We start from the raw sequence: 228,719 nt of genomic DNA on the forward strand, positions 1-228,719 counted from the left end.
CCGCCGGCCGGATCAAAGCCAATCCTCTCGACGGGTAGCGCGGGTGCGGAACTGTTGACGGTCGGGCGCTACGCCGGCGTTGATACGCGCGTCAGCAACTCGTCGAGAGACTCCATGTCCAGGTACGCGACCACCTCGGTCACCCGGTCGTTCTGCATGGTCATGACCCAGTTGTACTCGTTGACGTAGGGCTTGCCGTCGAGTGCCGTGGCGGTCCCGCGCCACCGGGCCACCACCTGGTCGTCGGCGGCGATCAACTCGTGCACCTGAGCCTGGATCTGGCCGGTCAGCCGGTCCACGACGGGTTTGGCGCCACTGTCGAGGAACTGCTGGCGACTGGTGTACGTCGAGGGTGCGTCGGCCCGCGCAACGGTCCAGTGCACGTCATCGGCCAGGATCGCGTAGAAGGTGTCCGGTGCCCCCACCCCGCGGGTGAAGGCGTCCTGCACGATTGTCAGGTTGCGGTGTTCGGCGGTGTCGAAAGGCTCGGCCTGCGCGCTGGCGCATCCGCTGACAGCGGCGGCCGCACTCAGCAAGGCGACCGCCGCTCTGGTTGTCCATCGAGATGTGGTCATGGTTCGAAAGGTACTGTCCTTCTGCACTTCTCAGGCAGGGTGCAGTAGTCCTAGGGTGCGTGCACCAGGCCCGGTTTTGTGGGGCGTAGCGGTCGGTATACCCTGGACGCCGTGAACATCGGTGTGCGTGCCAGCTATTGGCGCTTTATCAAGGCTCCGGGCGGAGCCGATAAAGCGCAGCGTTAAGCACGCATCCACCCGGAGCCCAGGCAGTGACCACCAGGTCGCTGCCTTTTGTCATTCAAGGGCGCCGGACTTCCACCTCGGTGCCCGTACCAGGAAGGCACCACCGTGAATCTGGCGCAGATCGCCGCCCCGCAGGTCACCTCCGACCGTCGGATCCAGAGTTTCAGCGAGATCCCCAGCCCGCATGACGTGCTGACCGAGTTCCCGTTGGGCGCTCGTCGTGCCGAGCGCGTGGCCCGTGACCGCGATGAGGTCGCCGACATCCTCGCCGGCCGTGACGATCGGCTGCTCGTCGTGGTGGGGCCGTGCTCGGTGCATGACCCGGCCGCGGCGCTGGACTACGCCAGCCGGCTGATCAAGGTCGCCGACGAGCTCAGCGACCGGCTCAAAGTGGTGATGCGGGTGTACTTCGAGAAGCCCCGCACCACCATCGGGTGGAAGGGTCTGATCAACGACCCGGGGATGGACGGGACCTTCGATGTGGCCCGCGGCCTGCGCACCGCCCGTCAACTGCTGCTCGACGTCATCGACATCGGTCTGCCCGTGGGGTGCGAGTTCCTGGAGCCCACCAGCCCGCAGTACATCGCCGACGCGGTGGCCTGGGGCGCCATCGGCGCGCGCACCACCGAGTCGCAGGTGCATCGTCAATTGGCGTCGGGTCTGTCGATGCCGGTCGGGTTCAAGAACGGCACCGACGGCAATGTGCAGGTGGCTGTCGACGGCGTGAAAGCGGCTGCGGCCCCGCATGTTTTCTTCGGCATGGACGATCTGGGTCGTGGTGCGTTGGTGAGCACAACCGGTAACGAGGACTGCCATGTGATCCTGCGTGGCGGCACGGACGGACCGAATTACGATGCGGCGTCGGTGCGCGCGGCGGCGGGAACGCTGACAGCGGCCGGGCTGCCGGGCCGGGTCGTGATCGATTGCAGCCACGCCAATTCCGGCAAGGATCATCTGCGCCAGGCTCGAGTCGCCGCGGAGGTGGCGCAACTGGTGCGCGACGGGTTGCCGGTCAGCGGAGTGATGCTGGAAAGCTTCCTGGTGGCCGGGGCGCAGGCACCCGAAGCGCGTCCGTTGACCTACGGGCAGTCGGTGACCGACAAGTGCATGGACTGGAGTGCAACCGATTCGGTGCTGCGTCAGCTGGCTGCCCGCGGCTGAGTCCCGGCGACCACTGGGGGTGGGCGTCGCCGCGCAACTCACTCTCACCGGTCCGTTCGACCGACTAAATTCCGGGGTATGACACGGGTGAAGGTTCTGCTGCTGTGCCTGATCGCGCTGCTGCTGACGGCATGTGCGAGCAATCCGGACTCTCCCCACCCCGCGGGCGGCGGCATGGGTGACGGGATGGCCGGGCCCGTTCCGGCCGAAGCGCCCGCCCCCGAGGCGGCCACCGACAAACGGGATGTCGTGACCACCGCGTCGGTGCGGATGACGGTCGCCGATCCGTCTGCGGCCGCCGACCAGGCCGCGGTGATCGTCGAAGACGCCGGCGGGCGCGTCGACGGGCGCACCGAGGATTCCGGGTCGGGGACCGGGCGGGCGCAGACATCGGTGGTGTTGCGGGTGCCTGCCTCCGAGCTCGACGCTGTGGTGCGCGAACTCAAGAATCTGGGCACCGTCGAACTCGCCCAGACCACCTCAGAGGACGTGACTGCGCAACGCGTCGACCTCGATGCGCGGATCCGGGCGCTGCAGACGTCGGTGGACCGGCTACTGGCGATCATGCGTGACGCCGACGATCCCGACGCTCTGATCACGGCCGAGGACGCGTTGTCGCAGCGGCAGGCCGAGCTGGACAGTCTGCGGGCCCAGCGTGAGGCACTCGGCGACCGAATCGAGTTGAGCACCGTCGATGTCACCTTCGTCGCCGAACAGATCGGTGGGCCGGTTCCGCAGCAGTACCGGGGCTTCTTCGGTCAGGTCGAAAGAGGTTGGGATGCACTGGTTTCCGTCACCGGAAGTGCGGTACTCCTGTTCGGTCTGATGTTGCCGTGGCTGGCGGTGCTTGCCTTTGTGGCGGTGCTCTGCATCGGGCTGACCCGGTGGCTCGGCGGCAGGCAGAAGAACCGACCCACCGCCGTGGCCGTTGCCCCCGCGGCGGAGGGCGAGGGCGAGTCAGCAGGGGAACCCGGCAGCGAAAGATAGGGGCCAACGCCCCATGTGCGGCCACGGCGTCGCCGCCACCATCGGTACATGACCACAACACGAACCCCACGCAGTGCCGCCCAAGCGGTGGCGCACGCCCCCACACTGCCCACCGGGGCCGGCGAGAGTGTCACCGGCTTCGGAGTCATGGGCCTGCCGTTCGCCAACGGCCACTACCTGGCATTCCGCGATTTCCCGGCGGCGTCGTTCCTCCCGGGTGCCACGCCCGGCTACCGCACGGTCTGGCATCGCGACCCCACCGGCGCGTGGACGTTCTACGCCACCACCCCCGCCCAGACCAGCTGCGCGCGGTACTTCAGTTCGGCCACCAACGAGGCCCACCAGTGCCTGATCGACGCCACCTGGACCGACGACCACACCGTCGTCATCGAGGTCCCGGAGATACTGCACTGGACCGTGGAGCTGGGGCACACGCCGGCGTCCACCGCGCTCAGTTGGGTGGGGGAGCGGCTGCCGGAGCGGGTATGGACGAATCCGCGGGCGTTGGGCGTCATCGGCCGTGTAGCCGGTCCCCTGCTGCGTACCGGTGAACTGCGCCTGGCCGGGACACTGCCCAACGGTCAGCACTACCGGATCGCCCCGAAGCTGATCTGGACTGTCACCAGCTCCCGTGCGCAGCTGTTCGGTGAGGATCTCGGTCCCACGGCGGCACTGCCGGTCCAGGCCCGGCTCGGCAACTTCCGGCTACCGCAGCGCGGCGTCGCGGTGGTGGGCCAGGGACGTTTTGATGCATTCGACCCGCTTCGGCACGTTTCCGCCGAAATCGGCGTGGCGGGCCGGTAACCGCTGCCACACAGAAGCGCCCGGCTTCGCGGGAAGCCGGGCGCCCGATCAGGTGGTGGTTGCGCTCACGCGGTGCGACGAATACCGCGTTTCAGCAACAGTTCACGCTCGGACTCGGACAGGCCACCCCAAATGCCGTAGGGCTCTCCCACTGCCAGAGCGTGTGAACGGCACTGAGCGATGACGGGGCAGCGTCGGCACATTTCCTTGGCACGCATTTCACGCTGTGCCCTGGCCCGGCCGCGCTCGCCGTCGGGGTGGAAAAACATCGAAGAATCGACGCCCCGGCAAAGTCCCTGCATCTGCCAATCCCAGATGTCGGCGTTGGGGCCAGGTAGCTGCTGCGGCTGTGGCATTTGGAAAACCCCTCTCTCCGCGCATATTTGATAACGCGTGAGTTGTGGAACCGATCCGAGTGCTGTCGCCGATGACTACTCGTGAGGACAAAGTAGGGGCGCTTAGGAAACTCCGTCAATAGCCTAAGCATGTGCTCAATGACATAGCGGGGGCTCAAGAATTTACACCGCGTTCATCCTTGAGCGTGTTAAGCGACCGAAACCGTGGTAAGAGCGCAAGGTCAGAGGCCATTCTCGGGCAAAATCCGCAGTTCGGATTCATTGGCGTCACCGGTGGATTTCCTAGCGCCCGGCAGGCAGTTGATCTGCCGTTAACGTGCCGACGACAAATTGTTAACCAAAGGGCCGTTGAAACGATTTTCACGCCGCTTTGGCCGAGCCTTCTCGAAGATTGATAGCGTGCCGCCGGTGACCTCGCAATTCGGACGCCCAGCGGTTGCGGCGGCCCTGGAGGCGGCTGCGTTCGGTGAATCCGGGCAGTGCTGGCCACTTCCCTCGGCGACGACGCCGACCGAGCTGTGGTGGCGGGCCGTCGCCGCCGGCGGCCAAGGGCGATACGCCGTCGCGCACGCCGACCTGGCTCGACTTCGCCGGACGGCCCGGCCCGAGTCGGCCTTGTCCTCGCTTGCCTGCAGCACCACGGCGTCGTTGTGGCGGCAGCTGGGCTGGCACGCGCGGGCGCGGCACTGGGACGGCCTGGCATTGCGGTGGGCCGGTCAGGATGTCCAGGCCCGTGCCGACGCGGTGGTGGGGCTGGCGGCCGATGCGCTCGGGATGGGCCGCTTCGGGATTGCCGAGACGTTGTTGGATGCCGCTGGCGAGCTCTCGTCGGGTCCGCCGCGCCAGGCCGTCCGGCTGGCGTGGGTCAGAGCCGAATTGGCGATGGCGCGCGGCGACGGAGCCGAGGCGGTCCGTTACGCGCGGGCCGGGGTCGAGCGGGCCGCCCGCGGCGGGGTCTCGCCGCGGCATCGCACCAAGAGCCACATCGTGTTGGCTGCCGCACTGTGTACCGATGCGCAGCTGGACGAGGCGCGCACGGTCGCCGATGCGGCGCTGGCCGAGACAGAGCGGTGGGGCCTGCTGCCCCTGCGGTGGGCGGTGGCGAGCCTGCTGGCCGGTATCGGGAGCGGCACTCACCCGCAATCGCAGGTCAGGAGCATTCGGAAGGATGCTGCCGCCCTCATCGAATATCGCGGAGGGCTCTTCGAGCGGTGATCACCGGCGAGTGTCGATCAGGGCGACGCGCCGGGGTGCTGGCGCCCGCCGGACGCCGGTGCGGGGTGCCGGTCGCTATTGTTTAGCAGAGCCAATCAGCCGGGAGACCTCCGGTTCGTAACGTTGGAGATATCGCCGTCGATGACAATTCCAGGAGAACGTCTCGACGCCGTCGTTGCTGACGCGGTGGCCGGCGATCGGAATGCGCTCCGGGAAGTGCTGGAGACCATCCGTCCGATCGTCGTCCGCTATGTGCGGGCACGCATCGGGACCGCGGAACGCAGCGGTCTCTCAGCTGATGACGTGGCTCAGGAGGTGTGCTTGGCCGCCATGCAGGCGCTGCCGCGATACCAGGATCAGGGACGACCCTTCCTGGCCTTCGTGTATGGCATTGCAGCGCACAAGGTAGCTGACGCACACCGTGCGGCCGGCCGGAACAAGGCTGACCCCACCGATGTCGTGCCCGAGCGATTCAGCGTCGACGCCGGTCCTGAACAGCTGGCGATGAACGCCGATTCGGCCGCGCGGATGGAAGCCCTGCTGAAGGTCCTCCCGGAGAAGCAACGCGAGATCTTGATTCTTCGTGTGGTGGTCGGGATGTCCGCCGAAGAGGTTGCTGAGGCCGTGGGCAGCACCGCAGGCGCGGTGCGCGTGGCGCAGCACCGCGCCCTGGCGCGATTGAAGTCCGAGATCACGGCGACGGGATACGACTATGCCTGATTTCGGAAGGCGGGGTGCCGGCGATCCAGAATCGCTGGACGCCATCGCCCACAGTGATCAACTGCTCGATGCGCTGGCCGGTCAGTACCGGGTTCGGCCGTCGGATGCCGGTGAAGCCGAACTGCTTTCGCTGCTCGAGGGCTGGCGCGACGGGGTGCGCCGGCCGCCTGCGACGAATCTGATCAGCGAGCACGACGCCATGATGGCGTTGCAGCGCGGAGTGTCTGCCCGCCCGACCGCCCCCAAGGGCACCCGCCGCCATCTCGCGGTGGTGGGCTCGGTGGCCGCGGCGGTGATGTGTATCGGCGGGTTCGGTGCGGTGGTGGCCGGCTCGGGTCCGGGTGACTCGCTCTACGGCATGCGGACCGCCCTGTTCGGTGAACCGCAGTCCGTGCGTGACGACCGGGTGGCGTTGGCGGCGCAGACCGAGATGGCCGAGGTGCAGCGCCTGATCGACCAGGGCGACTGGGCGCAGGCCCAACAGAAGCTGGAGACCGTCACCACGGCGGTCGCCGGTGTCGAGGACACCACTCGCAAGCAGGAACTGGTCAACGAATGGCATGAACTCAACGTCAAGGTCGAAACCCGTGACCCGGCGGCCACCTTGCCGCCGCCGGCGCCGGGTGACCCGTCGCTGACGTTGCCGCTTCCCGCGGTGGAGGTCACCCCGCCGTCGGAAACGTCGTCGGAGACGACGCCGCCGTCCGAGACCACCTCGGGTGAGACGACGGCGCCGACCGAGACCACGACGCCGGGGGAGACCACGACGCCGGCCGACACGACGGCGCCAACGTCGTCGGTGGATGCCCCCGCACCCACCAGCACCACGGCACCATCGCCCACTCCGTCGTCTGCGCCGAGCACCACCGCCCCGACGACCACCAGCCCGACCACGACAGCACCCACGACCACCACCACGTCGTCCTCGGTGCGGACCACCACCACGACGGCTCCGACCACCACGACCACGACGACCACCACCACGACGGAGGCCGCGGCCGAGGCGCCGTTGCCGTCGACGGTGGCGCCGAGTTCAACATTGGTGGAGGCGGAAACCGAGACGGTGCCGACCGTGGAAGAGGAAGCGCCGGTGCAGCAGTCGCCGGTGACGGTGACACCGACCACCACAACCGTGCCGGGTGGGCCTCTGATTCAACTGCCGATTCCTGGATTCAACTGACGGCTCGGGATCGAGCGTCAGTTGAATTCGGGGTCAGCTTTCAGCGATATCCATCACTGTCGGAGGTCGCTTCGTTGAGCGACGCATCGGCGTAGCCGCGGCAGTAATCCCACGTGACGTAGGAGTCGGGCTCGGGATCGTAAGCCGGCTCGTGCGGGCGGACCGTGCCGTCGATCAGCAGCTGCAGCAGGTTTGCCCGCAGCATGTCCCAGTCGTGGTAGTGATCCTGCTGGCATTCGTCACAGCAGACGACGAGACCGCGAATTCCCTTGTGCGCCAACAGCGCCTCGTAGACCGCGAGGTCCGCCAGGTCAGCCTCGACGGCCGTCCGTTCCTGCGGGTCGAGCGGTTGCCCAGGCTCGATCGCATCGAGGGCCGCCGACGGGTCTGCGGGGTCATCTGCGAAGGGGTCGGGCGGCAAACCCGGCGGGAGGTGGTCGCGCACGCCTCTACAGTACGCAGCCGTGCTGCTATCGCGCTAGCTGATCCTTACCTGCGCAAGTGGCATGCCGGGCTCCCGGGGGCGTCCAGATCGGTCCGGCGAGCCGATAGGATGGGTTCCTCACTCCGCATTGTTCGTGGAGGCACTGCTGTTGTTGGAGGCCCCACTGATGGTTCGACCAATTTCCGATGTCGAGGTCAACGCCACACCCGCGTTCTACGAGGATCGCGTGCCCACCGGCGGCGACGATCCCAACAAGGTCGCCATGCTCGGTCTGACCTTCGACGACGTGCTGCTGCTCCCGGCCGCCTCGGACGTCATTCCCGCCACGGCCGACACCTCCAGTCAGCTCACCAAGAAGATCCGGCTGCGCGTGCCGCTGGTCAGCTCGGCCATGGACACCGTGACCGAAGCGCGGATGGCGATCGCCATGGCCCGCGCCGGCGGTATGGGTGTGCTGCACCGCAACCTGCCGCTGACCGAGCAGGCCGCCCAGGTCGAGACCGTCAAACGCTCTGAGGCCGGCATGGTGACCGACCCGGTCACCTGCACGCCGGAGAACACGCTGGCCGAGGTCGACGCCCTGTGTGCGCGCTTCCGGATCTCGGGTCTGCCCGTGGTGGACGGCAGCGGTGCGCTCGTCGGGATCATCACCAACCGCGATATGCGGTTCGAGGTCGACCAGAACAAGCCCGTCGCCGAGGTGATGACCAAGGCGCCGCTGATCACCGCCCGCGAGGGCGTCAGCGCCGATGCGGCTCTGGGACTGCTGCGGCGGAACAAGATCGAGAAGCTGCCGATCGTCGACGGCAACGGCAAGCTGACCGGCCTCATCACGGTGAAGGACTTCGTCAAGACCGAGCAGCATCCGCTGGCCACCAAGGACAGCGACGGCCGGCTGCTCGTCGGTGCCGCCGTGGGTGTCGGCGACGACGCCTGGTTGCGTTCGATGTCGCTGGTCGACGCCGGGGCGGACGTCCTGATCGTCGACACCGCGCATGCCCACAACCGCCGGGTGCTCGACATGGTGGGCAAGCTCAAGGCCGAGGTCGGCGACCGCGTACAGGTGGTGGGCGGCAATGTTGCGACCCGCAGCGCAGCACTGGCGCTGGTGGAGGCCGGAGCCGACGCGGTGAAGGTCGGTGTGGGGCCGGGTTCCATCTGCACCACGCGGGTGGTTGCCGGTGTGGGCGCACCGCAGATCACGGCCATCCTGGAAGCCGTCGCCGCCACCAAGCGCGCCGGGGTTCCGGTGATCGCCGACGGCGGCCTGCAGTACTCCGGCGACATCGCCAAGGCGCTGGCCGCCGGCGCGTCCACCGCGATGCTGGGCTCGTTGCTGGCCGGCACCGCCGAGGCCCCGGGCGACCTGATCTTCGTCAATGGCAAACAGTTCAAGAGCTACCGCGGCATGGGATCGTTGGGTGCCATGCAGGGCCGTTCGAACGGGGGGAGTGCCGGCGACCGCGGCTCCTTCTCCAAGGACCGCTACTTCCAGGACGACGTGCTGTCCGAGGACAAGCTGGTGCCCGAAGGCATCGAAGGCCGTGTCCCGTTCCGCGGACCGCTGTCGACGGTCATCCACCAGCTCACCGGCGGTCTGCGGGCCGCCATGGGGTACACCGGCGCGGCCACCATCGAGCAGTTGCAGCAGGCGCAATTCGTGCGGATCACCGCGGCGGGCCTCAAAGAGAGCCATCCGCATGACATCACGATGACCGTCGAAGCGCCGAACTACTACTCGCGCTAGGGGTCGCATCAATATGCGTGACATGGTTGAAATCGGCATGGGCAGAACAGCCCGGCGGACCTACGAACTCGACGACATCAACATCGTGCCGTCGCGGCGCACCCGCTCGAGCAAGGACGTGTCGACGGCGTGGCAGCTCGACGCCTACCGGTTCGAGATCCCCGTGGTCAGCCATCCCACCGACGCGCTGGCCTCCCCGGAATTCGCCATCGAGCTGGGCCGTCTCGGCGGTCTCGGCGTGCTCAACGGTGAAGGCCTGATCGGGCGGCATGCCGATGTGGAAGCCAAGGTGGCGCAGGTGGTCGAGGCGGCGGGCAAGGAGCCCGAGCCGTCCGCATCGATTCGGCTGTTGCAGCAGTTGCACGCCGCACCGCTGGATCTCGATCTGCTGGGTGCGGCCGTCGCGCGGGTCCGCGAAGCGGGTGTCACCACCGCGGTGCGGGTGAGCCCGCAGAACGCCCAGGCGCTGACCCCCACCCTGGTGGCCGCCGGGATCGATCTGCTGATCATCCAGGGCAGCATCATCTCCGCGGAGCGGGTGGCCTCCGACGGTGAACCGCTGAACCTCAAGACGTTCATCTCCGAACTCGACATCCCGGTGGTGGCCGGCGGCGTGCTGGATCACCGGACCGCGCTGCACCTGATGCGCACCGGCGCCGCAGGTGTCATCGTCGGCTACGGCTCCACCTGGGGCGTGACCACCAGCAACGAGGTGCTCGGCATCAGCGTGCCGATGGCCACCGCGATCGCCGACGCGGCTGCGGCCCGGCGCGAGTACCTCGACGAGACCGGCGGCCGCTACGTGCACGTGCTGGCCGACGGAGACATCCACACCTCGGGCGAGCTGGCCAAGGCGATCGCCTGCGGCGCCGACGCTGTGGTGCTGGGTACGCCGCTGGCGGCCTCGGCCGAGGCCCAGGGCGACGGCTGGTTCTGGCCGCCCGCTGCGGCGCACCCGTCGCTGCCCCGCGGCGCCCTGCTGCAGGTCGCCGACGGGGAGCGGCCGTCGCTGGAGCAGGTCCTCAACGGCCCGTCTGATGATCCGTTCGGCACGCTGAACCTGGTCGGCGGTCTGCGCCGGTCCATGGCCAAAGCCGGCTACTGCGACCTCAAGGAATTCCAGAAGGTCGGCCTGGCCGTCGGTTCCTGACCCCCTCCTCTCCTGGCTCGCGCCCTGGCCCGCCACATATGTGTGTGCCACGACGGCCAGTCGGCGTGTCGGGTAGTAAACCCGCATATATGTGGGCCGGCTGGGCGTCGGCGCCGCTACATATGTGTGTGCCACGACGGCCAGTCGGCGTGTCGCGTTGTAATCCGCATATATGTGGCGACTCGGCAACGATGTTAGGCTACCCTCACTAGCTTGTTACCGGCCGGTAAGTTCATACTGTGGCCATGGCTCCTGATTACGACGTGCTGGTCATCGGGTCGGGGTTCGGCGGAAGCGTCACGGCGCTGCGGCTGACCGAGAAGGGCTACCGGGTCGGCGTCCTCGAAGCCGGCAGGCGGTTTGCCGATGAGGAATTCGCCAAGACCTCGTGGAACCTCCGCAAATTCCTCTGGGCCCCACAATTCGGGTGTTACGGCATCCAGCGCATCCACCTCCTGCGTGACGTCCTCATCCTCGCCGGAGCAGGTGTCGGCGGCGGGTCGCTGAACTACGCCAACACGCTGTACGTCCCGCCGGACCCGTTCTTCAACGACCCGCAGTGGAAGGCCATCACCGACTGGCGATCGGAATTGATGCCGCACTACGAGCAGGCCCAACGCATGCTCGGCGTCGTCACCAACCCGACGTTCACCGACGCCGACCGCATCATGAAAGAAGTCGCCGATGACATGGGCGTCGGCGACACCTTCGTGCCCACCCCGGTGGGCGTGTTCTTCGGGCCCGACGGCACCAAGACCCCGGGCAAGCGGGTGCCCGATCCGTACTTCGGCGGTGCCGGACCTGAGCGCACGGGCTGTATCGAGTGCGGGTCCTGCATGACGGGCTGCCGGTACGGTGCCAAGAACACGCTGTTGAAGAATTACCTCGGTCTCGCGGAATCCGCTGGGACGGAGATACATCCGATGACAACCGTGACCAGCCTGCACCAGCGCGGCGACGGGCTCTGGGAGGTGCAGACCGTCCGCACCGGCAGTCGCATTCGCCGGCACAAGCGCACCTTCACGGCCAACCACGTCGTGCTGGCCGCAGGCACGTTCGGCACCCAGAAGCTGCTGTTCAAGATGCGCGACACCGGCACACTTCCGAAACTGTCCGACCGGCTGGGGGTGCTGACGCGCACCAACTCCGAGTCCATCGTGGGGGCCGGCCGGCTCCGGGTGTCCGACGATCTGGATCTCACCCACGGTGTGGCGATCACGTCGTCGATCCATCCGACGCCGGACACACACATCGAGCCATGCCGCTACGGCAAGGGCTCCAACGCGATGGGTCTGCTGCAGACCCTGATGACCGACGGCAACGGTCCGGATGGCACCGACATCCCGCGGTGGAAGCAGTTGCTGCACAACGCAGCTGAAGATCCCCGCGGGACTCTGAGGTTGCTCAACGCGCGTCGCTGGAGTGAGCGGACGATGATCGCACTGGTGATGCAGCACCTCGACAACTCCATCACCACATACACGAAACGCACCAAGTTCGGGAAACGCCGATTGACCAGCAAGCAGGGCCACGGCGAGCCGAACCCGACGTGGATCCCCGTCGGCAACGAGGTGACCCGGCGGATCGCCAAGAAGATCGACGGTGTGGCCGGCGGCACGTGGGGCGAGATGTTCAACATCCCGTTGACCGCGCATTTCCTCGGCGGTGCCCCCATTGCCGCGGATGCCGAACACGGTGTCATCGACCCCTACCACCGGGTCTACAACTATCCGACGCTGTATGTCACCGATGGGGCGGCCATCTCGGCGAATCTCGGAGTGAACCCGTCGCTGTCCATCACCGCTCAAGCCGAGCGGGCGGCGTCGCTGTGGCCCAACAAAGGGGAGGACGACCTGCGTCCGGCCCAAGGCGAGCCCTATCGTCGGCTGGCGCCCATCGCGCCGCGCAATCCCGTCGTACCCCACGACGCACCAGGTGCGTTGCGGCAGTTGCCGATCGAACCGGTGACCTCGGCCGGCTGACTGGCCGACGTCTCACCTGTGCTGCAGCGCCCTGTTTCCTTCCCCTGGACCGGGACGCGCCGGTCAGCTCTTGAGTCGGTGCCGCATGGGTTCACACCCCGGCGGCTGGTGCGGTGCGGGCAGCAGCGGGTGGCGCCGCTTGATGGCCACGGTGGTGGGCCCGTCGGTGCTGAGCCGTAGGTCCTCTGCGGCGTGCCGGATGCTGAGCGCACCGTGCGGACCGTCTCGCAAGGTGTAGGTGACGTCGTCGTGGGTGACGTCGACGGTCAGGCGGAAGTCGCGCCAGCGCAACCGGAATCGCAGGCGCCCGATGCCGTCGGGCAGCTGCGGGTTGAGCGACAGCACGCCTTCGTCGTCACGCAACCCGCCGAATCCACCCACCAGCGCCGTCCAGCCGCCGGCCAGTGATGCCATGTGCAGGCCGTTGCGGGTGTTCTTGTGCAGGTTGCGCAGATCGATCAGCGCGGCCTCGTAGGTGTAGTCGTGTGCCAGTTCGAGGTGCCCGACGTCGGCGCACATGACCGCTTGCGTGCACGCCGACAGTGAGGAATCACGCGTGGTGCGCCGTTCGTAGTAGTCGACGTTGCGCGCCTTCTGCTCCTCGGTGAACGCGTGGCTCTGCCATTGCATTGCCAGCACCAGGTCGGCCTGCTTGACCACCTGCGACGGATACAGCCGCACGTACGGCTGGGTCAGTAGCAGCGGATAGCTGGCGTCGGCGTCGAAATCCCACTCCCGCAGTGTGGTGAAGCCGTCGTGTTGTTGATGCACACCCAGTTCCTCGTCGAACGGGATGTGGGCGGCCCCGGCGGCATCGCGCCACGCGGCAGTCTCCTCGTTGGTCACTCCGAGGTCGTGGGCGGCATCGGGGTGACGCAGGCAGGCCTCGGTGGCCGCCCGCAGATTGCCCGCCGCCATCAGGTTGGTGAACACGTTGTCGCGCACCACCGCGGTGTACTCGTCGGGGCCGGTGACCCCGTCCAGATGCCAGACACCGTGTCTGTCGTGGTGGCCCAGCGACATCCACAACCGGGCGGTCTCTACCAGTACGGTCAGCCCGCACTCGCGTTCCAGCGAATCATCGCCGGTGACAAGGCGATAGCGCTCGAACGCCATCGCGATATCGGCGTTGACGTGCCAGGCCGCCGTGCCTGCCGGCCAGTAGGCCGAGCACTCCTCGCCCCGGATGGTGCGCCACGGAAACGCTGCCCCCTTCAGGCTCAAGGTCTTTGCCCGTTCCTTGGCGAGATCCAGCGTGCTTGCCCGCCAACGTAATGCGTCGGCGGCGGCGGACGGGACGGTGTAGGTGAGCACCGGAAGCACGAAACCCTCGGTGTCCCAGAAGGCATGTCCGTCGTAGCCGTTGCCCGTCAACCCCTTGCCCGGGATCGCGCGGCGCTCCGCGCGGGCGCTGGCCTGCAGCACGTGGAACAGGCCGAACCGCACGGCTTGTTGCACGTCGGCGTCACCTTCCACTTCCACGTCGGCGCAGTCCCAGAAGTCGTCGAGATACTCGCGCTGAGAATCGAGCAGGCCCTGCCACCCGGCGTAGCGGGCGCCGGTGATCGCCCCGGACACCTGGTCGCGCAGAGCCGGCCGCGACCGCAGGCTGGACCAGCCATAGGCCAGATACTTGGTGATGCGCAACTTCTGGCCGGGGCGAAGCCCACAGATCACCGTGGTGCGGGCCAGATCCTCGTGCGCGTCGGTGGCGGTCTCGACCCGGCCCGGAACGTCGATGTCGTGATCCATCGCGGCGGCCATCATCAGTCCGCTGCCGCGGGTCTGGTGCACCAGCAGCGCCATCAGATCGGTGTTTTCGTGGTGGACCGCCTGCAGCGGGTCCTTCAACGCGGCCGAGACGCGCGGGTCATCCTCGGTGTCGGGTTGGTCCTCGTTGGTGACCAACTCGGATTGCACTGTGACACGCACGAATTCGTCGACGGCCTCGACGATGTACTCGATGGCCGCCACGCTGCGGTGCACCAGCGACACCAGCCGCGTCGAATGCACTTTGACCTGTTTCCCGGCGGGGGAGCGCCAATGTGCTTCGCGGGTAAGGGTTCCCGCGCGCAGGTCGAGGGTGCGTTCGTGCGACAGCAGCTCCCCGTAGCGCACGTCGAAGGGCTCATCGTCGACGAGCAGCCGGAACAGCTTGCCGTTGGTGACGTTGACCAGCGTCTGGCCCGCTTCGGGATAGCCGAATCCGGCTTCGGCGTAGGGCAGTGGGCGAATCTCGAAGAACGAGTTGAGGTAGGTGCCGGGTAGGCCGTTCGGTTCGCCCTCATCGAGATTGCCTCGCAGACCGAGGTGGCCGTTGGACAGAGCGAACAGTGATTCGGCTTCGTCGAGAAGATCGAATTCGAGTCGGGTTTCACGGATGTGCCAGGGGTCGACGGGAAAGATGTCCTGGCTGATCACTGGGCTGCCGTCTCGAGCAGCTGGGCGAGGTCGGTGACGACGATGTCAGCGCCGTGGCGTCGTAGGGCGTCAGCTTGATCGAGGCGGTCCACACCGACCACTATGCCGAAGCCGCCGGCCCGACCGGCTTCGACGCCGGCCAGGGCGTCCTCGAAAACTGCGGCGTCAGCGGGCTCGGCGTCCAGTAGTTGGGCGGCCCGCAGGAAGGAGTCGGGGGCCGGTTTGCCGCGGATGTTCTCGTCGCGCATCGTCACTCCGTCGACGCGGACGTCGACGAATCGGTCCAGTCCGGTGAGCTCGAGGACTTCGCGGGTGTTGGCGCTGGAGGACACCACCGCGATGGCGAAGCCGGCGTCGCTGACCGTCTGCAGGTAGCGGCGGGAACCCTCGAACACGGTCACACCATCGGTGTGCAACGTCTGCTGGAACATGTCGTTCTTGCGGTTGCCGAGTCCATGCACCGTCTCGGCGTCGGCACTGTCGCCGGTGCCGCCTTCGGGCAAGGTGATTCCCCGGCCGGCCAGAAACGACCGCACGCCGTCTTCGCGCTTCTTGCCGTCGATGTAGGTGCGGTAGTCCTCGGCCGGGTCGAAGGGCACGAACTGCTGTCCCGTGCGGGCCGCCCGGGCGCGCAGGAAATCGTCGAACATCCTCGTCCAGGCCTTGGTGTGCACGCTGGCGGTGTCGGTGAGGACGCCATCGAGGTCGAACAGGCAGGTGCGTACGTTCTCCGGTAATCCGAACACGACATCAGACGTACCCGATCCGCACGTGCGGCATGTGTGTCGTCGGTCGCGCCGGCCCTTCCGCCCCCGGCCCTCGTGCCTCGCACCGGCTCGTTGACCGGGCCCGACTAGACTGGCCCAGTGGCAGATCATCCCTCCCCACGCCCTGTGCTCGTCATCGACTTCGGTGCGCAGTACGCGCAGCTGATCGCTCGTCGTGTCCGCGAGGCGCGGGTGTTCTCCGAGGTCCTCCCGCATACCGCGACGGTCGAGGAGATCAAGGCCAAGGACCCGCAGGCGATCGTGCTCTCGGGTGGCCCGTCCAGCGTGTACGCCGAGGGTGCGCCGCAGCTCGATCCGGCGATGTTCGACCTCGACGTGCCGGTGTTCGGTATCTGCTACGGATTCCAGGCGATGGCGCAGGCGCTCGGCGGTACCGTCGCGCACACCGGCACCAGCGAGTACGGCCGCACCGAACTGAATGTCGTTGGTGGCGATCTGCATTCGGGTCTGCCGGAGATGCAGCCGGTCTGGATGAGCCATGGGGATGCCGTCACCGAGGCGCCCAGTGGGTTCGATGTGGTGGCCAGCAGTTCCGGGGCGCCGGTGGCGGCGTTCGAGAACCGGGCCCGCCGGTTGGCCGGCGTGCAGTATCACCCCGAGGTGATGCACAGCCCGCATGGCCAGCAGGTGCTGAGCCGGTTCCTGCACGAGTTCGCTGGGATCGGCGCCAAGTGGACGGCCGCCAACATCGCCGAGACGTTGATCGAGCAGGTCCGTGACCAGGTCGGGGACGGCCGTGCCATCTGCGGGTTGTCCGGTGGGGTGGATTCCGCGGTGGCCGCGGCGTTGGTGCAACGCGCCATCGGTGACCGCCTGACGTGTGTGTTCGTCGATCACGGGTTGCTGCGCGCCGGTGAGCGAGATCAGGTGCAGCGCGATTTCGTCGCCTCCACCGGGGCCAAGCTGGTGACCGTCGATGCCGAGGCCACGTTCCTGGAGAAGCTGTCCGGGGTCACCAATCCCGAGGGCAAGCGCAAGATCATCGGCCGCGAGTTCATCCGGGCGTTCGAGGGTGCGGTCCGCGATATCGTCGAGGACGGCGGCCCGGAGGTCGACTTCCTGGTGCAGGGCACGCTGTATCCGGACGTCGTCGAATCCGGCGGCGGGTCCGGGACCGCCAACATCAAGAGCCATCACAATGTCGGCGGCCTGCCCGACGATCTGAAGTTCAAGTTGGTCGAACCGCTGCGCCTGCTGTTCAAAGACGAGGTGCGCGCCGTTGGCCGTGAGCTCGGCTTGCCCGAGGAAATCGTTGGGCGCCAACCGTTCCCGGGCCCCGGTCTGGGTATCCGCATCGTCGGCGAGGTGACGGCGCAGCGGTTGGACACCCTGCGGCGGGCCGATTCCATCGCTCGCGAGGAGTTGACCGCGGCCGGTCAGGACGCGCAGATCTGGCAGTGCCCGGTGGTGCTGCTGGCCGACGTGCGCTCGGTCGGTGTGCAGGGCGACGGACGCACTTACGGGCATCCGATCGTGCTGCGCCCGGTGTCCAGCGAGGACGCCATGACCGCCGACTGGACCCGAGTGCCCTACGAGGTGCTCGAGCGGATCTCGACACGCATCACCAACGAGGTGCCCGAGGTCAACCGCGTGGTGCTGGACATCACCAGCAAGCCGCCGGGCACCATCGAGTGGGAGTGATCAGTCCGGCTCGTCCTTGTCGATGAACTCGGCCAGCAACTGGCTGACGAGTGCCTCGATGGTGCTCTCGATCGAATGAGCCAAGGTGGCGGTCACCGAGGCCACCGCCTGGGTACGAAAACGCACCAGCATGGTGACCAACTCGGCCACCTCGGTGTCGTCGGGCAGTGACTTCCCGGGGGTGATCTTCGGCAGCACGTGCGCGGCGCCGGCCTGGACCAGGATGCGGCTGATCTCGGCGATGTGCGGCAGCACCTGCTCGTGGACGTCGATCAGGGTGTCGTAGCTCACACCGAACCCGCGCATCTCCCGGAAAGCTTCGATCAAAGCCGGCCGCATCACCGTCACGTCGTCGCCGTCGGTACGGAGCAGACCCACCGACAGCAGGCGGTCGAACGCCGCCGCGTCGTCGATCAACGCCAGCGCCTGCGCCCTTGGCATGGTCTGGGGTTTCTCCGCGGCCCAGGTGCCGACGATCGCCGATTCCAGGCCGAGCACCGCGCCCAGGTCCTTGCCCTGCTCCCAGGCGCTGAGCATCTCGTCGACATGGGCCAGGTTGTAGCCGCGTTCCAGCATCGAGGTGATCAGGCGTAGTCGGGTGAGGTGGGTGTCGTTGTAGAGCGCGATCCGGCCGACCCGCATCGGCGGGTGCAGCAGCCCGCGGTCGCGGTAGACCCGGATGTTGCGGGTGGCGGTGTCAGCCAGCCGGGCCAGCTCCTCGACGCGGTACTCACCCGAGGAACCCGTTGCGGCGTCCGGGGAGGAGACCACCGCGTGGAAGAGCTGGGACACCGCGTTCTCGACGACGTCACGCGACTGTCGCCCGAGCCGGCGCGGCGCCCGGCGCAGGTTGTGCAGGATCGTGCCGACGGGCCCGGACGGCTGTTTGGGCGCCATCAGGCCGAGGAGTGAACCAGGGCGCTCCGGGTCACCATCCTCACCGCCGTGTAATCGCTGCGCCGGAAATCCTGCATCTGTCGAAGATACTGGGTGGCGAAGCCGGGGTACATCGACGCGTTGACGCCGTCGGCGGTCAGATACCAGCTGGTGCAGCCGGACATCCACGTCGTCTTCGTCAACCGCCGTTGGATCGTGGCGTTGTGGCGTTGCTGCACTTCGGCGCGGACGTCGAGATAACGCAGTTTCTCGCCGAGAATGGTGGTGATGGCGCGGGTGGCGTACTCCAGCTGGCCTTCGACGTAGACCAGCAGCGAGTTGTGTCCCGGCCCGGAGTTGGGGCCGGTCATGACGAACAGGTTGGGATAGCCGTGGACGTTGATGCTCTTGTAGGCCTGCGCGCCACCGGCCCACTCCTGCGCGAGGGTCCGACCGCCGATGCCGAGCACCGGAAACGGTGGTCCGGTGAGATGGACGTCGAAGCCGGTGGCGACGACGATGCAATCGAGGTGGTGTTCGATTCCGTCGCTGGTGCGGATGCCGACGGGACTCATGGTGGCGATCGGCCAGTCGATGAGCTTGCAGTTGTCCCGTTGTAGCGCGGGGTAATAGTCGCTGGACATCAGCATCCGTTTGCAGCCGGGGGTGAAGGCCGGGGTGAGCTGCCGGCGCAGCCAGGGATCTTTGACGGCGTGGCGCAGATGGAGCTTGCCGAGGCGTGCCACCAGCGCGGTCAACGGGGTGTTCCACACCAGTGCGGTGGCGCTGGCTTCGTGTCCCCAGTACAGCGCCCGGCGCGCAAGTTGTTGTGTGGCCGGCGCTTTGGCGAACACGGTGCGGGCGAGCTTCGGGGTTTGGATGTCCAGCCGCGGCAGCACCCAGCCCGGGGTCCGCTGGAACACCTTGACGAACTCGGCCTGTTTGACCAGTTCGGGCACGATCTGCACGGCGCTGGCGCCGGTCCCGATGACCCCGACCCGCTTCCCGGTGAAGTCGTAGTCGTGATCCCAGCGGGCGCTGTGGATGACCGTCCCACGGTAGGTGTCGATACCGCGGATGTCGGGCAGTTTGTGGTCCGGTAGCGGACCCGATGCCAGCACCACGGTGCGGGCACGAAAGGTTTTGCGCTGGTCGGTGTTCGCGGTCCACACGCCGGTGTCCTCGTCGAAGGTCAGTCCGGTGAGTTCGGTGTTGAACCGGATGTGTTTCCGCACGCCGAACTCGTCGGCCATGGCCTCGATGTGGGCGCAGATCTCGGCTGCCCCGGAGTAGGTGCGTGACCAGTTCGGGTTCGGGACGAACGAGAACGAATAGAGCACCGACGGGATGTCGCACGCCGCGCCGGGGTAGCTGTTGTCGCGCCACGTACCGCCCACCCGGTCGCTGCGCTCCAGGAGCACGATGTCCTCGACGCCTGCTTGGCGCAACTTGATCGCCGCGCCGATGCCGGTGAAACCCGCGCCGATGATCAGGGTGTCGTGAATCGGGTTGCGTGCCATGATGTCAGGCCGCCGGTTCGTGGGTCAGTTCCTTGAACCAGGAGGGTATGGGCCGTAGTAGGGGACGAGGGTACCGCTCGGACAGCCACACCATGGAGTTGGCCAGCAGATGGTAAGGGTGGTGGGGGTTCACCACGGCGCGGGAGTGCACCTTGAGTACCTGATAGGTGGGTACCCGCCAGGTCTTCTCGCCGCGTTCACCGAGTTTCCTGAAGCGTTTGACGGCGTTGTAGAGCATCTCGGGTTCCATGCCCATACCGATGATCTCGTTGCGGATCCGGTTGAGCAGCGGGACGTACATCAGGGCGCCGATGATCAGGCCGGGAGTGGCGACGTTGCCTACGAACTCGATGGCCAGCCTGCGGGCATCGGCGAAGCCGATCATGTTGAGAACCTCGAAATCGACGGCGATGTGCCGGGATTCGTCGTTGTTGATCTTCTCGAACACTTGATGGCACACCGGGTCGTGCACTTCATCGAGCAGGAATTTCAGCAGCGCCCCGTCGAGCGCCACCTCGAGCATCGGGATCACGGTGCCCAGGATCGACAGCGACATGCCGTCGGCGTAACGGTCCAGCCACTCGATGGCGAGCCGGATGTTGATGTTGGGTTCGGGCATCTCGCCGTCGTCGAGCATGCCCCACCGCTTCATCAGAGCCAGTTCGGCATTGGCGTGGCGCTGCTCCTCGGCGTGGAAGTAGCGGTAGATCTCGGCGATGGTGGGGGTGGGCGCCTTCTTGGCCAGTGCGGCGAAGCCGCGGGCACCGATGTTCTCGATCCAGCACAGGTCGGCCATGAACGCCTTGAGTTTCGGCCGTTGTTCATCGGTGATCAGCTCGGCCCCTGGGGCATCCCAGTCGATGTCGGCCAACGCCCACTGCCGGTCCTTGATCTTGGTGAGCATGAGATCCATGTCCATGACTTCTCCTTACTGGTGGGCCAGGCGTGACACGAGGCCGATGGTGCGGGTGTAGGTGGTGGGTGCGAATCGTTTGACACCCCAGCCGATCCGGGCATCGGGCTGGGGCATGCAGTACAGGCCTCCGCGGTCGTGGGTGTCCAGGCACATGCGCGCCACCCGCGCCGGGCTGAATCCGGTCCAGCGCATCAGTCGATCCGCCAGATGGGTGGAGTCGGTGGTGATGCGGCCGGAGGTGACGATGTTGGTCTTGACGAAGGTGGGGCACAGGACCGTGACATCCACGCCGGTGCCGGACATCTCGGCGGCCAGGGTCTCCGACAGTGAGAGCACCGCGGCCTTGCTGACGTTGTAGGCAGCCATGGTCGGTGCGGCCCCGAAGGAGGCGGCCGAGGCGACGTTGATGATGCCACGCGGGCCCCCGGCGTCCCGCAGCATGGGCGCGAAGACGTGGCAGCCATGGATCGGCCCCCACAGGTTCACTCCGAGAGTCCACTGCCAGTCCTCGATGGGGATGTCGCCGATCGGGTGGCCTCCGGCGCCCACTCCGGCGTTGTTGATCACCAGGGTCGGTTCGGTCCCGAACCAGGACCGGGCCGCGTGGCCGAGTTCGGTGACCTCGTCGAGTCGGGTCACATCGCAGTGGTGGGCCAGTGCCCGGCCGCCCTGGTCGGTGATCGCGTCGACGGTGCGTTGCGCGGCAGCGTCGTCGATGTCGCTGCAGAGCACCTGGTTGCCGCGGTCGGCGAGTTCGACGGCGAAGGCGGCGCCGATACCGCTGCCCGCGCCGGTGACGACGGCGTGGCCGTTGCGGCTGCGTCGGGAGGAGAACATGGCTGTCATCCCGCTTTCGTGTGAATGTGGCTGGTCTTGAGGCGGTTTCGGACGAAGGCAGCCACCTGTTGCATGGCATCGCCGGCTTCGGGGGTCAGCCGCGGCAGCGCCTGGAACACGTGGACCTGATCGGGCCAGATCTGCAGTTCACAGTCACCGCCGGCGGCTCGCCAGGTGTCGGCGAGGTGGTGGGCGTCGGCGGCGAGCATCTCGGTGCCGCCGGCCTGGATCAGGGCGGGCGGTAGCGGACCCCTCAGTTGGTGGGTGAGGCGGTGGTGATCGGGTTCGATTCCCCGGCAGTACATCTGCACCAGCCGCCGGGCGTCTGCGGCTCTGATGGCGGGGTCGGGGCGCAGCTGTTCACGGTGGCGCGCAAGGGTGAAGGTGAGATCGACCAGCGGCGAGAACAGCACCACCGCCGCGGGTTTCGCGGTGCCATGGTGGAGCAGCAGGTCCACGGCGAGATGCCCGCCTGCGGAATCGCCGGCCAGGACGATGCGGTCGGCGCGGAGACCACGGGTGATCTGTAGCCAGTCCCAGCCGGCGTGCACATCGTCTGCGGCGGTGGGGAACAGGTGTGCCGGTGCCAACCGGTAGTCCAGGCAGAAGACCGGTGCGCCGGCCAGCGCCGACAGCCAGCCCGCCAGGCGGCGGTGGGTGCGGGTGGAGCACAACGCATAACCGCTGCCGTGCAGGTAGTAGATGGCCTGCCCTGTTGTGTCCGGGGAGGTGGTGATCCATTCGCCGACCACTCGGCGTCCGTCGGGCAGGGTGTCGTCGATGGGTTCGACGCGGACCCCCGACAGGGACGGGCCGAAGACCTCCATGACGGTGGCGACGATGTGGCGCGACGCCCACAGTCCCCACGGCTGTTCGGGTGGCAACACGGCGCTGAGTTGTCGAAGCGTGAGGGCGCTGAGCCGGGCGCCGACGCGTGACCGCAGGGATCCGCGGGCCGGAATTGCGTCCATCGCAACCTCCATCGGGTAGGTGCGGGGAATGCAACAGCAAATAGTGACATTTGTCAATGACACTATTTGGCAATGTCAGCATCTTCGTCGATCTCTGGAGTCTCGTCCGTACCACTGGTCCCGCGCGTCTCCGGGCGCATCGGTCCGCTTGATTCTGTCGGTGGGTGGGTGTTTACTCGAGAAATCGAACATGCGTTCGAGGGATGTGTGAGCGGATCAGGCTGGAGGTGGATGGTGACGGCAGCGGTTTCGCCCCTTCATGTTCAGGACGACCGGGCTGAGCTGCTGAAACAGCTGCGCAGCCAGATTGCGGATGTGTCGGGCAAGGTGGGGGCGGGTCGGCGTGGCCATGCTATCGAACCGGCGGAAACGGATGCCCTACCTACCTCGGAAAGTTTGCTGGCTGTCCCTGAATCGCTACGTGAGCTGCTTCCGTCGGGGTTGCCCAGGGGAGTGGTGGCGGTGCTGTCCGGGGCCCGGTCACTACCGCTGAGCTTGGCGGCAGCAGTGACGGCCGACGGAGGGCATGTGGCAATCGTCGGTCACCCCGACGCCGGGTTGTTGGCGGCGGTCGAGATGGGGGCCGACTTGAGCCGGCTCGCAGTGATACCTGACCCGGGCACCGACCCGGTGGAGGTGGCGGCGGTGCTGATGGACGGCATGGACCTGGTGGTGCTCGGATTGAACGGCAGATCGGTGGCCCCTACCCGGGCGCGGGCGGTGACGGCCCGGGCCCAGCACCGGGGCTGCACCTTGCTGGCAACGGGCGGCGACTGGCCGGGGGCGGCACTGCGGCTGGAGGCGCGGGTACGCGGGTACGGCATGACGATCGGCGCCGTCCCGGGGTGTGGACGGATCGGCCGGGTCGAGGTGGCGTTCCGGGGCACCGGGCGCGGCGCGCGCTCCCGGTCGTTGGCGGGTTGAGGTGGCCCGCTCACGCACGCCCTCGCGAGTGCTGGCGATCTGGTGCATGGACTGGCCCGCGGTGGCGGCGGCACTGTCGGCGGAACTGCCCGCCACCGCACCCGTGGCGGTCACGCTGGCCAACCGGGTCATCGCCTGCTCGGCGGCAGCGCGTGCGGCGGGGGTCAAGCGCGCCCTGTGTCGAAGGGAAGCTCAGGCACGCTGCCCTGATCTGCACGTCGTGACGGCTGATCCCATGCGTGATGCCCGCTGTTTCGAGGAGGTGACGGCCGCCGTCGATGCGCTGGTACCGCGGGCTGAAGTGCTGCGGCCAGGGTTGATGGTGTTGTCGGTGCGGGGAGCGGCGCGGTTCTTCGGCTCCGAGGAAGCTGCCGCGGAACGGTTGACCGACGCGGTGGCAGCAGGTGGGGCCGAGTGCCAGGTCGGAATCGCCGATCAACTTCCCACCGCTGTGTTCGCGGCCAGGGCCGGCCGCCTCGTTGATCCCGGCGGGGATGCGAAGTTCCTGTCCGTATTGTCCATCCGGCAGCTGGCCACCGAACCCAGCCTCTCCTCGCCGGGGCGCGCAGATTTGGCAGATCTACTGTGGCGCATGGGAATCCGTAACTTCGGGCAGTTCGCCGAGCTGACGCGCAGTGATGTGGCCTCTCGTTTCGGAGCCGATGCGGTGCTGGCGCATCGGCTCGCCCGTGCCGAACCGATGCGGGGCCCCTCGGGGCGAGAGGTGCCGCCGGACCTGGCTGCCGTCATGAACTGCGATCCGCCGATCGACCGGGTGGACGCCGCGGCCTTCGCCGGGCGGTCGCTGGCCAGTGAACTGCACCGGAGCCTCGAGTCAGCGGGGGTGGGCTGCACCCGGCTGGGCATCCATGCGGTGACCGCCAAAGGTGAGGAGCTGGAACGGGTATGGCGGTGTGCCGAACCACTGACCGAGGACGCCACCGCTGATCGGATCCGCTGGCAGCTCGATGGCTGGCTGAACCGGCGGAACCCGGGAGACCGTCCGAGTGCGCCCATTGTCCAGTTGCGTCTGGAGCCGGTCGAGGTGGTCTCCGCGGGGGCGTTGCAGCTGCCGCTGTGGGGCGGGCTCGGTGATGAGGATCGGTTGCGGGCGCGCCGGGCGCTGGTTCGAGTGCAGGGCTTGCTCGGTCCCGAGGCGGTGAAGGTTCCCGTGCTCAGCGGCGGCCGCGGGCCTGTCGAACGAATTACGTTGACGCCATTGGGGGATGAGCTGGTACCCATGGCGGATCCGGCGCAGCCCTGGCCGGGTCAACTGCCCGAGCCGTCGCCCACCGTTGTCCTCGACGAACCGGTGGAGTTACTCGACGCACACGGCAACCCGGTGCGGGTCACCGGCCGCGGGCTGTTCAGCTCTGACCCGGCCAGGTTGGATTCGCCCGACACCAAAGGTGTTCGAACCAAGGCCTTCCGGGGTGACCTGCAGTGGTGGGCGGGGCCGTGGCAGGTCGACGAGCGCTGGTGGGACCCACAGGCGGCCTCGGCGGGACGCACTGCGCGCGTACAGGTCTTGCTGGAAAGTGACGCCCGGGCTGGCGACTGCGCCCGGGCGTTGCTGCTGTGTTATCGGCGCCGACGTTGGTATGTGGAGGGGGTATACGAGTAGGGGTATAGATTGAGGGCAATTAAGTTGTGCACAATTCGGTTGTGCTACGGTGGTGCGCATGGCGAAGCTGAGCCTCGACGACCATCTGTGTTTCGCGCTGTACGCCGCGTCCCGCGCGGTAGCCGCCGCGTACCGGCCGTTGTTGACGGAGTTTGGCCTCACCTACCCGCAGTACCTGGTCCTCATCGTGCTCAGGGACGAAGGCCCGATGAGCGTCCGCGAGCTCGGTGAACGGCTGCAACTGGATTCGGGCACGCTGTCACCGCTGCTCAAGCGAATGGAGGTCGGCGGACTGATCGACCGGCAGCGCTCGGAGCTCGACGAGCGGTCCGTGCGCGTCGCACTCACCACGGCCGGTCGCCGGCTCGAGGCCAAGGTGCGCTGTGTGCCGGAACGGCTCGCCGAGACGCTGGGCAGCTCCGGCATGACCGAGCAGGACGTCATCCGGCTGCGTGACGACGTCAACCGGCTCACCGCGGTCGTCCGTGACCCCACCCAGTAAGACCCCAACCCGCAAAACCCTCGCAAAACCCTGAAAGGACATGGCATGCAAACTATTTACACCGCAGAGGCACTGGCCACCGGCGACGGACGCGACGGCCACGCCACCACCTCCGACGGCAAGGTGGAACTCGACCTGTCCATCCCCAAGGAGATGGGTGGCAGCGGCACCGGCACCAACCCCGAGCAGCTGTTCGCCATCGGCTACGCGGCGTGCTACCACTCCGCGCTGCGCCTGGTGGCCCGCGAGGCCAAGGCCGACGTCAGCGACTCCGCCGTCGGCGCCAAGGTCTCCCTCGGCAACCTCGAGGGTGGCGGCTTCGGGCTGGCCGTCGAACTGGAGATCACCCTGCCGCACGTCGACCACGACGCCGCCGTCGAGTTGGCCGACAAAGCGCATCAGGTGTGCCCGTACTCCAACGCCACCCGCGGCAACATCGACGTGACGCTGACCGTCACCGACGACTAGCCGCGCCGATCAGGCCAGCCCTCGGGCGAAGCGTCCCACCCGGTCGATGAACCGGTCGAAGAACACCGTCGGGTCGACGTCCACGCCGATCAGCGCATTGTGTTCGCGGCCCCAGATGCCGGTCCAGTCCGCGACGGTCATGCCGCGGGTCAGTGTGCCGGTCAACTCGACATCGACCGTCGCCGGCCGGGTGCGCACCAGTTCCGGATCGAGCGCCACCGCTGCCGCGAGCGGGTCGTGCAAGTGGGCCAGATAGCCTTCGCCCTGGTCGTAGTGGAACTCGAAGTAGAACCGCATCGCGTCTTCGAGGACACGGATCAGCGGATTGGCCGCCGCCGATCGGACACCTCTGGTATCGAGCACGCTCATCGTCATGGTCGCTGAATCCGCGGCCGCGGCCAGCCGGGCCAGCACGGCCGGTGTCATCGCGATGTGCTCGGTCAGGTTGAGCCCCAACACAATCGGCACGTGTCCGGGTGCATCCAGCCCCCAGGCGGCGTTCCATCCGCTGAACACCTCGCCGGCCGCCTCCGGGTCGACGCTGATGTTCCATTCGGCCACCGGGGTGGTGTTGCCCTTGTAGCCGAACGCCCCGCCCATGATCACCAGCCGCCGCAGCAGTCGGGGCAGCCCGGGCTCCAGGCGCATCGCCAGCGCCAGATTGGTCAGCGGACCGGTTGCCACGGCCACCAGCTCACCAGGATGGGCGTGCGCCGCCCGCACCCACGCGGTGGCGGCGTCGTGCTCGGTGAGGCGCCGTTCGGTGGGCGGCAGCTCGGCGTAGCCGAGTCCCCGCGGTCCGTGGGTGTCCTCGGCGGTGCGCAGCGGCGTCACCAACGGTCGCGGTGCACCTTTGGACACCGGGATGTCGCCGGCGCCGCACAGTTCCAGCAGCCCCAGGTTGTTCTCGCACACCTGGTCCACCGCGACGTTGCCGCCCGTGGAGGCGATTCCCACGAGGTCGACACCGTCGCTGGCCAGCAGATAGGCCAACGCCATCGCGTCGTCCACCCCGGTGTCGACATCGACGAAAACCGGGATGCCGTCCGTGGATTCAGCCGCCGTGGTCATTTCGAAGACCCTACCGTCACCGACCGGGTCTGGCCGTGATCACCAGTGCACGCCGGGCACCAGTCGCGCAGCGCGTTTGACCGGGCCTGGTATCCGCACCCGGGGAACCCGGGCAGCCGGGCGCGGCCGGCGTGTCACGTTGACGGCGGCCGGGGCCTGCGTTCCGCGCGCCGCGGCGGAATCCGGATAACCCAGATACAGCTGGTGCAGCAGCCGCCGCGACAGCTTCGGGGCCAGGTAACGACCGGCGTCTCCGAGCGTGCCCAAGGGGGTGTCGATGCGCACCGGCTTGTCGATCAACCCGCGCACCACCATGGCCGCGGCGTGTTCGGCGCTGATCGCCGGTACCGGGTTCAGCCGTCGTGACGGGGTGATCATCGGTGTGCGGACCAGGGGCATGTGGATGGTTGTGAACGTCACATGACTCGACAGCGTTTCCGTCGAGACCACCTCGGCGAACGCATCCAGTGCCGCTTTGGTGGGGAGGTAGGCCGAATACCGCGGCGAGCTGGCCTGCACTCCGGCGCTGGAGACGTTGACGACATGGCCGAACCGTCGTTCCTGCCAATGCGGGAGCAACGCCAGGACCATGCGGACCGCGCCGAAATAGTTCACCGCCATGACCCGCTCGTAGTCGTGGAACCGGTCGGTGGAGGCGCCGACAGATCGCCGGATCGAGCGCCCGGCGTTGTTCACCAGGTAGTCGACATGACCGAAGCGGCCCAGGATGTCGGCGACGGTGTGCTCCACCGAGGCGGAGTCGGTGACGTCGCAGGTGTAGGCATGCGCCTGCCCGCCGGCGCGGCGGATCTCGGTGATCAGCTCGTCGAGTGCCTGGCCGTTGCGGGCCAGGGCGAACACCGTCGCCCCTCGGGCGGCTACCGCAAGGGCCGCGGCCCGGCCGATGCCGCTGGATGCGCCGGTGATGATGACGTGCCGTCCGGCCAGCGGTTCGCCGGACTGATGCTGCTGCGCCCAGAAACGCCACAGCGCCGGCGCATACGACCGGAACTCTGGCACCTCGATACCCGTCCCGCGCAACGCTTCTCGGGTGTGCTCGGCGGTGAACTCCGACGTCATGGCCACGGAGTCGAAGAGCTCGGCCGGAATGCCGAGTTGGGTGGCCGCCATGTTGCGCCACACTTTCGCTCGCCCGCGTGCCTCGAGGAACGAAGCGGCGACCGCGTCGGGCATCGCGACGGGGTGGAGGGGCAGCCCCGCCGCCGGGGCGAGGGCACGGTAGAACCCCCGCGGGCCCACCGACTTCGGCGCCGTCAGGTGAAACGTCTGGCCGTCGTAGCCGTCGGTGTGTATGAGCGCCGTCAGCGCGTCGGCCACGTAGTCGACCGGCACGATGTTCATCCGGCCCACATCGGGCAGCGCGAGCGGGGTGAGCCGCGGAAGTGTCGCGAGCTTGGCCAGCAGGTCGAAGAAGTAGTAGGGGCCATCGATCTTGTCGATCTCGCCGGTTCGTGAGTCGCCCACCACCACCGCGGGCCGGTAGATGCGGAAGCGTAATCCCGGTGTGCTGCGCACCAGCTTCTCGGCGTCGAACTTGCTCTGGTGATAGGGCGTCGGCAGCTGTTGGCCGAGGTCGAAATCGTCCTCGGTGAACACTCCGGCGTAGGTGCCGGCCACCGCGATCGACGACACGTGATGCAGCAGTGCGCTCTGCCGCACGCTCACGTCGATCACCGCGCGGGTGCCGTCGACGTTGGCGGCACGCTGATCGGCCTCCGGTGCGGTCACGTCGTACACCGCGGCGCAGTGCACCACATGGTCGACGTGGCCGAGCTCGTCGGCCAGGCCGAGGCCGGGTTGAAGGAGGTCACCGATCAGCGGGGTGACCAGGCTGCTCCAGGGCTGACGATCGAAGCGGCCCAGCGACGACGCCCGCACCAGCACCTGGATGTCGGCGTCCGGGTCGGATTGCAGGATTCGGCTGACGACGTGGCGCCCGATGAACCCGGTACCGCCGGTAACGACATAGCGCATGAGGTCATGGTGCTCGCTCCATCGCGCCGCGTCAACCAACCTTGACAGGGGGTGCGGTTGTGACAACTACAGCCGGGCAAGGGCGACGTAGCCGGAGCTCAGGGCCGGAGTCTGCGACAGCGGGTCCAGATCGGTACGGTCCATCAGCAGATTGCGGTTGACGCCGAACGATTCCGGGGGACGCCCGCCGCGAGGATCGAAAACCCGTGAGCCCCAACCATGTTCAACCACCAGCAAGCCTGGGCGCGGCCGCTCGGACACCGACGCCACCAGCTCCACCGAGCCGACGGGGGAGAACAGCCGCACCCGATCACCGTCGGCGATGCCGTACAGCGCCGCGTCGGCAGGATTGATCAGCACGCCGTTGTCCCTGCCCGCCGGATGCAGACCGGGCAATTCGTTGAGCCACGAGTTCATCGAATGCCGGTGCCGGCGATTGCCCAGCTGGAACGGATACCCCTCGGGCGCCACCGGATGTGGCCCGGCCAGCAGTTCGCGGGCCCGGGCGACGAACTCCGCGGGCGCCACCTGCACCAACTTGTCCGGGGTGCGCAACGCCTGGGCGAAGTGGCCGTACTCGCGCGGGCCGAGCACCAACCCGTGCGGATTGTCCTCCAGATCACGCCAGGTCAGCCTGCGGCCGTTGACTTTCCGGCTCGTCAACACCATCAGCCGGTGCAACCAATGCGGCCCGAACTCCAGCGACGGCCGCCGGGCCCACGAGGCGACACGGCGGGTGGCCGAGATGAAACCGTTGACTCCGCGCGCACCGAACAGCGGCCGGCGCATGGCGATCGCGAGGTCGGTGAAGATACGCCACTCCTCCCGCACCCCGGGCGGCGGCTGCACAGCTCGCCGGCCGTACTGGATGTAGGGCTGGTCGTGCATGCCGCTGGTGAACGCCAACAGATCGTCGCGCTCCAGCCAGTGTGCGGCCGGGAGCAGCCAGTGCGCGTGCCGATGACTCTCGCGCTGCACCAAGTCGATGGCCACCAGCAGATCCAGCCCGGCCAGCGCCGCGTCCAGCCGGGCGCCGTCGGGCCCGGACACCACCGGGTTGCCGCTGTTGATCAGCATCGCCCGGATCTGGCCACGGCCGGGGGTGGTGATCTCGTCCGGCAGTTCGGCCAATGCGTGGGCGCCGGCCACCATCTCGCGGCCGGCCAGCCGGCTGCGATGGGGTTGCTCTTTGACCATGTCGAACAAGCGCAGGGTGTCGATGTACCCGCGTTCGAAGCGTCGTCCGCCCGGACGGTCCATCCGCCCGGTGATGAGGTTGAGGACATGACCGAGCCACTCGGCGACCGTGCCCGAGGCGTGCAGCGACACCCCGGTGCGGGTCACCACCATGGCGCCGCGGGCTGCCGCGAAATCCCGTGCCACTTGTTCGATCTCAGGCCGTCGCACCCCACACCGCAACGCCAGGTCATCGAGATCGCACGACGCCACCAGGGCTCGCAGCTCGTCTGTCCCGGTGGCCAGTTCGCTACAGTCGCGGCGATGCTCGAGGCCCTCGTCGAAAATCACCTTGACCATCGCCAGCAGCAGCGCCCAATCCTGGCCCGGCTGCACCGCCAGATGCACATCGGCGCGTTCGGCGCTCTCGGTGCGCACCGGATCCACCACCACGATCGTCGCACCGGCCTTCTGGCGCTCCAGCGCCCGGCGCCAACCACCGGGCGCCGACTCCAGCCAATTCCAGGCGCTCACAGCGGGATTGGTGCCCACCAGCAGGAAGTAGTCGCAGCTGTCGATATCGGAGACCAGCGCCAGCAGTTGCGAGCCGTACATCGCCGAGGACACCACATGCATGGCGTTCTGGTCCACCGACCCCACCGCATACCGGTTACGGGTGCCGATCGCGTCCAGCCAGGCGTTCATGAAGACGATGTTCGACGACGAAAAGCCGGCGGGATTGCCGTAATACGCGCCCACCGCGTCTGGGCCGCCCGCGTCGATGACGGCGTTGAGCCGCACCGCGATATCGGCCAGCGCCTCCTCCCACGAAGCCTCGACATAACCGTCGCCGACGCGGCGCATCGGGGCAAGGATACGGCGAGGATGTTCCACCACTTGGGCGGCGTTGCGGCCCTTGGCGCAGAAATCCTGCCAGCTGTGCGGATTCTGCTTGTCTGCGGCGATCTTGGTGACGCGATTGTCGCTGACGGTGACGTCGACTCCACACGAGGCCAGGCAGTACCGGCAGAACGTGTGGGTGACACTCATGATTGCGCGAGGCCGTCCCAGCTGACCAGCGTCCAGCCCGTCACCGGGTTGCCCTTGATCACCACCTGACCGACATTCGGCAGCGGATGCGACCGCAGCAGTTCCCCGTCCGGATTGGAGACGTTCATCTGCGTCCAGGTCATGATCGCGCCGGCGTGGGAGAAGGCGACGGCGTTCTTGTCGCCGCTTTCGTAGATCCGCTGCACGGCTTCGGTGAACTCCTCGTTGAACTGGTTGCCGTCGATGGCGCCGGGGATCCGGGCGTCCCGCTCACCCTGCAGCCATTGCATGGGTGCCAAGCCGTAGGTGGAAACGGCGTCGGCCTCCGGCGTGCCCTCGAACCACCCGGCCGGGATCTCCTGCAGCCCCGGCAACACGTCGACCTGCTCGCCGAGGTCCTCGGCCAACGGTGCGGCGGTCTGCTGCGTGCGCACCATCGACGAGGCATAGATGCCGTCGAAGTCTTTGTCGCGCAACTCGTCTGCCACCTGCTCGGCTTGTTTCTGGCCGTCGGCGGTGATGCTGGGGCCCGGCACCGAGGTGTCGATCAGCCCGGAGGCGTTGCCCTCGGACTCGGCGTGCCGCACGAAGGTCACCGTGATCGATTCCGGGGGTGGAGGTTCCGAACCACACGCACCCACCACTGCCACCGCAGCAACCGTGACCGCCGCCTTGACGAACCTGGGCATCTAGCGCCGCCTTCCCAGATAACCTTCCTGGGTCACCGTACAGACCAGTTCGCCGCTGCGGTTGTAGATCAGCCCAGTTCCCAGCCCCCGGCCGCCGATCGCGCTGGGTGCGCGCTGGTCGTAGAGCAGCCAGTCGGAGAAATCGACGGGACGGTGAAACCACATGGCATGGTCCAGCGACGCCATGGTCTCCATGTTCTGCCACGTCTTGCCGACGCCCACCTGCACCGGGTCCAGGATCGTCCAGTCGCTGACATAGCCCAGCAGACAGGTCGCCAGTAGTGGATCTGTCAGCAACTGCGGTGGCGGTGCGGATTCCACCCGTAGCCACAGCCGGCACACCGCCTCGTCGGGAACCCCGGCGTCGACGGCCACCCGGGGTGGGGGATCGATGTAGCGCATCTCGAACAGCCGCAGCCGCACCAGCTCCGCATAGCCCTCGTCGATGTAGGGCGCCAGCTGCTCTTCGAGGCTGGGGAGGCTCTCCGGGGCGGCGACCAGGGGCATGGGCTGGTGGTAGTCGCCGTTGTCGATGGGCTCGATGAACGAGACCATCGCTTCCATCACCACCACCTCGCCCTGCCGGGTGGTCACCCGGCGAGTGGAGAAGGTGCGGCCCTGCCGCAGTGAGACGACGTCGTACTCCAACGGGCGGTTGGGGTTGCCCGGGCGCAGGAACGACACGTGCAGGCTGTGCAGCAGCCGGCCCGGCACCGTGCGTGCGGCCGCGGCCATGGCCTGGGCGACGACCTGCCCGCCGAACACGCGCACCCGTTCCACATCGTCGACCGGCTGCGGCCCGAGGTAGGTGCCGCCGCCGACATCCTCGACGGCGAACAGTTCCAAGACGTCCTTCAGTGTCTGCGGCACGCCTTCTATAAGGCCATGTCTGTCGCCGCGGCGCGCATCCGGGTCAGTAATGTCGGGGGAAAGAGATGCGAAGGGAGCCTCAATGGCGATCGATCCGACGGCCATCGGCGCGAAGGCCGACCCCTACGTCTTCGAGTGGACCGACCGCGACACCATGCTCTACGCGCTCGGCGTCGGTTGCGGCACCGCCGATCTCGCCTTCACCACCGACAACAGCCACGAGGTGACCCAACAGGTGTTGCCCACCTACGCGGTGATCGCCTGTATCGGTTTCCCGGCCATCGGCAAGATCGGCGAGTTCAACTTCGGGATGTTGCTGCACGGCTCGCAGCAGATCCAGCTGGCCAGGCCGCTCCCGCCGGCGGGCAAACTGCTGGTGGAGTCCGAAGTGGCCGACCTGCAGGACAAAGGTGAAGGCAAGAACGCCATCGTGATGCTGCGGGCGCGCGGAACAGACCCGAGCACCGACGAGGTGGTGGTGGAGACGCTGGCGACCTTCGTCATCCGCGGCGCCGGCGGATTCGGCGGGCAACCCGGCACGCGGCCCGCGGCTCCGGAACTGCCGCAGCGGGAGTCGGATTCGCGTACAGCGATGCCCACGCGTGACGATCAGGCGTTGATCTACCGGTTGTCCGGTGACCGCAACCCCTTGCACAGCGACCCCTGGTTCGCGCAGACCCTCGCCGGCTTCCCTAAACCGATCCTGCACGGGCTGTGCACCTACGGTTTCGCGGGCCGCGCCCTGGTCGCCGATCTCGGTGGCGGCGACGCCTCGCGGATCACCGGGATGTCGGCACGGTTCACCTCACCGGTGTTCCCGGGGGAAACGCTCACCACGTCGATCTGGCGCACCGAACCCGGCCAGGCCCTGTTCACCACGGAGGCGGCCGCCCCCGACGGTTCGGGATCGCGGCTGGTGCTCGAAGACGGGGTCGCCACCTTCACTGCGTGACGGCGCCCGCCGAATTCGGGCGATCCCACGTTGCGAACCGCCGTGGCTGCCAGGATGAACCGCATGCGGCTGATCGTCGGTTACCTCGCCACCCCCAGCGGCGATGACGGATTGACTCTCGGGGTACGGCTGGCCCGCACCCTCGGTGCGGCGCTGGACCTGTGCCTGGTGCTGCCCCGTGACCGGATGCGCCCCGGTCTGGTGCCGGACGGCGGGTACGACGAGATTTTGGCCGATCATGCGCAATCCTGGCTCGATGCCGCCGCCGCGTCGGTGCCCGAGGACATCGAGGTAGCCACACACGTGAACTCCAACGAGTCGTTCGCGGCCGGTCTGATCGAGGAGTCGGCCCGGTTGGGTGCGGAGGCGATCGTCGTCGGGGCCGCCGGGGACGGCCTGATCGGACGATATTCCATCGGGTCGGTCACCGGGGAGCTGCTGCATTCCGCGCCGGTGCCTCTGGCTCTGGCGCCGCGGGGCACCCGCCATTCCAAGGTGGAACGGGTCCGTGAGGTCACCTGCGCGCTGGGGCAACTGCAGGGCGCCGACCTGTTGTTGTCGACGGCGGTGCGGGCCAGCGCCGCGGCGGGTACCCCGCTGCGGCTGGTGTCGCTGGTGGCGCTGGACCCGATGTTCGGTTCGCTGCGCGGTGACGACGAGGCCGTGCGTCAACGCGCCCTCGATCATGCCCGCCAAACTCTGGAGACGGCCAAACACGAACTGCCCGAGGGATTCCCGGTGGAAGCCACCATTGTGGACGGCCCGTCGGTGGAGTCCGCGGTGAACAAACTCGACTGGCGCGATGGCGACCTGATCATGGTGGGTTCCAGCCGGCTCGGCGCGCCGCGCAGATTGTTCCTCGGCTCCACCGCGGCGAAGATGCTGCGTGTCCTCGAGGTGCCCATGGTCGTCGTACCCCGGGAACAATTCGGTGAGGAGGACCTGCCATGACCGAAACGTCATCCGGAGACCAGTTGCACCGCGCCGAAGCAGATGCGGGTCTGGTTGCCAAAGGTCTGGCCGCCGGGAAGGTCGGTACGTTCTCCGGTGCGGTGCTCGGCATTTCGTCGGTGGCGCCCGGCTACACGCTGACCGCGAGCATCGGCTTGATCGTCGCCGCGGTGGGGCTGAAGATGCCGGCCATCTTCATCGCCGGTTTCATTCCGATGTTCCTCACCGCGTACGCCTACCGCGAGCTGAATTCGCGGGCACCGGACTGCGGCGCGTCATTCACGTGGTCCACCAAGGCATTCGGTCCCTACGTCGGCTGGATGTGTGGCTGGGGCATGGTGATCGCCACCATCATCGTGCTGTCCAATCTGGCCGCCATCGCAGTCGAGTTCTTCTACTTGTTCATCGCCGAACTGGTGGATCAGCCGTCGATCGCCGACCTGGCCTACAACACCGCCGTCAACATCGTCAGCACACTCGCGTTCCTGGGCGTGGCCACCTTCATCGCCAGCCGTGGTATCACCACCAGCGAGAAGGTGCAGTACGTGCTGGTCGGGTTCCAGATGATCGTGCTGGTGGCCTTCGCGGTCGTGGCGATCGCGCATGTGGGCCGCGGGGACGCGCCGGCGGGCCTGAGTTTCGACCTCGACTGGTTCAACCCCTTCTCCGGTCTGGCCATGGGCGCGTTCGTCATCGGTGTCACCGGCTCGATCTTCGCGTTCTGGGGATGGGACACCTGCCTGACCCTCGGCGAGGAGTCCAAGGACCCCACCAAGGTGCCGGGGCGCGCCGGATTGCTCTGTGTGATCTCGATTCTCATCACCTATCTGCTGGTTGCCGTCGCGGTGATGATGTATGCCGGCGTCGGGGAGGAGGGCCTGGGACTGGGCAACGAGGAGAACTCGGCCAACGTGTTCGGAGCGCTGGCCCGTCCGGTGCTCGGTGACACCGGAGGGCTGGTGCTGTACCTGGCGGTGTTCGCCTCCTCGATCGCGAGCCTGCAGACGACGTTCCTGCCTGCCGCGCGCGCCATGCTGGCGATGGGGGCCTACGGTGCGTTCCCGAAGAAGTTCGCCGAAATCAGCCCGCGGTTCCTCACACCGTCGTTCAGCACCGCGGTCGCCGGTCTGGTGACCGGTGTCTTCTACACCCTGGTGAGCCTGCTGTCGGAGTCGATACTGCTGGATACCATTGCCGCCCTTGGCATCATGATCTGCTGGTATTACGGCATCACCGCGTTCGCCTGTGTCTGGTACTTCCGCGGTGAACTGTTCGCCAGCGCGCACAACGTCGTTTTCAAGTTCCTGTTCCCGCTGCTGGGTGGATTGATTCTGGCGGCCGTGTTCATCATCTCGGTCAAGGAGAGCATGAACCCGGACAACGCCAGCGGCGCGTCCATCGGTGGCATCGGCCTGGTGTTCTTCATCGGCTTCGGTCTGTTGTTGCTGGGGGCGGTACTGATGTTGGTCATGCGCTCGCGCCGCCCGGAGTTCTTCACCGGAGCCACGATGGACAGGGCCGTTCCCACCGACCGTTTCTGAGCCCTGCTGTCGGTTTCTCGTCATGTGGTGGACACACCGCTGTGACCTGCGGTAAACGCGAGTTGTGATCTTGATCTCCCGAAGTTGACGCGTGTCAAGCCGCGTGCGACAACTGTGGTTGTCGCGCACGAAAACCACACGAAAAGGGGGATGTATGACAGGTATCGCCGACAGGGTGAAAATCAGTACCGCTGCCGTTGCGCTCACGGCGGCAGCAGTGCTCACGCCGGCAGCGCTGGCCCAGGCGGACGAGGACATCACGGCTGCAGCTGCACAGGCGGTCGGCAACTCCGCGTTCCTGGCCACCGCGTATCTCGATGACACCGCGGGCGCTCTGGTAGGACCGTCGGAAACGCCGTACAACGCACCGCTGCAGAACAAATGGATCTGGATCGGCGAATCCAACCCGGAGCCGCCGGCGCCGTACGCCACTCTGTTCCATCTCGACCCGATGGTTCTGGTGTCACAGCTTCCCGAACCCGTTCGCGAGTTATACGGTTGGTTCACCAAGAACATCCACTTCGAGACGTGTGTCCTCGGAGCGTCGGTGAAATTCGGGCCGTACGGCACGGTCACCGGCGCGCTGGCCCGGAGCTGCTAGCTCGGGGGCTTCGAGTTCAGGCGCAAGAGGTCTGTTCGAGACCGGTGCTGGTGCTTCACGGTCGGACCACCGTGAAGCACCAGCGCTCCCTAATCCGTTTGCGCCGTATGGCACTGTGGTCATGTGAGTCAGTGGTCAGTACGGTCTGCGACCGACGACGACCAGCAGGCGATGTCGCGGCTGGCCGCAACCTGTTTCGGCGCCTACACAACCCCCGAGAGTCAGCCGCCGTGGAAGGTGATGGTGGCCGACAACGGCTCGCTCGTTGTTCCCGACGGTGACGACATCATCGGAATGGCGCGCTATCTCGACATGGAGCTGACGGTGCCCGGCGGCGCCATCGTGGCCACCGCCGGGGTGTCCGCGGTCGCCGTGGCACCCACTCACCGCAGGCGGGGGGTGCTGCGAGACATGTACGCCGAACTGCACCACCGGGTCGCGGCGGACGGTTATCCCATCGCCGCGCTGACCGCCAGCGAAGGCGGCATCTACGGGCGTTTCGGATACGGCCCGGCCACCATAGAACGGCGCTTCGCGGTGCAGCGGCGGTTCGCCCGGTTCCACGCCGACGCCTTCGATGACGGTGAGGTGCGGCTGGTGCACCCCGGCGAGCACCGCGCCGAGTTGGCCGAGATCTACGACCGCTGGCGGCGCGCCACTCCGGGCGGTCTGGCCTGCCCCGACGCGCTGTGGGACGACCTGCTGGCCGACCGGGAATCCGACCGCGACGGCGGCACAGCATGGTTCGGACTGCTGCACCCCGACGGATGGGCCCTCTACCGGGTCAAGCACGGCGCCACCATGGTGGCCCACGTGGAGGCCGTGACCGCCGTGACCCCGCAGGCGCACGCGGCGTTGTGGCGCACGCTGCTCGGTCTCGACCTGATCGAGGAAGTTCTCATCGACACCTTCCCGGCAGACCCGCTGCCGTACCTGCTGGTGGACTCGCGGCAGGTGAAGACCACCTGGCAGGAGGACGCCCTGTGGCTGCGGATCATGGATGTCCCGGCTGCGCTACAGGCGCGCCGGTACCTCGCCGACGTCAGCATGGTCTTGGATGTGGGCGACCGGTTCCGTTCTGACGGCGGACGATTCATGCTCGAGGTGCGCGACGGTGAGGCCAAGTGTGCACCTTCGGATGCGCCGGCAGATCTGCGGCTCGACCTCGATGTGCTCGGCAGTGTCTACTTCGGTGTGCACAGCGTGCTCGACCTGGCGGCGGCCAACCGGATCCGGTGCGGTGACCGTGCACTAGTGGTTCAGATGGACCAGGCGTTCCGCAGCGACGTCCCCGCGGAGCTCGGTTTTCACTTCTGATCCGGCGTGCCCACTTCCGGACGCCGCATCCGCAGGATGTCGTGAAGTTCGCGGCGCGGGGCCTGCGGCAGGTACTCGTCGAGCTCGGGGGCGCGGCCCACCCGGATCAGCACCTGCGGTACCCCGTGACGGTTGACCAGTTCGGCGACCACCGCACGGGCGGCGGCGACTTCGGTCACGTGGGACACCGTGCATGTGGCCAGCCCGGCGGCGGTGCATTCCAGTAGCACCGTGGACAGTGCCTCGCCGCAGGCCACCGCATCGGCGGGGGTGTCGTCGGGGGTCGACAGCACCAGTATCACGGCCTGGTCTTGGTCCGCCCCGCGGTGCGTCGCCGGGTGTCCGGCGGCCGGGAAGTTGCGGTTGGCGGGCACGCGGTCGTTGTCGGCGACACTGTTGAGCAGTGCCGGTGGAATGCCTTGGTCGAGTTCGAATGGCGCTGTCCACCAATCCAACTCGGCCTGGTAGGAGGCGTCGTATCGACGTGTCGCCTCGGTCAGGGCCGATGCTTCGAGCAACTCGGGTAAGAGCGCCGCGGGGAGCACGTCGAGACGGGCGGAATCGTCGTCGATCAGGTGCTGCAGAACCGGCACCAGGACGTTGAGTCCCTCGGGCGCCCGCAAGGGCAGCCGGTCGGTGTGGCGGCGCAGGATGGCGTCGGCCCGGCACCGGGTGGCGGCCGAAACGAACTCGGCAGGCCAGAACTCGATGGTCGCCAGATGCTCGGGCCGGTTCGGGTTCGGGAATCGTTCGACGAAGGTCTGCCATCCCGATGCGGCCGCGGCCACCCGGAGATGATCCAGCGCCGCCCCGCAGCTGATCAGAGCTTCCCGCCCACCACGATCGGTGTGGCGGACGATACGGCTGCGATCGAGCCAGAGCTGCAGGCCCGTGCCGTCGATCACCCACTGCCAGGGCTGACTGTTGTGCAGGGACGGCGCGCGCCCGGCCAGCTCGACGACCTTCTTGATCAGGTCGATGTTGGCCACTGTGTCATCGGTCTTGACTGTGTCACTCATTTTCACCACCACCGCTCCCACTGTCCGTCGCGGGCAGGGGACGCCGAAAGGCCACAAAGTCCCGGGCATCGAGGACTTCGGGCACTGGTTGCGCCGTGCGTTGCAGCCCGACACTCGAGGACATGACCGCCGACCGGATGATCATCGAAGCGGTGATGCCCCGCTACGACGCGGTGCTGACCGAACACTGTGTGGTGGAAGCCGACCCGCGGTGCGTGCTTCAAGTGGCTCGCGAGCTGGACCTGTTGACGGTGCGGACCCCGATTCTGCTGGCGGCGATGTGGTTGCGCGGGCTGCCGGCGAGGTTGGTCGGCGCAGCGCCGCCGGTGCCCACGTCGCTGGTGATCGCGGACGGCGGGTTGCCAGGGTGGCTGGTACTGGGCAGCGACGAGCGCGAGATCGCGTTCGGTGCGGTGGGCCGGTTCTGGACCCCGGTGATCGAGTGGCGTCAGGTGACGGTCGACGAGTTCACCCGCTTCGCCGAGCCGGGGTGGGGCAAGATCGCGGCCAATCTCTCGGTGCGGCCGTACGGACACCGGACGCTGTTGAGCTACGAGTGCCGCACCGTCACCACCGACGCGGCCGTACGTCGCCGGTTCCTGCTGTACTGGCACCTGGTCCGGCCGTTCGTCGGACATGTTCTGCGGGCGACGCTGGCGACTGTCAAAGCCCACGCCGAGACCATTCGGCCAGGATGCGATGGGCAGGTTGAGATGAGCCCCGAGCCTGCGCTGATTCGGGGTGAAACGGAGGGCGACGTCACCGACTGAGCATCGTGAATCCGGTGTTGGGGTGCGTTCCTCGAACGGTGCCGCTCGAACAATTGTTCGATAGACTGCTGCGGTGGACAAGTTCCTCGGGCCGCCCAGCTGGGGCGAGATGGAGCGGGTGCTCAACAGCAAGCCGCGCCGCGCCGGCATGCCGTTCAAAGAGCCCACCGGTGACGGCGGGGACAGTCCGGCATGGTCGCGCAAGCGGGAGGCGTACGAGCCCACCGGAGAGCAGCGGGTCCGGTCCCGGATGCCCTATGCCGAATTGCACACCCATTCGGCCTACAGTTTCCTCGATGGGGCCAGTACCCCGGAAGAACTTGTCGAGGAGGCTGCGCGGCTGGACCTGCGTGCCATCGCGCTGACCGACCATGACGGTCTCTACGGCGTGGTGCGATTTGCCGAAGCCGCGCGCGAACTCGACATGCAGACGGTCTTCGGCGCGGAGCTGTCGCTGGGCAACGGTGCCCGTACCGAGGTCCCGGATCCGCCGGGTCCGCATCTGTTGGTGCTGGCGCGTGGACCGGAGGGTTACCGGCGGTTGTCGCGGCAGATCTCGACTGCGCACCTGGCCGGCGGCGAGAAGGGGAAACCCCGGTATGACTACGACACGCTGACCGAGGCGGCCGGCGGGCACTGGCACATCCTCACCGGATGCCGCAAAGGCCATGTCCGGCAAGCGCTGTCGGACGGCGGCCCGGAGGCCGCGGCGGGCGCACTCGCGGACCTGGTGGACCGGTTCGGTGCGGACCGGGTGAGCATCGAGCTGACCCACCACGGCCACCCGCTCGACGACGAACGCAATGCCGTCCTGGCTGCGTTGGCGCCGCGGTTCGGGGTGGGGCTGATCGCCACCACCGGTGCGCACTTCGCCGCACCGGACCGTGGCCGGCTGGCCATGGCCATGGGCGCCATCCGGGCGCGGCAGTCTCTCGACGAAGGGGCAGGTTGGCTCGCCCCGCTCGGTGGCGCACACCTGCGCTCGGGTGACGAGATGGCCCGGCTGTTCGCTCAGCGGCCCGAGATCATCACCGCCGCAGCTGAACTGGGGGAGCAGTGCGCTTTCGGTCTGCAGCTCATCGCTCCGCAACTGCCGCCCTTCGACGTACCGGACGGCCATACCGAAGACAGTTATCTGCGGGAGCTGACCATGGCGGGTGCCATGCGGCGCTACGGGCCACGCGATGCCGCACCCCAGGCGTACGCACAGATCGAGCGGGAACTCGACATCATCTCCAGACTGAACTTCCCGGGCTACTTCCTGGTGGTGCACGACATCACCCAGTTCTGCCGCAACAGCAAGATCCTGTGCCAGGGCCGGGGTTCGGCGGCCAACTCCGCGGTCTGTTATGCGTTGGGTGTCACCGCCATCGATCCCATCGCCAACGACCTGCTCTTCGAGCGGTTCCTCTCACCCGCGCGGGACGGGCCACCCGATATCGACATCGACATCGAATCCGACCTGCGGGAGGAGGCCATCCAGTACGTCTACAACAAATACGGCCGTGACTACGCCGCACAGGTGGCCAACGTCATCACCTACCGTGGCCGCAGCGCCGTCCGCGACATGGCCCGCGCGCTGGGCTTTTCCCAAGGCCAGCAGGACGCATGGAGCAAGCAGATCGGCCAGTGGGGAAACCTGGCCGAATCCGAGCACGTTGCCGGTGTTCCCGAACCGGTGATCGACCTCGCCATGCAGATCAAGAACCTGCCTCGGCACATGGGCATCCACTCCGGCGGCATGGTGATCTGCGACCGGCCCATCGCCGATGTATGCCCGGTGGAATGGGCGCGGATGGAAAACCGCAGTGTGCTGCAGTGGGACAAAGATGATTGTGCGGCAATAGGTTTGGTGAAATTCGACATGCTGGGCCTGGGAATGCTCTCGGCTCTGCACTACGCCATCGACCTGGTGGCCGAACACAAAGGCCTCGAGGTGGACCTGGCCAAGCTCGATCTCTCGGAGGCGGCCGTCTACGAGATGCTGCAGAAAGCCGACTCGGTGGGGGTGTTCCAGGTGGAGTCGCGGGCGCAGATGGCCACCCTGCCGCGACTGAAACCGCGGGTGTTCTACGACCTGGTGGTGGAGGTGGCGCTGATTCGGCCCGGGCCGATCCAGGGCAACTCGGTGCATCCCTACATCAGCAGACGCAACGGTGTGGAACCCGTTGTCTACGATCACCCGTCGATGGAACCGGCGCTGCGGAAAACCCTGGGAGTGCCGCTGTTCCAGGAACAGTTGATGCAATTGGCGGTCGACTGCGCGGGTTTCACCGCCGCCGAGGCCGACCAGCTGCGCCGGGCCATGGGTTCCAAACGGTCCACCGAGAAGATGCGGCGACTGCGTGGCCGGTTCTACGACGGTCTGCGTGAGCAACACGGCATCACCGGGCCGTTGGCCGACCGGATCTACGAGAAACTGGAGGCATTCGCCAATTTCGGTTTCCCGGAGAGTCATTCGCTGTCGTTCGCGTCGTTGGTGTTCTATTCCTCGTGGTTCAAGCTGCACCACCCGGCGGCGTTCTGTGCGGCCCTGCTACGGGCTCAGCCCATGGGCTTCTACTCACCGCAGACGCTGGTGGCCGACGCGCGCAGGCACGGAGTGCTGGTGCACGGCCCGGATGTCAATGCCAGCCTGGCGCACGCCACGCTGGAGAACGCGGGTCTGGAGGTACGGCTGGGGCTGGGCGCGGTCCGGAACATCGGAGACGATCTGGCGCAGCGCATCGTCGACAACCGAGATGCCCACGGTCCCTTTGCTTCTCTGCTGGATCTCACCGGCCGGGTGCAGCTGTCGGTCCCACAGACAGAGGCGCTGGCCACCGCGGGCGCACTGGGTTGTTTCGGGATCACCCGGCGCGAAGGGCTGTGGGCGGCCGGGGCCGCGGCCGCGGAGCGTCCGGACCGGTTGCCGGGGGTGGGCTCGTCGTCGCACGTGCCCACCCTGCCCGGCATGAGTGATGTGGAGCTGGCGGCCTCCGATGTCTGGGCCACCGGCGTTTCACCCGACAGTTATCCCACCCAGTTCCTGCGCGACGACCTCGATGCCATGGGGGTGATCCCCGCTGCCGAGTTGCTGGGGGTACGCGACGGCACCCGGGTGCTGGTGGCCGGGGCGGTGACGCACCGCCAGCGTCCCGCCACCGCGCAGGGCGTGACGTTCATGAACCTCGAGGACGAGACCGGGATGGTGAACGTGGTGTGCTCGGTCGGGTTGTGGAGCAAACATCGCAAACTGGCGCAGACGGCGCCGGCGCTGATGGTGCGCGGCATCGTCCAGAATGCCTCGGGCGCGGTCACGGTGGTGGCGGACCGCATGGAGAAGTTGTCGATGCGGGTCGGGTCGAAGTCCCGGGACTTCCGCTGAGTGCACCGACCGGACAACTGCCCGCCCGCCCTGAGGACATCGGCGCGTTGCTCCGGGAACACCTCAGTAGGCGTCCACCGCGACGACGGCGTCGGCGAACTCCCGCGGCGCTTCCTGGGGCACGTTGTGCCCGATTCCGTCGAGCACCCGGTGCGAATAGGCGCCGCCGGTGAACATGGTGCGGTAGGCGGCGCCGTCTTTGTTCGGACCGTCGAAGTCGCTACCGATGGTGATCGTCGGCACCGAGATCTTGGGGTTCGTCGCCAACTGGTCGTCGAGCGCTGCGTATCGCGGGTCGCCGGGCGCCAGGCTCAGGCGCCAACGGTAGTTGTGGATCACGATCTGGACGTGATCGGGATTGTCGAAGGCGGTGGCACTTCGGTTGTAGGTGGCGTCGTCGAACTGCCATGCGGGTGAGGCTTCCTGCCAGATGAGCTTGTTGAATGCGTGGGTGTTGGCGCGGTAACCGTCTTCGCCGCGTGGTGTCGCGAAGTAGTACTGGTACCACCAGCCGTGTTCAGCTTCCGGTGTCAACGGTCGCTGGTTTGCGGCGAGGTTGACGATCAGATATCCACTCACCGATACCAGCGCCTTGCAGCGCTGTGGCCAGACCGCGGCCACGATGTCGGCAGTTCTTGCGCCCCAGTCGAATCCCCCGACAATGGCGCGCTCGATGTGCAACGCGTCCAGGAAGTCGACGGCATCCTGGGCCAGGGCGGCCTGCTGGCCCGTTCGGTTGGCGTTGTTCGCGCGAAATCGTGTGGTCCCGAATCCGCGCAAATAGGGCACCAACACCCGATAACCCTGCGCGGCCAGCAGCGGGGCCACGTCGACGTAGCTGTGGATGTCGTAGGGCCAGCCATGCAGCAGCAACACCACCGGCCCGTCCGGCGGCCCGGCTTCGGCGTAACCAACGGTCAGCTCGCCGGCGTCGACGCTCTTGAGCGGGGCGAATGAGGCCGGGGCGGCGTGTGCGGACGCACTGCTGAGAATCGAGGTGGCGGCAACAGTGAGGCCGAGTCCTTGGGCGAAAGCGCGACGAGTGAGCACAGGTTCATCGTGGTGAGGCCCCACTGGACTTGCAAGTCCAATGTGTCGACCTGCCCGGCGCTCTCCAGCAGCAGCTGGTCAGCGCGGGTCACACAGAGTGGACTTGTGAGTCCAATTTTTCTGTCGCACAGTGGTCGTGGTCAGCCGCGGACAGTGACGAACGCAGTGTGAACATGAACCCCGACGCTGACCGTAACCAGCTGTGGATTCGGTGTGTTTCAGAGATGGAGTGACGACGATGGCGCTTGACCAGTACTACCTGCTTGGCCGGTCCGGCTTACGCGTGAGCCGACTGGCGTTGGGAACGATGAACTTCGGGACCAGTGGTTACCAAGCCTCTTACGGGAAGACGATCGACGAATCACGCCCGATCCTGCATCAGTACCTCGACGCGGGCGGCAACTTCCTCGACACCGCGGACTTCTACACCGCCGGTGAGAGTGAGACCATCCTCGGGGAGCTCCTCGCCGAGGCCGGGGTGCGTGACCGGGTGGTGCTCACCACCAAATTCACCAACGGCATGTTCCCCGGGGACCCGAACGGAGGCGGCAACGGCCGCAAACACATGGTGCGAGCCGTGGAGGCATCATTGCGCCGGTTGCGCACCGACTACATCGATGTGTACCTCCTGCACTCCTGGGACCGGCTGACCCCGGTCGAGGAGGTGATGCAGACCTTCGATCATCTGGTGCGCTCAGGCAAGATTCGCTACGCCGGTGTCTCGGACACTCCGGCGTGGTATGCCGCCCAGGCGCAGACTTTCGCCGTGGCCAACAACCTCACGCCGTTGATCAATCTGCAGTTGCCGTACTCGCTGATCGAGCGGGTGATCGAGACCGAGCATGTCCCCATGGGGCAGAGCCTCGGCATGGGAATCACGGCGTGGAGTCCGCTGGGGCAGGGTTTCCTCAGCGGTAAGTACCACGCGGGGGATCGGGGTGTGGGCGGAAGCGGCCGGCTCAGTGTCACGGGCGCCTCGGCACTCGATCTGACCGACCGAGACTGGCAGCTGCTCACTCCACTGGCAGAGGTCGCCGACAAGCTCGGGGTGTCGATGGCGCAGGTCGCGATCAACTGGGTGGGGACCCAACCCGGCATCGCGGCGGCCATCGTCGGCGCCAGCAGTGCCCAGCAACTCGCCGGCACCATGGCCGCGCTGGATTTCGAGCTGCCTGCCGACCTGCGGGTCACCCTCGATCAGGCGAGCGCTGTACCGCCGCAATCGGTCTACAAGATGTTCACCCCGCAATACCAGCAGCTGATCATCAGCCCCGGGGTCAAGGTCGGCGACAAGCCCGGCGGCTACTGCGGCGACGTGCGTAACTGGGTGTGAGGTATCAGGACGGCATTCGCGTCCCGAACGTCCGCATGCTCATCGAGCACACGGTGGCCGGGAATCAGCGTAAGGTCGTGAGTATCGAGCAGCTCGGTTATGAGCGAATATGCTCGACTACAAAGGATGTCCGATGGCTTCGCTCACAACTTCTCGCAGTCCCTACGAAATTCGCCTCCAGCTCGTCACGGACACCATCAGCGCGCACTCCAAGCTGGACAACGCCGAAGCAGGCAAACTCGCCGAACACGTCCTGGCCACACTGAACTCGATTCCCGAAAAGGTGCGCTGAGCGCAGCCCCGCTGGGCTCCGCTTCTTCGGCGGCGCTTGGAGTCCGTGTGTCCGTCCGACTGCTCCCCACCGGGGTGGCCGCGCTATGAGCCGATATCAGCGGCTCATCTGGAGGTTTGACCATGACAGTCACCGTGACGCTCGCTGACGGCGGCATCGACAAATACATGCGATTCGGCGACAGATACATCGAGCACAAGGACGGCACGTTGGACGTGACGCGTGGCGGCGTGAAAGACGCATACCGCTACGAGTCGGGACAGTGGACCCATGTCGACGGCGATCGCAGTACATCGAAGAGGAACGGGTTCTGGCGCTGATCCCTCGCCGGACTCGCCGCCGGTGACCGCTGGGATGTGTTGCAGGCCAAGCGGTTTCGCTGCTCGGCGCGCAGAGAGATGGAGCGTATGAACCGATTGACCGGCCTTGACGGTTTCGCCTTGCACGGCGAAACATCCGTGATGTCCACCCACGTGACGGCTGTGTTGTTCTGCGACCCGACGGCGCGCGGCGAATTGACTGCAGGAGCGATCCACAAGCTGCTGGCCGAACGTACCGCGGCGATGCCGGAATTTCGTCAGCGCCTGCTCACCAAACTCTTCGGCTTGGGTCAGCCGTCATGGGTCGAGGACCCCGCGTTCGACGTCCAGAAGCATCTGCACCGCGTGCGGCTGGCCGAGCCCGGCACCATGCAGGAGCTGACCACTCTGATCGGCGAGCTGCACGCGCAGCCGCTGGACCGCAATCGTCCGCTGTGGGATGCCTGGGTGGTACAGGGTCTGTCCGATGGCAGGCTCGTGGTGCTGATCAAGTTCTCCCACGCGATGGCCGATGGGGTGGGCGCGGTGACGTCGGTGCTGCCCGCACTGATGTCCGGTGACCCGGATGCCGAGTTCGTCTCGGCGACACAGCAAGACGGCGCCGAGATGCCCGACGCTGCCGCCAGGGCGTGGGACGTGATCGATGAAATCGCGGCCAATACCGCTGTCGGCGTTCGGATCGCCGCCAGGTTGGGTCCCGTCGCGGTCAGATCGGTGGTCGAAACCGCGCGCGGATCGGTCCACCGGCTACTCGCAGGCGGCCCACAGCGAGGCGATGGTCCGGTGCCGGAGAAGGACGAGAGCTCACCGCGAACCCTGTTGAATGCCCCGCTCACCGCACGGCGCAGCGTCGCGTTCGCCGCGGTGTCGATGGAGGATCTGCGCGTCATCACCACGACGTTCGAGGTCACCGTCAACGATGTTCTGTTGACCGCGACGACATCGGCGGTGCGTCGGTGGTTGGAAATCCATGACACGGTGCCCAGCCGTCCGCTGCGCACCATGATGCCCATCTCGACACGTGGGGTCGACTGCGACGCGTCCAACAGCTGGTCCCCGGTCGTCGTCAAACTGCCGGTCGATCTGGCTGATCCGGCGCAGCAGCTGGCCAGCGTGCACGACGCCACAGCCAAGATCAAGAACGGACGACGGGCGGCGCCTCCGGTCAACCTCGCCGACGTCATCGACGTCGTTCCCCCTCTGGTCATCGGTATGGCCATGGGTGTCTACACCGGCCTCAAACTGTCGCGCTTCCACTCTCCGGTGGCTCATGCCATCACCTCCAACGTTCCCGGCCCCCGTCAGGAAATCTATTGCGCCGGAGCGCATGTCGTGGGTATCCACGCTCTGGCGCCGCTGCTCGAAGGGGCCAATCTCAACGTCACCGCCGTCTCCTACGGCGGCACATTGGCCGTGGGTGTCGTCGCTTGCCCCGACAACATCGACGATGTCGCATCGCTCGCGCGCGGCATCGAAGATGTGGTGGGCGAACTGAAAATCGAGGCCGACGAACGGGCCGGCCGGAATACCGGCGTCGTCCGCTCCAGCATCCGGTAAGCCTCAGGGCAGCCTGGTCACCTGCTGGACGTGCTCGGCGAGCATGCGGTACATCCGCCGAGTGGCGGCGACGGCCTCGGGATCGTCGCTCATGATGTTGTAACCGTGATCCACCCCGGCCACCTCGTGGTAGGCCACCAGCGCACCGGCCGCAGCCAATTTGTCTGCGTAGGAGGCGGCTTCGCCGCGTAGTCGGTCGAACTCCGCGGTGACCACCACGGCGGGAGCGATACCGTGCAGATCGTCACCGTTGGTGCCCCATGCCGGCGAGGCCAGCCGGTCGCGCCGTTGCTGCCGGTCGGGAATGTACGCGGTGTCGAACACCTCGCCCATCCAGGGTTTCATCACCGCCTTCAATCCCAGCGGACTGTGCTTGTCCCTGGTGGCCGTCACGAGATCCAGTGGCGCATAGTGCAATACCTGCAACAGAATTGGCGGGCCGCCGTTCTCCAGGGCCAACCGGGACGCCGCCGCCGCGAGGCTGCCTCCGGCGCTTTGACCACCCACGCACAGGCGGCCGCCATCCCAGTCGCGATGCTGCGATGACACCCACTGCAGTACATCGAAGATCTGCTCGGCCGGCGCCGGAAACCGGTGTCGGGGAGTCAGAACGTAATCGGTGTTGACCACGACCACGCCGGCGTGTGCGGCGAGGTAGCGGCACCACGGGTCGTCCTGGTCGCGGTGGCCGACGGCGAAACCACCGCCGTGGATGTTGACGTACACCGCCGGGGTGTGGTCCGGTTCAGGCTGCGGGTGATAGACGGTGGCCGAGACGGCGCCGTGCCTGGTCGGAATCGACAGCGCGCTCGTGTGACCTTCGATTTCGGGAAATCGCACTGTCTCCTTCGGTGCGGGACTGACGGTGGCGGCGAACAAGCGCGCCACGGAGTCGGCAGCCAAGCGTGTGCAGAGGCCGAACACGGCGTCTCCTTTTCCTCCCCATAGGGGGACCAGAACGGCTGTCGATCAACCCGCGGTGGGGGTGGTCCACACCTTGTCGACACCGATGGTGATCCGGGTGCTGTAATCGGCCATGGCGTCGGCGATCCCGATGCTCTCGGCGTGCCCGGCGTATTTGGTCCAGTAGGGCTCGTCGGTGCGGCAGTCGACCCCCTCGGCGTCGATGCGTGCGGTACCGCCGACCACGATGATGCCGCCGCCCTGGCCGTCCGAGTCGAGGTTCAGGCTCACCTGCGGATGCCTCCGGACGTGGGCCACCTTGGCCGCGCCGGGCAGGGTGTAGAGCGACAGTTCGGATCCGTTGAACAGGAACCAGATCAGCCGGGGCACCGGCAATCCGGACTGGGCGATCGTGGTCAGCCATCCGAAATCGTCGTTGGTGAGGCGGTCCGTCACCTCTGGCGTCAGTTCAGCGGTCATTCGTCCGAATGTAGTCTCCGGTCATGACCCTCAACCTGTCTGCCGATGAACTCCTGACGACCACCCGCTCGGTGCGCAAACGGCTCGACTTGGACAAGCCGGTGCCCCGCGAGGTGCTTCTCGAATGTCTTGACCTGGCATTGCAGGCGCCCACCGGGTCCAACGCCCAGGGCTGGCAGTGGGTGTTCGTGGAGGACGCCGAGAAGAAGAAGGCCATCGCCGACGTCTACCGCATCGCCGCAACGCCCTATCTCGAGGCGGAGAAGCCGCAGTACGGCGACAGCCGCGACGAGCGCACGCCCTTGGTCGTCGACTCGGCGAAGTACCTCAACGACCATCTGCACGAGGTGCCGGTGATGCTGATCCCGTGCCTGGAGGGCCGGCCCGACGGCGCCCCGGCCGGGATGAGCGCCGGCTTCTGGGGCTCGCTGATGCCGGCGACGTGGAGCTTCATGCTGGCGCTGCGGTCACGGGGCCTCGGCTCGGCCTGGACGTCGCTGCACCTGATGGGCGACGGGGAGAAGCAGGTCGCCGACATCCTGGGCATCCCGTTCGACAAGTACGCCCAGGGCGGGCTGTTCCCGATCGCCTACACCAAGGGCACCGACTTCAAGAAGGCCAAGCGGCTGCCCGCCGAAGAGCTGACGCACTGGGACACCTGGTAAGCGCGAGCGCTCACTTTTGTACGCGCTGAGCGGCGTGTTGCTGGACAAACACGCTCGCTCGCGCCAAGGGGGGCGGGGGGTCAGACGGCACCGGTGAACCCGTGCTGGCGCCACGCCTCGTACACGGCGACCGCCGCGGCGTTCGACAGGTTCAGGGAGCGCCGGCCGGCCAGCATCGGGATCCGCAGCTGCGCGGTGATATGCGGGTCGGCCAGCGTCTCCTGATCCAGGCCGGTGGGCTCGGGCCCGAACATCAACACATCACCGGGGAGGTAGCCGACGTCGGCGAACGAGGTGGTGGCGTGCGCGGTGAACGCGTACACGCGCTCGGGGCGCAGCGCCTCCCATGCCGCGGACAGCGAAGAGTGCACCGTCACCGACGCGAGGTCGTGATAGTCGAGGCCCGCACGTTTCAATTTGGGCTCGGAGAGGTCGAATCCCAGCGGCTCGACAAGATGTAATTCCGCACCCGTCGCGGCGACCATTCGAATGGCATTTCCGGTGTTCGGCGCGATACGGGGCGAGTAGAACATCAGTCGGAACATCACTCGATGATGTCAGTTCGGTTACGAATCATTTGCTCTGGACCGCCATTGACGGCCGTCAGTGCACCTAATGACTCCGCCTGTTCAGTGAGAACTGTGGAGCGCCTTTCCCGGTGCTGTCATACTGCTCGAATTGCCACGCGAATTGCGCCCACGACACTCTCGCCGCGGGTCGAATCAGCAGGAAGTCCTATGAACGAGGCCGAAGCACCACCAGGCAGCGGCGCGAATGCTCGCGCGGCGCGGGAGACGGACACGTCGCGGTGACGATGTTCGATCGGCCCGCCGGCGCTGGGGCAGGTGCCGGACAGCCGGGCGCCTATCCCGAACCCGCGTTGATACCGCCGGCCGCCGCACCGATCAGCAAGCCGCCGCGCTGGTCGCTGAGCAACTGGCCCGTGCGCTGGAAGGTGGTCGCCATCGCGCTGGTCCCGCTGTTGCTGGCCGGGGTGTTCGGCGGCGTGCGGGTATCCGCCAGCATCTCCGAGGCCCGCGACCTGAAAGTGGCCGCCGAGCGCGCCGACCTGGTGCCGGCGGTCAACGACTACATGGCGGCGCTGCAGAACGCGCTCGTGGCCAACGCGTCCAGCGGCGACGTCGGCGGGGCGGATGCCGAATACGACGCTGCCAGTGCCGAACTGCAGCAGCGCACGGACACCGTCGCGCCGGCTTCCGATGTGCGGTTGGCCGCGACCAACCTGCTGACGCTGGGGCGCGAGCTACTGGACCGGGTCGACGCCGGGAATGCGACTCTGCGCGAACAGGTCACCACGTTCTCGCCGCTGCTGCTGACCGCCGAAACGGCCATCACCGGATCGGTCCGGGTGGCCAACGAGAACGTCCGCGTGCAGGCCGAAGGCCTGGCGAGCGCCGTCGGTGCCCGCGGCCAGATGGCGATGCAGCGCATGCTCGTCGACGGCGGTGCGGCGTTGCCCGAACCGGAGTTGCGTTCGTCGATGGTGGCGCTCGCCGGCACCGAACCGTCCACCGTCCGCGGCATGGCCGAGTTGCTCGGCGGCGCCTCCGACGACGCGTCGAGCCTGCGCTCGCAGATGGTGCAGCGGCTCGAGGTGCTGTCCAATCCAGGCATTCCGCTGATCGGCAATCCTGATCTGCTGCAATCGATTCAGACCACCGACGACATCGCACAGCGGCTCATCACCGACACCACCGAGAGCATCACCACCACGGTGCGGGCCGAGGCCGCCGACGCACGCAGCGACGCCATCCGGGACGCCGCGGTGGTCCTGGTGACCATCCTGCTGGTGCTCGGCATCGTCGTCGTGGTGGCCCGGTCGTTGACCCGGCCGCTGCGCAGGCTGCGCGACGGCGCACTGAAGATCGCCCACGAGGATCTGCTGCGTGAAATCGACCGCGTCAAAGCCGGCGACGAACGCGAACCGGACCCGCTGCCCATCCACACCACCGAAGAGATCGGGCAGGTGGCCCACGCGGTCGATGAACTGCACACGCAGGCGCTGCTGCTGGCGGGTGACGAAGCGCGGCTGCGGGTGACGGTCAACGACATGTTCGAGACCATGTCGCGGCGCAACAAATCGCTTGTGGATCAACAGTTGTCGCTCATCGACCAGCTCGAGCGCAACGAAGAGGACGCTGACCGCCTCGACAGTTTGTTCCGGCTCGACCATCTGGCAACCCGGTTGCGCCGCAACGGCGCCAACCTGCTGGTGCTCGCCGGCGCGCAGGTGACCCGCGAGCACAGCGAGGCGCTTCCCCTGGTGTCGCTGATCAACGCCGCGGTCTCCGAGGTGGAGGAGTACCAGCGGGTGGACACCGGAATGGTGCCGGACTGTGCGGTGCTGGGCCCCGTCTCCGGTGATGCGGTGCACCTGCTCGCCGAGCTGATCGACAATGCGCTGCGCTACTCACCGCCCACCGAACAGGTCCGGGTGACGGCGGTACACACCAGCAACGGCGGCGTACTGGTCGACGTCGACGATGCGGGTCTCGGGATGACCGACGGCGACCTGCGCATCGCCAACATGCGCCTGGGTGCCGGCGGGGAAGCCAGCCCCGACAGCACCCGGCACATGGGCCTGTTCGTGGTGGGCCGGTTGGCCCGCCAACACGGTATGACGGTGCGACTGCTGGTCAGTGGCAACGGCACGAAGACCGGAACCACCGCCCAGCTCTACCTTCCGCCCGAACTGCTCCAGAACAACGCGGCGTTCACCCAGCCCGAACCGGCCCCGGCGGTCGCGCAGCCGGAGCCGCCCGTCGAGCGCTCGCTGTTCCAGGACCCCGTCGGGCCCGGTTCGCACACCCCACGGGTGGACCCCGCTGCCGTCCAGGACGCCCCGGCCTCGGTGACTCCGCTGCCGCGTCGCACGCCCGGTTCCAGCGGGATCACCGGTACGCCCGCCGAGGCGACGCCCCCTGGTGAGCAGCAGACGTGGTGGTCCGGCACTGCACAGGACGACGAGATTCCCACTGGGCAGGCGCCCGCGGACACGTCCGGGTTCTTCGCCTCACGGCGGCGGGCGGAGTGGGAGGCCCAGGAGCACCGGGACATCCCGGAACCAGAGCCACCGGTGGTGTCCGACGAGCAACCGGAATCCGAGCCGAAAGCCACGAGCTCCGATGTGGACCTCATCTACCAGAACATGATGTCGGAGTGGCTGGTGGACCCGCAGGACCTGCAGCAGCTGGCCACACCGCAGGATTGGAAATCGGTGTGGGACAACGGTTGGGCGGCAGCGGCCGAGGTCGAGAACGTGCCGGTGGAATCGCACACCGACCACGGATTGCCGGTGCGCCGGCCGGGTGCCCGGCTGGTCCCCGGCGGCGCGGCCTCGATACCGGCCAACGGTGCGGCCGAACAGCGCGAACCCGCCGAGACCCGGGATCCCGACGCGATCCGCTCCGCGCTCGGCAGTCACTTCTCCGGTGTCCACGCAGGCCGTTCAGCCGCCCACAGCAACTCGACCGAAGGGCACGATCACGAATGAGTTCCGCTCCGGGTGCGGCCCAACAGGAGAATCCGCTCGACTGGCTGGTGTCGAAATTCGCCAGGGACATCCCCGGTGTCGCACACGCCGTTCTGGTCTCGGTGGACGGCCTGCTGATCGCCTCCAGCGCACACCTGCCGCCTGAGCGGGCCGACCAGCTGGCCGCCGTCACGTCCGGGCTGGCGAGTTTGTCCGCCGGCGCCGCGCAGCTGTTCGACGGTGGGCGGGTGCTGCAATCGGTGGTGGAGATGGACCACGGCTACGTGCTGATCATGCAGGTGGGCGACGGTAGCCAACTCGCCACCCTGGCGTCGAAGTCCTGCGATATCGGACAGGTGGGCTACGAGATGGCGGTGCTGGCCGAACGCGTCGGCGGCGTGGTCTCCTCCACCCGCCGCCGGGCACCTCAGACCTCGTGAGCCGCGATGCACCCGCCGGATCCGAACCCGTACCGTGAGGCCAACCTCGTCCGGCCCTACACGCTGACCGCGGGCCGCACCGAGAGCGCGGTCGACCTGCCCCTGGCGGCGCCCATCCAGACGGTGCAGTCCGCGCTGTTCCACCGCTGGCCGCCCAACGATCTGCGCGGCAGGATCATCCAGCTCTGCATCAAGAGCCCATCGGTGGCCGAGATCTCGGCGCGGCTGGATGTTCCACTTGGTGTCGCCCGTGTCCTCGTCGGTGATCTGGTCACCTCGGGTTACCTTCAAGTGCACACCACGCTGACCGACAGCTCGACCACCGACGATCGTCGTGAACTCATAGGAAGGACGCTCCGTGGGCTCAGGGCACTCTGAGAGACGCGATGCCGCCTCCACCAAGATCGTCATCGCCGGTGGTTTCGGGGTCGGCAAGACCACCTTCGTGGGCGCCGTCTCGGAGATCATGCCGTTGCGTACCGAGGCGATGGTGACCAATGTGTCCGCCGGCGTCGACGAGCTCGAACCCACCCCGGCCAAATCCACCACCACCGTCGCGATGGACTTCGGTCGCATCACCCTGGGCGACGACCTGGTGCTGTACCTGTTCGGCACACCCGGGCAGCGCCGTTTCTGGTTCATGTGGGACGACCTCGTGCACGGCGCGATCGGCGCGATCGTGCTGGTCGACACCCGTCGGCTGGAGGACAGCTTCGCCGCCGTCGACTTCTTCGAGGACCGCAAGATCCCGTTCCTGGTGGCCGTCAACGAGTTCGACGGGGCGCAGCGGTTCGCCGTGGACGAGGTGCGCGCCGCGTTGGCGTTGGCGGATCGGATCCCGGTGATCACCGTCGACGCGCGCAACCGTGACTCCGCCAAGGACGCCCTCATTGCCGTCAGCGAGTACGCGCTGGAGTCGCTGTCAGCGTGACGGAGACCGTGTGGGCCGACCGTGAATTCGTCGGCCACGACTTTCGTGACGACGACCTGGTGGGGTTGCGTACCGACCGGGTGGTGTTCGACGATTGCGACTTCAGTGGCGTGAACCTCGCCGAGTCCGAGCATCAGGGTTCGGCGTTTCGCAACTGCCGGTTCACTCGCAGCTCGCTGTGGCACAGCGCGTTTCGGAACTGCAGTCTGATGGGGTCGGTGTTCACCGACTGCCGCCTGCGGCCCATCATCTTCGACGAAGTCGACTTCACCCTGGCGGTGCTGGCCGGCGCCGATCTGCGCGGGGCCAACCTGGCCGGCTGCCGGTTGCGCGAAGCGGGGCTGGTGGAGACCGATCTGCGCAAGGCGGTGCTGCGCGGGGCAGATCTGACGGGCGCACGGGTCAGGGGAGCGCGGCTGGACTCCGCGGATCTGCGGGGCGCGCGGGTGGATCCCGATCTGTGGACACTGGCGTCGCTGAGCGGTGCGCGGATCGACCTGCCGCAGGCGCTGGCCTTCGCCGCTGCCCACGGGCTCGACGTGCACGGGGAGTGAACGCTCCGCCCTTGCTGTCGCGCCCCCGCCCGCGCACATATATGTGCTCAGCTACGCCCGCGCGGCGTGTCGCGTTGAAAACCACATATATGTGGGTGGTTGCAGGGCCCTGGCCGGCACATATGTGTGCTGAGCGACGCCCGCGCGGCGTGTCGCGTTGAAAACCGCATATATGTGGGTGGTCGCAGAGGCATGCCCGCGCACATATATGTGCCCAGCTACGCCAGCGCGGCGTGTCGCGTCGTAAACCGCATATATGTCGCGCGGGGAAGGGGCCCGCCGACCTACTTGAGCCGGATCTTCCAGCGCACGAAACCGAGGTAGGCGATGCACAGCGCGCCGAGCATGCCCATGTCGAACCACCAGGCGTTGCCGGTGTGCTCCCAATGTGAGTCCTTGGGCGTCAGCGGCCCGGGCACCAGATGGATCAGGTCGACGGTCGAGGCCGAGGCCGCGAAGCCCCAGCGGGCCGGGGTGATCCACGACAGCTGATCGAGCACCAGGCGGTCGGTCACCGGGATCATGCCGCCGGAGAACACCAGCTGGCTCATCACGGCCACCACCAGCAGCGGCATGATCTGCTCGTTGGATTTCGCCAGCGCCGACAGCGCCAGACCCACCATCGCGGCGGTCACGGTCGTCGCACCCATCACCACGAACAGTTCGACGGTGGGACTCAGGAACGTCAGGGCGCCCTGGGTCGGCGACCCCTTGCCGAGGATGGTGATGGCGGTGACGATCGAGGACTGGATGATCGCGAACACCGCGTAGATACAGACCTTGGCCAGCAGGTAGGCAGTCGTCGACAGCCCCACCGCCTGCTCACGGCGGAAGATCGCGCGTTCGCCGATCAGGTCACGCACCGTCAGCGCCGTGCCCATGAAGATGGCGCCGACGTTGAGCAGCACCAGGATCTGGCCGGGTTCGTTGGGAGCGTCGCCCATGGGGTCGGGCACGCCGAAGCCGACGGTGCCCGGCACCGACAGCGACAGCACACCCATGATGAACGGCAGCAACGCCAGGAAGATGAAGTAGCCGCGGTCGGAGACGATCAGCCGCATCTGCCGGCGCGCGATGGTCGAGAACTGCCGTCGCACGCTGGTTTTCGCCGGCTTACCCAGGTCGGCGGGTGCTTCGGAGGCCTCGGCCTGCGGCGGTGGACCGCTGCGGGCCAGGAACCGCTGGTGCGATTCGTCCGGATCACCGGCGACGGAGGAGAAGATGTCGGCCCAGTTGGTGGTGCCCAGCTGCGGCCCGATCTGGCTCGGCGGTCCGTAGAACGCGGTCTTGCCGCCCGGTGCCAGCAGCAGCACCTGATCGCACACATCGAGGTAGGTCAGCGAGTGCGTGACCACCAGCACCACGCGGCCGGCGTCGGCCAGCTGGCGCAGCATCGTCATGACCTGGCGGTCCAGTGCGGGATCCAGGCCGGAGGTGGGCTCGTCGAGGATCAGCAGCGACGGCCCGGTCAGCAGCTCGAGTGCCACCGAGGCGCGTTTGCGCTGACCGCCGGAGAGCTTGTCGACGCGCGTCTCGAGGTGCTTGGTCATCTCGAGTTCCTCGAGGACCTGCATGACGACGCGCTCGCGGTCTTCTTTGGTGGTGTCCGGCGGCAGCCGCAACTCGGCGGCGTACATCAGCGCCTGTTTGACGGTCAGCTGTCCGTGCACCACATCGTCCTGGGGCACCATGCCGATCCGGGAGCGCAGGGAGGCGTACTCGGCGTGGATGTCGTGGCCTTCGAAGGTCACCCGGCCGTCGGTCGGGTGGGTGAGGCCGGCGACCTGTTTGGCGAACGTCGACTTACCGGCACCCGACGGTCCGATCACCGCGGTCAGCGTGCCCGGGCGGGCGTCGATGGAGATGTTGTTCAGCAGGGTCTTGTTGCCCTCGATGGTCCACGTCAGGCCGCGGACCTCGAGCCCGCCCGTGCGGGTGGCGGCTTGGGTCTCCGACCGCCGCGCCAGGGTGCCGCCGGTGAACACCAGGTCGACGTTGCCGATGGTGACCACATCGCCCTCGCGCAGGACGGCCGCGTCGACCCGCTGGCCGTTGACGAACGTGCCGTTGATGCTGCGGTTGTCTTGGATTTCCGCGGTCCCCGGCCCACTAGCGGCCGGGACGAGGGTGGCGTGGTGGCGCGAGGCCAGTACATCGGGGATGACGATGTCGTTGTCGGTAGCGCGACCGATCTTGATCCCGCCGGCGGGCACCTCGGGAGCCCGGCCCGGCCGCAGGATCTTGAGCATGCTGGTGGCCAGGTTGGAGCCGTCGGAGGACTTCGGCGGAATGGCCGTCGGCCCCATCTGTGTCGGCATCGCACCCGAGGCGGGCGGACGCGATGCCGGCTGGGACTGACTCGGCGGGGAGTAGGGGGCCTGCGGACGCGCCCCGGTCGGGTAGTGCGGCGGCGGTGTCTGATAGCCGGTGTGCGGACGCGACATCGGCGCCGACGGCGAGCCCGCGGTTCCCCAGGAACCGCCACCGGTCGGGTACTGCGGCGGCGACGGATGGGTTCCGGTGCCTGGGCGGGGGGCCACCGGCACGGCTGCGGTCTGCGGCGGGGTGCCGACCGACCCGGTGTGCCGGCCCACCTCGAACTCCAGCCGGGGTCCGTCGGGGTTGCCGATGTTGACCGCCAGCCCGTCGCGCAGGTCCACGTTGGCGACGCGGCGGTTGTTGACGAACATGCCGTTGAGCGACCCGTTGTCGATCGCCAGCCAGCGACCGTGATCGAAGCGCAGCACGAGGTGCGCACGTGAGATCAACGGGTGGGCGATCCGTACGTCCGCACGCAAGTCCCGGCCGACAACAACATCATTGCCCGCGGCGAAAGTGCGCGAAGACCCGTCATGCCGAACGGTCAGTGCAGGTGCGGCTGGTCGAGACATCGCGTCAACTCTAACCGTAGGGATTCATTCCACGCGGGTGGCCGCGCGGCGGCACGGTCAGCGCGTCGGCGCCGGCTCCATCGCGATCCGGGCCCGGACGGCGAAGCGCAGGCCGTACTGATCGAGCGTCGCCGGGAGGGGAGCCTCGGGGTTCAAGCCGTGGTCGGCCAGCAGCCGCAGCTCCAGCCGGGACAACAGTTGCGCGAGCATCGTGCTGGTGCTGAACAGCACCAGATTGCGCCCCGGGCACTCCACGGGTCCGGCGCTGAACGGCACCAATTGCGGATATTGTTGAGCGCGGCCGTCGACCCAGAGGGTGGGTTCGAAGTCGTCGGCGAATGCCAGCAGCTCACGGTCGCGGTGAAAGGCCGGAACGGCGATCAACACCCCGGTGCCGCGCGGCACGCGGACGAGGCCTGACGCCGCGCCCCATTCGATGTCCTCGGAATGCGCGTCGCCGGCGATGTCACGCAGCAGCACCGGGGTGGTGGGCCACAGCCGAACCGACTCCAACACGCAGCCCCGCAGGTAGGGCCGCAGCTTCGGCAGGTGCGGGTGCCCCGAGTCGGCCCGTGCGTGCCCGAGCTGTCGCGGATGGGTGGCCAAGGCCGCCAACGCCCGGATGGTGGCCATGTTGGCGGCGTCGAAGGCGAACAGCCACTGCGGCACCTGCCCCAGAGCATCGACAGCGGGGTCGGCCGGGATCTCGAGCAGAGCACCCATCAGGCTGCGCGGATCGGGGTGGACAGCGTAGTGACGCAGCCCGGCGAAGAACCGCTCGCGCACGCGCCGGTGCGGGCGCGCGGCGAAGGACCAGTTGGCCGCCGAGCGGAGTCGACGCAGATCGTCGGTGATGGCCTCGTCATCGCGGGCGCGATCACCCAGGGTGAGCCGGCGCACCATCCGCCACCACGTGATCTCGAAGTCCGCCGCGCTCAACGTGCCGGATGCCTGCGCGCGGTCGGTGAGGTCGCGCGCTTCCTCGTCGATGACACGCGCGAACTCGGCCGCCAACCGGTGCAGGGGTTCGGCGGTGTCGAGGGCGGCCTCGTTGACGGCCCGACGTTCGATCCTCAACCGTCGCGGCGAGATGAGCACTCCGTGGGGCTGGAACTGGCTCAGCGCCTTACGTTTTTCGACGTTGGCCGGGTGGAACGGCGTCGGCGACTGGTTCAGGACGAAGGCGACGTCCTCGGGGTGGGTGACCACCAGCATCTTGCGTAGTTTGAGGTCCAAAAGAACTGGCGCGCCATGGAATTGGTGCCGCAGCTGACGTAGCCGTTTGATCGCCCGCCGGTCGGCCTGGGTGCGTTCGAGGAGTTTCACCACCGGTTTGCGGCGCAGGACCGCGCCTGCGGCCACCGACGGCAACGCCAAGTCGGCCAGCGCGGCCAGTGCCCGCGCTCCCGACAAAGTGGGGTGTTCAGTGGACGACATCTCAGCTGAGCTACCCGGTCTGAACTGGCCGAAACAGTCACCGGGAGAGCGGTCTCAGCGATCCGGGGCGCCGGTCAGCACGCAGTGGGTGTGGCTGTAGATGGTCGGCATGCACTGGTTGCAGTGCGTGCAGGCCGAGCGCACATCCCTGTCGGCCTGAATACGGTTGATCAGGTCCGGTTCGGCCAGCAGCGCACGGCCCATCGCGACGAACTCGAAGCCCTCCGCCATGGCCAGATCCATGGTCTCCCGGTTGGTGATGCCGCCGAGCAGGATCAGCGGCAGGGTCAGCTCGGCGCGGAACAACCGAGCCTCGCGCAACAGATAGGCCTCGCGGTAGGGGTATTCGCGCAGGAAGTTCTTGCCCATCATCCGCACACCCCAGCGCATCGGCGGTTTGAACGCCCGGGAGAACTCCTTGACCGGCGCGTCGCCGCGGAACAGGTACATCGGGTTCACCAGCGAGCTGCCTCCCGTCAGCTCGATCGCGTCGAGCCCGCCGTCGTCCTGCAGCCATTTCGCGGTCTGCAGTGACTCTTCGGTGTTGATGCCGCCGCGCACCCCGTCGGCCATGTTCAGCTTGGCGGTCACCGCGATCTGGTCGCCGACGGCGCGGCGCACCGCCTGCACGGTGCCGCGCGCCACTTTCGCGCGGTTCTCCAGCGACCCGCCGAACTCGTCGTCACGGCGGTTGATCAACGGACTCAGAAACGAGCTCGCCAGATAGTTGTGGCCCAGGTGGATCTCGACGGCGTCGAAACCGGAGTCGATGGCCAGCCGGGCCGCGTTGGCGTGGGCTTCGGTCACCTCCCGGATGTCATCTCGGGTGGCTTTCTTGGCGAAGCGCATCGACATCGGGTTGAAGAACCGCACCGGGGCCAGGGCCTGCGCCTTGTTGGTGCGGGCATTTGCCACCGGTCCGGCGTGGCCGATCTGCGCGCTGATCAAGGCGCCCTCGGCGTGGACGGCGTCGGTGAGTCGCCGCAGACCGGGCACCGCTTCGGGACGCATCCAGATCTGCCAGCCGTCGGTGCGTCCGCCCGGGGCGACGGCGCAGTACGCCACGGTGGTCATGCCGACACCACCGGCCGCGGGTCTGCGGTGGTAGTTGATCAGGTCGTCAGTCACCAGGGCGTTGGGGGTGGACGCCTCGAAGGTGGCGGCCTTGATGATGCGGTTGCGCAGCGTCAACGGCCCCAGCTTCGCGGGACTGAACACATCTGGGCTGGTGTTCATACTTCGAACCTCAACACGCCGTTGCCGACGGTGTCAACGAAACGGCGGATGGAACAATGTCCAGCGTGGGTGCAAAAGTTCTGGACGGTAAGGCCACGCGCGACGAGATCTTCGTCGACCTCAAAGAACGGGTTTCGGCGCTGACCGCTCAGGGGCGGACCCCCGGACTCGGGACGATCCTGGTGGGAGACGATCCCGGATCCCAGGCGTATGTCCGCGGCAAACATGCCGACTGCGCCAAGGTGGGCATCACCTCGATCCGGCGTGACCTGCCCGCCGATATCAGCCAGGCGGCGCTCGAGGAGACCATCGACGAGCTCAACGCCAATCCCGACTGCACCGGGTACATCGTGCAGTTGCCGCTGCCCAAGCACCTGGACGAGAACGCTGCGTTGGAGCGCGTCGACCCCGACAAGGACGCCGACGGCCTGCACCCCACCAACCTGGGCCGGCTGGTGCTCAACGAGCCCGCCCCGCTGCCGTGCACCCCGCGGGGCATCGTGCACCTGCTGCGCCGCTACGAGGTGGAGATCGCCGGCGCCCAGGTGGTGGTCATCGGCCGCGGGGTGACCGTGGGCCGGCCGCTGGGGCTGCTGCTCACCCGCCGTTCGGAGAACGCCACAGTCACGTTGTGCCACACCGCGACTCGTCATCTGCCGGAGCTGGCCGCCGAAGCCGACATCATCATCGCCGCGGTCGGGGTGCCCCACATGGTGACCGCCGAGATGGTCAAGCCGGGCGCCGCCGTCGTCGACGTCGGGGTGAGCCGGGTGGACGGCAAGCTCACCGGGGACGTGCACCCCGACGTCTGGGAGGTCGCCGGCCATGTCTCGCCGAATCCCGGTGGGGTGGGCCCACTGACCCGCGCGTTCCTGCTCACCAACGTGGTGGAAAGAGCCGAGAAGTTCGCGTGAACCTCCGGATGCGGCTGCGGACCCAGTGGCCGATCGTGACGGTCGGGCTGATCTTCGTGGCCGCGTTCATCCTGGTGGCCGCGGGTTACTGGCGCCGGGGTGCGCTGCTGCTAGGCATCGCCGTCGGCGTCGCCGCGGTGCTGCGACTGGCGCTGCCCGACGACCGTGCAGGTCTGCTGGCTGTCCGCACCAAAGGCATCGATTTCCTCACCACCGCGTCGGTGGGGGCGGCCGTCATCTACATCGCCTGGACCATCGACCGGCTCGGCACCAGCTGACATTTCGGCGCCAGACCCGACGCCGCGGTGTCGCCGCGTCCGTAAAGTGCCGTCATGGGGCATTACTGGAACGCGCGACATCCGGGGGTCAGAACTTCCCGGACACCTTGCCGGGCCTGCACATCGAAATGCACTCGGCGCACCGGCTGCACCCGAGGTCAGGCACTGGCTCGACGATCACGAGCCCAGCCCACCGCTTCGACTCAGTATCCGCGCCAACGGATTCGGGCTGCTGCTCAACGAACTCGACGCGGCGAGAGGCTGCTCAGCCAGACAGTGAAGCCCTGATCCCGACGGTCACATACGGCAGCGCCAGTCCGGTGGAGCTGGCCAGTGCGGGATGTGTGGCAAGCAGTTCGCGCACCTGACCCAACGTGCGGGTACGCACCTCGTCGGGGGAGGTGATGCAGTAACTGCGCGAGGCCACCAGATCGATCAGCGCTTGCGGGGTCAGGTAATTCGTCCACTCCACGTGGTGGCGCTCGATGTCGGCGAACGGCGCGGGCAGGGTCACTTCCTGGCTGAACGGGTCGCGTTCGTGGCCGATGATCCGGCCCAGGTCCTTGACCCAGCCCAGCCGTTCATCGCGGGTGTTCCACACCAGCCCCAGCCGTCCGCCGGGCCGCAGCACGCGGGCCACCTCGGGGATGGCGCGCTCGGGGTCCACCCAGTGCCAGGCCTGGGCCACCAGCACCGCGTCGACGCTGTTGTCGGCCAGCGGGATCTCCTCGGCGGTACCGAGAAGCGCCGGGGTGTCCGGCAGTGCGGCACTGAGGACTTCGAGCATCTCGGCCAGTGGATCGACAGCAACGACATCCAACCCGCGCTCCACCAGCCGGGTGGTGAGCTTGCCCGTGCCGGCACCCAGGTCGAGGACCTTCTGCGCGCCGGGCGGCAGCAGCCAGTCGATGGCCTCGGGTGGATACGACGGGCGGCCGCGCTCGTAGGCGGCCGCCGCCGAGCCGAACGACAGCGACAGCTCTTGCCAGGAGCTCGATGACCTGCTCACCGCGCGGCCAGCTCCAGCGTCCGTCGCACCAACTGGCCTACCGCTTCGGTCTCCACCAGGAAACCGTCGTGGCCGTAGATGGAGTCGACCACCTCCAGCTTGTCGCAGCCCGGCAGCAGATCAGCGATCTCCTGTTGCAACCGCAGCGGATACAGCCGGTCGGAGGTGATGCCCCCGACCACGGTTGGCACCGGGCACGCCTGCAGCGCGGCGGTCACGCCACCGCGGCCGCGGCCGACGTCATGGTTGGACAGCGCATCGCTCAACACCACATAGCTTCCAGCATCGAATCGCGCCAAAAGCTTCCCGCCCTGGTGTTCCAGGTAGCTCTGCACCGCGTACCGGCCGCCGTCGAGCGGGTTCTCGTCGCCCTGGGCATCGTTGGCGAACCGGGTGTCGAGCTCGACTTCGCCGCGGTAGGTCAGGTGCGCGAAGCGGCGCGCGATCTGCAGTCCGGCCTCGGGTGCGCGGCCGGTGCCGTGATAGTCGCCGCCCTGCCAGTGGGGGTCGGCCTTGATGGCGGCCACCTGGGTGCACTGGGTGCCGATCTGGTCGGCGGTGGCCCGCGCGCCGACGGCCAGGATCAACGCGGCACGCACCGAATCCGGTTGGCTGACAGCCCATTCCAACGCCCGTGCGCCGCCCATCGACCCGCCCACCACGGCCGCCACCTCGGTGATGCCGAGCGCGGCCAGCGCAGCGACGTCGGCGTTGACCTGGTCGCGCACCGAGATCACCGGGAATCGGGAACCCCACGGTTTGCCGTCACGAGCCAGTGAACTGGGTCCGGTCGAGCCGCGGCACCCGCCGAGCACGTTGGTGGAAATCGCGCACCAGCGGTCGGTGTCGATCGGGGCGCCGGGACCGGCGACACCGTCCCACCAGCCCGGGGTGGGATGGCCGGGGCCGGCCGGGCCGGTGACATGGGAGTCGCCGGTCAACGCGTGCAGCACCATCACCACGTTGTCGCGGGCGGGGGACAATTCGCCCCAGCGCTGGACGGCAATGCTGACATCGTCGAGTACCGCGCCGCTTTCGAGCGTGAGTGGGCCGATGTCGATGACACCGACTTCTCCCTCGGCGGGAAGCGTGGCGGTCAACTCAGGAGAGATCGTCACAGGACACTCCTCGCTCAAAAGGCCGCCACGGCATTCGGATCGGCGACCTGCCCGTCGCCGACCGCCTTCGCCGCGGCGAAACCCTGCTCGAGATCGGCCAGGATGTCGTCGATCCCTTCGATGCCGACCGCCAGCCGAACCAGGCCCGGCGTGACACCGGTGGTCAGCTGCTCCTCGGGGGTCAGCTGGGCGTGGGTGGTCGAGGCCGGGTGGATCACCAGTGACCGGACGTCGCCGATGTTGGCGACGTGGCTGTGCAGCGTCAGTGCGTTGACGAACGCCTTGCCGGCCTCGATGCCGCCGGCCAGTTCAAACGCCAACACCGCACCGGTTCCCTTCGGCGCCAACGACTTTGCCCGTTCATGCCATGGTGAGGACGGCAGGCCGGCGTAGTTCACGCTCAGCACGTCGTCGCGGGCTTCGAGGAACTCGGCGACCCGTTGGGCGTTGGCGACGTGCCGTTCGATGCGCAGGCTCAACGTCTCGAGTCCCTGGGCGATCAGAAACGCGTTGAACGGCGACGCGGACGAGCCGAGATCACGCAGCAGCTGAACCCGGGCCTTGAGCGCGAACGCCGGCGCCCCGAGGTCGGCGAACACCACGCCGTGGTAGCTGGGGTCGGGGGTGGTGAAGCCGGGATGGCGGCCCTGCGTCCAATCGAATCTGCCGCCGTCGACGATCACCCCGGCGATGGCCGAACCGTGCCCACCGAGGTACTTCGTGGCCGAGTGCACCACGATGTCGGCGCCCTGGCTGATCGGCTGGATCAGATAGGGGGTGGCAATGGTGTTGTCGACGATCAGCGGGATGCCGTGCTCGTGAGCCACTCCCGAGACGCCGGGGGTGTCGAGGATGTCGATCTGGGGATTGGAGATCGTCTCGGCGAAGAATGCCTTGGTGTTCGGTGCGACGGCTTTGCGCCACGAGTCGAGATCGTCAGGGTCCTCCACGAAGGTGACGTCGATACCCAACTTGGGCAATGTGTAGTGGAACAGGTTGTACGTGCCGCCGTAGAGGCGCGGGCTGGACACGATGTGATCACCGGCGTTGGCGAGGTTGAGAATCGCGAACGTCTCCGCGGCCTGGCCCGAGGACAGGAACAGGGCCGCGACCCCGCCTTCGAGTGCGGCGATGCGCTGCTCCACCACATCGGTGGTCGGATTCATGATCCGGGTGTAGATGTTGCCCGGCTCGGCGAGGCCGAACAGCGCCGCCGCGTGGTCGGTGTCGCGGAAGGTGTACGAGGTGGTCTGGTAGATCGGCAGGGCCCGCGCGTTGGTCGCGGCGTCCGGGCTCTGCCCGGCGTGTACCTGCTTGGTCTCGAACGACCAGTTCAGGGCGGGATCGGTGGGTTCAGTCACGACTGTCGAGCCTCCATCAGTTCTGGGGGCCCGTCCATGCCGGACCCGCGCTTGCCGTGTAGCCGCGAGCGGCTACTCAACCTGGTCGTCTCCCGGGGCACCCCACCGCGGTTGGAGGGTTGCCGGCCAGCAAGCCGGGGCTTGTCGCTGGCGCTCATGACCGGTAGGCAGCGTATCGCACGGGTGTCGCCGGGTGCCAGCGGGTGAGTGCTCGGCGTTGCCAACGCAACGTCCTGGCGTTCAAAACGCCCACCCCGCCGGACATATATGTGCCGAACCCTGCGACACGCCGGGGAGGCGTCGGCTGGCACATATATGTGGGCGGAAAAGCGCGGGTCAGCCCGCCGGGGGCGCCTCCCGCAGCGACGTGGTGTTGGCGTCGACGAACTCGGTGATCAGCTCGGTGATCACACCCGGTGCCTCCAGCATCGGGATGTGCCCCAGGCCATCGAGCCGGTGGATCGTCGACCCGGCCGGCAGGTTCTCGGTGAAGTGGCGATTGCCGCGTGGGGTGGGAAACACCCGGTCCTTCTCGCACAGCACCAGCTGCACCGGGGTGCGGATATCGGACAGTTCCAGCAGTCCGGGCGCGGTCAGCGTCTTGATGAGCAAGGCGATGTAGGCGTGGCAATGGGTGGCGTCTTCGACGAGGGCGAGCAGGTCCGGTTCGCTGGGCCCGTCGGCCGGCCCGCTGACCGGCAGGGTCGCCAGTCTGCGGGTGAAAGGCAGCTTCAGGATCCGTGGCCCGATCAGCCGGGCCGCCAGCAGTGCGGGGCCGCCGGCCAGGAACTTGAGGATGGTCTCGAACTTGGTGGGTGAGTAGCGGGTCCAGCCGCCGGCTGGGGCGATGGCGGTGAGGCTGCGGGCGCGGCCCCGTCGCTCGAGTTCGAAAGCCACCCACCCGCCCAGCGAGTTGCCCACCACATGTGCTGTGTCCCAGCCGAGTTCGTCGAGCTGCTGTTCCACGTGGTCCACCAGCAGCGCGGTGTCCATGATCCACGAACCCACGGTGGGTCCGCCGTGGTGACCCGCCATGGTGGGGGCGAACACCTCGAAGCGTCCGGTATCGGAGAGCTGGTCGGCGACGGTGCGCCAGACATTCTGCGAGCACAGGAACGGGTGCAGGAGCAGGATCGGTTCGCCCGTGCCCTGATGGATCGGGGGGCGCCCAACGGTGGGGGAATTCATGTCGTTCGACATTAAGGTGATACCGGCGGTACCGCAATACCGGCGGTATCGCCTCCGGCTCGTGTGGGTTGTGCCGGGCTCCTCAGCGGGGCTCGTGCCTCGCCCCGCTTCGTCCTCCGGCTCGTGTGGGTTGCGCCGGGCTCCTCAGCGGGGCTCGTGCCTCGCCCCGCTTCGTCCTCCGGCTCGTGTGGGTTGCGCCGGGCTCCTCAGCGGGGCTCGTGCCTCGCCCCGCTTCGTCCTCCGGCTAAGGTCGCACTCCGTGATCGTCAGCACCATCAACGTCAATGGCATCCGCGCCGCGGTCAAGCACCGCTCCGCCGACAACCTCGGCCTGCTGCCCTGGCTGGCCCAGACCCCCGCCGATGTGGTGTGCCTGCAGGAGACCCGCGCTGACGACGAACAGCTGGCCCAGGCCCTGGCGCCCGCGCTCGACGACTGCTGGCACCTGGCGTCTGCCGAACCTCATCTGAAGGGCCGTAACGGCGTGGCGGTGCTGAGCCGCCACCCGTTCCAGGCCGTGCGGATCGGCGTCGGGGTCGACGAGTTCGCCGAGCACGGCCGCTACCTGGAAGTCGACATCGACGACCTGACCGTCGCCAGTGTCTACGTCCAGACCGGTGAAGCCGAGACGCCGCGGCAGCTGGAGAAGGAACGATTCATGGTGGCGTTGGCCAAGCGCATGGCCGAGCTCAGCGGCACCGGCCGCGACGCCGTGATCTGCGGCGACTGGAACATCGCCCACACCGAGAACGACATCAAGGCCTGGAAGGCAAACGTCAAGAAATCCGGGTTCCTGCCGAGTGAGCGGCAGTGGCTGTCCGAACTGCTCGACAGCGGCTGGGTGGACGTCGTGCGTCAGGCGCATCCCGGCGTTGCGGGGCCGTACGCGTGGTGGTCGTGGCGCGGTAAGGCGTTCGACAACGATGCGGGGTGGCGCATCGACTATCAGTTGGCCACCCAGAAGCTGGCCGCGCGCGTCGCCACCGTCACCACGGAACGGCCGGAGGCCTACGCGCTGCGCTGGTCTGACCATTGCCCGGTGACCGTCGAATACTCCTGATCACGGCCGTGACAAGATCGACCCATCATGAGTGACTCCAGCAGTGCGCGCCAGGTCGTGTTCTCCGGCGCGCAACCCACATCCGATTCGCTGCACCTCGGCAACGCGCTGGGCGCGGTCAAGCAATGGGTGGCGCTGCAGGAGGGTTACGACGCCTACTTCTGCGTCGTCGACCTGCATGCCATCACCATCGCCCAGGATCCCGCGGTGCTGCGCAAGCGCACGCTGGCCACCGCCGCGCAGTACCTGGCACTGGGTGTCGACCCTGCGCGCGCCACCGTCTTCGTGCAGAGCCATGTACCGGCGCACACCGAATTGGCTTGGGCGCTCGGATGTTTCACCGGTTTCGGGCAAGCCTCGCGAATGACGCAGTTCAAGGACAAGTCCCAGAAGGAGGGGGCCGACGCCACCACGGTGGGGTTGTTCACCTATCCGGTGCTGATGGCCGCCGACATCCTCCTGTACGACACCAATCTGGTGCCGGTGGGCGAGGATCAGCGTCAGCACCTCGAGTTGTCCCGGGACGTGGCGCAGCGGTTCAATGCGCGATTCCCCGACACCTTCGTGGTGCCCGAGGCCATGATCCCCAAGGCGACCGCCAAGATCTACGACCTGCAGGACCCGACCGCCAAGATGAGCAAGTCGGCGGCCACCGACGCAGGTCTGATCAGCCTGCTCGACGACCCGGCCAAGACCGCCAAGAAGATTCGTTCGGCGGTCACCGACAGTGAGCGCGAGATCCGGTTCGATCGGGAGGCCAAGGCGGGGGTGTCGAACCTGCTGACCATCCAGTCGGCGGTCACCGGGGCCGACATCGACGCGTTGGTGGCCGGTTACGACGGCCGCGGCTACGGCGACCTGAAGAAAGACACCGCCGAAGCGGTGGTGGAGTTCGTCACGCCCATCAAGACGCGCGTCGACGAACTACTCGCCGACCAATCCGAGCTGGAGTCGATCCTGGCCGCCGGCGCCGACCGCGCTCGTGAAGTGTCTGCGACGACGTTGCAACGGGTATACGACCAGCTAGGTTTTCTTCCGCGACGACCCTGACGACGACCGTGGTCTACCCAGGAGGCAGAGATGACGGCGCCGACCGACGACAAAGAAGCCTCCGACGAGGACCAGAAACCCGGGATCCTGGACCGGTATCGGGCGCGGTGGCACTGGTTCGACCACGTCATGCTGGCGCAGGAGCGTTACACCAACTCCAAGGGTGACTTCTACGCCGCCGGCATCACCTACTTCACCATCTTCGCCCTGTTCCCGCTGCTGATGGTCGGCTTTGCTATCACCGGCTTCATCCTGGCCAGCCGGCCCGACCTGATGGCCGAAGTGGAGGCCTGGATCCGGTCGACGATCACCGGCGACATGGGCGAACAGGTCGTCACGCTGATGGACTCCGCGATCGAGTCGCGCACCACCGTCGGTGTCATCGGTCTGGCCACCGCGGCGTGGGCGGGGCTGAGCTGGATCGGCAATCTGCGCGAGGCCCTGAGCCAGATGTGGGGGCGGTTCCGCGACGAGCCCGACGGCTTCGTCCGCACCAAGATCTCCGACCTGCTGGCGTTGGTGTCGGTGTTCGCGGCGATCCTGCTGACCTTCGCACTCTCCGCGCTGAGCAGCGGCGGCACGATGCGAACCGTCCTCGGCTTCTTCGGCATCCGTGACGTGCCGGGGCTCGGGGTGGCGCTGCAGGCAGCGTCGCTGGTGATGTCGGTGGTGGTGTCCTGGCTGTTGTTCACCTCGATGATCGCCCGGTTGCCGCGGGAGTCCATCAGTTTTCGCAGCAGTATCCGGGCCGGGCTGATCGCCGCTGTGGGGTTCGAGGTCTTCAAGCAGGTGGCGTCGATCTATCTGGCGTCCGTGGTCACCGGACCCGCCGGCGCGACGTTCGGTCCGGTGCTCGGTCTGATGGTGTTCGCCTACATCACCGCGAGGCTGCTGCTGTTCGCCACGGCATGGGCGGCCACGTCGAAAGACAACCTGCGGGAAGACATCGTGGCGCCACCGGAGCCGGCCGTCATCAACACCAGGGTGATCACGCGGCCCGGTATCGGGCCGCTGCAGACGGTTGCCGCGGTAGCGGCGGGAGCCGTTGGCGTGCTGGGGCTTTCGAGGTTCAGGCGGGGCCAGAACGGCGATTGACGGCGCGTGCCGCCATGATCAGAGCGAAGACCACGACGGTGCCGACCACGCCGACGCCCACCCGCACCGGTACGGCGTCGGCCGCCGGGATGATGGTGGCAGCTTGTGCGGCCGCCGCGGCGGCGATGTCGTCGGTCGGCTTGTCCTTGGGCAGCAGCGACGGGTCCGGATCCACCAGCTCGCCCACCTTGGTGCCCTGCGGCAGGCTGAAGCCGTAGTCGAGCAGGCGGGCGGCCTGTTCCCACGGAGCGATCGGCTGGCGGGTGCCCTTCAACAGCACCGCGATCAGGCGGCGGCCGTCGCGTTCGGCGCCGCCGACGAAGGTCTGCCCGGCGTCATCGGTGTAGCCGGTCTTGCCGCCCAGAGCGCCGGGGTAGTTGTAGAGCAGCTTCACGTCGTTGACCACCTCGTACGGCGGATTGCCGTCCCGGCCCGGGAAATCGAAGGACTGCGTCCGCACGATGTCGGTGAATGTCTGGTTCTGCCAGGCGTAGCGGTAGAACAGCGCGAGGTCGTAGGCCGAGGTGCTCATGCCGGGACCGTCCAGCCCCGACGGGGTGGCCGCCCGGGTGTCGCGGCCGCCGAGCTTGCTGGCCAGGGTGTTGAGCTTGCCCAGCGCGGTGTCCCAGCCGCCGAGCTGCATGGCCAGCGCGTGCGCAGCGTCGTTGCCGGAGTGCATCATCAGGCCGTGCAGCAGGTCGTTGACGGTGTAGAAGCCGCCGGGGCCCACACCCACCTTGGTGCCTTCGGCATTGGCGTCGTCCTGGGTGCCGGGCACCTGCTTGTTGAGGTTGAGTTCCTGGAGCGACGCCAGCGCGGTCAACACTTTGATGACGCTGGCGGGGCGGTGGCGGCCGTGCGGGTCGCGCGCGGCGATCACGTCGCCGGTGTCCATGTCGGCGACCAGCCAGGCCTCCGCGGAGACATCCCCGGGAACCGGGGGAGTGTCGGGGGCGGCGACGATGCCGCAGCCGCCGAGGGCGTCGCCGCCCACCGGCTTCGCGGGGACCGCCAGTGGTGCCGGGGTGGGGTCGCCGGGCTTGGGTACTTCGGAGGCGTCCACCGCAGGGGGAGTGGTGACGCGGTAAGGGCAGGCGTCCGGCGCCGGCTCGGCGTGCGCGAGTGCGGGGCTGCTCAGCATCAGCAGGGCCGCCGCCAATGCGGCGGCGTGCCGGATCAGAGGTCGTGTGGTGCCCATCGAGTTGGAGATTAGGCGACGGGCGGCGGGTTTGAGCGATGGCGCGCTGTGACTGGTGTGATCGATGTTGTTTCTGGGGCTTGTTTTGATCCGCAGACACCCGAGGGCGGGAACTCCGTGGAATTCCCGCCCTCGAGTGCTTCTGCTGTGACGATCTACATGCGCGCCGAGGCCTCCGTCAGCACGTTGCGCAGGATGTCGTAGATCGCGTCGAACTCTTTCTGCCCGGAGATCAGCGGCGGCGCGAGCTGCACCACTGGGTCGCCACGATCGTCGGCGCGGCAGTACAAGCCGGCCTCCCACAGCGCCGGCGTCAGGAACCCGCGCAGCAGCCGCTCGCTCTCCTCGTCGTTGAACGTCTCCTTGGTGGCCTTGTCCTTGACGAGCTCGATTCCGTAGAAGTAGCCCTCGCCGCGGACGTCACCCACGATCGGCAGGTCGTAGAGCTGTTCGAGAGTGGCCTTGAACGCCGGGGCGTTCTGCTTCACCCGGTCGTTGAGGCCCTCGCGCTCGAAGATGTCGAGGTTGGCCAGCGCCACCGCCGCTGAGACCGGATGCCCGCCGAAGGTGTAGCCGTGGCCGAAAACCGTTGAGCCGTCGTTGAACGGTTCGAACAGCCGGTCGCTGGCAATCATCGCGCCGATGGGCGAGTAGCCCGAGGTGAGCCCCTTGGCGCAGGTGATGATGTCCGGTACGTAGTCGAAGTCGCTGCACGCGAACATCGACCCGATGCGGCCGTAGGCGCAGATGACCTCGTCGGAGACCAGCAGCACGTCGTACTCGTCGCAGATCTCGCGGACCCGCTCGAAGTATCCCGGCGGCGGCGGGAAGCAGCCACCGGCGTTCTGCACCGGCTCGAGGAACACCGCGGCCACGGTGTCGGGGCCCTCGAACTCGATGGCCTCGGCGATGCGGTCGGCGCAGTACTGGCCGAACGCCTTTTCGTCGTGGGCGAATTGGGCCGGCGCGCGGTAGAAGTTGGTGTTCGGTGCGCGGAAGCCACCCGGGGTCAGCGGCTCGAACGGAGCCTTGAACGCCGGGATGCCGGTGATGGCGAGTGCGCCCTGCGGCGTGCCGTGGTAGGCGATCGAACGCGAAACCACCTTGTGCTTGCCGGGTTTGCCGGTCAGCTTGAAGAACTGCTTGGCCAGTTTCCAGGCACTCTCGACGGCCTCGCCGCCGCCGGTGGTGAAGAACACCCGGTTCAGATCACCTGGCGCGTAGCCGGCGATACGGGCAGCCAGTTCGACGGCCGTCGGCGTGGCGTAGGACCAGAGCGGGAAGAAGGCCAGCTGTTCGGCCTGCTTGGCGGCGGCTTCGGCCAGCTCGGCGCGGCCGTGGCCGGCTTGCACCACGAACAGCCCGCTCAGGCCGTCGATGTACTGCTTGCCCTTGTCGTCGTAGATGTGTACACCTTCGCCGCGGGTGATGATCGGCGGGGTGATCCCCTTGCCGTGGCGGGCGAAGTGTCCCCAGAGGTGGCGGTCGGCCTTGGCCGACAGATCACCCGCCTGGGCTTGATCAGTATCAGAGATGATTGTCATCGCGTACCCCAATTGTATTGCTGTTTAACGAGTTTCAGATAGACCAACGTTTCGGTGGATATCACCCCTGGGACGGCGCGGATTTGTGTGTTGAGCAGGGCCAGCAGGTCGTCGTCGTCTTCGCAGACCACTTCGACGATGGCGTCGAACGAGCCCGCGGTCAGAACGACGTAGTCGACGGAGGGGATCCTGGACAGCTCGTCGGCCACCTTGAGGGTGTCCCCGGTGCATTTGATGCCGATCATCGCTTGGCGGGCGAATCCGAGCTGCATCGGGTCGGTGACGGCCACGATCTGCATCACGCCGGCATCGACCAGTCGCTGCACCCGTTGCCGGACGGCTGCCTCGGACAATCCGACAGCCTTGCCGATTCCGGCATAGGATCGACGGCCATCCTGTTGAAGGTTCTCGATGATGGCCTTGGACAGTTCGTCCAGTTGCATGGCCGGTATGGGGGCGCCCGCGCGAACATGCCCGGGGCCGGCTCCTCCCGCTTCGCGCATGTCCCTGATTGTGCACGGATTCAGTTGCCCGAAGCAACTAATACGGAGAATATCCTCAGTCTGATTGCCGACGGCCGCAGGAATACGTAGACAGACGCTGGTTTGAGCACGGGCGTTCGGTTACCGTGGCACCCATGACAAGCGTCTCGCAGAAAGTGGCTTCCAGCTGGATCGACGGTGCTGCGGTCAGCACCAGCGGGCCGCTGCACCGGGTGATCAATCCGGCCGACGGCGAAAGCGTGGCCGAGTTGGCGCTGGCCACCACCGCAGACGTCGATGCCGCAGTGTCCTGCGCGCGCCGGGCCTTGAAGGGATGGAAGTCGGTCACCCCCGCGGAACGGTCGGCGGTGCTGGCCAAGCTGGCCGAACTGGTGGAGGCCAATGCCGAGGTCTTCATTGCCGAGGAGGTCAGCCAGACCGGCAAGCCCGTCCGCCTGGCCCGCGAGTTCGACGTGCCGGGCAGCATCGACAACATCGCGTTCTTTGCCGGTGCGGCAAGGCATTTGGAGGGCAAGGCGACTGCCGAATACTCCGGCGATCACACCTCGAGCATCCGCCGGGAGGCCGTCGGCGTGGTCGCGACCATCACGCCGTGGAACTACCCCCTGCAGATGGCCGTCTGGAAGGTCATTCCGGCTCTGGCCGCCGGGTGCAGCGTGGTGATCAAGCCTGCCGAGCTCACGCCGTTGACCACATTGACGCTGGCTCGCATCGCCACCGAGGCGGGTCTGCCTGACGGGGTGCTCAACGTCGTCACCGGTGCCGGCCACGACGTGGGCACCGCCTTGGCGGGGCATCGCGACGTCGACGTGGTGACGTTCACCGGGTCCACCGCGGTGGGTCGGAAGGTGATGGCCGCGGCGGCGGTGCACGGGCACCGCACGCAGCTCGAACTCGGTGGCAAGGCGCCGTTCGTGGTGTTCGACGACGCCGACCTCGACGCCGCCATCCAAGGGGCGGTGGCGGCATCGCTGATCAATTCCGGTCAGGACTGCACCGCGGCCACCCGGGCCATCGTGGCTCGTGACCTCTACGACGACTTCGTGGCCGGGGTGGGTGAGGTCATGGACAAGTTGGTGGTCGGGGACCCGCAGGATCCCGACACCGATCTGGGCCCGCTGATCTCCACCGCCCACCGGGCGAAGGTGGCCGGGATGGTGGAACGTGCCCCCGGACAGGGTGGCCGGATCGTCAGCGGTGGGGTGGCGCCGGACCTGCCGGGTGCGTTCTACCGGCCCACGCTTGTTGCCGACGTCGACGAGAACTCCGAGATCTATCGGGACGAGGTGTTCGGGCCGGTGCTGACCGTGCGGTCGTTCACCGACGACGATGACGCACTGCGTCAGGCCAACGACACCGAATACGGTTTGGCTGCCTCGGCGTGGACCCGCGACGTGTACCGGGCGCAGCGCGCCAGCCGGGAGATCAATGCCGGGTGTGTGTGGATCAACGACCACATCCCGATCATCAGCGAGATGCCGCACGGCGGGGTGGGCGCTTCCGGCTTCGGCAAGGACATGAGCGATTACTCCTTCGAGGAGTACCTGACCATCAAGCACGTGATGAGCGACATCACCGCGGTGGCCGACAAGGCATGGCACCGAACCATTTTCGCCAAGCGGTAGTACCACCCCGTTCCGGGAGCGGTCACACTCGCCCGTTTCGTGCCGGAACGGGCGAGCTGTTCGCGCGTCCCGGTTGCAGCAGGCCGGTCCGGATGGGCGCATGGCTGTGACCGGGAGCACATCGGGGGCCGATTGTGATCCAGGTCTTGCCCAGCGGGCGTGTTCGTCCTAGTATTGCGTCCAGAGCGAACAAAATGTTCGCTGAGATGTAAATTCCAGATCACTTCTGCCGAACGGATCATTCGGATGGATGCGGGGACGCGGAGTCTCGGGACGGCCACGGAGTCTTCCGACGCAGATACCGGCGCGCGGATTCGCGAATTCCGTCAGGCCCGGAAGATGCGGTTGCGTGAGCTCGCCGGACGCGCGGGCATCTCACCGGGATTCCTCAGCCAGGTCGAGCGCGGGCAGGCCAACCCGAGTGTGGGCACCCTGCGCAAACTCGCCGAAGAGCTCGGGATCACCCTGCCCGATCTGTTCACCGATCAACAGGCCAACGACGTGCGGATCCTGCGCAAGGCTGCGCGGCCCGTCATCGAGGTGTCGGACTTCAGCGCCAAATATCTGTTGTCGCAGAAGCCCCTTCGCAACCTCGAGGTGTATGCGGCGGAGTTCGCACCCGGCGCAACCGCGGGGGAGGCCTACGTGCACGGCGACGTCCAGGAGATCCTGATCGCCGTCGTGGGCAGCCCCACGCTGGAACTCGACGGCTCCACCTACCAACTGCACGCCGGTGACAGCGCCGAGTACCGCACGTCCATCCCGCACACCGTCCACAATCTCAGCGACTCCCCGGTCGAGTTGCTCTGGATCGTCAGCCCACCCACCAACTGAGTTTTCGTCCATCCGCCCCGAAGGAGACCCCATGACCCCCTCAACGCGTTCCCGCCGCGTACCGGTCGCGCTGGCCGCGGCCGCCGCCATCACCGCCCTGACGGCGGCGTGCTCCTCCTCCGGGCCCGCGCCGGCCGCCGATGTCGATCTCGGAAGCGGGCCGCCGCAGGCCGGAACAGTCAAAGCCGGTGCACTGGAGGGCGTTACGCTCACCTTCGTCTCCTACGGCGGGATCTTCCAGGAGGGGCAGACCAAGGCTGCCCTGGAACCGTTCGCCAAGGAATCCGGCGCGACCATCCTGCAAGACGGTCCGACGGAGAACTCCAAGATCAAGGCGCAGGTGGACTCCGGCGCGGTCACCTGGGACGTCGTCGACACCACGAACGTGTTCTCCGCCAAGAACTGTGGCGAGCTGTTCCTGCCGATCGATACCAGCATCGTCGACACCAGCAAGATCCCCGAGGGTGCGCAAACGGATGAATGCTCGGTTCCGGCAATGGGTTACGGCCTGATCGTCGTCTACAACACCGAAAAATACGGCGCCAACCCGCCCAAGACGTGGGCTGATTTTTACGACACCACCAAGTTCCCCGGCAAGCGCGGCATGCAGGGCATCTCCGGTGAGCTGGATCCCGGGGTGTTCGAGGGCGCACTGCTGGCAGACGGGGTCGCCCCCGACGCGGTGTACCCGATCGACGCGGAACGCGCGCTCAACAAGATGTCCAGCATCCGCGATGACTTCGTGTTCTGGACCACCGGCGCACAGGCACAACAGCTCATCGAAGCCGGCCAGGTCGACATGGCACTGGTCTGGAGCGGGCGTGCGTACTCGGCGGTGAAGAACGGCGCGCCGTTCGCCCCGATGTGGGACCAGTGGATGCCGGAGGCGGACACCATTGCGGTTCCCAAGGGCGCGAAGAACCCCAAAGCCTCCATGGCACTGATCAACTACTACCTCGGCGCACAACAGCAGGCGAAGCTGACCGAGTTGACCTCCTACAGCCCGATCAACGTCGATGCCAAGCCGCAACTCGACGAGCTCGCCCAGTCGTATCTGACCACCTCGCCGGAACGGCTCGCGGACCGCTTCCCGATCGATCTGCCGTGGTGGTCGGAGAACCAGGACGCCATGATCACGGCGTACACCGACTGGCTGGCCGGCTGAGGCTGATCCGTCATGTCGATGGTGGAGGTTCTCTCCGGGGGTGCGGCGCCCGCGAGCCGAGCGACGGTCGCCGGCGGCGGCCCGTCCGGGCGTCGCGGGGCCATGGCGTTGCTCCTGCCGGCGATCATTCTGGTGGTCGGGGTGTTCGCGCTCCCGCTCGTGGTGATGGTGTGGCGAGCCTTCAGCGATCCGGTACTCGGGTTCGAGAACTTCCAGTGGTACCTCGGAGATGCCGTGCAGCGGGAGGTTCTGCTGCGGACTTTCACCACCGGCATCGAGGTGACGGTCATCTGCCTGTTGCTCGGTTATCCCTACGCCTACGCGATGGTGGCGTTCGGGCCGAAGGTACGCATCCTGCTCACATTGATTGTCCTGGTGCCGTTTTGGACCAGCCTCATGGTGCGCACCTTCGCGTGGGTGATCCTGCTGCAGGACGGCGGGCCCATCCAGCAACTGCTGTCGCTCGTCGGCCTGGGTGATGTCCAGTTGATCCGAACCAATCTCGGCGTGGTGATCGGTATGAGCCAGATCCTGTTGCCGTTCATGGTGTTGCCGCTGTATGCGGTGATGGCCGGCATCGACCGGAGACTGATCCTGGCCTCCTCCAGCCTGGGCGCGCGACCGGCTGTGTCATTCTTCCGGATCTGGCTTCCCTTGTCCCTGCCGGGAATCGGTGCGGGCTGCCTCATGGCTTTCATCAGCAGCCTCGGCTTCTATGTGACACCGGCCCTGCTGGGTGCACCTGACAACGCGCTCATCAGTCAGCAGATCTACGCGCAGGTCACCAGCCTGCTGGCGTGGGGCCGGGCCGGCGCCATGGGGGTGGTCCTGCTGCTCATCACGCTCCTGGTGCTGGTGGTGTTGATGTACCTGTTGCGGCGCAGTCGAAAGGAGCGGACAGCATGACCCGCAGAGTCAACGCGCTGTGGCGCGCATTGCTGATGCTGTTCTGCGCGGCAGTGTCCCTCTGGCTGATCGCCCCGTCGCTGATCGTCATCCCGTTGAGTTTCACCGACAAGCCGTCCTTCGCCTTCCCGCCGACCGGTTGGTCCGGCAGGTGGTACTCCACGTTCTTCAGCGACCCGACCTGGATGGCGGCCCTGCAGGCCAGCCTTCGCGTCGGGGTTCTGGTCACCATCGTCGCCACGGTCGCCGGGACGGCAGCGGCGGTGGCGTTGAGCCGCAACGTGATTCCCGGCGTACAGGGCATCAGGGCAATCCTGCTGGCTCCCATGATCGTTCCCGTGATCGTGGTCGCCATCGGGCTCTACGCGGTGTTCCTGCGGCTGAACCTGCTCGGGACGACCTTCGGATTCGTCGCAGCGCACAGCGTGCTGGCACTGCCGTTCGTCATCATCCCGGTGATGGCCAGCCTGCAGGGGTTCGACCGGCGCCTGGAGGATGCCGCGGCGATCTGCGGGGCAAGTCGGTGGTCTACGTTCCGGACGGTCACCTTGCCCCTGGTGGCGCCGGGTGTGCTGTCCGGCGCGTTGTTCGCCTTCGCGACGAGTTTCGACGAAGTGGTGTTGTCACTGTTCATCCAGAGCCCCTACCTGCAGACCCTGCCGGTCAAGATGTACGCGTCGGTCACCCGGGACACCGACCCCACGATCGCCGCCGCGGCCACCCTGATCCTTGCCCTGACGACGGGCCTGACCGTCATCGCGGGCATCTACACCAGTTGGAGAAATCGTGCCCACTGACAAGGCGCCGCACGGCGCCTCGATCGCCATGCGCGGACTCACCAAGAAGTACGGCTCGGTGACCGCCGTCGACTCCATCGATCTCGATGCGCAGCCTGGTGAGTTCCTCACCCTGCTGGGTCCGAGCGGCTCGGGGAAGACGACGACGCTGAACATGATCGCCGGCTTCGTCGACGTCACCGCGGGGGAGCTGCTGGTCGACGGCCGCCCGGTGGCCGACCTTCCGCCGTCCCGGCGCAACATCGGCATGGTGTTCCAGCATTACGCCCTCTTCCCGCACATGTCGGTCTCCGACAACGTCGAATACCCGCTGCGGCAACGGAAAGTACCGAAGGCGCAAAGGCGCAAGAAGGTCGCCGACGCCCTCGAGACCGTGGGCCTGGAGAAGTTCGGCAAGCGCACGCCCAAGGAGCTCTCGGGCGGTCAGCAGCAGCGGGTGGCGCTGGCCAGGGCCATGGTCTATGACCCCCGGGTGCTGCTGATGGATGAACCCCTGGGGGCGTTGGACAAGAAGCTACGCGACTCACTGCAGCTCGAGATCAAGCGAATCCACGGTGAACTCGGCACCACCTTCGTCTACGTGACCCACGACCAGGACGAGGCGCTGGTGTTGTCGGACCGCATCGCGGTGTTCAACAACGCCCGGATCGAGCAGATCGGGACTCCCCATGAGCTCTACGAGCACCCGGCGAGTGTCTTCGTGGCGCGGTTCCTCGGTGAGTCATCGCTGTTCTACGGTTCCGCCGAGAATGCCGGAGAGGTCAACAGCTTCGGCAACCGCATTGTTGCCACCCGGGGCCAAGCCGCTCGCGGAGCAGCCGTCGCCGTGGTGGTTCGCCCCGAGCGGATCACCATCACGCCCGACGGCGACCGCCCCAACGGCGTGAATGCCGTGCCGGGCACCGTGATCCAGGACATCTACTTCGGAAGTTCCCGCAAAGTGGAGGTGCGGGTCGACGACGGAACCACTGTCTTGGTGCGAGAGAGCGCCGGGAACATCACTCGGGTGGAGCCGGGACAACAGATCTGGTTGACGTTCGCCCCGGAGAACGCGACGGTGCTGCCCGCCGACACGGTCTAGATCACCCTTCTCGCAATCAACTGAACTCACGACGAACGGAGCACAATGATGTCGTCATCCCGATCCGCTACCGGCACACTGTCCAACGACTTCATCAACGGGGGTGTGTCGTTCTGGTACCGCGCCTCGGGCTTCCCGGAGTCGCGGCCGGCCCTGCCGGGATCCCAGGAAGCCGATGTGTGCATCGTCGGGGCCGGACTGACCGGGCTGTGGGCTGCCTACTACCTCAAACGCGAACAACCGGATCTGCGAATCGTCATCCTGGAGAAGGAGTTCGCCGGGTTCGGCGCGTCCGGGCGCAACGGTGGCTGGCTGTCGGCAGAGCTGGCGGGGTCCCGGGACGCCTACGCGTCCACTCACGGCCGCGACGGGGTGGCCACCCTGATGCGTGCCATGCGGGGTGCCGTCGATGAAGTGATCTCGGTTGCGGACGCAGAAGGCATCGACGCCGACATCGCCAAAGACGGTGTACTCCATGTTGCGCGGAACCAGGCGCAGTACGGCCGGCTGCTCGAAACCATCCCGTACGAACAGAGTTGGGGTGCCGCACCCGAGGATTTTGTCTTGCTGAGCCGCGACGAACTGGATGCCCGCATCCGGATCAACGGCGCCCTGGGCGGTCTGTTCAGCCCGCACTGCGCCCGGGTGCAGCCTGCGAAACTGGTGCAGGGCCTGGCTCGCGTGGTCGAGGGCATGGGGGTCACCATCTTCGAGCACACCGCCGTCACGGCCATCGAGCAGGGCCGCGCGGTGACGGATCGTGGGACGGTACGCGCGCCGTCGATCCTGCGGTGCCTGGAGGGTTTCACCGCCAGCATCCCCGGGCAGCGCCGGGAGTGGCTCCCCATGAACTCGTCGATGATCGTCACCGAACCACTGCCCGAGCCTGTACTGGACCAGATCGGTTGGCGCCGTGCCGAACTGCTGGGCGACTACGCACACGGCTACATGTATGCGCAGCGCACCGCGGACAATCGGATCGCACTCGGCGGCAGGGGAATTCCGTACCGGTACGGTTCGCGCACCGACGACCGCGGTGCCACTCAGCAGTGGACCATCGATGCACTGACCTCGCTGACCCACGACATGTTCCCCGCCACGCAGGACGTTCCGATCGCGCACGCCTGGTGCGGTGTTCTCGGTGTGCCGCGCGACTGGACGGCCACCGTGGACTTCGACGCCCGGACCGGGCTCGGCACGGCGGGTGGGTACGTGGGCAGCGGACTGACCACCACCAATCTCGCCGGCCACACTCTGGCGGATCTGGTGCTCACGCGTGACACCGAACTGACCCGGCTGCCCTGGGTGGGCCGGCGCGTCCGCCGCTGGGAGCCCGAGCCGCTGCGCTGGCTGGGTGTGCAGGGCATGTATGCCATGTACCGCACCGCGGACCGGCGGGAGTTCAGCGAGGAGACCTCTCGCACCAGCAAGCTCGCCCAGATCGCCAACAAGATCGCCGGACGTTGATCCGGCGCAGCACGAGGGAGACCACATGAGCGCCAACCCGACCGGGGTGCAGCACACGCCGCTGCAGCACGTCAACGCGGCCGGCGCCGCGCTGCCTGACCCGGCGCCGAAACCGACGAGCCGGGACAATCAACTCGAAGCCATCGCCGAGGTGTGGTCGGGTCCGTCCGCACTCGCCGGGATCTGGGAGTGCGGCCCAGGCGAATTCACCGCCGACCGGTCGAACGACACCGAGGTCTGCTACATCCTCACCGGCTCGGGCACCGTGGTCGGTGAGGACGGGGTGAGCGCCGACATCGCGCCGGGTTCCCTCCTGGTGCTCCCCAAGGGCTGGCGCGGCACGTGGGTGGTCCGGGAGACCATCCGCAAAACGTTTGTCAGCGTGAGTAATTGAGGCTCGTTCAGTGAAGGCCGTCGTGATCGGTGCGGGTGCCTGGGGGCTGCCGGCCGCCGCGCAACTGGCCCAGCGCGGCCATGCGGTGACGCTGGTGGACCGCTTCGGAGTGCAGAACCCGCAGTCGTCGTCCACCGGGCCGACCCGGTTGTGGCGGCTGGCCGACCCGGACCGCGCTCGGGTGCGGTTGTCGATGCGGGGTGTGGAAGCCATGGCACGGCTGCAGCACCGAAGTGGTGTCACGGTCTTCGAGCGGCGCGGGCTGCTGTGGCGCGACGACGAGTCCCTGCCCGCTCTCACCGACACCCTCACCGCCTTTGACATCGCCCACACCCCGGTGAGCCCGGGCGACGTGGGGCGCTGGTGGCCGGGGCTGCGGCCGGACGGTCGCGAGGCGATCTGGCAGCCGGAAGCCGGCATTGTGCTGGCGGCGGCGTTACTGCGCGCACAGCTGGAGTTGTTCGAAACGGCATCAGGCACAGCGTTGTTCGGGCACTCGGTGTCCGGCGTCGAAACCACGCCGTCCGGGGTGCGGGTGTCGCTGCGGGACGGTGAGGTGTTGGACGCCGACGTCGTGGTGGTGGCTGCGGGCCCCGCAGCGTCGCCGTTCAACGAAGCGTTCGGCATCGACGTTCCGCTGCACCCGTACCTGGAACAGGTGGTCCACTTCGGCGATCGCGCCCGCCCGCACCACTACGACGATTTCCCCTGCCTGTTCGACGGCCCCACCGATACACAACCGGGTATCTACGCCATGCCCACGCCCGGGGTCGGTTACAAGGTGGGTCTGGACGGGCCGCTCAGGGATTACCGCGAGGACGACGTCGACCGGACCCCGGATCCGGCGCGCACCAGTGTGATTCGAAGCCGGGTCGAGGCTGATCTGGCGACGGTCACATCTGAGGTGCTCGACGCTCAGGTGTGTTCGTGGACGGATTCACCGGACGGCAAGTTCATCATCGACGTGCTCGACGGCGGCGTGGTGGTGGCGTGTGGCGATTCGGGCGAGGGTTTCAAGTTCTCCGCGCTGATGGGTGAGGTCCTGGCGGACCTCGCCGAGGGGGCGACCCCGGATGCGGATATCGCGGCGTTGTCGTCGGCCCGGTTCGCCGCGGGGCTACCCGCGCGGTCCGGACCGAACGTGCTCGGTAGGCACTGAGAACCTCATTCCACGCGGGGCACCACGAGCACCGGCACGTCGACACCGGCCAGGATGCGCGCTGCCGTCGACCCCAGGAAGATCCGGCGTGGTGCCGCGAAGCGGCTGGAGCCGATCACCAGCAGGTCGCCGTCGGCCCATTTCAACTTGCGCAGTGCCGATTCCAGGGTGCTGCCGTCGGCCACCAGAGACTGGATGTCCGGCGCCTCCGGAACGGTGCGGGCGGCGGTGAGCAGGTTCTGTTCGGCAGCTTCGACCTGCAGGCGCCGGGTCACCGCCTTGGAGCTGTCGTCGGTGGCGTATTCGAGGGTGACCAACGAGACCATGCGGAGCGGCAGCGCCGCCGCACTGGCAAGAGCGAACGCGATCGGCAATGGGTTGTCGGTGCGATCGGTGGTGGGGACGGCGACGGTGATCTCGGAGATCTTGACCGGTGGTTCGTCACCCCAGCCGCGCGGCGCCAGCGCCACCGGAATGGGGGAGCAGTGCAGCAGCGCCCCGGCCACCGGGCCGATGGTGTGCCCGCCGAAGAATCCGTCCTTGGCGCCGCCCACCACGATCATGTCCGAGGACTTGCTTTCGGCGAAGTCGATGAGTGACTGGGCGAACGATTCGCCCACCAGCACCGCCGAGCCGGCGGTGACGCCCCAGCCGGCCAGTTTCGCCACCGCCTCGGCGACCCAGGCCTCGCCCTTGCTGACCAGCAGCTGCTGGTATTCAGCGCGGCCGGGATGCCCGTCGGGCAGTTCTTCCCGCACGATCAGCACCACATCGACGCTCGCGTCGAACGTCAGCGCAAGGTCCGCGGCCAGGGCGATGCCGTCGTTGCCGGTGGGGGTCGCCAGATACCCGACTGTCAGATGCATTGCAGGACTCTCTCTTTAGAAGGTGTCCGGGACCTTGACTTCGGTGGTGGCGTTGAGGGTTTCGCCGCGGAAGAACCGCTTGGTGCCGAACGCGAAGCATGCCAGCATCAGCGGAATGCCGAGCACCAGCATGCCGACGCCGAGCACGAACACCCCGCCGATGGATCCGAACGCGGTATAGCCGTAGTCGGGCTGGATCATGTCCTTGGCGCTCTGGACGAACGCCCAGGTCATGGCGAGCGCACCCAGCAGCGGGAAGATGCCGCGGAAGAACAGGTTACGGGCTGACTGGAACAGTGTGCGGCGGAAGTACCAGACGCAGGCGTAGGCGGTGATGCCGTAGTAGAAGGCGACGGCCAAGCCCAGCGAGGCCACCGAGTCGGCGAGCGCGTTCTCCGACAGGAAGCTCAACACCAGGTAGAAGAACAGCGCCGCGATACCCATCACGATGGTGCCGAAAGCCGGTGTCATGTACCGCGGGTGGACGCTGGCGAACCGCTTCGGGATGGCCTCGTAGACCGCCATCGACAAGGTGCCGCGCGCGGTGGGCAGGATGGTGGTCTGCGTCGAGGACAAACCCGAGATCGAGACGGTCAGCAGCAGCAGGGAGGCGGCGATGCTGCCGGCCACCGGCTCGCCGAGGATGGTCAGCACATCGTCGGCGTTCTCCTCGTTGTTCAACCCGATCCCGGTGTCGCCGAAGCCGGCGAAGGACTGCACCGCATAGGCCACCAGCACGTAGGTGCAGACCAGGATCAGGGTGGTGATGACGGCGGCGATCCCGGGTGTTTTGCCCGGGTTCTTGGTCTCCTCGCCGACGGCCAGACAGGCGTCCCAGCCCCAGTAGATGAAGATGCACAAGATGATGGCCGCGGCGATCGAAGAGGAGTCCAGGCCGGTGGGCAGCAACCACGACAGCGACGGGGAAATGGCCTGCTCACCTGCGGTACCGGAGAAGACGCGTACCAGTGCCCACACGCTGACGACGATCAGGACGCCGAACTGGATGGCGATCAGGACGTTCTGCACACGTTCGGACACCACGATGCCGCGGGCGCTCAGCAGGGTCATCGCGAAGATGAAGAACGACCCGAGCAGCACCTTGGCCGTCAGGTTGTCGGCCAGGGAATCCAGACCCAGGAACTTGAACAGATAGATCGCAGCGACCTCGGAGACGTTGGCCAGCACGATGATTGCCGACACCGCCAGACCCCAGCCGCCGATCCAGCCGATCCATGGGCCGAAGGCCTTCACCCCCCACGTGAAGGTGGTGCCGCAGTCCGGGGTGTCCTGGCTGAGTTCCTTGTATGCGAAGGCCACCAGCAGCATCGGGATGAACGCGAGGACGAACATCGACGGCGCTTTGTCCCCGACCGCCAACACGACGTAGCCGAGGGTGGCCGCCAGACTGTAGGCGGGAGCCACGGCCGCCAGCCCGATGACGATGTTTCCGACGAGCCCGAGGGCACCGGCTTGCAGGCCCTTGCCGGTGGTGGCGGGGGCCGGCGGTTCAGCGATTGCCATGGTCGCAAAATATACGGTTCGAGTGGTTGCTGCGGCACTTTACGACGGAATAGTTTTCCTGTGAGTAACACAGCAACTGATTTCGTTGCTGGCTGGCTACCTGTGCGTGTGGGTGGACCCCGGCCGATCCGCCCGTGTTCTGTGCCCGCCCACGACCTTCGGGTGCGAGGTTACGCTCGGTTTCGTGACGTCGGCAGCCGCTCGGGCAGACCTGTTTCAGGCGCTGCGACCACACCTGCTCGCGGTCGCGTATCGGCTCACCGGAACGTTTGCCGACGCTGAGGATGCGGTGCAGGATGCGTGGCTGCGCTGGGACCGTTCCGACGAGCACGTCGCCGATCCACGGGCGTGGTTGACGACGGTGGTCAGCCGGCTCAGCCTGGACCGGCTGCGGTCTGCGGCGCACCGGCGCGAAACCTATGCGGGTCACTGGCTCCCGGAACCAGTGGTGACGGCGGCAGGGTCGGATCCGTTGGAGGCGGTGGTGGCCGACGAGGACGCCCGCTTCGCCGCGATGGTGGTGCTCGAACGGCTCAGCGCCGATCAGCGGGTGGCGTTCGTCCTGCACGACGGGTTCGGGATGCCGTTCTCGGAGATCGCCGAAGTGCTCGGTGCTAGCGCGGCCGCCGCGCGTCAACTCGCGTCACGCGCGCGGCGTCTCGTGGCGGACGCCCCGGCGCCGCCACGCGCCGACGAGCACGACGAGGTGGTCGGGCTTCTCCTGGCTGCGATGGCCCGCGGTGACCTGGCTGCCGTCGTCGCACTCCTGCATCCCGAGGTGACGTTCACCGGCGACTCCAACCGCCGTGCACCCACCGCTGTTCAGGTGATCCGCGGGCCGGACAAGGTGGCTCGTTTCCTGTTCGGGTTGGCGCACCGGTACGGTCCGGGCTTCGTGACGTCCAGCCGCTTGGCGGCCGTCAACGGAGACCTGGGCGTCTACACACCAGGCAAACCGGAGGGGGATGGGTTCCCGGCCATGCAGCCGCACATCATCGCGCTCACGGTGGTGGACGGAAAGGTCAGCGCGGTCTGGGACGTCGCCAATCCGGACAAGTTCACCGGGTCTCCCATGGCACCCGGCACGCGTCGCCCGAACTGAACCCCTGCTCGGTGATGCCCAGTGCGCTGTTCATGCGCGCCCGCATGTTCTCCACGCCGATCTGGTAGGTCAGCTCGATCACGCCGGCGTCGCCGAACCGTCGCCGGAGATCGGCGACCTGCTCGTCGGTGACGGTGTGCACGTCGGTGGTCATGGCGTCGGCGTAGGCGATGGCCGCGCGCTCGTCATCGGTGAACAGCTCCGAGGTGCGGTACTCGTCGATGTGCGTCAGTCGGTCCATGTCCAGACCGTCGAGTCGCATCAGCATGGAGCCGAAGTCCACACACCACGAGCAGCCGACCGTGCGGGCGGTCCAGAACACGGCAAGCTCGCGGATGTTGGCGGGCAGGGTGGTGGAGGCGCGCTCGAGCATGCCCTCGTGCATCCCGCCCGCGAGCAGGAGCTTGCGATGGTGAGCGTAGACGGCGAAGGGTTCGGGGACGGCGCCGAAGCGGCGTTTTGCGTAGCGGTAGAGCAGGCGGGTCAGCAGCGGAGCGTTGTCGGGTGGCACCGGTGCGATGCGTGAAGTGGTCATGCACTCAAGACGAGCCAGCCCCCGATAGTGTGACAATCCCTCTCGGCCGACCGCGCGTGTCTGTACGTCAACACGCGGCCATTTCCGTACAAAAGCGTGCGCTCGTCAAGACTTGCGGCTGTGATGCCGGCGCGCTTTCATGCGGTTGCCGCACACTGCCATCGAGCACCAGCGCGCGGTGTTCGGCTTGCTGCGGTCGATCAGGAACAGGCGGCACTCGGTGTTGGCGCAGGGCCGGATCCGCCCGGGACTGGTGATTCGCAGGCGGTCCCACGCCAGCGCCGCGCGCACGGCGCCCGTCGGCGAGGTCAGCTGCCAGTCGATGCCGCGTTCGGAGGCCGTCGGAACCAACTGAGCTGCAGCCACAATGGGCTGCAGGGCCGACGGCGGCTGGTCGCCCCGGACGATCGCCTGAAGGACTGCCCGGGCCTGGAGCAGCGCGGTCCACTCCTGCTCGGTGGCTGAGATGGCGTGGTCGGTCATCCAGTGCGCGGCAGTGTCGAAAACGGCCAGTCCGTCGGTGGGGGTGCCATCGATGACCGGCGTCGTATTGAGCAGATCCAGCAGCAGCACCTCGTCGTCGGCGCCGGCGGCAACCACATCCATGTCTAACCTCCAAAGTCCTGTTGACAGGTTACCTGATCTAGTGTTCCATGGGGTAACCGCCAAAAATAATTTTAGGAGTTAGATATGTCCGTCCATCATCGCTACGCCACCGTCGCCGGACGTCAGCTCTTCTACCGTGAGGCCGGTGACCCCGACGCGCCGGTCATCGTCCTGTTGCACGGTTTCCCCACCAGCTCGTTCATGTTCCGCCACTTGATCCCGGAGTTGTCCGACCGGTATCACGTGATCGCACCCGACTACCTGGGGTTCGGGTATTCGGATGCGCCCTCGGTCGACGAATTCGACTACACCTTCGACGCGCTGGCCGACCTGACGGCCGATCTACTGAAAAGCCTTGGGATCAGTCGGTATTCGATGTATGTGCAGGACTACGGTGCGCCCGTGGGATGGCGCCTGGCGCTGCGCGACCCGCAGGCCGTCACGGCGATCATCACGCAGAACGGCAACGGCTACGACGCCGGGTTCGTCACGGACGGTTGGCAGACGGTGTGGGATTACCAACGCGAGCAGACCCCCGAGACCACCAAGGCGCTCACCGAGTTCCTCAGTTTCGACGCCACCAAGTTCCAGTACACCGCGGGTGTTCCCGACGAGAGCCTGATCAGCCCCGACACCTGGCATCACGACTTCGCACTGCTGTCGCGCCCCGGCAACACCGAGATCCAGCTCAAGCTGTTCCTCGACTACGCCACCAATCCCAAGCTCTACCCGTCGCTGCACGAATACCTGCGCGACAGCAGAGTTCCCGTGCTCGCGGTGTGGGGTGACAAGGACCCGTTCTTCGGTCCGGACGGTGCCCGGGCATTCGCCGAGGACGCCGTCGACCCCGAGATCCACTTGGTCGACGGTGGCCACTTCCTGCTCGAGAGCCATCTGGCTGAGGTCGTCGCCTTGATCCGCGACTTCCTGACCCGCCGCCTCTCCTAGGGCGAACGCGCGTGTTTGTCCGCCGACACTCCGTGCCCGGCGTACCAACGCGCGCGCTCACGCAGCAGCGCGGACCAACTGGCCTTTGATGCGGCGGGCCATCGCCCACTTGGCCTGGCGGACGTCATCGGCCACGATCGACAAGACCGACCATCCGACTTCGATCAACGCGGCCCGCTTCTGGCGATCTCTTGCGAAGTCGTCGGGCTCGGAGTGCCAGTCGTACCCGTCGTACTCGACTGCCACCGCGAACTCCGGCCAGGCGAAGTCCACCCGCCAGAGCCGTCCGTCCCGGTCGACGATCTGGTACTGCAGCTCGGGATCAGGTACGCCGCAGTCGCGCATCGCCAGACGCGCTTCGCTTTCCATCGGAGACTCCGCTTCGGGTCGGGCCAGCGGTATCAGTTCGCGCACCTGAACTATCCCGCGCCTGCCCTTCTGGCGCGCGGCGGCCAGAGTCAGCGCCGTCGGAGTGCAGGTGCCGCTGCGCAATGCGGCATCGAGTGTGGCGAGAGCGCGGGGTCGGTGCAGACTACGGGCCACTTCGACGGCGGTCCATGCGGCGGTGGTGGCCGGCCGGCCGTCGACAACAGTCAGCGGTGCGCCCTCGCGGCGGTGCACCACCAGGCCGTCACTGTCGCGCAGCAGCTGGCCCGCCGGATTGAGCACGTGGAGATCCATCACGTCCTGGGTGTCGAAACCGTATGCTGCCGCGGCGGTTCCGAGACATATGGCCACCGGCTCGCCGGCCCGCAAGTCCAGACCGCTCAGCCTGATGAGGGGGTCCGGTTCATCCGGGCTGTAGACGCCGGGCCAGACCTTCCACAGCTCGCCGCTGTCCAGCGCTGACTGCATGGCGCGACGGCTGAGCACGCGCAAAATCTGCCCCGAGGTCGCTACGCCGCCCTGGGCGTCGAAGAGGTCGCTGAGCACCTCGGGATCGTCGGGCGATACCCGAAACTCGGAAAGTCACCCTGTGGATAGAGCAACGAGCGCGCGGGTTTGTACACGGAACACGGAGTGTTCCCGTACAAACACGCGCGCTCGCGCGAAAGAACTCAGCGGGCGAACATCAACGCGCGCTTGACTTCCTGGATCGCCTTGGTGACCTCGATACCACGCGGGCAGGACTCGGTGCAGTTGAACGTGGTCCGGCAGCGCCACACCCCGTCCACCTCGTTGAGGATGTCGAGCCGCTCCGCGGCGGCCTCGTCACGCGAGTCGAAGATGAACCGGTGCGCGTTGACGATCGCCGCCGGGCCGAAGTACGAACCCTCGGTCCAGAACACCGGGCAGCTGGTGGTGCAGCAGGCGCACAGGATGCACTTGGTGGTGTCGTCGTAGCGGGCGCGGTCGGTCTGGCTCTGGATCCGCTCACGGGTGGGCGGGTTGCCGGAGGTGATCAGGAACGGCTTCACCGCGCGGTAGGCGTCGAAGAACGGCTCCATGTTCACCACGAGGTCCTTCTCCACGGGCAGGCCGCGGATCGGCTCGATGGTGATGGTCAGCTGCTTGCCGGCCTTCTTCGGCAGCATGTCGCGCATCAGCACCTTGCACGCCAACCGGTTCACACCGTTGATGCGCATGGCATCCGAGCCGCACACACCGTGGGCACAGGACCGGCGGAACGTGAAGGTGCCGTCGAGGTAGCTCTTCACGTAGGTCAGCAGGTTCAGCAGCCGGTCGGTGGGCAGGCAGGGCACCCGGAAGCTCTGAAAGCCTGCGGCGTCCGGGTTTTCGGGGTTGAAACGGGCGATCTTCAATGTCACCATCACCGCTTCGTCGGGGATGGGGGGCAGAGGCGAATCGCCGGCTTCGGGCTTGTCCAGAACAGCAGTCATCAGTACTTCCGTTCCATCGGCTCGTACCGGGTCTGGACCACGGGCTTGTAGTCCAACCGGATGTCACTCAACAGGTCAGAACCCTCTTTGTAGGCCATCGTGTGGCGCATGTAGTTGGTGTCGTCACGGTTCGGGTAATCCTCGCGCGCGTGTCCGCCACGAGATTCCTTGCGGTTCAGCGCGCCCACGACGGTGACCTCGGCCAGCTCGAGCAGGAAGCCCAGCTCGATGGCCTCCAGGAGATCGCTGTTGTAGCGCTTCCCCTTGTCGTGCACGGTGATTCGGGAGTAGCGCTCCTTGAGGGCATGGATGTCGGTCAGCGCCTGCTTGAGCGTCTCCTCGGTGCGGAACACCGCGGCGTTGTTGTCCATCGACTGCTGCAGCTCGCCGCGGATGTCGGCGACGCGCTCGTGGCCGTGCTCCGAGAGGATGTCACCCACCCAGTCGACGACCATCGACGCGGGGGCCGGCGGCAGTTCCACGAAATCGTGCTTGGCGGCGTACTCGGCAGCGGCGATACCCGCACGGCGGCCGAACACGTTGATGTCCAGCAGCGAGTTGGTGCCCAGCCGGTTGGCGCCGTGTACCGAGACACACGCGCACTCGCCGGCGGCGAACAGGCCCGGGATGATGTTGTCGTTGTCGCGCAGCACCTGGCCGGTGATCGTGGTCGGAATGCCGCCCATCACGTAGTGGCAGGTGGGGTAGACGGGCACCAGTTCGGTGACCGGGTCCACGCCGAGGTACGTGCGGGCGAACTCGGTGATGTCGGGCAGCTTGGCCTCGAGCACGTCGGCACCCAGGTGGCGCACGTCGATGTAGACGTAATCCTTGTTGGGGCCCGCGCCGCGGCCTTCGAGTACCTCGAGCACCATCGACCGCGCCACGATGTCGCGCGGTGCCAGGTCGACGATCGTCGGGGCGTAGCGCTCCATGAAGCGCTCACCGTCGGCGTTGAGCAGACGTCCACCCTCACCGCGCACGGCCTCGGAGATCAGGATGCCGAGACCGGCCAGGCCGGTCGGGTGGAACTGGTGGAACTCCATGTCCTCCAGGGGAAGCCCCTTGCGGAAGATGATGCCCAGGCCGTCGCCGGTAAGGGTGTGCGCGTTGGAGGTGGTCTTGTACATCCGGCCCGAGCCGCCGGTGGCGAAGACGATGGCCTTGGCGTGGAAGACGTGGATGTCGCCCGTCGCGAGTTCGTAGGCGACGACACCGGTGGCCACCGGACCGTTGGGCGTGTCGGTCAGGGTGATGTCGAGGGCGTAGAACTCGTTGAAGAACTCGACGTCGTGTTTGACGCAGTTTTGGTACAGCGTCTGCAGGATCATGTGGCCGGTGCGGTCGGCGGCGTAACAGGCCCGGCGCACCGGGGCCTTGCCGTGATCACGGGTGTGACCGCCGAAGCGACGCTGGTCGATGCGGCCTTCCGGGGTGCGGTTGAACGGCATCCCCATCTTCTCCAGGTCGAGCACCGCGTCGATGGCCTCTTTGGCCATGATCTCGACGGCATCCTGGTCAGCCAGGTAGTCGCCACCCTTGACGGTGTCGAAGGTGTGCCACTCCCAGTTGTCCTCTTCGACATTGGCCAGGGCGGCGCACATACCGCCCTGGGCCGCGCCGGTGTGCGACCGGGTGGGGTACAGCTTGGTCAGCACCGCGGTGCGGGCCCGGGGGCCCGCCTCGACGGCGGCGCGCATACCGGCGCCACCGGCGCCGACGATCACGACGTCGTAGCGATGTTCTTGGATCATTGCTCTCAACCCCCGATGTTCGCGTCGAACGTCAGCAGCACGTAGGTGCCGAGTACCAGCGTGAAGATCATCGACAGCGCCAGCAGGGTGTTCAGCCAGAAACGCGTCGAGTCCTTGCGGCTGTAGTCGGCGATGATGGTGCGCATCCCGTTGCCGCCGTGCAGCTGCGCGAGCCACAGCAGCAGCAGGTCCCAGGTCTGCCAGAACGGCGATGCCCAGCGCTGCGCGACGTAGTTGAAGTCGATGCGGTAGACGCCGTTATCCCAGATCAGCATGATGAACAGGTGGCCCAGCGCCAGGAACACCAGCACGATCCCCGAGAACCGCATGAACAACCACGCGTACTTCTCGAAGTTCGGCATGCCGCCGCGGCGCCGGGGCGCGCGGGGGTTGTCCAGCCCGGCCGGACGATCGAAGCTCTTCTCCAGGATCGGCGCGATCGGCCGTTCACGGGACTGTTCAGGTGCGCTCATAGGAATCGCTCCGCCATGTGCATGCCCAGCACCACGAGGGCGGGCACCATTACCAACAACCAGATCACCGCGACGCCCAGCAGCATCTTCTTCTGATGCCGGGGTCCCTCCGACCAGAAGTCCACCAGGATCACCCGGATGCCGTTGAGTGCGTGGAACAGCACCGCGGCCACCAGGCCGACCTCCATGAGGCCGATGATCGGCGTCTTGTAGGTCTCGATGACGGCGTTGTAGGCCTCGGGGCTGACCCGGACCAGTGCGGTGTCGAGCACGTGCACGAAAAGAAAGAAGAAAATGGTTGCACCCGTGATGCGGTGCAAGACCCAGGACCACATTCCTGGATCGCCCCGATACAGGGTGCGCCGGCGTGGCTTCTCCTGCTTGGCAGGCTGTGCCGGTGCCGCTGTACTCATCAGCGCCTCCAACGCCATCGGTGGACGCCGGGGCCGCGCGTCGCGCCCCAACGTGGCGGTGTTCGATTCCCAATTGTTGCTTCGGGCAACCGTCGGGTGGACTCTAATCCCATTTGTAGTAACCAACTAATTGCCGAATCGATGCCGGGTATGCATGTGACGCCAAAGTTAGGGTGGCCTTGCTAAATAGCCTGGTCAGGACAGGGGTGTGGTGAATGCATTCAGAGAGAATCGCCGGCGGGCTCGATGAGCACTGAAATTGACTGGAATGTCCTGCAGGACAAGGCAATTGAGGCATCGAAGCGGGCTTATGCGCCGTACTCGGGTTTTCCGGTCGGGGCGGCCGCGCTAGTCGACGATGGGCGAATTGTCTCCGGATGCAATGTGGAGAATGTCTCATATGGCCTGGGTCTCTGCGCGGAGTGTTCTGTGGCCTGCGCCCTGCATTCCAGCGGTGGCGGACGGCTGATCGCGCTGGCCTGTGTGGCCGCCGACGGCGAACTCCTGATGCCCTGCGGACGGTGCCGGCAGGTGCTGTTCGAACACGGCGGGGCCGAGCTGTTGATCGGCCACCCGGCCGGCCCGAAGCGGCTGGCCGAACTGCTGCCCGACGCATTCGGGCCCGACGATCTCACCCGCGGAGGCCAAAGGCAGTGACCCAGTTCACATTCGACGCTCCGACCGTCATCCGCACCAAGCGCGACGGCGGCCGGCTCTCCGGCGACGCCATCGACTGGGTGATCGACGCCTACACCCACTCCCGCGTCGGCGACGAGCAGATGGCGGCGCTGCTGATGGCGATCTTCCTGCGCGGAATGGATCGCGAGGAGATCGCACGGTGGACAGCGGCGATGATCGCCTCGGGGGAGCGGCTCGACTTCTCCGATCTGGGTCTGCGGCTCGTCGACAAACACTCCACCGGCGGAGTCGGCGACAAGATCACCATCCCGCTGGTGCCGATCGTCGCCGCATGTGGCGCCGCGGTCCCGCAGGCCGCCGGCCGCGGGCTCGGCCACACCGGCGGCACCCTGGACAAGCTGGAGGCCATCCCCGGTTTCACCGCCGAGATCAGCAAAGGCCAAGTGCGCCAACAGCTGTGTGAGGTCGGTGCGGCGATCTTCGCCGCCGGCGATCTGGCGCCGGCCGACCGCAAGATCTACGCGCTGCGCGATGTCACCGCCACCACCGAGTCGCTGCCGCTGATCGCGAGCTCGATCATGAGCAAGAAGCTCGCCGAGGGAGCCGACGCGCTGGTGCTCGATGTCAAAGTGGGCTCGGGGGCGTTCCTGAAGAAGCGCGAGGAGTCCTGGGAGTTGGCGCGCACCATGGTCGCGCTGGGCGCCGCGCACGGCGTCCCGACCCGGGCGCTGCTGACCGACATGGCCTGCCCGTTGGGCCGCGCGGTGGGCAACGCGGTGGAGGTCGCCGAGTCCGTGGAGGTGCTGGCCGGCGGCGGGCCCGCGGACGTGGTGGAGCTGACGCTGGCGTTGGCGCGGGAGATGCTCGCCGCCGTCGGTCTCGACGGCCGCGATCCGGCCGACACCCTGCGCGACGGAACCGCCATGGACAGCTTCCGCGCAATCGTCGCCGCCCAGGGCGGCGACGCGACCGCGCCGTTGCCGCAAGCCGCGCATTCCGAGACCGTCACCGCACCCCGAGGCGGCACAATGGGGGACATCGATGCATTGGCGGTGGGTATGGCGGTGTGGCGGCTCGGAGCGGGCCGCGCGGCCCCGGGTGAGCAGGTGCAAGCCGGCGCCGGGCTGCAGATTCACCGCCGTCCCGGCGAGCCCGTCGCCCCGGGTGACCCGTTGTTCACCTTGTTCACCGACACTCCCGAACGGTTCAGCGCGTCGCTGGCTGAACTCGACGGCGCCTGGAGTGTGCAGGACCAGGCGCCGGCGTCACGTCCCCTCCTCATCGATCGGATTGAGTCATGACTCCACTGACGCTCGACAACATCAGGCAGGCGCCGAAGGCGCTGCTGCACGATCACCTCGACGGTGGCCTGCGGCCGTCGACCGTGCTGGAGATCGCCTCCGAGATCGGTTACGACGAGCTGCCCGCCACCGACATCGACGGGTTGGCGGAGTTCTTCCGCACCGCAGCCCATTCCGGGTCGCTGGTGCGCTACCTGGAGCCGTTCGCGCACACCGTGGCCGTCATGCAGACTCCTGAGTCGCTGCACCGGGTGGCCTACGAGTGTGTGGAGGATCTGGCTGCCGATTCGGTGGTGTACGCCGAGGTCCGCTTCGCCCCGGAACTGCACATCGACGAGGGGCTGTCGCTGGACGCCGTGGTCGACGCGGTGCTGGCCGGGTTCGCCGACGGGGAGAAGGCCGCCGGAGCCGACGGCAAGACCATCACGGTGCGCTGCCTGGTGACGGCCATGCGCCACGCCGCGCGCTCACGGGAGATCGCGGAGTTGGCGATCCGGTTCCGCGACAAGGGCGTGGTGGGCTTCGACATCGCCGGCGCCGAAGCCGGCTACCCTCCCACCCGGCATCTGGATGCGTTCGAATACATGCGGAACAACAACGGACGCTTCACCATTCACGCCGGCGAGGCGTTCGGTCTGCCGTCGATCCACGAGGCCATCGCGTTCTGCGGCGCCGACCGGCTCGGGCACGGGGTGCGGATCGTCGACGACATCGAGCTTTCACCCGACGGTGCCGCCCGGCTGGGCCGCGTCGCGGGGATCGTGCGTGACAAGCGCATCCCGCTGGAACTGTGCCCGAGTTCGAACGTGCAGACGGGGGCCGTCGACAGCATCGCCGAGCATCCGTTCGACAAGCTGGCCCGGCTGCGGTTCCGGGTCACCGTCAACACCGACAACCGGCTGATGAGCGACACCACCATGAGCCAGGAGATGCTGCGCCTGGTGGAGGCGTTCGGCTACGGCTGGAGTGACCTGGAGCGGTTCACCATCAATGCGATGAAGTCGGCGTTCATCCCGTTCGACCAGCGGCTGGCCATCATCGACGAGATCATCAAGCCGCGCTTCGCCGTCCTCATCGGGTGATTTCGGCGCGTTCGTAACCGCTGAGCGGTTACGAACGCGCCGAAACCGCTGACATCAGCTCCACAGGGCGCGCCAGGTGACCGGCCCGATGATTCCGTCGACTTTGAGCTGGTTGCCGTAGTAGTCGAGGAAGTCGGTCTGGAACTTCTCGACAGCGGCCTTGGTCAGCGGGCCGAAGACACCATCGATGGGACCCGGGTCGTACGGCGGGTACTTGAAGTTCTTCAGAATCTCCTGCGCCAGATAGACCGCGTTGCCGGTCGAGCCTTCCTTGACGGTCGGCGGTGCCAGCCGCGCCCACGTCTGGGGACCGACGATGCCGTCGACCTCCAGCGGGAACGAGTAGGCGCTGTACTCACCGACGCTTCGGTCGAGTTGGTAGCGCAGTACTCGGTTCCGCGTGACGGGGCCGAAGATGCCGTCATCGGTGCCGTCGGGAAGGTAATACCGGTAGATGAGTTCACGCTGGGCCTTCTTGACGGCCTCGCCGGTGGAACCCAGCTTGATGATCGGATCGCTCATGATCGCACTCCTTGGATGAGTGTGTTTGTCGGACACTCGGAATGCTCGTCCCGCGACCAGGGGGCACAACAGCGTAAAGCACTACCCGAAGCCAGGTTTCAGGTACGCGCCAGCGCGCGTATTTGTACGCGACACGCCCCTGTGCGACGTACAGACACGCGCGCTCGCGGGAGATCGCACGGGCGCTGCGCGGGGATCACTCGCGGCGCAGGCGCGACTCCAGGAACCGCTCCAGCTTCTCGAACTCCGCGACCGCCTTGGCGTGGGGGGCGGCGGGGCGGTCGTTGGCGTCGGGATCGCTGACGTAGGCGACGAACTTGCCCAGCGCAGAATCGGCGGTCAAGGTCCGGTCGACGGTGTCGTCTTCGGAGTAGTCGCCCACGTCCTGCAGCAGTTCAACGGCCAGCGCGAGCTGATCCCGGTCGATCCCGTCGGGGCCTTCGGCCAATTCCTCGGCCAGACCCGCGAGCACATAGACGTTCTCATCGGTGACGTCGACGTCGAGCGAGCCATCGGTGGCGGCGGTGCGGATGTCGTCGTAGGTGCTCAGATCCGACAGGTCGTGGTCGTGCTCGTCGGCCAGGTAGCGGGCCAGCGCACGCTCGGACGAGAACACGCTGATGCGGCCGTTGCGGCCGAGGAACAGCGGCCGGTCGTCGAAGTAGCAGCGCAGCGTGTAGAAGGTGCCCGAGCTGGTCATCATCTGCACCGGGTCGATCCCGACCCTGGCCCAGAAGTCGTCGGTGCCGCCCAGCACACCACCGGCGCTCTCGGCTTGGTCGGCCAGCGCCTCGTCCTCATCGTCGTCGGCGACGCCGTCGTCCTCGATCAGGTCGTCGTCGTCCTCAACGGCGACAACATCGTCCTCCGGCTCCTCGGGGGCGGGTTCGGCCAATTCCTCAGCGGCCTTCGCCGACAGCTTCTCGTCCACCGCAGGGGTGGTGATGATGTCGTCGATCGCGGCGATGATGCCGTCCCAGTTGCGCCCGACGATCGCGGCGATGTTGTTCCAGCGCTTGAGTCCGGCTTTGCCGCTGAACTCGTCGACACCGCCGTTGACAGTGCTCAGCGTCGGGTTGCCGTTGAAGAACTTTGTCACCGCCGGCAGCTCGCACACCGATCCGATGGACGAGACGATGGCCAGCGTGCGGGCCAGGGTGGCCACCGACTCCTCGGTGGGCTTGTCGGCCAGCAACTCTTCGACGGCGATCAGATCGAACTGCCGGTCCTCGCTGGGATCCAGCTTGTGCGCCGAGGCCTCGAGCAATTGCCCCCACGCCGGGTGGTCGGACAGGTCGTTCTCGTCGCCGCCGCGCACGAACGCCACCAGGTCGGCGGCGCTGGCGAACCCGTACAGATCTTCGTCTTTACCCAGCAGCGCCTCCCACTCGTCGCCGGCGTCGCGCCAGCGCGGCGCCCACACGGTGTAGAAGTCGCCCTTGGTCAAAGTGAGTCTGATCGGCACAAGCTCAGCAGCCATGCGGCACAGGATAACGACGTGCCCTGAGCGCCCCACCACGCGCGTGCGCAAACCACCTCCGGGCGCGGCGTGTCGGCCGGGGGCGCGCACGCTCGGCCGAGGGGTTCTAGGGTCTGCGTATGGATGTCTGCGTTGTCGATCACCCCTTGGCCGCTGCCCGGCTGACCACGCTGCGGGATGAGCGCACCGACAACGCCGGATTCCGGGCCGCGTTGCGCGACCTGACGCTGATGCTCGTTTACGAAGCGACCCGAGACGCTGCCCGGGTCGAGATCAACGTGCGCACCCCGCTGGTGGACACCACCGGTCACCGGCTGGCCGTGCCGCCGCTGCTGGTTCCGGTGCTGCGCGCGGGCCTCGGCATGGTGGACCAGGCACACGCGCTCATTCCCGAGGCGAAGGTCGGCTTCGTGGGCGTGGCGCGCAACGAGGAGACCCACCGCCCGACGCCCTACCTGGAGTCACTGCCCGACGATCTGAGCACACAACCGGTGATCGTGCTGGATCCGATGCTGGCCACCGGCGGCTCCATGGCCCACACGCTGGGCCTGCTGAAGGCGCGCGGCGCGGTCGACATCACCATGATCTGCGTGGTGGTGGCGCCGGAGGGCATCGCCGCGGTGGAAGCCGCCGCACCGGAGGCGCGGCTGTTCACCGCCACCATCGACGACGGGCTCAACGACGTCGCCTACATCGTGCCGGGACTCGGTGATGCCGGTGACCGCCAATTCGGTCCACGCTGAGTGCGGCGGCTCCTGATCTGGCTGACGGCCACCGCGCTGGTCGTTGTCGCGGCCGCCGGAGTGGGTGGCTACATGCTGTTCACCCGACCCCAGGTGGACCAGCTGAGCAAGGCCGACGCGATCGTGGTGCTCGGCGGTGACAAGGACGGTCGCATCGACTACGGCTTCGAACTGGCCCGCCAGGGTTACGCCGACACGGTGGTGGTGTCCAACGACTACGGCGAGAACGACCCGATGATCCAACGGGCGTGCGCATCCGGGACCGCCACCATCACGGTGGTCTGCTTCGTCCCCCACCCGTGGACCACCCGCGGCGAAGCGATGTTCACCGCAAAACTTGCGCGCGAACACGGCTGGAAGCACGTGATCGTGGTGTCGTGGAACTACCACATGGTGCGGGCCCGCTACATCTTCGAGAAGTGTTTCGACGGTGAGCTGACCATGCGGCCCGTCCCGCGGACCTACGACCTGAATGTCATCGGCTGGGCCCATACCTACGCCTACCAGTACGCCGCGATGGTCAAGGCGACGGTCCTGGGCTGCTGAGGCCCGGTTCGCGTACTCAGCCGAGCAGGGCGCTGATGTCGGCGACGACGGCGGCCATCAGCTCCTGCGCCCGGCCACGCGCTGCCGCGAGGTCGTCGGTGGGCGGCAAGGCGATCTCGATGTAGCCCTTGATCTTGGGTTCGGTTCCCGACGGGCGGATCGCCACCCGCACCGCTTCACCGGTCAGCAGCAGGGCATCGGTGCGCTGCGGGCCGCGGCGGTCCAGCAGGTCTGCCACGGTGACGTCGATCCCGGCCACGCGGGTGGGCGGTTCGGCGCGTACGCGCTGCATCAGCGCCGCGGTGTCGGGGACGCGTTCGGTGACCGCCGCGGTCAGGTGCACGCCGTGCCGGAGGGCAAGAGCGTCCAGGGACTCGGTGAGTGAGCGGCCCTGCGATTTGACTGCCGCCACCAGATCGCAGACCAGTACGGCCGCACTCACACCGTCTTTGTCGCGCACCGCGGCCGGGTCGACGCAGTGTCCGATGGCCTCCTCGTACGCGTACACCAGGGTGTGGCCGGGCAGGTCGGCATCGGCGCGTCCCAACCACTTGAACCCGGTGAGCGTCTCCACATGGCGGGCGCCGTGGGCCTCGGCGATCCGGGCCAACAGGCGTGAGGACACCACCGTGCTGGCCACCAGCGCACCCTCGGACGGTTCGGACAGAATGTAATCGCCCAACAGCCAACCGGTTTCGTCACCCGAGAGCATTCGCCACCCGGAGTCGGTGGGGATACCCACCGCGCACCGGTCGGCGTCGGGATCCAACGCGATCGCAACGTCGGCGTCGACCTCGACGGCCAGCTCCAACAGCGCGTCGGTGGCTCCCGGCTCCTCCGGGTTGGGGAACGTGACCGTCGGGAAATCGGGATCCGGCCAGAACTGTGCTTCCACGGTGTGGACGTCGGTGAAGCCGGCCCGGCGCAGCGCCTCCAGCGCCACGGTGCCGCCCACCCCGTGCAACGGGGTCAGCGCCACCCGCACCGAGGCGTCGCCGCGACGCACGCTCGCCGCCCGGTCGAGGTAGTGCTCCACCAGGTCGGTGTCGCTGGGCTGCACCGCTTCGCGGCGGATGAGGTCGGGAGCCGCCCGCATCGCGGCCTCGATCTCGCGGTCTGTGGGGGAGACGATCTGCACCCCACCGTCGAAGTACACCTTGTAACCGTTGTCGCCGGCCGGGTTGTGCGATGCGGTGATCTGGACGCCTGCCGCGGCGCCCAGCCGGCGCACCGCGAACGCCACCACCGGGGTGGGCAGCGCGTCCGGGAGCAGCACCACCGAAAACCCGGCTGCGGCAAACACTTCCGCGGTGGCCAGAGCGAAGTCGTCGGACTGGTGCCGCGCGTCACGTCCGACGACCACCGTCGAGCCGCCCAGGCACCGGTCGGTGAGCACCTTGGCCACCGCCCATGTGGCCCGGGTGACGTTCTCGACGTTCATGCCGTCGGGACCGTCGCCCATGGGTCCGCGCAGCCCGGCCGTGCCGAAGGTGATCATGATGCCGATTGTGCCGTCTCGCCGTCGGCCAGCTTGCGCAGCACCGGGGCCACGATCATCAGCAGATCGAACTCGAGCTCGGTGAGGCTGTCGCGCATGGCGGTCTGCAGCCAGGTGTCGCGCTGCGCGCGGTCGTCCTGCAGCAGCTGCGTCCCCTGGGGAGTGATCTCGATGAGCTGGCGGCGGCGGTCGGCCGGATCGGGACGGCGTGACACCAGGGCGCGGGACTCGAGTTCGTTGATGCTGTCGGTCAGCGATTGCACCCGCACCTGAAGGCGTGCGGCGATCTCTGCGGGGGTAGTCACCCCTGACCGGCTGGTGTCGCCCAGGATCTCGAGCTGGCTCAGCGTGAGCCCGTTGTCCGGGCGGTGCCGGCGCATCTGACGGGCGAGGGCCATCACCGACTCGCGAAGTTCGGTGGCTGAGGCGGTGTTTCGAGGCATTACCAAGGTATACCTTGGCAATAATGGGAAGAGAAGTGCAACACACTGGATTGATTCGAAATAAAAGCAAGCGCATACTTGTCAATAATCGGTGAGGAGGCAGCAGCGAATGGTGAAGACGGTCGGCAAGTGGGCACTTCTGGCAGCTGTCACCGTCGCCGTCACCGTCGCACTGACCTTCGCGGGCGTCCCCTCGGCCGCCCTGTTCGCCGCTCTGGTCGTCGGCATCGTGCTAGCGCTGTGCTCGCTGGCCCCCAAGGCCGTGCCACGCCGCGCCGGCCACGCCGCCCAGGCCGTCCTCGGCGTCTACATCGGCACCATGGTGAACCAGGATTCGCTGGGCGCCCTCGGGCCGCACTGGCCGATCGTGATCACCGTGGTGGTCGCCACGCTGGCGATCAGCGTCATCGCCGGCGCGCTGCTGGGGTTGCGGCGCGACATCACCCCACTCACCGGTGCACTGGCCCTGGTGGCCGGCGGCGCGTCCGGTCTGGTGGCGATCGCCCGTGAACTCGGCGGCGACGACCGCGTGGTCGCCGTGGTGCAGTACCTCCGGGTCGGCCTGGTGACCGCCACCATGCCGGTCGTGGTGCTGTTCATCTTCCATCCCGACTTCTCCCACCCCACCGTGGTGACCGAAACCGCTTCAGCGCCGTGGTATCTCAGCCTCGGACTGATCATCGCCATCTCCGTGGTGGGGGTGGTGCTCGGCAAGCTGGTTCATCTGCCCGGCGCCGGCCTGCTGGGCCCCATGGCCGTCACCGTGGTCCTGGAGGTCACCGGTTTCAGCTTCGGGCTGTCGGTGCCACAGATGCTGGTGCAGGTCGGTTACGTACTGATCGGCTGGCAGGCCGGGGTCGCCTTCACCCGGGACTCGCTGCGCGCCGTGGGCCGCGCGATGCCGTTGGCGCTGGGCTTGATCGCCGCGCTGACCGTCGCCACCGCCGGCCTGGGTGTGCTGCTGTCACACGTCACCGGGATGACGCCACTGGAGGGTTACCTGGCGACGAGCCCCGGCGGTATCTACGCCGTGCTGGCCACCGCCGTGGAAACCGGATCCGACGTCACCTTCATCGTCGCGGCCCAGGTGCTGCGGGTGCTGGTCATGCTCTTCGCCGCGCCGCTGATGGCGCGCGGGCTGGTCAAGCTCACCGAGCGCATCGGCGGCCGGCGTCAGAGCCGGGAGATCACCGAGGACAGCAGGGAACCCATCGCGGTCGCGGACTGACGGCCCGCCTCGAGCACCTCGGCGTGACTCAGCGGTTCACCGGTCATACCCGCCGCCAGATTGGTCACCAGCGACACCGCCAGCACCCGGGCGCCCGCCGCCCGTGCGGCGATGGTCTCGTGGACAGTGGACATCCCCACCAGGTCGGCACCCAGCGTGCGCAGCATCCGGATCTCGGCCGGTGTCTCGTAGTGCGGGCCGGGTAGCCCCGCGTAGACACCTTCGGTCAGTGACGGGTCGATCTCGCGGGCCAGCGCGCGCAGCGCCGGGGAGTAGGCATCCACCAGATCGACGAACTGCGCGCCGACCAGCGGCGAGCGCGCCGTCAAGTTCAGGTGGTCGCTGATCAGCACCGGCTGGCCCACGGCGAAGTCCTCGCGTAGCCCGCCGGCCGCATTGGTCAGCACCACGGTGTCGGCGCCGGCCGCACACGCCGTGCGCACCGGGTGCACCACGTCGGAGAGGTCGTGGCCCTCATAGGCGTGGATGCGCCCCACCAGGACCAGCACCCGGTGCTGTCCCAGCGGAACCGAGAGCACCTGACCGCCGTGGCCGGCCGCCGTCGGTGTGGTGAAGCCGGGTAGTTCGTCCATCGGCAGCACGGCCGTCGGTTCACCCAGCACCTTGACCGCCGGCGCCCACCCCGATCCCAGGACGACGGCGACGTCGTGACGGCCGACGCCGGTGCGCTCGGCGATGGCGCGGGCGGCTTCATGGGCGCGCAGGCTGGGATCGGTCACGTCGCATGAGCCTAGTGACCACCAACGCCGGGAGAGCTCACACCCGCGTCGGTGCGATACTGCTGTGATGCCCGGTGTTGCCGCGTCCTCGACTGTGGACGACGTCATTCGTCGTCGCCGCGACGACCTGGTGGCGCTGTCCCACTCGATCCACGCCGAGCCGGAGCTGGCGTTCCAGGAACACCGCAGCTGCGCCAAGACCCAGGCTCTGGTTGCCGAGCGCGGTTTCGAGATCAGCCCGGCCGTCGGCGGTATCGACACCGCCTTCCGCGCCTCGTTCGGCAGTGGCCCGCTGGTGGTCGGCGTGTGCGCCGAGTACGACGCGCTGCCCGAGATCGGGCATGCGTGCGGGCACAACATCATCGCCGCGTCGGCCGTGGGCACGGCGTTGGCGCTGGCCGAGGTCGCAGACGACATGGGCCTGACCGTGGTGCTGGTCGGCACCCCGGCCGAGGAGGCCGGGGGCGGCAAGGTGCTGCTGCTCAAAGAGGGTGTGTTCGACGACATCGCCGCGACGGTCATGTTGCACCCCGGCCCCATCGACATCGCCGCCGCGCGGTCGCTGGCGCTCTCGGAGGTGTTCGTGACGTACCGGGGGCGCGAGTCCCACGCGGCGGTCGCGCCGTATCTGGGTGTGAATGCCGCCGATGCGGTGACGGTGACGCAGGTGGCCATCGGCCTGCTGCGCCAGCATCTGACGCCGGGGCAGATGATGCACGGCATCGTCACCGAAGGCGGCAAGGTGCCCAATGTCATTCCGGCTCGGGCGGCGTTGCGGTACACCTTGCGCGCCACCGAGACCTCGGCGCTGCAAGCCCTCGAAGCCAAGGTGGCCGGCTGTTTCCAGGCCGGCGCGGTAGCAACAGGATGTGAATACGACGTGCAGGAAGCCTCACCCATGTATCAGGAGCTGACGCCCGACCATTTCCTGGCCGAGACGTTCCGCGCCGAGATGCTGCGGATGGGTCGCACACCGTTGCCGGCCGAGATGGAGGCATCGCTGCCTCTCGGCAGCACCGATATGGGCAATGTCACCAAGGTCATGCCCGGGATCCACCCGGTCGTGGGGGTGGACGCCGGCGGTGCCAGCGTGCACCAACCGGGGTTCACCGCCGCCGCGGCGAGCCCCAGCGGTGACACCGCCGTCGTCGAGGGGGCCATCATGCTCGCCCGCACGGTGGTGGCGTTGGCCGAGTCCGGCACCGAACGTGACCGGGTCCTGGAACTGCAGGAGCGGCGGTCCGCATGAGTCTCCAGCGAGTGGCGAGTGTGCGAGGGACGAGCACGGGAGCGGATCGCGCATGAGCTTGGCCGACTACACCGAGTCCTGGCTGGCGTCGCACTACGACGATCTGGTCGGGTGGCGCAGGCACCTGCACCGCCACCCGGAGCTGGGCCGCCAGGAGTTCGCCACCACCCAGTTCGTGGCGGAACGGCTGGCCGACGCCGGCCTGAACCCGAAGATCCTGCCCGGCGGTACTGGGCTGACGTGCGATATCGGTCCCGAGCACCGCCAGCGGATCGCCTTGCGGGCCGACATGGACGCGCTGCCGATGGCCGAGCGCACCGGCGCGGAGTATTCGTCGACGGTGCCCGGGGTGGCCCACGCCTGCGGTCATGACGCGCACACGGCGATTCTGTTGGGAACTGCGCTGGCGCTGAACACGGTGCCGGAACTGCCGGTGTCGGTGCGGTTGGTGTTCCAGGCTGCCGAGGAATTGATGCCGGGCGGCGCCATCGACGCCATCTCGGCCGGGGTCTTGTCGTCGGTGTCGCGCATCTTCGCGCTGCACTGTGATCCGCGGCTGGCAGTCGGCCGCGTGGCCACCACGCCCGGGCCCATCACCTCGGCCGCCGATTCACTCGAGATCACCCTGCACTCACCCGGCGGGCACACCTCGCGCCCGCACCTGACCCACGATTTGGTCTACGGGCTGGGCATGCTCATCACCGGTGTGCCGGGAATCCTGTCCCGGCGGGTCGACCCGAGACACAACACGGTGATGGTGTGGGGTGCGGTGAACGCCGGGGTGGCGGCCAATGCGATTCCCCAGTCCGGCACGTTGTCGGGCACCGTGCGCACCGCCAGCAGGAAGACCTGGCTGGACCTGGAAGGGCTTGTCTCCGAAGCGGTTTCGTCACTCCTGGCGCCGCTGGGCATTGCCCATTCGCTGCAGTACAACCGCGGTGTGCCACCGGTGGTCAACGAAGAGGTCTCGACGCGGATCATGATGCACGCCATCGAGGCCGTCGGGCCCGACGTGCTGGCCGACACACAACAGTCCGGCGGCGGCGAGGACTTCTCCTGGTACCTCGAGGAGGTGCCCGGCGCGATGGCGCGACTAGGCGTGTGGAGCGGCGAGGGGCCTCAGCTCGATCTGCACCAGCCCACGTTCGATCTCGACGAGCGCGCGCTGGGCGTCGGGGTGCGGACGATGGTGAACCTGGTGGAGCAAAGCGCTGCGTTCTGACAGCCCGGTCGACGAGCCCGAGGTACGAGGGCGAGAGAGGGCCGGGCTCAAGTGGTCAGCCCGGTCGACGAGCCCGAGGTACGAGGGGGAGAGAGGGCCGGGCTCCGGTCAGCCGCTGGTGCCCGGCCCGATGTTGCGGGCGGGACGGGTGCGCAGGTCGTGCACATAGTCGGCGGGCGCGCCGGCGATCTCGGCGGCGTCGGCCATGACGCCCAGGTAGCGGGCCGAAGGTACGCCGCCCTCGTAGGCGTCCAGCACGTATAGCCATGCCAGCACGGGATCGGTTGTGGTGTCCGAGGTTTCGCGGTGCACGCGGCAACGGATCTTCTTGTGCACACCGAACTCCGACCCTTCCCAGCGGTCGAGGGTCTCCTCGTCCTCCTTGGTCATGTCGTAGAGCACCACGAACACCTTCGACGTCGGATCCTCGACGAGGGTCGCCAGTGCGCCTTCCCAGCCGATGTCCTCGCCGCCGAACGTCAGCCGCCAGCCATGTAGCCACCCGGTGCCCGCCATCGGCGAGTGCGGAGCCCGCTCCAACATCTGCTCGGGATGCATGTTCGACCCGTAGGCGGCGTAGATCGGCACCAGAAAAGCTTAGTCAGAAAGCCCACACACCCGCCGAGGAGTCGACCCGAAACGGTGCGCGTGGCGTCGCGCGACTAGGTTTGAGCCGTGCCAACGCGCATCGTGATCATCGGCGGGGGCCCCGCCGGATATGAAGCGGCCCTGGTCGCCGCAGCCCGTGGTCCGGAAGTGCAGGTCACCGTCGTCGACTCCGACGGACTCGGTGGTGCGTGTGTGCTCTTCGACTGTGTGCCGTCGAAGACGTTCATCGCCTCGACCGGTGTGCGCACCGAACTGCGCCGCGCCGAGGGCCTCGGCTACGACATCGGCATCGACGCCGCCAAGATCGAACTCAGCCAGATCAACAACCGGGTGAAGACGCTGGCCCGGTCGCAGTCGGCCGATATCGGCTCGCAGTTGCTCAACCAGGGCGTCACCATCATCGGTGGCCGCGGCGAGTTGGTGGACGACGTGGCCGGGATGGCGCACCACCGGGTAAAGGTCACCACCCCCGACGGCAAGACCGGGGTGTTGAAGGCCGATATCGTCCTCATCGCCACAGGTGCCAGCCCGCGCGTGCTGCCCAACGCGGTCCCCGACGGCGAGCGGATCCTGACCTGGCGTCAGCTCTATGAGCTCACCGAGTTGCCGCAGCACCTGATCATCGTGGGTTCGGGTGTCACCGGTGCTGAGTTCTGCAACGCCTACACCGAACTGGGCGTCAACGTCACCGTCGTCGCCAGCCGTGACCAGATCCTGCCGCACGAGGACAGTGACGCCGCCGCCGCGCTCGAGGAGGTGTTCAACGAACGTGGTGTGACGTTGGTCAAGAACGCCCGCGCGCAGGCGGTGACCCGCACCGAGACCGGGGTGCGCGTGGCGATGGCCGACGGCCGCGTCGTCGACGGCAGCCACGCGTTGATGACGGTCGGCTCCGTCCCCAACACCCAAGGCCTCGGTCTCGAGCGCGTCGGCGTGGAGCTCAAACCCGGCGGCTACATCCCGGTGGACCGGGTGTCGCGCACCCCGGCGTCGGGCATCTACGCCGCCGGCGACTGCACCGGTCTGCTGCCGCTGGCATCGGTGGCGGCCATGCAGGGCCGCATCGCGATGTACCACGCGCTCGGTGAGGGGGTGGCGCCGATCCGGTTGCGCACCGTCGCCTCGGCGACGTTCACCCGCCCGGAGATCGCCGCCGTCGGGATCCCGCAGACCGCGATCGACGACGGCAGTGTGCCCGCGCGCACCATCATGCTGCCGCTGAACACCAACGCGCGCGCGAAGATGAGCCTGCTGCGGCACGGTTTCGTCAAGATCTTCTGCCGGCCGGCCACCGGCGTGGTGATCGGCGGTGTGGTGGTGGCGCCCATCGCCTCCGAGCTGATCCTGCCCATCGCGCTGGCCGTGCAGAACCGGATCTCGGTCACGGATCTGGCGCAGACGCTCTCGGTGTACCCGTCGCTGTCCGGGTCGATCGTGGAGGCAGCTCGCCGCCTGATGGCCCACGACGACCTCGACTGAAGTAGGGGTTTCGGCGCGCTCACAACCGCTGAGCGGTTATCAGCGCGCCGAGATCGCTAGGGTGGGCTGGGTGAGCGACGACCAGTCAGACTCCTTCCTGAACCCCCGGCAACGGGCGCGTGCGTGGGACCGCCTGGGCAGCGAACAGTTCGACGTCGTGGTGATCGGTGGCGGCGTGGTCGGTGCCGGCAGCGCCCTGGACGCCGCGACCCGGGGCTTGAGGGTGGCGCTGGTCGAGGCCCGCGACTTCGCCTCGGGTACCTCGAGCCGGTCCTCGAAGATGTTCCACGGCGGATTGCGCTACCTCGAGCAGCTGGAGTTCGGCCTGGTGCGTGAGGCACTGCACGAACGCGAGCTGTCGTTGACGACATTGGCGCCGCACCTGGTCAAGCCGCTGCCGTTCCTGTTCCCCCTGACCAACCGGGTGTGGGAGCGGCCCTACATCGCGGCGGGCATCTTCCTCTACGACCAGCTCGGTGGCGCCAAGTCGGTGCCCGCGCAGAAACACCTCACCAAGTCGGGTGCGCTGCGGCTGGCGCCGGGGTTGAAGCGCAGTTCGCTGATCGGCGGCATCCGGTACTACGACACCGTCGTCGACGACGCCCGCCACACCATGACCGTGGCCCGCACCGCCGCCCATTACGGCGCTGTGGTGCGCACCTCCACCCAGGTGATCTCGCTGCTGCGCGAGGGCGACCGGGTGGTCGGCGTGCGCATCCGCGATTCCGAGGACGGCGCGGTCACCGAGGTGCGTGGGCACGTCGTGGTCAACGCGACCGGGGTGTGGACCGACGAGATCCAGGCGCTGTCCAAACAACGCGGCCGGTTCCGGGTGCGCGCCTCCAAGGGTGTGCACATCGTGGTGCCGCGCGACCGGATCGTCAGCGAGGTGGCGATCATCCTGCGCACCGAGAAGTCGGTGTTGTTCGTCATCCCGTGGGGGACGCACTGGATCATCGGGACCACCGACACCGACTGGAACCTCGACCTCGCCCATCCGGCGGCCACCAAAGCCGATATCGACTACATCCTGGGCACCGTCAACGGTGTGCTGGCCACGCCGCTGACCCACGACGACATCGACGGGGTGTACGCGGGTCTGCGTCCGCTGCTGGCGGGGGAGAGCGAGGAGACCTCCAAGCTGTCGCGCGAGCACGCCGTTGCCTCACCCGCCCCGGGTCTGGTGGCGATCGCCGGCGGCAAGTACACCACCTACCGGGTGATGGCCGATGACGCCATCGATGCTGCCGCAGAATACATTCCGGCGCGGGTGGCGACCTCGATCACCGAGAAGGTGCCGCTGGTGGGCGCCGACGGGTACTTCGCGCTGATCAATCAGACCGAGCACGTCGGTGCCCGGTTCGGCCTGCATCCCTACCGGGTGCGCCACCTGCTGGACCGCTACGGCTCATTGATCGACGAGGTGCTGGCCCTGGCGGTGGACCGCCCGGAGCTGTTGGAGCCGATCACCGAGGCGCCGGTGTACCTGAAGGTGGAGGCGGCGTACGGCGCCGCGGCCGAGGGGGCGCTGCACCTGGAGGACATCCTGGCGCGGCGGATGCGGATCTCGATCGAGTACCCGCACCGGGGGGTGGACTGCGCCCGCGAGGTGGCCGAGGTGGTGGCCCCGATCCTGGGGTGGAGTGCCGAGGACGTCGACCGCGAGGTGGCCACCTACATCGCGCGGGTGGAGGCCGAGGTGTTGTCGCAGACCCAGCCGGACGACGCTTCCGCGGACGCGCTGCGGGCCGCAGCACCCGAGGCGCGAGCCGAGATCCTCGAGCCCGTGCCACTCAATTGAGTCGGTATTGACAAGGCAGGCACCGCTTCCCGATCGTGACGGCCTGGGGCCGACGCGGATCACGTTGCGTGGGGGAGCGGTGCTGGTGGAGTTGGCCTCTCGGTTCGGTGAGGCGGCGGCGCACAAGGTGCTCGCCGGCGAGGTGGTCGACGCCGACGGCACTGTGGTGACTGTAGGCACGGTGCTGCCGCCGGGCGCGTCCGTCTACCTGTACCGGGATCTGCCCGACGAGGTCGAGGTGCCGTTCGACATTCCGGTGCTCTACCGCGACGACGATCTGGTGGTGATCGACAAGCCGCACTTCTTGGCGACCATGCCGCGGGGCCGTCACGTGGCGCAGACCGCGGTGGTGCGGCTGCGCCGCTCGCTGGGGTTGCCGGAGCTCAGTCCGGCCCATCGGCTGGACCGGTTGACCGCGGGGGTGCTGTTGTTCACGTGTCGGCGTGAGTTGCGGGGGCCCTACCAGACCATGTTCGCCCGCGGTCAGGTGTCCAAGACGTATCACGCTGTGGCGCAAGGTGTTCCGACTGTCGCCCTGCCGACCGTGCTGCGCAGCAGGATCACGAAATACCGTGGCCGCCTGCAGGCGGTGCAAGAGCCAGGGGAGCCGAACGCCGAGACTTTGGTGGAACATCTTGGCGGGCAACGATATCGGCTGACACCGCATACCGGGCGCACGCATCAGCTCCGGGTGCACATGACGTCCATCGGTGTCCCCATCGCCGGTGATCCTCTGTACCCGAACATCATCGACGTCGCCGCCGACGACTTCAGCACACCGCTACAGCTGCTGGCTCAGGCCTTGGAGTTCGACGACCCGCTCACCGGAGCGCCGCGCCGGTTCGTCAGCGACCGCACGCTGGGTTGACACTCGCGGCGCCGACCGTAGCTCTTGTGCGGGATCTCGGGAAGTGGTCTGGTTAGGGGCCCTAATTGCTGAGAGAAGGTTGTGAACATGCGGACGGCGTTGAGTGCGATGACAGTTCTGATGGCCGGTGCGTTTATGGGCGCCGGTGCCGCCAGCGCTGAGCCGTTGCCACCGACGCCATCGAGTGATCAGCTGCAGTCGCAGCTGCAGAAGGTGCTCAACCGGGGCCTCAGCGACCAGGAACGGGCCGGCGAGTTGCAGGGCGGGCTGGCTGCCGTGCCCACCGCCAACAACATTGCCGGCGTCATCGACCAGTACAGCTCGATGATGTCGTGGCGGGTCGAGAACGCGGCGCTCAACGGTGACCAGGTGGACGCGCAGCTGGCCGTCACCATTCCGATCTTCGGTACCAAGACCCACCAGATCTACTGGGTCAACCAGGACGGCGCCTGGAAGCTGAGCAACCCGTCCGCCTGTGTGATCGCCACCCAGGTCGCCGGCACCACCTGCACGGTCTGACCCATTTTGGACAAACGGGCGCCAAGACACGCCCGTTTGTCCGACCATGGGGGCATGTTGCCCAGGCTGGTTCACTCCGCTGCTGCGGTGATGGTGATCGGGGTGAGCGTCGGTACCGCTGTTGTGACAGCCCCATCGGCGCAGGCGATCTGCGGGTCGATCGGTGGCCGTTTCGTGGACGTGAGCGGTTGCTCGGACCCACTGTCCGAATGGAATTACGTGACGCCGCCGCCCCCGCCTCCGCCGCCACCTCCTCCACCCGGTGCGCCGCCGCCCCCACCACCCCCACCGCCGCCGCCGGTGTATGTCCCACCGGCGCCGAATGTGAACGTCTGCGCGAACGTGGGGCGGCGGATCAGCGTGAGTGGCTGTATCTGAGCCGCGTTGTCGTCGAGCGGCGAACCCCTGTGCGGTGCCGGCGTGTCGTCGCGCATGGTTACCTGCGTTAATCTCGCGGTAACCAGGTTCGCGTTTCCTCCGATTACCCTCTGTTTCACCACAGAGGATGAGGGGAGACGGCATGACCGACACCGTTCCAACGACCACCGACGCAGGTCCCGAGTTCAGGGTGACGTCCGATTTCTGGCGCGAGCTGCCGCAGATGTCGCTCGAGAAATACCCGGGCACTGAAGGATTCATCGACGACGTCTACGTCAATCCCGACGGCGTACCGATGTGCTCCGGCTACTTCGAACTCCGGAACACCGACGCACCGCTGGACTACTTCTACGATTACGACGAGATGAAGGTGGTTCTCGAGGGCGAGTTCCGGCTCGAGAACGTCGATACCGGCCAGGTGCAGACCGCCAAAGCCAAGGACGCCATCTTCTTCCCCAAGGGCTCGAGGATCCTGTTCTCGACACCGGATCGAGCGCTGGCGTTCTACGTCGGATACCGTTCGTTTGCGCCCTAGCGCCGTGACGCTGTCCGCGCCCGTCGTGGAGACCTACCGGGTACAGCCCGGGTCGGTCACCGCCCTGCGAGTGTTTCCCGGCGATGCGATCGATGTCATCGACCGGTTCGGCCGTCAGCCGGCCGAGCTGACGGTGCTGTCGGTGAATCCGCGCGCGGTACCGGATGCCCGGCCCGACGCACCCGCGAGTGTGCTGCGGGAACTCGCCGCCGGCGACGACGAGGAAGGCTTCGCCGCGCAACGCATTCTGCGGATGTTGGCCCAGCACGGGGTCCTCCCGGGCGAGGCTGCAGCCACCCGGATGTTCGGCGGGCACACCGCTCCCGGCGCCCGGGTGCATCTCCCCGTCGAGGACACCGCGGTACTGCTGCTGGCGGCGCCCGCCACACCGATGCGCCTCGACAGCGCCGAACCCAACCCGCCCTCGGAACTGTGGGTCGAGGTGCGCCGCGCCGAGCCGAACCGGCCGCCCGCGGTGGAGTTGCCACCGCCACTGGCCGAACCGCTGCTGGACCTGCGTATCGATGCCTCCACCGCGTGCGACTACCAGGTGCGGGAAGGGCAGTTCATCCAGATCATCGACGTCGAGGGCCGGCAGTGTTCGGACTTTCTGGCCTTCGATGCCCGGGCATTGCAGGACGGCGCCGAATACGGCCTGGACGCCACCACCACCCGAACACTGATCGGCGGCGCCTATCCACAACCGGGTCTGCACGGCAAGTTCTTCGATGCCCGTGGGCGGGCACTGGTCGAGGTGGTGCGCGACACGGTGGGCCGCCACGACACCTTCGGATTGGCGTGCAACGCAAAGTACTACGCCGACATGGGCTATCCGGGCCATGTCAACTGCACCGACAACTTCAACGCGGCACTGGCGGGCTACGGGGTGGCCCGCCGCACCGGCTGGCCGGCGCTGAACCTGTTCTACAACACTGCTTTCGACGCCGCGCATCAGCTGGTGATGGACGAGCCGTGGTCGCGTCCCGGCGACTACGTGTTGCTGCGAGCAAGCTCGGATCTGGTGTGCGCCTCGTCGGCCTGCCCCGACGACATAGACCCCGCCAATGGCTGGCTACCCACCGATGTTCATGTGCGGGTTTACGATTCGACCAGGAGGTTCTCCGTGGCCATCGGCCACCGTGTCACCCCGGATGCCGAGACCGTCCTCACCAAGAGGACCGCCTTCGCGCCTCGTACCGAGGCGCTGACCCGGCAGTTCACCGAGTACGTCGGATACTGGTTGCCGAGCAGCTTCGACAACGTCGGCGCTCAGCAGGAGTACTGGGCGTGCCGGGAACGCGCCGCGGTGATGGACCTGTCGGCGTTGCGTAAGTACGAAGTGCTCGGACCCGACGCGGAGACACTGCTGCAGGCCACCCTGACCCGGGATGTCCGCAGGCTGTCCCGCGGGCAGGTGGTCTACTCCGCGATGTGCAATGAAGCTGGCGGTATGGTCGACGACTGCACGGTCTTCCGGCTGGGCGACAACAACTTCCGATTCGTCGGTGGTGACCCCTACGACGGCGAGTGGTTGCGCGAGCAGGCGAGCCGCCGCGGCCTCGACCGGGTCTGGATCAAAGACTCCAGTGATCAGCTGCACAACATCGCGGTACAGGGTCCGGTGAGCCGTGAGCTGCTCGCCGATGTCATCTGGACCCCGCCGACCCAGCCCACGCTGCGCGAGCTCGGCTGGTTCCGGTTCCTGATCGGGCGCCTCGGCGGCCCGGACGGTGCGCCGGTGCTGGTGTCGCGCACCGGATACACCGGCGAACTCGGTTACGAAGTGTGGGCACACCCGCACGACGCCATGGCGGCGTGGGACGCGGTGTGGACGGCGGGGCAGCCGTACGGACTGGCACCGCTGGGTCTCGACGCGTTGGAGATGCTGCGGGTGGAAGCCGGCCTGGTCGCCAAGGGCACCGAGTTCGATGACCAGACAGACCCTTTCGAAGCCGGAATCGGGTTCACCGTCCCGTTGAAATCCAAGACCGATGACTTCCTGGGCCGGGCCGCCCTCGTGGAACGCAAGGCTCATCCGCAACGGGTTCTGGTGGGTCTGCTGCTCGACGGCAACGAGACCGCCGGGCACGGTGACTGCGTCCACGTGGGCCGCAGCCAGGTCGGGGTGGTCACCAGCGGAGTCCGCTCACCTGTCCTGGGCGCCAGTATCGCGCTGTGCCGCATCGCTGTTCAGTACGCCGAACCAGGCACAGCCGTCGAGGTCGGCAAGCTCGACGGCTTCCGCAAACGTCTCCCGGCCACCGTTGTCCGGTTCCCGTTCTACGACCCCGACAAGACCCGGCCCCGATCCTAGGAGAGTGCCCATGACCCGTACCGCCATCATCGGAGCCGGCCCCTGTGGGCTGGCGCAGCTACACGCTTTCGAACTCGCCCGCGCCGACGGGGTCGATGTGGGTGAGGTGGTGTGCTTCGAGAAGCAGAGCGACTGGGGCGGGCTGTGGAATTACTCCTGGCGTACCGGGCTCGATGAGCACGGCGACCCCGCCCACGGGAGCATGTACCGCTACCTGTGGTCCAACGGCCCCAAGGAGTGCCTGGAACTTGCCGACTACACCTTCGACGAGCATTTCGGCGCCCCCATCCCGTCGTTCCCTCCTCGTGAGGTGCTGTTCGACTACATCACCGGTCGGGCCAAGAAAAGCAATGTGCGACAGTTCATCCGGTTCGACACCGCGGTCCGGCAGGTGAGCTTCGCCGAGGACACCGGACTGTTCAGCGTCACCGTCGAGTCCTTCGAGGACCGCGCGCTGCGCACCGAGCAATTCGACTTCGTCATCGTGGCCTCGGGACACTTCTCCACCCCGCATGTCCCCGAATACCCTGGCTTCCAGACATTCCCGGGGCGCATCCTGCACTCCCACGACTTCCGTGACGCCTGCGAGTTCACCGGTAAGGACCTGCTGGTGCTCGGCAGCAGCTACTCGGCCGAGGACATCGCGCTGCAGTCACGCAAGTACGGTGCGAAGTCGGTGACCATCGCCTACCGCCACAACCCGATGGGCTTCGGATGGCCCGAGGGCATCGACGAGGTGCCCGCGCTGCAGCACGTCGAGGGCCGCACCGCGCACTTCGCCGACGGCACGTCCCGCGATGTCGACGCGATCGTGCTGTGTACGGGCTACCAGCACCACTTCCCGTTCCTGGCGCCGGATCTCACGCTGACCACTCCGAACAACCTGTACCCCGGCGGTCTCTACAAGGGCGTGGTGTGGACGGCCAACCCGAAGCTCCTGTATCTCGGGATGCAAGACCAGTTCTACACGTTCAACATGTTCGACCCGCAAGCGCTCTTCGCCCGCGACGTGGTGCTGGGACGGGTGGAGATCCCGGCCGCAGAGGTGATGGCCGCCGACATCGCCGGGTGGTTGGCCCGATTGGCCACCCTGACCAATCCGACCGAACAAATCGACTTCCAGACCGACTACGTCCGTGAGCTGATCACCCACACCGACTACGCGGCGTTCGATCTCGACTTGGTGCGGCAGCACTTCGTCACCTGGGAGCACGACAAGGACGAGAGCATCACCGGCTACCGGGACAAGGCGTTCTCGTCACCGTGCACCGGCACCGTCGCGCCGGTGCACCATACGCCGTGGTGGGATGAACTCGACGACAGTTCGGCGGCGTTCCTGCGCCAACCCTGAGTCAGCGCTGGCAACTGGGACACCAGTAGGTGACCCGGTCGCCGTCGGCGTCCCTGGAGATGGGCGTGCCGCATCGCCGGCACGGCTCGCCGCCGCGGCCGTACACCCAGAGGTCTTCGTTGCGGCGGGTATTGCCGGTGGTGGTGCGGTTGACACGGGATCTGTTGGCCCAGAGCATCTTCTGGGCCCGGGTCACCAGACGGAGCGGATCGGCGACGTCGCGCACCGGTGCGGACGGGCGCACGCCGAACAGGAACGACAGCTCGTTGGCGTATACGTTGCCGACGCCGGCGAGGTTGCGCTGGTCCAACAGCGCTTCGGCCAGTGGGCGGTCCGGGTCGGCAAGCAGATTGCCCGCGGCCGTGTCGGCGGACCAATCCTCGCCCAACAGGTCGGGGCCCAGGTGGGCGACGGCCGCCATGTCCTCAGCACGGTCGAGGATCTCCAGCACGCCCAGATCGATGCCGTAGGCGACGCTGTCGGCGGTGCCGAGGATGATGCGGATCTTGTAGGCGGGGCCGCGGAACCTGCCGATCTGCCAGCTGCCATCCATCTTGAGGTGGGAGTGGATGCTGGCCGTCCCGACCCGGATGAACAGGTGCTTGCCCCGGGCCAGCACCTCGTCGACCACCTGACCGGTGAGGTCGGCCGCAGCAAAACGTGGCACCCGCACATCGCAGCGGGTCAGCGGTTTACCCACCAGCGCGGCGCGCAACTTCTCGGCAGTACGGAAGACGGTATCGCCCTCAGGCATGGCTTCGACGCTACCTCGAAGCCATGCCCGTCCCGGTAGAAGCTGGGGTGCTAGCCGATCACCAGTCGCCGATGGGCGGGGAGAACTCGAACGACCCGTTGGCCTCCAGGTTGAACGGAGCCGCAGTGGTACCGGGCACGGCCTTCACCGAGTCCCTGACCTCCCCTTGGGCGTTGATCTCCTGGACGTCGGAGCTACGGCTTTCACCCAGACCGCGGGCCTCACCGATGGCGGTGGCCCGCAGCGAGTTGTCATCGACCACCAGCGCCTGGCGGCTGGTCACCTGCGGCGTGGGAGCCACCTCTTCGACGTCGGCGTTGGCGACGGCACTGCCGAGGCCCATGAACGCGGCCGCGACGGCGAACGAACCAAGCCCCACAGCGGTGAGTTTCTTGGCACTTGTCATGGGTCCTCCGGTTGTGTCGGCCATCAGGCGTTTGTGTCAGACAGCTGTTGAGGTTCTCAACACTGCGCACGCAGGACGCTACCGGCGATACGCCGGTGGCAGCGTCCCGAAGTGAGGGTTCCCAACATGCTCACAGGCAACTTGCACCCAATCGACAACGGGGCGTTCCGACGCGGCTGGTCAGGCCTCAAACCAATTGGTTCACAGTGAGTTTCCAGCTTGGCGGATAGACGCCAGCTGCGGCCTACCTGCCAGGTTTCTGTGAATCCGGTAGCACCTGTTCGTAGAACCGGATGTGCGCGGCCGCCGCGGCGTCCCAACTGTATGAGCGGGCCAGGGCGCTGCCGGAGGGTGCTCGGTACGCGTACGAACCGTCGAGGGCCTGACGCAGGGCGGCGGCCATCGCGGGCACGTCGGAGGCGTACTCGACCTGGTCGTCGAACACCTCCCGCAGTACCGGCAGGTCGCGCGCCACCACCGGCACACCAGCTGCCAGCGCCTCCATGGCGGCCAGCCCGAATCCTTCCTTGACTGACAGGAACGGCAGGACCGCCGCGCCCGCCACCAAGCTCGGCATATCGGTGTCGTCGACGGTGCCCAGCATCACCGGGGTGACACCCAACTCGCGCGCCCGCGCCTCGAAGGTGGCCCGGTAGTCGCGGTAATCGAACAAGGTCTCCCCGCCGGCGAACACCAGGGGAATCTGCGGGTCACCCAGCAGCGCATAGGCTTCCAGAAGGTCGAGGCTGCCCTTGCGTGGTTCGATGCCGCCGACGGCCAGCACGTACCGCCCGAACCGCTGACGCCATCGAGTGCCGTCCGCGGCCGAGAACCGCCGCCAGTCGACGCCGTTGGGGATCACCGTGGGCCGCAGGCCCCAGCCGTCGGTGACCTCGCGGGCCACCGCCGCCGACACGCAGATGTGTGCGTACGGCCGCGTGATCGCCCGGTCGTGGCATCGCACCAGCTCAGGGGTGGTGAAGGTGTCGAGGTGATGCACGGTGCGGACGCAGCGCTGCACGGCATTGGCGCTGATGCAATCCTGGGCGTGAACGACGTGGTACCCGGCTTCGGCGGAGTCGTGGAAGGCGTCCCGCAGCACGTCGATCGACCGCAGGATCCGCGCACCCACCGTCTCACCGTCAACGGTGGGGAACGGCACCGCCGCCACGCCGACGGCCGGGTCCACCGGGCGGTAGAAGGTCGTGTCGCCACCACGACCCAGGGTCCACACCGTGACGTCGTGCCCGGCGCGCGCCAGCGCCTCCGCCAGTGCCAGCGTGTGGACCACGCCGCCACGGGGTTTGGTCGAGTACGTCAGCAGGGCGATACGCATCAGCCCTGCACCAGGCTCGGATGATAGGAGCCCACCTGGCGTTCCCGGAGGTGGTTCAGAACCGTTCTGGCCCGGGCGATCTCGGCGGCCACGTCGATGTCGGCGACGGCCAGGCCACCCTTGGACCAGGTCTTGGCGACGATGTTGCCACCGGGGTCGACGATCTTGGCTTGACCGAGGAACCGCAGTGTTCCGGTGATGCCGGTGAGGTTCGAGGACGCCAGGACCACCTGGTTCTCGGCGGCACGGGCCATGTCGTAGAGGTCGAACAGCCGGGCCTGCCGGTCGTTGGGCATCCGGGCCGCACGGTCGGTGACGCTGGCCGGCCACGCCGACAGGGCGGCGATCACCTGTGCGCCGTCGAGGGCCAGCGTGCGCGCCGACTCGGGGAAGGTCTTGTCGTAGTCGATCAGCATCCCGATCCGTCCGACCGGCGTGTCGAACGCCGCGAAGCTGTCTCCGGCGGCGTAGATCAGGCTCTCCTGGGCGGGCTGGTGCACCTTGCGGTGCCTGCCGAGTATCCCGTCCCCGGACAGGCAGGCCGCCGCGTTGTAGACCACGGAGTCGTGTTCGCCGGGCCCCCGTTCGGTGTACCCCACACAGACCGTCATCGGGCCCGCCAGCGCGCACAACGCCGCCAGTTCGGGGCCGTCGGGAGACAGCGCCGGCGGCCGTTCGCCGGGCGACGGATTGGACAGGCTGCCGATGTAGCCGCCCAACGTGGCATCCGGTAGCACCAGCAGGTCGATGCCTTCGGCGCGGAGTCGTTCGATGATGCCGCCGAGTTTGTCCATCGACCGTTCGATGTCACGCCCGAAATGGGCTGCCATCGCGGCGATTCTCATGCCGCGCGCGACTTCTGCCCGACCCTCACGATCTGGCTGTACAAGTGCTCGGCGTCGCGGCCCACGGAGGCGAACCGGCCCGAGCCCCAGGTGTGCAGCCACGGCAGGCCCAGGAAGTACAACCCGGGAACCGAGGTCACGCCGCGGTCGTGGCAGACGTGGCCCTCCCCATCGAACACGCCGGCCCGCAGCCACGAGTAGTCGGTGGCGAACCCGACGCACCAGATCACCGAGGTGATGCCCGCCTGTTGCAGGTCCAGTGACCTCGGCTCCGCTTCCGGCCGCCACACGGGGACGTAACGTTCTTCTGTCGGCGCATCGATTCCTTCGCGTTCGATGTAGGCGTCGATCAGGTCCTTGATCCCGTCGGCGACGGAGTCGGCGTGATCGAGATTGCTCGACAGGGTGGGTTCGAAGGTGATGTCCGTGCCTGTCGCCGAGGCCAGGCGTCCGTACAGCCGCATGCCTTCCAGCGCAAAGGCCCGCAGGTCGATATCGCGGCCGCCGCCGCGCCCGGTCATGTAGTGATTGGTGTTCTCCCGCTTGGCCACACCGCCGGCCTGCGCCTCGATCGGAACGTCGTAAGTGCCCATCTCCGAAAGCCAGGCCACACAGTCGCGGCCCCGGTAGAAGCGGGCGCACCGGGGTGCCGTCCCGGTGACCAGATGCACGGCTCTGCCGTCGAGGTGCAGGTCTTCGGCGATCTGGGCACCGGACTGCCCGGAGCCGACGATCAGCACCGCGCCCTCGGGAAGCTGGTGGGAACCCCGGTAATCCGCCGAATGCAACTGAAACAGAGCAGGGTCGAGCCGCTCGGCCATCCGTGGCAGCCGCGGCTTCTGGTATCCGCCGGTGGCCACCACCACCTGGTCACCGTGCAGCAGCTCCACGGCAGCGCCGCGCCGCACGGTCACGTCGAAGCCGCCCGCGGGGTTCTGCGTCAAGGCGGTGACCGTCGCGCCGGTCTGCACCGGCGGATCGAATGACGCGGCGTAGTCCTGAACGAACTGGTACACCTCGTCGCGGGTCATGAATCCGTGCGGATCGCCGCGGTCGTAGGGGAACCCGGGCAGGTCGCACTGCCAGTTCGGGGTGACCAGGGTGAAGTTGTCCCAGCGGCGGTCCCGCCAGTCGCTGGCGATCGAATCCTTCTCCAGCACCACGTGATCCACACCGTCGCGGGTCAGATGCCAACTCATGGACAGGCCCGCCTGACCGGCGCCGATCACGATCACCGAATAGTGGCTCATACCAATGCCTCCCGTCCGGGGACCATCTTCACGACGGTGACCTTTCCGTCGCGGTAACCTCCACGGCTGTGCTGCAGGGCCTCGATCTGCGCCGACGCCGATGTGCAATACATGCCGTAGCGGGCCTTGACCCGTTCGCTCGCCTGCGTCAACGCCGTCACCGCGCGGGACATGAAGTCGTCGATCGCGTATGTGCCGTTCTCGGTGAAGAAGTCGTGCATCACCAGTGACGGTGAATAGCAGTCCTGGACCACCCCGTCGGGCCAGCGGATCTGGAACGTCATCTCAGGCATGGACCCACTCGCTGACAGTCGCCGAACGGTACACATCGGGCCGGCGGTCACCGAGGTGATTCATCCCGCCGCCGCGGGCCAGCCCGATCCGTTCGCTGATGTCCACTGCGGCCGTGGCCAATCCGGGTGCCACCCCGGTGGTGGCCAGGGTGTCACCGCCGGGCCCGACGATCTTGGCGCTGCACACGAAGCGCAGCGAGCCGAACGTGCCGGCCTGGTTGGAGGCCACCCACACCACCTGGTTCTCCAGCGCGCGGGCGGCGTCGAAGATGTCGAAGCGGTGCTTCCAGCGGTCGTCCTCGAGATTGGGGACGGTGGCGGTGCGTGCGGTGGGCCACGCCGACACGGACGTGATGATCTCGGCGCCGTCGAGGGCCAGGGCGCGGGCGGCTTCGGGGAAGGCCTTGTCGTAGCAGATCTGCATGCCCATCCGGCCGACCGGCGTGTCGAACGCCTGGAAGCTGGAACCGGCCTGGTAGCAGAGGTTCTCACCCAGCGGCTGGTGCACTTTGCGGTAGGCGCCCAGAATGCCGTCGCCGGTGAGGGTCACAGCGGCGTTGTAGCGACTCTCGCCGTCAGCCTCGCAGAAGCCGAGGGTGATCACCAGGTCGCCGGCCATCGCACGTAGCCGGCTGAACTCGGGGGCGTCGAGGGTGAACGCGGGCGGCAGTGCCTTGCGGCGGCGTTCGCGTTCTTCCTCGGTCTCCTGGCCGCCGCCCAGGCTGGGCAGGTATCCGCCCAGGCACGCTTCGGGGAGCACCAGCAGATGTGAGCCACGTTCCCTGGCCTGGTCGATCAGTGCGCCGATGGTGGCGAAGCATTGTTCGAGGTCGCGGCCGAATTCAGCGGCGGCAACCGAGATCACGGTGTCGTTCATGAGATGTCCTGACGTGACGAGGTGGGTGCCAGACCGGTGACGGTGCCGGCGATGGCTGTGGTGGTTTCGCCGTCGGGCCACCGGAGGGTGACCAGCGGCCCGGTGGAGCGGGCGGAGAAGCTGCCGCAGGTGCGCGACGTGGCAGGGCCCGGGTCGACGACGGCGCGGCCCGGTCGGTCGGCGGTGATCATCGCGAAACCCGGGAAACAGCTGAGCCACTGCCCGAGGGGGGCGGCGCCGGGCCGGGGGATGTCGGCGACGGTGATCTCGGCGGTGACGCCGCTGGCCTCGGCCATCATCCCGGTGGTGCCCACCAGGCCGGCCATGCTGACGTCTTTGGCGGCATGAGGGTGGGTGCGGGCGACGGTGCCCGCGAGGTGCCGCAGGTCGGCCGCGTCGCGCCGGGACGTCGAATCCCATTGCTGGCCGGTGTATCCGGGGCGCCAGCCTCCGGACAGGTCGGCGGTGACGGTCAGCGCATCACCTGGTAGGGCAGCGCCGCCGGGCACCGGGCGGGTGGTGTGTCCGAGTGCGGTGACCGACAGCGCCGCTGGAACCCCGACCTGGGTGTGGCCGCCGAGTACCGGCACACCCCAGGCCTGCGCGGCCGCGGCAAGCCCCCGGATGATGCGGGTGAGCTGGGAGGTGGTGGGAGCGCCCACCGCGTCCAACAGGCCGGTCGCCGTGGCGCCCATCGCGGCCAGGTCGTTGAGATTGACCAGCACTCCGCACCAGCCGGCCCACTCGGGATCGCGGGCGACCATCGACGGGATGATCGCATCGCAGGCGGCGATCATTCCCGAGTCGCCGACCGGTACACCGTCGTCGCCGCGAAAGCGGTCGGGCATGTGGTGGGTGATCGGGCGCAGGACGTCGCCGAGAAGTGCCTTGGTGGAATTGGCCTGCCGCTCGAATCTGTCGATGGGCCAGCGCATTCGGCTGTGCGGTGCCCCGCCGAGCTCGTTGTGGCCCAACAAGTCCCACCCGAGGGCGGCGAACATCGGCTCATAACGCCGCTGCACCGTCGCCTCGAACCGCAGGATGTGGTTGGCATCCACCCAGGCGCAGGCGGCGCGGACCAGAGCGCGGCCGACGCCGGAACCGCGGGCTTCAGGGGAGAGCACCAGCCGGCTGCCGGTCCACCAACCCAGGTCGGGGCTGGTGGCAGGCGCCAGTCGAACGCCGCCGAGTAGGCGTCCGTGCGGGTCGGTCGCCACCAGCACCGTGGTGGCAGGATCGGCGTCGGCGTCGTCGCGGTCCGTGGCCGCGAACAGGTGCTGCCGGTCGACGAAGACGTGGTGGCGTAGTGCCGCGTAGTCTTCGGCCACGCGGTCTGGCTGCTCGGCGAGCGTGGTGATCAGGTAGTCCGGTCGGAGACCAGCGGTCTCGCCGGACAACAGCGCCATCAGGGTGTAATCGCTCATCTCAACCTCCGGCTGCCGGCAGGAGACTGCAGGCGCCGCACGCTGCACAGCCCGCCTGCTGGTCGGCTCCGGACATGGCGGCACCGCGCAGAAGTGACGCGACCCGACCGCTGACCTCGGCCACCAGCGCTGGGCTGGGTGGGGCGGTGCCGGCGGCCAGCGAATCGGCCAGCGGACGGAACGGCACGACGAACGGGTACACGCCCAGGTCGATCAATTCGCTTGCCGCATCGACAATCTGATCGGCGGTATCGCCCAGCCCGATCAGCAGGTAGCTGGACACTTTGTTGCGGCCGAACACCCGAACCGCCTCCGTCCATGCGGCTCGGTATTCATCGAGCGCCACCGTGGACTTGCCCGGCATCCACGCCCGGCGCACGTCATCGTTCATCGACTCGACGTGGATGCCGATGGCGGTGGCGCCGGCGGCCTTGAGTTCGCTGATGACATCGAGATCGCCGGGCGGTTCGATCTGCACCTGAATGGGCAGGCCGGGGACGGCTTCGGTGACGGCGCGTACGCAGTTCGCCAGATGTGTTGCACCCCGGTCTTTCCCGTTGGTGGTTCCGGTGGTCATCACCAGTTGTTGCACGCCGTCGAGGGTTACCGCGGCCTTGGCGACCTCGGCTATCTGCGCCGGTGTCTTGACGGCCACGGTGTCACCCGCATACAGAGATTCTTCGATGGTGCAGAATCGGCAGCGTTGCGACTGGCTGTAGCGGATGCACTTTTGAACCACCGTGGTGGCCAGGACATTGGTCCCGTGTAGGCGGGCGATCTTCTCGTAACCGACCCCCTCTGCGGTGCTCAGGTCGTAGAACTTCGGCCGTGCCACCGGCTGGACCGAGATTCCGGTGTCCTCGCCGTCAAAATACACCGTGTCCCCGTCGATCACATAGTCGCTCAACGGGTTCAGCGGAATCGTGGCACCTGAACCGGCGATGCTGACATGTCCGTCATCGGACGGGCCGGCGCCGGAGCGACGCGTCACGGGTGCGCTCATCCGCGCCCCGTGCACAGCAAGGTCTGCGCGCACACGCAGCCCCGGGCCGCTGGTCAGTTGGACAGGAGACGCATGCCGCCACTTCGCCTCGTCGGTCGTGCCTCGTTCTGCGTCGGCGTAACGGGTGGACATGCTGCTAGACCATGTAGGTGGAGTTGATGATGGCACCCTTGCGGGCGTAGTGGATGATCGCGTCCTGCACATCGAGCGGGTGGGCTGGGATCACGCCGGCAATCAGGTCTTCCTCCCGGCCGCCGTGCAGTGCCAGTCCGAAGCGGCAGCAATACACCGTGCCGCCTTCCTTGATGAAAGTGGCCAGGGAGTCGTTGATGTTCTGCTCGCCGGGGAAGCCGCTGTCACCGGTGGTCGGAAAGCCGCGGGTGGCAAGGCAATTGATGGCGCCGGGTCCGTAGAAGTAGATGGCGGACTCGAAGCCCTTGCGCAGTGCGCGCGTTGCCTGCAGCACGGCGACGAAGCTCACCGAAGACTCGTGGGCGATCCCGTGCACCAGGGTGAAGTAGGTCTCGCCGGCGGTGGCCTGGTAGTCGGGGAAGATCTTGGTGCCGCCGTAGATGTTGGTGCCCTTCGGCAGCGACGGATGCGGGATCTCGTTGAGCGACTTCTCGATGTTGGCCGCGATGGTGGCGTCGATATCGGTAACGGTGTCGGTCATGCGTTGCTCCTTGTCGGTGAAGGCGTGTGAGCAACATTTACGTCCTGGAGTTTTTCCGAATGGTTTCATCAGGAACAACAGATGATTACCGAGATCTCACCGCGATGTGCATCGCAGATTATCCGAAAAGTACTGTGCTGCACAATAATAATGCGTTCTTTGGCAATCTATCCCGCGATCCGATGGGGATGGAGTTCACGCCGGGAAACAATCATGCGGCAAACCCCAGGTGCGATGTCACGACCAGGACACACAGGCCGGGTAAAGAGTTACGGCCGGCACACCGCGACGTAACCCGGCGAAACAATTCAGAGCACCGGGAAGACGCGAGTACCTGACTACGCGGGTGCCACGCTTCGCGACGCGCGAACATGGGCCCGTGCGGGGGTGATCGTCACGGGCGCGAAGCGGTGACGATTGCGGTGCAGCACCGTCGCGTGCGATCCACGCAGGGCTGCGCCAGAGGGGGAGCCGCTTGGCGGCCGAACAGTAGAAGAAGGGAATGAAGGGAACAGGGCCATGACGGCTCATGCAGAACCGATCGGAACACCGGCGGAGGGAGCCGGCCGACATGGGTTCAGACTCAACAATCAGGTGATTGCGACGGTGGGCGGTATCGCCACTGCGCTCATCACTGGCACAACAGCGGTTATTGCGAGTGGGTGGAATCCCTTTGCGCCGACTCTCTCAGGGTCCATCGAACAGGTGATGCCCAACGGAGACGACACCGCAGTGATGGTGGCCGGGTCGGCGACGCCGGACGTCGGCAGCGTCTTGGTTATCGTCGGCCCGAAAGAGTCGGACGGCCAGCGATGGGTGCAGATGGCCAACGTCTACGACAAACAATGGCAACTGGACATCCCGACGAAGCCCGAATTGACCCGGCCCTACAAAGTGAAAGCGTTCTACAGGCAAGGGGCGGTCGAACTGACGAGCAGTTACCGGGTTATGGCGTCGTCTCTGGAGGATCCACCTGCAACACCGGATCCTACACAGTCGGATCAGATCGTCGAATGTGTTGTCCTGCATGGCGACAGCTGCCTGCAGGGGCAGTCGGGCTGGGGATCGCCATCGATCTATGAGTCCGAGCAGTAACGCCGATGCCCGCCGGTTACTGATCCAGCCGGCGGGCATCGTGCTCGCCACTCATGCTGGCTCGACGGCCCGGTTGTCGAGTTTGGTGGAGTACACCACGCTGGTGGTGATCGAGCCGAGGTTGGCGATGCGGCCGGCGATCCGTTCCAGATCGGACATCGACCGGGCGATCACCTTGAGGATGAAGCAGTCATCACCGGTGACGTGATGCGCCTCAACAACTTCGACGGTACTGGCGAGCATCTCGTCGAAGGCCCGGTAGTTGCCGGAGGGGTAGCGCAGCCGGACGAACGCGGTGACCGTGTAACCCAGGGCAGCGGGATCGACGACCGCGCGATAGCCGGTGATGGCCCCGAAATCGGTGAGCCGGCGCAGACGATCCGCGGTGGAGCTCGGCGACAGATGGACCGTGCGGGCGAGATCGGCGATCGACATCCGCCCGTCGGCTTGCAACGCGGACAGCAGCATCGCGTCGGTCTGGTCGAGTTCGAGTCGTTGATCAAGCGGCATGACCGCCACTTTGCCATTGATTCGATGGTAAAAGGCCGCAATTCACCGTTGATGCTGGTGTTGCCGAGCCTGATACCGGCGCAGACTGGCCGCGTGAACTCAGCGATCGAATTCTTCGAACAGCGCCTCCGGTTTCACACCGACCCAGCCGACCTGGCCGCCGCGCGTATGTCCGGCACGTTCACCGGACTCCTGATCGACGTGCGCAGCGCGGCGGCCTGGGAGCAGGGCCACATTCCCGGCGCGCTGCACATCCCCGCCCCTGAGCTGGGGGAGAGGCTGGCGGAGTTGGCGCCCAACCCGCGGACGCCGATCGTCGTCTATTGCTGGGGGCCCGGCTGCAATGGCAGCACCAAGGCGGCGCTGACGCTGGTCAGGCTCGGCTTCCAGGAGGTGCGCGAGCTCATCGGCGGTTACGAGTACTGGGCGCGCGAAGGCCTGGCGGTCGAGTCCGCCGCCGGCCGGCATCGCCGCGCGGTCGACGAGCTCACCGCGACCTCTACCGGGTAGCGAGTGAATCGCACCGTTACCGTCAACTATCCCGCTTCGATTCCTGTCGGCCACTTCGTGAAGTGACCGAGTACGCCGACACCCGGCCGGAGAAGAAGCGCAGGGGTTTCGACGGTGCGGAACCGTTCCGGCACCCGGCGCTGGTACACCGTCTCAGTTAACGATAACGGCGGCAACAGTTTTCGCGCCAACAGTTGCCCGCTGACGCCGCGGTCGTCCCTCACGGTGAGCCGGACGTGGACGGGAGGCGTGCAGCATCGTCATGTCGAGGGGCTGCAAGGTCAGCACACCACGCTGGTTCTGGACGCCCAGTAGTCAGTCTCGTTGGGTCCGCACCGGGGTGAGTGCGTCGACGATGACGGCGGCCATCCGCTCGAACAGGGCATCGGTGGGGCCGCCGGCCGGCCGTGAGGCGCGCAGCAGGGCTGCACCCTCGTGGAGGGCCAGGATCGCGTCGGCCAGCTCGCTGACATCGGTATCCAGCCGGCGGTCGGTGGCCGCGACCACCTCGGCGATCAAGGCGGTCAGCTTCTGCGCCGATCGTTGGCGGTGCGCCACGAACTGGGCGCGCACCGCGGCGTCGCGCGCGGCGTGCACGGTGAACTCGGCGAGTGTCAGAAACCAGTCGTCGCCACCTGCGCCGCCATTGGCGACGAAGTTGAGCAACAGCGGCACCGCATCGACATCGTCCGGTGTCCGGCCGAGGACGTGGTGTAGCTCGTCGAGCATGTCATCGGTCTTGCGGTCATAAACCGCGAGGAAGAGGGCTTCCTTGGTGGGGAAGTTGGAGTAGAACGCGCCCCTGGTCAAGCCCGCGGCGGCGGTGATGTCGTGGATCGAGGCCTGGTGGAATCCGCGTTCGAGGAACATCGTCAGCCCGGCGTCGAGTACCGCCGCGACTGTCACCGGCCTGCGTTTTGTCGGTGATTTGGGCATGCCCCGCTCTCCCTCGTTTCTTCGCCACATCGATCGCGCCGTGACGGGTGTTCACCCGAATCCCGTCGGCACTCAGTGTGACGGTAGTTACGGGGCAGCACTGGTCGTCGCTCATCTTGATACAGTGTGTATCCGATACGGAGTGTATCCGTTTACGGTGCGTAAGACGAGCGAGGAAAAGAATGAGCAAACACGAACGCAGTGAGTCGTTGCTCGAGGGTTTGCGGGACGCGGTGTCGCCGCGCACCGTGCTCCTGGGTGTCGGCGTGCTGCTGCTGCAGTTCGGGTTCATCCTGTCCTACATCGGCGCTTTCCACGCTCCTATGCCGCAGCACATCCCGGTGTCGGTGGTGGCTCCCGCGGAAGCGGTGCATTCCGTGGTGGATCGCCTCAACGCCATTGCGGGACAACCGCTTGACGCTTCTGCGGCCGTCGACGAAGCCGGCGCCCGCCACGCGCTCAGCACCGCCGCGACCTCGGCGGTCTACGTGGTGGACCCCGCCGGCACCAGTGATCGGCTGCTGACGGCCTCGGCCGGCGGAACGTCGGTCTCCGGGGCCGTCGAGCAGATCTTCGACCGTGTCGCGTCCTCCGAGCACAGGACAATCGCGGTCGAGGACGTGGTGGCGCTCGAACCCGGCGATGCCCGTGGGCTCAGTGGCTTCTACCTCGTCATCGGGTGGGCCGTCGGCGGCTATCTCTTCGCCTCGATGTTGGGCGTCGCCAAGGGTGCCCGCCCGGCCACGTTCCCCCGCGCCGTGTGGCGACTGGGCGCCACCGTTCCCTACAGTCTGGCGTCGGGTATCGGCGGTGCCGTGGTGGCGGGTCCGGTGCTGGGAGCGCTGAACGGTCACCTGTGGGCGCTGGCCGGGGTCGGGACGCTTGTGGTCCTTGCCGCGGCAACCGTGACCATGGCCTTCCAGATGCTGTTCGGCACCTTGGGAATCGCGCTCACCGTCCTCGTCTTCGTCATCCTCGGCAACCCGTCCGCCGGCGGCGCCTACCAACCCGCGCTGCTACCGCCGTTCTGGCGTGCCCTGCACTCGGTGCTGCCCAACGGCGCCGGCACGGATGCGGTGCGCAAGATCGTGTATTTCGGCAGTGAGGGCATCGGCGGACCGATAGCCGTCCTGGCGGCGTGGGCGGTGGCCGGCATCCTGCTGAGCCTGGGCGCAGCGGCTCTGGTGAGCCGGCGACGGAAACGTGCGGTGGCCCAACATCGTCGCGAACTGCACGCACAGATGGTCCCGGCTTGATCAGCGCAGCCGCAGACCCCGCGGCGTCCGGCTGAACCCCGCAGCCGTCAGCGCCGAGGCCACCGCCGCGTGGTCAGCAGGTGCCGCCGGATCCAGTACGGAGGCGCCGTTGATCCGTTCAACCAGCAGTCCATCCACTTTGCGGTTGGTCACCAGATCGGCCAGCACTGCGGCTGCCGCGTTCAGCGTCTCAGGGTCTGCGGCGAAGTTCAGCAGGGAACGTCCGCCACGTTCGAGAAACCACACCAGTTCGCCGTCGACGAGCACCACCAGCGCTCCGGCTTTTCGGCCAGGTCGATGGGCGCTGTCGGTATCGGTGTCACGGGCGGGCCAAGCCAGCGCCGCGCCATAGGGATTGGCGGGGTCGGTGGCTGCCAATGCCACCGCGGTCCGATCGCCGTGGTCGCCGTCGACGGAATCGGCATGCGTACGCAGCCGGTCCACGGTGGACGCCATCGAGAACTGCGCGCCACCCAGTGACTCCACGAAGTATCCGCGCTGGCACCGGCCGGTGTCCTCGAAGGCCGACAACACCTTGTAGAGCATCGCGAAGCCGCCCGGCAGGTTCTCGCTGGCCACCGCTCCCTTGGTCAGAACGCCGTAACGCGCGAGCAAGAGTTCGGCGGAGAAGGAGGCCCGCAGCGTCGTATCGAGTTCGGCGGCGGGTAGGGCCGACCAGCGCCCGGCTACCGTCGGGTCGACGCTGCGCGCCTGCGGATGGGCCACGCTGTAGCGGGACAGCCGGGGCGCCCGCCGGGTGCGGTGTGCGGGGGTGGCGGCTTTGCGGGCACCGGGCCGACGCCCACCCGACAGCAGCGCGCGTACCGGCGCGAAGGTGTCGCCGGTGACCCAGCCGGCCCAGATGAGTTGCCACAAAGCTTCTTTCAGTGTTTCTTCGCTGACACCGCCGGTGCTGAGTTGCCGGAAGAAGAACGCGCCGTGAGCGTCGCCGGGCCGGCCGAGGGTGTCGAGCAACGAGCGGTGGACGTCGGTGAGTTCCAGTTCGGTGGGCTGGGTCAGCGTGAGCGGCGCGGTGTCGGCGGTGTGGAACGCCACCCAGCCGTCCCCGCCGGCCAACGATCCGGCGCCGGACCACAGCACCTCTCCGGAGGCCAGCAGCTCGTCGAGCATCGCCGGGGTGTATCCGCGCACACGCTGACCGAAGATCAGCGGCTCCACCGCCGAAGCCGGCATCGGCACCCCGGAGAGCTGCTCGATCACCGACGCCAGCCCGTCGATGCCCGATGCGTTACCGAACTGCTGCCACCCGGGCAGGAACCGGGCGTAGGCGGCGGTGCTGACCGGCTCGACCTGCGCCCGCAGCGCCGCCAGCGACCGGCGGCGCAGGATCCGCAGCACCTCGGCGTCGCACCATTGCTCGAGGCCGCCTACGGCCGTGGAAGATCCAGCGGTGTCGATGAACTCGCCCTTGACCAGTTTGCCGTCCACGGCCAGGCGGCCCAGCACATCGGCCGCCACCCGCAGGCCCAGCCCGAATCGGCTCGCGGCATCCGCGGTGGTGAAGGGGCCGCGGGTGCGGGCGTAGCGGCTGAGGAGCTCGCCGAGAGGGTCTTTCACCGACTCGGTGAACGTGGCCGGCACCCCGACCGGCACAGCGACTCCCACACCGTCACGGAGGCGGCCGATGTCTTCGATCGCCACCCACCAGGTGCGGTCGGCGAACGACACCCGCAGCGCACGCTTGGCTTCCTCCAGCCCGTGCAACCAACCGCTGACGTCGTCGGCGGTACTGCGTAGGGCTGCCTCCTCTTCGGTGAGCGGACCCAGCAGTCGCAGCAGGTCCGCCAGGCCCTCGGCGTCGCGGACGGCGCGCTCCGGGGTCAGGTGCTGCAGCTGTTTGTGGGTGGAGGCGATGACATCGGAGTCGAGTAGCTCACGTAGTTCCACCCGGCCAAGCAGTTCGGAGAGCAGTGTCGAGTCCAAAGACAATGCCGCGGCCCGTCGTTCGGCCAGCGGGCTGTCACCCTCGTACATGAACGCGCCGACGTAACCGAACAGCAGCGAGGCTGCGAACGGTGACGGCATGGACGTCTCGACCTCGACGACCTTGACGCGACGTTGCGCGATGCGTCCCATCAGTTCGGTCAGCATCGGTACGTCGTAGACGTCCTGCAGGCATTCCCGCACCGCTTCCAGCACGATCGGGAAGTCGGGGTACTTCTTGGCCACATCGAGCAGTTGAGCGGCGCGTTGGCGTTGATGCCACAGCGGCGACCGCTTGCCGGGGTGCCGGCGGGGCAGGAGCAGGGCCCGCGCCGCGCACTCGCGGAACCGCGAGGCGAACAATGCCGACCCGCCCACCTCGGCGGTGACCAGCGGTTCGATCTCGTCGGCATCGAAGACGAAAAGGTCTGCGCCGGGTGCAGTTTCGTCAGTGTCGGGCAACCGCAGGATGATGCCGTCGTCGGAGGCGGTGGGTTTCTCGTCGATCCCGAACCGCTCGTAGAGCCGCTTGCCGATGGCCAGCGCCAGCGGCCCGTGCACCTGGAGGCCGTAGGGGGAGTGCAGCACCACACGCCAGTCGCCGAGTTCGTCGCGGAAGCGTTCCACCACCAGGGTGGCGTCGGTGGGGACGGTGCCGGTGGCCTCCTTCTGCTCCTCGAGCAGCCGCCACAGGTTGTCGGTGGCGAATTCATCGAATCCAATCGTGGCGCAGCGCTGCTCGAACTTGGTGCGGTCCATCCGGGACAGCTCGCCGGTGAATGCGCCGACGGCGGCGCCGAGTTCGGCGGGGCGGCCCACCGCATCACCGCGCCAGAACGGCAGCCGCGCCGGCTCGCCCGGGGCCGGGACCACCAGCACGCGGTCATGGGTGATCTCGGTGATCCGCCAGCTGGTGGCGCCCAGGGAGATGACGTCACCCGGGCGGGATTCGTAGACCATCTCTTCATCGAGTTCGCCGACCCGCGAGGGCTTTTCGGAATCTGCACTGGTGGCCAGGTACACCGTGAACAGGCCGCGGTCGGGGATGGCGCCACCGGAGGTGACGGCCAGGCGCTGCGCACCGGGGCGGGCGGTGACGGTGCCGGTGTCGCGGTCGTAGACGACCCGGGGCCGCAGTTCGGCGAAATCGGTGGAGGGGTACTTGCCCGACAGCAGGTCCAGCGTCGCCTCGAACGCGCTGCGCGGCAGTGTCGCGAACGGTGCGCTGCGCCGTACGGTGTCGAACCAGCCGTCGGCGTTCAACGGCTCCAGCGCACACGCGGCCACCGTGTGCTGGGCCAGCACGTCGAGCGGGTTGGCCGGAACGTGCATGGTCTCGATCTGCCCGGCCAGCATGCGTTGCACCGACACCGCGCAGCCGATCAGGTCGGTGCGGTGTTTCGGGAACAGCACGCCGTGGGAGATCTCACCGACCTGGTGGCCGGCGCGGCCGATGCGCTGCAGGCCGCTGGCCACCGACGGCGGCGTCTCGACCTGGATCACCAGATCGACCGAGCCCATGTCGATACCGAGTTCCAGGCTGGACGTGGCGACAACGGCTTTGAGGCGTCCACTCTTGAGCGCGTCCTCGACGTCGGCGCGGGCTTCCTTGCTGACCGACCCGTGGTGCGCCCGGGCCAGCACCGGTTCGGCGCCGTAGGTCTGGCCGCTGCCCATGATGTGTGCCGGTGGCCCGCCCGGCACACCCGGGTTGCGGTCACCGGAGAGTTCGACACCGGTGCGTTCGGCGTGGATCTCGTTGAGCCGCGCAGTCAGTCGCTCGGCCAGGCGTCGGCTGTTGGTGAACACGATCGACGAGCGATGGCCCTCGATCAGGTCGACGATCCGCTCTTCGACGTCCGGCCAGATGCTGTTGTTCTCCAGGTTCGCCATGTCCGGCACGGGCACCTGGACCTCGAGCTCGAAGGTCTTGGCCGCCGGCGGCGCCACGATAGTGGTTGGCGCCGGGCCGGACAGGAAGCGCGCCACCTCCTCGGCCGGGCGCACCGTCGCCGAGAGGCCGATTCGCTGCGCGGGTTTCGGCAGCATCGCGTCGAGCCGTTCCAACGACAGGGCCAAATGGGCACCGCGTTTGGTGTTGGCGACGGCGTGCACCTCGTCCACGATCACGGTTTCGATCCCGGCGAGCGTCTCACGCGCGGCCGAGGTGAGCATGAGGAACAGCGACTCGGGTGTGGTGATCAGGATGTCCGGCGGCCGGGTGATCAACTCCCGCCGCTGCGCTTGCGTCGTGTCACCGGAACGCACGCCGACACTGATGGACGGAGGCGGAGCGCCATTGCGCTCGGCGACTCGGCTGATACCGGTCAGGGGTGTGCGCAGGTTGCGCTCGACGTCGACAGCAAGCGCTTTGAGTGGAGAGACATAGAGCACCCGGGTGCCGGGTTTACGGTCCAGGTCGGTGGGCCCCGCGAGCTGGTCGATGGCCCATAGGAACGCGGCCAGCGTCTTGCCGGAACCGGTGGGTGCGATGACCAGCGTGTTGTCGCCGTCGGCGATGGCCTGCCACGCCTGGGCCTGCGCCGGTGTGGGCTCGACGAAAGTACCCGCGAACCACTCGCGCGTCAGCGGGGTGAAGCGCGAGAGCGGATCAGGCCGCCGCTTCTGTCGAGGTGGAGTGGGCACGTGTCCATGGTGCCAACGAGGTCTGACAAAAAATGTCAGCGCTTGCTGATGGCCTCGATGAGCTGGGCCGGGATGCCAGGTACCCGTGCCGCGGCGTCCAACAGCGCGTGCGCGCAGAGGTCGGCGATCTGCCCGGCATCCAGCGACGGGTCGATGATCCGCTGCCGGCACAGCTCAAGGGTGAACGCCAGCCACCCGTACACCGTGACCCGCAGGTCGCGCTCCACCTTCGAGTCCAGATCCGAGGTGATGGCGCTCATCTCGTTCAGGATGCGCTGCATCTGCCGGGTGTTGTCGGCGTCATCGATACCGAGCAGCAGAGGATCGGTGCGACCGGGCCCGATATAGGCCGCCCAGGAACCGTGGGGGTATTGCTCGTGATACTCGACATAGGCCAGCACCCCGGCGCGCAACCGCTCGAACAGTGTCTGACCTGGCACGGCAGGTGTGCTGGTGGCCTCGAACAGGCGCTCGCTTTCCGCGCGGACCACCTCGGCGAAGAATGCGCGTTTGTCCGGGAAGTAGTGGTACATCAGCGCCCGCGACACGCCCGCCCGCTCGGCGATCTCGTCGATCCGCACGTCGTCATAGGGCCGCTCGCCGAAGACCTTCGCGCCCAGGGCCAGCAGTTCCGAACGCCGGTCGTCGGGGGACAACCGCCGGCGGGCAGGCCTGGCCCCGGACTGTTCGGACATGGTGGCATATTATCTGACACATGTATAACAGCGGCGGACGGCTGTGATCGTGACGTCTGCCAGCTAAATTCCGCACCGAATCCCTCGCGGTGAAACCAAGGGGCGCCCCAGTAGGCTCGCGGCGTGAATGGCGAGCCACGTCCCGAGCTACAGCGCGACGCCGAGCGAACCCGCGCCGACCTGCTGGCCGTGGCCACCGAGGTGTTCGCCGAGTCCGGGTACTCAGGCGCGCGTGTCGATGAGATCGCCGAGCGCACCCGCACCACCAAGCGGATGATCTACTACTACTTCGGCGGCAAAGAGGGCCTGTACACGGCCGTGCTCGAGAATGCCTACCGCGGCATCCGCGAGGCCGAGCAGCGTCTGCAGGTCGACCACGTTGATCCGGTGGACGCCATGCGGAGTTTGGCGGAGCTGACCTTCGATCACCACCTGGATCACCAGGCCTTCATCCGCCTGGTCGCCATCGAGAACATTCACCGGGGCGAGTACATCAGCCGGCTCGACTCCCTGCGCAGCTTGGCACGACCGGCGACCTCGCTCCTCGACGAGATCCTGGCCCGCGGGCGTGCGCAGGGTGTCTTTCGTGCCGATGTCGAGGCGCTCGATGTCCACATCCTCATCAGTTCCTACTGCGTGTTCCAGGTGGCGAACCGCTACACCTTCGGATTCCTCTTCGACGTCGACTTCACCGAGACGACGCAACGGGCTCATCTGCGACGCATGATCGGCGATGTCGTCGTGGGCTGGCTCACGGCCGCGTCGCCGGCGATCTAGCTCACACAGACCTCTTGACGAGAGGCACCCCACAGTGTTCTAGTTTATGTACGTACTAGTTCGTACATTGAGTAGGACGGTGGAGTGTGGCATCCAGCCCGTATCTCGTCGGTCTCGTAGGACAGGGCGTCGGCCCGTCGCTGACCCCGGCGTTGCACATGGCCGAGGGTCGAGCCCATGGCCTCGATTACGTGTACCGAGCCATCGACCTCAAGGCGGCCGGTCTCACCCCGGAACGCATCGGTGAGATCCTGACCTGGGCGCGCGCACTCGGATACAACGCCCTCAACGTGACCCACCCGTGTAAGCAGTTGGTGATCCCGCATCTCGACACCCTCGACGATGACGCCGCCGCGCTCGGAGCGGTCAACACGGTGGTCTTCGAGGAACACCGCACGATCGGCTACAACACCGACGCACCCGGGTTCGGCGCCGGTTTCGCCGAGGGCCTGCCCGGCGCCGCCGTCTCGAACGTGGTGCTGCTCGGGGCGGGAGGAGCAGGCGCCGCGGTAGGGCACGCACTCCTCGAGCTGGGCGCCGGCCACCTGACCATCGTCGACCTCGAGGTCGACCGCGCCACGACCTTGGCGGGCGAACTCGCCGGCCGGCATCGCGACGCGCGCGTCGATGCCTCCGCCTTCGACAAGCTCTCGATCCTGTTGCCGCACAGCGACGGTGTCGTGCATTGCACCCCCACCGGCATGGCCGACCACCCGGGCATACCGTTCGACGCGGCACTTCTACATCCCGGGCTGTGGGTGGCCGACATCGTCTACCGGCCCTTGGACACCGCGCTGCTGACCGCAGCCCGGAAGGCCGGCTGCCGAACACTCGACGGCGGCTTCATGGCCGTGCACCAGGCGACAACCGCCTTCGAACTGATCACCGGGATCGTTCCTGACGCCGATCGCATGTCACGCCACTTCCGCACTCTCGCCGGGTGAAGTCGCACTCCGTCGGAAACCACATCAGAAGGAAACCAGGAGGAACCCAATGAGCGTCACGAACAGCAATTCGGCAGGCGGTGTTCCGGCCGGCACGCCGGCGCGGACGCCCAAGAAGGCGGCGTTGGCCAGTTTCATGGGCAGTGCCGTCGAATACTACGACTTCTTCGTGTTCGGTTTTGTTGCCGCTCTTGTCTTTCCAAAGGTCTTCTTCCCAGAGGGCAACGAGACGGTAGCGCTGGCACAGTCTTTCGCGACGCTGGGTGTCGCGTACATCGCCCGGCCGATCGGCGCCTTCGTGATCGGTCACTTCGGCGACCGGATCGGGCGCCGCAACGTGCTGATGTTCACCCTCGTCCTCATGGGCGTCTCGACGTTCGCCATCGGATGCCTGCCGACGTACGCGGCGGTCGGCGCGGCCGCGCCCCTGCTCCTGGTGACCTGCCGCCTGCTGCAGGGGTTCTCCGCCGCGGGCGAGCAGGCAGGGGCCAGCTCGTTGACGTTGGAGCATTCACCTGACAACCAGCGCGCCTTCTTCACGTCGTGGACGCTGACCGGCACACAGGGTGGCCTGATCCTGGCCTCGCTCGTCGTCATCCCCATCGTGGCACTCCCGGACGAGGACCTGTACTCCTGGGGGTGGCGAGTTCCGTTCTGGCTCAGTGCCTTTGTCGTGGTGGTCGCGTACTTCATCCGCCGTCGACTTCACGAGACACCGGAATTCTCGGAAGCCAAGGCCACGGGCACCATCGCCCGGATGCCGCTGATGCCACTGATGCGCAATCATTGGCGCGACGTTCTCAGGGTGATCTTCTGCGCCTTCATCGCCGCCGTGTCCACCGTGTTCGCCAACCTGGCCATCGCCTACGGCAAGAAAATGGGCCTCGACGCGGACGAGACGCTGTGGCTGGTCGTGGTCGCGAATATCGTGGCACTGTTCACCCAACCGCTGTTCGGCAAGCTCGCCGACCGTATCGGCCGCAAGCCCGTTTACATCTACGGTGCACTGTCCTCGGCGGTGCTGATGCCGTTCTATCTGTTGTCCATGAGCGGCGGCAACGACGTCCTGATGTTCGCGCTGGCAATCGCCACCTTCTCCTTCGGCTACGCCGCAGCCAACGCCGTATGGCCGTCTTTCTACGGCGAGATGTTCTCCACCCAGGTGCGGTTCTCCGGGCTGGCCATCGGTACTCAGTTGGGCTTCCTGGTCGCCGGTTTCGCTCCCGCGATCGTCACCGCACTCGGCGGTGTGCAGGAAGGCGGTTGGGTGGTCATCAGCATCTTCACCGCGGTGGTGTGCCTCATCGCCACTGCCGCCGCACTGACGGCCAAGGAGACCAAGGACGTGCCGACCGCGCTGCTGGGCAACAAGAGTCCCGGCTCCGCGCGGGAACTCGTCGACCACTGATCTCCTCGATCCTGGCCATCAGCAACATTTTTGGAGTGTCAACGTGCAAGACCTGACGGCGAACATCGACTCCGATCCCGACAGCGCCACCGCAAGTCAACGGGCCATCAACGCGGAGATGCTGACCATCGCGTCCGAGTACGAACGCGGCGGCGTCGACGAGTCACAGCCCCGACTGGACTACACGCCGTATCGCAGCAGTCTGCTGCGCCACCCGACCAAAGACCTGCACCACGCCGATCCGGAGGGTGTCGAACTGTGGGCGCCCTGCTTCTCCGAACGCGACGTCAGCCCGCTCGAAGCCGACCTCACCATCCAGCACGGCGGTGAACCCATCGGTGAGCGCATGGTGATCACCGGCCGCGTGTTCGACGGCGACGGCAGACCCGTGCGACGGCAGCTCGTGGAAATCTGGCAGGCCAATGCCGGGGGGCGCTACGTCCACAAGCGTGATCAGCACCCCGCCGCCATCGACCCCAACTTCACGGGCGTCGGCCGCTGCCTGACCGATGACGACGGCACCTACCGGTTCACCACCATCAAGCCGGGGCCCTACCCGTGGAAGAACCATCGCAACGCATGGCGACCGGCGCATATCCACTTCTCTTTGTTCGGAACGGAATTCACTCAGCGGATGGTCACCCAGATGTACTTCCCGGGTGACCCGTTGTTCGGCCTCGACCCGATCTACCAGTCGATCACCGACCAGAAGGCTCGTGACCGGCTGGTGGCCACCTACGACCACGACATCACCACCCATGAATGGGCCACCGGGTACCGGTGGGACATCGTCCTCACCGGCGCCATGCGCACCCCGATGGAGAATCCCGATCACGGAGGCGAGCACTCATGAGCACGCTGCTGACCGCAACGCCGGGGCAGACCGTCGGGCCCTTCTTCGGCTATGCGCTGCCGTTCGAGCGCGGCAACGAGCTGGTACCGCCGAGTTCGCCGGAGGCCGTGCAACTGTCGGGTGTCGTCGCCGACGGTAACGGCAAGCCGGTGCCCGACGCGCTGATCGAGATCTGGCAGGCCGACGCCGACGGTGACGTGCCGACCTCGCCCGGTTCGCTCCACCGGGACGGCTTCACCTTCACCGGGTGGGGTCGGGCGAGCACCGGCGACGACGGGCGCTACAGCTTCTCGACCGTCCTTCCGGGCGAGTGTCAGCCCGGGGCGGCGCCGTTCATCCTGGTGACCGTGTTTGCGCGGGGGTTGCTCAACCGGCTGTTCACGCGCGCATACGTGCCGGGCGACCATCTTTCGAACGATCCGCTCCTGGCCTCGCTTCCGCCCGAGCGGCGCGACACCCTGATCGCCAGACGGGACGCCGGCGGCCTGCATTTCGACATTCAACTGCAGGACGCACCAGGCGCCCCCGAAACCGTTTTCCTGCGCTACCCGGGGCATCACCGATGACCGACCTGTTCTGGCCGGGAGACCACCGCGCGGGTGACCTGATGAGTGACGGGGCGTTCCTCACCGCCATGGTGGCCGTCGAGCAGGCGTGGCTCGATGGCCTCGTCGACGCGGGTATCGCGCCGCGCGACGCGCGGGCAGCACTCAGCAGCGTTGTCGTCAGGGACGACGCGGACATGATCGCTCGACGCGCCGACGCGGACGGCAACCCGGTCAGCGCCCTGGTCGCACTGCTGCGAGAGCGGTCCGAACCGGCGACGGCGCGCTGGCTGCACCGCGGGCTAACCAGCCAGGACGTCATCGACACGGCACTGGTCCTGTGCATGCGTGACGTGCTCGTCAGGATCACCGACGAGTGCGCAACCCAGGCCAGTGCCCTGGCCGCCCTCGCCGAAAGGTACCGAGATACAAGGGCTCTCGCCCGTACGCTGACCCAGGCCGCCTTGCCCAGTACGCTCGGCGCGAAAATCGCCCGGTGGCTCACGGGCGTGCTGGACGCCGCCGAACCGCTGGCGGGACTGGTGTCCTCGCTCCCCGTCCAGGCCGGGGGGGCGGTGGGCACCCTCGCCGCGGCAACCGAATTGTCGGGATCGGTCGACGGTGCCACCGCCCTCAGCGATGCCCTGGCCCACAAGCTGCGCCTGGCGCCCGCGCCGCCCTGGCACACCACCCGATCGACGATCACCCGCATGGGGGACGCGCTGGTGACCTGCTGTGACGCCTGGGGCCACATCGCCGCCGACGTCGCGACGGGCAGCCGCCCGGAAGTCGGCGAATTCGCCGAGGGCAGCGGGGGAGGCTCGTCGACCATGCCGCACAAAGCCAATCCGGTCCGCTCGGTGCTGATCCGGCGCGCTGCCCTCACCGCGGCTCCGCTGGGCGCCGTTCTGCACGCGGCGGCGGCCGCGAGTGTCGATGAACGCGCCGACGGCGCCTGGCACGCGGAATGGGCGACGCTGAGAACGCTGGCCCGGCATACCGTCGTCGCCGCCGCACACACCTCCGAACTCGTCACCGGCCTGAAGGTCGACGAGACGCGGACCGCCGACAACCTCGCCGCCGCCGAGGGCCTGCTCTCCGAGCAACGTGCGATGACCGAATTGACCGGTCGCACAGCCCTTCCCCGATACACCGGCATCGCAGACCGGTTGATCGACGCGGCGGTGAGCCGCGCCCGGCGTCTCTCCGAGGAGCCGTCGTGACCATTCCCGCCTTGGGCGTCGTCGACTTCGGTGGACCAGACAAGGGGCCGGTGATCCTGCTGGGCCCTTCGCTCGGCACCTCGGCGGCGATCCTGTGGGGTGCGGTTGCGCAGGCGCTGACCGCGGAGGCGCGCGTGGTCGGGTGGGATCTGCCCGGGCATGGACGAAGCGGCCCCGCCGGTTCCTTCACCATCGCCGAACTGGCGGCCGCGGTGGTGGAGATCGCCGATCACTTCGGCGCCGAGCAGTTCCACTACGCGGGCGATTCCCTGGGCGGCTGTGTCGGTTTGCAATTGGCGCTCGACGTCCCGCATCGGGTGGGGACGGCGACCCTGCTGTGTACCGGCGCGGCCATCGGCACCCCGGACGGCTGGCGGGATCGCGCAGCGACCGTACGCGCCGAGGGCATGGCCGCGTTGGTTGCCGACGCCCCCCGGCGCTGGTTCGGGCCCGGGTTCGCCCAGCAACGCCCCGGCGTTGCTGCAGCACTGGTCGATGGCCTGAGCCACACCGACCCGGAGTCCTATGCGCGGGCGTGCGAAGCGCTGGCCGCATTCGACGTCGTCGACCGGCTGCCTGAGATCGCCATCCCCGTGCTCGCCGTCGCGGGCAGCGATGACGCTCCAACCCCGCCGGAGTCACTGCAGCGAATCGCATCTGGGGTCACCAACGGTGAACTGGTGGTGTTGGAGGCGGTCGGTCACCTCGCTCCGGCGGAGGCCCCTGACAGGGTGGCCGCGTTGATCGCGCAGCGGGTGGGACTGCCGTGGCGGGCCGCAGCCGGAACCGTCGACGAGGTGTACCAGAGGGGAATGGCGGTGCGACGCGAGGTTCTCGGTGACGCCCACGTCGATCGCGCCCAGGCCGCCACCACGGAGCTGACCGCGGATTTCCAGCGCATGATCACCGAGTACGCCTGGGGCGGCATCTGGACCCGTCCAGGCCTGGACCGCCGCAGCCGCTCGATGATCACGTTGACCGCCCTCATCGCGCGCGGCCACCACGAGGAGTTCGCCATGCACCTGCGTGCTGCCCGACGCAACGGCCTGAGCAACGACGAGATCGCCGAGCTGATCATGCAGACAGCCATCTACTGCGGTGTCCCCGACGCCAACACCGCGTTCCGCATCGCCTCGGACGTGCTGTCGGACTTCGATTCACGTGGAGGAGCTGCGTAGCCGATGTCCAGAGTTCTCGTGTTGAACGGACCCAACCTCAACCTTCTCGGCGCCCGTGAACCCGCGTATTACGGGACATCCACCCTGGGCGACATCGAGGAACTCTGCCGAAGTGTCGGCGACGTTCTCGATGTCGGCGTGGAGTTCCTGCAGTCCAATCACGAGGGTGTGTTGATCGACCGGATCCATGCCGCGGGAGCCGAGTACCGGGAGGGCACGCTGCGTGGAGTCGTGTTCAATCCCGGTGCGCTCGCCCACAGTTCGCTTGCGCTGCACGATGCGATCAGAGGTGTGGACCTCCCCGTCGTCGAAGTGCACATCTCGAACGTCCATCAGCGGGAACCCTTCAGGCATCACTCGTACGTGTCACCTGCTGCTACCGGGATCATCGTCGGCCTGGGCGCCGCGGGTTACGAGTGGGCCATCCGCGCCCTCGTCGCGAAAGAAAGGTAGCGGCAATGACTCTCACACACCAACATCACATGAAGACCATCGCCACGGTCTGCCTGTCGGGAACTCTGGATGACAAGCTCATCGCCGCGGCCCACGCCGGTTTCGAGGGGATCGAACTGTTCGAGCCCGACCTCGTCGCGTCGACATCGAGCCCGAAGCAGATCCGGGAGCAGTGCGACGACCTGGGATTGGAAATCGTGCTGTACCAACCTTTCCGGGATCTCGACAGTACCGACCCGGAGCAGTTTCAACGCAACCTGCGCCGACTCGACCGCAAATTCGACGTCATGGCCGAACTCGGGGTCGACCTGATCCTGGTGTGCTCCAATGCGTCGGACGACGCGGTCGCCGACTTGGACCAGTTGGCAACGCAACTGCGGGCGGCGGGCGAGCTCGCGGAGCGCCGCGGGATGCGGATCGCCTACGAGGCGCTGGCCTGGGGGCGCACCGTTGACCTGTGGACCCGGTCCTGGGAGGCGGTCCGCCGCGCGGACCACGCTGCCGTGGGTCTCTGCCTGGATAGTTTCCACATCCTGTCGAGGTCCTCCACGGTGGATGAGCTCGCCGACGTTCCCGGTGAGAAGATCTTCTTCCTCCAGTTGGCCGATGCACCGCACAAGGACATGGATGTGCTGCAGTGGAGTAGGCACTACCGCCTTTTCCCAGGCGAGGGGGCGTTCGACCTTGTCGCCTTCACCGGCGCCGTACTCGCGGCCGGGTACCGCGGCCCCCTGTCGCTGGAGGTGTTCAACGACGTCTTCCGTCAGTCCTCACCCGTGCGTACCGCCATTGATGCGGTGCGCTCCCTGGGTGCTCTGGAAGCCGGCCTCGACGGCAGCCGACCGTCACGACCGATCGATGTAGCGTTTGTCGAGCTGAGTGTCACCCCGACCGACCTCGGCGTGGCCGAACACGCGTTGTCGGCATTGGGATTCGAGCGGTCGTCGACGCACCGATCGAAAAAGGTCACGGCGTGGACGCAGGCAGATGCCACCATTCTCATCAGCGTCACGACCGACGCGGCCGAGGACGACTCGTCGGCCATTGCCGCGGTCGCATTCGACGCCGAGGACCCCGCGGGGTTCGCAGCGGCGGCCGAACACCTCAACGTGGCGGCGCTCCCGCGTGTGGTGCGGCCGGGCGAAGCCGATCTGCCGGCCGTCGCAGCCCCCGACGGCCTGTCCGTGTTCTTCGTCTCCACCGGGCGGGGAAGCCTCGACTGGCGACGCGACTTCGACCCGGTGCCCGGGTACGGCGACGCCGTCGGCGCGGGTGTCACCGGACTCGACCACATCTCTGTCACGGCGCCCTTCGACCGCTTCGACGAGAGTGTGCTGTTCTACCGTTCGGTGCTCGGGATGCGAACCGACGAGGTGGCGGAATATCCAGGCCCCTACGGGCTGGTGCGCAGTCATCTGCTTCGGACACCCCACCCCTCCGGTTTCGGGATGGCCCTGGATGGTCCGGTGCTGCGCCGGGGTAGGTGGACGCCCGGTGTTCAGACGCCCCAGCACATCGCGTTCACCACCGACGACATCGTGGGCACCCTGAACGCGTTGCCGGCGGACGCCCCGATCCTGCGCATCCCCGACAACTACTACGTCGACCTTCAGGCTCGGCTGCACCTGAGCGACGAGTTCGTCGACGTACTGCGGCGACTCGACATTCTCTATGACCGCAGCGCGGACGGCGAGTATTTCCATGCCTACACCACGGTGATCGGCTCACAGGTCTACTTCGAGCTGATCGAGCGCCGCGGCAATTATCGGGGCCGTCCCCTCGCCGATGCGCCGATCCGGATGGCCGCACACGTTGCCGCGCGCCGCGGGAAGGCCCCGTCGACCCGGTGATCCGGTGACGGCCGGACGGCCCATCGTGTTCGTCTTGTCGGAGTGAGCCGCACAGAGTGAGTCTCGAGCAACGAGAGCATCAAAATCGGTGGCACGTCGAACTACCCTGTCCGCAGTAATCGGGGAACGACAGGTGCCGGCCGGCTTTGATTGGACACAGCTCATGACGACTCACATTCGCAGCGGCCGGGCGATCCAGGACCGCCGGATTCCGCATCCGCCCCGACGCGTGCCCCTGCTCGGCGACGTCCTGAGTTTCCGCGGCGACGAGCCCGCCCAGTCCGTCTCCGACCTCGCCCAAAAGCTGGGCCCGCTGTTCGAATTCCGCTTTCTGGGTGCCCGGTGGGTGGTCGCCGCCGGTCCGGAGGTGGTCACCGAACTGAACGACGAGACCCGGTTCTGCAAGCACCTCGGCCCGGACATGGTGGCGCTACGGGTCATGGGTGGTGACGGGTTGTTCACCGCCCACAACGACGAACCCAACTGGCGTAAGGCGCACATGCTGCTGATGCCGGCGTTCTCGCAGGCGGCCATGCGGAGTTACCACCCCACGATGCTCGACGCGGCCGCGGAGTTGACCGCCGCCTGGGATGCGCATGCCGACTCGGGGGAGTCCGTCGACGTCTCCGCCGACACCACCCGGGTGACGCTGGAAACCATCGGGCGCTGCGCGGCGGGTTACTCATTCGGCGCGTTCCACTCCGAGCAACCGCATCCTTTTGTGGAGCACATGGTGGCCGGTTTGGTGGGAGCTGACCGGCTGGGGGTGTTCCGGGCCACCTACCTGCCGAAGTTCGTGGCGAATCGTTATGAACGCGAGGTGCGCCGGCATGCCGACGCCATGCACCGGATCGCTGACGACATCATCGCCGGCCGGAGAGCCGAAGGGCTGGGGCACCACGATGATCTCCTCGAGATCATGCTGGCACCCAGCCCGGACTCTCCAGACGACGGCCGGCCCGCACTCGATGAGGCCAACATCCGCTACCAGTTGATCAACTTCCTGGTCGCCGGCCACGAAACCACTTCCGGTGCTTTGTCTTTCGCACTCTACTTCCTGTCCACCCATCCCGACGTGTTCTCCTGCGCCCGCGATGAAGTGGACAGGGTGTGGGGAGACGACGCACCGGAATTCGAGCAGATCGCCAAGCTGCGCTATGTGCGTCGTGTGCTCGACGAATCGCTGCGGCTGCAACCGACCGTGCCCGCCTACTACCGGTCGGCCCGGGAGGACACGGTGCTGGCGGGACGGTACGCCATCGGGAAGAACGAGTGGGTGTTGGCGTTGACCACTACGCTGCACCGCGCCCCGCAATGGACCGCGCCCGGCTTGAAGCCGGTGGACGGGTTCGACCCGGACCGGTTCGCCCCCGAACACCTGCGCGCCCGGCCGGCGCACCTGTACAAACCGTTCGGCACCGGCGAGCGCTCGTGCATCGGGCGGCAGTTCGCCCTGCACGAAGCGGTGCTGGTGCTCGGCTCGCTGATCAGGCGCTACGACCTGATCGCCGACCCGGATTACGAGCTGCAGGTGGCCGAGCGGCTGACTCTGATGCCGAAGGGTTTCCGGCTGGGGTTGCGCCGGCGACGCTCCCAGCGTTGAGACTGCGGTGACGCCGGTGTTCGGGCGGGTTTTGCGGGCGTGGCCGCAGTCTCGAACACCTGTGGTCGGCTCGGGCGGGCTTCTGCACTAGGCTGGTCGCGACACACCTCGTGGAGCAGGAACCCGGTGCGAATCCGGGGCGGTTCCGCCACTGTGAAGGCCACGGCGCCGTGAGGCCGCCGGTGGTCACAGCCAGACACTGGCCGCGAGGATCCACGGCGAGGGGCGCGAACCCCGGGGAGGCCGATCATGCCTGATGACATGACCCGTATTGCCCTGCTGTCCACCTCGGACACCGACTTGCTCTCGGCCCGCGCCAGCGGCGCGGCCTACAACCTGGGCAATCCCGCCCGCCAGCCGCTCGAGCCGGTGTTGGCCGGCGCCGACGTGGTGGTGATGCGGGTGCTCGGGTCCTCCGACGAGATCCGCACCGAACTGGAGACCCTGCGGGCCAGCGGCCTGCCGATGGTGGTCCTCGGCGGTGAGCGTCAGCCCAGCCCCGAGTTGATGGAGAACTCGACGGTGCCGATCGGGCTGGCGGCGCAGGCGCACGCCTATCTCGCCGAAGGCGGCCCGGCCAACCTCGGGCAACTGCACGCGTTCCTCTGCGACACCGTGCTGCTCAGCGGCGACGGCTTCGAGCCGCCGGCGGTGATCCCCGAGTGGGGTTATGGTCAGCGCCCCGAGCAGACCGACGGAGCAGCACGGATCGGCATCCTGTACTACCGGGCCCACGAGATCAGCGGTAACGCCGGGTTCGCGCACGCACTGGCCGACGCCATCGACGCCACCGGCGACGCGGTGGGTGTCCCGATCTTCGCGTCGTCGCTGCGCAGCGCTCCCGAGGAGCTCTACCAAGCGTTCGGCACGTTGGACGCGCTGATCGTCACCGTGCTCGCCGCCGGCGGGTCCAAACCGGCCGGGGTGAGCGCCGGCGGTGACGACGGCTCCTGGGACATCGAGCGGCTGGCCGCCCTCGACATCCCGGTGCTGCAGGGCCTGTGCCTGACGTCGTCCCGCGAGGACTGGGACGCCAACGACGACGGCGTGACCCCGCTGGACTCGGCGAACCAGATCGCCATCCCCGAGTTCGACGGCCGGATCATCACCGCGCCGTTCTCGTTCAAGGAGATCGACGAAGACGGTCTGCCGCACTACGTGGCCGACCCCGAACGGTGCGCCCGGGTCGCGGGGATCGCCGTCAACCACGCCCGGTTGCGCCGAGTTCCCAACGGCGAGAAGAAGCTTGCGCTGGTGCTCTCGGCGTACCCCACCAAGCATTCCCGCGTCGGCAACGCCGTCGGCCTGGACACCCCGGCTTCCACCGTGCGCCTGCTGCGCCGACTGGCCGCCGACGGCTACGACGTCGGCGACGGTTTCGGTGTGCTCGGTATCGAAGACGAGACCGAGGCCGGCGACCGGTTGATCCACACCCTGATCGCCGCCGGCGGTCAGGACGAAGAGTGGCTCACCACAACACAACTCACCGATGCGCACGTGACGGTGAGTGCCGAGCAGTACACCGCCTGGACCGCTGACGTGCCCGAGGGGTTGCGCGGAGAGATGCAACAAGCCTGGGGTCCAGCGCCCGGCAAGCTCTTCGTCAACGACGCGGGGCAGATCGTGCTGGCCGCGTTGCGGGCCGGAAACATCGTGCTGATGATCCAGCCGCCACGCGGTTTCGGCGAGAACCCGGTGGCGATCTACCACGATCCCGACATGGCGCCCAGTCACCACTACCTGGCCGCATACCGGTGGCTGGAGCACGGTTTCGGTGCGCACGCCGTGGTGCACCTGGGCAAGCACGGGTCCATGGAATGGCTGCCCGGCAAGAACGCCGCGCTGTCGGCCGACTGCGCCACCGACGCCACCATCGGCAGTCTCCCGCTGATCTACCCGTTCCTGGTCAATGACCCCGGTGAGGGCGCGCAGGCCAAACGCCGCGCACACGCCACCATCGTCGATCACCTGATCCCGCCGATGGCCCGGGCCGAGACCTACGGCGACATCGCGCGACTGGAACAGCTCCTCGACGAGTACGGCAACATCGCCTCGATGGACCCGGCCAAGCTGCCGGCCATCCGCGGCGAGATCTGGAACCTGATGCGCGCCGCGGAGATGCACCGCGACCTCGGCTTGGACGACCGTCCCGAGGACGAGGAATTCGACGACTTCCTGCTGCACGTCGACGGCTGGCTGTGCGAGATCAAGGACGCCCAAATCCGCGACGGCCTGCACGTGCTCGGCGGCGCACCCGAGGGCGAGGCCCGGGTGAACCTGGTGCTGGCCATTCTGCGGGCCGCCCAGGTGTGGGGTGGCCGCGACCACGCCGTGCCCGGGCTGCGCGCCGCGCTCGGTCTCAAAGAGGAGGCCGAAACCGCCGCGGTGGACGAGATCGAGACCCGGGCCCGCGGACTCGTCGAAGCGATGGAGGCGGCCGGCTGGGACGCCGCCGTGGCGGCCACTCTGCACGACGACCCCGAGGTGCAGACGGTGCTGCGGTTCGCCGCCACCGAGGTGGTGCCCCGGCTGGCCGGTACCGCTGGTGAACTCGACGCCGTGATCCACGCACTGGCAGGTGGTTTCGTGCGCCCCGGCCCATCCGGATCCCCGTTGCGCGGGCTGGTGAACGTGCTGCCGACGGGCCGCAACTTCTACACCGTCGACCCGCGGGCGGTGCCGTCGCGGCTGGCCTGGCAGACCGGTCAGGCGATGGCCGAATCGCTGGTGCAGCGCTACCTGGACGACACCGGCGCCTACCCGGAGTCGGTCGGTCTGTCGGTGTGGGGCACCAGCGCCATGCGCACCTCCGGCGACGACGTGGCCGAAGTGCTTGCGCTGCTGGGGGTTCGGCCGGAATGGGACGAGGCATCCCGCCGGGTCAGCCGGCTCGAGATCATCGCCCTCGAGGAACTGGGCAGACCCCGTATCGACGTGACGGTGCGGATCTCCGGCTTTTTCCGCGACGCCTTCCCGCATGTGGTGGCGATGCTGGACGACGCCGTGCGCATGGTCGCCACCCTCGACGAACCCGACGAGCAGAACTTCGTGGCCGCCCACGCCCGCGCCGACTTGGCCGAGCATGGTGATGAACGTCGCGCCACCACAAGGGTTTTCGGATCCAAGCCCGGCTCCTACGGTGCCGGGATCCTGCAGGTGATCGAGGCGGGCACCTGGCGTGACGACAAGGACCTGGCCGAGGTGTACACCGCGTGGGGCGGCTTCGCCTACGGCCGTGGTCTCGACGGGGTGGCCGCCGCCGATGACATGCGCACCAACTACTCGCGCATCAAGGTGGCTGCCAAGAACATCGACACCCGCGAGCACGATATCGCCGACAGCGACGACTACTTCCAGTACCACGGCGGCATGGTGGCCACCATCCGCGCGCTCACCGGCTCGGATCCCAAGGCCTACGTAGGGGATTCGACGACACCCGATGCGGTGCGAACCCGAAGCCTGGCCGAGGAGACCGCCCGGGTGTTCCGGTCCCGGGTGGTGAACCCACGCTGGATCTCCGCCATGCGCAAACACGGGTACAAGGGTGCGTTCGAACTCGCCGCCACCGTCGACTACCTGTTCGGGTTCGATGCCACCGCCGGGGTGGTGCACGACTGGATGTACGAGAAACTCGCTCAGGAGTACGTGCTCGACCCGACGAACCGGGAATTCCTGGACAAGTCGAATCCGTGGGCGCTGCACGGCATCGTCGAGCGGCTGCAGGAAGCGGCCGACCGTGGCCTGTGGGCGGAACCGTCACCGGAAACACTGGCCGCGTTGCAGCAGGCATATCTCGAGGTCGAGGGTGATCTGGAGGACCGGTAGGTGACAGAAGTCCGGATTCTCGGGGTCGGGATGGGCCCCCAGCACGTCACCGCCGAGGTGGCCGCGGCGCTGCGCGACGTGGATTACGTACTGGCAGCGGAGAAGAACGATGACGACGGGCTGCTGGCGCTGCGGCGTGAAATCCTGGCTGCCCACACGGATTCGGTGCCGATCGTGGTGGTCCGCGACCCGGAACGAGACCGCTCGGCCGGGCTGAGCACCTCGGGTTACGAAGGTGCCGTAGCGGATTGGCATTCGGCCCGGGCGGCGGAATACGCCGCCGTACTGCGGGAGCGCGGCGGGACGGCGGCGTTCCTGGTGTGGGGGGACCCCTCGCTGTACGACTCGACCATCCGGATCGTCGAAAAGGTCCGTGAGCTCGGCGTCCCGGTGGAACTGGACGTGCTGCCGGGGATCAGCGCCCCGCAGCTGCTCGCAGCCCGGCATCGGATCGTGCTACACGAGGTGGGCCGTCCGGTGCACATCACCACCGGCAGGCGGTTGCAGGAGGCGGTGGCCGCGGGCCAGGACAACATCGTCGCCATGCTCAATCCACCACCGGAGCGGCTCGACCTGTCCGGCCTACACGACTGGACGCTGTGGTGGGGCGCCAATCTCGGCGCGCGCGGCGAACGTCTGGTTCACGGCCGGCTCGGTGAGGTGTATCCCGCCATGGCCGAGGCGCGTGAGGCGGCCAAGGCCGACGCCGGCTGGGTGATGGACCTGTTCCTGGTGAGGAAGAACTGATGCCGGGCATCCTCGTGGCCGGCACCACCAGCGATGCCGGCAAGAGCGTGGTCACCACCGGCCTGTGCCGGGCGCTGGCCCGCCGGGGTGTCAAGGTGGCCCCGTACAAGGCGCAGAACATGTCGAACAACTCGATGGTGTGCGCTACGGGCACTGAGATCGGCCGGGCGCAATGGGTTCAGGCCCTGGCCGCCGAGGCCGAACCCGAGGCGGCCATGAATCCCGTGCTGCTCAAACCGGGCAGTGATCACCGCAGCCATGTGGTGCTGATGGGGCAGCCCTGGGGCGAAGTGTCCTCGGCGGACTGGCTGGACGGCCGGCGCGCCCTGGCCACGGCAGCGCACGCGGCTTTCGACGACCTGGCCGGCCGGTTCGACGTGGTGGTGGCCGAAGGCGCCGGGAGCCCCGCCGAGATCAACCTGCGCGCAGGCGATTACGTCAACATGGGACTGGCCCGGCACGCGGGTCTGCCCACCGTGGTGGTCGGTGACATCGACCGCGGCGGGGTGTTCGCAGCGTTCCTCGGTTCGGTGGCGCTGCTCTCACCCGAGGATCAGGCACTGGTGGCCGGGTTCGTCGTCAACAAGTTCCGCGGTGACCTCGACCTGCTGGCCCCGGGTCTGCGTGACCTGGAACGGGTGACCGGACGGCGCGTTTACGGCACCCTGCCTTGGCATCCCGAACTGTGGCTGGACTCCGAGGACGCCCTGGACCTCGAGGGCCGACGTTCCTCCGGGGATGCAGCCCGCCGGGTGGCCGTCATCCGGCTGCCCAGGATCAGCAACTTCACCGACGTCGACGCACTGGGCCTGGAACCCGGTTTGGATGTCGTGTTCGTCTCCGACCCGCGGGCGCTCGGCGACGCGGACCTGGTGGTGCTCCCGGGAACTCGCGCCACCATCGCCGACCTGGCCTGGTTGCGGTCACGAGGACTGGATCGTGCCATCGTGGCGCATGTGGCTGCAGGCAAGCCCCTGATCGGGATCTGCGGTGGCTTCCAGATGCTCGGCGGGGTGATCCGTGACCCGGACGGTATCGAGGGGCAGCCCGCGGAGGTTTCCGGGCTGGGCCTGCTGGATGTGGAGACGACGTTCGCGGCGGCGAAAGTGCTGCGCCTGCCGCAGGGTACCGGGCTGGGGGTGCCGGCCTCGGGGTACGAGATCCACCACGGCCGCATCACCCGCGGCGCCGGGGTCGACGAATTCCTCGGTGGGGCCCGCGCCGGGCAGGTTTTCGGGACCATGTGGCACGGCTCGCTCGAAGGTGACGCGTTGCGTTCGGCGTTCCTGGGCGAGACGCTGGGGGTGGCGCCGTCCGGGGTGAGCTTCCCGGCAGCCCGGCAGCGTCGGCTGGATCTGTTGGGACAGTTGGTCGAACAACACCTCGACGTCGATGCGCTGCTGGCGCTGGTGACCAATGGTGCACCCGCGGGACTTCCGTTCCTTCCGCCGGGAGCACCGTGACGAGGGTGTTGCTCCTCGGCGGCACCGCCGAAGCCCGAGCTCTGGCTGCGGAGTTGGTGGCCGACGGGATCGACGTGATGAGTTCGTTGGCCGGTCGGGTGGCCCGGCCGCGGATGCCCGTCGGCCCGGTCCGCGTCGGTGGATTCGGCGGGGTGGACGGATTGCGTAGCGCCCTGGCCGATTACGACGCCGTGGTGGACGCCACCCACCCGTTCGCGATGACCATGTCCCAGAACGCCGTCACCGCCTGCACCACCGGATCCGCCCAGCGCCCGCTGCTGCGGTTGCAGCGACCCGGCTGGTCCGACCGCGCAAAACCGTCCTGGCAGTGGGTGGATTCGCATGACGAGGCGGCGGTGCTCACCGCGCGACTGGGGCAGCGACCCGTGCTCACCATCGGACGACAGCAACTCGCGCGCTTCATTCCTGCCTTGCACGAGCTGGCGGTGCTGGCGCGGGTGGTCGACGATCCCGACGTGGATGTGCCGCCGTCGTGGCGACTGCAGCACGACCGTGGTCCGTACGCGTTGCCGGGTGAACTGGAGCTGCTGCGTGACCATCGGGCGGATGTGTTGGTGACCAAGGACTCCGGCGGTGAGTACACCTGGCCGAAGATGGCGGCCGCCGATGAGCTCGGACTGCCGGTGGTGATCGTCCGCCGCCCCGAGGTGCCCGCCGGCGTCATCGCGGTGTCCAGCGTGGAAGAGGCCGCTGCCTGGGTGCGGGCACTGTAACCTGGCACTTGCCAGTCGCCTCCGTATGGAGCAGGGAACCCGGTGCGACTCCGGGGCTGACGCGCAGCGGTGTGGAGTGACGAAGCGGGCATGTGTAAGCCACTGGGAGCGTAGCTCCTGGGAAGGCAGCCCGCCGAGGACGATCTCCGAGCCCGAAAACCTGCTGGCAGCCGCGACACCCGTCGCGGTGAGGTCATCGGGTCTCGCTGTTGGACCCCCTGATGTGAAGGATCGCCATGCGACCAGAGTTGTTGGTGTTTGCCGTCTTTGCCCTTGTGCTGGCAGGGTGCAGCTCTTCTGCGGAACAACCCTCCGCCGCCCCCGCCCAGGGCTACCCCGTGTCGATCGAGAACTGCGGTCGTGAGGTCACGATCCAGCAGGCACCCGAACGCATCGTCTCGTTGAACCAGGGCAGCACGGAGATGTTGCTGTCGCTCGGCGCCGCCGATCGCATGGTGGGTGCCGCGGGCTGGACCGATCCCATCCTGCCATCGCTGGAGGCCGACAACGCCACGGTAGAGCGGCTCGCCGACCAGGCGCCGTCGTTCGAGACGGTTCTCGCCACGGAGCCCGATCTGGTCACCGCATCGCTGCAGGGCACCCTCGGTCCCGGCGGCGTCACCACTCCGGAGGATCTGGCGAAACTGGGCGTCCCGTCGTACATGTCGGTTGTCGAGTGCACCAAAGAGGCCGGCAATTCCGACGGCCGGCGCACCGAGACACTGGAGATCGACGCCATCTACACCGAGATCCGTGACCTCGGTGCCCTGGTCGGCGAACAGGCCCGCGCCGAGGGACTCGTCGCTGACATGCAGAACCGGGTGGCCGCCGCCTCGAGGAGAGACACGGCCGGCACCACAGTGCTGTACTGGTTCGCCAACTCCGAGTCGCCGTACATGGCCGGGTGCTGCGGCGGGCCTGGTGTCATCAACCGCACCCTCGGGTTGAAGAACGTGTTCGAGGATTCTCCGGAGGATTGGCCGCAGATCAACTGGGAGACGGTGGCGCAGCGCGATCCCGATGTGCTGATCCTCGGCGACCTGACCCGCAAGAGCCAAACCGCTGAGAACGCCGCCGCGAAAATCGCTTTCCTGGAATCGAATCCCGTCACCCGCGAGATGACGGCGGTGAAGAACAAACGCTACATCCCGTTGGCCGGCGCCGAGCTCAACCCGTCGATCCGGATGGCGGACGCCATCGAGAAGGTCGCAGGCGGGTTGGCGCAGTTCGGTCTGGCCCGCTGAGCAGCGCGCTGCGCTCCCCGGCTGTGGTCTGGCCGGCGGGGCTGGTACTGCTGTTGGTGTCGGTCGCGGCCGCCACCACCATCGGGCCGTCGGATCTCGGGCCCCGCGACGCATTCGCCGCCGTCCTCGAACGGTTCGGCGGCCCCGATTCTCAGCTGTCGCTGCTGCAGCAGAGCATCATCTGGGAGCTGCGACTGCCCCGCGCGCTACTGGCCGCGGCGTGCGGAGCGGGGCTCGCGCTGTGTGGCGTGATGCTGCAGTCGCTGTTGCGCAATCCGCTGGCCGATCCGTTCATCCTCGGCGTCGCCTCGGGAGCGTCGACCGGTGCGGTGTCGGTGGTGGTCCTCGGTATCGGCGCCGGGGCGATCGGACTGACGGCGGGCGCCTTCGTCGGCGCGGTCGTCGCTTTCGGCCTGGTTCTGGTGCTCGCGTTCGCCGCCGGGGGCGGGATGGACCGGATGATCCTCGCCGGAGTGGCTGCCACCCAACTGTTCTCGGCGCTGACATCGTTCATCGTGTTCAGGTCGGCGGATGCCGAGCAGACCAGGGGAGTGTTGTTCTGGCTGCTGGGGTCGCTGAGCACCGCGTCCTGGCGCGATGTGGCGGTGTGTGCGGTGTTGGTGATCCTGGGAGTGGTGATCTGCTGGGCCTGCGCCGGCACGCTGGACGCGTTCCTCTTCGGTCAGGACGCCGCCGCTGCGCTGGGGGTGGCGGTCGGACGGATCCGGCTGCTGCTGTTGGTGGTGACCGCGCTGGTGACTGCGGTGATCGTGTCGACCTCGGGTGCCATCGGGTTCGTCGGTCTGGTGCTGCCGCACGCGGCGAGGGCGTTGGTGGGGACCAGGCACCGCGTGTTGGTGCCGACGGCCACCATCCTCGGGGCGATCTTCCTGGTGTGGGTGGACACGGCGGCCCGGGTGGTGATCGCCCCGCAGGAACTTCCCGTCGGAGTGGCCACCGCGATCGTCGGCGTACCTGCCTTCGTGGTGATTCTGTTGCGGCGCAGGAGAAGCGGATGAGCCTGTGCGCCAGCCGGGTCACCTGGTATACCCATGGCCGGGTGATCGTCGACGGGGTGGACATCACCGTCGCCGCCGGCGGCACCGTCGGGTTGCTCGGCCCCAACGGTTCGGGGAAGTCGTCGCTGTTGCGGCTCTTGGCGGGGATTCGCCCCGCCTCGTCGGGGGTGGTTCGCCTCGACGACACCGACGTGTCGACGATGAGCAGGCGCCAGGTGGCGCGGCGGCTCGCGGTCGTCGACCAGGAGGCCACCACTGATCAGGAGCCCACGGTGCGTGACGTGGTGGAGCTCGGTCGCCTGCCGCATCGGCAGCCCTGGTCGCCGATGTCGGCCCGGGACCGTGAGATCGTGGAATCAGTCTCGGTGACAACAGGAATCGAAATGCTGCTGGACAGGCGCTATTCCACGCTGTCCGGCGGGGAACGACAACGTGTGCAGATCGCGCGGGCCCTGGCGCAGGAGCCGACCGAGCTGTTGTTGGATGAACCGACCAACCACCTCGACATCCGGCACCAACTGGAACTGCTCGAATTGGTGACCTCCACCGACACCACCACGCTGATGGCGCTGCACGACCTCAACCTGGCCGCGGCCTATTGCGAGGAGTTGGTGATCCTCCAGCACGGGCGGGTGCACACCGCGGGTCCACCGGCCAGAGTGCTCACCGCGGACGTGATCGCGCAGGTGTACGGAGTGCAGGCAACGGTGCACCTGGAGGATGGCCGTCCGCATGTGCGGTTCGGCCGGCCGCTGCGCTGAGCCGCACTAGCGTGCAAAAAGCCCTCGGCGAGCGCGCGTGTTGGTACGAAAAAGCCCGGTGTGTTGCGTGCAGACACGCGCGCTCGCGGAGAGTAGGGCGGCGGCCAGGCCGACTCGGCGGGCCAGCCGGGTGGTCCGCGGGATGTCGCTCGGCACCGGGGCGCGGCCGTCACCCATCAGCGCGCGGTGCTCGACGCGGTTGCCGTAGTAGGTGTTGGTGCCGCCGAGCCGGATCCCCAGCGCCCCAGCGAAACTGGCCTCGACCACCCCGGCGTTGGGGCTGGGGTGAGCACGGGCGTCGCGGCGCCACGCGCGCAGCGCTCCGCGCGGATCAGGGGCCAGGATCGTTGTGATCAGACCGGCGCTGCGGGCGCCGGGGAAGCCCAGGACATCGTCGAATCGGGCGGCGGCCCAACCGAATCGCTCGTATCTCGCGTTGTGGTGGCCCACCATCGCATCCAGGGTGTTGGCGGCCCGGTGCCCCACCAGACCCGGCACCCCGGCGACCGCACCCCAGAAAAACGATGTGACCACCGCGTCGCTGGTGTTCTCGGCCACCGATTCGACGACGGCGCGGGCCACTTCGTCGGGTGTCAGCGCGGAGGTGTCGCGGCCCACCAGGTTGCGCAACCGGCGCCGGGCCCCGTCGAGATCATCGGCTTCGAGCAACTGGTGCACGGCCAGCGCCTCCCGTTCGAGTGAACGGCCGCCGAGCACTGCCCAGGTGGTCACCGCGGTCACCAGCACCTGCGCCACGGGATGGCGGGCGCAGCGCTGGGCGGTGACGGCCAGTCCCGTCGCGGCCCCGATCAGCAGAACCTGGTACCCAACGCCACGCGCGCGGCTGTCACCGTATATCCGCTGTTCGAGTGCCGAAGCGGCACGGCCGAATCCGGCCACGGGATGGCCCCGGCGAGGATCGCCGAGGAGACGGTCAGCGGCGTGGCCCAGGACCAGACCGGCGGCCTGCCAGGTCGTTGGGTTCAGCATCGGCCTACACCTACGATGGGCGGGTGCGGATCCTTGTCACCGGTGGCGTGCGCTCCGGCAAGTCGGGTCACGCCGAGGCGCTGCTGGACGGTGTCGCCGGCGTGACGTATGTGGCACCCGGGCGCGCCACCGACGGCACCGACCCGGACTGGGATGCCCGGGTGGCGCTGCACCGGCAGCGCCGTCCGCAGAGCTGGTCGACGGTGGAGAGCAGCGCGCTGGCCGAGGTGCTCACCGACCGGCCGGGTCCGGTGCTGATCGACTGTCTCGGTACCTGGTTGACGGCGATCATGGACGCCGAGCAGCTGTGGGAGGGCTCTTCCGGGGAGGCGTCCGCGGCCATCGGCGCCCATCTCGACACGGTGTGCGCTGCACTCGGCGCGGTGACCGAGGCGGTGGTGGTGACCAACGAGGTGGGCCTCGGTGTGGTGCCCGCACACCAATCGGGCCGGCTGTTCCGTGATCTGCTCGGCACCGTCAACCAGCGCGTGGCCGCGGTCTGCGATGAAGTGCACCTGGTGATCGCCGGTCGTGTCCTGAAGCTGTGAGCTGCTCAACCCGGCAGCAGTTCCGTCAGTAGCGCCGTGTCGCGCAGTGCGGCCACCGCGCCGCGCAACACCGGTACCGCGGCCACCGCGCCGGACCCTTCACCGAGTCGCAGACCCAGATCCAGCACCGGTGCCAGGCCCAGCTTGTCCAACGCCAGGCTCTGTGCCGGTTCGGTGGAGCGGTGCCCCGCCGCGAACCAGGCCGCCGCTCCGGGGTTCATCCGGTCGGCGGTCAGGGCGCACGCCACCGCCATCAGCCCGTCGAGCAGCACCGGGACACCCGAACGTGCCGCGGTGACAAGGTATCCCGTGGATGCAGCAAGGTCAGCGCTGCCGAGTGCGGCCAATGTCTGCACTGGATCGCCAGCGCGGTCACCGACCCGGGCCAGCGCAGCCTCGATGACCTCGGCCTTGTGCCGCAGCCCCGCATCATCGATCCCGCTGCCGCGGCCCACCACCTCCTCGGCCGGCAGTCCGAGGCCGGCGGCCACCATGGCCGCGGCGGGCGTGGTGTTGCCGATACCCAGGTCGCCGCTGAGCAGGAGTTGCGCGCCCGCGGCGATCTCCTGCGCGGCCACCTCGGCACCCGCGGCCAGGGCGGCGTGCGCCTGCTCGTTGGTCAGCGCGTCCTCGAGATGGATGGGGCCGCTGGATCGGCGGATCTTGTACGCCTGCAGTCTGTTTCTGACATCGGCGGGCAGATCGGCGAAATCGTCGTCGACACCGAGGTCGAGCACCCGGACGTCGACCCCGTGTGCTGAGGCCAGGGAGTTGACCCCCAGTTTCTTGATCAGCGCGGCGCGGACGGTGGCGGCGGTGATCGATGACGGGAAGGCCGACACCCCGTGCGCGGCGACGCCGTGATCGCCGGCGAAGATCACCAGGCGCACATTCTCCAGCTGACGCGGCGGAACATCGCCCCGGGTGGCCGACAGCCACACCGCGAGTTCACCCAGCCGGCCCAGTGCGCCGGGTGGGGTGGCCAGACCGGCCAGCCGAGCTCTTGCCGCGGCAGCGACGTCGGCCGGGGGCGGGGCGATGGAGTGCATGGCTTCTCCTAGGAAACGGAAAGGGGCTGGCGGATGATTCGCTCGAGGGCGGCCAGCAGTCGGTCGGTGGTGGCGTGATCGCGCACCGCGATGCGAATCCAACCACCGTCCAGGCCGGGAAAGGTGTCGGTGCGCCGTACCGCCACACCGGCACCCCGCAGCGCGGCGTGCACACCGTCGCCGACGTGGGCCAGCACAAAGGGTGCCGCACCGGGGATCACCCGGACGCCACGGTGCCGCAGACCTTCAGCGAGGTGAGTTCGCCAGTGCCGCAACTCTTCTGCCCGGCGCTGAGCTTCCGCCGCCGCACGGTCGTCCGCACACACCCGCATGGCGGCGATCGCGGGTGTCGACACCGACCACGGCACCTGGTGCCGGGCCGCGTCGGCGATCAGCGCAGGGTCACCGAGCAGATAACCGGCCCTGATCCCGGGGATCGACCAGTGTTTGGTCAGGCTGCGGGTCACCAGCAATCCCGGCACCCGCTCACCCGCCACGGTCTGTGGTTCACCGGGCACCGCGTCCATGAACGCCTCGTCCACCACAACCACCCGGCCGGGCCGCAGCAGCCGGCGTATCGTCTGCGCGGGGTGCAGCACACCGGTGGGATTGGTGGGGTTGCCGACGACCACCAGATCGGCGTCGTCCGGCACGATCTCGGGCCGCAACGCGAAATCGTCGTCGGCAGAACACAACACCGTGGTGACGGTGTGACCGGCTTGCTCCAGTGCCAGGTGCGGTTCGGTGAACTGCGGGTGCACCACCACCGGCCGTCGCCATGCTCGCAGGCCGGCGATCAGGAAGAACGCCTCGGCCGCACCGGCGGTCGGCAGCACCTCCTCGCCCGCGCGGCCGTGCCGGGCGGCCAGCGCCGAACGAGCCTGCGCGGCATCGGGATAGGCGCCGGACTGGTCGACGGCACGGTGCAGCGCGTCGTCCAGCCAGGTCGGGCGCGGACCCGCGTAGACGTTGACGGCGAAGTCCAGTAATCCGGAGCCCAGCTCGGCGTCACCGTGATGCCGCAGATCCACCGGCGGCGGGCAGGACGCCACATAGTCGTGGGCGGCGTCGGCGAATCGCTGAGCCAGCTGCGGGTGGCCGGCCCAATGGATGTGCAGATACGACGCATGCAGGGTCGGGCCGGCGAATCCTTCCGCGCCCGCGGGAAGAAGCCAAGCGGCGCACTGGGTTTCGGGATCGGACTCAGGCGTGACCCGGGTGCGGTGGAATTCGTGGCCGGTGATCTCCTCGCCGGCCCTGCCCAGCAGGGAGTCCCCGGCGGAGATCGCGGTGCGGTAGCCCAGCGTCAGTTTCGGCGTCATCGCCGCGGTGGCGTCCACGGCGCCGATCGCCGGGATGTCCTCCAGGGTGCGGCACAGATAAGTCAGTCCCGCGCACTCGGCGACGGTGGGCACCCCGGCCGCGATGGCATCCCGGAGCTCGGCGATCAACGCCGCATTGGCGGCCAGATCCCCGGCGTGCACCTCGGGAAAGCCGCCACCCAGATAGATGCCCGCCGTACCGGGCGGCAGCGCCGCGTCGGTCAACGGGTCGAACTCCACCACCTCGCAGCCGGCGGCGGTGAGCAGTTCCTCGGTTTCGGCGTACCGGAACGTGAACGCCCGGCCGCCGGCGACCGCGACCACCGGCCGGCTGCCGGGGCGCGGTGTCACCTCGGCAGCGGGATCCCACCCCGGGGTCTCCAGAGCAGGTGCCTGCCGGGCGATGTCGAGCACCGCGTCGAGATCGACGTGCTGCTCGATCACTTCGCGCAGCCGATGCAAGGTGGCTGCGGATTCCACGCGTTCGGCGGCCGGGACCAGACCGAGGTGCCGTGACGGCATCTCGACACCCGCATCACGGGGCAGCACACCCAGAACCGGAATATCGCGGTGCGCCAACGCCTGACGCACCTCGTCGGCGTGCCGCTCGGTGCGAGCCTTGTTCAAGATGACGCCGGCGATCCGCACCGCCGGGTCGAAGTGCGCCAGCCCGGTGACGACGGCGGCGTGGGTGCGCGAAGCGTGCGAGATGTCGACGACGAGGATCACCGGTGACGCGGTCAGTGCGCTGACGTGGGCGCTCGAGGACTCGCCGTCGGTGCCCAAGCGCCCGTCGAACAGACCCATCACACCCTCGATGACCGCCACGTCCGCGCCGGCCGCGCCGTGCACCAGCAGCGGCACGATTCGCTCCTCGCCCACCATGAACGGGTCGAGGTTGCGGCCGGGCCTACCGGTGGCCATGGCGTGATACCCGGGGTCGATGTAGTCGGGGCCGACCTTGTGACCGCTGACCGACAGGCCACGCGCGGACAGCGCCGCCATCAGACCGGTGGCGATGGTGGTCTTTCCGTGTCCGGAAGCCGGTGCCGCCACCACGAAGCGGGGCAGCGCTGTGGTCACCACTCGATGCCTCGCTGGCCCTTCTGGCCCGCGTCCATCGGGTGTTTGACCTTGCCCATCTCTGTGACCAGGTCGGCGATCTCGACCAGTTTCGGGTCGGCGCGACGGCCGGTGATGATGACGTGCTGGCGGCCGGGGCGGTTCGCGAGTGTCTCGACGACGTCGTCGATGTCGACCCAGCCCCAGTTGATCGGGTAGGTGAACTCGTCGAGGACGTAGAGCTCGTGAGTTTCGGCGGCCAGCCGCTTCTTGATCTCCGCCCAGCCCTCGGCGGCGGCCACGGCGTGGTCCTCCTCGGTGCCCGGTTTACGCGTCCAGGACCAGCCCGAGCCCATCTTGTGCCACTCGACCGGACCGCCCTCGCCGGTCTCGTCGTGCAGGGCACCGAGGCGTTCCAGCACGGTCTGCTCACCGATGCGCCACTTCGCCGATTTCACGAACTGGAAGACTCCGATGCGAAAGCCCTGGTTCCAGCCGCGCAGCGCCAAACCGAATGCGGCAGTGGACTTTCCCTTGCCGTCACCGGTGTGCACCATGAGCAGTGGCCGGTTGCGGCGTTGGCGGGTGGTCAGACGGTCGTCGGGCACCGTCAACGGTTGTCCCTGAGGCATCAGGCCGCCCCTTCTCGCGTTGCGCCGTGCACGATCTCGGTCAGCGCCTGGGCATTGAGCGCTGTCAACGCGGTGTACTCCGCACCCAGGTGTTCGGCCAGGGTGCGCGCCAAACCCATACGCATACGGCCGGTTTCGCAGTCGACGACGATGGAGCTGACACCTCGGGCGGCCAGGATGTCGGCGGCCTGGCGGGACCGGCCCACCGCGTCGGGTCCGGCGGTGGCGCGGCCATCGGTGACCACCACCAGCAGCGGTCGCCGGCTGGGATCACGCAGCCGTTCACGGCGCACCACATCGGCGGCTTCCAGCAGCCCTTCGGCCAGCGGTGTGCGCCCGCCGGCGGGCAGGTCCTCCAGGCGCCGCGCCGCGATGTCCACGGACCCGGTGACGGGCAGGGTCAACTCGGCGCCGGTGTCGCGGAAGGTCACCAGGCCCACCCGGTCGCGGCGCCGGTAGGCATCCAGCAGTAGCGACAAGATGGCGGTTTTGACGTGGCGCATCCGTTCGCGGGCCGCCATGGACCCCGACATGTCCACCACGAACAGCACGAGGTTGGATTCGCGGCCCTCCCGCACCGCGCGGCGCAGATCCTGGCTGTGCAGCCGGAGCCTGCCCGCGGTGCGACCCCGCGTGATCTGGTGCGGTGCGGCAGCGCGGACGGTCTCCACCAGGTGGATGCCGTGGCCGTCTCCGTCGACCCGGGTGGCACCCACCCGGCGCCCCGCGGCGGTGCGGGCGCGGCTGCGGCGGCCGGACTGTCCTTCGCCGACTCCGTTGACGGTGAACAGTTTGGCGCGGTAGGGCTCACCCGCACCCACCGGTGCGGGGGTCCCCTGGCCCGGCGACTTCTGCGTGCCGTCGCCGTCCCCGGGCGGGGAGATGTCCTCGGGTGCGCTCTCGCCGCCCCCGTCGTCATCGGGGCCATCCGGGTCAGGATCGGGCTCGGTGTCGGGAGCCTCCGGTGGCAGAACGTCGTCGAGGGCCTGCTCGTCCAGCCCGGGCGCGTCGAACGGGTTGCGCCGGCGCCGGTGCGGCAGGGCCAGGCGCGCGGCCACCCGGATGTCCTCGACGGTGATGTGTTCGCGGCCCTGCCACGCCGCGTGGGCGGCGGCGGTGCGCGCGGTGACGATATCGGCGCGCAGTCCGTCGACCTCGAAAGCCGCGCACACTTCGGTGACCTTCAACAGCATCTCGTCGGACAGCTGCACCAGGCCCACCAGGTCTTGAGCGCGCTGGATGCGCAGCTGCAACCGGTGCTGGGCGTCGGCGTAGCGGGCCCGGAACTCCTGGGGGTCGGCGTCGAAGGCGAGTCGGCGTCGCACCACGTCGGCCCGCAGGGCGGGATCTCGGGGGGCCGCGACCTCCACGGTCAGACCGAAGCGGTCCAGCAGCTGCGGACGCAGTTCGCCCTCTTCGGGGTTCATGGTGCCCACGAGCACGAATCTGGCTGCATGCGTGACGGATACACCGTCACGCTCCACGGTCAGCCGGCCCATGGCGGCGGCGTCGAGGAGCAGATCGACCAGGTGGTCATGCAGCAGGTTCACCTCGTCGACGTAGAGGATGCCGCGGTGCGCGTGGGCCAGCAGCCCCGGCTCGAAGTTGATGGTGCCGTCGCTGAGCGCGCGCTCGAGATGAATCGATCCGGCCACCCGGTCCTCGGTGGCACCCACCGGCAGTTCGACGAGGCGCACGGGCCGGGTCTCGATCATTCGCTCGGCGTCGAATGGCCCGTCGGGGGACACCGCGTGCTCGTCGCCCGGGTCGGAGGAGAACCGGTCGCCGGCGTACACCTCGATCGGGGGCAGCACCTCGGTGAGTGCGCGCACCAGCGTCGACTTCGCGGTGCCCTTCTGGCCGCGCACCAGCACGCCGCCGATGCCGGGTGACACGGTGGTCAGCAACAGCGCCAGCGCCATGTCGTCGAGGCCGCCGGGTGCGTCCGGGTCGGCGCCGAGAACGGCGGAGAAGGGATACAGCTGCAGCATGAGGAGCTCCGCTCATGATCGCGAACCGAGAATGACGGTGTGCGAGGCCGGTCTTCGGACTGACCGAATCTCGTCCCTAGCCAGGGCGGGTTCGGATCACCGCAGCGGGCCTGTGCCGGATTCTCACCGTGCTTCCCAGATTCTCCCCAGCCACCGTCCGCTCCGTTTCCGACGCGGGGGCACCTGGGGCACCTCGCACCTGTCACGCTAGCATCGCCGCCGTGCCGGTCGCTGACGTGCGTCTCACTGTGGTGGGTATCGGGGCCGACGGCTGGGCCGGGCTCGGGGATAACGCCAGGTCGCTGATCACCGACGCCGAGACCGTCATCGGCGCACCGCGGCAACTGGGCCTGCTTCCCGAGGACGCCGGTCAGCAGCGTCTGACGTGGCCGAGCCCGTTGCGAGCCGCGCTGCCCGCGCTGCTGAACACCCTGGCCGGGCGCCGCGTCGTGGCGCTGGCCTCCGGTGACCCCATGGTCAGCGGGATCGGCACCACGCTGGTGGACGTGCTCGGCGCCGACCAGGTGACCGTGGTGCCCCATGTGTCCTCGCCCGCGCTGGCCCGGGCCCGCCTCGGCTGGTCGGCGGAGTCCACCGCGGTGGTCAGCGTGGTGGGCCGCGATGTGCACGCCGTGCTGCGTGAGGTGGCGCCGGGCCGTCGCCTGGTGGTGCTGTCCTCGGACCAGGACACCCCGGGCGAGCTGGCGGCGTTGCTGGCCACGCTGGGCTACGGCGCGAGCCGGATGGTGGTGCTGGGTGACTTGGGCAGCAACGCCGAGACCCGGGTGGACACCACGGTCGAGGGTTTCTCCGGTGCGGTGTCGCGTCTCAACATCGTCGCACTGGAACTGTCCGGTCCTCTCCAGACCGGTTGGGCGCCAGGGCTTCCCGACGATGCTTTCGAGAACGACGGGCAACTCACCAAACGTGATCTGCGGGCGGCCGCACTGGCCCGGCTGATGCCGGTGCCCGGTCAGATGCTCTGGGATGTCGGCGCGGGAGCGGGGTCGGTGGGCATCGAGTGGATGCGCGCCCACCCGACGTGTGCGACCGTGGCGGTGGAAGCGGACCCGGCCCGGGCCGAGCGGATCACCCGCAATGCCAACGCGCTCGGTGTGCCCGCACTGCGGGTGGTCAACGGCCGCGCACCCGCGGCGTTGGCGGAGCTGCCGGCCCCGGACGCGGTTTTCATCGGCGGCGGCGCCACCCGGGCCGGAGTGCTGACCGAATGCCTGACGCGGCTGCGGCCAGGAGGCCGGCTGGTGGTGCACGGCGTCACCGTAGAGACCGAGGTGTTGCTCGGTGAGGCCTACCGCGAGCACGGCGGTGAACTGACCCGCATCCACATAGAACGCGCCGCTCCGGTGGGGACGTTCACCGGGTGGACGCCGGCGCGCGCCGTCACCCAGTGGGCACTCGTCAAACCTGCGATTTCGGCGCGTTCGTAACCGCTCAGCGGTTACGAACGCGCCCAAATCACTCGACGTCGACCCAATCCAGCGTGCGCTGGACGGCTTTCTGCCAGCCGGCGTAGCCGGCGGACCGCTGCTCCTCACTCCACGTCGGGGACCAGCGCTTGCCCTCCTGCCAGTTGGCCCGCAGATCGTCGGGGTTCGCCCAGAAACCGGTGGCCAGGCCCGCGGCGTAGGCCGCCCCCAACGCAGTGGTCTCCGCGACAACGGGTTTCACCACATTAACGCCCAGGACATCGGACTGGATCTGCATGCACAGATCGTTGGCGGTGATGCCGCCGTCGACCTTCAAGACCTCGAGGTGCACACCGGAATCGGCTTCCATGGCGTCCACCACGTCACGGCTCTGGTAGCAGATGGCCTCCAGCGTGGCCCGGGCGACGTGTGCGTTGGTGTTGAACCGAGACAGTCCCACAATGGCCCCGCGGGCGTCCGAACGCCAGTACGGCGCAAACAATCCGGAGAAGGCGGGCACAAAGTACACCCCGCCGTTGTCGTCGACCTGACGCGCCAGTGCCTCACTCTGCGCGGCGCCGCTGATGATGCCGAGCTGGTCGCGCAACCACTGCACCGCCGAGCCCGTGACGGCGATGGAACCCTCCAGTGCATAAACAGGTTTCGCATCGCCGAACTGATAACACACGGTGGTCAGCAGCCCGTTCTCGGAGCGGACGATCTTCTCGCCGGTGTTCAGCAGCAGGAAATTACCGGTGCCATAGGTGTTCTTGGCCTCGCCGGGTGCCAGGCAGACCTGGCCCACCATGGCCGCCTGCTGATCCCCGAGAATTCCAGTGACGGCCACCTCGCCGCCCACCGGGCCGGTTTCCAGGGTGTGGCCATAAGGTTGCGGGGACGACGACGGCACGATGCGGGGCAGCATCTGACGCGGAATCCCGAAGAACGACAACAGTTCCTCGTCCCAGTCCAGTGTCTCGAGGTTCATCAGCATGGTGCGGCTGGCGTTGGTGACATCGGTGACGTGCACCCCGCCGCGGATGCCGCCGGTCAGGTTCCACACCACCCAGCTGTCGCTGGTGCCGAAGATCGCGTCCCCGCGTTCGGCGGCCTCACGCACACCGTCGACGTTCTCGAGGATCCACTGCACCTTGCCGCCGGAGAAGTAGGTCGCCGGCGGCAGCCCGGCTTTGCGGCGGATCACGTCACCGCGCCCGTCGCGATCCAGCGCCGAGGCGATCCGGTCGGTGCGCGTGTCCTGCCAGACGATCGCGTTGTAGTAGGGTCTGCCGGTTTTGCGGTCCCACACCAGCGCGGTCTCGCGTTGGTTGGTGATACCCAATGCCGCCAGGTCACCTGCCTGCAGGTTGGTCTTGTTGAGCACGGTGGTGAGCACCGAGGAGGTGCGTTCCCAGATCTCGACGGGGTTGTGCTCGACCCAGCCCGCCTGCGGCAGGATCTGCTCGTGCTCGAGCTGATGGCGACCGATCTCGGCGCCGCTGTGGTCGAAGACCATGGCCCGCGTGCTCGTGGTGCCCTGATCGACCGAGATGACGAACTCTGACATAACGCTCCTTTCCCGCATCAATCACAACCGAGCACCGTCAAGCCTCGCACGTTACCGGCGCAGTCCGATCCCTGTCCGCGGTTTCCACTGCCGCGGCATCCAATTTCTCTCAGGCAGAACCGTATTGACGATCAACTCCAGGAGCGCAGCAGTGACTCAGATGGCTTGGGCGCCGGCCTCGGCCACCGACACGTCCTGCTCGACGCTGCCTGCGCTGACGCCGACGGCCCCGATCACCACGTCATTGTCGGTGAGCAGCACACCGCCACCGAAGATCACCATGCCACCCGAGGTCTGCTCCAGCCCGTAGAGTTCGGCACCCGGCTGGCACAGCGGCATGAGCGCGCTGGTGGGTGCGTTCATCAGGATCGAGGTGCGGGCCTTGCGGATGGAGATGTCGATGCTGGCCTTGATGGCCCCGTCCATGCGAACGAACGCCACCAGATGACCACCGTCGTCGACCACCGCGATGTTCATCGGCTGGCCGATCTCGTTCGCCTTCGCGGTCGCGGCCTCCAGCACGGCCTGGGCGGCGGACAGGGTAATGGCGGTCATTGCCTAGCCTTTCGAAGAAATGGTGCTGCAACGTGTTTGGATGTTGCGAACTGAATACACAAGCGGTGTCGTCGATGATAGTGCGCACCGTCGGCAGAGACGATGGTTTCTCCCCGTTTCGGGCTCGGCCGGTCGCAGAGCCTATCCAAAAGCACACCTCTTGATCAGTATTTGCCGCTCATCCGGCCAGTAAGTGGGCGGGACCTCGCCAGAACACGGCTGCGGTGACGCGTATCACCCACAGACTTGCGACGCACGTTCGGTGATCCATCCGAACGAGAGCTCATCATTCGGCCGCGAGAGAGGTTGCGTCAGTGTCGAATTTCGACATCTTCATCTGGGAGTTTCTCGGCACGACGATACTGTGCCTGCTCGGCAGCGGTTCGGTGTCCGCGGTGGTCCTGAAGAACTCGTATTCGCATGGTGGCGGCGGGGACTGGCTGATCATCGTGCTCGGCTGGGGCTTCGGTGTGTTCGCCGGTGCCAGTATCGCGGCCCCTTCGGGAGCGCATATCAATCCGGCGGTGACACTGGCGGTCGCCCTGTCCGGAGGAGTGCCCTGGGCGACGGTTCCGGTGTACTGGGCGGCCCAGGTATTGGGCGGCATCACGGGTTCCTCGCTTGCCTGGGCGGCGTTCAAGCTGCAGTTCGACAACAACGGCGACAATTCGGGTACCCGCGGGATCTTCTGCACCTCACCAACTGTGCGTGACTTCCGCTGGAACCTGGTGACCGAGATCATCGCCACATTTGTGCTGATCATCTGGATCCTGACGAATCCGAGTGTCAACGAGGCCCTGGGTTATGCGGGCGTGACGTTCGTGATCATCACCATCGGCTTCGCGCTGGGCGGTCCCACGGGCTACGCGGTGAACCCCGCTCGCGACCTCGGACCACGCATCGCGTACTGGTTGCTGCCGATCAGGGACAAGGCCGGGCCGGACTGGGGATATTCGTGGGTTCCGGTGGTGGGGCCGCTCGCCGGTGCGGCACTGGCCGCCGGATTGGCGGCGGTCCTGCCCGTCGTCGCGTAGCACCATGGCCGTTGATCTCCGACATGACAGCGCCGAGGGCATCATCGCCCTCGGCGCTGTTTCGCGGGTGCCGGGTGCCGGGTGACTGAAAGCAGCGCAGCTGCACCGGTTTCAGCCGGCGTTGAGGCTCACCCGGGAGTGCCGCACGGCATGTCCCGGGACGAAGCCGGCCACCGCACCGATCACCGTGGTGGCCGGGGGACCGATGCCCGCGGTGCGGGCCGCATCGGCGATGGTGTCGAGTCGGGCCCGGACCTCGCGCTGGCTCGGCAGGCTGCCGTCGGCGATCACCGCGGCCGGGGTGGCGCGGTCCAGCCCGCCCTCGATCAGAGCCCGGGTGATGGCGTCGAGGTTCGCCACGGCCATCATCAGGATGATGGTGGTGTTCGTCTGCGCCAGCGCCGCGTAATCGATTGTCGACTCGGGATGTTCAGGCGGCACGTGGCCGGAGATCACCGTGAAGCCCTGGGTGAGGCCGCGATGGGTGGCCGGGATCATCGCCGACGCCGGGGCGGCGATCGAGGAGCTCACACCGGGGATGACGTCGACGGCCACGCCTGCGCGCACACATTCGTCGACCTCTTCACCGCCGCGGCCGAAGACGAATCCGTCGCCGCCCTTGAGGCGGACGACGGTCTTGCCGTCGAGCGCGTGCCGGATCAGCAACGAGTTGATGTCGCTCTGCTCCACCCGGCGCCCGCCGGGAATCTTGGACGCATCGATGATGACGGCGTGGGGTGCGAGCTCGGCCAGCACGCTCACCGGGGCGAGCCGGTCGGTGACGATGACGTCAGCGCCGGCGAGCGCGTCCCGCCCGGCGATGGTGAGCAGGCGCGGGTCTCCGGGACCGCCGCCCACCAGGATCACTCTCCCGGCGGGACGGCGGTCCCGGCGCCCAGCACGTTGCTTCTCGACGGGTCCGATGCAGAACACCCCGCGTCGGCGCGCCTGCTCGGCGATCCAGCGGTCGAGGTGCTCCACCTCGGTGCACGCGAAAACCACTGCCACCGAGTCGATATCGGATCCCGAGAGCTCACGTCGATGCAGTGCCACGAGGTTCCTGGCGGCCAGATCCGACAGATAGGGCGTCGGTGCGGGTGACACCACCGTCACGATGGCGCCCGCGCGCACCAGCGCACCGGTGGTGGTCATGGCCCGGGCCGAGGATCCCGCCACCAGGACGGCGCGACCCGCGACCGGTAGCTCCACCGAGATCGCCCCGCTCATCGGGCCACCGTCACCGGGTAGTCGCCGGGAATTCCGGTGTTGCCCCGCAGAGCCGCGGAGATCAGCGCGGCGCGCCGGTGGACGCCGAACTTGTCCATGATGTTGTGCAGATGGAATTTCACCGTCGCTTCGGCGATGAACAGCCGGGTGGCGATGGTCCGGTTGTCGAGTCCCTCGATGAGCAGCAGCAGCACTTCGCGTTCCCGCCGGGTCAGCATCCGCGACTCGTCGATCTCGGTGTCGGCCGCGGTCGACCGGAGTTGCGCGATCAGCGCTTCGGCGCTGAAAGCGTCCAGCGCGGTCTGCCCTTCGATGACCTTGTGCACGGCGCGCAGCAGCTCGGTGGACGGTGAACGGCGATGCACCAGGGCGTCGGCACCGGCTTGGATCAGCTCGACCGCCTGAGTGGATGCGCAGCCGTCATCCATCACCGCGATCACCTTGGGCCGCGGATCCAGTTCGGCCAGCAACGGAGCAAGAGCCTGGCTGCGGTCTGTCCCGACGACGAGCAGGTCTGGTTGCACGGCACCCAAGCGCTCGGCCAGGCCGCTACCGTGCCGCAGCTCGCCGACCAGCTGGACAACGCCGACCTGCGACACGAGGTGAACGAGTCCGTGCCGCAGCAGCTCGTCATCCATCACGAAGACCGTGCGCAGCTTCCGCGGCGCCGCGAAAGTCCGCTGCAGGAGCGGGGTTTCGGCGGTTCGGGCGGTTTCGGGGCGTTGCGGGGCAGGACCGATCGGCGCACACCGCGTCTGTGACCAACCCATGATCGACTCCGTCCTGGCGAGTTAGCGGGGCGAATGCTAATGAGGCGTGCGTTGCAGTCACGTTGCAATGTGGGCAGATCGATCGACCTCAACTCGTGCGACTCACGACACTGCCAGCACGCAGTCCCCGCAGAGCCCGCCGGCGGGAGCCAGATAGAACAGGCAGCAACTGCGCCGGATGAACCGGCCCGGCTCGAAGCCGGCGGTGCCGGCCAGTGCTTCGGTGTCCAGCAGTGCCCGGATCAGCGCACGGCCCCGACCCTCATCGTGCGGCCGCGACATCGCCAGCACGGTCACGGCGCCGTTGGCGGCCGACACCACGTTCCCGGACATCACCGTGGGCGACAACCCCGTCGTCGCCCTCAACGCCTGGTCCAGGGGGTCGAGAACATCCGGTACCACGGAACAGGCGATCGCCTGGGCCGCTTCCACCGCAGTGCGCGCCTGCACCCATTCCGCGCCGGTGAGCCCGAATCGCGGGAAATGGTGCCCGGTGTCCTGCCAGACCAGGGAGTCGGCGGACAATTCCGGCACCGCGCCGGCAATGACGGCGGCAGCCACAGCCGGTGAGAGCAGCCGCGCGGCGACGCCCAGATGAAATGACGATGCCGCCACTCGCGGCGGAATGTCCCCGACGTCACAACGCATCGATTCGGCCATCGCCGTGCGCATGCGATCGACAAATCCGGAAAGTGTCGGGGGCTCGAAGAGGTGGGTCAGGTGTTGACCTTGCACATCGAATTCCGACAACGCGGTGAAGTATCCGCCGAGGCCGGCCAAAAGGGCCCGAATTTCGGCAGCCTCCACGGGTGTGAGCCGACGGTTCGGGCGGGCATCGGAAGCGTCCATGATGGGCCACGCTAACGCGATCGTGGGGCCCGTGCGGGCGGCTTCCCGCGTTCCTCTCCGAACGACGGGCGGGTTCGTGGCGTCGTTGCCCGCATTGCCGCAGACGGGGCGCACCCTGGCCGATCAGGCGCGCGTCGTGGGCTCTGAACTGCCCTTTCGGGTAGTGGCGCGAGCTGCAACGTTACTGCAACGTGACGCGAGCCACAATTGTGCCGCGCGTGACGACGTGTCCCGTTACGCCGACGTCGGGTGACCCAGTCGCCCCTCACCTCTGGAGCTGTGCATGACGCAACCGAACCTCGATCCCGCGGTGGACTATCCGTTGAGTGTCAACCGAAGGGATCTGCTTTCTACGCCCACCGGTAAATCAATCGACGACATCACCATGGCGGCTGTGGTCTCGGGTGATGTCCAGGCGACCGATCTGCGTATCACGCCGGACACGCTGCGCCTGCAGGCGCAGATCGCGGAAAAGGACGGCAGAAAGCAGCTGGGCGCGAATTTGCGGCGCGCTGCGGAAATGACCGCCATCAGTGACGAGCGGGTTCTCGAGATCTACAACGCATTGCGGCCCAATGCATCGACCAAGGCCGAACTCGACGCAATTGCCGAGGAATTGCAGACCCAATACAACGCCACCTTCCTGGCGGAACTGGTGCGGGAAGCGGCCGCGGTTTACGAGCGCCGCGACATTCTGGCGACGAGCGAATAGGAGTCATTTGTGACCGCCGAAGCAGTACACACCCCGGGCGCCGTGAACGGCGCCCGGCAGTCCGCCCGGACGCGCGCGCTGGAGGACCGCCCGGTCAACCTCGACGGTTTCGTCGAGGAATGGCCCGAAGTGGGCATGGTCGCCATGGACAGCGAGTTCGATCCCCAGCCCAGTGTCCGGGTGGAGAACGGCGTCATCGTCGAGATGGACGGTGTCGCACGCGCGGACTTCGATTTCATCGACCAGTTCATCGCCGATCGGGCGCTCGACGTCGAGACCACCGAACAGTCCATGGCGATCCCCGCGGAGGAGATCGCGCGGATGCTGGTGGATCCGGGGGTGACCCGCAAGGAGGTCATCGCCGTCACCAACGGTCTGACCCCGGCGAAACTGTTGGCAGTGGCCAAGAATCTGAACATCGTCGAGATCATGATGGGGATGCAGAAGATGCGTGCCCGACGGACCCCGGCCAATCAGGCGCACTGCACCAGCGCCAGGGACAATCCGCTGCAGGTCGCATGCGAGGCGGCCGAGGCGGCACTGCGCGGATTCTCGGAAGTGGAAACCACTTTGGGTGTGGTGCGCTACGCACCGCTGGTGGCGATGGCCCTGCAGATCGGTAGCCAGGTCAAAGTCGGCGGACCGCTGACCCAGTGCGCGCTGGAGGAGGCCACCGAACTGGATCTCGGTATGCGTGGCATCACCGGGTATGCCGAGACCATCTCGGTCTACGGCACCGAACCGGTGTTCGTCGACGGGGACGACACCCCGTGGTCGAAGTCCTTCCTGGCCGCGGCGTACGCCTCGCGCGGTATCAAGATGCGCTTCACCTCGGGTACCGGATCCGAGGTGCAGATGGGCAATGCACAAGGAAAGTCCATGCTGTACCTGGAGATTCGCTGCATCCTGGTGGCCAAGGGTGCCGGCGTCCAGGGCCTGCAGAACGGCTCGATCTCGTGCATCGGCGTACCGGGTGCGGTGCCTGCCGGTATCCGGGCGGTGGCCGCCGAGAACCTCATCGCCTCGGCTGTCGATCTGGAGTGCGCCTCGGGTAACGACCAGTCGTTCTCGCACTCAGCGATGCGCCGGACCGCACGGTTGATGCCGCAGATGATGCCGGGCACCGACTTCGTGTGCTCGGGTTACTCCGCAACGCCCAACTACGACAACATGTTCGCCGGCTCCAACGTCGACAGCGACGATTTCGACGACTTCAACACCATCCAGCGCGACCTGCAGATCGACGGCGGGTTGCGGCACGTCAAGGAGTCCGAGATCCTGGCGGCGCGTACGAAGGCGGGTAAGGCGCTGCAGGCGGTCTTCCGCTACCTGGATCTGCCGCCCATCACCGACGCCGAGATCGATGCCGCGGTGTACGCCAACGGCAGCCGCGAACTCCTGCCGCGCGATGTGCTCGAGGACCTCAAGGGCGCGCAGACGGTGATGGATCGCAATATCACCGGTCTGGATCTGGTCAAGGCGCTGGAGGCCACCGGCTTCACCGACATGGCTGAGAACCTGCTCAACGTTCTGCGGCAACGCATTTCGGGTGACCTGCTGCAGACCTCGGCCATCATGACCCCCTCGCTGGTGCCGCTGTCCGCGGTCAACGACGCCAACGACTACCACGGTCCCGGTACCGGTTACCGCCCGACGGGCGCCCGTTGGGAAGAGATGAAACGGCTGCGCCACGTGACGAGCGCGTCGAACCCCGAGGTGGAGGTGGAATGACCGTGTCGGCCCAGCTGCAAGACGATCAGCGAACGATTTCGTTCACCGAAGTCGGCCCCGCCGAACGGGGTAAACGATCCGACGAAGTGGTGATCGCGATCTCCCCGGGGTTCGGATCCCTGTTCAGCCAGACGATCATCGGGGTGCCGCTGGCGGATGTGATCCGTCAGATTCTCGCCGGTATCGAGGAGCAGGAGGTGGGTGCGCGATGCATCCGCGTGCAGAACAGTTCTGACCTCGCCTACATGGCACACACCGCGGCCAAGCTGTCGGGATCGGGTATCGGAATCGGGTTGCTGGCGCGCGGAACCTCGATGATCCACCAGCGCGACCTGCCGCGGCTGTCCAGCTTGGAGCTGTTCCCGCAGTGCCCGCTGCTGACGCTGGAGACCTACCGGTCCATCGGCTCCAACGCCGCGCAGTATGCCAAAGGCGAATCACCGCAACCGGTCCCGACTCTCAATGACCAGATGGCACGTCCACGGTGGCAGGCCAAGGCCGCGTTGCTGCACCTCAAGGAGACCGAACTGGTGCGCAAGAACGCCCGCCCGGTCGAGGTGGTACCTGAGTTCTCCACGGCGGCGGTCGGGTAGTCGGGGCGAGATTTGGTGCAGCGAACGGTCGTCGGCGTCGACATCGGCAACTCCACCACCGAGGCCAGTCTGGCCACGGTGGGCGCCTCGGGTGAGGTGGAGTACGTCGGTGCGGCGCTGACGCGCACCACCGGGATCAAAGGCACCGTCAAGAACGTCGACGGTGTCACGAAATCGGTGACATGGGCACTCGAAGACGCGGGCATTGCGCTGGCCGAGCTCGATCTGGTGCTCCTGAACGAGGCGACGCCGGTGATCAGCGGGCTCGCAATGGAAACCATCACCGAGACGATCATCACCGAATCGACGATGATCGGCCACGATCCCCGCACCCCGGGCGGACGGGGACTCGGAGTGGGCGTCATCGTCGACTTCGAGTCGCTCGCCGATGCGGGGGCGCAGACCCCGGTGATCGTGGTGGTGCCCAGAGGTGTCGATTTCGACGCGGTGGCCGCGGCGATCAACCAGGCCTGTGAGCGTGGCGCCGACGTGACCGGGGCGATCCTCGGCAACGACGATGCCGTGCTGGTGGCCAACCGGCTCACGGTCAAGATCCCGATCATCGACGAGGTGTCGCGCATCGATGCGGTGCCCCGGGGAATGATGGCCGCCGTCGAGGTGGCGGGTCCAGGTCAGTCCATTCGCACCTTGTCGAACGCCTACGGCCTGGCGACCATCTTCGGTCTGGATTCCGAACAGACGAAAGTGGTTTCGCCGGTGGCTCGGGCACTGACCGGTAACCGTTCGGCGGTGGTGGTGCGCACCCCTTCCGGGGACGTCGAAGACCGCACCATCCCCGCCGGAGCACTGAAACTGATCGGCCGGGACCGCAGCGCAACCGTCGACGTCTCACTCGGTGCCGCCGACATCATGGCCGAGGTGGACCGGGTCGGTCCGATGGTGGATGTCGTGGGGGAAGCCGGAACCAACACCGGCGGCATGATCGCCAACGTCCGGCAGAGCATGGCCGATCTGTCCAGACACGAGTTGGCCGACGTACGTATCCAGGATCTGCTGGCCATCGACACTCTGGTGCCCCAGGAAGTCAGAGGCGGCGTCGCCGGTGAGGTGGCGCTGGAGAACGCGGTGGCGCTCGCGGCGATGGTGCGGACCAAGGAAAGTGGCATGCAGGCCGTGGCCGATGCGGTGGCAGCGCAGCTGCGGCACGCCGGTGCCGAGCGGGTGGTGGTGAAAGTCGGTGGCGTCGAGGCCGAGATGGCGGTGCTCGGCGCGCTGACCACACCCGGCACCGACAAGCCCCTGGTGGTCCTCGATCTCGGCGGTGGCTCCACCGATGGCGCGGTGATCTCCCAGGACGGCCACATCGAGGCCACTCATCTGGCCGGCGCCGGTGACCTGGTGACCAAACTGATCGACGCCGAACTCGGGCTGGACAACCTCGAACTGGCCGAGGAGATCAAACGCTGCCCGCTGGGCAAGGCGGAGAGCTTCTTCCACGTGCGTCTCGAGAACGGGACCGTGCTGTTCTTCGAAAAGCCGCTGCCGGCAACATCCTTCGCCAGGGTGGTGACACTCAGCGAGTTCGAAGGCGGGATGAATCCCATCCCGACGCGGCACTCGCTGGAGCGGATCCGCGCTGTCCGTAGGACCGCCAAGGAGCGGGTCTTCGTGGTGAACGCCCTGCGAGCGCTGCGGAGCATCGCGCCCGACGGCGATCTGCGGCGGATCGGTTTCGTGGTGCTGCTCGGCGGTTGTGCGCTGGACTTCGAGATCCCGGACATGATTGCCGACGCGGTGGCCGCCTTCGGAATCGTCTGTGGCACCGGTAATGTGCGCGGCACCGAAGGGCCTCGCAATGCGGTGGCCTCCGGTCTCGTGGCGGCGCACGCGGCGGGGGAGGGTGCACGTGCTTGAGGGTGGCCAGCCGGAGAAGCCTGCCATTCTGGTGCTCAGCCAGGGCGGCGGACAGCTCGAGAGCGAAGTGCTGGCCGGGATCGAAGAAGAAGGTGTCCCGGCGGTGGTCGAACGCCCGGGCGGCGGTCAGGACGCGATTGCGCTCGCCTGTCATGCCGCAGACCGGTCCTCGTTGAGTGTGGGAGTGGGGATCGACTCCGAAGGGCGGGTGTGTGTGCACCACGACAAACTTCCCGAACCGCTGGCAGAGCTGATGTCGCCGGCCGGGGCGGGAGCGGGCGCCGCCCGCATTCTCGGTCACAACGCCGCGCGCATCGTGGTGGGTGTACCCCTTCGCGCCGAAGGACTTCCATGAGCGTGCAGCCACTGGCCCGCCCCGTGCACTGGGCGCCGGCGCACGCCGAGGAAGCCCGGATCCTGGACGACCTCAACCAGTCGATCAAGGTGCAACAGGCATTCCTGAACAGCTGTGGTGATGCGACGTGGATCGGTGACGAGGAACGGCGGGCCATCCGCTGGCTGTTGTCGGCGCTGATCGACCATCGGCGCCGGGTGCGCACGGCGGCGCGGTTGTGGCGGACGCTGGGTACCGATGAACCGGCGCCGTCCTGCCTGGTGGCCGAGACGGTCGAGTTGATCGACGAGAACCGGCGCTTCGGGCCGTTCATCGCACGATGGCGCGCGGCGGTGGTGGAGCAGGCCCGAACAGAGCGAAAAGATCTGTGGCGCAGCATGCTCGAGCTGGCCGAGGCGAATCTGGACGGCGGGAGGTGAACAGGGTTCCCTGACAATCGAGGTTTTCTCCCACGCGGCGCACACCCGGGCCTGTGTGCCGGGTGGCTGTCGTGTGTCCGGCGCACGGATGCGGACGGAATCAAGCCGGTGGGCCTGGGATTCGGGTTACGCTGGGCGGCCGTGGGTTATCGTCCGAGGGTGCGACCGATTGGGTATCCTGGCGGTCGCGGCGAGGTCCGGGGTGGAACTTCCCGGGTCATCGGGCGGACGCTGCGGGGAACGTGATCGCTGGTGGAGGTGTCGAAGTCATTGCGCAGCCGCACGATTAGACGCGGAAGTGTCGCACAGGTGCGCGCACTTCACGAACGCTTCGTCGCCGGGGACATGGATCCGTCCGGCCTGGACGCGGCCCGGATACGTCCGGAGATCGCCGCGAGCTGGCGTCGCAGCCTCGCCACAGGAGTCGACCCCGATTACGACGCAGCGCCGGACTCACCGGCCACATCCGACATCGCGGTGATGCGTGCGGCCAGCCCCCTGGCGCCGGCGTTGCCGGTGATCCAACGGTTGTTGGTCGACGACGCGGTGGATTCCGGTGTCGTGGTGGCAGTGACGGCGGCCGACGGCACCTTGCTGTGGGTCGAGGGTGACCCGCGCGCATGTCGTAAAGCGGGGGCCATGAACTTCGTCGCCGGTGCCGACTGGAGTGAGCGGGGCGCCGGCACCAACGCCCCGGGCACCGCCCTGGCGATGGACAGCGAACTGCAGATCCGTAGTTGGGAACACTTCTCGCGGATCGCGCAGCCATGGAGCTGCACTGCCGCGCCGGTGCACGATCCCGCCACAGGTGCGCTACTCGGAGCCATCGATCTGACCGGCGGCCCCGATGCCGCCTCGCCGCAGACCCTGGCACTCGTCCGTGCCACCGCAGTGGCCGTCGAGAAGCACCTGGCGTGGCTGCGACTCGTCGAACCCGTCCGGAACGTGTCATCGATCGGTGACGCCCGGTTCGAGGTGTTGGGTGTCGACCGCCCACGCTGGCAGGTCACCGACGAGCACGGCCAGGTGAGGACCGTTCCGCTGGCGCCCCGGCACGCCGATATCCTGGTTCTGCTCAAACACCATCCCGAAGGTCTCGGGGCTGACCACCTGGCGCTGCTGCTGGACGACAAGGACCTCGACGTCGGCACCGTGCGAGCCGAGGTCTCCCGGATGCGGCGGGTGTTGCCGGGAATGGTCGGGTCGCGGCCGTACCGGCTGCTGCAGCCCGTCGAATGTGATCTGTCCGCGGTGCTCGACGCAGTGCAGGCCGGCGATGTGTCCACGGCGCTGGACCACTACACCGGCGCACTGTTGCCGCGTTCCCTCTCGCCGGGCATCGCGCGGCTGCGCACCGAACTGAGTACGACGCTGCGCACCGCGGTTGTCGCCACCCGCGACGTCATCCTGCTTCGCCGGTGGCTGGAACTGCCGGAGGGCCGCGACGACCGAGACGGCTGGCAACTACTGCACAACATGTCCGAAGTGGGATCGGTGAGCCGGGCCCAAGCCCGTGGACACCTGGTCGCACTGGACCTCGACCTGGGTTAGCCCGCTCGCTGAGAGCAGGAGAGCTATCCGAAAGTCGGGGAAAGCGGTTCAAGCATTTCCGATAGGGGCGGCTTTGCGATTTACTCGCCTCGATCGTCGTCGGCAACGCAGCCACAACGGTCCGCGCGATACGAGCACGAATGGAGCACAACGCAGAATGACGAGCTACGAAGAGCTGTACCGCGCGAGCATCGACGAGCCGGCCGCCTTCTGGGCGCGGGCCGCCGACGAGGTGACCTGGACCCGGGCCCCGCAGCAGGTACTCGATGACAGTCACCCCCCGCTGTACCGCTGGTTTCCCGACGGCGAACTCAACACGTGTGTGAATGCGCTGGACCGGCATGTCAACGGAGGGCGCGCCGAGCAGTCCGCGCTGATCTACGAATCACCGGTGACGGGGTCGCAGCGTAGGTACACCTACCGCGAACTGCTGGACGAGACAGCACGTTTCGCCGGTGTGCTGCGCAATCTCGGTGTCACCAAGGGTGACCGGGTGGTGATCTACATGCCGATGATCCCCGAGGCGGTCATCGCGATGCTGGCGTGTGCCCGCATCGGCGCGGTGCACTCGGTGGTGTTCGGGGGATTCGCCGCCCACGAGCTGGCGACCCGGATCGACGACGCCCAGCCGGTGGTACTGGTGTCGGCGTCGTGCGGTATCGAGCCCAGCCGCGTGGTGCCGTATCAGCCGATGATCGACGCCGCGCTGGCCGCGTCGACGCATCCGCCCCGCCATACCGTCATCGTCCAGCGCGACCAGTTGCGGGCCGACCTGACCGCCGGACGCGACGTGGACTGGCACGAGGCGATGGCGTCCGCCGAGCCCGCCGACCCGGTGCCGGTTGCCGCCACCGACCCGCTGTACGTGCTCTACACCTCGGGTACCACCGGTAAGCCGAAGGGCATCGTGCGCGACAACGGTGGCCACGCGGTGGCCCTGCTGTGGACCATGCGCCACATCTACGACATCGAGCCGGGAGACGTCTTTTGGGCCGCCTCGGATGTGGGTTGGGTGGTCGGCCATTCCTACATCGTGTACGCGCCGCTGTTGGCCGGTGCGACGACGGTGCTTTACGAGGGCAAGCCCGTCGGCACTCCCGACCCCGGTGCGTTCTGGCGGGTCATCGCCGAGCATGGCGTCAAGGTGTTGTTCACGGCGCCGACGGCCATCCGGGCGATCCGCAAGGAGGACCCGACCGCGGCCCATGTGGAGCGCTACGACCTGAGTGGCCTGCGGTACCTGTTCCTGGCCGGTGAGCGGTTGGATCCCGACACCTACCACTGGGCTTCCGAAAAGCTGGGAATCCCGGTGATCGACCACTGGTGGCAGACCGAAACCGGCTGGCCCATTGCCGCAAACCCTGCGGGGGTGGAGCTGCTGCCGATCAAGGCCGGCTCACCCACGGTGCCGATGCCGGGTTATGACCTCGAGGTCCTCGACCCGTACGGAAAGCCTTGCGGCCCAGGAGAGGAGGGGTCGGTGTGCCTGAAGATGCCGCTGCCGCCGGGAACCCTGGCGACGCTGTGGGGTGATGACAGCCGTTATGAGAAGTCGTACCTGAGCGCTTTCCCCGGTTACTACCTCAGCGGTGACGGTGGTTATGTCGACGAGGACGGCTACCTGTTCGTGATGGGCCGCACCGACGACGTCATCAACGTTGCCGGACACCGCTTTTCGACGGGCGCCATCGAGGCGGTGCTGGCCTCGCATCCCGCGGTGGCCGAATGCGCGGTGATCGGTGTCGCCGACGAGATCAAGGGTCAGGTGCCGCGCGGATTCGTGGTGCTCAAGGCCAACGCCGAGGCCGACGGCGTGGAAGCGGCGCTGATCGCCACCGTACGCGACGAGATCGGGCCGGTGGCCTCGTTCAAATTGGTCGATGTGGTGCCCGCGCTGCCGAAGACCCGCTCCGGCAAGATCCTGCGGAAGGCGATGCGCAACATCGCCCACGGGGTGGACGAAGCGGTGCCGTCGACCATCGAGGACCCCGCCGTGTTGCACGCGTTGCGGCCGGTGCTGGAGAACTGACGCCCTGAGTCACTTTCGGGTGCAGTACTGACTTCAACCTGGGCTCGCGTCGCCAGACCGACGGGACTGGAGCCCGGGCCGTTGTGCCCGCCTGGGCGCGACAATTGAGCGACAGTAAAAGCGTTCTGCGGCTTACCTTTTCGTGAAGGTTTTTTGTCGGTGGTGGTCGGTATGGTCGGGGCATGTTCCCCCAGTTGCCGACGATGATCGACGAGTTGCGAGGTGGCAGTGATGCCGCCCCGGTCGTCGATGCCGCGGTGGGCTGGGCTCGGGTGGCCGCCGCCGCGGAAGCACAGCGTCTGGCGGCGCTGGCAGAGTGGGCAGCGGTGTTCCTGGCCGACGCCGCCGAGGACGCCGGTTTGTGTGCCATCGACGCCGAAGACGATGTGGTGGCCCAGATGGGGATCGCGTTCGGCATCTCGGCGCGCTGGGCGTTCAACGATCTACAAGTCGGCGCGGCGATGCGAGACCGCTTCCCCCAACTCGCCGCCCTGTTTCACCGAGGAGAGATTTCGTTGCGAGTGATGGCCACCGTGGTGGAACGCACGTTCTTGGTGGTCGACGAGCAGGCGCTGGCCGCCATTGATTCCGCGTGTGTCGAGGCCGCCACCACGTGCGGGTGGAGTGGGCTGTCGTACTACAAGTTGAAGAACGCCGTCGATGTGTGGGTCGAACGGTTCGACCCGGATGCGGTGCGGCGGGTCCGTAACACCGTCCGCGGGCGTGGGGTCACCGTGGAGCACACCGACGACAAGGCCGGCATCACCACCCTCACGATGCGGTTGACCAAACCCGGCGGCGCCCTGCTGATGGGCAAACTGCGCACCATGGCCAAAGCGGTGTGCCCCAATGATCCCCGCACCTTGGATCAGCGGCTCGCCGATGCCGCCGAAGCCCTCGGCGCCGATGCTGATCACCTGAAATGCTTGTGCGGGTCTGAGATCTGCCCGGCGGCCGTCGAGGACGGGGTGGCCTCGCGGTTCGTGGTGCACATCTACGCCGATGCCCCTGTGCTGGAGGGTGATCCCGATCCGTTGATCCACGGCGAAGGCGTGTTCCCCGTCGGGCCCACGAACGTCACCATCACATACCGCACCAGGGACACCAAGCCTGCGGCTGCGGAGGTCGACCAGTCCGAGGCCGCCGATCCGCCCGACGAGCCGACCCCGAACGCACAGACCGACACCGATCACGACGCTCAGGGGACCGCCGCCGAAACCGGACCCGACTCCGGCCAGCAGCCGCACTCGTCTCCGCCGCGGCACTGCGCGGCTCCTACCGCCGGCGAAACCACTCACGCAGGCGCGGCGGTAACCGAGACGGATGAGCCCGGGTCAGAGCCCGCGGCACCAGAAGCGCCAGCGGCTGACGAAACCATTTCCGCCCCAACGGCTCCCAAGACGGGCACGGTGCCGGGGTTCATCCCCGGCTACGGGGTGGTGCCGAATGCGTTGATCGCAGCCCTGATCGCCGCCGGCGCCGAAGTCCGGCACATCAAGGCCCCGGCGGTCGACCCGACCGAGAGCTACCGCAGCCGCGCCGCGGACCGCGAATTCGTACAAGCCCGCGACCTGACCTGCCGGGTCCCGGGTTGCGACCGACCCATTCGCGACGCCGACCTCGACCACACCATCCCCTGGGGCGAGGGCGGGCCCACGCATGCCTCCAACCTTAAGGGCCACTGCCGCCATCACCACCTGATCAAAACCTTCCGTGACGGCTGGTCGGAAGTCCAACAGCCAGATGGCACCGTCCTCTTCACCACCCCCACCGGCCACACCTACACCAGCATCCCGCTGAGCCGCATCCTGTTCCCGGGCGTGAACACCAGCTCGGCGCCGGTGCAGCGGGGCAGCCCGAGACAAGAGGCGGCCGCCGACAAGTCGGTGAAGATGCCGAAACGAAAACGCACCAAGGCCAAAGACCGCGCCTACCGCATCGCCGCAGAGCGCGCACTCAACGCTGCCCACCGCGCCAGCGGTGGCACCCCCACCCGCCGCGCAGCCGCCCCCAAAGACGACTGGGGCTACCGCCTCTTCTTCGGAGACCACACCCAAAACGCCGACCCCAACGACCCACCGCCCTTCTGACCTGAACGGCGAGCTTGGCAGAACTAGCGCGGCGTGTAGCGCTCCTGGTGCACAACGGTGTGCACAGGAGCGCGTCCGCGCCACCCGTAGCGCTCCAGATCCGGGGTGTCGGGCAGGTCGGCCACCTGACCCACGCACAGCCACGCGACCGGGCGCACGTGTGCCGGCATGCCGACCAGGGCGCGCAAGTATTCCTCGCGATAGAACGAAACCCAGCCCACCCCAAGTTTTTCCGCCGTAGCGGCCAGCCACAGATTCTGGATCGCGCACACCACCGAATACAGGCCGGCGTCATCGATGGCGTGCCGTCCCAGCACGTGGGGGCCACCTCGAGTGGGGTCGTAACCCACCACGATCCCCAGCCCGGACTCGCAGATGCCCTCGACCTTGATGCGCGCGAAGGTCTCTGCGCGCTCCTCGGACAGCGAAGAGGCGAAGACCTGGCGTTCGACGGCTACGTGGTCACGGAAGGCCGCCAGCGTCTCCGGTGAGCGGACCAGGACGAAATCCCACGGCTGCGACATGCCCACCGACGGCGCGGCGTGGGCGGCGGACAGGACCCGGTCGAGCACGTCAGCAGCCACCGGTTGGCCGGTGAACTCCCGGCGGGTGTCGCGGCGACGGTGGATGATGTCGTAGAGGCCGGCGGTGGCATGCTGTGCCGGAGCGCTCACAGGCGGCCGCCCACGTGTGTGCGGGTGCGGTCGCGCTGAGGGTCGTAGAGATGACTGTCGCCGGCGCAGCTGTCCGGGCGCATCGCCAGGGCCCGGCCCACCAGAATGACTGCGGCCTGGCGTAATCCGGCCTCGTCCACCTGGTCGGCGATATCGGCGACGGTGCCACGCAGAACGACCTCGGAGGGTTGTGAGGCGCGGTAGACGACGACGACGGGGCAGTCCGGCCCGTATGACGGTGCCAGTTCGGTCATCAGCTCGCGGGTGCGGGTGATGGCCAGGTGCAGCACCAGGGTGGCCTGGGTGGCCGCGAAGGCCGCCAGTGATTCGGACTCCGGCATGGCCGTCGAGCGCTGCTGGGTGCGGGTGAGCACCACCGACTGCGTGACCAACGGGACGGTCAGTTCCCGGCCCACTCGCGCGGCGGCCGCGGCGTAGGCGGGCACCCCCGGTGTCACCGCCCACGGCACGCCTGCGGCGTCGAGGCGGCGGGTCTGCTCGGACACCGCGCTGAAGATCGTCGGATCGCCGGATACCAGGCGCACCACCCGTTTCCCGGCTTGATGCGCGGTGACGATCCGGGCGATGATCGCATCCAGGTCGAGATCCTGAGTGTCCACCAGATCGGCTGTCGGGGAACAGCTCTCGAGGACCGCGGGGTCGAGGTAGGTGCCCGGGTAGAGTACCGTGTCGGCCTCGCCGAGCAGTCGCACCGCGCGGACGGTCAGCAGGTCGGCAGCACCGGGTCCCGCGCCGACGAACTGCACCGGCGAGTTCACCGGACCCACCGCGGTGTCCAGACCCGGCCTGCGTCGGTGACCCGGGTCGACGAGGCGCCGATCAGCAGCAGGCACTTCATGTCGATGGTGTCGGTGTCCAGCTCGCCGAGCGTGGTGACGGTCAGCGATTCCTCGGCGCGGCCCACGTCGCGGCCGATGGTCACCACCGTGTCGGCACTTCGGTGTTCCAGCAACACTTTACGGGCGACGGCGATCTGGTCCGGGCGGGTGCGGGAGGCGGGGTTGTAGATGGCGAGCACCAGGTCGGCCTCGGCGATCGCGCGCAGGCGGGCCTCGATGACCGACCACGGTTTGAGCCGGTCGGACAGGCTGACGACGGCGAAGTCCGCGCCGATCGGTGCGCCGGCGCGGGCCGCGACGGCCTGGACGGCGGACACGGCGGGCAGCACCCGCACCGGTACATGGGCGAATTGGGGATCGTCGGCGGCTTCGAACACCGCCGAGGCCATCCCAAAGACGCCAGCGTCGCCGCCGGACACCACGGCCACCTTCTCGCCGCGACTCGCCAGATCCAGTGCGAAGCGGGCGCGGTCCACTTCGACGGTGTTGCCGGATGCGTGCCGCTGCAAGCCTTCTCGCTGCGGCACCCGGGAGACGTAGGGGGCGTAACCGACCACGTGGTTCACCTCGGCCAGCGCGGCGGTGGCCTCGGGGGTCAGCCAGTCCTGCGGGCCGGGGCCCAAGCCGATGACCAGAAGTTCGGCGGCGGTCTCCACGCAGGGCGTCGCGACTTCTGCGACCAGTTCACCGGGGCGCCGGGTGCGCTGCCCGTTGACCGAATCGCCGTTGACGACGATCAGTGACAGGTAGGGCACCGAAGCTTCGTCGACGTCGGCCACCGGCATCCACCGCTGTTCGGGATGGCTGGCGCGTTCGATGTACATCGCGTGCGCCAGCCGCCCGGCCGACGCCAGTGCCCGGCGCACCGCGGGAAAGGTGCGGCCCAGTTTCATGATGATGGCACCGTCGGTGTCAGCGAGGCGGCGCGCGAGCTCGGCCTCGGGCAGCGTGCCCGGCAGGACGGTCAGGACATCGGTCTGGCGGACCAGGGGTGAGGCGGTGGCGGCGGTGGCGGCGACGAATGCGGGCACACCGGGAACCACCTCGGTGGGGTAGTCGGCGCTGAGCCGGTCGTGCATGTACATGTACGAGCCGTAGAAAAGCGGGTCGCCCTCGGCCAGCAGTACCACGGACCGGCCTGCGGCCAGGTGGGTGGCCAACCGGGCGGCCGACTCCTCGTAGAAATCGGCGAGCGCGCCGGCGTAGCCGCCGGGGTGATCGGTGGTTCCGGTGGTGACGGGGTAGCGCAGTTCCTCTTCGATCACCCCGTCGCGAATCAGGTCGGCGGCGATGCTGCGCGCATAGGACCTCTTGTTGACCCCCGCGTGGTAGGCCACGACGTCGGCCTCACCGATGAGCCGGGCAGCCTTGAGGGTGATCAGCTCGGGGTCGCCGGGACCCAGTCCGACGCCGTAGAAGCTGCCGGTCATTCTGCCTCCGAGGTCAACGCGTTGAGTGCCGATGAGGTCATCGCCGAGCCGCCGAGCCGGCCGCGGATGGTCACGTACGGAATGTCGATGCCGTGGTCGTCGGCGAACGAGATCAGCGCCTCCTTGGACTCTGCGGCCCCGATGAATCCAACGGGGCAGCCGACGATGGCCGCGGGCCGGGGAGCGCCGTCGAGCAGCATCTCCAGCAGGTGGAACAGTGCGGTGGGGGCGTTGCCGATCGCGATGACGGCGCCGTCCATCAGGGGTTCCCACAACGAGACCGCGGCGGCGGTGCGGGTGGTGCTCCAGGTCCGCGCCAGGGCGGGTACCCGCTCGTCGTGCAGGAAGCAGTGCACGGCGTTGCCGGCGGGCAGCCGGCTCGCGGTGACGCCGGTGGCCACCATGTGGGCGTCACACAGAATGGGCGCGCCCGCGGCGAGCGCGGTGCGGCTGGCCGACACCACATCGGGATGAATCGCCAAGTCCTTCACCAGGTTCGGCTGGCCGGTGCCATGGATCATCCGCACCGCGAGCTTCTCGGCCTCGGCCGGGATGGCCGACAGATCGGCCTCCCGGCGAATCGTCGCGAACGAATCGACGTAGATGGCCGGCCCGTCATCGATGTAGTCGTAGCGCTTGGTGGGACGCGTCAGCTGGTCGGCGGCTCTGGTCATCGTTTCTCCTCCGATGGGACGAATATGCCGTGCCAGGGGGTGACGACGACGGTGGCGGCATGACTGTCGATGCGCTCAAGTAATGCCTCGGTCTGCACAGGGTGGAGTATGCCGTCAGGCACATGCACGTGGATACCACCGTCGACGTTGCCATGACGTAGCGGGGCGGCGGGCAGCGGCAGGCGTCGGTCCGGGGTCGCCGGAGTGCGCAGTGGTCCGGTGAGCTCACGCAGGTGCCACGGCGCTTCGGCGCCGGCGCCCCTGGCTCGCAGGAACGCGGTGGCGAGACCGGCCAGGTGCAGGGCGGCCTCGTCCAGGGACACCACTTCACCCCAGTGATCACCGATCCGCAGCTGCCCTGCCCGGTGGTCGAGGGCGACCAGCCCCAGGTCGGTTCCGCGCCGTCCGGCCCCCGTCAGGCGGGTCATCAGGTCCCCGCGGCCGTCGTCGAGGGTGAACAGGAAGCGTCCGGGCAGCTGGGCCAGCGCCGGATCGGCGCGCAGCGCGGCATCGAGACGCTGGGCCACCGGGCGCAGATCGGCCCGTCCGCCGGCGTAACCGGTCTGCGGTGAGGCCAGGATGTTGCGGACCAGTTCGTGCGTGGCCGACGGCAGAAGCCCCGTCGACTCCAGCGCGGACAGGGCCGGCGGTGTCAGCCGGTCGTCCCCGGGCAGCCCGCGGATCTGGAGATTGGCGCGGGTGGTCAGGTGGATTCGCCCGTCGGCGTACACCTGACTGACCTCCAGGAGGCGGCGTAGCGCGCCGACCGGCAGGTGGCCGCCGACCAGCCGCAGCCGGACCAGAAGTCCGTCGTCGGCCCGCCATGGCCGGCACGCACCGGGGCACATGTCGGCGCGAGTGCGGGTGATCGTCGACGTCGCCTCGGCAGACGCGTCGGCTGAACCGACTTGAGTCATATTCACCTCCCGGATGTTGCGCAGGTCACCCTACTGTACCTATGGTAGAACCACGCTGTGGTCAACCAAGCGTCGGCTTGAGGCTCCGCGTCGGAGCCCGCGAGCGAGCGGCCCTGCCATCCATCTCCTGGAGGACTTTATGTCGACGTCGGTGACAGTGGCCGGGGACCTCCTGCCATGGTGAACCTCACCCGCATTTACACCCGCACCGGCGATGGCGGCAGCACGCGCCTGGGCGATATGAGTGAGACCTCCAAACTCGACACCAGGCTGGAGGCCTACGCGACCGTCGACGAGACGAACGCGCACATCGGCGTCGCGCTGGCCGTCGGCGACCTCGACGATGACGTCGCCGCCGTCCTGATCCACGTGCAGAACGACCTCTTCGACGTCGGTGCCGACCTCAGCACGCCGGTGGTGGCCAACCCGAAACATCCCCCGCTACGGGTCACGCAGGAGTATGTGGACCGGCTCGAAAAGTGGTGCGACCACTACAACGACCAGCTCGAACCGCTGCGGTCGTTCATCCTCAACGGCGGCTCGCCGGCGGCGGCCCATCTGCACGTCGCGCGGACCGTCGCCCGTCGTGCCGAACGCGCGGCCTGGGCCGCCCGCGCCGAGCACGGCGACACGATGAACCGCCTGACGCTGACCTACCTGAATCGCCTGTCGGATCTGCTTTTCATCTTCGCGCGCTACTGCAACCGCGAGCACGGTGACGTGCTGTGGGTGCCCGGCGGCGCCCGCATCTGAGAGGAACGCATGATTTCTGCGCTGGATGACGCGACAACTGGTGTCGGTGCCACGGAGACGCCTGGGTACCGGCTCACCTTGGATGTAATGGGCCGTCCCGCAGTGGTTTTCGGGGGCGGCGGCGTCGCGATGCGGCACGTGACGGCGTTGACGCAGGCGGGTGCCTACGTGACGGTGGTGAGCCGGCAGGCCGGCGCGACGATCACCGACCTGGCCGCCCGCGGACTGGTGAGCTGGCACAGGCGCGATTTCGATGCCGCCGACCTGCGGGACACCTGGCTTGCGATCGCGGCGACAGGCTGCTCCGAGGTGGACGACCGCATCGCCTCGGCGTGTGAGGACCGACGGATCTGGTGCTGGCGTGACCGGGAGGGACAGCGCGGCAACCGCGACACCGGCCGGGTGATTCTCGTCGGGGGCGGCCCGGGTGATCCCAAACTGCTCACTGTCGCCGGGTTGGAGACGCTGCGCTCGGCCGATGTGGTGGTGACCGACCGGCTGGGGCCGGTGTCGGTACTGGCCGATCTCGACTCCGGTATCGAGGTGATCGACGTGGGCAAGATCCCGTTCGGCAAGGCGACTCCGCAGCACGAAATCAATCGCATCCTCATCGACCACGCGACCGACGGCAAGACCGTGGTGCGACTCAAAGGCGGCGACAGCTTCCTGTTCGGGCGCGGCGGGGAAGAACTGCTGGCCTGCGCCCAGGCCGGTGTCGAGGTGTCCGTGATCCCCGGTGTCAGTTCGGCGTTGGCGGTGCCCGCGGTCGCGGGCATTCCCACCACGCACCGCGGGCTCACCCAGGGGGTCACGGTGATCTCCGGCCATGTGCCGCCGGACGACCCCGCCTCGACGGTCGATTACGCCGCGCTGGCCAAGGCCGGTACCACCCTGGTGTTCCTGATGGCCGTCACCACACTGCCCGCCATCACCACCGCACTCCTGCGCCACGGGCTGGCACCCGAAACTCCCGCTGCGACAATCGAAAACGGCACCCTCGTGGGACAACGCCTGGTGCGCGGCACGCTGGCCGACATCGCGGCCGCAGTGGCCCAAGCGGGCATGTCGCCGCCGGCCATCACCGTCATCGGCGCGGTGGCAGCCTTCGACACGCTGATCGGGATCACCAACCGGGAACGTCCAACGGCGTCCCGACCGGCTGGAAGAACTTCTCGACGTCGGCATCGGTGACCTCATCGAGTCCGGCGGGACGCCAGCGCGGGTTGCGGTCCTTGTCGATGACGCGGGCGCGGATACCCTCGGCCATGTCCGGGTGTGCCGCGCAGTGCAGACCCACCACCAGGTCCTGCTGCAGGCATTGCGCCAGATCCGTCATCGCGGCGGCCCGGCGCAGCGCCTCGCGGGCGACGTTGAGTGCGGTGGGAGCGGCCGTCGTCAGTACGTCGGTCGGTAGGCCGGCGGTCGCGGCGCGCTGCACGATCTCGGTGAGAGTGCCTGCGCCGAAAGCAAAGTCGATCACGTCCCGATGTTCCTGCACCCACGACGGCGGCTGATGGTCGAACTTCTGCAGCACCTCGTCGACGGGCTCACGGCGAAGACGGTCGACGACGCCGTCGAGTTCGTGCTCGGGAACGTAGTGGTCGGCAAGGCCCATGTAGAGGGCGTCACCGGCGCTCAGGTGTGCAGCGGTCAGGGCGGCGAAGGTTCCGCTGCGGCCGGGTGCTCGCGAGTACAGCCACAGGCCCCCGACGTCGGGGGACAGGCCGATCAGCACCTCCGGCATGCCGAGGCGCGTCGAATCGGTCACCAGGCGGTGTGAGGTGTGGGAGGCCATCCCGACGCCCGCGCCGAGCGTCAGTCCGTGCGCGATCGTCACCACCGGTTTGGGGCAGGTGGCAATCAGATGGTCCATCCGGTACTCCGCCGACCAGAACGCCTCGAGGTGGTGCAGGTTGCCGGACTCGATCATCGAACGGACCTCTTTGATGTCCCCGCCGGCGCACAAGCCCCGCTCACCTTCGCCGCGTAACAGGATGGTCTGCACGTCCGCATCGGCGGCCACCTGCTTCAGCATCGGCGTCAGGATCTCCACGTCCTTCGGGTGCAGCGCATTGATCGCCTTCGGTCGGCGCAGCGTGATCGTGGCGAGGTGCCCGTCGATGTGCAGCGCCGGGTCGGTGGAGGGATGCGGCATCACTGCCCCTTCCTGATCAGAGGTCGATGTGGCGGGACGCCGATTTGGCTCGCGGTTGTTGCGTGCATCACCGTACCCGGTCTATGGTAGAACCACAGATTGGTCGTCCCACAGAAGAGGCAAATTCATGAACCAACCGTCGGCGCTGCCCATCCGCGTGATGCTTGCCAAGATCGGGCTCGACGGACATGACCGCGGGGTGAAGGTCGTCGCCCGCACCCTGCGTGACGCGGGTATGGAGGTCATCTACACCGGACTTCACCGCAGCCCGGCGCAGGTCGTCGAGGCCGCGACCCAGGAGGATGTCGACGTACTGGGCGTGAGCCTGCTGTCCGGCGCCCATATGCACATCTTCACCAAGATCTTCCAGATCATCGACGAGATGGAGGAAAAGCCCCGCTTCGCCATCGTCGCCGGCGGCGTCATGCCCGACGAGGACGAGATCGAACTCCACAAGATGGGTGTGGCCGCCGTGCTCGGGCAGGACACCACCCCGGAGAAAATCGTCGAGACCATCAAGGCGTGCGCTCCGGTGGAGGCGACCAACTGATGGCCACGCCAGAACCCGACATGGAGTCATGGGGCTGGCCGCCGCGTTACGACGCCGACTACCGGCCCCCGGCCGACCAGGAGCACTGGTTCCCGGTGCGGGAGACCATGGATCCCGAGCAACGCGACGCGAAGATCCTCGAACGGATCCAGCAGCTGATGACCTACGCCTGGGAGCATGCGCCGTTCTACCGCAAGAAGTGGTCGGCGGCCGGCCTGGAACCCGGGGACGTCACCTCGCTCGAAGAGTTCGAGCGGGTGCCGGTGATCTACAAGGACGAGCTGCGCGCCGACCAGGCCGAGCACCAGCCCTACGGCAGCTATCTGTGCATCGACCCCATCGATGTCACGCACATCAAGGGAACCTCCGGGACCACCGGTCGCCCGACGGCGTTCGGGATCAGCCAGAACGACTGGGTGGCAGTGGCCAACGCCCACGCCCGTGTCATGTGGGGGATGGGTATCCGGCCCAGTGATGTGGTGCTGATCGGCTCGCCGTTGACCCAGTACTGGGGTTCCTGGGGCGCCTACAGCGGCGCGGAACGTCTTGGCGCAGCCGTGTTTCCGTTCGGCGCCGGGTTCGCCGGCCAGAGCCTTCGCACCTTGCAGTGGATGCAGCAGATGTCGGCCACCGTGTTCTACGGCACGCCCTCGTACGCGCTTCGCCTGGCCGAGGTGGCCGTCGAGAACGGTATCGACCCGCGCGGCCTCGGGCTGCGCAAGATGTTCTTCTCCGGGGAACCGGGGGCCAGCGTGCCGGCGATCCGGCAGCGCATCATCGACGCCTTCGATGTCGAGGTCTACGACTCCGGCAGCATGGGCGAGGTGGCGCCGTGGATGCACCTCGGTGCCAGCCGCAATGAGCCGGGCGTATTCGCCTGGCAGGACCTGGTTTACACCGAGGTGTGCGACCCGGGCACCATGCTGCGCGTCCCGTACGGCAGCGAAGGCACCCCGGTGTACACCACCCTGGAGCGCACGTCGCAGCCGATGATCCGGCTGCTGTCGAACGACCTGACCCGCTGGGAGGCCCCCGACGCGTCGCGGGGCCGGACCTATCCGTTCCTGCCCAAGGGCATCTACGGCCGCATCGACGACATGTTCCAGATCCGCGGTGAGAATGTGCAGCCCAATGCCATCGACGAGGTGGTGATGCGCGCCGAGGGCTATGGCGGCGAGCACCGCATCGTCATCACCCGCGAGAAGACGATGGACGAACTGCTGGTGCAGGTCGAGTTCGATGCCGCGCTGACGACCGTGAGCCAGGACGTGTGGATCAAGCGCGTCGGTGAAGATCTGCGCACCGTCCTCGGAGTGGGCGCCAAGGTCGCCACCGTGGCGCCGAACACGTTCGAGCGCACCGAGTTCAAGGCACGCCGGGTCATCGACGACCGCAACCTGTTCGAGTCACTGGACCGGGAGACGACATCATGAGCCAGACCGCCACCGTCTCGCCGGTGGTCGGCCTGGCCGAGCGGATCCGCTCCGGGTCGCAGGTGTCCCTGGCGCGCGGCCTGACGCTGGTCGAGAGCCGGTCGGATGCGGCCGCCGAACTGCTGGCCGAAGTGTGGAAGGACAGCGGCCGGGCCCACGTCGTGGGGATCACCGGACCCGCCGGCAGCGGCAAGAGCACACTGGTGACCCGGATGGCCCGCGAGTACGCCGATCGTGGTGTGCGCGTGGCGATCCTGGCCGTCGACCCCTCCAGCGCCTACTCCGGTGGAGCGATCCTCGGCGACCGGATCCGCATGACGGAGCTGGCCGGGGACAAGAACATCTTCATCCGGTCGATGGCCTCGCGTGGTGCCACCGGCGGCCTGTCCCGCGCGGTGCTCGACGGCATCGTCTTGCTGGATGCCGCGGGGTTCGATGTCATCATCCTCGAGACCGTCGGCGTCGGCCAATCCGAGGTCGACGTCATCAGTGTCGCCCACTCCGTGTTGGTGGTCAGCGTGCCCGGGCTGGGTGACGACATCCAGGCGATCAAGGCCGGCCTGATCGAAATCGCCGACATCCACGTGGTCAACAAGGCTGACCGCCCGGGCGCGGATCTGACGGTCAAGCAGCTGCGTGAATCACTGCGGCTGGCACACAATTTCGCGGGCAAGTGGGACGTGCCGATCAAGAAGGTCACCGCCACCACCGGCGAGGGGGTGGCCGACCTGATCGACGAGACGGCCAAGCACCACACCTGGATGGTGGACAACGGAGCGCTGCGGGAGGTCGAGCGGCGCAATGCCGCCACCCGGATCCGTTGGGCGGCAGAGGCACTGATCGCCGACCAGTTCCGCGTCGGACGCCCCGACTTCGACGCCGCGGTGGACACCCTGATCGCACGCGATGAGGAACCGCGCCAGTCCGCCGCCCGACTGCTCACCGCCATGGCCGTAGACCCCACCGACATAGGAAAAGGAAACTCATGACCTCTCAAGAAAAGTCGATCCCCGAGGAAGTGCGCCTCGTCTCCGATGCGTTGGGCAAGCGCGCCGAAACGGACCTCGAACAGTGGGAAGCCAACGAGCTCGCCGACTTCATCGCCCGCGCGCCCGAGGCCAAGGACGAGTACCTGACGGGTTCGGGCATGCCGGTCAAGCGTGTCTACGGCCCGCAGGACCTGCCGGAGAGCTGGGAAGAGATCGGCCTGCCCGGGCAGTACCCCTACACCCGTGGGCCCTACCCGACGATGTACCGCGGCCGTAAGTGGACGATGCGTCAGATCGCCGGGTTCGGTCAGGCCGAGGAGACCAACAAGCGTTTCCAGTACCTGATCGCCCAGGGCCAGACCGGATTGTCCGTCGACTTCGACATGCCCACACTGATGGGCCTGGACAGCGATGACGAGATGAGCCTCGGCGAGGTGGGCCGCGAAGGTGTGGCCGTCGACGTGCTGCCCGACATGGCCGCGCTGTTCGAGGGCATCGACCTGGAGAACATCTCGGTGTCGATGACCATCAACCCGTCGGCGTGGATTCTGCTGGCGATGTACATCGCCGTCGCCGAGGACCGCGGCATGGACCTCAACAAGCTGTCGGGCACCATTCAGAACGACATCCTCAAAGAGTATGTCGCGCAGAAGGAATGGGTCTTCCCGGTGCGGCCGAGCATGCGCATCGTGCGCGACTGTATCGCCTACGGTGCCGAGCACATGGCGCGCTACAACCCCGTCAACATCAGCGGCTACCACATCAGTGAGGCCGGCGGAAACGCCGTGCAGGAAGTCGCCTTCACCATGGCCATCACCAAGGCCTACGTCGAAGATGTGGTCAAGGCCGGTGTCGATGTGGACACCTTCGCCTCACGCCTGTCGTTCTTCTTCGTCTCCCAGGCCGACATGTTCGAAGAGGTGGCCAAGTTCCGGGCCGTCCGCCGCTACTACGCCAAGATGATGAAGGAGCACTTCGGGGCCAAGAAGCCCAACTCGATGCGGCTGCGTTTCCACGCGCAGACCGCGGCGGCGACGCTGACCAAGCCGCAGCCGATGGTCAACATCGTCCGGACCGCCATCCAGGCGCTGTCGGCGGTGCTCGGTGGCGCGCAGTCCATCCACACCAACGGCCTCGACGAGGCGTACACCATCCCCAGCGAGATGGCGATGAAACTCGCGCTGCGGACCCAGCAGATCATCGCCGACGAGACCAATGTCCCCAATGTCATCGACCCGCTCGGCGGCTCGTACTACGTCGAGGCCCTGACCGACGAGATCGAAAAGGGCATCCAGGAGTACATGGACAAGGTCGAGGCCATGGGCGGGGTGGTCCCGGCCATCGAGCAGGGGTTCTTCCAGAAGGAGATCTCCGACAGCGCCTACGACTACGCCAAGCGCAAGGCCTCCGGTGACCGTCCGGTGATCGGCGTCAACAAGTACGTCGACGAGCAGGAAGACCAGAAGATCGAGGTCCACCAGCTCGACCCGGAGTCCGAGGCCCGTCAGATCGCGCGGCTCAAGAAGACCCGGGCCGACCGCGACCCCGAGCGCGCCAAGGCCGCACTGGAAAACCTGCTCGCGGTGGCCCGTGACGAGAACGCCAACCTGATGCCGGCGACCATCGAAGCGGTGCGCGCGCACCTGTCGATGGGCGAGATCACCGGTGCGCTGCGTGAGGTGTTCGGCAGCTACCAAGAAACACCGGTGTTCTGAGGATTCGAGATGGTACCGACCACTGCACGGGAAACCCGACGGTTGGTCGGTACCATCAACCCCTCAGAGGTCTTCTCGAGAAGAAGAGGTGCGACCGTGTCCGAGGCAACTCCGTCCGAGTGGAAGCCGCTGGCACGTATGCGCACGCACGAGCAGGTGGTGGCCGAGATCGAGAACCGCCTGGTCGCAGGCACGTTGAAGGCGGGGGACCGGTTGCCCCCAGAACGGCAGTTCGCTGAAGCTCTGGGCGTCAGCCGCGGCGCGGTGCGCGAGGCGTTGCGGATCCTGGAGGCCATCGGTGTGGTCGAGGCCGGCACCGGCTCCGGGCCCTCGTCGGGGTCGATGATCGTCAAGGACAGCATCGCCGGTATGGCGATGGTGTTGCGCATCCATCTGCAACTGGCTTCCTTCAATCAGGCTGACCTGGTGGAGGTCCGGCTGCTCATCGAGCGCCTGGCCGCCCGCAACGCCGCCGAGCATGCCACCGCCGAGGACATCGGCGAACTGCGGCAGCTGGTCGAGCAGATGCACGGCGTGCACACCACGGCCGCCTACAACGACCTGGATGCGGCCTTCCACATCCGGATCGTGCGGGCCTCGGGCAACGCGCTGTCGGCGGTGCTCATGGCCGCCATGCGTGAGGCGCTTCGCGACGCCATGGTGACCGCGTTCGAGAGCCTGGACGACCCCGCTGCCACCATGCAGACGCTGACCGACGAACACGCCGCCATCGTCGATGCCATCGCCGCGGGCAACGGCGAGCAGGCGGGCCAACTGGTCGGCGATCACATCGTCGGTTTCTACCGTGCCGTCGGATTCACCGGCCTGCGCTGGGCCGGCTGAAACCCGGGTATCGCCCTGAAACTCAGGTGATGCCCTACCATAACCACGCGGGCTCGATGAAGCTGGTGTGAATCCAGCACAGTCGCGCTACTGTGACACCCCTTCGGGAGTGAAGTCAGACCTGAGGGCCCGCAGTCGAATCCATTGATCAGGAACGCAGAGATTCCTGCAGGAGAGAACCGTGGCCCATGCACATTGCTGAAGGATTCCTTCCCCCTGTCCACGCCGCGGCGTGGACCATTGCCGCCGCACCATTTGTCGTTCACGGCGCCCGAGCCGTCGTCCGGGAGGTCCGGGAGCGCCCGGAATCGCGGCTGTTGCTGGCCGCGGCCGGCGCGTTCGCTTTCGTACTCTCCGCGATCAAGCTGCCGTCGCTGACGGGCAGCTCCAGTCATCCCACCGGCACCGGTCTGGGTGCGGTGTTGTTCCGGCCCCCGGTGATGGCTTTCCTGGGAACCGTGGTCCTGGTGTTCCAGGCGCTGCTCCTCGGCCACGGCGGTATCACGACGCTGGGCGCCAACGTCTTCTCGATGGCGGTGGTGGGGCCCTGGGTCGGTTACGCGTTCTGGCGTCTGACGCGCCGCGCGGGCATCCTGCCCGCCATCTTCATGGCGATGATGACGGCCAACCTGTCGACCTACTGTGCGACGTCGGTCCAGCTGGCACTGGCGTTCCCCGATGCCCAGTCCGGCGTACTGGGAGCACTGGTCAAGTTCTTGTCCGTGTTCGCAGTGACCCAGATTCCGCTGGCCGTCATCGAAGGCCTGCTGGGTGTGGTGGTGTTCCGGGTGCTGCTCAGCGTCGCCAAGCCGGAGCTGACCCAACTCGGGGTGCTCGGCGCCAAGCGGCAGGAGGCTGCTGATGTCTGAATCGCCGAAGTCGACGAGATCATGGCTGATCAACCTCGGCCTGCTGGCCGCCGCAGCCGCCATCTTCATCGTGTGCCTGACCATCGGCCAGAGCATCGCCGGTGACGAATCCGAAGAGTCGTTCGTCGGCACCGACACCACCGCCGTCACGGCCATCGAACAGGGCCACCCGGATTACGAGCCGTGGTTCGCGCAGGTGTTCGCGCCGCCGTCCGCCGAAGTCGAGTCAGGACTGTTCGCGCTGCAGGCAGCACTCGGTGCGGGTGTATTCGGTTATGCGCTGGGCGCGCTGCGGCGCCGACGGAACACCCCAGCCACCGCGCCCGTCGCCGGTGACGACCGCTCTTGATCGGATCACGCCTCGACAGTGCGGCCTGGGACAGCCGATGGCGGTCCCGGTCCGTGCTGGAGAAGGTGATCCTGTGCGGCGGGCTCCTGGCGTGCGCGGTGGTGTTGCCCCCGTGGCCCGCTGCCGCTCTGGTGCTGCTGGTCGCCCTGGCGGCGGCGCACCTGGCCGGGCTGCCCGCCACCCATCTGCTGCGGATGCTGAGCATCCCGATGGTGTTCATCCTCGTTGCCGGGGTGTCCACGGCGGTGAGCCTGGATCCGTCCGGCCCCACCCTCACGACCTCCGCCGAGGCGATCACGCGGGCGTGTGCGACCGTCGCCCGCGCCGTGGCGGCCACCGCGGCGCTGATGTTGCTCGCCTCCACCACCCCGATGAGCGACCTCACCGACTCCCTGCGCCGGATCGGGGTGCCCTCGGCCTGCGTGGACGTGGTGACCGTGATGTACCGGATGATCTTCCTGCTGTTGGATTCCATTGGGGTGGTGCGCAAATCGCAGGTCGGCCGGCTCGGGTACTCGAGTGTCTCCCGGTCGGTGCGCTCGGCCGGCTTGATGACCGCCGCCGTCCTGGTCCGGGCCTGGCAGCGCGGCCACGCCCTGGAGCGCGGGCTCAGCGGTCGCAACCTGGGCGCGCCGCTGGCCCGCCCCGAGAAACCGGCCATCTCAGCACGTTTCGTGGTCGCCGCGGCCGCGACGAACGTCGTCGTCGCGGTGACGTCACTGGCGCTGGTGTGAGGAAGCGACCATGAGCCACCGACACCTGGCCGCGGCCGGTCTGCACTTCGGGTATCTGCGCGGTGCCGAGGTACTGGCCGGCGCCGACCTCGACATCGCTCCCGGCTCGCGGGTCGCGCTGTTGGGCGCCAACGGATCCGGCAAGAGCACCCTGTTGCAGTGCCTGGCGGGCACACTGGCGCCGGACTCGGGGGCGATCACCCTCGACGGCCGCCCGATAGCCAGGTCGCGTCGAGGTCTGCGCGAGCACCGCCAAGCGGTGCAGCTCGTCTTCCAGGACCCCGACGATCAGCTGTTCTCCGCCGATGTCGCCGAAGACGTCGCCTATGGCCCGATCAATCTCGGGTTGTCGGCCACCGAGATCCGGGAACGCGTCGATCGCGCGCTAAAGCTGCTGGGCATCGAAGACCTCAGAAGCCGCCCCACCCACCAGCTTTCGTTCGGGCAGCGCAAGAGGGTCGCCATCGCGGGAGCGATCGCGATGCAACCGTGTGTGCTGCTGCTGGACGAGCCCACCGCGGGCGTCGATCCGGCGGGGGTCGACGCGTTGTTCGCCACACTGGCCGACCTGGAACGGGCCGACACCACCGTCGCGCTGTCCACCCACGACACCGCATTGGCGTTGGACTGGGCCGACTCGATTGCGGTGATCGATCACGGGGTCACGCGGCAGGACCGGCCGATGGCGATCTTCGGCGACGCGGAACTGATCAAGACCGCCCAACTGCGCATGCCCTGGCTCATCACCTTCAGCGAGGAATTGATCGCCGACGGCCTCCTGCCGGCAGGCGCGCGGCCGGAAACGCCCAGTGCCCTTCGGGCGGCGCTGAAGTCGGCGTTGCCGGTGCGACACGAGTAGCTACGGGCGGTATCCGGACGGCTCTTCATGCTCTAGACTGGTTGCCGCGGGCCCGATGAAGTTGGTGAGAATCCAGCACAGTCGCGCTACTGTGACACCCCGCTGAGGTGAGGGTGAAGTCAGACCTGACGGTCCGCAGCTGAGATCCATCGATCAGGGACGCCGAATCCCTGCAGGAGGACACCGTGGCCGACGTTACGTCCGAGCACATCTCACCAGCACAGTGGAAGCCCTTGGCGCGCATGCGCACCCACGAGCAGGTGGTGGCTGAAATCGAGCACCGCCTCGTGTTGGGCACCCTGAAGGCCGGCGACCGGCTGCCACCTGAGCGCCAGTTCGCCGAGGCGCTGGGGGTCAGCCGCGGAGCGGTGCGGGAAGCACTGCGCATCCTCGAGGCCATCGGTGTGGTGGAGGCGGGCACCGGCACCGGTCCGGCCTCGGGATCACGGATCGTCAAAGACAGTGTGGCCGGTATGGCGATGGTGCTACGAATTCACCTGCAGCTGGGCTCTTTCAGTACAGAAGATCTCGGCGAGGTGCGGCTGCTCATCGAACGCCTGGCGGCGCGCAAGGCTGCCGATAACGCCACTGCCGAGGACATCGCCGTCCTGCGTAACCTGGTGAACCAGATGCGGGCCGCTCGCACCCCTGCCGCATTCAACGACCTCGACGCGGCCTTCCACACCCGCATCGTGCAGACCTCCGGCAACGGGTTGTCCGCGGTGCTGATGGCGGCGTTGCGGGACGCTCAACGGCGCACCCGGTCAACCGAATTCGAGAGCTGGGACGACTTCATCGGGAACCTCTCGGCCGTCACCGACGAGTACAGCGCCATCATCGATGCGATCGCCGCGGGTGACGGTGGGGTGGCCGCAGACCTGACGGCCGGCCAGCTGACCCACGGCGGACGAGACGCCGGTCTCAGGCGGGCTGGCTGATCCGCTGGGGCGTCGTCGTCTCGAATGTCCAGCCCGTGAGGGTCACCACCGACCGGAGAAACCCCTCGAAGGTGGTGAAGTGCAGGCGGCCGAGCCCCGGCCGGGTCCGATACACCTGACCCGTCCACGGCTGGTCGGCCGATACGATGAATTTGTGCTTGCCTGAGGCATTTTCGCGTAGCAGCTTCGGGCTCAGAGAGTGGCGGCCGATGGGGTGTGGTGCCGGTTCCGGGGATACCGAATGCAACGGCCACCCGGTGACCGCCAAGAATTGGCCGCAGAACGATTCGAGCGAATCGAAGCGGTGCCGGTGGTTGCCCGGGCGGGTGTGGTAGACCTCGCCGACCCACGGCGCCTCGGTGGCCACGATGATCTTCCAGGCCACGGGCGTGGACTTCATCGACTGCGGACCCGCACTGCCGTCGGTCATCGTCATGCCCGGGCCGGGCTGCCCTGATAGTCGTTGTCCTGCTGCTGGATCCAACCCATCAGGCCGCGGAGGTCGCGGCCGGTGGCTTCGATCGGATGCTGCTCGCCCTGGGCGCGCAGGGTGCGGAATTCACCCGCACCGGCGTCCTGGTCGTCGATGAACCGTTTGGCGAAGGTGCCGTCCACGATGTCGGCCAGAACCTCCTTCATGTGTTCCTTGACATCAGGGGTGATGACGCGCGGGCCCGAGACGTAATCGCCGAATTCGGCTGTGTCCGAGCATGACCAGCGTTGCTTGGCGATGCCGCCCTCGTACATCAGGTCGACGATCAACTTGAGCTCGTGCAGGCATTCGAAGTACGCGACCTCCGGCTGGTAACCCGCCTCGACCAGGGTTTCGAAGCCGTACATCACCAATTGTGAAGCACCACCGCACAACACGGACTGCTCCCCGAACAGATCGGTCTCGGTTTCCTCGGCGAAGGTGGTCTTGATGCCTCCGGCGCGCAGGCCGCCCAGTGCTTTGGCGTACGACAGTGCCAGCGGCCACGCCTGTCCGGAATGGTCCCGCTCCACGGCCACCAGCACCGGCACACCGCGGCCGTCGGTGTACTCACGCCGCACCAGATGGCCGGGGCCCTTGGGCGCGACCATGAACACATCGACGCCGGCCGGGGGAGTGATGTAGCCGAACCGGATGTTGAACCCGTGGCTGAACACCAGCGCGTTGCCCGCCTCGAGTGCCGGGGCGATCTCCTGGGCGTACAGCGTTCGCTGGTGTTGATCGGGTACCAGCAGGACGATCACGTCGGCCTCGGCGGCGGCCGCTGCGGGCGTCAGGACGCGCAGGCCCTCTTCGTCGGCCTTGGTGCGGCTGCGGGAGCCCGACTGCAAACCGATGCGGACGTCGACGCCACTGTCGCGTAGCGACAGCGCCTGCGCGTGGCCCTGGCTGCCGTAGCCGATGACCGCCACCCGCTTCCCCTGGATCAGCGACAAGTCGGCGTCATCGTCGTAGAACATCTCGGCGGCCATCAGATCTCTTTCCTGCTCAAGACAGGTCGCCGTGCTGACGACCATCCTGTGGTCGGACCATACAGAGGGTGATGAAGTGCGTCAAGGACCATTGGTGTGGCTGGGGCAACTTGGCAGAGCTCCTTGTGGTGTGTACCACACCTATGGTAGGACCATATAGAGATCCATCCAACCTTTGGAGATGCCCATGCACCAGCAGAGCCCGGCTCTGACTCCCAACCAGGATCCGACGTCCCAACGCCGTGGTCTTCGGAAAGTCGGCGCTGCCAGCCTGATCGGAACGACGATCGAGTACTACGACTTCTTCGTCTACGGCACCGCGGCCGCTTTGGTGTTCCCCGCCGTCTTCTTCCCCGATGTCAGCCCCGCCATGGGCACCATCGCCTCGTTTGCCACCTTCGGGGTGGCCTTCTTCGCCCGTCCCGTCGGGTCGATCGTGTTCGGCCACTTCGGAGACAAGATCGGACGCAAACGCACCCTGGTGTGGACGCTGCTGATGATGGGGCTGTCCACGGTGCTGATCGGCCTGTTCCCCGGGTACGACACCGGCGTGTTCGGGGTCTTCGAGAACGGCATCGGTATCTGGGCCCCCATCCTGTTGGTGACGATGCGTTTCCTGCAGGGGCTGGCCATGGGTGGGGAATGGGCCGGCGCCACGTTGCTGACCGCCGAGTACGCGCCGAAGAATCAACGCGGGCGAATGGCGGTGTACCCGCAGCTCGGGCCGGCCTGCGCTTTCTTCCTGGCCAGCGGCACCTTCTTCGTGGTGTCGCTGACCGTCGGCGCCACCAGCGAGGCGTTCCTGAGCTACGGCTGGCGCTTCCCGTTCCTGGCGTCGCTGATCCTGGTCATGGTGGGTCTGTGGATCCGGCTGTCCATCGCGGAAACGCCCGTGTTCAAAGCGCATCTGGAGAAGGAGAAGCTGGCGGCGTCCACCGCGCCGGTGAAGCTGCCGTTCGCCGATGCGTTCCGGCGCCAGTGGAAGCAGATCCTGATCGCAGGCCTGGCCATGTCGACGGTGTTCTCGATGTTCTACACCGGCAGCACCTTCCTCACCAGCTACGGCATGGGCACCCTGGAGTTCACCCGCACGATGATCCTGGGCTTCGGCATGATCGGCGCCGTGGTCCTCGCTGTGGTGACGGCCGCCGCGGCGATCATCTCCGACCGGGTGGGACGCAAGAAAGTGATCGCCGTGGCCTACGGCGGTGCGGTGATCTGGTCGCTGCTGCTGTTCCCGTTGCTCGATACCGGTTCGCCGATCGCGTTCCTCATCGGTGTGACCGTCACCCTGTCGCTGTACGGCATCGCCAACGGTCCCGCGGGTGCGTTGCTGCCGGAGATGTTCCAGTCCCGATTCCGTTACACCGGTGCAGGATTGAGCTACAACCTGGGCGGGATCATCGGCGGCGCCATTCCGCCGATCCTGGCGGCACAGATCGTGGCCAACTACTCCAGCATCTGGGTGGGTGTCCTGCTGGCCGCGCTGGCGGGGGTGAGCTTGCTCTGCGTGCTCGCGCTTCCTGAGACGAAGAACAACGACCTCGAGGATGTGATCGTCAAGTAGGTTCCCTATTCACAAAGCCGCCGGTGAGCCCTTGGCTCACCGGCGGTTTGGTCACGAGGTTGGGCGTCCGCCGGTGGGTTCTGGCTACTGTTGTCGAACCGGGTCCGCGACTGTCATCGACGCGGTCGAGGCCGACAACGCGCGGGGATTCCTGCTGTTGGGTCCCGATGCCTTGGACGCCAATCGGCGTCCCGCCGAAGCACGCTCGGGCGTTCATTGCCTCGTCAGTTCGGCGGGTGCACCGTAGTCGCGACGATGACGCTGTTGACCACAATTGCGGTGACGGTGCGAGTCACTGCTTCTCCGGCAGCCGTTGCACCCCAGTTGCCGTGCTCGAGTTCCTTGGCGCGACCGATGACGGCGGAAGTCCAGGGAATGTCCGGGCCGAACTGGGGCAGAGACCCGCTTTTCCACAGCAAGGCTGCAAGGGCCGCGATGCGGGGGGTCGGCTCGGTGCCATCCACGAGTGCACTGCGGACACTGTCGAGAAGGATGGATCGGCGCCCGTTTCCGCCGTCCCGAAGCGCGGTGGTTTCGAAGATCCGCAGCGCTTTCTTCTTTTCTTCGCGTATGTCACCCCGCGCGATGAGACGGTCGAGGAGGGGCTGGCGGAGTGTCGGACCGATGGCTGCGAGCACGGTCTGGATGCCTCGGGGCTTGGCGGAGATGTAATCCCAGGTGGAACGATAGATCACGTCTGAGGGTGCCTGTCCGGCAACAGGTTCCACGATGACGGTACCGACCCGGGACGTGGTGGTCGTCACCTTGTTCTGGAGGGCGAGGTCTGTGAGCACTGCTCCTGCCAACGGGTAGAAGAGTGTGTTCTCGCCCGCGATCGTCCCGGATTCGGGCTGGAACAGCAGCAGGAGGAGGTCCTCGGCCAGTGTCGGGGCTTCGTCGTTTCGGTCGAGTGGCAACGTCGTCATGGTTCTGAGTTCCTGTCTGTCAGAGGATTCGGCGCGCCTTAGCCGCAGACCACCCTGGGGATGGGGTCATAGATCACGGTGTGGGACTCGGTTCTCGTCGGTCCGCCGGTGACCTCGCGCAGGGTGCGCGTGTCGGTGATGGTGAATCCTGGTGCGCCGCCGCTGGCACTGCAGGCTTCGCCGGCGGGGATCGTGATCGTCTGAGGCGACGTGGGTCGACTTCGTGGACTCTGCGAGGACGTCACCTCATAACGTTTGATGCCCACCAGGCGCACCGTGACGGCGCTGGGCGTCCAGTCGGTTTGTATCTGCACCGACGTCGGCCCGTCGTTGCGGAATTTGACATCCAACACATCCCCGAACACGGTGGCTTCCCGACCGGGCGGGTAACGGCTGATGTAGTAGCTGTGCTCGTGATGTTCGATGTCCTCCATGCCGGCAAAGTAGGCGGCGTTGAACAACGTGGTGGCCACCTGGGACACGCCACCACCGACACCGCGGGCGGGTCGGCCGTTCTCGATGATGCCGGCCTCGACATAACCGGCGGCGGCGTTGCGCGGATTGGTGGCGGCATTCAGGCTGAACGTTTCCCCGGGCCGGACGACCATGCCGTCGATCTGTTCGGCGGCGCGGCGGATGTTCCTGCCCGAATCGCTGGAGAACCCACCTGTCTGGAACTCACCGATGGTCTGCACAGGACCCAGTTGTTCGAGCGCTTCGAAGGTCAATGAGGGACTCTCGTCGACGTACACCGCGGCGATCTCACGGTTGTCGGTATCGCGGAGAACCGACAGCAGGTCTTCCAATGTGGCGTCGTAGTCCAGCCGCCGGCCGTCCTGCGCCGGTACCTTGGCCGGCGGGGTGGCGGCGAAATCGATGTCGGCGTCGCGTTTCGGGATCTCCGAGGCCGCGAGTTGGGGACGTAACTCGTCGACGATGAGCCTCTCGTTGATCTCCGGCACCAGACGCCCCTGTGCGGGCCGGAAACTGAGCGCCGCTGCGATGACGTCCTCGGTGATGACGCCCCGGACGCCGCTGTCACCGTCGACGATGACGGGCTCGGACACTGCCGGGGCGGCGATACTGTCAGCGGCCACCGCGACATCGGCGGCGGTGGTGTCTGGCGCAATCTCCACCATCGGCAGCTCGAGGGTTTCTCCGCTAGCCCAATGTCGGCTGAAAACCTCAGCGGCAGAGGTGATGTCGAGGCGTTGTCCGGATTCGGGATCTGAGGTCCGGGGACGTCCGTCGACGAACGTGACGGAGCCTTCCACCGGGTCCTCGGCGACCTGGGAGCCGAGTTCTTCCAGCGTTGCGACAAGTGCGGGCTCGTCCACGGAGGCCACCACGTCAATCGGGGTCTCCACGAAGAACGACGTGATCCGGGTGAGCGGGTTCAGCGGTTGCCCACCGGCTGAATCGACGGTGGCCTGCAGGTCCGCGGTCACATCAACCGCGCGGGGGTCCACGGTGGTTTCCAGTGCTCCGAGTGTGACTGGAACGGGAAGTTCCTGACGCGGAGTGATCTCTCGGCGCAGGCGCTGCTCGGCCTCGTCCGGGGTCAACCCGCCGAGCGACACCCCGGCTGCGGTGACGCCTCTGGGCACCTTGGACGAGGTGATCATCAGATCGGCGATGTAGACCAAAGCCAGCGCTGCCAACGGAAGTCCGATCGCCAGGAGTCGTCGACGTCGCCGAGACCCGCCGGGATCCATGCGCTCATCGTCAGACATCGACGTATAAACCGCACATCGTCAGGCCGATATTCCCGCGATGATGCTGAACCCATCCACGACACGAGCGTAGCGCCAGTGGCGGAGAATGCCGTTGCCGTCGGCCAGGTTTGAAAAGCACGAACCACGGCCCAGCGTGGAGTCAGAACGCCGCCGAACGGCTGCTTCGATACTCTCGGTGAGGTGCTCGACGCTCACGCACCCACAGGCGGCCGTCGATGGCCACGGATCCTCGCCGCTGTCGTCGCGGTACTGGTGGTGGCGCTGGGGTCGCTGACCGCGGCCGCGCAGTACGGCCTGCCGTGGTGGATGGGCCACGGCGACGTCAACCACACCTACCAAGGCCTGCGTTATCAGGTTCATGTCCCGCCGCAGCATGACGGCCGGGCCCAGCTGCCGGTGATCATGGCGATCCACGGGTGTGCAATGACCGGATTCGGTTGGAACAGCATGAAGGCCACCACGCAGTTCAACGCCCTGGCCGACCGCGAGGGTTTCATCGTGGTCTACCCCACGCAGCGGATGTTTCGCGACAAGCTCAACTGCTGGCGCTCCGGCGATCCGCGTGAGCAACAGCGCCACACCGGAGAACCCGCGCTGCTGGCCGGCGTGGCGCATCAGGTCATCGAGCGCTACAACGCCGATCCCGCCCGCGTGCACGTGGTGGGCGCGTCCTCCGGCGCGGGAACCGCGGTGATCCTGGCGGCGACGTATCCGGACGTGTTCGCCACCGCCACCTCGGTGGCCGGGGGTGAGTACGGCCTGAACCAGGTGAATCCGGACGATCCGGACGCCACGCCACCGGAGTACACCGCCCGCCAGGCGTGGGCGCAGATGGGCAACCGCGCCCGGCGGGTGCCACTGCTCGTCGTCCAGGGCTCGGCGGACACCGTGGTGCCGCCGACGGTGGCCGCCAGGCTGGTCCAGCACTGGTCGGCCGTCGGCGATCTGGTGGACGACGGGGAACTCAACAAGAGCCTCGGTTGGCAGCGGCGGGAAACGAGGGTTCCTGCGGCGCCCGGCCGCCACCCGTACACGCACACCACGTACTCGCCTGAGGGCGTGACAGCCTCAGCCATCGAGCTGTATCTCGTTCACGGTATGGGGCATGCCTATTCCGGACCCACCTCGGTGGGTCTTTTCACGGACCGGGCCGGACCCGACGTCAGCTCACTCGTCTGGGATTTCGCCCAGAAGCACCCGCGGCGGGACTCGAGCGAGGGCTGACCGCGGCGCGCAGCATGTGGGCGAGGCGGATCTGCCTCAGGTTGCCGCGGTAATCGATTGTGGTGCAGTGCGTTCCATCATCATCGTCGCAGCGATGTCCGCGCGTCCCGACGTGGAGTCTGGAACCAGAACCACAAAGAATTGCATTCGATGCTTGCAAATAGGATGCAATCGGATTAGCTTCGTCGAAGGCGCAGCATCCGGCGACGCCTGCACTGCGTGCCCGTGACGGGGCAGCGGCTCCGACGGCGGCAGGAGGTCACCGGTGACGACAGAGCAATCCGATCTCGCCTCAGCTCGAGGCTCGAAGCCGGGGTTCCGGCAGATGCTTCGCCGGCGCGAGCTGGACTACTACCCGGTCGGAGCCGAGCGGCGAAAACGATTGGCGCTGGCCATGGCATGCGCCGTCGTCCTGTATTACCAGCAGTACATCTTCGGTGCCACCTCGGCGTTGACCAATCGCGAACTCGGCATGTCGGTCGGCTTCCTGACGGCGATCCTGGTGATCGGCAACGTGTTGGGGGCTTTCGGGAGTCTGCTCTCGGGCGTGGTGGAACGCTTCGGGCGCGCCAGTGTCGTCGTGTACGGGCTGCTGGTTCTGAGTGTGATCACGGCCATCGGTATGCCGCTGGCGACCAACAAGTGGATGTTCCTGGGTATCGCCTGCGTCACGTGCGTCATCGAAGGGATGGCCCTGGTGGCCGCGCCCGGGATCATCCGTGACTTCAGTCCCCAGTCGGGACGCGGGCGCGCGATGGCGCTCTGGGTGGTCGGGCCGGCAGCGGGCTCTCTGCTGGCGTCAGGGGTCGCTGCGCTGACGTTGGAGCGCCTCCAGACGTGGCGTAGCCAGTTCATCATCGCGGGCATCGTGGGCGGTGTGCTCGCCGTCATCGCGGTGCGGTACCTGCGCGAACTGAGCGCGGACTTGCGAGAGCAGGCCGCGGCGTCGGAAGAGGACAAGGAACTGCTCGAGGCACGGGTGGCGGCGGGGACGTTCCAGGCGCAGTCCGCCCCGCGATGGCGCAGCGTGATGACCGTCGCCATCCTGCTGCCCGTGATCGGCTTCCCGTTGATGCTCATCTATTACCACACCGTGATCACCTTGGCGCCCATCCTGTTTGCCACCGCGTTCGGACTCGACTCGGTGTTCGCCAATGCCTTGGTGTCGGCAAGCTGGGCGTTTTTTGTGATCGCCGCGTTTGTCGGCGGTTTCGTGGCCGACCGATACCTGGTCCGCAAGCCGTGGATCCTGTTGGGTGCGGTGTTGTGCACCGCCGTGCAGGTGTCGCTGATCTTCCTGATCGGCAGTGACGCCGGGGTTCTGGCGCTCGGCACGGCGATGGCGCTGCTGGGAATAGGCTGGGGTCTTTTCCAGGTCCCGTGGTTTGCGGCATTCACCGAGACCGTCGAGGCGCGTGACCCGGCCCTGGTGGGTAAAGCACTGGCGGTCTGGGGCTGGACCCTTCGCATCGTGGCCACCATCTGCTTCGGAGCGGTCTCCTTCGTCGTGCCTGCGGCAGACAAGGTGATCAACGGTGACCTGTCCGCCGTCACCGCCGCACACACGCAATGGCAGTTCTGGCTTGTGATTTCGACGATCGGCGGTCTGCTGAGCGCTGCCACCATCCCGCTGATGGCCGGCAGGTGGCGCACCAGCGATGCACGTCGGGACGTGCAGCGCCAGGCCATCGGCCGCGACGAGGAACTGGCGCAGCTGCGTGCCGCGCCACAGGCGACGACACGGGCGCCCTGAACGCCAGACGCGGAAAGTCGATCATCAGAACGAAAGGCATTGGAGAATGCGCGCACTGGTCGTGGATCGGGAGGCGCCCCGCGGGGTTCGGGTCGAATCGGTGCCGGACCCGGAGACCGCACCCCATCAGGCGCTGGTCAGGGTCAAGGCGGCATCACTGAATTTCGGTGAGATCGCGATGGTGGGCGGGGTGCTACCTCCCGGCATCGAGCGCCCCGCCGAGGGCACCGTGCTCGGCGTGGATGCTGCCGGGGTCGTCGAGCGAGCCGCCGCGGGCGGCAGCGGACCACCGGAGGGCACGCCCGTGGTGACGTTCGCATTCGGTGGGGCATGGGCGCAGCTTCGTGCCGTGGACACCGATTCCATCGGGGTGCTGCCCTCCGGTGCCGATCTGATCGCGGCGGCCACGGTGCCCGGTGCAGGCCTGACCGCATTGCGGGCACTGCGCCGGGCCGGGGTGGGTTCCGGTGACCGGGTTCTCGTCACCGGGGCAACCGGCGGTGTCGGTCGGTTCGCGATTCAGTTGGCGCACAACGAGGGTGCTCATGTCATCGCATCGACGTCGCGCCCCGAGGTGCACGGGGAACAGCTCCGTGCGCTGGGCGCCGCGGAGGTGGTCGCGACTCCTGTGGCCGCCGACGGACCCTGGAACGCGGTGCTGGACATGGTCGGCGGCGACCAATTGGTCGAGGCGTTCCGCCGCCTCGCCCCCGGCGGCACGCTGGTTGCTGTCGGCCATTCCGCGGAGCAGGCCGAGTCTTTCGCGTTCGGCGATCTCTTCGGTGACGGCCGGCGCCATGACCGCTCACTGGTGACATTCCACCTGTCCGGGTGCGACGGGTTGGGCCCTGACCTCGGCCGGCTGGCCGAAGAGGTCGCAGACGGTCGGGTCGACCCGGGTGTGTCATGGACGGGCGACTGGTCGAGCATCGATGCCGCCATCGACCTCCTGCTGGGACGGCGATTGCACGGCAAGGCGGTGATCACCATTGACTGACCATGAAGCCCCCGCCCGGCTCTCGGTGAACATACCCACCTCTGGCATCGTTCTCGACGCCGTCATCGCAGGACCCGAACAAGGCCCACTTGCCGTGTTGCTGCACGGCTTTCCGCAGAACAACTCCGAGTGGTCCGACGTCACCGCACTGCTGAACGCCGCAGGCATCCGCACTGTCGCGCCCAACCTGCGCGGCTACTCTCCGGGGGCCCGGCCGAAAGATGTTGCAGCCTATCGTGCTGACACGCTGGCCGGGGACGTGATCGGCCTGCTCGATGCGCTGGATGAGCCGAATTGCCACCTGGTCGCCCATGATTGGGGAGCCACCGTCGGGTGGTTCGCCGCCGGTCTCCACCCGACGCGCATCACTACCTATACTGCCCTGTCGATCCCACATCCGCTGGCCTACGCACGGGCGCTGCGCAACGACCCGGAACAACGTGAGCGCTCAGCGTATCTCGGGCTGTACCGTCAGGTGGGCGTCGAGAAGCGCCTGCTCGACAACGGGGCGGCCGAACTGCGCACGATGTTCGACGACTCCCGATTGACAGCCGCCGCCATCGACTCCTACATCGAACCGATGCTGGCCGATCCCGGGCTGCTCGTGCATGCGCTGAAGTACTACCAGGCGATGGCGCTGACCAAACCGACCGAACTGGCCGACATCACGATTCCCACGACGTACCTGTGGAGTGCGGACGACTTCGCGGTGGGCCGTGCCGCGGCACTGGGATGCGCCGCGTTGTGCCGGGCTGACTACCGCTTCAGGGAACTCCGCGGTGTCAGCCACTGGATGCCCGACGAGGCACCGCACGACGTCGCCGGGGAGATCGAGTACCGAATCAGGAGTGGACAGCCGTGACCGACGCACATCCAGCAGCGCACCTGCGAAGTGGCATGCAGGCCTCGCCACTGACTCTCACCGCCTTGGTGCATTCACTGTACGAGCGCACGGGCCGGGCGGAAATCATGACCTGCCGCAACGACAGCGGCGACGTCGAGCGGGTGACCCATCGCGATCTGGGCCGGCAGGTCGGCCGGCTCGCCAACTTCCTGGCCGCTCTCGACATCGGGCGGGGGCGCGGTGTGGCCACACTCCTGTGGAACACCGTCGAACACCTCGAGCTTTATGTCGCGGTACCCGCCATGGGTGCGGTGTTGCACACTCTCAACCCCCGGATGAACGCCGCCCAGTTGGCCTTCGTGATCGACGAGGCCGGCGATGACGTGCTGGTGTGCGACAGCGAGTTCGCGCAGCTGGTGCTCGAGGTGCTGCGGTTGTCGAAGCACGTCCACACCGTCGTGTTCGTCGGGGCGGAGGTCGCTGACGAGGTGCTCGACTCACTGCACCGATCTGGTCGGACAACGGCCGGTTACCGAGATCAATTGTCTTCTTGTGACGATGATTTCGCATGGCCTCGACTCGAGGAGAACACTGCGGCGTCCATCTGCTACACCAGCGGCACGACCGGTGATCCGAAGGGTGTCGTCTACAGCCACCGGTCGATCTACCTGCATGCGTTGGCGTCCTGCACGGCCAATTCGGTCGGTATCTCGTCGCGTGATGTGGTGATGCCGTTGGTGCCGATGTTCCATGTCAATGCGTGGGGCCTGCCCTACGCAGCGCTGATGGCGGGCGCGGCGCTGGTCCTGCCGGGCCGGTTCGTGCGGCCACGGACCATCGCCGAACTCGTGACCCGGTGTTCGCCCACGGTATCCGGTGCGGTGCCGACGGTCTGGACCGATCTGCTGGCATGGCTTCGCGAGCACCCCGGCTATCAGCTGGGGTCGTTGCGTCGTGCGCTCTGTGGGGGAGCGTCGGCCGCCCAGGCGCTCGTCGACGCATACCACGACGAATGGGGCGTCTCGCTGACGTGCGCGTGGGGGATGACCGAGACCTCGCCGATCGTGGCGATCGCCGACCCGCCGGGGGACAAGCGACCCACCAACGATGTCGGGCGGGTGAGCTTCGGCATCCGCGCCCGCGTGGTGGAGGAGTCCGGCACGGTGTTGCCCAGCGACGGCCACGCGGTCGGTGAACTCGAGGTCAGCGGTCCCTGGATCGCCGGCCGGTATCTCGGTGGGCGCGGCGGCGACAGCTTCCGCCGGGATGCACAGGGCGGTGAGTGGCTGCGCACCGGTGACCTCGCGACCATCGACGGTGAGGCGCGCGTCGTCATCACCGATCGGTTGAAAGACGTGATCAAGTCGGGCGGGGAGTGGATCAGCTCCGCCGCGCTGGAATCAGAGCTGTGTGCCCATCCCGCGGTGGCCGAGGCGGCGGTGATCGGTGTGCCGCACGACCGTTGGGACGAGCGCCCGATTGCCCTGGTGGTCGCGCAACAATCCCGCAGCATCTCCTCGGACGAGCTCCGCGAGTGGCTGGCCGACCGGGTACCTCGATGGTGGATTCCGGAGCGGGTCATTTCGGTTGCCGCACTGCAACGTACGAGCACCGGAAAAATCGACAAACGAAGTCTGCGCCGGCAGTACTCGCATGCGCCCGAGGTGCAGGTGTGACGGGGCCGGACAGCGCGCTGAAGGCGCGCCCGGATCTACACGGCTCGTTCGGGATGTGCGCGTCCACGCACTGGATCGGCACGGCCACAGCGCAATCGGTGCTGGAGCGCGGCGGTAATGCCTTCGACGCCGCGGTGGCGGCGGCGTTCGTGCTGCACATCGTGGAACCGCACCTCAACGGACCCGGCGGTGACCTGGTGGCCCTGGTTGCGGGCGCCGGCGAGCGTCCCGCAGTGCTCGCCGGGCAGGGCCCGGCACCTGAGCGAGCGACCATCGAACACTTCACCTCCCTCGGGCTCGGCCTGGTGCCCGGCGCCGGGGCATTGGCCGCCGCGGTGCCGGGCGCCGTCGACGCCTGGCTGCTGTTGCTGCGCGACAAGGGCACGTGGCGGCTGGGTGAGGTGCTCGAGTACGCCATCCACTATGCCGCTCATGGGCACCGGATCAGCGCCGCGGCGGCCGGGGTGATCAGCACTGTCACCTCGTTGTTCAGCGACCACTGGCCCACCTCGGCGCAGTGCTGGCTGCCCGACGGCAGGCCGCCGGCGCCGGACCAGGTGGTGGTGAACACCGACTACGCGGTGACGTTGCGCCGGTTGGTGGCCGCCGCGGTGGGCGTGGACCGGGAGGACGAGATCGAGGCCGCCCGGAGAACCTGGCGCAGCGGCTTCGTGGCCGAGGCCATCGAGCGATTCGTCGAGACGACGCCCCATCGGCACTCCAGCGGGGGAGATCATCACGGGGTGCTGCGGACCGCTGACATGGCCAGGTTCCGCGCCACGTGGGAGCCTCCGGTGTCGAACGTCTTCCGCGGGGTAACGGTTTTCAAAGCCGGACCGTGGAGCCAGGGCCCCGTGCTGCTGCAAGCACTGGAAATCCTTGCGGGCTTCGATGATTGCGAGCTCGACCTCGATACTGCGCGCGGAGTTCACCACACCGTCGAGGCCATGAAACTGGCCATGGCCGATCGGGACGCCTACTACGGCAGCGCGGTGGCCTCCGATGTGCTGCCGACCCTGCTGTCGTCCGACTACGGGCGGCATCGACGGCTGCTGATCACCGACACCGCCTCACAAGTCTCGAGGCCGGGGGAGATCGGCGTTCCGGCATACCTCCCGCCGCTTCGAGTCGACGGTGCCGACACCTCAGCCAGCGCGCTGGGCGTCGGAGAACCCACCGTGGAACTGTCGGGCAGCACCCGCGGAGACACGTGCCACATCGACGTTGTCGATCAGTGGGGCAACATGATCTCGGCGACGCCGTCCGGAGGATGGCTGCAATCTTCCCCCACGGTCGCCGGTCTCGGTTTCTGCCTGGGCACCAGACTGCAGATGACGTGGCTCGACCCGGCCAGCCCTTCGGCGCTCCGGCCGGGTGCACGACCGCGAACCACCCTGAGCCCCACCCTGCTCGGCACGGCGGATCAGGTGATCACCGCACTGGGGACGCCCGGTGGCGACCAGCAGGACCAATGGCAGCTGTGTTATCTGCTGCGCACGCTGGTCGGATCGGCCAGTCCCCAGGAGGCCATCGAGGCGCCCACCTTCCACACCACGAGCTTCGCGCAGAGCTTCTGGCCACGCACCTGGACGCCGGGCGGGTTGGTGATCGAGGACCGGGCCGGCGACGACGTGATCACCGACCTGTCTGCCCGTGGCCACGTGGTGACCCGGGCCGGCAGTTGGACCCTGGGCAGACTCAGTGCCGTGGGTAGGCAACCGCGGGACGCACAATTGTGGGCGGCCGCCAACCCCAGGGGCGCGCAGGGTTATGCCGCCGGCCGGTGACCAAGAACTTCTCACCCATATCCGAAGGAGCACACCATGACCGAGTCCACCACTTCCGCCGAGTTCCCACCCACCCCCGGGGACACCCTCATCTTCGAGAACGACCGGGTCCGCGTCTGGACGATGACCCTCCCGCCCAACGGCATGTTCGATTTCCACCAGCACTACCACGATCACATCGTGATCTGGCCGGACGCCGGCCGAGCCGAGGCACAGGAACTCGGTGATCCCGAGTGGTCGATCAGCCAGACGGCCGAGCGCGGGTTCGTGTTGTTCAAGACAGTCGGTCACAACGAGCCGCTGACGCCGCACCGCATCCGCAACCTCGAGGACCACGAGGTCACCCACTACATCATCGAACTCATCAGCGAGCCCTCGCCGAGCCCCACCGCCCTGCCGTCGGTGACCAATGACCGCGGTCGCCAGATCGACCGCCGCTCCGAATGAATGGCACCGTGACGCGTTCCTCGGCCCACACGGTCGCGATCGCCGGAGCAGCCGGCGGCATCGGTCGTGCCCTCGCGCAGGTGTTGCACCGCCGCGGTGCCGATCTGGTGCTCGGGGATCGTGATCGGAGTGTGCTGCAGACTGTCCGGGCGGAACTCAACGGTGGGAACGGCCGCGTGGAGACCACCGAACTCGATGTCACGTCGACCACCTCCACCGCGGAATTCATCGGGGCTGCAGGCGCTTTGGGCGGGGGCCTGCGCCACCTCGTGGTGGCCTCCGGGGTGTATCCCGAACACGACGTCGCGACCATCACCGACAGCCAATGGCGGCAGACGATGGCGGTGAATCTCGATGGCACCCTGCATCTGGTCCGCGACGCCATCCCGGCACTGAAGCCAGACGGGTCCATCGTGCTGGTGGCATCGATGGCGGCGCACCGCGGCAGCAGGCAGCACGCGGCCTATGCGGCTTCCAAAGGCGCACTGGTGGCGTTCGCGCGAAGCCTCGCATGGGAGCTGGCCCCGCAGGTGCGGGTCAACGTGGTCTCGCCGGGAATCATCGAAACCGCCATGACGGCGCCGCTGATCGCGGCGGAAGGGCAGCATCTGCTGCGCGCAACCCCGCTCGGACGTTTCGGCCGGCCGGCTGAGGTGGCCTCCGTCATCGCCTTCCTCTGCAGTGAGGACGCCGCGTTCGTGACCGGGGAGGTCATCCATGTCAACGGTGGGCTGCACATGGGCTGACCTCCGAGGCCGGGGGTGCAACGCGAAGAAAGGTGGGAACCGTGGCCGTCTGCCGGGTACAGATCCGGTACGCCGATCTCGATACACAGGGGCACGTCAACAACACGGCTCAACTGCAGTACGTAGAGGTCGCCAGGACCCGGGGCTACGTGGACGCGGGACTGTCCTGGCGGCCCATGCAGGTTGTTCGCAGCAATCAGATCGAGTACCTGCGGCCGATTCCGGTGACCGCGGATTCCGTGGACGTCGATCTCCAGGTGGCCGCGGTCGGGCGCACCTCGCACACCGTGACGTTCACGATCCGGGACATTGCGGGCACTGTTTTCTCCACGGGCCGGTGCGTGGTGGTCACGGTCGACGAGCACGGCCGCGCCGCACCCATCCCGGACGCCCTGCGGCGCTCACTCCTGCAGGCGCACGCAGATTCGGGCTCCTGACAGTGAGTTCCTAGGTGCGAACCTGGTGATGTTCCTCGGCCCAGCGCACGGTCGATTCGATGGAGTTGCGGACATGCTCGGTCATCGCGGTCCGTGCGGTATCAGCGTCGTGCTCGCTGATGGCGCGCCCGATTTCGCGATGCTCCTTGACGTTTCGCTCCAACAGTCTGACGCTGTTGGCGTAGGCGACATAGGAGGTGTTGCTCGGGAGTTTGCCGTGGATGAGTTGCAACGTCTCGGCCAGATTCCGGTTGCCGGCGGCCTGCAGGATGATGCTGTGGAACGCCTCGTTGGCTTCCGCCCACCGTTGGGCATCGCCGCGCGACCGGCCCGACGATCTGTCCTTCGGTGAGCGGGCGGCTATCCGCGCGGCGATCTTCTCGTAGTCCTCGAGGGACGCGAGCATGGTCTCGGCCTGCAGGTCCGTGATCCTCTCGGCCGCGAGTTCGGCGGCCAGCCCCTCGAGGGTGGCACGGACGTCACCGAGCTCGCGGATATCGCGTGCAGACAGTCCGTTGACCTGTGCGCCTCGATTACGCTCGATGGTCACGATCCCGCGCGACGCCAACACCAGGAGTGCTTCGCGGACCGGGGTGCGGCTGGTTCCGTATTCTTCGGCGAGCGCGCCGTGCCGCAGCCAGGAGCCGACCTCGATCTCGCCGGTGAGAATACGATGCTGAAGCGACGAGACGATGTGGTCGGCAGCTGGCCTGTCTGTCTCGCTGGTCATGACGCTCATTCCTTGTGAACCTGCACTCCGGTCGAACCTGATTGCATTTTATGGGCAAGATGTCGAATGCGGTCAACGCATCGCCCAGAGAGCTAGCGGTGTTGACCGGGTGCCACGAAACCGTAAGCGGTGCTGCAGCGGTCGAGGAAGGGTGCATACGGGTAGGCCGGTGGGCGGACTGCCGCCGTTGCGATGATGCCCTGCCGCCGCCAATGCTCTTTGCGGATGGCGATGCTGGTCTTTGCCTGAACCTCGAAATTGATCAGCGGCGCGATCCCGGCCATGGCGGTTCGGGCCCCCGCGGCGTTGCCGGCCGACCACTGGGTCAGCGCCTCACGTACCACTTCCGGCCGCGAGATGCCGCAAGCCACCGAGGTGGCGCCGCATTCGAGTTCGTCGATCAGGCTCAGGCCGCCGAGCCCGGCCATGCACGGTGCCCCGGTATTCTCCGTGAGGTGATGGATCCGCCAGAAAGTCGGCGGCGCTTCGCATTTAATTGCAGTGATGAACGGCATTCCGCGGACCGCCGATTCGAGTTCGGTGATCTCGATGGTGACACCGCTGGCGGCGGGATAATCCTGTATCACCAGCGAAACGCCGGTGTGCTCATGGATTTCGCTCCATTGCGCGCGCAGTGTTCCCGAATCGGGCTCGGTCACGGGGATCAGGACCGCTACCTCCCGGCCGCCGCCGATGCGGGACACCTGCTCCGCTTCGCGCAACCGGTCGCGGTGCGTAGGCCCGTTGAGCCCGACGCACAGCGGGAGATCTCCTGAGGCGGCCGCGATGGTCTCCAGCGCAGCGGCGCGCTCGCGGGCCGACAGTGAATGCGGTTCGGCGATGACTCCCATGGCCACGAGCCCGGTCACGCCGCGGCGGATGAGTTCTGCCACGAGTGCGGCCAGCGAGTCGTGATCGATTCTCTGCCCGTCCGGTGTGAACGGAGTCGGCAGCATGCCCCAGATATCGACGGCTGTCATCGCGCCGCCGCGTATCGGTGTCCGATCACGGTGACGGCTGCTGTGAGCGCCGCCGCTACGGCGAGACTGGTCGCCACACCGAATCGAAGCAGGACCGCGCCAGCGCAAGCGCCGAGGAGAATCATTGCCACCGAGGCGATTCGACGCTTCCACAGGTCCTTGGCGGAGTCGGGGTGTCTGAAGTCGGCGGCGAGCCCGGTCAGAGCGGACGTCACCACCACTGTCGTGACATCTTTGACCCCGACGTGGCGTGCGCCCGCGGCCTGCAATCCCAGGGCGGCCGCCAGGAACCCCGCGGCGATCATCGCCGTCGGCTGCGCCGTCACCTCGGAGAGCGCCGACCAGACAGCGACCGCCGCCAGCATCGCGGCGACCGTCGCGAACAGTGCGCTCACCGGGGGAGGCCAGCCTTCGGGATGACGGCGCACGATGCGGCCGCCGATCCCGGCGGCAGCGACAAACGTGACCAAGGCGATGAGGGGCCCGGCGATCGGCAGACCGTCGGCTTGGCCGATCGCCATCCCGAGGATGATGACATTGCCCGTCATGTTGCCGACGAAAACCCGGTCCAAGGCGAGGAAACCCACGGCGTCGCAGAGCCCGGCGGAGAACGTCAGCACCAACATGGTCGCGGGTAAGGGGATGCGCATCGGTTCAGTCGATCGTGATCACGGCTTTGCCGCTGAGGCGGCGCCCCAGTAGCGCGTCGATCGCCTGATCGACGTCTCGCCAGGACTGTTGCCAGGTCACGCGGGGGTCGAGGCTGCCGTCGTGGACCTTGCCCGCAAGCCAGGAGAGCCCTTGGCCCAAGTCGGTGCAGCCGGTCAGGTGAAACGACGTTATCGACCGGTTGTGTCGGCCGCCGTCACCGAAAAGATCGCCGAAGGCGAAGGATTCGCCGACGTCGGAGGAATGTCCGACGGCCACCAGGGTGCCGTTCTGCGCGAGCTTGCGGTAGGCCGCCACCAACTGCGGGCCACCCACCATGTCCAGCACACAATCCACCGGCACGGTCACCGACTCGGGCCCGGCAACGACCTGGTCTGCGCCGATGGCGCGTAGGGCCGCCTCGTGACGCTGTACGTTCGTGGTCGAGGCGATGACCTGTGCGCCGGCCATCTTGGCGAGCTGGATGGCGAAACCCGAGACGCCGCCACTGGCGCCCGTGATCAGCACCGTGGACCCCAGCCCCGCTCCGGCGCGCTGGAGCGCGCGTAGCGCGGTGAGTCCGGCCACCGGGATCGCACTGGCCTTCACGGTATCGGCGTCGGCGGGCAGGACCCCCAGGGAATCGGTCGACACAGCCCGCAGTTCGGCCCAGCCACCACCGGGCCCGAAACAGACGACCGGGGTGCCGATCTTGGGGCCGGAGCCGTCCGCGGCTTCCTGCACGACGTGGCCGGCGGTGTCGAATCCCAGCACAAGCCCGTCTGCCGGCCGCTCGATTCCCGAGCCCGGCTTCAGTCCACCCGCGACGGTCGCCACTTCGCCATAGTTCAAGGCAGCTGCGGTGACCCGGATGAGCACCTGGTCGGGCAGCGGCACCGGATCCTCGTGCTCACCGAGTCGGAGTCCTCGGGGGGCCTTCGAGTCGGTCAACAGTGCCTTCATATGTGTACCTCCGTGTCTGGGGCGGGGCAGAGCGGTCTTCGGACGTACGCTAACAGTTCGTCATGCAATAGAGCAAAAATAGGATGCAATTTTTGGAGGCAACATGCCTGTTCGGGACCGGTGCGCGGGGATCGATGGAGTTGGTCGTATTGCATCCGATCTTTACGGCCTTGCATCTGTCGGATACGCTGGCGCTACCCGACCTGTGCCGTGGGCGATCGTTTGGCCCGGGCGCCCCGCGGATCGCCCCGGCGGGAGTTCCCGGCTTCAAAAACGATGAGTGCCACGAGCATTCGCTGCGAAAGGGATCTGATCATGTCTTCGTTCGAGTCCAAGGTGGCTCTCGTCACCGGCGCCGGCCGCGGAATGGGCCGCGAGATCGCCCTCGAGTTCGCTCGTCGAGGTGGTGATCTGATCATCTGCGATATCGGACACGACCTCCCGTCCATCCCATACCCGCTGTCCACCGAGGCCGAGCTGTTGGAGACCAAGGAACTGGTGGAACAACTGGGACGGCGATGTGTCGCCCAGCTCGCCGACGTCCGAGACCAGGCTGCTCTTGACGCGCTGGTGGCCGCAGGAGTCCAGGCGTTCGGCCGTATCGACGTTCTTGCGGCGAACGCCGGGGTGTACGACTGGTCGCCGCACCCACTCTGGGAGACCTCGGATGAAGCCTGGAATATCCAGATCGGGGTCTGCCTCGAGGGAGTGTGGCGCAGCGCGAAAGCAGTGGCACCGCAGATGATCAGCCAAGGGCGCGGCGGCGCGATGGTGTTCACCTCGTCCAATGTCGGCGCGGAAGGCGCCAAGTTCTCGGCACCGTATGTCGCCGCCAAACACGGCGTGATCGGGCTCATGCGGACCGCTGCGCTCGAGCTGGGGGAGAAGGGCATCCGGGTCAACGCCGTGCTGCCCAGCACCACCGACACCAAGATCAACGATCATCCCGCTGGATGGCGCACTGCCAGCGGCAAACCCGACGGCGGCCGGGAGGACTATCTGCACGCAGTCCATCAGTGGAACGTGCTTCCCAACACCACCGCGCTTCCGCCGCAGGCAACCGCGCAAGCGGTTGTGTGGTTGGCCTCGGACGCCGCAAGCCACATCACCGGGGTCGGATTACCGGTCGACGCAGGGCATCTGGCCTTGCCCGGTTTCAATCCCTGGCCGATCCGCGACTGAACCCACAAGATCCAGAACTGAGGAGTCCCTCACCGTGACCGACAATCGCACCGGCCCGTTCTGGGCCGACAATCCCTTCTGGTCGTCGCTGCTGCTTCGGCTCAGCGCACTGTCCTATCGGCGCGGCGCCGACCTGACCGAAGTCTCAGCCATCGCGTCGACCATCGAGTCGGGCGACAAGGAGCAGTGGTACCGGGCTTTCACCGCGGCGGCCGAGCGATTGGAGGCGGCGGCGTCTGATCGGGACCGACCCACCCTGGCACGGCGCGACGTGCTCTGGCGCGCAACGATGTACCACCGTTACGCCGGCGCACTGCTGTCTCCGCTGGACCCGCGCGCAAGCGAGGCTGTGGCAGCGCGGCGACGAGCGTTCGGAGAAGCGGCGGCGCTGCACCCGCCCGGTATCGAACCCGTCGAAGTGCCCTACAGCGGCAACCTCCTTCCGGGCTGGCTGTGTGCCGGCGATCGTCGAGACGTGCAACAGCCTGCGCCCCTCGTCATCGTGGTGGGGGGTACCGACGGCTCGGCCGAGGAGATGTACTTCGCCGTCGGCAGCGCGCTCACCGAGCAGGGCTACACGGTCTTGACCTTTGACGGCCCCGGCCAAGGTGAAGCGCTGCGGCGCGGGATAACCGCCCAGCCTGATTTCGAGTCCGTCATCTCGGCGGTCATTGATCATGTGGCGGCCCGGCCGGACATCGATGAAACCCGGATCGGACTGGTGGGGCACAGCCTCGGCGGGTTGTATGCGCTGCGCGCTGCCGCGTTCGAACCACGCTTGCGCTCCACGGTCATCAGTAGCGCGCCCGAGGCGCTCCATGAAATCTTCACCGGCCCGGACGTGGTCTCGGAATCGGAAGATCCCGTGCTGAACTTCCTGCAGACCATGTTTCTGGCTGTCACCGGATCGGGCACGGTTCCGCAGGCAGTCGATCGGCTCACGGAGTTCCAGTTGGGCGAGCTGCCAAGCAAAATCGACGGCCCGCTGCTGGCTCTCTACGGGGGTGACGACGGGATGGTCGATGTCGGCGTCGGGGAACGACTGATCGCCGAGGCCGCTTCGAGCGACAAACGTCTGGTGGTCTATCCCTCCGGAGCGCCGGGAAGCTACCACTGCCAACAGGATTCACCGGCCGCAGCCGAGCTCGAGGTCAGCTCCTGGATCCACCGGACCGTGTAGACCGCGCAAACGGTATACGGTTGGGCGCAAGGGGCTTCGGCGCGAAGCGCGAAAAGCGCCCTCGCAGCTGACGTCAGCGCACTCCGTAGAACGCGAGTTGCAGAACCGCGTCGATGTGCTTGGGTTCGATGGGCATTCCATGCAACAGTCGGTACTCGATGAACCCGTAAAGTACGTCGCGCAGCGTCACCACGTCGGCGTCCGCCCGGATCTCACCCCGGTCTTGAGCCAGGGCGGCCCGCGCGCTGAACTGCGTGATGCTGGGTTCGATGATCTGGTCGAAGACGGCTTGCATCAGATCGGGGTCGGACTGGCAGGCGGCCACCAGCCCCTGATAGGCCGGTCCGAAGCCGGTCATGGTGACGACCTCGAGGATTTCGTTCAACTGGGTCCTCAAGTCGGCGATGATGTCGCCGGTGTCGGGGAATGCGACCACGGGATCCAGGCTCTGGATCGCGGCTTCGAGGATCACTGCGCCTTTGGAGGGCCACCAGCGGTAGATCGTCTGCTTGCCCACGCATGCCCGCCGAGCGATCGCCTCGATGGAGACATTCTCATACCCGACCTCGCCGATCAGCGAGATGCACGCCTCGAGGATGGCGCGACGTGAGTGCTCGTTGCGCCGTCCCGGGTCCGGCGGGTTGGCAGGCATGCGAAAACCCTAGGAGATGCCACCACGCAATCCAAGCGACGCGGTTCGCCTTGACGCGAGACGAACCGCCTCGTATCGTACGGGCAGTGGTCTGCTCGGTACCGGCCACCCCTGTCACGCAATGGTTCGTCATTCGCTGTCCGATCTGCCTGCCGAAGGAGAATCCCAGGATGACCACAACCGAGAAACCGGCATGACCAGTTCCCCCGCGGGCAACGGATGGCCGGCATTGCGCGTAGACGACTGGGAGACGACGCGCAGAACGTTGCACATGTGGACCCAGATCGTGGGCAAGGTGCGGTTGGCTTACGCGCCGCTGCTCAATCATTGGTGGCAGGCACCGCTGTATGTCTCACCACGAGGGTTGACGACTTCGGCTATTCCGGTGGGCACGCGGCTTTTCGACATGGAGTTCGACTTCATCGACCACGTTCTGGCGGTGCGGGTGAGCGATGGGGGCTCCGACCATCTGGAGTTGCGCGACAGGTCCGTGGCGCAGTTCCATGACGACACGATCTCGATGCTCGACCGCCTGGGTATCGCGGTGCGAATCTCCAAGCACCCCAACGAGGTCGATCCTGCCATCCCGTTCGCCGAGGATGAGCACGTGGGCTACGACCCCGCTGCCGCCAACACATTCTGGCAGCAGTTGGTGCAAGCCGATCGGGTGATCGGACAGTTCCGTTCCCGGTACCTCGGCAAAGTCAGTCCCGTGCACTTCTTCTGGGGCTCATTCGATTTGGCGTGCAGCCGATTCTCCGGCCGCGTCGCGCCCCCTCATCCCGGAGGGACGCCGAACTGCGGCGACTGGGTCATGGTCGAGGCCTACTCACACGAACTGAGCAGCTGCGGCTTCTGGCCCGGTGGCGGAGAAGAAGGCGCGTTCTACTCCTACGCTTACCCCGAACCGGACGGATACGCCGATTTCACCGGGCGTCCGGAAGGAACCTTCTACCACACCGAACTGCGTCAATACCTGCTGCCGTATGAAACTGCGCGCACGGCACAGGATCCGGATCGGTGCGTGATGGACTTCCTCGAGTTCACCTACAGCGCGGCCGCCGAACTGGCGGGCTGGGACCGTGATTCGTTGGAGATCGACCCCCACCGCTGGGCGGCGAAGGCGAGATAGTCGACATCGGAGAGCTGTGGCCACGCCGGGGAAACCGAACCGGCGAGATCTGGCCGATCTTGCGAAAGCCGGTGCCACCTTCGACGGTTGTCGCACAACAGGCTGTGCCACTTGGAGATTCATCGGTGTCATTGCTTTCACCCGACGGCATCAAAGACCGTTAGAACCGGCGCGAGCGAGAGCATCGGCGCGACGCTCCCGTAGAGGGTCGGTAAGCGAAAGTTCAGCGCCGCAGCGAATTCCGGCCCGCGATGTCTGATCAGTCCTCGTCAGGATGGACGAGGGTCGGCTGAGTCGCTCTGACCGGAGGGGTGAAACCATCCGTGCCGGTGGGGGCCGGCGCTTTTTCGGTCGGGCTCACCGTCGGCTGTGTCGTGGTGGTTGTGGTCGTGGTCGTTGTGGTCGTGGTGGTCGACTCTTCAGGGGTATCGCTTTCGCTGCTGCACGCCGCGGTGAGCCCGAGCAGTGCGAGGATGGCGCCGGCACCGATCGCTGCCGACATGCGGTGACCCAGGCGGGTGGAGGGCTGCTCGACATGGGGCATGGGGATTCTCCTTCGGCGAGAAACGAACGATTGCATGGTGGGCCGTAGGGCTCTCACGGGTGATCTCGACAATACGAGTCGGTCCGTCTCGAGTCAAGACGGAACGGTCCGTATCGTGTCGCGTGAGTCCGCCGGCCGCTTTTCACTCGGGTGAGCAGCGGAGTGCCATGGCCGCCGTGCCAGTCCTCGCCGCGAATATCACCGTGGGCGTTGCGCTCTCAGTGGCCGATCTCCGCGCCGTCGTTGCGGTCGCCGGCCGACACCGCACCGACGTAAATCATTAGTCGGTGTGCAAGGTGAAAGTGGCCATCCACTGGTCGGCGGCGGCCCGTGGGGTGAGTTCACCGTCGAGGACCTGCCGGCGCAGCTCGGCCAGTCCTGTCGACCCGGCCATGGTGTCACGGAGCAGCGTGGTGACGCGCTGCTCTATCGAGCGGATGAGCTCATCGCTCTGTTGCTCCTGACGCCGCTGCCGACGCCGCCCGGAATCACGGTCGCGCTCATCGAAGCCGCGCAACGTCGTCCACAGCGCGTCCACGCCCTCGCCGGTGAGCGCGACGGTGCAGCACACCGGAGGCATGTCGGCATGTGTGTGGCCGGCGCCGACGGCCAGCGCCTGCTTGAGATCGCGCACGAAGGAATGGGTCTCGGGGCGATCGGCCATGTTGACGACAAACAGGTCGCCGATCTCCATGATGCCGGCCTTGTTCATCTGCATGGTGTCGCCGAGCCCGGGCACCAGCACGACCGCCACCGTATCGGCGACCGTCAGCACGTCGAGTTCCACCTGGCCGACGCCCACCGTTTCGACGATGATGACGTCATATCCGGCTGCCGCAAGCACTTTCACCGCACCCCGAGCGGCGCGGGCCAGCCCGGTGGTGGAACCGCGGGTGCCCATGCTGCGGATGAAGATCCCCGGATCCTGGGCGTGTGAGGACATCCGCACCCGGTCGCCGAGCACCGCACCTCCGGTCAGGTGGCTCGAGGGGTCGATCGCCAGGATTGCCACCGTACGACCCTCGGCGCGGATCTCGCGCGCCAACACGTCGACCAGTGTGCTCTTACCCGAGCCGGGGCTGCCGGTGATACCGATGATCTGGGAGTTGCCGTCGCATGGCAGGTCCGCTCCTTCACCACGCTCGACCTGACTGATCAGCCGCGCTACGGCGCGCTCGGATGTCAGCATCGGGGCGGCAGCCTGACCGCGCCGTCGACACCGGATGCGGCCCCGGTGACGATCACCGATGCAACATGAATGATCAACTGGCACCGTCCTTTCGCACAGGGTGGTTCACACCGCGTCTCACCGTCCAGCCCGCCTGTTCCCGATCCCACTCGCCGGCGGTCTCCGGCATGGCGCGCAGCGTACGTTTGAGGACCTTGCCGGTGGGAGTCTTGGGCAGATCTCCGATGAACTCCAGATACCGCGGAACCGCGAAGTACGGCAGGCGTTTCACGCAGTGGGCGAGTACGTCCACGGGATCGGGCGGGGTGGTGCCGTCGGGAATCACCAGGAAGGCCTTGATGTCGTCCTCACCCTCGGCGGCCGGGCGCGCGATCACCGCGCAGTCGTCGACCTCGGGCAGCTCGGTCAGTGCCACCTCGATGTCATAGGCGGTGACGTTCTCGCCCTTGCGCCGGATGCGATCGTTGAGGCGGTCGAGGAAGTAGAAGTAGCCGTCGGCGTCGCGGCGGCCCGCGTCGCCGGTGTGGAACCACAGATTGCGCCACGCTTCCACGGTGCGCTCCGGCATGGCGTGGTAGTGCAGGAACGTGGTGAACGGAAACCGCGGGCGGACAACGATTTCGCCCACCTCGCCGTCGGGCAGGGGTTCGTCGGTCACCGGATCGACCACCGCCACCTCGAACCAGTGCTCGAGCGCCTTACCGCAACTACCCGGCCGCAGTGGCTCATCGAGCGGCCGGTAGATCGGCAGGCACGTCTCGGTCATGCCGTACGCCTCGATGCAGCGGGTGTCGAACCGGCGCTCGAAATCCTCGGCGATAACGGCCGGGATCGGGATGGTGATCATCCGGCGGACACCGTGTTCGCGGTCGCGGGTGGTCTCCGGGCGGTTGAACACGTACTGCGCCATCACCCCGAGCAGGCTCGTCACGGTTGCCCCGCTGGTGCGCAGATCGTCGAGCCACCCACTGGCGCTGAAACCCTCCGCCAGCACCACCGAGGCGCCCGCGATCAAGCTGGCATAGACCTGCATGAACTGTGCATTGGCATGGAACATGGGCAAGCACACGTAGTAGATGTCGTCCTCGACGATCCGCAGCTGTTCGACGACGTGTACCGCGAAGGTGTACATGTGGCCGTGCGGGACCACCACACCCTTGGCCGGCCCTGTGGTACCGGAGGTGTAGATGATCGACGACGGATCCTGTTGGGAGACGGCGGTATCGGGTGCCGGGCCGAGGGTGAGATCGAGTTCAGCGAGAGCGGTTGTCGGCCAGGGCAACACCGTGGCCTCACCGCGTACCACCACCGTCGACACGGTGTCGAGTTCGCCGGCCACCTCCGACAGCGTCGACGCGTACTGCGCATCGATGATCGCCACCTGCGCGCCGGAGTTGTTGGCGATGTGCACCAGACTTGCCCCGCGGTTGGCGGTGTTGGTGGGCACCTCGACAGCGCCGAGGAGATTCACCGCGAACCAGCAGGCGATCATGTCGATCGAGTTGTTCATGATCAGCAGGACGCGGTCACCCTTGGTGACTCCCATCGCTGCCAGGCCGGCTGCCCGGCGTTCGGAGAGCGCGAGAAGTCCGGCATAGGAGAGACTTTCACCGGACATCGTGCTCACACACAGCTTGTCCGGATGCGCCGAGGCCCCCTTCCGCAGCACCGCGGGCAGGGTCCAGCTCTCCCGGTCGGTCGGTGTGACCGGTCGCGTCGGCGCGCTCATGACGGAACGTGTTGCGCGTCAGGCGTCTTGGCGACCCGCTCCTCGATGAACGACACGATGTCGGCGGTGTCGGTGCCGGGTGGGAAACAGCCGTCGATACCCATCCGGCCCAGCTCCTCGATGTCCTCGGGCAGCAGGCTGCCCCCGGCGATCATCAGGATGTCCTGAGCGCCGGCCGCATCCAGGCGCTCCTTGAGATCCCGCATCAGGCGGACATGCTGGGCGGACAGATTGGAGACGCCCACCACGTCGACGTCCTCCTGGACGGCGGCGCGCGCCACATCCGGAATGGTGGTGCGCAGACCGGTGTAGATGACTTCCATGCCGGCGTCGCGCAGTGCGCGCGCGACGATCTTGACACCGACATCGTGACCGTCGATACCGGGTTTGGCCAACAGAACTCGGATCATGAGATGCCTTTCGGGGTGTGTCTCAGGACGGTGGTCGTTCAGAAAATCGGCGGCGCGACGTACTCGCCGACCTCGGCGATGACGCGCTTGACGATCTCGCCCTGGGAGGCGTGCGCCTTGCTGGCCGCGATCACGGCGTCCATGACGTTTCCGCCGTCGGCCACGACCTTCTGCAGATCGTCGAGAGTGCGGTCGACCTCGGAGGCATCGCGCTCGGCGCGGACCTTCTCCAGGCGCCGGATCTGCTGCTTCTCCGAGGCCTCGTCCACACGGAAGGTCTCGATGGGTCGCTCACCCTGGGTGCCCTTGAAGTCGTTGACGCCCACGATCGTTCGCGTGCCCTGCATGATCTGCAGATTCTGGTGATGTGCGGTGTCGGAGACCGTGCGCTCCAGCCAGCCGCTCTCGACGGCACGGATGGCGCCGCCCTGGCCGTCGACCTGCTGCATCCAATCCCAGGTACGTCGTTCGATCTCGTCGGTGAGGTTCTCGATGTAGTACGAGCCCGCCAGCGGGTCGACCACGTTGGTGATACCGCTTTCGTAGGCCACCACCTGCTGGGTGCGCAGCGACATCCGCTGCGCGAACTCCGACGGAATGGAGTACGCCTCGTCGAAGCACGAGACGGCCATCGACTGCACCCCGCCCAGGGCGCCGGCCATGGCCTGCAGAGCGCCGCGGATCAGGTTCACCTCGGGCTGCTGATAGGTCATGGTGCTGCCGCCGGTCTGGACATGGGTGCGCAGCTTGCAGTTCTTCGGGTCGGCGCCGAACCGGTCATGCAGCAGCTGAGCCCAGATACGGCGGGAGGCACGCAGTTTCGCAATCTCCTCGAGGAAGTCGTTGTGCACGTTGAAGATGAACGAGAACCGGCCGACGAAGCTGTCGATCGGAAGACCCCGCCCGAGCAGCTCCTCGATGTAGGCTTCTGCGTGCGCGAAGGTGAAGGCCAGTTCCTGGTCGGCCGTGGTGCCGGCCTCACGGATGTTGTACCCGTTGAGGCTGATGCCGTTCCAGCGTGTCATGTGCTGTGCGCAGTATTCGATCAGATCGCACGCCAGGCGCACCGACGGGGCAGGCGGGAAGATGTAGGTTTTCTGCGCGTAGAAGTCCTTGAGCGGGTCGTTCTGGACGGTGCCGCCGAGTCTGCGCAGGTCGAAGCCACGCATCTGCGCCGCGGCGATGTACTGAGCCACCAGCACGAAGGCCGGGTGGTTGATGGTCATGGAGACGCTGATGTTCTCCAGATCGATGCCGTCGAACAGGTCGTACATGTCGGGCAGCGTGTCGATGGCGACGCCGGTGCGGCCCACCTCGCCCACCGAACGCGGGTCGTCGGAGTCCAGGCCGATCAGCGTCGGCACGTCGTAGTCGTTGGACAGACCGGTCTGGCCCTGCTCGATGACGTACTTGTTGCGCGCATTGGTCTCGGGCGCGGTGCCCAGGCCCACCACCTGGCGCCGGGTCCACTGCCGGGTCCGGTACATGGTCGGGTGGGGCCCGCGGGTGTAGGGGAATTCGCCTGGGGCGCCGAGCTTGTGGCGCGAGTCCCAGCCTTCGAGGGTGGAGGCGTCGTAGAGCGGGTCGACCGGGATCCCGGACAACGTCTCGAATGCCGGCTCCTGTGCTGGTTCGCGGGTGGGGGCGCCTTCGCGCGTCTCTGAGACGGTCATCCGATCCCTTTCAGCGGGTGGGGGCGAGCGGTTGTGGTTCTACATACATGTGGTTCTACCAAAAGTGTGATGCATGCTACTATGGACTCTGGATCCAGGATTTGCAATACACGTCGGATGTTTGTCGGCTATTCCGCAGATTGGTGGTCACATGACTCAACAAACCGTCGCCCAGCTCATCGCCGAGAAGCTCAAAAGCCAAGGGGTGCAGCGTATTTTCGGCCTGTGCGGTGGTCACATCCAACCGCTGTGGGATGCCGTGGCCCGCGCGGGGATCGACGTCGTGGACGTGAGGCACGAATCCGCCGCGGTGTACATGGCGCACGCCACCGCCGACCTGTCCGGCGATCTGGCGGTGGCAATGGTGACCGCAGGCCCCGGGCTGACCAATGCCGTGACGGCCATGTCCAATGCGTTCGTGGGGCGCAGTCCGGTGCTGGTGATCTCCGGCCGGCCTCCGCGACCGCAGACGGGTATGGGTGCCATGCAGGACATCGACCAGGCAGCCATCGTCGCGCCGCTGTGCCGTCTCGTCGAGCAGGTCTCCGAACGGCACCACGTCATCCCGCGACTCGACAAGGTGATCGCCGCGGCCCTGGGTGCCGGCACCGGAGCCACCGGCCCCGCCTACATCGATTTCCCCACCGATCTGCTCGACGAGGTGGTGGCGCCGGCCGACATACCGGCACTGGCCATGCAACCGCGTCGTGCCAAAGTGATTGCCACTGAACCGGATTCGATCACCGCGGCGGCGGAGCTGATCCGTGCGTCGTCACGCATCGTCGTCATCGGCGGCCGTTCGGTACGCGCCGCCCCCGACCAGGTGCGCACCTTCCTGACCGAGGCGCAGGCGCTGTACCTGGACTCCGGGGAGAGCCGCGGCGTGATCCGCGACGACGTCCCGGGGTTCGTGCCCGCCATGCGCGGCCGGGCCATGAGCGAAGCCGACCTCGTGGTGACCCTGGGCCGCCGGCTGGACTTCCAGCTGGGTTACGGGTCACCCGCGGTGTTCGCCCCGCATGCCCGGTTCCTGCGGATCGGTACCTCCTTCGAGGAACTCGGCGAAAACCGCCGCGGTGACGTGGAAGTGCACGGCAGCACCGGCGCGGTGCTGGAGGCGTTGTCCGGCGCGACCCCCAGCTCGCCGGACACCGCCTGGCTGGAGCAACTGCGCGACGGCAACACCAAGCGGGTGCGCCAGTTGGCCACCAAACTGGCCTCACCCGATCCCGACGAGCAGGGCCGGATGTCGCCCAACTTCGTGGTCGGCGCGGTGAACGATCTGCTGACCGACAGGTCGGTGGCCGTCGCCGACGGCGGTGACATCCTGTCTTTCGCCCGGGTGGGCCTCAAGCCGGTCGACTATCTCGACTGCGGCGCGCTGGGCTGCCTCGGCGTGGGCGTGCCGTTCGCCATCGCCGCAGCCCTGCACCGGCCCGACGAACCGGTGATCGCCGTAATCGGTGACGGCAGTTTCGGTTTCACCGCCATAGAGGTGGACACCGCGGTGCGCCACGGCGCCAAGGCGGTGTTCGTCGTCGTCAACAACGAAGCCTGGAACATCGAACGCCACGATCAGGTCGAGCGGTTCGGCAACAACCTCGTCGGTGTGGACCTGCCCGGTTGCCGGTATGACCTGCTGGCCCGTGGGCTCGGTGCACACGGCGAACGCGTCGAAGACCCCAGCGAGTTGCCCGACGCCCTCAAACGGGCGCTGGACAACGCGCCCGCCGTGGTCGACGTGCTGGTCAGCCGCACGGCGAAATCGGCCGATTTCCTCGGTGGACTCGCCGCCGTTCCGCCCCGTCAGGCGGTCGGGCCGTGGAACGCCGCGGAGGTCAAGCGTTACGCGTGAGTCGCTGCCGGCGCGCTCGGCGGACGTGGGGATAATGGCTCATGGATCCACAAATCACCTCATGAGGAGACGACCGTGAGCCTTCACCCGCACGGCAACGCAGGCCTGGGCGGCGGCACCGCACTGAGCGCGCTACCCCCGCGCGACTCGAACGCACTGGTGCGCTCGGTTCGCGACCGCCTGCGCATGGCCATCATCCTCGAGGAGATCCCGTCGGGGGCCCGGCTGAACCAGGTGCAGGTCGCCGAACAACTCGGTGTCAGCCGGATGCCGGTGCGGGTGGCTGCCGCCGACCTGGTGGGTGAGGGACTGCTGGAGCACCTGCCCACCGGCGGCGTGGCCGTGCGGTCGCTCTCGGCGCAGGACGTCGCCGACGCCTACAAGGTCCGTGAGGCACTCGAAGCGCAGGCGGTGCGCGAAGTGGCGGTGACCCGTCCGGCTGCCGGGCTCAAACGGCTTTTCGCGATTCTGCGTCAGCACGAGGAACTCCACGGCGTCAACGACACCCGGACGCTGCTCGAACTGGACCGTGCCTTCCACGGCACCATCCTCGATTCGACGGACAACCCGTTCTTCAGCCGGGCGATGGTGCCCATGTGGTCCGTGGTCGAGCGGGCCATGGTCGGCATGCTGCGCACCGTGCCGGACATGTTCGACCTGGCCTGGCGGCAGCACCGGGAGATCGCCGAAGCGCTGGCCACCGGCGACGCCGACCTGGCCGAGCGGTTGGCCAGAGAACACATCAG

The 228,719-nt window shown here is 67.4% G+C and carries 212 protein-coding genes and 5 riboswitches (2 of these 217 cut by a window edge); of the genes, 123 read left to right on the top strand and 89 right to left on the bottom strand.

Going from position 1 to position 228,719, the window contains the following annotated elements:
- Positions 1-38, top strand: partial view of an HD domain-containing protein gene (locus AC3A6P_RS09305; protein ID WP_487690996.1) — the end only. Its footprint begins 541 nt before the window's first position; only the last 38 of its 579 coding nucleotides appear in the window; the start codon falls outside the window, past its left edge; its stop codon occupies positions 36-38.
- Between the two features lie 30 nt (positions 39-68).
- On the opposite strand, the gene AC3A6P_RS09310 is transcribed toward AC3A6P_RS09305, so the two are convergent.
- Positions 69-575 (bottom strand): nuclear transport factor 2 family protein, encoded by a 507-nt coding sequence (locus tag AC3A6P_RS09310; protein ID WP_487690998.1) that lies wholly within the window; start codon positions 573-575, stop codon positions 69-71.
- Positions 576-866: 291 nt separating this feature from the next.
- Between AC3A6P_RS09310 and AC3A6P_RS09315 the strand changes: the two genes are divergently transcribed.
- The 3 genes from AC3A6P_RS09315 to AC3A6P_RS09325 all read left to right on the top strand — a co-directional run bounded on the left by AC3A6P_RS09315 (position 867) and on the right by AC3A6P_RS09325 (position 3,713).
- Entirely contained in the window at positions 867-1,922 is a 1,056-nt protein-coding gene (locus tag AC3A6P_RS09315) for a 3-deoxy-7-phosphoheptulonate synthase (protein ID WP_487691000.1), read from the top strand.
- 117 nt (positions 1,923-2,039) lie between these two features.
- The gene (locus tag AC3A6P_RS09320; RefSeq protein ID WP_487691449.1) at positions 2,040-2,909 is read left to right on the top strand and encodes a DUF4349 domain-containing protein; all 870 of its coding nucleotides are present in this window, start codon (positions 2,040-2,042) and stop codon (positions 2,907-2,909) included.
- 48 nt (positions 2,910-2,957) lie between these two features.
- Positions 2,958-3,713 carry a hypothetical protein gene (locus AC3A6P_RS09325; protein ID WP_487691002.1) on the top strand — a complete coding sequence of 252 codons (756 nt, stop codon included), beginning with the start codon at positions 2,958-2,960 and terminating at the stop codon, positions 3,711-3,713.
- A gap of 65 nt (positions 3,714-3,778) precedes the next feature.
- Here AC3A6P_RS09325 and AC3A6P_RS09330 read toward each other — a convergent pair whose 3' ends face one another.
- A complete protein-coding gene (locus AC3A6P_RS09330; RefSeq protein ID WP_099023226.1) occupies positions 3,779-4,069 on the bottom strand; it encodes a WhiB family transcriptional regulator in 291 nt (96 codons plus the stop codon).
- A gap of 408 nt (positions 4,070-4,477) precedes the next feature.
- Here AC3A6P_RS09330 and AC3A6P_RS09335 point away from each other — a divergent pair, with 408 nt between their 5' ends.
- From AC3A6P_RS09335 to AC3A6P_RS09345, 3 genes are all read left to right on the top strand, one after another.
- Positions 4,478-5,284 (top strand): hypothetical protein, encoded by an 807-nt coding sequence (locus AC3A6P_RS09335; protein ID WP_487691004.1) that lies wholly within the window; start codon positions 4,478-4,480, stop codon positions 5,282-5,284.
- Positions 5,285-5,425: 141 nt separating this feature from the next.
- Entirely contained in the window at positions 5,426-6,004 is a 579-nt protein-coding gene (locus AC3A6P_RS09340; RefSeq protein WP_487691006.1) for a sigma-70 family RNA polymerase sigma factor, read from the top strand.
- Entirely contained in the window at positions 5,997-7,184 is a 1,188-nt protein-coding gene (locus tag AC3A6P_RS09345; protein ID WP_487691008.1) for an anti-sigma-D factor RsdA, read from the top strand. Before AC3A6P_RS09340 ends, AC3A6P_RS09345 begins: the two co-directional genes overlap by 8 nt.
- 40 nt (positions 7,185-7,224) lie before the next feature.
- Here the strand turns inward: AC3A6P_RS09345 and AC3A6P_RS09350 are convergent, their stop codons facing one another.
- The gene (locus tag AC3A6P_RS09350) at positions 7,225-7,629 is read right to left on the bottom strand and encodes a DUF5319 domain-containing protein (RefSeq protein WP_068915726.1); all 405 of its coding nucleotides are present in this window, start codon (positions 7,627-7,629) and stop codon (positions 7,225-7,227) included.
- A 166-nt stretch (positions 7,630-7,795) separates the two neighbouring features.
- Between AC3A6P_RS09350 and guaB the strand changes: the two genes are divergently transcribed.
- The 3 genes from guaB (at position 7,796) to AC3A6P_RS09365 (ending at position 12,508) form a co-directional block, all read left to right on the top strand.
- A complete protein-coding gene (guaB, locus tag AC3A6P_RS09355; RefSeq protein ID WP_487691010.1) occupies positions 7,796-9,376 on the top strand; it encodes an IMP dehydrogenase in 1,581 nt (526 codons plus the stop codon).
- Positions 9,377-9,398: 22 nt separating this feature from the next.
- Positions 9,399-10,526, top strand: a complete 1,128-nt coding sequence (locus tag AC3A6P_RS09360) for a GuaB3 family IMP dehydrogenase-related protein (protein WP_487691012.1) — start codon at positions 9,399-9,401, stop codon at positions 10,524-10,526.
- A 245-nt stretch (positions 10,527-10,771) separates the two neighbouring features.
- Positions 10,772-12,508 carry an FAD-binding protein gene (locus tag AC3A6P_RS09365; protein WP_487691013.1) on the top strand — a complete coding sequence of 579 codons (1,737 nt, stop codon included), beginning with the start codon at positions 10,772-10,774 and terminating at the stop codon, positions 12,506-12,508.
- A 63-nt stretch (positions 12,509-12,571) separates the two neighbouring features.
- Here the strand turns inward: AC3A6P_RS09365 and AC3A6P_RS09370 are convergent, their stop codons facing one another.
- On the bottom strand, positions 12,572-14,929 hold the full coding sequence (locus AC3A6P_RS09370) for a glycoside hydrolase family 65 protein (RefSeq protein WP_487691015.1): 2,358 nt from the start codon (positions 14,927-14,929) through the stop codon (positions 12,572-12,574).
- Positions 14,926-15,675 carry a beta-phosphoglucomutase family hydrolase gene (locus AC3A6P_RS09375; protein WP_487691017.1) on the bottom strand — a complete coding sequence of 250 codons (750 nt, stop codon included), beginning with the start codon at positions 15,673-15,675 and terminating at the stop codon, positions 14,926-14,928. The genes AC3A6P_RS09370 and AC3A6P_RS09375 overlap by 4 nt, the downstream gene beginning before the upstream one ends.
- Positions 15,676-15,795: 120 nt before the next feature.
- Here AC3A6P_RS09375 and guaA point away from each other — a divergent pair, with 120 nt between their 5' ends.
- The gene (gene guaA / locus AC3A6P_RS09380) at positions 15,796-17,358 is read left to right on the top strand and encodes a glutamine-hydrolyzing GMP synthase (protein ID WP_487691018.1); all 1,563 of its coding nucleotides are present in this window, start codon (positions 15,796-15,798) and stop codon (positions 17,356-17,358) included.
- Here the strand turns inward: guaA and AC3A6P_RS09385 are convergent, their stop codons facing one another.
- From AC3A6P_RS09385 to AC3A6P_RS09405, 5 genes are read right to left on the bottom strand one after another with little or no spacing between them, the layout of a single operon-like run.
- Positions 17,359-18,255 (bottom strand): MerR family transcriptional regulator, encoded by an 897-nt coding sequence (locus AC3A6P_RS09385; protein ID WP_487691020.1) that lies wholly within the window; start codon positions 18,253-18,255, stop codon positions 17,359-17,361.
- The gene (locus tag AC3A6P_RS09390; RefSeq protein WP_487691022.1) at positions 18,255-19,754 is read right to left on the bottom strand and encodes a flavin-containing monooxygenase; all 1,500 of its coding nucleotides are present in this window, start codon (positions 19,752-19,754) and stop codon (positions 18,255-18,257) included. Before AC3A6P_RS09390 ends, AC3A6P_RS09385 begins: the two co-directional genes overlap by 1 nt.
- Positions 19,755-19,758: 4 nt before the next feature.
- A complete protein-coding gene (locus tag AC3A6P_RS09395) occupies positions 19,759-20,673 on the bottom strand; it encodes a ferritin-like domain-containing protein (RefSeq protein WP_487691023.1) in 915 nt (304 codons plus the stop codon).
- A 9-nt stretch (positions 20,674-20,682) separates the two neighbouring features.
- The gene (locus tag AC3A6P_RS09400; protein ID WP_487691024.1) at positions 20,683-21,516 is read right to left on the bottom strand and encodes an SDR family NAD(P)-dependent oxidoreductase; all 834 of its coding nucleotides are present in this window, start codon (positions 21,514-21,516) and stop codon (positions 20,683-20,685) included.
- The gene (locus AC3A6P_RS09405) at positions 21,513-22,478 is read right to left on the bottom strand and encodes an alpha/beta hydrolase (RefSeq protein WP_487691026.1); all 966 of its coding nucleotides are present in this window, start codon (positions 22,476-22,478) and stop codon (positions 21,513-21,515) included. The genes AC3A6P_RS09400 and AC3A6P_RS09405 overlap by 4 nt, the downstream gene beginning before the upstream one ends.
- A 234-nt stretch (positions 22,479-22,712) precedes the next feature.
- On the opposite strand from AC3A6P_RS09405, the gene AC3A6P_RS09410 reads away from it, so the two are divergent.
- The 4 genes from AC3A6P_RS09410 to AC3A6P_RS09425 are packed head-to-tail and all read left to right on the top strand — an operon-like array spanning position 22,713 to position 25,996.
- Entirely contained in the window at positions 22,713-23,402 is a 690-nt protein-coding gene (locus AC3A6P_RS09410) for a hypothetical protein (RefSeq protein WP_487691028.1), read from the top strand.
- A gap of 46 nt (positions 23,403-23,448) precedes the next feature.
- Entirely contained in the window at positions 23,449-25,026 is a 1,578-nt protein-coding gene (locus tag AC3A6P_RS09415; protein ID WP_487691029.1) for a DNA polymerase Y family protein, read from the top strand.
- Between the two features lie 58 nt (positions 25,027-25,084).
- Positions 25,085-25,528 (top strand): MarR family winged helix-turn-helix transcriptional regulator, encoded by a 444-nt coding sequence (locus AC3A6P_RS09420; RefSeq protein ID WP_487691031.1) that lies wholly within the window; start codon positions 25,085-25,087, stop codon positions 25,526-25,528.
- Between the two features lie 45 nt (positions 25,529-25,573).
- A complete protein-coding gene (locus AC3A6P_RS09425; protein ID WP_487691033.1) occupies positions 25,574-25,996 on the top strand; it encodes an organic hydroperoxide resistance protein in 423 nt (140 codons plus the stop codon).
- A gap of 9 nt (positions 25,997-26,005) precedes the next feature.
- On the opposite strand, the gene AC3A6P_RS09430 is transcribed toward AC3A6P_RS09425, so the two are convergent.
- The 5 genes from AC3A6P_RS09430 to AC3A6P_RS09450 form a co-directional block, all read right to left on the bottom strand.
- Positions 26,006-27,067 carry a nucleoside hydrolase gene (locus tag AC3A6P_RS09430; RefSeq protein ID WP_487691035.1) on the bottom strand — a complete coding sequence of 354 codons (1,062 nt, stop codon included), beginning with the start codon at positions 27,065-27,067 and terminating at the stop codon, positions 26,006-26,008.
- A gap of 39 nt (positions 27,068-27,106) precedes the next feature.
- Positions 27,107-29,062: an SDR family oxidoreductase gene (locus AC3A6P_RS09435; protein ID WP_487691037.1), complete on the bottom strand. Its 1,956-nt coding sequence runs from the start codon at positions 29,060-29,062 to the stop codon at positions 27,107-27,109.
- A gap of 66 nt (positions 29,063-29,128) precedes the next feature.
- Entirely contained in the window at positions 29,129-31,288 is a 2,160-nt protein-coding gene (locus AC3A6P_RS09440; protein ID WP_487691038.1) for a molybdopterin-containing oxidoreductase family protein, read from the bottom strand.
- On the bottom strand, positions 31,285-31,977 hold the full coding sequence (locus AC3A6P_RS09445) for a histidine phosphatase family protein (RefSeq protein WP_487691040.1): 693 nt from the start codon (positions 31,975-31,977) through the stop codon (positions 31,285-31,287). Before AC3A6P_RS09445 ends, AC3A6P_RS09440 begins: the two co-directional genes overlap by 4 nt.
- Positions 31,978-32,847 carry an acyl-CoA thioesterase gene (locus AC3A6P_RS09450; RefSeq protein ID WP_487691042.1) on the bottom strand — a complete coding sequence of 290 codons (870 nt, stop codon included), beginning with the start codon at positions 32,845-32,847 and terminating at the stop codon, positions 31,978-31,980. It abuts the gene before it with no gap.
- An 82-nt stretch (positions 32,848-32,929) separates the two neighbouring features.
- On the opposite strand from AC3A6P_RS09450, the gene AC3A6P_RS09455 reads away from it, so the two are divergent.
- The 5 genes from AC3A6P_RS09455 to AC3A6P_RS09475 all read left to right on the top strand — a co-directional run bounded on the left by AC3A6P_RS09455 (position 32,930) and on the right by AC3A6P_RS09475 (position 38,209).
- A complete protein-coding gene (locus AC3A6P_RS09455) occupies positions 32,930-33,799 on the top strand; it encodes a MaoC/PaaZ C-terminal domain-containing protein (RefSeq protein ID WP_487691044.1) in 870 nt (289 codons plus the stop codon).
- Between the two features lie 63 nt (positions 33,800-33,862).
- Positions 33,863-34,750: a universal stress protein gene (locus tag AC3A6P_RS09460; RefSeq protein ID WP_487691046.1), complete on the top strand. Its 888-nt coding sequence runs from the start codon at positions 33,863-33,865 to the stop codon at positions 34,748-34,750.
- A complete protein-coding gene (locus tag AC3A6P_RS09465) occupies positions 34,747-36,291 on the top strand; it encodes an APC family permease (protein ID WP_487691048.1) in 1,545 nt (514 codons plus the stop codon). The genes AC3A6P_RS09460 and AC3A6P_RS09465 overlap by 4 nt, the downstream gene beginning before the upstream one ends.
- Before the next feature lie 154 nt (positions 36,292-36,445).
- Positions 36,446-36,892, top strand: a complete 447-nt coding sequence (locus tag AC3A6P_RS09470) for a hypothetical protein (RefSeq protein WP_487691049.1) — start codon at positions 36,446-36,448, stop codon at positions 36,890-36,892.
- A gap of 123 nt (positions 36,893-37,015) precedes the next feature.
- Positions 37,016-38,209, top strand: coding sequence for an enhanced intracellular survival protein Eis (locus AC3A6P_RS09475; protein ID WP_487691051.1), 1,194 nt, complete (start codon positions 37,016-37,018; stop codon positions 38,207-38,209).
- Here AC3A6P_RS09475 and AC3A6P_RS09480 read toward each other — a convergent pair.
- On the bottom strand, positions 38,200-39,228 hold the full coding sequence (locus AC3A6P_RS09480) for an Acg family FMN-binding oxidoreductase (protein WP_487691052.1): 1,029 nt from the start codon (positions 39,226-39,228) through the stop codon (positions 38,200-38,202). The two genes, AC3A6P_RS09475 and AC3A6P_RS09480, sit on opposite strands and share 10 nt — an antisense overlap.
- Before the next feature lie 122 nt (positions 39,229-39,350).
- Between AC3A6P_RS09480 and AC3A6P_RS09485 the strand changes: the two genes are divergently transcribed.
- A complete protein-coding gene (locus tag AC3A6P_RS09485; RefSeq protein ID WP_487691053.1) occupies positions 39,351-39,998 on the top strand; it encodes a hypothetical protein in 648 nt (215 codons plus the stop codon).
- Positions 39,999-40,107: 109 nt separating this feature from the next.
- On the top strand, positions 40,108-43,365 hold the full coding sequence (locus AC3A6P_RS09490) for an error-prone DNA polymerase (RefSeq protein ID WP_487691450.1): 3,258 nt from the start codon (positions 40,108-40,110) through the stop codon (positions 43,363-43,365).
- Positions 43,366-43,428: 63 nt separating this feature from the next.
- On the opposite strand, the gene AC3A6P_RS09495 is transcribed toward AC3A6P_RS09490, so the two are convergent.
- Complete coding sequence (locus AC3A6P_RS09495; RefSeq protein ID WP_487691451.1) at positions 43,429-44,358, bottom strand: alpha/beta fold hydrolase; 930 nt, start codon at positions 44,356-44,358, stop codon at positions 43,429-43,431.
- A gap of 295 nt (positions 44,359-44,653) precedes the next feature.
- Here AC3A6P_RS09495 and AC3A6P_RS09500 point away from each other — a divergent pair, with 295 nt between their 5' ends.
- The 4 genes from AC3A6P_RS09500 (at position 44,654) to AC3A6P_RS09515 (ending at position 47,917) form a co-directional block, all read left to right on the top strand.
- Positions 44,654-45,748: an aldo/keto reductase gene (locus AC3A6P_RS09500; protein WP_487691055.1), complete on the top strand. Its 1,095-nt coding sequence runs from the start codon at positions 44,654-44,656 to the stop codon at positions 45,746-45,748.
- Between the two features lie 109 nt (positions 45,749-45,857).
- Positions 45,858-46,040: a DUF6307 family protein gene (locus AC3A6P_RS09505; RefSeq protein ID WP_487691057.1), complete on the top strand. Its 183-nt coding sequence runs from the start codon at positions 45,858-45,860 to the stop codon at positions 46,038-46,040.
- A 122-nt stretch (positions 46,041-46,162) separates the two neighbouring features.
- Positions 46,163-46,360, top strand: coding sequence for a hypothetical protein (locus AC3A6P_RS09510; RefSeq protein WP_487691059.1), 198 nt, complete (start codon positions 46,163-46,165; stop codon positions 46,358-46,360).
- Between the two features lie 87 nt (positions 46,361-46,447).
- Positions 46,448-47,917, top strand: a complete 1,470-nt coding sequence (locus tag AC3A6P_RS09515) for a wax ester/triacylglycerol synthase family O-acyltransferase (protein WP_487691061.1) — start codon at positions 46,448-46,450, stop codon at positions 47,915-47,917.
- A gap of 3 nt (positions 47,918-47,920) precedes the next feature.
- Here the strand turns inward: AC3A6P_RS09515 and AC3A6P_RS09520 are convergent, their stop codons facing one another.
- A complete protein-coding gene (locus AC3A6P_RS09520) occupies positions 47,921-48,757 on the bottom strand; it encodes an alpha/beta hydrolase fold domain-containing protein (RefSeq protein ID WP_487691062.1) in 837 nt (278 codons plus the stop codon).
- 129 nt (positions 48,758-48,886) lie between these two features.
- A complete protein-coding gene (locus AC3A6P_RS09525) occupies positions 48,887-49,300 on the bottom strand; it encodes a TIGR03667 family PPOX class F420-dependent oxidoreductase (RefSeq protein ID WP_487691063.1) in 414 nt (137 codons plus the stop codon).
- A 23-nt stretch (positions 49,301-49,323) separates the two neighbouring features.
- Between AC3A6P_RS09525 and AC3A6P_RS09530 the strand changes: the two genes are divergently transcribed.
- Complete coding sequence (locus tag AC3A6P_RS09530) at positions 49,324-49,965, top strand: nitroreductase family protein (RefSeq protein WP_487691065.1); 642 nt, start codon at positions 49,324-49,326, stop codon at positions 49,963-49,965.
- Positions 49,966-50,045: 80 nt separating this feature from the next.
- On the opposite strand, the gene AC3A6P_RS09535 is transcribed toward AC3A6P_RS09530, so the two are convergent.
- Complete coding sequence (locus tag AC3A6P_RS09535) at positions 50,046-50,510, bottom strand: tRNA (cytidine(34)-2'-O)-methyltransferase (protein ID WP_487691067.1); 465 nt, start codon at positions 50,508-50,510, stop codon at positions 50,046-50,048.
- Positions 50,511-50,779: 269 nt separating this feature from the next.
- On the opposite strand from AC3A6P_RS09535, the gene AC3A6P_RS09540 reads away from it, so the two are divergent.
- Genes AC3A6P_RS09540 through AC3A6P_RS09560 form a run of 5 tightly spaced genes read left to right on the top strand, consistent with a single transcriptional unit; the run spans position 50,780 to position 55,383 of the window.
- Positions 50,780-53,479, top strand: coding sequence for a sensor histidine kinase (locus AC3A6P_RS09540; RefSeq protein ID WP_487691452.1), 2,700 nt, complete (start codon positions 50,780-50,782; stop codon positions 53,477-53,479).
- The gene (locus AC3A6P_RS09545) at positions 53,476-53,898 is read left to right on the top strand and encodes a roadblock/LC7 domain-containing protein (RefSeq protein WP_487691069.1); all 423 of its coding nucleotides are present in this window, start codon (positions 53,476-53,478) and stop codon (positions 53,896-53,898) included. The genes AC3A6P_RS09540 and AC3A6P_RS09545 overlap by 4 nt, the downstream gene beginning before the upstream one ends.
- A gap of 6 nt (positions 53,899-53,904) precedes the next feature.
- Complete coding sequence (locus AC3A6P_RS09550; protein ID WP_487691070.1) at positions 53,905-54,276, top strand: DUF742 domain-containing protein; 372 nt, start codon at positions 53,905-53,907, stop codon at positions 54,274-54,276.
- Positions 54,257-54,829 carry a GTP-binding protein gene (locus AC3A6P_RS09555; protein WP_487691072.1) on the top strand — a complete coding sequence of 191 codons (573 nt, stop codon included), beginning with the start codon at positions 54,257-54,259 and terminating at the stop codon, positions 54,827-54,829. The genes AC3A6P_RS09550 and AC3A6P_RS09555 overlap by 20 nt, the downstream gene beginning before the upstream one ends.
- On the top strand, positions 54,826-55,383 hold the full coding sequence (locus AC3A6P_RS09560) for a pentapeptide repeat-containing protein (protein ID WP_487691074.1): 558 nt from the start codon (positions 54,826-54,828) through the stop codon (positions 55,381-55,383). Before AC3A6P_RS09555 ends, AC3A6P_RS09560 begins: the two co-directional genes overlap by 4 nt.
- A gap of 284 nt (positions 55,384-55,667) precedes the next feature.
- Here AC3A6P_RS09560 and AC3A6P_RS09565 read toward each other — a convergent pair whose 3' ends face one another.
- From AC3A6P_RS09565 to AC3A6P_RS09575, 3 genes are read right to left on the bottom strand one after another with little or no spacing between them, the layout of a single operon-like run.
- Positions 55,668-58,274 (bottom strand): FHA domain-containing protein, encoded by a 2,607-nt coding sequence (locus tag AC3A6P_RS09565; RefSeq protein ID WP_487691075.1) that lies wholly within the window; start codon positions 58,272-58,274, stop codon positions 55,668-55,670.
- A 57-nt stretch (positions 58,275-58,331) separates the two neighbouring features.
- Positions 58,332-59,711: a cytochrome P450 gene (locus AC3A6P_RS09570; RefSeq protein ID WP_487691077.1), complete on the bottom strand. Its 1,380-nt coding sequence runs from the start codon at positions 59,709-59,711 to the stop codon at positions 58,332-58,334.
- 54 nt (positions 59,712-59,765) lie between these two features.
- Complete coding sequence (locus AC3A6P_RS09575) at positions 59,766-60,947, bottom strand: NADH:flavin oxidoreductase (RefSeq protein WP_487691078.1); 1,182 nt, start codon at positions 60,945-60,947, stop codon at positions 59,766-59,768.
- A 65-nt stretch (positions 60,948-61,012) separates the two neighbouring features.
- Between AC3A6P_RS09575 and AC3A6P_RS09580 the strand changes: the two genes are divergently transcribed.
- Together AC3A6P_RS09580 and AC3A6P_RS09585 are read left to right on the top strand one after the other, a co-directional pair.
- On the top strand, positions 61,013-61,861 hold the full coding sequence (locus AC3A6P_RS09580) for a bifunctional methylenetetrahydrofolate dehydrogenase/methenyltetrahydrofolate cyclohydrolase (RefSeq protein WP_487691079.1): 849 nt from the start codon (positions 61,013-61,015) through the stop codon (positions 61,859-61,861).
- 8 nt (positions 61,862-61,869) lie between these two features.
- Entirely contained in the window at positions 61,870-62,139 is a 270-nt protein-coding gene (locus tag AC3A6P_RS09585; RefSeq protein WP_487691453.1) for a DUF3017 domain-containing protein, read from the top strand.
- A gap of 265 nt (positions 62,140-62,404) precedes the next feature.
- On the opposite strand, the gene AC3A6P_RS09590 is transcribed toward AC3A6P_RS09585, so the two are convergent.
- The 4 genes from AC3A6P_RS09590 to AC3A6P_RS09605 all read right to left on the bottom strand — a co-directional run bounded on the left by AC3A6P_RS09590 (position 62,405) and on the right by AC3A6P_RS09605 (position 66,815).
- The gene (locus AC3A6P_RS09590) at positions 62,405-63,148 is read right to left on the bottom strand and encodes a class I SAM-dependent methyltransferase (protein WP_487691081.1); all 744 of its coding nucleotides are present in this window, start codon (positions 63,146-63,148) and stop codon (positions 62,405-62,407) included.
- Entirely contained in the window at positions 63,145-64,266 is a 1,122-nt protein-coding gene (gene metX, locus AC3A6P_RS09595; RefSeq protein ID WP_487691083.1) for a homoserine O-acetyltransferase MetX, read from the bottom strand. The genes AC3A6P_RS09590 and metX overlap by 4 nt, the downstream gene beginning before the upstream one ends.
- A gap of 14 nt (positions 64,267-64,280) precedes the next feature.
- Complete coding sequence (locus tag AC3A6P_RS09600) at positions 64,281-65,627, bottom strand: bifunctional o-acetylhomoserine/o-acetylserine sulfhydrylase (protein WP_487691084.1); 1,347 nt, start codon at positions 65,625-65,627, stop codon at positions 64,281-64,283.
- Positions 65,628-65,669: 42 nt separating this feature from the next.
- A riboswitch (SAM riboswitch) is annotated at positions 65,670-65,789 on the bottom strand.
- A gap of 174 nt (positions 65,790-65,963) precedes the next feature.
- On the bottom strand, positions 65,964-66,815 hold the full coding sequence (locus AC3A6P_RS09605) for an alpha/beta fold hydrolase (protein WP_487691085.1): 852 nt from the start codon (positions 66,813-66,815) through the stop codon (positions 65,964-65,966).
- Between the two features lie 259 nt (positions 66,816-67,074).
- Between AC3A6P_RS09605 and AC3A6P_RS09610 the strand changes: the two genes are divergently transcribed.
- Genes AC3A6P_RS09610 through yhjD form a run of 3 tightly spaced genes read left to right on the top strand, consistent with a single transcriptional unit; the run spans position 67,075 to position 70,020 of the window.
- Positions 67,075-67,875, top strand: coding sequence for an exodeoxyribonuclease III (locus AC3A6P_RS09610; protein ID WP_487691087.1), 801 nt, complete (start codon positions 67,075-67,077; stop codon positions 67,873-67,875).
- Between the two features lie 27 nt (positions 67,876-67,902).
- Entirely contained in the window at positions 67,903-68,925 is a 1,023-nt protein-coding gene (gene trpS, locus AC3A6P_RS09615; protein ID WP_487691089.1) for a tryptophan--tRNA ligase, read from the top strand.
- A 30-nt stretch (positions 68,926-68,955) separates the two neighbouring features.
- Positions 68,956-70,020, top strand: coding sequence for an inner membrane protein YhjD (gene yhjD / locus AC3A6P_RS09620; RefSeq protein WP_487691091.1), 1,065 nt, complete (start codon positions 68,956-68,958; stop codon positions 70,018-70,020).
- Here the strand turns inward: yhjD and AC3A6P_RS09625 are convergent.
- The 3 genes from AC3A6P_RS09625 to AC3A6P_RS09635 form a co-directional block, all read right to left on the bottom strand.
- Entirely contained in the window at positions 69,995-71,218 is a 1,224-nt protein-coding gene (locus tag AC3A6P_RS09625) for a D-alanyl-D-alanine carboxypeptidase family protein (protein ID WP_487691092.1), read from the bottom strand. The genes yhjD and AC3A6P_RS09625 overlap by 26 nt on opposite strands.
- Before the next feature lie 155 nt (positions 71,219-71,373).
- Positions 71,374-72,762 (bottom strand): aspartate aminotransferase family protein, encoded by a 1,389-nt coding sequence (locus tag AC3A6P_RS09630; RefSeq protein WP_487691094.1) that lies wholly within the window; start codon positions 72,760-72,762, stop codon positions 71,374-71,376.
- Positions 72,759-73,265 carry an Lrp/AsnC family transcriptional regulator gene (locus AC3A6P_RS09635; RefSeq protein ID WP_487691096.1) on the bottom strand — a complete coding sequence of 169 codons (507 nt, stop codon included), beginning with the start codon at positions 73,263-73,265 and terminating at the stop codon, positions 72,759-72,761. Before AC3A6P_RS09635 ends, AC3A6P_RS09630 begins: the two co-directional genes overlap by 4 nt.
- A 134-nt stretch (positions 73,266-73,399) precedes the next feature.
- On the opposite strand from AC3A6P_RS09635, the gene AC3A6P_RS09640 reads away from it, so the two are divergent.
- The 9 genes from AC3A6P_RS09640 (at position 73,400) to AC3A6P_RS09680 (ending at position 82,693) form a co-directional block, all read left to right on the top strand.
- Positions 73,400-74,890, top strand: coding sequence for a gamma-aminobutyraldehyde dehydrogenase (locus AC3A6P_RS09640; RefSeq protein ID WP_487691098.1), 1,491 nt, complete (start codon positions 73,400-73,402; stop codon positions 74,888-74,890).
- Positions 74,891-75,136: 246 nt separating this feature from the next.
- The gene (locus tag AC3A6P_RS09645; protein ID WP_487691100.1) at positions 75,137-75,724 is read left to right on the top strand and encodes a helix-turn-helix domain-containing protein; all 588 of its coding nucleotides are present in this window, start codon (positions 75,137-75,139) and stop codon (positions 75,722-75,724) included.
- Positions 75,725-75,755: 31 nt separating this feature from the next.
- A complete protein-coding gene (locus AC3A6P_RS09650; protein WP_487691102.1) occupies positions 75,756-76,889 on the top strand; it encodes an ABC transporter substrate-binding protein in 1,134 nt (377 codons plus the stop codon).
- Positions 76,890-76,901: 12 nt separating this feature from the next.
- Complete coding sequence (locus tag AC3A6P_RS09655) at positions 76,902-77,795, top strand: ABC transporter permease (protein WP_487691104.1); 894 nt, start codon at positions 76,902-76,904, stop codon at positions 77,793-77,795.
- Positions 77,792-78,592 (top strand): ABC transporter permease, encoded by an 801-nt coding sequence (locus AC3A6P_RS09660; protein WP_487691106.1) that lies wholly within the window; start codon positions 77,792-77,794, stop codon positions 78,590-78,592. The genes AC3A6P_RS09655 and AC3A6P_RS09660 overlap by 4 nt, the downstream gene beginning before the upstream one ends.
- Entirely contained in the window at positions 78,582-79,673 is a 1,092-nt protein-coding gene (locus AC3A6P_RS09665; RefSeq protein WP_487691108.1) for an ABC transporter ATP-binding protein, read from the top strand. Before AC3A6P_RS09660 ends, AC3A6P_RS09665 begins: the two co-directional genes overlap by 11 nt.
- Positions 79,674-79,721: 48 nt before the next feature.
- The gene (locus AC3A6P_RS09670) at positions 79,722-81,140 is read left to right on the top strand and encodes an NAD(P)/FAD-dependent oxidoreductase (RefSeq protein ID WP_487691110.1); all 1,419 of its coding nucleotides are present in this window, start codon (positions 79,722-79,724) and stop codon (positions 81,138-81,140) included.
- Between the two features lie 25 nt (positions 81,141-81,165).
- On the top strand, positions 81,166-81,534 hold the full coding sequence (locus tag AC3A6P_RS09675) for a cupin domain-containing protein (protein WP_487691112.1): 369 nt from the start codon (positions 81,166-81,168) through the stop codon (positions 81,532-81,534).
- A gap of 10 nt (positions 81,535-81,544) precedes the next feature.
- Positions 81,545-82,693 (top strand): FAD-dependent oxidoreductase, encoded by a 1,149-nt coding sequence (locus tag AC3A6P_RS09680; RefSeq protein WP_487691113.1) that lies wholly within the window; start codon positions 81,545-81,547, stop codon positions 82,691-82,693.
- Between the two features lie 5 nt (positions 82,694-82,698).
- On the opposite strand, the gene AC3A6P_RS09685 is transcribed toward AC3A6P_RS09680, so the two are convergent.
- Both AC3A6P_RS09685 and AC3A6P_RS09690 read right to left on the bottom strand, forming a co-directional pair.
- Positions 82,699-83,559 carry a universal stress protein gene (locus AC3A6P_RS09685; RefSeq protein WP_487691114.1) on the bottom strand — a complete coding sequence of 287 codons (861 nt, stop codon included), beginning with the start codon at positions 83,557-83,559 and terminating at the stop codon, positions 82,699-82,701.
- A 15-nt stretch (positions 83,560-83,574) separates the two neighbouring features.
- Complete coding sequence (locus AC3A6P_RS09690) at positions 83,575-85,083, bottom strand: APC family permease (protein ID WP_487691115.1); 1,509 nt, start codon at positions 85,081-85,083, stop codon at positions 83,575-83,577.
- A gap of 184 nt (positions 85,084-85,267) precedes the next feature.
- Between AC3A6P_RS09690 and AC3A6P_RS09695 the strand changes: the two genes are divergently transcribed.
- Entirely contained in the window at positions 85,268-86,185 is a 918-nt protein-coding gene (locus AC3A6P_RS09695) for a sigma-70 family RNA polymerase sigma factor (protein WP_487691117.1), read from the top strand.
- On the opposite strand, the gene AC3A6P_RS09700 is transcribed toward AC3A6P_RS09695, so the two are convergent.
- On the bottom strand, positions 86,142-86,720 hold the full coding sequence (locus AC3A6P_RS09700; RefSeq protein WP_487691119.1) for a carboxymuconolactone decarboxylase family protein: 579 nt from the start codon (positions 86,718-86,720) through the stop codon (positions 86,142-86,144). The two genes, AC3A6P_RS09695 and AC3A6P_RS09700, sit on opposite strands and share 44 nt — an antisense overlap.
- Positions 86,721-86,825: 105 nt before the next feature.
- Positions 86,826-87,326 carry a CGNR zinc finger domain-containing protein gene (locus AC3A6P_RS09705; RefSeq protein ID WP_487691121.1) on the bottom strand — a complete coding sequence of 167 codons (501 nt, stop codon included), beginning with the start codon at positions 87,324-87,326 and terminating at the stop codon, positions 86,826-86,828.
- Between the two features lie 84 nt (positions 87,327-87,410).
- Between AC3A6P_RS09705 and AC3A6P_RS09710 the strand changes: the two genes are divergently transcribed.
- On the top strand, positions 87,411-88,274 hold the full coding sequence (locus AC3A6P_RS09710) for an alpha/beta fold hydrolase (protein ID WP_487691123.1): 864 nt from the start codon (positions 87,411-87,413) through the stop codon (positions 88,272-88,274).
- A gap of 57 nt (positions 88,275-88,331) precedes the next feature.
- On the opposite strand, the gene AC3A6P_RS09715 is transcribed toward AC3A6P_RS09710, so the two are convergent.
- The 5 genes from AC3A6P_RS09715 to sdhC form a co-directional block, all read right to left on the bottom strand.
- Positions 88,332-89,207 carry a type IV toxin-antitoxin system AbiEi family antitoxin gene (locus AC3A6P_RS09715; protein WP_487691125.1) on the bottom strand — a complete coding sequence of 292 codons (876 nt, stop codon included), beginning with the start codon at positions 89,205-89,207 and terminating at the stop codon, positions 88,332-88,334.
- Between the two features lie 125 nt (positions 89,208-89,332).
- Entirely contained in the window at positions 89,333-90,115 is a 783-nt protein-coding gene (locus tag AC3A6P_RS09720) for a succinate dehydrogenase iron-sulfur subunit (RefSeq protein WP_487691127.1), read from the bottom strand.
- Positions 90,115-91,869 carry a succinate dehydrogenase flavoprotein subunit gene (gene sdhA / locus AC3A6P_RS09725; protein WP_487691129.1) on the bottom strand — a complete coding sequence of 585 codons (1,755 nt, stop codon included), beginning with the start codon at positions 91,867-91,869 and terminating at the stop codon, positions 90,115-90,117. Before sdhA ends, AC3A6P_RS09720 begins: the two co-directional genes overlap by 1 nt.
- Before the next feature lie 5 nt (positions 91,870-91,874).
- Positions 91,875-92,342, bottom strand: coding sequence for a succinate dehydrogenase hydrophobic membrane anchor subunit (locus AC3A6P_RS09730; RefSeq protein ID WP_487691131.1), 468 nt, complete (start codon positions 92,340-92,342; stop codon positions 91,875-91,877).
- Positions 92,339-92,755 carry a succinate dehydrogenase, cytochrome b556 subunit gene (gene sdhC, locus AC3A6P_RS09735; RefSeq protein ID WP_487691133.1) on the bottom strand — a complete coding sequence of 139 codons (417 nt, stop codon included), beginning with the start codon at positions 92,753-92,755 and terminating at the stop codon, positions 92,339-92,341. The genes AC3A6P_RS09730 and sdhC overlap by 4 nt, the downstream gene beginning before the upstream one ends.
- A gap of 246 nt (positions 92,756-93,001) precedes the next feature.
- Here sdhC and AC3A6P_RS09740 point away from each other — a divergent pair, with 246 nt between their 5' ends.
- The 3 genes from AC3A6P_RS09740 to AC3A6P_RS09750 are packed head-to-tail and all read left to right on the top strand — an operon-like array spanning position 93,002 to position 95,777.
- On the top strand, positions 93,002-93,412 hold the full coding sequence (locus AC3A6P_RS09740) for a cytidine deaminase (protein ID WP_487691135.1): 411 nt from the start codon (positions 93,002-93,004) through the stop codon (positions 93,410-93,412).
- Positions 93,409-94,695 carry a thymidine phosphorylase gene (locus AC3A6P_RS09745; protein WP_487691137.1) on the top strand — a complete coding sequence of 429 codons (1,287 nt, stop codon included), beginning with the start codon at positions 93,409-93,411 and terminating at the stop codon, positions 94,693-94,695. Before AC3A6P_RS09740 ends, AC3A6P_RS09745 begins: the two co-directional genes overlap by 4 nt.
- Positions 94,692-95,777 (top strand): adenosine deaminase, encoded by a 1,086-nt coding sequence (locus tag AC3A6P_RS09750; RefSeq protein WP_487691138.1) that lies wholly within the window; start codon positions 94,692-94,694, stop codon positions 95,775-95,777. The genes AC3A6P_RS09745 and AC3A6P_RS09750 overlap by 4 nt, the downstream gene beginning before the upstream one ends.
- Positions 95,778-95,831: 54 nt before the next feature.
- On the opposite strand, the gene AC3A6P_RS09755 is transcribed toward AC3A6P_RS09750, so the two are convergent.
- Both AC3A6P_RS09755 and satS read right to left on the bottom strand, forming a co-directional pair.
- Positions 95,832-96,299, bottom strand: a complete 468-nt coding sequence (locus AC3A6P_RS09755; RefSeq protein ID WP_487691140.1) for a peptidoglycan-binding domain-containing protein — start codon at positions 96,297-96,299, stop codon at positions 95,832-95,834.
- A 196-nt stretch (positions 96,300-96,495) separates the two neighbouring features.
- Positions 96,496-97,779 carry a protein export chaperone SatS gene (gene satS / locus AC3A6P_RS09760; protein ID WP_487691142.1) on the bottom strand — a complete coding sequence of 428 codons (1,284 nt, stop codon included), beginning with the start codon at positions 97,777-97,779 and terminating at the stop codon, positions 96,496-96,498.
- A gap of 119 nt (positions 97,780-97,898) precedes the next feature.
- Between satS and upp the strand changes: the two genes are divergently transcribed.
- Together upp and AC3A6P_RS09770 are read left to right on the top strand one after the other, a co-directional pair.
- Positions 97,899-98,522, top strand: coding sequence for a uracil phosphoribosyltransferase (gene upp / locus AC3A6P_RS09765; protein ID WP_487691144.1), 624 nt, complete (start codon positions 97,899-97,901; stop codon positions 98,520-98,522).
- Positions 98,523-99,068, top strand: a complete 546-nt coding sequence (locus AC3A6P_RS09770) for a YdcF family protein (protein WP_487691145.1) — start codon at positions 98,523-98,525, stop codon at positions 99,066-99,068.
- Positions 99,069-99,084: 16 nt separating this feature from the next.
- Here AC3A6P_RS09770 and AC3A6P_RS09775 read toward each other — a convergent pair whose 3' ends face one another.
- Both AC3A6P_RS09775 and AC3A6P_RS09780 read right to left on the bottom strand, forming a co-directional pair.
- Positions 99,085-100,680: a phospho-sugar mutase gene (locus AC3A6P_RS09775; protein ID WP_487691454.1), complete on the bottom strand. Its 1,596-nt coding sequence runs from the start codon at positions 100,678-100,680 to the stop codon at positions 99,085-99,087.
- Positions 100,563-101,009, bottom strand: coding sequence for a MarR family winged helix-turn-helix transcriptional regulator (locus AC3A6P_RS09780; RefSeq protein WP_487691455.1), 447 nt, complete (start codon positions 101,007-101,009; stop codon positions 100,563-100,565). The genes AC3A6P_RS09775 and AC3A6P_RS09780 overlap by 118 nt, the downstream gene beginning before the upstream one ends.
- Before the next feature lie 109 nt (positions 101,010-101,118).
- Here AC3A6P_RS09780 and AC3A6P_RS09785 point away from each other — a divergent pair, with 109 nt between their 5' ends.
- Positions 101,119-102,237 carry an AbrB family transcriptional regulator gene (locus tag AC3A6P_RS09785; RefSeq protein WP_487691147.1) on the top strand — a complete coding sequence of 373 codons (1,119 nt, stop codon included), beginning with the start codon at positions 101,119-101,121 and terminating at the stop codon, positions 102,235-102,237.
- On the opposite strand, the gene AC3A6P_RS09790 is transcribed toward AC3A6P_RS09785, so the two are convergent.
- Positions 102,183-102,977: a purine-nucleoside phosphorylase gene (locus AC3A6P_RS09790; RefSeq protein ID WP_487691148.1), complete on the bottom strand. Its 795-nt coding sequence runs from the start codon at positions 102,975-102,977 to the stop codon at positions 102,183-102,185. The two genes, AC3A6P_RS09785 and AC3A6P_RS09790, sit on opposite strands and share 55 nt — an antisense overlap.
- A gap of 67 nt (positions 102,978-103,044) precedes the next feature.
- On the opposite strand from AC3A6P_RS09790, the gene AC3A6P_RS09795 reads away from it, so the two are divergent.
- Positions 103,045-104,226 carry a M20 family metallopeptidase gene (locus AC3A6P_RS09795; RefSeq protein WP_487691150.1) on the top strand — a complete coding sequence of 394 codons (1,182 nt, stop codon included), beginning with the start codon at positions 103,045-103,047 and terminating at the stop codon, positions 104,224-104,226.
- A 52-nt stretch (positions 104,227-104,278) separates the two neighbouring features.
- The gene (locus AC3A6P_RS09800; protein ID WP_487691151.1) at positions 104,279-105,448 is read left to right on the top strand and encodes a M20 family metallopeptidase; all 1,170 of its coding nucleotides are present in this window, start codon (positions 104,279-104,281) and stop codon (positions 105,446-105,448) included.
- Positions 105,449-105,556: 108 nt separating this feature from the next.
- Here AC3A6P_RS09800 and AC3A6P_RS09805 read toward each other — a convergent pair whose 3' ends face one another.
- Positions 105,557-106,036, bottom strand: a complete 480-nt coding sequence (locus tag AC3A6P_RS09805) for a gamma-glutamylcyclotransferase family protein (RefSeq protein WP_487691153.1) — start codon at positions 106,034-106,036, stop codon at positions 105,557-105,559.
- A gap of 87 nt (positions 106,037-106,123) precedes the next feature.
- Between AC3A6P_RS09805 and AC3A6P_RS09810 the strand changes: the two genes are divergently transcribed.
- The 8 genes from AC3A6P_RS09810 to AC3A6P_RS09845 all read left to right on the top strand — a co-directional run bounded on the left by AC3A6P_RS09810 (position 106,124) and on the right by AC3A6P_RS09845 (position 115,302).
- A complete protein-coding gene (locus AC3A6P_RS09810; protein WP_487691155.1) occupies positions 106,124-107,536 on the top strand; it encodes an NAD(P)H-quinone dehydrogenase in 1,413 nt (470 codons plus the stop codon).
- Between the two features lie 70 nt (positions 107,537-107,606).
- On the top strand, positions 107,607-109,337 hold the full coding sequence (locus tag AC3A6P_RS09815; protein WP_487691157.1) for a glycerol-3-phosphate dehydrogenase/oxidase: 1,731 nt from the start codon (positions 107,607-107,609) through the stop codon (positions 109,335-109,337).
- A 7-nt stretch (positions 109,338-109,344) separates the two neighbouring features.
- Positions 109,345-110,205, top strand: a complete 861-nt coding sequence (locus AC3A6P_RS09820) for a pseudouridine synthase (protein ID WP_487691159.1) — start codon at positions 109,345-109,347, stop codon at positions 110,203-110,205.
- An 87-nt stretch (positions 110,206-110,292) separates the two neighbouring features.
- Positions 110,293-110,724, top strand: a complete 432-nt coding sequence (locus AC3A6P_RS09825; RefSeq protein WP_487691161.1) for an MTB12 C-terminal domain-containing protein — start codon at positions 110,293-110,295, stop codon at positions 110,722-110,724.
- Between the two features lie 90 nt (positions 110,725-110,814).
- Positions 110,815-111,102, top strand: a complete 288-nt coding sequence (locus AC3A6P_RS09830; protein ID WP_487691456.1) for an RNA-binding protein — start codon at positions 110,815-110,817, stop codon at positions 111,100-111,102.
- A gap of 142 nt (positions 111,103-111,244) precedes the next feature.
- Entirely contained in the window at positions 111,245-111,637 is a 393-nt protein-coding gene (locus AC3A6P_RS09835) for a cupin domain-containing protein (RefSeq protein ID WP_487691162.1), read from the top strand.
- 4 nt (positions 111,638-111,641) lie between these two features.
- The gene (locus AC3A6P_RS09840; RefSeq protein ID WP_487691163.1) at positions 111,642-113,951 is read left to right on the top strand and encodes a trimethylamine N-oxide demethylase; all 2,310 of its coding nucleotides are present in this window, start codon (positions 111,642-111,644) and stop codon (positions 113,949-113,951) included.
- Positions 113,952-113,961: 10 nt separating this feature from the next.
- Positions 113,962-115,302, top strand: a complete 1,341-nt coding sequence (locus AC3A6P_RS09845; protein WP_487691165.1) for an NAD(P)-binding domain-containing protein — start codon at positions 113,962-113,964, stop codon at positions 115,300-115,302.
- A gap of 1 nt (position 115,303) precedes the next feature.
- Here the strand turns inward: AC3A6P_RS09845 and nei2 are convergent, their stop codons facing one another.
- The 10 genes from nei2 to AC3A6P_RS09895 all read right to left on the bottom strand — a co-directional run bounded on the left by nei2 (position 115,304) and on the right by AC3A6P_RS09895 (position 124,163).
- On the bottom strand, positions 115,304-116,056 hold the full coding sequence (gene nei2, locus AC3A6P_RS09850) for an endonuclease VIII Nei2 (protein WP_487691166.1): 753 nt from the start codon (positions 116,054-116,056) through the stop codon (positions 115,304-115,306).
- Between the two features lie 58 nt (positions 116,057-116,114).
- Positions 116,115-116,462 (bottom strand): hypothetical protein, encoded by a 348-nt coding sequence (locus AC3A6P_RS09855; protein WP_487691168.1) that lies wholly within the window; start codon positions 116,460-116,462, stop codon positions 116,115-116,117.
- A 244-nt stretch (positions 116,463-116,706) separates the two neighbouring features.
- Positions 116,707-117,798: an MSMEG_0565 family glycosyltransferase gene (locus AC3A6P_RS09860; protein WP_487691170.1), complete on the bottom strand. Its 1,092-nt coding sequence runs from the start codon at positions 117,796-117,798 to the stop codon at positions 116,707-116,709.
- Positions 117,798-118,643, bottom strand: coding sequence for a carbon-nitrogen hydrolase family protein (locus AC3A6P_RS09865; RefSeq protein ID WP_487691172.1), 846 nt, complete (start codon positions 118,641-118,643; stop codon positions 117,798-117,800). Before AC3A6P_RS09865 ends, AC3A6P_RS09860 begins: the two co-directional genes overlap by 1 nt.
- Positions 118,640-119,893: an MSMEG_0569 family flavin-dependent oxidoreductase gene (locus AC3A6P_RS09870; protein WP_487691173.1), complete on the bottom strand. Its 1,254-nt coding sequence runs from the start codon at positions 119,891-119,893 to the stop codon at positions 118,640-118,642. The genes AC3A6P_RS09865 and AC3A6P_RS09870 overlap by 4 nt, the downstream gene beginning before the upstream one ends.
- Positions 119,890-120,186 carry an MSMEG_0570 family nitrogen starvation response protein gene (locus tag AC3A6P_RS09875; protein WP_487691175.1) on the bottom strand — a complete coding sequence of 99 codons (297 nt, stop codon included), beginning with the start codon at positions 120,184-120,186 and terminating at the stop codon, positions 119,890-119,892. Before AC3A6P_RS09875 ends, AC3A6P_RS09870 begins: the two co-directional genes overlap by 4 nt.
- On the bottom strand, positions 120,179-121,063 hold the full coding sequence (locus AC3A6P_RS09880) for a carbon-nitrogen hydrolase family protein (protein ID WP_487691177.1): 885 nt from the start codon (positions 121,061-121,063) through the stop codon (positions 120,179-120,181). The genes AC3A6P_RS09875 and AC3A6P_RS09880 overlap by 8 nt, the downstream gene beginning before the upstream one ends.
- Positions 121,060-122,487 (bottom strand): MSMEG_0567/sll0787 family protein, encoded by a 1,428-nt coding sequence (locus AC3A6P_RS09885; RefSeq protein WP_487691178.1) that lies wholly within the window; start codon positions 122,485-122,487, stop codon positions 121,060-121,062. Before AC3A6P_RS09885 ends, AC3A6P_RS09880 begins: the two co-directional genes overlap by 4 nt.
- A gap of 1 nt (position 122,488) precedes the next feature.
- A complete protein-coding gene (locus tag AC3A6P_RS09890; RefSeq protein WP_487691180.1) occupies positions 122,489-123,490 on the bottom strand; it encodes an MSMEG_0568 family radical SAM protein in 1,002 nt (333 codons plus the stop codon).
- A 136-nt stretch (positions 123,491-123,626) separates the two neighbouring features.
- Complete coding sequence (locus tag AC3A6P_RS09895; protein ID WP_487691181.1) at positions 123,627-124,163, bottom strand: MSMEG_0572/Sll0783 family nitrogen starvation response protein; 537 nt, start codon at positions 124,161-124,163, stop codon at positions 123,627-123,629.
- Between the two features lie 519 nt (positions 124,164-124,682).
- Between AC3A6P_RS09895 and AC3A6P_RS09900 the strand changes: the two genes are divergently transcribed.
- Positions 124,683-125,258 (top strand): hypothetical protein, encoded by a 576-nt coding sequence (locus tag AC3A6P_RS09900; RefSeq protein WP_487691183.1) that lies wholly within the window; start codon positions 124,683-124,685, stop codon positions 125,256-125,258.
- A gap of 51 nt (positions 125,259-125,309) precedes the next feature.
- On the opposite strand, the gene AC3A6P_RS09905 is transcribed toward AC3A6P_RS09900, so the two are convergent.
- On the bottom strand, positions 125,310-125,768 hold the full coding sequence (locus AC3A6P_RS09905) for an Lrp/AsnC family transcriptional regulator (protein ID WP_487691185.1): 459 nt from the start codon (positions 125,766-125,768) through the stop codon (positions 125,310-125,312).
- Between the two features lie 93 nt (positions 125,769-125,861).
- On the opposite strand from AC3A6P_RS09905, the gene AC3A6P_RS09910 reads away from it, so the two are divergent.
- Positions 125,862-126,278, top strand: coding sequence for a rhodanese-like domain-containing protein (locus AC3A6P_RS09910; protein ID WP_487691187.1), 417 nt, complete (start codon positions 125,862-125,864; stop codon positions 126,276-126,278).
- Positions 126,279-126,593: 315 nt separating this feature from the next.
- Here AC3A6P_RS09910 and AC3A6P_RS09915 read toward each other — a convergent pair whose 3' ends face one another.
- Positions 126,594-127,214, bottom strand: a complete 621-nt coding sequence (locus AC3A6P_RS09915; protein WP_487691189.1) for a TetR/AcrR family transcriptional regulator — start codon at positions 127,212-127,214, stop codon at positions 126,594-126,596.
- 182 nt (positions 127,215-127,396) lie between these two features.
- Between AC3A6P_RS09915 and AC3A6P_RS09920 the strand changes: the two genes are divergently transcribed.
- Positions 127,397-128,470: a DUF3533 domain-containing protein gene (locus AC3A6P_RS09920; RefSeq protein WP_487691191.1), complete on the top strand. Its 1,074-nt coding sequence runs from the start codon at positions 127,397-127,399 to the stop codon at positions 128,468-128,470.
- On the opposite strand, the gene AC3A6P_RS09925 is transcribed toward AC3A6P_RS09920, so the two are convergent.
- Positions 128,471-133,060 carry an ATP-dependent helicase gene (locus tag AC3A6P_RS09925; RefSeq protein ID WP_487691193.1) on the bottom strand — a complete coding sequence of 1,530 codons (4,590 nt, stop codon included), beginning with the start codon at positions 133,058-133,060 and terminating at the stop codon, positions 128,471-128,473.
- Positions 133,061-133,095: 35 nt separating this feature from the next.
- The gene (locus AC3A6P_RS09930; RefSeq protein ID WP_487691195.1) at positions 133,096-133,755 is read right to left on the bottom strand and encodes a TetR/AcrR family transcriptional regulator; all 660 of its coding nucleotides are present in this window, start codon (positions 133,753-133,755) and stop codon (positions 133,096-133,098) included.
- 123 nt (positions 133,756-133,878) lie between these two features.
- Between AC3A6P_RS09930 and AC3A6P_RS09935 the strand changes: the two genes are divergently transcribed.
- The 17 genes from AC3A6P_RS09935 (at position 133,879) to AC3A6P_RS10015 (ending at position 154,382) form a co-directional block, all read left to right on the top strand.
- Positions 133,879-134,532 (top strand): TetR/AcrR family transcriptional regulator, encoded by a 654-nt coding sequence (locus tag AC3A6P_RS09935; RefSeq protein WP_487691197.1) that lies wholly within the window; start codon positions 133,879-133,881, stop codon positions 134,530-134,532.
- Between the two features lie 86 nt (positions 134,533-134,618).
- On the top strand, positions 134,619-135,476 hold the full coding sequence (locus AC3A6P_RS09940) for a shikimate dehydrogenase (protein WP_487691199.1): 858 nt from the start codon (positions 134,619-134,621) through the stop codon (positions 135,474-135,476).
- Positions 135,477-135,525: 49 nt separating this feature from the next.
- Positions 135,526-136,884: an MFS transporter gene (locus AC3A6P_RS09945; protein ID WP_487691201.1), complete on the top strand. Its 1,359-nt coding sequence runs from the start codon at positions 135,526-135,528 to the stop codon at positions 136,882-136,884.
- 52 nt (positions 136,885-136,936) lie between these two features.
- Positions 136,937-137,737, top strand: coding sequence for a protocatechuate 3,4-dioxygenase subunit beta (gene pcaH / locus AC3A6P_RS09950; protein ID WP_487691457.1), 801 nt, complete (start codon positions 136,937-136,939; stop codon positions 137,735-137,737).
- Entirely contained in the window at positions 137,734-138,303 is a 570-nt protein-coding gene (pcaG, locus tag AC3A6P_RS09955; RefSeq protein WP_487691203.1) for a protocatechuate 3,4-dioxygenase subunit alpha, read from the top strand. The genes pcaH and pcaG overlap by 4 nt, the downstream gene beginning before the upstream one ends.
- The gene (locus AC3A6P_RS09960) at positions 138,300-139,505 is read left to right on the top strand and encodes a lyase family protein (RefSeq protein ID WP_487691205.1); all 1,206 of its coding nucleotides are present in this window, start codon (positions 138,300-138,302) and stop codon (positions 139,503-139,505) included. Before pcaG ends, AC3A6P_RS09960 begins: the two co-directional genes overlap by 4 nt.
- Complete coding sequence (gene pcaDC / locus AC3A6P_RS09965; RefSeq protein WP_487691207.1) at positions 139,502-140,683, top strand: bifunctional 3-oxoadipate enol-lactonase/4-carboxymuconolactone decarboxylase PcaDC; 1,182 nt, start codon at positions 139,502-139,504, stop codon at positions 140,681-140,683. Before AC3A6P_RS09960 ends, pcaDC begins: the two co-directional genes overlap by 4 nt.
- A 3-nt stretch (positions 140,684-140,686) precedes the next feature.
- Positions 140,687-141,136, top strand: coding sequence for a type II 3-dehydroquinate dehydratase (gene aroQ, locus AC3A6P_RS09970; protein WP_487691209.1), 450 nt, complete (start codon positions 140,687-140,689; stop codon positions 141,134-141,136).
- Positions 141,137-141,141: 5 nt separating this feature from the next.
- On the top strand, positions 141,142-142,986 hold the full coding sequence (locus tag AC3A6P_RS09975) for a TIM barrel protein (protein ID WP_487691211.1): 1,845 nt from the start codon (positions 141,142-141,144) through the stop codon (positions 142,984-142,986).
- Between the two features lie 163 nt (positions 142,987-143,149).
- Positions 143,150-144,589, top strand: a complete 1,440-nt coding sequence (locus tag AC3A6P_RS09980) for a cytochrome P450 (protein ID WP_487691213.1) — start codon at positions 143,150-143,152, stop codon at positions 144,587-144,589.
- Positions 144,590-144,671: 82 nt separating this feature from the next.
- Positions 144,672-144,811, top strand: a riboswitch (cobalamin riboswitch).
- 39 nt (positions 144,812-144,850) lie between these two features.
- Positions 144,851-148,414 carry a cobaltochelatase subunit CobN gene (cobN, locus tag AC3A6P_RS09985; RefSeq protein WP_487691458.1) on the top strand — a complete coding sequence of 1,188 codons (3,564 nt, stop codon included), beginning with the start codon at positions 144,851-144,853 and terminating at the stop codon, positions 148,412-148,414.
- Entirely contained in the window at positions 148,415-149,161 is a 747-nt protein-coding gene (gene cobF, locus AC3A6P_RS09990; RefSeq protein WP_487691215.1) for a precorrin-6A synthase (deacetylating), read from the top strand. It begins immediately after the preceding gene.
- The gene (locus AC3A6P_RS09995) at positions 149,161-150,624 is read left to right on the top strand and encodes a cobyric acid synthase (protein ID WP_487691217.1); all 1,464 of its coding nucleotides are present in this window, start codon (positions 149,161-149,163) and stop codon (positions 150,622-150,624) included. The genes cobF and AC3A6P_RS09995 overlap by 1 nt, the downstream gene beginning before the upstream one ends.
- The gene (locus AC3A6P_RS10000) at positions 150,621-151,358 is read left to right on the top strand and encodes a cobalt-precorrin-6A reductase (protein WP_487691219.1); all 738 of its coding nucleotides are present in this window, start codon (positions 150,621-150,623) and stop codon (positions 151,356-151,358) included. The genes AC3A6P_RS09995 and AC3A6P_RS10000 overlap by 4 nt, the downstream gene beginning before the upstream one ends.
- Positions 151,354-151,540: riboswitch (cobalamin riboswitch) on the top strand. It overlaps the preceding gene by 5 nt.
- 54 nt (positions 151,541-151,594) lie before the next feature.
- A complete protein-coding gene (locus tag AC3A6P_RS10005) occupies positions 151,595-152,602 on the top strand; it encodes an ABC transporter substrate-binding protein (protein ID WP_487691221.1) in 1,008 nt (335 codons plus the stop codon).
- A 23-nt stretch (positions 152,603-152,625) separates the two neighbouring features.
- On the top strand, positions 152,626-153,621 hold the full coding sequence (locus AC3A6P_RS10010) for a FecCD family ABC transporter permease (RefSeq protein ID WP_487691222.1): 996 nt from the start codon (positions 152,626-152,628) through the stop codon (positions 153,619-153,621).
- Positions 153,618-154,382, top strand: coding sequence for an ABC transporter ATP-binding protein (locus AC3A6P_RS10015; RefSeq protein WP_487691224.1), 765 nt, complete (start codon positions 153,618-153,620; stop codon positions 154,380-154,382). The genes AC3A6P_RS10010 and AC3A6P_RS10015 overlap by 4 nt, the downstream gene beginning before the upstream one ends.
- Before the next feature lie 6 nt (positions 154,383-154,388).
- On the opposite strand, the gene AC3A6P_RS10020 is transcribed toward AC3A6P_RS10015, so the two are convergent.
- Entirely contained in the window at positions 154,389-155,372 is a 984-nt protein-coding gene (locus AC3A6P_RS10020) for a cobalamin biosynthesis protein (protein WP_487691226.1), read from the bottom strand.
- Positions 155,373-155,395: 23 nt separating this feature from the next.
- Between AC3A6P_RS10020 and AC3A6P_RS10025 the strand changes: the two genes are divergently transcribed.
- The gene (locus AC3A6P_RS10025) at positions 155,396-155,920 is read left to right on the top strand and encodes a bifunctional adenosylcobinamide kinase/adenosylcobinamide-phosphate guanylyltransferase (protein WP_487691228.1); all 525 of its coding nucleotides are present in this window, start codon (positions 155,396-155,398) and stop codon (positions 155,918-155,920) included.
- Between the two features lie 5 nt (positions 155,921-155,925).
- Here the strand turns inward: AC3A6P_RS10025 and cobT are convergent, their stop codons facing one another.
- The 4 genes from cobT to AC3A6P_RS10045 are packed head-to-tail and all read right to left on the bottom strand — an operon-like array spanning position 155,926 to position 161,976.
- A complete protein-coding gene (gene cobT / locus AC3A6P_RS10030; RefSeq protein WP_487691230.1) occupies positions 155,926-156,969 on the bottom strand; it encodes a nicotinate-nucleotide--dimethylbenzimidazole phosphoribosyltransferase in 1,044 nt (347 codons plus the stop codon).
- Positions 156,970-156,977: 8 nt separating this feature from the next.
- Complete coding sequence (gene cobBC, locus AC3A6P_RS10035; RefSeq protein ID WP_487691232.1) at positions 156,978-159,374, bottom strand: bifunctional hydrogenobyrinic acid a,c-diamide synthase/histidinol phosphate aminotransferase CobBC; 2,397 nt, start codon at positions 159,372-159,374, stop codon at positions 156,978-156,980.
- Positions 159,371-159,985, bottom strand: coding sequence for a cob(I)yrinic acid a,c-diamide adenosyltransferase (gene cobO / locus AC3A6P_RS10040; protein WP_487691234.1), 615 nt, complete (start codon positions 159,983-159,985; stop codon positions 159,371-159,373). The genes cobBC and cobO overlap by 4 nt, the downstream gene beginning before the upstream one ends.
- Positions 159,985-161,976: a VWA domain-containing protein gene (locus tag AC3A6P_RS10045; protein WP_487691236.1), complete on the bottom strand. Its 1,992-nt coding sequence runs from the start codon at positions 161,974-161,976 to the stop codon at positions 159,985-159,987. Before AC3A6P_RS10045 ends, cobO begins: the two co-directional genes overlap by 1 nt.
- A gap of 28 nt (positions 161,977-162,004) precedes the next feature.
- Positions 162,005-162,182: riboswitch (cobalamin riboswitch) on the bottom strand.
- Between the two features lie 15 nt (positions 162,183-162,197).
- Here AC3A6P_RS10045 and cbiE point away from each other — a divergent pair.
- On the top strand, positions 162,198-163,424 hold the full coding sequence (gene cbiE, locus AC3A6P_RS10050; RefSeq protein WP_487691238.1) for a precorrin-6y C5,15-methyltransferase (decarboxylating) subunit CbiE: 1,227 nt from the start codon (positions 162,198-162,200) through the stop codon (positions 163,422-163,424).
- Between the two features lie 28 nt (positions 163,425-163,452).
- Here the strand turns inward: cbiE and glpK are convergent, their stop codons facing one another.
- A complete protein-coding gene (gene glpK / locus AC3A6P_RS10055) occupies positions 163,453-164,988 on the bottom strand; it encodes a glycerol kinase GlpK (protein WP_487691239.1) in 1,536 nt (511 codons plus the stop codon).
- A gap of 138 nt (positions 164,989-165,126) precedes the next feature.
- The gene (locus AC3A6P_RS10060) at positions 165,127-165,525 is read right to left on the bottom strand and encodes a GlcG/HbpS family heme-binding protein (RefSeq protein WP_487691241.1); all 399 of its coding nucleotides are present in this window, start codon (positions 165,523-165,525) and stop codon (positions 165,127-165,129) included.
- Between the two features lie 314 nt (positions 165,526-165,839).
- Here AC3A6P_RS10060 and AC3A6P_RS10065 point away from each other — a divergent pair, with 314 nt between their 5' ends.
- Positions 165,840-166,559: an MIP/aquaporin family protein gene (locus tag AC3A6P_RS10065; protein WP_487691243.1), complete on the top strand. Its 720-nt coding sequence runs from the start codon at positions 165,840-165,842 to the stop codon at positions 166,557-166,559.
- A gap of 111 nt (positions 166,560-166,670) precedes the next feature.
- Here AC3A6P_RS10065 and cobA (AC3A6P_RS10070) read toward each other — a convergent pair whose 3' ends face one another.
- The 3 genes from cobA (AC3A6P_RS10070) to AC3A6P_RS10080 form a co-directional block, all read right to left on the bottom strand.
- Positions 166,671-167,786 carry a uroporphyrinogen-III C-methyltransferase gene (cobA, locus tag AC3A6P_RS10070; RefSeq protein ID WP_487691245.1) on the bottom strand — a complete coding sequence of 372 codons (1,116 nt, stop codon included), beginning with the start codon at positions 167,784-167,786 and terminating at the stop codon, positions 166,671-166,673.
- Positions 167,783-168,556: a LuxR C-terminal-related transcriptional regulator gene (locus tag AC3A6P_RS10075; protein WP_487691247.1), complete on the bottom strand. Its 774-nt coding sequence runs from the start codon at positions 168,554-168,556 to the stop codon at positions 167,783-167,785. Before AC3A6P_RS10075 ends, cobA (AC3A6P_RS10070) begins: the two co-directional genes overlap by 4 nt.
- A 102-nt stretch (positions 168,557-168,658) precedes the next feature.
- Complete coding sequence (locus AC3A6P_RS10080; protein WP_487691249.1) at positions 168,659-169,405, bottom strand: (2Fe-2S)-binding protein; 747 nt, start codon at positions 169,403-169,405, stop codon at positions 168,659-168,661.
- Positions 169,406-169,688: 283 nt separating this feature from the next.
- Here AC3A6P_RS10080 and AC3A6P_RS10085 point away from each other — a divergent pair, with 283 nt between their 5' ends.
- The 9 genes from AC3A6P_RS10085 to AC3A6P_RS10125 all read left to right on the top strand — a co-directional run bounded on the left by AC3A6P_RS10085 (position 169,689) and on the right by AC3A6P_RS10125 (position 180,760).
- Positions 169,689-170,117 carry a diol dehydratase small subunit gene (locus AC3A6P_RS10085; protein ID WP_487691251.1) on the top strand — a complete coding sequence of 143 codons (429 nt, stop codon included), beginning with the start codon at positions 169,689-169,691 and terminating at the stop codon, positions 170,115-170,117.
- A 9-nt stretch (positions 170,118-170,126) separates the two neighbouring features.
- The gene (locus AC3A6P_RS10090) at positions 170,127-171,848 is read left to right on the top strand and encodes a propanediol/glycerol family dehydratase large subunit (protein WP_487691252.1); all 1,722 of its coding nucleotides are present in this window, start codon (positions 170,127-170,129) and stop codon (positions 171,846-171,848) included.
- Positions 171,845-172,441, top strand: coding sequence for a propanediol/glycerol family dehydratase medium subunit (locus AC3A6P_RS10095; protein WP_487691254.1), 597 nt, complete (start codon positions 171,845-171,847; stop codon positions 172,439-172,441). The genes AC3A6P_RS10090 and AC3A6P_RS10095 overlap by 4 nt, the downstream gene beginning before the upstream one ends.
- A gap of 15 nt (positions 172,442-172,456) precedes the next feature.
- Positions 172,457-174,316 carry a diol dehydratase reactivase subunit alpha gene (locus AC3A6P_RS10100; protein ID WP_487691256.1) on the top strand — a complete coding sequence of 620 codons (1,860 nt, stop codon included), beginning with the start codon at positions 172,457-172,459 and terminating at the stop codon, positions 174,314-174,316.
- Complete coding sequence (locus AC3A6P_RS10105) at positions 174,309-174,671, top strand: glycerol dehydratase reactivase beta/small subunit family protein (RefSeq protein WP_487691258.1); 363 nt, start codon at positions 174,309-174,311, stop codon at positions 174,669-174,671. Before AC3A6P_RS10100 ends, AC3A6P_RS10105 begins: the two co-directional genes overlap by 8 nt.
- On the top strand, positions 174,668-175,090 hold the full coding sequence (locus AC3A6P_RS10110; protein WP_487691260.1) for a hypothetical protein: 423 nt from the start codon (positions 174,668-174,670) through the stop codon (positions 175,088-175,090). The genes AC3A6P_RS10105 and AC3A6P_RS10110 overlap by 4 nt, the downstream gene beginning before the upstream one ends.
- 309 nt (positions 175,091-175,399) lie before the next feature.
- Entirely contained in the window at positions 175,400-176,641 is a 1,242-nt protein-coding gene (locus AC3A6P_RS10115; RefSeq protein ID WP_487691261.1) for a GAF domain-containing protein, read from the top strand.
- A complete protein-coding gene (locus AC3A6P_RS10120) occupies positions 176,604-178,670 on the top strand; it encodes a propionyl-CoA synthetase (protein WP_487691262.1) in 2,067 nt (688 codons plus the stop codon). The genes AC3A6P_RS10115 and AC3A6P_RS10120 overlap by 38 nt, the downstream gene beginning before the upstream one ends.
- Positions 178,671-178,852: 182 nt before the next feature.
- A complete protein-coding gene (locus tag AC3A6P_RS10125) occupies positions 178,853-180,760 on the top strand; it encodes an HNH endonuclease signature motif containing protein (RefSeq protein ID WP_487691264.1) in 1,908 nt (635 codons plus the stop codon).
- 23 nt (positions 180,761-180,783) lie between these two features.
- Here the strand turns inward: AC3A6P_RS10125 and bluB are convergent, their stop codons facing one another.
- From bluB to AC3A6P_RS10150, 5 genes are read right to left on the bottom strand one after another with little or no spacing between them, the layout of a single operon-like run.
- On the bottom strand, positions 180,784-181,434 hold the full coding sequence (gene bluB / locus AC3A6P_RS10130; protein WP_487691266.1) for a 5,6-dimethylbenzimidazole synthase: 651 nt from the start codon (positions 181,432-181,434) through the stop codon (positions 180,784-180,786).
- Entirely contained in the window at positions 181,431-182,213 is a 783-nt protein-coding gene (cobM, locus tag AC3A6P_RS10135; RefSeq protein WP_487691268.1) for a precorrin-4 C(11)-methyltransferase, read from the bottom strand. Before cobM ends, bluB begins: the two co-directional genes overlap by 4 nt.
- Positions 182,210-183,724, bottom strand: a complete 1,515-nt coding sequence (locus AC3A6P_RS10140) for a precorrin-2 C(20)-methyltransferase (RefSeq protein WP_487691270.1) — start codon at positions 183,722-183,724, stop codon at positions 182,210-182,212. The genes cobM and AC3A6P_RS10140 overlap by 4 nt, the downstream gene beginning before the upstream one ends.
- A complete protein-coding gene (locus tag AC3A6P_RS10145; protein WP_487691272.1) occupies positions 183,721-184,398 on the bottom strand; it encodes a precorrin-8X methylmutase in 678 nt (225 codons plus the stop codon). Before AC3A6P_RS10145 ends, AC3A6P_RS10140 begins: the two co-directional genes overlap by 4 nt.
- The gene (locus AC3A6P_RS10150) at positions 184,395-185,315 is read right to left on the bottom strand and encodes a nitrite reductase (protein WP_487691274.1); all 921 of its coding nucleotides are present in this window, start codon (positions 185,313-185,315) and stop codon (positions 184,395-184,397) included. Before AC3A6P_RS10150 ends, AC3A6P_RS10145 begins: the two co-directional genes overlap by 4 nt.
- 177 nt (positions 185,316-185,492) lie before the next feature.
- Here AC3A6P_RS10150 and AC3A6P_RS10155 point away from each other — a divergent pair, with 177 nt between their 5' ends.
- Together AC3A6P_RS10155 and cobA (AC3A6P_RS10160) are read left to right on the top strand one after the other, a co-directional pair.
- Positions 185,493-186,068: a cob(I)yrinic acid a,c-diamide adenosyltransferase gene (locus AC3A6P_RS10155; RefSeq protein WP_487691276.1), complete on the top strand. Its 576-nt coding sequence runs from the start codon at positions 185,493-185,495 to the stop codon at positions 186,066-186,068.
- A gap of 9 nt (positions 186,069-186,077) precedes the next feature.
- Positions 186,078-187,259: a uroporphyrinogen-III C-methyltransferase gene (gene cobA, locus AC3A6P_RS10160; RefSeq protein WP_487691278.1), complete on the top strand. Its 1,182-nt coding sequence runs from the start codon at positions 186,078-186,080 to the stop codon at positions 187,257-187,259.
- Here cobA (AC3A6P_RS10160) and AC3A6P_RS10165 read toward each other — a convergent pair.
- The gene (locus AC3A6P_RS10165; RefSeq protein WP_487691280.1) at positions 187,192-188,223 is read right to left on the bottom strand and encodes an enoyl-CoA hydratase/isomerase family protein; all 1,032 of its coding nucleotides are present in this window, start codon (positions 188,221-188,223) and stop codon (positions 187,192-187,194) included. The genes cobA (AC3A6P_RS10160) and AC3A6P_RS10165 overlap by 68 nt on opposite strands.
- A 127-nt stretch (positions 188,224-188,350) precedes the next feature.
- On the opposite strand from AC3A6P_RS10165, the gene AC3A6P_RS10170 reads away from it, so the two are divergent.
- The 10 genes from AC3A6P_RS10170 to AC3A6P_RS10215 all read left to right on the top strand — a co-directional run bounded on the left by AC3A6P_RS10170 (position 188,351) and on the right by AC3A6P_RS10215 (position 197,502).
- Positions 188,351-188,773 (top strand): cobalamin B12-binding domain-containing protein, encoded by a 423-nt coding sequence (locus AC3A6P_RS10170; RefSeq protein WP_487691281.1) that lies wholly within the window; start codon positions 188,351-188,353, stop codon positions 188,771-188,773.
- On the top strand, positions 188,773-190,206 hold the full coding sequence (locus AC3A6P_RS10175; protein WP_487691283.1) for a phenylacetate--CoA ligase family protein: 1,434 nt from the start codon (positions 188,773-188,775) through the stop codon (positions 190,204-190,206). The genes AC3A6P_RS10170 and AC3A6P_RS10175 overlap by 1 nt, the downstream gene beginning before the upstream one ends.
- Complete coding sequence (gene meaB, locus AC3A6P_RS10180) at positions 190,203-191,195, top strand: methylmalonyl Co-A mutase-associated GTPase MeaB (RefSeq protein ID WP_487691285.1); 993 nt, start codon at positions 190,203-190,205, stop codon at positions 191,193-191,195. Before AC3A6P_RS10175 ends, meaB (AC3A6P_RS10180) begins: the two co-directional genes overlap by 4 nt.
- A complete protein-coding gene (locus AC3A6P_RS10185; RefSeq protein ID WP_487691287.1) occupies positions 191,192-192,910 on the top strand; it encodes a methylmalonyl-CoA mutase family protein in 1,719 nt (572 codons plus the stop codon). The genes meaB (AC3A6P_RS10180) and AC3A6P_RS10185 overlap by 4 nt, the downstream gene beginning before the upstream one ends.
- A gap of 96 nt (positions 192,911-193,006) precedes the next feature.
- Entirely contained in the window at positions 193,007-193,753 is a 747-nt protein-coding gene (locus AC3A6P_RS10190; RefSeq protein WP_487691289.1) for a FadR/GntR family transcriptional regulator, read from the top strand.
- A 47-nt stretch (positions 193,754-193,800) separates the two neighbouring features.
- Positions 193,801-193,886: riboswitch (adenosylcobalamin (AdoCbl) riboswitch) on the top strand.
- Between the two features lie 55 nt (positions 193,887-193,941).
- Positions 193,942-194,622 carry an energy-coupling factor ABC transporter permease gene (locus tag AC3A6P_RS10195; RefSeq protein WP_487691290.1) on the top strand — a complete coding sequence of 227 codons (681 nt, stop codon included), beginning with the start codon at positions 193,942-193,944 and terminating at the stop codon, positions 194,620-194,622.
- Positions 194,615-194,971 (top strand): energy-coupling factor ABC transporter substrate-binding protein, encoded by a 357-nt coding sequence (locus AC3A6P_RS10200; protein ID WP_487691292.1) that lies wholly within the window; start codon positions 194,615-194,617, stop codon positions 194,969-194,971. Before AC3A6P_RS10195 ends, AC3A6P_RS10200 begins: the two co-directional genes overlap by 8 nt.
- Positions 194,968-195,705, top strand: coding sequence for a cobalt ECF transporter T component CbiQ (gene cbiQ, locus AC3A6P_RS10205; RefSeq protein ID WP_487691294.1), 738 nt, complete (start codon positions 194,968-194,970; stop codon positions 195,703-195,705). Before AC3A6P_RS10200 ends, cbiQ begins: the two co-directional genes overlap by 4 nt.
- Before the next feature lie 10 nt (positions 195,706-195,715).
- Positions 195,716-196,564 carry an energy-coupling factor ABC transporter ATP-binding protein gene (locus tag AC3A6P_RS10210; RefSeq protein WP_487691296.1) on the top strand — a complete coding sequence of 283 codons (849 nt, stop codon included), beginning with the start codon at positions 195,716-195,718 and terminating at the stop codon, positions 196,562-196,564.
- Positions 196,565-196,749: 185 nt separating this feature from the next.
- A complete protein-coding gene (locus tag AC3A6P_RS10215; RefSeq protein WP_487691298.1) occupies positions 196,750-197,502 on the top strand; it encodes a FadR/GntR family transcriptional regulator in 753 nt (250 codons plus the stop codon).
- Here AC3A6P_RS10215 and AC3A6P_RS10220 read toward each other — a convergent pair.
- Positions 197,486-197,938: a hypothetical protein gene (locus AC3A6P_RS10220; RefSeq protein WP_487691299.1), complete on the bottom strand. Its 453-nt coding sequence runs from the start codon at positions 197,936-197,938 to the stop codon at positions 197,486-197,488. The genes AC3A6P_RS10215 and AC3A6P_RS10220 overlap by 17 nt on opposite strands.
- Positions 197,935-199,011, bottom strand: coding sequence for a ketol-acid reductoisomerase (gene ilvC, locus AC3A6P_RS10225; RefSeq protein ID WP_487691301.1), 1,077 nt, complete (start codon positions 199,009-199,011; stop codon positions 197,935-197,937). The genes AC3A6P_RS10220 and ilvC overlap by 4 nt, the downstream gene beginning before the upstream one ends.
- A gap of 142 nt (positions 199,012-199,153) precedes the next feature.
- On the opposite strand from ilvC, the gene AC3A6P_RS10230 reads away from it, so the two are divergent.
- A complete protein-coding gene (locus AC3A6P_RS10230) occupies positions 199,154-200,533 on the top strand; it encodes an MFS transporter (protein ID WP_487691459.1) in 1,380 nt (459 codons plus the stop codon).
- Between the two features lie 224 nt (positions 200,534-200,757).
- On the opposite strand, the gene AC3A6P_RS10235 is transcribed toward AC3A6P_RS10230, so the two are convergent.
- Both AC3A6P_RS10235 and AC3A6P_RS10240 read right to left on the bottom strand, forming a co-directional pair.
- The gene (locus tag AC3A6P_RS10235; protein WP_487691302.1) at positions 200,758-201,459 is read right to left on the bottom strand and encodes a GOLPH3/VPS74 family protein; all 702 of its coding nucleotides are present in this window, start codon (positions 201,457-201,459) and stop codon (positions 200,758-200,760) included.
- Positions 201,460-201,497: 38 nt separating this feature from the next.
- The gene (locus AC3A6P_RS10240) at positions 201,498-203,192 is read right to left on the bottom strand and encodes a VanW family protein (protein ID WP_487691303.1); all 1,695 of its coding nucleotides are present in this window, start codon (positions 203,190-203,192) and stop codon (positions 201,498-201,500) included.
- Between the two features lie 183 nt (positions 203,193-203,375).
- Between AC3A6P_RS10240 and AC3A6P_RS10245 the strand changes: the two genes are divergently transcribed.
- From AC3A6P_RS10245 to AC3A6P_RS10285, 9 genes are all read left to right on the top strand, one after another.
- The gene (locus tag AC3A6P_RS10245; RefSeq protein WP_487691305.1) at positions 203,376-204,419 is read left to right on the top strand and encodes an extracellular catalytic domain type 1 short-chain-length polyhydroxyalkanoate depolymerase; all 1,044 of its coding nucleotides are present in this window, start codon (positions 203,376-203,378) and stop codon (positions 204,417-204,419) included.
- Positions 204,420-204,684: 265 nt separating this feature from the next.
- The gene (locus AC3A6P_RS10250; RefSeq protein ID WP_487691307.1) at positions 204,685-206,172 is read left to right on the top strand and encodes an MFS transporter; all 1,488 of its coding nucleotides are present in this window, start codon (positions 204,685-204,687) and stop codon (positions 206,170-206,172) included.
- A 46-nt stretch (positions 206,173-206,218) separates the two neighbouring features.
- The gene (locus tag AC3A6P_RS10255; RefSeq protein ID WP_487691309.1) at positions 206,219-207,169 is read left to right on the top strand and encodes a zinc-binding dehydrogenase; all 951 of its coding nucleotides are present in this window, start codon (positions 206,219-206,221) and stop codon (positions 207,167-207,169) included.
- A complete protein-coding gene (locus AC3A6P_RS10260) occupies positions 207,162-208,031 on the top strand; it encodes an alpha/beta fold hydrolase (protein ID WP_487691311.1) in 870 nt (289 codons plus the stop codon). The genes AC3A6P_RS10255 and AC3A6P_RS10260 overlap by 8 nt, the downstream gene beginning before the upstream one ends.
- Positions 208,028-209,689: a long-chain-fatty-acid--CoA ligase gene (locus AC3A6P_RS10265; protein ID WP_487691313.1), complete on the top strand. Its 1,662-nt coding sequence runs from the start codon at positions 208,028-208,030 to the stop codon at positions 209,687-209,689. Before AC3A6P_RS10260 ends, AC3A6P_RS10265 begins: the two co-directional genes overlap by 4 nt.
- On the top strand, positions 209,686-211,476 hold the full coding sequence (locus tag AC3A6P_RS10270; protein WP_487691315.1) for a gamma-glutamyltransferase family protein: 1,791 nt from the start codon (positions 209,686-209,688) through the stop codon (positions 211,474-211,476). The genes AC3A6P_RS10265 and AC3A6P_RS10270 overlap by 4 nt, the downstream gene beginning before the upstream one ends.
- Positions 211,477-211,512: 36 nt before the next feature.
- Complete coding sequence (locus AC3A6P_RS10275; RefSeq protein WP_487691317.1) at positions 211,513-211,923, top strand: hypothetical protein; 411 nt, start codon at positions 211,513-211,515, stop codon at positions 211,921-211,923.
- Positions 211,924-211,931: 8 nt separating this feature from the next.
- On the top strand, positions 211,932-212,669 hold the full coding sequence (locus tag AC3A6P_RS10280) for an SDR family NAD(P)-dependent oxidoreductase (protein ID WP_487691319.1): 738 nt from the start codon (positions 211,932-211,934) through the stop codon (positions 212,667-212,669).
- A 41-nt stretch (positions 212,670-212,710) separates the two neighbouring features.
- Entirely contained in the window at positions 212,711-213,106 is a 396-nt protein-coding gene (locus AC3A6P_RS10285; protein WP_487691321.1) for an acyl-CoA thioesterase, read from the top strand.
- Between the two features lie 10 nt (positions 213,107-213,116).
- On the opposite strand, the gene AC3A6P_RS10290 is transcribed toward AC3A6P_RS10285, so the two are convergent.
- The 4 genes from AC3A6P_RS10290 to AC3A6P_RS10305 all read right to left on the bottom strand — a co-directional run bounded on the left by AC3A6P_RS10290 (position 213,117) and on the right by AC3A6P_RS10305 (position 216,427).
- Positions 213,117-213,836, bottom strand: coding sequence for a GntR family transcriptional regulator (locus tag AC3A6P_RS10290; RefSeq protein WP_487691323.1), 720 nt, complete (start codon positions 213,834-213,836; stop codon positions 213,117-213,119).
- Between the two features lie 92 nt (positions 213,837-213,928).
- A complete protein-coding gene (locus AC3A6P_RS10295) occupies positions 213,929-214,816 on the bottom strand; it encodes a dihydrodipicolinate synthase family protein (protein ID WP_487691325.1) in 888 nt (295 codons plus the stop codon).
- Complete coding sequence (locus AC3A6P_RS10300) at positions 214,813-215,466, bottom strand: YoaK family protein (protein ID WP_487691327.1); 654 nt, start codon at positions 215,464-215,466, stop codon at positions 214,813-214,815. Before AC3A6P_RS10300 ends, AC3A6P_RS10295 begins: the two co-directional genes overlap by 4 nt.
- A gap of 4 nt (positions 215,467-215,470) precedes the next feature.
- Positions 215,471-216,427: a zinc-binding dehydrogenase gene (locus tag AC3A6P_RS10305; protein ID WP_487691329.1), complete on the bottom strand. Its 957-nt coding sequence runs from the start codon at positions 216,425-216,427 to the stop codon at positions 215,471-215,473.
- 315 nt (positions 216,428-216,742) lie between these two features.
- Between AC3A6P_RS10305 and AC3A6P_RS10310 the strand changes: the two genes are divergently transcribed.
- Positions 216,743-217,609, top strand: a complete 867-nt coding sequence (locus AC3A6P_RS10310; protein ID WP_487691331.1) for a mycofactocin-coupled SDR family oxidoreductase — start codon at positions 216,743-216,745, stop codon at positions 217,607-217,609.
- A 34-nt stretch (positions 217,610-217,643) separates the two neighbouring features.
- The gene (locus tag AC3A6P_RS10315; RefSeq protein WP_487691333.1) at positions 217,644-218,789 is read left to right on the top strand and encodes an alpha/beta hydrolase family protein; all 1,146 of its coding nucleotides are present in this window, start codon (positions 217,644-217,646) and stop codon (positions 218,787-218,789) included.
- 73 nt (positions 218,790-218,862) lie between these two features.
- Here the strand turns inward: AC3A6P_RS10315 and AC3A6P_RS10320 are convergent, their stop codons facing one another.
- On the bottom strand, positions 218,863-219,441 hold the full coding sequence (locus AC3A6P_RS10320) for a TetR/AcrR family transcriptional regulator (RefSeq protein WP_487691335.1): 579 nt from the start codon (positions 219,439-219,441) through the stop codon (positions 218,863-218,865).
- A 193-nt stretch (positions 219,442-219,634) separates the two neighbouring features.
- On the opposite strand from AC3A6P_RS10320, the gene AC3A6P_RS10325 reads away from it, so the two are divergent.
- Positions 219,635-220,573, top strand: coding sequence for a DUF5996 family protein (locus AC3A6P_RS10325; protein WP_487691337.1), 939 nt, complete (start codon positions 219,635-219,637; stop codon positions 220,571-220,573).
- Positions 220,574-220,832: 259 nt separating this feature from the next.
- Here AC3A6P_RS10325 and AC3A6P_RS10330 read toward each other — a convergent pair whose 3' ends face one another.
- From AC3A6P_RS10330 to AC3A6P_RS10350, 5 genes are all read right to left on the bottom strand, one after another.
- Complete coding sequence (locus AC3A6P_RS10330) at positions 220,833-221,117, bottom strand: hypothetical protein (RefSeq protein WP_487691338.1); 285 nt, start codon at positions 221,115-221,117, stop codon at positions 220,833-220,835.
- Between the two features lie 280 nt (positions 221,118-221,397).
- Complete coding sequence (gene meaB / locus AC3A6P_RS10335; protein WP_487691340.1) at positions 221,398-222,306, bottom strand: methylmalonyl Co-A mutase-associated GTPase MeaB; 909 nt, start codon at positions 222,304-222,306, stop codon at positions 221,398-221,400.
- 73 nt (positions 222,307-222,379) lie between these two features.
- Positions 222,380-224,035 carry an AMP-binding protein gene (locus tag AC3A6P_RS10340; RefSeq protein ID WP_487691342.1) on the bottom strand — a complete coding sequence of 552 codons (1,656 nt, stop codon included), beginning with the start codon at positions 224,033-224,035 and terminating at the stop codon, positions 222,380-222,382.
- Positions 224,032-224,445 carry a cobalamin B12-binding domain-containing protein gene (locus AC3A6P_RS10345; RefSeq protein WP_487691344.1) on the bottom strand — a complete coding sequence of 138 codons (414 nt, stop codon included), beginning with the start codon at positions 224,443-224,445 and terminating at the stop codon, positions 224,032-224,034. The genes AC3A6P_RS10340 and AC3A6P_RS10345 overlap by 4 nt, the downstream gene beginning before the upstream one ends.
- A gap of 38 nt (positions 224,446-224,483) precedes the next feature.
- Positions 224,484-226,118: an acyl-CoA mutase large subunit family protein gene (locus tag AC3A6P_RS10350; protein WP_487691346.1), complete on the bottom strand. Its 1,635-nt coding sequence runs from the start codon at positions 226,116-226,118 to the stop codon at positions 224,484-224,486.
- A gap of 151 nt (positions 226,119-226,269) precedes the next feature.
- On the opposite strand from AC3A6P_RS10350, the gene AC3A6P_RS10355 reads away from it, so the two are divergent.
- Positions 226,270-227,973: a thiamine pyrophosphate-binding protein gene (locus tag AC3A6P_RS10355; RefSeq protein WP_487691347.1), complete on the top strand. Its 1,704-nt coding sequence runs from the start codon at positions 226,270-226,272 to the stop codon at positions 227,971-227,973.
- 75 nt (positions 227,974-228,048) lie between these two features.
- Positions 228,049-228,719, top strand: partial view of a GntR family transcriptional regulator gene (locus tag AC3A6P_RS10360; RefSeq protein WP_487691349.1) — the 5' portion only. 37 nt of this gene lie beyond the right edge of the window; 671 of the gene's 708 nt are visible here — the first part of the coding sequence; its start codon is at positions 228,049-228,051; its stop codon lies beyond the right edge, outside the window.

This window comes from Mycobacterium sp. Soil_C_30 (assembly GCF_057656995.1).

Bases quoted from the DNA above. Each gene is read 5' to 3' on its own strand.
- AC3A6P_RS09880 (WP_487691177.1), bottom strand. From the start codon at position 121,063: ATGAACGACACCGTGATCTCGGTTGCCGCCGCTGAATTCGGCCGCGAC.
- AC3A6P_RS09895 (WP_487691181.1), bottom strand. From the start codon at position 124,163: ATGACCGACACCGTTACCGATATCGACGCCACCATCGCGGCCAACATC.
- satS (WP_487691142.1), bottom strand. From the start codon at position 97,779: ATGGCTGCTGAGCTTGTGCCGATCAGACTCACTTTGACCAAGGGCGAC.
- cobT (WP_487691230.1), bottom strand. From the start codon at position 156,969: ATGCACTCCATCGCCCCGCCCCCGGCCGACGTCGCTGCCGCGGCAAGA.
- AC3A6P_RS10005 (WP_487691221.1), top strand. From the start codon at position 151,595: ATGCGACCAGAGTTGTTGGTGTTTGCCGTCTTTGCCCTTGTGCTGGCA.
- AC3A6P_RS10305 (WP_487691329.1), bottom strand. From the start codon at position 216,427: ATGAAGGCACTGTTGACCGACTCGAAGGCCCCCCGAGGACTCCGACTC.
- AC3A6P_RS09890 (WP_487691180.1), bottom strand. From the start codon at position 123,490: ATGAGCGCACCCGTGACGCGTCGCTCCGGCGCCGGCCCGTCCGATGAC.
- AC3A6P_RS09930 (WP_487691195.1), bottom strand. From the start codon at position 133,755: ATGTCCGAACAGTCCGGGGCCAGGCCTGCCCGCCGGCGGTTGTCCCCC.
- AC3A6P_RS10235 (WP_487691302.1), bottom strand. From the start codon at position 201,459: ATGACGACGTTGCCACTCGACCGAAACGACGAAGCCCCGACACTGGCC.
- AC3A6P_RS09490 (WP_487691450.1), top strand. From the start codon at position 40,108: ATGGAGCGGGTGCTCAACAGCAAGCCGCGCCGCGCCGGCATGCCGTTC.
- AC3A6P_RS09960 (WP_487691205.1), top strand. From the start codon at position 138,300: ATGACCGACCTGTTCTGGCCGGGAGACCACCGCGCGGGTGACCTGATG.
- AC3A6P_RS10345 (WP_487691344.1), bottom strand. From the start codon at position 224,445: ATGATCCGAGTTCTGTTGGCCAAACCCGGTATCGACGGTCACGATGTC.
- AC3A6P_RS10320 (WP_487691335.1), bottom strand. From the start codon at position 219,441: ATGCCTGCCAACCCGCCGGACCCGGGACGGCGCAACGAGCACTCACGT.
- cobA (WP_487691245.1), bottom strand. From the start codon at position 167,786: ATGAGCGGGGCGATCTCGGTGGAGCTACCGGTCGCGGGTCGCGCCGTC.
- AC3A6P_RS09855 (WP_487691168.1), bottom strand. From the start codon at position 116,462: ATGACAAGTGCCAAGAAACTCACCGCTGTGGGGCTTGGTTCGTTCGCC.
- AC3A6P_RS10255 (WP_487691309.1), top strand. From the start codon at position 206,219: ATGCGCGCACTGGTCGTGGATCGGGAGGCGCCCCGCGGGGTTCGGGTC.
- AC3A6P_RS10075 (WP_487691247.1), bottom strand. From the start codon at position 168,556: ATGGGTTGGTCACAGACGCGGTGTGCGCCGATCGGTCCTGCCCCGCAA.
- AC3A6P_RS09575 (WP_487691078.1), bottom strand. From the start codon at position 60,947: ATGAACACCAGCCCAGATGTGTTCAGTCCCGCGAAGCTGGGGCCGTTG.
- AC3A6P_RS10340 (WP_487691342.1), bottom strand. From the start codon at position 224,035: ATGAGCGCGCCGACGCGACCGGTCACACCGACCGACCGGGAGAGCTGG.
- AC3A6P_RS09545 (WP_487691069.1), top strand. From the start codon at position 53,476: ATGAGTTCCGCTCCGGGTGCGGCCCAACAGGAGAATCCGCTCGACTGG.
- AC3A6P_RS09570 (WP_487691077.1), bottom strand. From the start codon at position 59,711: ATGTCGTCCACTGAACACCCCACTTTGTCGGGAGCGCGGGCACTGGCC.
- AC3A6P_RS10165 (WP_487691280.1), bottom strand. From the start codon at position 188,223: ATGCCGCATCCCTCCACCGACCCGGCGCTGCACATCGACGGGCACCTC.
- AC3A6P_RS10240 (WP_487691303.1), bottom strand. From the start codon at position 203,192: ATGTCTGACGATGAGCGCATGGATCCCGGCGGGTCTCGGCGACGTCGA.
- ilvC (WP_487691301.1), bottom strand. From the start codon at position 199,011: ATGGTCGTCAGCACGGCGACCTGTCTTGAGCAGGAAAGAGATCTGATG.
- AC3A6P_RS09730 (WP_487691131.1), bottom strand. From the start codon at position 92,342: ATGAGCGCACCTGAACAGTCCCGTGAACGGCCGATCGCGCCGATCCTG.
- AC3A6P_RS10230 (WP_487691459.1), top strand. From the start codon at position 199,154: ATGCACCAGCAGAGCCCGGCTCTGACTCCCAACCAGGATCCGACGTCC.
- AC3A6P_RS09345 (WP_487691008.1), top strand. From the start codon at position 5,997: ATGCCTGATTTCGGAAGGCGGGGTGCCGGCGATCCAGAATCGCTGGAC.
- AC3A6P_RS09980 (WP_487691213.1), top strand. From the start codon at position 143,150: ATGACGACTCACATTCGCAGCGGCCGGGCGATCCAGGACCGCCGGATT.
- sdhC (WP_487691133.1), bottom strand. From the start codon at position 92,755: ATGAGTACAGCGGCACCGGCACAGCCTGCCAAGCAGGAGAAGCCACGC.
- AC3A6P_RS09510 (WP_487691059.1), top strand. From the start codon at position 46,163: ATGACAGTCACCGTGACGCTCGCTGACGGCGGCATCGACAAATACATG.
- AC3A6P_RS10145 (WP_487691272.1), bottom strand. From the start codon at position 184,398: ATGACCAGAGCCGCCGACCAGCTGACGCGTCCCACCAAGCGCTACGAC.
- AC3A6P_RS09310 (WP_487690998.1), bottom strand. From the start codon at position 575: ATGACCACATCTCGATGGACAACCAGAGCGGCGGTCGCCTTGCTGAGT.
- AC3A6P_RS09670 (WP_487691110.1), top strand. From the start codon at position 79,722: ATGTCGTCATCCCGATCCGCTACCGGCACACTGTCCAACGACTTCATC.
- AC3A6P_RS10200 (WP_487691292.1), top strand. From the start codon at position 194,615: ATGTCTGAATCGCCGAAGTCGACGAGATCATGGCTGATCAACCTCGGC.
- AC3A6P_RS10210 (WP_487691296.1), top strand. From the start codon at position 195,716: ATGAGCCACCGACACCTGGCCGCGGCCGGTCTGCACTTCGGGTATCTG.
- yhjD (WP_487691091.1), top strand. From the start codon at position 68,956: ATGACGGCGCCGACCGACGACAAAGAAGCCTCCGACGAGGACCAGAAA.
- AC3A6P_RS09920 (WP_487691191.1), top strand. From the start codon at position 127,397: ATGAGCAAACACGAACGCAGTGAGTCGTTGCTCGAGGGTTTGCGGGAC.
- glpK (WP_487691239.1), bottom strand. From the start codon at position 164,988: ATGCGGGAAAGGAGCGTTATGTCAGAGTTCGTCATCTCGGTCGATCAG.
- AC3A6P_RS09825 (WP_487691161.1), top strand. From the start codon at position 110,293: ATGCGGACGGCGTTGAGTGCGATGACAGTTCTGATGGCCGGTGCGTTT.
- AC3A6P_RS10125 (WP_487691264.1), top strand. From the start codon at position 178,853: ATGTTCCCCCAGTTGCCGACGATGATCGACGAGTTGCGAGGTGGCAGT.
- AC3A6P_RS09685 (WP_487691114.1), bottom strand. From the start codon at position 83,559: ATGCATCTGACAGTCGGGTATCTGGCGACCCCCACCGGCAACGACGGC.
- upp (WP_487691144.1), top strand. From the start codon at position 97,899: ATGGATGTCTGCGTTGTCGATCACCCCTTGGCCGCTGCCCGGCTGACC.
- AC3A6P_RS09740 (WP_487691135.1), top strand. From the start codon at position 93,002: ATGAGCACTGAAATTGACTGGAATGTCCTGCAGGACAAGGCAATTGAG.
- AC3A6P_RS09485 (WP_487691053.1), top strand. From the start codon at position 39,351: ATGACCGCCGACCGGATGATCATCGAAGCGGTGATGCCCCGCTACGAC.
- AC3A6P_RS09905 (WP_487691185.1), bottom strand. From the start codon at position 125,768: ATGCCGCTTGATCAACGACTCGAACTCGACCAGACCGACGCGATGCTG.
- AC3A6P_RS09405 (WP_487691026.1), bottom strand. From the start codon at position 22,478: ATGGACGCAATTCCGGCCCGCGGATCCCTGCGGTCACGCGTCGGCGCC.
- AC3A6P_RS10220 (WP_487691299.1), bottom strand. From the start codon at position 197,938: ATGACGATGACCGACGGCAGTGCGGGTCCGCAGTCGATGAAGTCCACG.
- AC3A6P_RS10185 (WP_487691287.1), top strand. From the start codon at position 191,192: ATGACCTCTCAAGAAAAGTCGATCCCCGAGGAAGTGCGCCTCGTCTCC.
- AC3A6P_RS09515 (WP_487691061.1), top strand. From the start codon at position 46,448: ATGAACCGATTGACCGGCCTTGACGGTTTCGCCTTGCACGGCGAAACA.
- AC3A6P_RS09505 (WP_487691057.1), top strand. From the start codon at position 45,858: ATGCTCGACTACAAAGGATGTCCGATGGCTTCGCTCACAACTTCTCGC.
- AC3A6P_RS10085 (WP_487691251.1), top strand. From the start codon at position 169,689: ATGACGCAACCGAACCTCGATCCCGCGGTGGACTATCCGTTGAGTGTC.
- nei2 (WP_487691166.1), bottom strand. From the start codon at position 116,056: ATGCCTGAGGGCGATACCGTCTTCCGTACTGCCGAGAAGTTGCGCGCC.
- AC3A6P_RS10015 (WP_487691224.1), top strand. From the start codon at position 153,618: ATGAGCCTGTGCGCCAGCCGGGTCACCTGGTATACCCATGGCCGGGTG.
- AC3A6P_RS10195 (WP_487691290.1), top strand. From the start codon at position 193,942: ATGCACATTGCTGAAGGATTCCTTCCCCCTGTCCACGCCGCGGCGTGG.
- AC3A6P_RS09415 (WP_487691029.1), top strand. From the start codon at position 23,449: ATGGACTGGCCCGCGGTGGCGGCGGCACTGTCGGCGGAACTGCCCGCC.
- cobN (WP_487691458.1), top strand. From the start codon at position 144,851: ATGACCCGTATTGCCCTGCTGTCCACCTCGGACACCGACTTGCTCTCG.
- AC3A6P_RS09865 (WP_487691172.1), bottom strand. From the start codon at position 118,643: ATGAGAATCGCCGCGATGGCAGCCCATTTCGGGCGTGACATCGAACGG.
- AC3A6P_RS09420 (WP_487691031.1), top strand. From the start codon at position 25,085: ATGGCGAAGCTGAGCCTCGACGACCATCTGTGTTTCGCGCTGTACGCC.
- AC3A6P_RS10325 (WP_487691337.1), top strand. From the start codon at position 219,635: ATGACCAGTTCCCCCGCGGGCAACGGATGGCCGGCATTGCGCGTAGAC.
- AC3A6P_RS09425 (WP_487691033.1), top strand. From the start codon at position 25,574: ATGCAAACTATTTACACCGCAGAGGCACTGGCCACCGGCGACGGACGC.
- AC3A6P_RS09915 (WP_487691189.1), bottom strand. From the start codon at position 127,214: ATGCCCAAATCACCGACAAAACGCAGGCCGGTGACAGTCGCGGCGGTA.
- AC3A6P_RS09645 (WP_487691100.1), top strand. From the start codon at position 75,137: ATGGATGCGGGGACGCGGAGTCTCGGGACGGCCACGGAGTCTTCCGAC.
- AC3A6P_RS09750 (WP_487691138.1), top strand. From the start codon at position 94,692: ATGACTCCACTGACGCTCGACAACATCAGGCAGGCGCCGAAGGCGCTG.
- AC3A6P_RS09845 (WP_487691165.1), top strand. From the start codon at position 113,962: ATGACCCGTACCGCCATCATCGGAGCCGGCCCCTGTGGGCTGGCGCAG.
- AC3A6P_RS09585 (WP_487691453.1), top strand. From the start codon at position 61,870: ATGCGGCTGCGGACCCAGTGGCCGATCGTGACGGTCGGGCTGATCTTC.
- AC3A6P_RS09330 (WP_099023226.1), bottom strand. From the start codon at position 4,069: ATGCCACAGCCGCAGCAGCTACCTGGCCCCAACGCCGACATCTGGGAT.
- AC3A6P_RS09975 (WP_487691211.1), top strand. From the start codon at position 141,142: ATGACTCTCACACACCAACATCACATGAAGACCATCGCCACGGTCTGC.
- AC3A6P_RS09525 (WP_487691063.1), bottom strand. From the start codon at position 49,300: ATGACCGCTGAACTGACGCCAGAGGTGACGGACCGCCTCACCAACGAC.
- AC3A6P_RS10020 (WP_487691226.1), bottom strand. From the start codon at position 155,372: ATGCTGAACCCAACGACCTGGCAGGCCGCCGGTCTGGTCCTGGGCCAC.
- AC3A6P_RS09835 (WP_487691162.1), top strand. From the start codon at position 111,245: ATGACCGACACCGTTCCAACGACCACCGACGCAGGTCCCGAGTTCAGG.
- AC3A6P_RS09870 (WP_487691173.1), bottom strand. From the start codon at position 119,893: ATGAGCCACTATTCGGTGATCGTGATCGGCGCCGGTCAGGCGGGCCTG.
- AC3A6P_RS09360 (WP_487691012.1), top strand. From the start codon at position 9,399: ATGGTTGAAATCGGCATGGGCAGAACAGCCCGGCGGACCTACGAACTC.
- AC3A6P_RS09995 (WP_487691217.1), top strand. From the start codon at position 149,161: ATGCCGGGCATCCTCGTGGCCGGCACCACCAGCGATGCCGGCAAGAGC.
- AC3A6P_RS10300 (WP_487691327.1), bottom strand. From the start codon at position 215,466: ATGCGCATCCCCTTACCCGCGACCATGTTGGTGCTGACGTTCTCCGCC.
- AC3A6P_RS09660 (WP_487691106.1), top strand. From the start codon at position 77,792: ATGACCCGCAGAGTCAACGCGCTGTGGCGCGCATTGCTGATGCTGTTC.
- AC3A6P_RS10155 (WP_487691276.1), top strand. From the start codon at position 185,493: ATGGTGAACCTCACCCGCATTTACACCCGCACCGGCGATGGCGGCAGC.
- AC3A6P_RS09780 (WP_487691455.1), bottom strand. From the start codon at position 101,009: ATGCCTCGAAACACCGCCTCAGCCACCGAACTTCGCGAGTCGGTGATG.
- AC3A6P_RS10095 (WP_487691254.1), top strand. From the start codon at position 171,845: ATGACCGTGTCGGCCCAGCTGCAAGACGATCAGCGAACGATTTCGTTC.
- AC3A6P_RS09445 (WP_487691040.1), bottom strand. From the start codon at position 31,977: ATGCCCAGGTTCGTCAAGGCGGCGGTCACGGTTGCTGCGGTGGCAGTG.
- AC3A6P_RS09640 (WP_487691098.1), top strand. From the start codon at position 73,400: ATGACAAGCGTCTCGCAGAAAGTGGCTTCCAGCTGGATCGACGGTGCT.
- AC3A6P_RS09435 (WP_487691037.1), bottom strand. From the start codon at position 29,062: ATGCGCTATGTCGTTACCGGCGGTACCGGGTTCATCGGGCGCCACGTC.
- AC3A6P_RS10310 (WP_487691331.1), top strand. From the start codon at position 216,743: ATGTCTTCGTTCGAGTCCAAGGTGGCTCTCGTCACCGGCGCCGGCCGC.
- AC3A6P_RS09885 (WP_487691178.1), bottom strand. From the start codon at position 122,487: ATGAGCGATTACACCCTGATGGCGCTGTTGTCCGGCGAGACCGCTGGT.
- AC3A6P_RS09500 (WP_487691055.1), top strand. From the start codon at position 44,654: ATGGCGCTTGACCAGTACTACCTGCTTGGCCGGTCCGGCTTACGCGTG.
- AC3A6P_RS09480 (WP_487691052.1), bottom strand. From the start codon at position 39,228: ATGAGTGACACAGTCAAGACCGATGACACAGTGGCCAACATCGACCTG.
- AC3A6P_RS09860 (WP_487691170.1), bottom strand. From the start codon at position 117,798: ATGCGTATCGCCCTGCTGACGTACTCGACCAAACCCCGTGGCGGCGTG.
- AC3A6P_RS09430 (WP_487691035.1), bottom strand. From the start codon at position 27,067: ATGACCACGGCGGCTGAATCCACGGACGGCATCCCGGTTTTCGTCGAT.
- AC3A6P_RS10150 (WP_487691274.1), bottom strand. From the start codon at position 185,315: ATGACTCAAGTCGGTTCAGCCGACGCGTCTGCCGAGGCGACGTCGACG.
- AC3A6P_RS09755 (WP_487691140.1), bottom strand. From the start codon at position 96,299: ATGAGCGATCCGATCATCAAGCTGGGTTCCACCGGCGAGGCCGTCAAG.
- meaB (WP_487691340.1), bottom strand. From the start codon at position 222,306: ATGCTGACATCCGAGCGCGCCGTAGCGCGGCTGATCAGTCAGGTCGAG.
- AC3A6P_RS09675 (WP_487691112.1), top strand. From the start codon at position 81,166: ATGAGCGCCAACCCGACCGGGGTGCAGCACACGCCGCTGCAGCACGTC.
- trpS (WP_487691089.1), top strand. From the start codon at position 67,903: ATGAGTGACTCCAGCAGTGCGCGCCAGGTCGTGTTCTCCGGCGCGCAA.
- AC3A6P_RS09830 (WP_487691456.1), top strand. From the start codon at position 110,815: ATGGTGATCGGGGTGAGCGTCGGTACCGCTGTTGTGACAGCCCCATCG.
- AC3A6P_RS09625 (WP_487691092.1), bottom strand. From the start codon at position 71,218: ATGGGCACCACACGACCTCTGATCCGGCACGCCGCCGCATTGGCGGCG.
- AC3A6P_RS09455 (WP_487691044.1), top strand. From the start codon at position 32,930: ATGGCGATCGATCCGACGGCCATCGGCGCGAAGGCCGACCCCTACGTC.
- AC3A6P_RS10045 (WP_487691236.1), bottom strand. From the start codon at position 161,976: ATGCTGCAGCTGTATCCCTTCTCCGCCGTTCTCGGCGCCGACCCGGAC.
- AC3A6P_RS09325 (WP_487691002.1), top strand. From the start codon at position 2,958: ATGACCACAACACGAACCCCACGCAGTGCCGCCCAAGCGGTGGCGCAC.
- AC3A6P_RS10355 (WP_487691347.1), top strand. From the start codon at position 226,270: ATGACTCAACAAACCGTCGCCCAGCTCATCGCCGAGAAGCTCAAAAGC.
- AC3A6P_RS09700 (WP_487691119.1), bottom strand. From the start codon at position 86,720: ATGACCACTTCACGCATCGCACCGGTGCCACCCGACAACGCTCCGCTG.
- AC3A6P_RS09800 (WP_487691151.1), top strand. From the start codon at position 104,279: ATGAGCTTGGCCGACTACACCGAGTCCTGGCTGGCGTCGCACTACGAC.
- AC3A6P_RS09900 (WP_487691183.1), top strand. From the start codon at position 124,683: ATGACGGCTCATGCAGAACCGATCGGAACACCGGCGGAGGGAGCCGGC.
- AC3A6P_RS10175 (WP_487691283.1), top strand. From the start codon at position 188,773: ATGGCCACGCCAGAACCCGACATGGAGTCATGGGGCTGGCCGCCGCGT.
- AC3A6P_RS09365 (WP_487691013.1), top strand. From the start codon at position 10,772: ATGGCTCCTGATTACGACGTGCTGGTCATCGGGTCGGGGTTCGGCGGA.
- AC3A6P_RS09655 (WP_487691104.1), top strand. From the start codon at position 76,902: ATGTCGATGGTGGAGGTTCTCTCCGGGGGTGCGGCGCCCGCGAGCCGA.
- AC3A6P_RS09565 (WP_487691075.1), bottom strand. From the start codon at position 58,274: ATGTCTCGACCAGCCGCACCTGCACTGACCGTTCGGCATGACGGGTCT.
- AC3A6P_RS09540 (WP_487691452.1), top strand. From the start codon at position 50,780: ATGTTCGATCGGCCCGCCGGCGCTGGGGCAGGTGCCGGACAGCCGGGC.
- aroQ (WP_487691209.1), top strand. From the start codon at position 140,687: ATGTCCAGAGTTCTCGTGTTGAACGGACCCAACCTCAACCTTCTCGGC.
- AC3A6P_RS09690 (WP_487691115.1), bottom strand. From the start codon at position 85,083: ATGGCAATCGCTGAACCGCCGGCCCCCGCCACCACCGGCAAGGGCCTG.
- cobA (WP_487691278.1), top strand. From the start codon at position 186,078: ATGATTTCTGCGCTGGATGACGCGACAACTGGTGTCGGTGCCACGGAG.
- AC3A6P_RS10350 (WP_487691346.1), bottom strand. From the start codon at position 226,118: ATGACCGTCTCAGAGACGCGCGAAGGCGCCCCCACCCGCGAACCAGCA.
- AC3A6P_RS09630 (WP_487691094.1), bottom strand. From the start codon at position 72,762: ATGACAATCATCTCTGATACTGATCAAGCCCAGGCGGGTGATCTGTCG.
- AC3A6P_RS09465 (WP_487691048.1), top strand. From the start codon at position 34,747: ATGACCGAAACGTCATCCGGAGACCAGTTGCACCGCGCCGAAGCAGAT.
- AC3A6P_RS09795 (WP_487691150.1), top strand. From the start codon at position 103,045: ATGCCCGGTGTTGCCGCGTCCTCGACTGTGGACGACGTCATTCGTCGT.
- AC3A6P_RS09785 (WP_487691147.1), top strand. From the start codon at position 101,119: ATGGTGAAGACGGTCGGCAAGTGGGCACTTCTGGCAGCTGTCACCGTC.
- AC3A6P_RS09530 (WP_487691065.1), top strand. From the start codon at position 49,324: ATGACCCTCAACCTGTCTGCCGATGAACTCCTGACGACCACCCGCTCG.
- AC3A6P_RS09875 (WP_487691175.1), bottom strand. From the start codon at position 120,186: ATGCCTGAGATGACGTTCCAGATCCGCTGGCCCGACGGGGTGGTCCAG.
- AC3A6P_RS09470 (WP_487691049.1), top strand. From the start codon at position 36,446: ATGACAGGTATCGCCGACAGGGTGAAAATCAGTACCGCTGCCGTTGCG.
- AC3A6P_RS10110 (WP_487691260.1), top strand. From the start codon at position 174,668: ATGAGCGTGCAGCCACTGGCCCGCCCCGTGCACTGGGCGCCGGCGCAC.
- AC3A6P_RS09340 (WP_487691006.1), top strand. From the start codon at position 5,426: ATGACAATTCCAGGAGAACGTCTCGACGCCGTCGTTGCTGACGCGGTG.
- meaB (WP_487691285.1), top strand. From the start codon at position 190,203: ATGAGCCAGACCGCCACCGTCTCGCCGGTGGTCGGCCTGGCCGAGCGG.
- AC3A6P_RS09440 (WP_487691038.1), bottom strand. From the start codon at position 31,288: ATGAGTGTCACCCACACGTTCTGCCGGTACTGCCTGGCCTCGTGTGGA.
- AC3A6P_RS09535 (WP_487691067.1), bottom strand. From the start codon at position 50,510: ATGTTCCGACTGATGTTCTACTCGCCCCGTATCGCGCCGAACACCGGA.
- AC3A6P_RS09395 (WP_487691023.1), bottom strand. From the start codon at position 20,673: ATGGACATGGATCTCATGCTCACCAAGATCAAGGACCGGCAGTGGGCG.
- AC3A6P_RS09390 (WP_487691022.1), bottom strand. From the start codon at position 19,754: ATGGCACGCAACCCGATTCACGACACCCTGATCATCGGCGCGGGTTTC.
- AC3A6P_RS09460 (WP_487691046.1), top strand. From the start codon at position 33,863: ATGCGGCTGATCGTCGGTTACCTCGCCACCCCCAGCGGCGATGACGGA.
- AC3A6P_RS10295 (WP_487691325.1), bottom strand. From the start codon at position 214,816: ATGACAGCCGTCGATATCTGGGGCATGCTGCCGACTCCGTTCACACCG.
- AC3A6P_RS10330 (WP_487691338.1), bottom strand. From the start codon at position 221,117: ATGCCCCATGTCGAGCAGCCCTCCACCCGCCTGGGTCACCGCATGTCG.
- AC3A6P_RS09945 (WP_487691201.1), top strand. From the start codon at position 135,526: ATGAGCGTCACGAACAGCAATTCGGCAGGCGGTGTTCCGGCCGGCACG.
- AC3A6P_RS09720 (WP_487691127.1), bottom strand. From the start codon at position 90,115: ATGACTGCTGTTCTGGACAAGCCCGAAGCCGGCGATTCGCCTCTGCCC.
- AC3A6P_RS09400 (WP_487691024.1), bottom strand. From the start codon at position 21,516: ATGACAGCCATGTTCTCCTCCCGACGCAGCCGCAACGGCCACGCCGTC.
- sdhA (WP_487691129.1), bottom strand. From the start codon at position 91,869: ATGATCCAAGAACATCGCTACGACGTCGTGATCGTCGGCGCCGGTGGC.
- AC3A6P_RS09385 (WP_487691020.1), bottom strand. From the start codon at position 18,255: ATGGCGCCCAAACAGCCGTCCGGGCCCGTCGGCACGATCCTGCACAAC.
- AC3A6P_RS10275 (WP_487691317.1), top strand. From the start codon at position 211,513: ATGACCGAGTCCACCACTTCCGCCGAGTTCCCACCCACCCCCGGGGAC.
- AC3A6P_RS09650 (WP_487691102.1), top strand. From the start codon at position 75,756: ATGACCCCCTCAACGCGTTCCCGCCGCGTACCGGTCGCGCTGGCCGCG.
- AC3A6P_RS10170 (WP_487691281.1), top strand. From the start codon at position 188,351: ATGAACCAACCGTCGGCGCTGCCCATCCGCGTGATGCTTGCCAAGATC.
- AC3A6P_RS09705 (WP_487691121.1), bottom strand. From the start codon at position 87,326: ATGGATGTGGTTGCCGCCGGCGCCGACGACGAGGTGCTGCTGCTGGAT.
- AC3A6P_RS10290 (WP_487691323.1), bottom strand. From the start codon at position 213,836: ATGACCAGCGAGACAGACAGGCCAGCTGCCGACCACATCGTCTCGTCG.
- AC3A6P_RS09550 (WP_487691070.1), top strand. From the start codon at position 53,905: ATGCACCCGCCGGATCCGAACCCGTACCGTGAGGCCAACCTCGTCCGG.
- AC3A6P_RS09635 (WP_487691096.1), bottom strand. From the start codon at position 73,265: ATGCGCGAAGCGGGAGGAGCCGGCCCCGGGCATGTTCGCGCGGGCGCC.
- AC3A6P_RS09605 (WP_487691085.1), bottom strand. From the start codon at position 66,815: ATGAATTCCCCCACCGTTGGGCGCCCCCCGATCCATCAGGGCACGGGC.
- AC3A6P_RS09710 (WP_487691123.1), top strand. From the start codon at position 87,411: ATGTCCGTCCATCATCGCTACGCCACCGTCGCCGGACGTCAGCTCTTC.
- AC3A6P_RS10080 (WP_487691249.1), bottom strand. From the start codon at position 169,405: ATGGACGCTTCCGATGCCCGCCCGAACCGTCGGCTCACACCCGTGGAG.
- guaB (WP_487691010.1), top strand. From the start codon at position 7,796: ATGGTTCGACCAATTTCCGATGTCGAGGTCAACGCCACACCCGCGTTC.
- pcaG (WP_487691203.1), top strand. From the start codon at position 137,734: ATGAGCACGCTGCTGACCGCAACGCCGGGGCAGACCGTCGGGCCCTTC.
- AC3A6P_RS10140 (WP_487691270.1), bottom strand. From the start codon at position 183,724: ATGACCGGCAGCTTCTACGGCGTCGGACTGGGTCCCGGCGACCCCGAG.
- AC3A6P_RS10060 (WP_487691241.1), bottom strand. From the start codon at position 165,525: ATGACCGCCATTACCCTGTCCGCCGCCCAGGCCGTGCTGGAGGCCGCG.
- cobO (WP_487691234.1), bottom strand. From the start codon at position 159,985: ATGCCTCAGGGACAACCGTTGACGGTGCCCGACGACCGTCTGACCACC.